The following is a 171,249-nucleotide window of genomic DNA, read 5'->3' as shown; positions in this document are numbered from 1 at the left end:
GTCACCGTGGTCGACATGCGCGCCCGGCTCGGCCTGCCCAAGCCCGAGGACGGCAAGGTGCCGATGGCGGTCGGTGTTGACCTGCGCGGTGAATCCTATGGCCTCCTGATCGACCAGATCGGCGAGGTGCTGCGCCTTGCCGAGGACGGCAAGGAAGAGAACCCCGTCAACCTCGACCCCCGCATGGCCAAGCTCGCCGGCGGCGTTCACCGCCTCGACGGCCAGCTCATGGTCGTCCTCGACGTCGATCGCGTGCTCGAATTGAAGACCGAAGTGCAGATGGCCGCGTGAGCCAACGAAACATCGAAGCCGGAGAACCAAAATGAAGACCTGTTTGGTGGTCGATGATTCCAGCGTCGTGCGCAAGATCGCACGCCGGATCCTGGAAGGCCTGGAATTCCAAGTCACCGAGGCCGAGGACGGCTCCAAGGCGCTGGAAATCTGCCAGCGCGGCTTGCCCGATGCCGTGCTGCTCGACTGGAATATGCCGGTGATGGACGGCTTCGAGTTCATGGGCCACATGCGCCGCCTGCCCGGCGGGGACCAGCCGAAAGTGGTGTTCTGCACCACCGAGAACAACGTGGCTCATATCGCTCAAGCGCTCAGCGGCGGCGCTAACGAGTACATCATGAAGCCATTCGACAAAGACATCATCGCCGACAAGTTCGCTGAAGTCGGTTTGCTCCCGGTCGGACAAGCCATGGCCTGAGTGTGTCTGGCCGAAATGCTTTGGCCAGAGTGTTCCCAGTACAGCTTCGAAGAGGCTACCCGTGACCCCGACCGAGTACGAGTATCTGCGTAAATTCCTGAAGGACAGTTCAGGGCTCGACCTGTCTGCAGACAAGCAATATCTGATCGAAAGCCGGCTGTTGCCGCTGGCCCGCAAGGCGGGGCTTTCCGGCATCCCCGAGCTCGTGCAGAAGCTTCAGGGCGGCTCGCGCGAGCTGATCACCAACGTGGTCGAAGCCATGACCACCAACGAGACCTTCTTCTTCCGCGACAAGGTCCCGTTCGATCATTTCCGCGACCACATCATGCCTGAGGTCATCAAGGCGCGCGCCGGCCGCCGCAGCGTCCGCATCTGGTGCGCCGCCGGCTCGACCGGGCAGGAGCCCTATTCGCTGGCGATGTGCCTGAAGGAGATGGGCGCGGCCCTCACCGGCTGGCGCATCGAGATCATTGCGACCGACCTGTCGCAGGAGGTGCTCGAGAAAGCCAAGGCCGGTATCTACAGCCAGTTCGAGGTGCAGCGCGGACTGCCGATCCAGATGCTGATGAAATATTTCAAGCAGACCGGCGAGACCTGGCAGATCAATCCCGAATTGCGGGCGATGATCCAGCATCGGCAGCTCAACCTGCTGCACGATTTCGCCCAGCTCGGCACATTCGACGTCATCTTCTGCCGCAACGTGCTGATCTATTTCGACCAGGATACCAAGATCAACATCTTCAACCGCCTCGCGCGCCAGATCGAGCCCGACGGCTTCCTGGTGCTGGGTGCCGCCGAAACCGTGGTCGGGCTGACCGATACATTCAGGCCAATTCCGGAGCGTCGCGGCCTCTACAAGCCGAACGATCCGCGCGCAGCCGCGGCCAAGCCGGCCGTCGCCGGAGCTGTTCCGCCACGCATGGCGGTGATGGCAGGACGATAGGCATGGCCGAGGATGGCAAGGGCGCGGAGCGCGTCACGTTCAGTCGCGGCTATGATGTCTGCATCATGGCGATCGACGGCACGTGGCGCCGCGACTGCAAGCTCAACGCGATCTCCGACACCGACGCCATCCTCACGGTGGAAGGCTCGATCCAGGGGCTGAACCTGAAGGAGTTCTTCCTGCTGCTGTCGTCCACGGGCCTTGCCTACCGCCGCTGCGAGCTGGTGCGCGTCAACGGCGCCGAGATGGACATCCAGTTCCTGCGCGGCAAGAACCGGAAGAAGCGCGGCGCCGCCGGTGGCCGCGACGAGGCGGCGTGACCGGCGCGCGGTAGCACCCGCGCTTTCCGCCACGTTGCTTTATATTTGCTGAAACATCCGAATGAATTTGCCGCAGCGGTTTTACGTCGCCTAAGCGCGAACCGTGTATCCATTGGTGGTCTCAATCTCAGGATACGGCAATGCCCAGAAGTTCCCTCTCCCCCATCCCGTCAAACCTGCCCGACGTCGCCGAGCGGCGTGCGCTTCAGCTTCTGGTGATCGACGACGACGCCACGCAGCGCAGCCTGATCACGGTCGCCGCCAAGCAGGCCGGCCACGAGGTCACCGTGGCGCCGTCGGTGGCGGAAGCGATCGAAAAGCTCCGCGCCGCGCGCTTCGACTGCGTGACGCTCGATCTGGTGCTGGAGGATGGCGACGGCATCGACGTGCTGCGCGAGATGGCGGAGGCGAAATTCGCCGGTGCCGTGATCGTCATCAGCGGCATGGACGGCAAGCGCCGCAGCGCCGCCCGCAGCTTCGCCCGCTCGGTCGGGATCGGGCTCCAGAGCCTGCCGAAGCCGCTTGATCTGGCGGCCCTGCGCATCAGCCTCGCCAACCTCGGCAAGACCGCGATGGGACTGCCGGCGATCCACACCTGGGGCGGCGTCGCCACCGATGCGATCGTGGAACGGCACCGCACCTGAGGCGCGGAGCTGCCATGCGACCGGATGCGGCAGCCGCCGCGCCGATCGCGGTCGTCTATGCCGGGTTGCCAGATTCCGACAGCTGCTGCAGGGCGTGGCCGAGCTCCGCCCGGCAGGCGTTGAGGGCGGCGCTCGCCGTGGCATAACGGGGCGTGACGTCGTCGAGCACGAAAATCTCGGTGGAACCCGCAATCGCACTATCGTCTTGCGGCTCCATATCGTCCGCAGTCATCGCCGCGTCGATCAAACGCATACTGATGTCGATCCGCGCGATCAGAGAGCGAAGTTCGGCTGCGATCAACTGACGGCTGTCGGCGTCAGCCATTGCGGCGAGCGGGGGTGTGCCGGCGTAATTTAGCATGGATATTCTCCGTCCCCCGCAATAAGGCACCTCGCCGCTACTTGTGCGTTAAGTCCATGTCCCGTACAAATACGGGTGGGCCGAATCCGCGCCGAACGCCATAACGGTTGGCGCGGACGCGAGTCCGTAATGCCAACTGGATGTGGCACATGGCCGAGCAAACCTCTCGTGGTGAAATCTTCGTGGTCGACGACGACCCTGCCGTTCGCGACACCTTGTCGATGGTGTTGAAGGCGGCGGGCTATGAAGTGATCTGTTTTGCGGACGGCGCAGCGCTGCTGTCCGTCGCGCGAAGCCGCACACCTGCTGCGGTCCTGCTCGACGTGCACATTCCCGGAAAGTCGGGCCTCGACATTCTGAAGGAACTGCATGGCGAGGACTATCCGGCGCCGATCTTCATGATCTCCGGGCAGGGCGACATCGCGATGGCGGTAGGCGCCATCAAGAGCGGCGCACTCGACTTCATCGAGAAGCCGTTCCGCGGTAGCGAGATCGTCGGCCGGCTCGACGAGGCGATCGGCGCTTATGCACGCAGGCAGTCGGAGAACGCCTCGCCGAAATTCGGCTCGCTCCATTTCCCCGGACGCGAGCCGTTGACGCGGCGTGAGCGCGAGGTGCTCGAGCAGTTCGCCGCCGGTGCGTCCAACAAGGAAGCCGGCCGCACCCTCGGCATCAGCCCGCGCACCATCGAGGACCACCGCGCCAACATCATGAAGAAGCTCGGCGCGCGCAATGCCGCCGACCTGATCCGGATCGTGATGACCGCGGCCCAGCGCGCGTCGTAAGCGGCGGGCTCTTCTCTCGTGCCCCGGACGCAGCGCATCACGCAGTGGTGCGCTGCAGAGCCGGGGCCCATCATTGCTTCCAGCTAGACGTTGGTTCCCGACTCTGCACAGCAGCGTTGCACGCTGCAGTGCGTCCGGGACACGAGATTGCGAGCCTCGCCCGTTTCAGGCGTTCAGCGCCTTGCGGATGATCCGCGCCAGATCCGACTTGCGATAGGGCTTTGCGAGCAGCAGAACGCCCGAATCCAGCCGGCCGTGGTGAATGATCGCATTCTCGGTATAGCCTGACGTGTAGACCACCCTGAGATCGGGGCGCGTCTTCATCAGCTCGTCGGCGAGCTGCCGTCCGTTCATCTTGCCGGGCATGATGACGTCGGTGAACAGCAGGTCGAACGGCTTTCCGGCGGCGACGATCGCAAGCGCTTCGGCAGCGTTCGCGGCCTGCAAGGTGACGTAGCCGAGCGAATACAGCTGCGCCAGCACGTAGTCGCGCACCAGACGGTCGTCCTCGACCACCAGGATCGTCTCGTGCCCGCCCTCGATCGTCGCGGGAGTCACGCCCTCGCTGACCGCCGTCGCGGTCTTGCCGGGCGGCAGGTACATCTTGATCGTGGTGCCGTGGCCTTCCTCGCTGTAGATCTTGATGTGTCCGCTGGACTGCTTGATGAAGCCGTAGACCATGGAGAGCCCGAGGCCGGTGCCCTTGCCCGGTCCCTTCGAGGTGAAGAAGGGATCGAACACCCTCGCCAGCATGCCCGCCGGAATGCCGGTGCCGGTGTCGCTTACGGCGATCAGGACGTAGTGGCCGGGCCGGACATCGTTGACACTGGCATAGACCTCGTCGAGATAGGCGGCGCCCGTCTCCACGATCAGCTTGCCGCCGCCGGGCATGGCATCGCGGGCATTGAGCGCGAGGTTGAGGATCGCCGTGGTGAGCTGGTTGGGATCGACCACCGCAACGCAGCTCTCGTCCTCGAACACCGATTCGATCTGGATCTGCTCGCCGAGCGTCGGCCGCAACAGCTTTGCTGTGTCGACGATCAGCGAGTTGATGTCGACCTCGCGCGGCTGGAGCGGTTGCTTGCGGGCAAACGCGAGCAGGTGCTGGGTCAGCTCGGCGCCGCGCCCGGCGGCCTCGTCGATCATCTTGGTGATCGCCGCAAGCTCCGGCTCCTTGGCGACCGCGTCGGCCAGGATCTCGATCGTTCCCGTGATGACGGTGAGGATGTTGTTGAAATCGTGCGCCACGCCGCCGGTGAGCTGGCCGACCGCTTCCATCTTCTCGGCGTGGCGGATGCGCTCCTCGGACGCGATCTTCTCGGTGAGGTCGCGGTAGAACACGTTGAACAGAATGCCCTCGCGGCGTCGCAGCGCCGTGACGCTCAACTCGGCCTTGAAGTCCTTGCCGTCGCGGCGACAGCACATGAGTTCGCGGCGCCGGTTGAGCGTCTGGCCGTCCGGGGAATCGAGGAACCGTGAGAGACCTGCCTTGACCCTCTCGCGCTCAACCGGGGCAACGATGAGGTCGACCGCGTTCTTGCCCAGCGCTTCGTCGCGCCGCCAGCCGAACAGCTCTTCGGCCCGCGAGCTCCAGTTCAGGATGGTGCTGCGATCGTCGGTCTGGACGAAGGCATCGAGCGCAGTCTCGACGATGTTGCGCGCGAGCAGCTCGCTCTCGCGCAAGGATTCCTCCGCGAGCCTCGCCTCGGTCATGTCGCGCCCGACGAAGAAGAAGCGCTTGGCCTGATCGGACCAGTTGCCGAGCCAGGACAGCCAGACCTCGCGCCCGCTCTTGTGGAAGCAGCGGGTATCGGCGAGTTTCGGGTGTCCGCCGCGCCGGAGCGCGCGCATTTCCTCGCGGGATTGATCGAGATGGGCGGGATGGATGAAATCGACGCCGCTGCGGCCGATCATCTCGTTGGGGGTGTAGCCGAGAACGGGCTCGCAGCTTGGGCTGACCTGCGCGATATGACCCCGTGAATCCATGATCATGATCAGATCCTGCGAGGTGTCAAAGATCTGCCGCCGCTCTTCGAGCTGCTGCTGCAGCACCCGTTCGGTCCGTCGCGCCTCGGTGAGGCTGCGGGCCGACCCGGAGGCACCGATGACCTCACCCGAGGGCCCCCTGATCGGGGAGAGGCTGAGGGAGATCTCGACTGCCGTGCCGTCCTTGTGCATGCGCACCGTCTCGAAGCGTTCGATCGGCTCGCCCCGGGCAATTCGCCCCAAAATGTCCCTGCCCTGCTCGCGGCGGTCGGGTGGGACAATGATCGCGGTGGATTTCCCGATCGCCTCATTCGCCGAATAGCCATAGAGGCGCTCGGCGGCGGGATTCCAGCCCGTGATGATGGCATCGAGCGATTGCATCACGATCGCGTCGTCGGAAGATTCGACGGCGGCGCTGAACAAGTGCTCACGCGCCGCATGATGGCTTCGTGCGGCCTCGGTGCGGCGGTGCTCCTCGACCTCGCGTTCGAGAGCGGCTGTTTTCGCCCGCGTCTCTTCGACCATCTGGGCAAAAGCCCGCGCCAGCACGCCCGTCTCGCCGCTTGCATCGACGGGAATGTCTGCTCGCCGTCCGCTGCCGATGGCCTCCACGGCCGCGGTCAGGCGCCCGATCGGGCGAGTCAGGGAGCGTGCCAGCAGCACGGCGAGCGAAGCCGCGGCGAGGACGGCAAGCACGCCGACCAGCAAGGAAGTTTTTTGAATGGCCGCCGGCACGCGGCCGAAGACGGGCGGGGGAATGGTCACGATGATTGCGACCCATTCCTTGCCCGCAAGCAGCGCCGGCGCGAGTGCCGCGCCGCTCGGCCGGCCCGCCCCGTCGGTCGTGAGCTGCGTGGATACGTCCGGGGTGCCGGCCAGAGCCGAGAAAAACGGAAAATCCTGGCGCCAGTCAGCTGGGTGGCCGCGCAATGAGCCGAATTCTCGCGCCCGATCGGGATGAACGAGATAGTCGCCGCGCGAATTCACGACGTAGATCTCTCCTCCCGAGCTCGTCGTCGAGCGAACGCGGTCGAGTGCCGGACGCATGTCGATATTGGCGATGATGATGCCGAACGGTTTGCCGTCCGGCGTGAACAGCGGTGTCGCGACCCGCAGAGTCGGAATGTGCGCGGCCGTGGTGCCCCCCTGGCGGGTCGCAAGATCGATGGGCGACACATAAATCTCGCCCGGCGCCAGGCGCATCGTTTCCTGAAAGTAGGGGCGTTCGCTCTTGCTCTCCAGTTCGCTGTCGGGGACGATCCGCGTTGCTCCATTCGGGCCGGAGCGATCGACGCGGACCAGCTCGCGCTGGTCGTCATCAAGACCGATGATTCGAAACTGCCCGTAGCTGGGCTTGGCCTCGATCTCGGCCGCGAGCCGCGCTGCGATGCGCTCGCGCCAGGTCTGCTCCGAAACGCCGTCAGATGCGTCAGTGCCTCCGCCGAGGTGAGCGCGGATCAGGCCGTTGATCGCCGCGGCGGAACGATAGCCGCTCAGATCGCCGCGAACTCCGGCAACGTAGGATTCAAGATTGGTCGCCAGCAGGCGCGACTGGGCTTCGACCCGCTCCAGGACCCGCGGAATGACGGCCTGCGTGATGTTGCGATAGCCCAGCCAACCGACTGCGGTCACGGTAATGGCCACCAGCAGGATCATCGCGATGGCCAGCCGCGTCGCGAGTGTCATGTCGGCCTTCGCGCCGCGTCGAGAATGGTCCCGTATGTCTTGCTACGGCGCAACATGCATGGCTCCGTCATCGGCTGCCGGAGCCGGCATCGGGCTGCGGCGCCGACGATGATTGCGCCGATTTCAGGCAGCCGTCGACTGCGGCGAGCAGCGCGTCGGCCCGGAACGGCTTCTGAAGGCTCGCCACCGCGCCGAGCTTGGTCGCCATCTTCAGGAAATCCGGCTCCGCATAGGCGTCCGGCGTGATCGAGCGGCCGGAAATGACGATGATCGGAATCGCCGGCTGTTGCGCCCGGATGTGGCGCATCGTCTCCAGCCCGTCCATGCCGGGCATGAAGATGTCGAGAAACAGCAGGTCGAATTGGCTGGCCTCGAACAGCGCCAGTCCCTTGCGGCCATCGCCGGCGACGGTGACGTGATGACCGGCCCGTTCCAGAAGCAACCGGATCGTGATCTGCACGGCCGGGTCGTCATCCACGATCAGGATGTTGGCCACGTGAAAAACCTCCGGGTCGGATGGGACGTTCCAGCGACCCAAATCAAAGCATCAAATGCGAAATTGTTGCGCGGATTCCATCCAGCCTGCAAGCACTTCGCGGGCGATGCGATGGTTGCTCGCCACAGGCGAACTTCGCTGCGCTTCATATGCACGTTTACGTGCACATATCTGTACGGCGACCGGGTGCCGGATGTCTAGTCGGTGAGGTATTCCGGGTGGTGGCTGCGGATCTTGTCGAGCTCGCTGAGCGTGCCCGACAGATGCTTGCGCAGATGCTGTTGCGCGGCATCGGCATCTGCCGCCTCGATCGCGCGCGTGATCAGCCTATGGTGGCGCACGATGTTCTGGGCCTTGCCGGGTGAGGGCAGATGCAACCGGCGCAGCCGGTCGATATGTCCGCTGCGGCTGCGTACCAGCGCCCACAGATCCTGCTTGCCGGCGGCGGTGTAGAGCTGAGCGTGGAAGTCGTTGTCGGCGGCCATGAAGGCCTCGAACTCGCCGGCTTTCGCAAACTGTTGCTGAAGCGTGATCGCGTGGTCGAGGCGGATGATCAGGGCTGCGTCATGCTGTTCCGCGAGCAGCCGCACGATCTCCAGCTCCAGCGCCTGGCGCAGGAAATGCGCCTGCTGGGCGCGGCCGATGTCGATCCGGCTGACCACGGTCGCGTGCTGCGGAAAGACGTCGACCAGCCCCTCTTCCTCGAGCCGCATCAGGGCATCACGCACCGGGGTCGAGCTGACGCCGAACTGGCCGGCAAGCTCGGCGCGCGACAGCGGCGCGCCCGGCGGCAATTCCAGGGCGATGATTGCATTGCGCAGCCGCTCGAACACCTGAGGTGCGGCCTGTCGGGCGCGATCGAGCCTGGTGGCGGGTCGTGCCGCGGAGTGGGCTGCTTCCATGTCGGGTCCCGCTTGCCTTTGATGTACTAATATATTAGTGCATCAGTAGGGTCAACGCAGCTCGACGCTTACCCGGAGGAAACACACAACAATGATCAAGCATCTTCGTAGCAGGCTCGTGGCTGCTGCCCTGTTCGCCGCAACCGCGCTCTCGGCGTCCACGGCGCAGGCCCAGCAAAAATCCGAGATCTCGCTGTCGCGCCAGCCCGGCATTTTCTACATGCCGAGCCACATCATGGAAAAGCAGAAGCTGATCGAGAAGCATGCGGCCGCTCTCGGGCTTGCAGGCGTCACCACCAAATGGGTCACCTTCTCCGGCGGCGGCGCGCAGACCGATGCGCTGCTCGCCGGCGGCGTCGACATCCTCAACACCGGCACCGGCAATCTTCTCCTGCTGTGGGACCGCACCCGCGGTGGCGTGAAGGGCATCGTCGCGACCTCGGCCCAGCCGATGACGCTGATCAGCCGCGACGCCAACATCAAGTCGATCAAGGATTTCGGCCCGAACGACAAGATCGCCGTGCCGACCGTGAAAGTTTCCACGCAGGCGATCGTGCTCCAGATCGCGGCCGCCGAGGCCTTCGGCGCAGACCAATGGGCGAAGCTGGACACCAACACCGTGCAGCTTGGTCATCCCGACGCCTATGCGGCGCTGTCCAATTCCAAGCACGAGGTGCACACCCATTTCTCGATCCCGCCCTACACGTTCCTGGAGCTGAAGAACGTGCCGGGTGCGCATGTCGTGTTGAGTTCACCTGAGGTGATGGGCGGCCCGCTGAGCCAGGCGCAGTTCTTCACCACGACCAAATTCGCCGACGCCAATCTAAGGATCATCCAGGCGGTGCGCGACGCGACCAAGGAAGCGCAGGATTTGATCCGCAGCGACACCAGGCAGGCGGTCGAGATCTACAAGGAGATCACCGGCGACAAGACCTCGGTGGAAGAGCTGCTCGATCTGCTGAAAGAGCCCGGCATGATGGAATGGAATCTCGAGCCGCAGGGCACGATGAAGTTCGCCGCGCATCTGTTCAAGACCGGCACGCTGAAAAACCAGCCCAAGGCCTGGACGGATTATTATCTCCCCGTCGCGCACGATCTGAAAGGCAACTGATGGCGCTGCTCGACGTCAGCGGCGTGACGCTGCGCTACAAGACCTCCAGCGCCGTCGTCACTGCCACCGAACGGGTCTCCTTCACCGTCGACAGGTCCGACCGCTTCGTGCTGCTCGGACCGTCCGGTTGCGGAAAGTCGACCCTGCTCAAGGCCGTCGGCGGCTATATGAGCCCGAGCGAAGGCCGCATGAGCATCAACGATCGCGAGATCCGCGGCCCCGGCGCCGACCGCATGATGATCTTCCAGGAGTTCGATCAGTTGCTGCCCTGGAAGAGCGTGCTCGCCAACGTGATGTTTCCGCTGCTGACCGCGCGAAAACTGTCACGCAAGGACGCCGAGGCCCGCGCACGGTCCTACATCGAGAAGGTCGGCCTCACCCGCGTGGTCGATGCCTATCCGCACACGCTCTCCGGCGGCATGAAGCAGCGCGTCGCGATCGCGCGCGGCATGGCGATGGAGCCGGATATTCTGCTGATGGACGAGCCGTTCGCGGCGCTCGACGCGCTGACGCGGCGAACCTGCCAGGACGAGCTGCTCCAGCTCTGGAACGAGACCAAATTCACCGTGCTGTTCGTGACCCATTCGATCGCGGAGGCGATCCGCATCGGCAATCGCATCCTGCTGCTGTCGCCGCATCCCGGCCGGGTCAAGGCCGAGGTGGTCGATGTCGACAAGGTCTCGAACGAAGACGGCAGCGCCGGCCGGCTGGAGAAGGAGATCCACGATCTCCTGTTCGCCGGCGAAGCCACGTCGCATTAGGGGTGCCTCCGATGGGCGAAGCGAGAATATTGCTGCGTGACGCGCCGGTTGCAGCCAACGGTGGCGCAGCCGAGGTTGAGCGCAAGCTGAGCGTGCCTGAGCTGTTGTGGAACGACGGTTTTGTCCGCAAGACGGTCATCATCCTGTTTCTGGCGGCGGTCTGGGAGGCCTATGGCGTCGCCCTCGACAATCCCCTGCTGTTTCCGACGCTGCACGACACCATCGCCACGCTGTGGGACCGCGTCAAGGACGGCACCATCCCGCTGCGCGCCTGGGCCTCGCTGAAGGTGCTGTTCATGGGCTATTCGGCCGGCATCGTGCTCGCCGCCATCTTCACCGTGCTGGCGATCTCGACCCGCATCGGCACCGATTTCCTGGAGACTGTTACAGCGATGTTCAATCCGCTGCCGGCGATCGCGCTGCTGCCGCTGGCGCTGATCTGGTTCGGCCTCGGCAATGGCAGCCTTGTTTTCGTGCTGATCCATTCGGTGCTGTGGCCGGTCGCGCTCAACACCCATTCCGGCTTCAAGAGCGTGTCCAACACGCTGCGCATGGTCGGCCGCAATTACGGCCTGCGCGGACTGCTCTATGTGGCGAAAATCCTGATCCCCGCGGCCTTCGGCTCGATCCTCACCGGCCTCAAGATCGGCTGGGCGTTTGCATGGCGCACCCTGATCGCGGCCGAGCTGGTGTTCGGCGTCTCCTCGGGGCAGGGCGGGCTCGGCTGGTTTATCTTCGAGAACCGTAACCTGCTCGACATACCTGCGGTCTTCGCGGGCCTCTTGACGGTGATTATCATCGGGCTTTTTGTCGAGAACCTGATTTTCCGCGCCATCGAGCGGAATACGGTCCAGAAATGGGGCACCCAATCATGACCAAGAAGAAAACACCCGACCAGCTCCGCAGCGCGCGCTGGTTCGCGCCCGACGATCTCCGCTCGTTCGGCCACCGCTCCCGCACCATGCAGATGGGCTACGCCCCCGAGGAATGGAAGGACCGCCCGATCATCGCGATCCTCAACACCTGGTCGGACGCCCAGCCCTGCCACATGCACTTCAAGTCGCGCGTCGACGACGTCAAGCGCGGCATCCTGATGGCCGGCGGCCTGCCGCTGGAGCTGCCGGCGCTGTCACTGTCGGAATCACTGTTGAAGCCGACCACCATGCTCTACCGCAATCTGCTGGCGATGGACGCCGAAGAGCTGCTGCGCAGCCATCCCGTCGATGGCGTGGTGCTGATGGGCGGCTGCGACAAGACCACGCCGGCGCTGCTGCTCGGCGCGACCTCGATGAACATCCCGGCGATTTATCTGCCGGCAGGTCCGATGCTGCGCGGCAACTGGAAGGGCAAGACGCTCGGCTCCGGCTCCGACGGCTGGAAATACTGGGACGAACGGCGCGCCGGAAAAATCTCCGAGAAGGACTGGCTCGACATCGAAGCCGGCATCGCCCGCAGCTACGGCACCTGCATGACCATGGGCACCGCCTCGACCATGACCGCGATCGCCGAAGCGATCGGCATGACGCTGCCGGGCGCTTCCTCGATTCCGGCGGCGGATGCCAACCACATCCGCATGGCCTCCGAATGTGGCCGCCGCATCGTCGAGATGGTGTGGGAGGATTTGACGCCGAAGGCGATCCAGACCCGCAAGGCGTTCGAGAACGCAATTGCGGTTGCGATGGCGATGGGCTGCTCGACCAATGCCATCATCCATCTGATCGCGCAGGCCCGCCGCGCCGGCCAGGATATCGGCCTCGACGATTTCGAGATCGCGAGCCGCAAGGTGCCCGTCATCGCCAACGTCCGGCCAAGCGGCGATGCCTATCTGATGGAAGACTTCTTCTATGCTGGTGGCCTGCCGGCGCTGATGGGCGAGATCAAGCAACATCTGCATCTCGACTGCGTTACGGTCACCGGCAAGACTGTCGGCGAGAACATCGAGGGTGCCGAAGTCCACAACGCCGACGTGATCCGCTCGGTCGACAATCCCATCTACAAGGAGGGTGCGCTCGCCGTGCTCAAGGGCAATCTCGCGCCCGATGGCTGCGTCATAAAACCTTCCGCCTGCGCGCCGCGCTTCCTCAAGCACACCGGACCGGCGCTGGTGTTCGACGATTATCCGTCGATGAAGAAGGCGGTCGACGATCCCAATCTCGACGTTACCGAAGATCACATCCTGATCCTGCGCAATGCGGGGCCGCAGGGCGGGCCGGGCATGCCGGAATGGGGCATGCTGCCGATCCCGACAAAACTCGTGAAGCAGGGCGTGCGCGACATGGTGCGCATCTCGGATGCGCGCATGAGCGGTACCAGCTACGGCGCCTGCATCCTGCACGTCTCGCCGGAGTCCTATATCGGCGGCCCGCTGGCGCTGGTGCAGAATGGCGATCGCATCACCCTCGACGTCGCCGCGCGCACCATCAATCTCGATGTGAGCGAAGCCGAGCTCGCCAAGCGCCGCGCCGCCTGGAAGGCGCCCGAGCGCCGCTTCGAGCGCGGCTATGGCTGGATGTTCACAAAACACATCAAGCAGGCCAATGACGGCTGCGACTTCGACTTCCTCGAGACCGATTTCGGCGCGCCGATCGGCGAGCCGTCGATCTACTAGCCTCACCGTCGTTCCGGGGCGCGAAGCGAACCCGGAACCTCGAGATTCTCAGGGGCGCAATTGCGCACCATGATTCACTCGCTGACGCGAGCGCCCCGGAATGACGACAAGAGAGAGAACACGATGACCAAACTTTCCGAAGCCACCCGCACCAAGCTCAAATCCGTCTCCACCGCCACGGTCGCCACCGCTTTGTTCAAGCGCGGCCTGCGCATCCAGATGATCCAGGACGTGCACCCGCTTGGCGCCGACCAGCCGACAATGGTCGGCGAAGCCTTCACGCTGCGCTACATGCCGGCGCGCGAGGACCTCAACACCATCGACGTGTTCAAGGACCGCTCTCACCCGCAGCGCAAGGCGGTCGAGGATTGCCCGCCAGGTGCCGTGCTGGTGATGGACAGCCGCAAGGACGCGCGCGCGGCCTCGGCCGGCGCGATCCTGGTGACGCGGTTGATGAAGCGCGGCGTCGCCGGGGTCGTCACCGACGGCGGCTTTCGCGACTCAGCCGAGATCGCCAGGCTCGGCATTCCCGCCTACCATCACCGCCCCTCGGCGCCGACCAACCTCACGCTGCACCATGCGATCGAGATCAATGTGCCGATCGGCTGTGGTGACGCGCCGGTGTTTCCCGGTGACGTCATCCTCGGCGATGCCGACGGCGTCATCGTCATCCCCGCGCATCTCGCCGACGAGATCGCCAACGAAACTTTCGAGATGACGGCGTTCGAAGACTTCGTCACCGAAGAGGTCGGCAAGGGCCGCGGCATCTTCGGCCTCTACCCGGCAACAGACCCGCAGACGCTCACTGATTTTGCGGACTGGCGGAAGAAGAACGGGCGGTGATTGATCCCAGGATCGCGCCAAACTCTCTACTGTCGTCCCGGACAAGCGAAGCGCAGATCCGGGACCCATAACCAAAGGGAGTAGTTTGGCGAAGGTTTGTAGTTAGGAAACTGACGTTGGTACTGCTGCCTGTGTTTCTTCGATAGATCACGCGGTATGGGTCCCCGCCTTCGCGGGGACGACGAGCTGAGTGTGTGGCTGCGCGGGAGCCTTACACCCCGGCCTCCGTCATCCCCGTCGCCCACAGCGCGAACGCATAGACGATCGCGACTTCATCCAGCCGGTCGAAGCGTCCCGAGGCGCCGCCGTGGCCGGCGCCCATGTTGGTGCGCAAGAGCACCGGGCCGCCGCCGCTCATGGTGGCGCGCAGGCGCGCGATCCATTTGGCGGGCTCCCAGTAAGTGACCCGGGGATCAGTCAATCCGCCCATCGCGAGGATGGCCGGATACTGCTTTGCCGCGACATTGTCGTAGGGCGAGTAGGACAGGATGGTGCGAAAATCCTTCTCGCTCTCGATCGGGTTGCCCCATTCCGGCCATTCCGGCGGCGTCAGCGGCAGCGTGTCGTCGAGCATGGTGTTGAGCACGTCGACGAACGGCACTTCGGCGACGATGCCGGCGAACAATTCGCCGGCGCGGTTGGCGACCGCGCCCATCAGCATGCCACCGGCCGAGCCGCCATGGCCGACGATGCGTTTTGCGCTGGTGTATTTTGCTGCGATCAGCGCGCGGGCACTGGCGGCGAAATCGTCGAACGAATTCGTCTTCTTCTCGCGCTTGCCGTCGAGATACCAGCCCCAGCCCTTGTCGGCGCCGCCGCGGATATGGGCGATGGCGTAGACAAAACCGCGGTCGACCAGCGACAGCCGGTTGGCGCTGAACGAGGCCGGCATCGCCATGCCGTAGGAGCCGTAGCCGTAGAGCAGCAGCGGCGCCGTGCCGTCGAGCTTGAGGCCGCGGCGATACAGGATCGACACCGGCACCTCGGCGCCGTCATGCGCCTTCGCCATGATGCGCGTGGTGACGTAGTCGGCGGCGTCGTGGCCAGAGGGGATCTCCTGGCGCTTGCGCAGGGTTCGTGTCCGCTTGACCATGTCGTAATCATAGACTTCCGACGGCGTCGTCATCGACGAATAGGCGAAGCGCAGATTCGTCGTCTCGAATTCGTAGGAGCCCATCGTGTCGAGCGAGTAGGCGGCCTCGTCGAACGCGATGGCGTGCTCGTCCTTGGTCGTGAGGTCGCGGATCACGATCGACGGCAGCGCATTGGCGCGCTCCAGCCGGACCAGATGGCCGGCATAGAGATCGAGGTCGATGATGTAGATGCCGGGGCGATACGGGATCAGATCGCGCCAGTTCTTGCGCTCGGGCGAGCTGAGTGGTGCGGTGACGATCTTGAAGTCGATGGCGTCGTCGGCATTGGTGAGGATGAACAGTTCATCGCCGCGATCGGCCAGCGAATATTGTACGCCCTCCTCGCGCGCCGCGACCAGCCGCGGCGGCGCCTCGGGGTTGGCGAGATCGATCAGCCGTTGCTCGGAGGTCTCGTGGTCGCCGCCGGCGATCACGCAGAAGCGTCCGCTGGTGCTCTCGTGCAGATGGGTGAACCAGCCGGAATCCTGCTCCTCATAGACGAGCGTGTCGTCGGCCTGTCTGGTGCCGAGCTTGTGCCGCCACACCTGCATCGGCCGGTGATTGTCGTCGAGCTTCACATAGAAGAAGGATTTTGCGTCCGCGCTCCAGACAACGCCGCCGTCGGTCTCCTCGACGAGATCGTCAAGATCCTTTCCCGTGGCCCAGTCGCGCACGCGGATGGAAAAATATTCAGAGCCCTTGGTATCCGCGCTCCAGGCTTGCAGCTTGTGGTCGTTCGAGTGCCGGCTGCCGCCGAACTTGAAATATTTGTGGTTCTTTGCGAGCTCGTCGCCGTCGAGCACGATATGGCCCTCGCCGCCATCGCGCGGCATGCGGCCGAACAGCTCGTGCTGCCCGCCCTCGCGAAACCTGCGGAAATAGGCGAACGGCCCGTCCGGCGACGGCACGCTGGAATCGTCCTCCTTGATCCGCCCGCGCATCTCGCGCACCAGCGTTTTCTGGAGCGACGAAGTGTGGCCAAGCAGGCTCTCGGTGTAGACGTTCTCTTCGTCCAGGTATTTGCGGATATCTGGGTCGAGAACTTTGGGCTCGCGCAGCACCTCCTGCCATTTCTCGTCCTTCAGCCAGGCATAGTCGTCGGTCACGGTGATGCCGTGATGCGTAAAGGAATGCGGCCGGCGCGGAGCGACGGGGGGCTGGGCGGGGGTGTTCGTCTTGGTCACTCGGTCCTCGTTCAATGCGCAGGCGTTTCTTCGCCTCTCCCCGCTTGCGGGGAGAGGCCGGATTGCATCGAAGATGCAATCCGGGTGAGGGGGATTCTCCGCGGGTCCAACTGTCACCGTCCCTGCGGAGACTCCCCCTCACCCCAACCCTCTCCCCGCAAGCGGGGAGAGGGGGAGATGCACCACCTTATATCGTCCCGATTCCGCCAATTGCCAGCATGACTGCGCCAAGTCGCCGGGTTGTTGATCGCCCCCTTGTATGCTTTAGGCTCCATATCCCGCCGTCGGTCCAGCCTGATGCTGTTCAATTCCTACCCGTTCATCCTGCTGTTCCTGCCGGCCGTGCTGGCCGGATACTTCTGGCTCGGGCGGCGCAGCAATCTGGCCCCCGTGATCTGGCTGGCGCTGGCCTCGCTCGCCTTCTACGCCATCGGCAACTGGCAGTTCCTGGGCCTGCTGCTGCTCTCGATCGCCTTCAACTATGGCGTCGGCCATCTTCTCATCGTGGCGAAGCTTGGCCCGTCCCAACGCAAGGCTGCACTTGCCGTCGGCGTCGCCGGCGATCTCCTCGTGCTCGGCATCTTCAAATATGCCGGCTTTGCCGCCGACAATCTCAATGCGCTTCTCGGCACGCATGTCGCGGTCCACATCCTGCTGCCGGTCGGCATCTCCTTCTACACCTTCACCCAGATCGCGTTCCTGGTCGATGCCTGGCGCGGCCAGGTCGCAGCCTACGCGCTGCCGCACTACGCGCTGTTCGTGACTTATTTTCCGCATCTGATCGCGGGCCCGATCCTTCACCACAAGGACATGATCCCGCAATTCGAGCGGGAGGAGTCGAAGCACCCGCATGCGCATCTGATCCTGTGCGGTATCATCATCTTCGCCATCGGCCTGTTCAAGAAAACCTGCCTTGCCGACGGCATCCAGCCACTGGTCGCATTGGCCTTCGACGCGCGCGCGCCGAGCTTCGACCAGGCCTGGCTCGGCGCGCTCGCCTACACGTTCCAGCTCTATTTCGACTTCTCCGGCTATTCGGACATGGCGATCGGGATATCGCTGATGTTCGGCATCTTCCTGCCCGTGAATTTCAACTCGCCCTACAAGGCCACCAGCATCGTCGAGTTCTGGCGCCGCTGGCACATGACGCTGTCGCAATTCCTGCGCGACTATCTCTACATCCCGCTCGGGGGCAATCGCCGCGGCCGCGTGCTGCGCTACGTCAATCTGATGATCACGATGCTGCTCGGCGGGCTCTGGCACGGCGCGGCCTGGACTTTTGTTGTTTGGGGCGCGCTGCACGGCGTCTATCTCTGCATCAATCATGCCTTCAACGCGCTGGTGCCGACCATTCCGGCGTTGCTCGCGCGTCCTGTCCGTATCCTCGGGGCCGTGCTGACCTTCCTCGCCGTGGTCGTGGCCTGGGTGTTCTTCCGTGCCGAGCGGGTCGATTGGGCCTTGCTGATCGTCCGCGCCATGGCGGATCCAGCGACCATCGTCTTCGGCCGCGAGGAGATCGCGGCGCTGGTGCAGGTCACCGTCTATGCCGCGCTGGTGTGGCTCGCGCCGAACACGCAGGTGATCATGGGCTACGATCATGCCAATCGCAGGGTCGGCGAGAGCCTGAAGGCGGGGCACATGCGGCCGCTGTTCCTCTATGGCGCATCGCTGGTGCTCGCATTCGGCTTTCTGGGCGTCCAGAGCCACAGTGAATTCATCTATTTCCGGTTCTGATGCGGGGATCGTTCACCAGCGTGAGGCGTCTGCTGCTCGCAAGCATCGTGTGCGTGCTGGGTGCGGCGGCGCTTACCTTCGTCGTCGATCCCCTGCAACTGTTTCGGCCCTCGCACCTCGCCTTCTATTCCGACGACACGCGGGTGCAGAATGCCGGGCTGGTCCGCAGCCAGTCGTTCGACACGGCCTTCATGGGTACCTCGCTGGCGATTCATTTCCGCCAGAGCGACATCGACCGCGTGCTCGGTGTTCACTCGCTGAAGCTCGCCATGACCGGCTCCAATTCACGCCAGCAGGGCTTTGTGCTGGAGCATGCGATCGACCGAGGCGCCAGGAGTGTGATCTGGGCGATGGACGATTTCAGCTTCGTCGATGCGGCCGGGATCGAGACCGATCCCTTTCTGTCGGTCGATCTCTATCGCGGGACGGCAAAAGGAATCGCGAGCTATCTGTTCAGCGCGACGATGGCGAAGGAATCCCTGTTCGCATTGCTGCGGTCCGTTCCGCCGCTACAGCATCCGCTGACGCGAGCGGCGCCCTATCTCCCCGTCAAGTTCGCGCTGGCAGATGTCGACGACATCTACGCGCTGCCGCGGGATTTCGATGTCGCGCGCACCTACAATGCGCAGCGGACGCTTGCCGCCTTCGCCTATATCACCGATCCCGTTCGCAGCCGCTTCCTCGGCGAAGGCTATGGCTACGACGTCATGGTCAGGCATTTCGAGCGCGATGTCGTCGGCCTGATCACGCGCCATCCGGACGTGACCTTCGACATCTACTTTCCGCCCTATTCGATCCTGCAATTCGTCGCGATGCGCGATGCTTCACCCGGCACGCTGAAGATCATCACCGACCTCACGGCGCGTGTCGCCGAGCGCCTGACGCAGCTTTCCAATGTGCGCTTGTACGATTTCCGAGGGATCAAGGCGGTGACGCATGACCTCAGCAACTACAGCGACGTCATCCACCATTCGCCGGCGGTGGATGCGATGGTGCTGAAGTGGCTGGCGAGCGGAGAGTATCGGGTCGATCCGAAGACGCCGCTCGTGCCGCTGGATCAACTGAAAGCTCAGGTCGAGGCGTTCCGTGTCGAGCACTGATCTTACCCTCTCCCCCTGTGGGAGAGGGTGGCTCGCCGCGTAGCGGCGAGACGGGTGAGGGGTTCTCTCCGCGAGTTCAACTCGCGCTTGAGTCCGCGGAAACAACCCCTCATCCGGCGCTTCGCGCCACCTTCTCCCACAAGGGGAGAAGGAAGAAAGCCGCGCCTTACGCCGCCACCTCTTCACCGAGATACGACACCGCCGCCTCGAGCCCGCCCTTGCCGTGCGGGATCTTCAGCGCGTTCAGCGCGATCTCGACCACCCCCAGCGTGCCGAGCAGCATCGGTGCATTGACATGGCCCATATGGGCGATGCGGAAGGCTTGTCCGGAGAGGTCGCCGATCCCGGTGCCGAGCACGACGCCGCACTTCTCCTTGCAATAGCGTTGCAGCACTGCGGGATCATGGCCGTTGCTCATGGTCACCGTGGTCACGGTGTTGGAGCGCTCGCTGGCTTCCGCAATGTTGAAGCCGAGCACCTGGCCTTCCGACCATGCACCGACCGCACGCCGTGCGGCCTCTCCAAGCAGGCTGTGGCGGCGGAAGGCGTTTTCGAGTCCTTCCTCGTGCAGCATGTCGATCGCCTTGCGCAGCGCGAACAACAGGTGCACCGGCGCGGTGCCGGCATATTTGCGATAATTCTCGGTGCCCTCGCGCTCGCTCCAGCTCCAATAGGGCGTGCTCAAATTGGCCTTCTTCTGCGCTTCGAGCGCGCGCGCATTCGCCGCGACGAAGCCGAGGCCGGGCGGCGTCATCAGACCCTTCTGCGAGCCGGACATCGCGACGTCGACGCCCCATTTGTCCATCTCGAACGGCATGCAGCCGAGCGAGGCCACGGTGTCGACCATGTACAGCGCGGGATGGCCGCTCGCCTTGATCGCCTTGCCGATCGCCTCGATGTCGTTCTGCACGCCTGAGGCCGTATCGACCTGGACGACGACGACGGCCTTGATCTTGTGCTCCTTGTCGCGGCGCAGGCGCTCCTCGACCTCGCTCGGCCGCACCGCGCGGCGCCAGTCGCCCTTGAGCACCTCGACCTCGGCGCCCATCAGGGCGGCGGCGTTGCCCCAGCCGATCGCGAAGCGACCGCTCTCCAGCACCAGCATCTTGTCGCCGCGCGACAAAACGTTGCTCAAAGCGGCTTCCCAGGCGCCATGACCGTTGGCGATATAGATGTAGGACTTGCCCTTGGTCGCGAACAGCTTGGAGATGTCTGCGAGCAGGGTATCAGTCAGCTCGTGCATCTCCTTGGAGTAGATGTCGATCGCCGGACGATGCATCGCCCGCAGCACCTCGTCAGGCATCGTGGTGGGCCCGGGGATGGCCAGAAATTCCCGGCCCGCGCGAACGGTCATTGCTCTTGGTCCTTGTTGCTTGAGAACAGGATGGTGGGTCGCTGAGTCCTGCTTTTACGCGGCGCTGGGAGCCAAGAAAAGCGCCTAAAACGCAGGCCAGACGGCCTCTAACGCTTTGTCTCCCGACAACCGGCCGCTTCGGCCTCTTCTACCGAGCAGAACCAGCGGGTGCCCTTGCTGATCCGCATCTTGATCTGGGTGTACCAGCGGCTGGTCGGCTGGTGATAGATGCACTCGCCGGCGCTGTTGACATTGCCCTTGATGGTGCAGTCCGGCGAGGGCGCGACGGGCCCCGAGGCGGAGGCGAGCAGCACCGAATGGGCACCCTCCGGCGGCTTGGTGGCGCCCAATATCGTCGTCTTCTTGTTGCGCACGCGCCAGTCCCAGGGCGCGATGAAGGCGCCCTGCCACATGCCGGCCTTGGCTTCGCGCGCGGCGGCTTCGTCGGGTTCGTAATCTTTGGAGACGCGGGTGTAGGCCAGCGCCCAGCCGCTCCGCACCAGCCATTTCTGGATGTCCTCGCCGCCGACCTCGCAGCGCGCCACGGTGCGGCCGCGCCGGTCGATCGCGCGGGTATGGCACACCCAGTTCTTGCCCTCGGTATATTTGGCGAGCTCGTCGCGCGCGGCGATGCCGCAGGTCCAGCGCTCGCTCTTGGTGTTGAGGCAGAGCTGGTCGGACGACGGCGCGTCGATGCCGCCGAGCCGGATCCGCGTGGTGCCGATCACGACGGAATCGCCGTCGCGCACCTTTGCCGTGCCGGTGATGTCGGCGGCCTCAGCCAGCGACGGCAGGGTGAGCAAAGACAGCAAAATCAGGAATTTTCGCAACATGCCGATCCGCGTGTTCAGGACAATCTCGATAAGCCGCGCAATTGTGGTCGGCTTTTGTCCGCCCGGCCAGCTTATGCCTAACGGACAGGCTTTCAACTTCCCGTCATTGGCGATGGCTTCTCCGCTCTCGTGTCCCGGACGCGGTGCGGCGCCTGCTGCGCAGAGCCGGGACCCACAACATCGCGGGCGAGCTTTTGGCGACATGGGCCCCGGCTCAGCAGCGCACCGCTGAAGGAGCGCTGCGCTGCGTCCGGCGCACGAGACCACCTACCCCCGGCCCTGCATCGCCCGCTTGGCCACCGCCAGGCCCATCAGCACAAACGCCGACGTCACCTCGGGCCCGCCCACCAGAATCCGCGTCGGTGTCTTCATCTTGTTCCATTCATAGGCGCGAAACGGGCCGCGGCGGCCGCCTTCGCCGAGGCTGGCGACGATGACATTCAGCGCCGGGGCGAAGGCGCGCGGGTCGGCGCCAAGATGGCCGAGTGCGATCAGCGCCAGTGCGGCGTCGAACACGTTCATCTCGGCCGCCATCAGCTCGCCCTTGACGTAGGAGAGCACGCGGTGGCGGATGAAATCGAAATCGCCATTGGGATCGATCGCGGCCTGCGCCGCCAGCGGCAGCGCCAGGAAGGCCGCATAGCAGCGGCCGAAATAGGCGCTGTAGAGCTCGGGCAGATAGTAGATGTGCGAGCGCGGATTGGCGAAGGCGCCACTCGCCGCCAGGCGCTTCTGGAAGCCGATGATGCGATGGACGGTCGCCAGCCGCGCCGGTGTTTCCAGAATCTTCCAGCGCGCGAGGTTGCGAAAGCTGACCTCGAGAATGTCGAGATTGAGCGTCGGATCGAGATCGTTGCCGTAGGGACGCTCGCCCCTCAGATTATCGATCCAGGTCGCAACCCCGCCCTCATAGTCGATATTGTCGTTGAGCGGCACGGTGACGCGCGGTTCGTTGACGCCCGCCTGCACCTGATAGCTCGCGTAGAAATCCAGCAGCGGCTGATCGATGATCGGATCGGTGCAGCCGGCCTGCGTCGCCGCCGAGATCGAACAGGCGGTGGTGTCGCAATCCGGCACATAGATGCCGAAGCCGAGATCCTGCTTGATCTGCGCGAAGAAGCGGGAAAAGCGCGGATGCGGCGCCGGCGCCAGTGCGGTGATGACGTTGAAGCGCGCGCCGTCCAGGCCCTCGACCTCCTCGCGGCTGATGTTGACGCAGAAATCGACCATGTCGGCGACCGCGCGCTCCGCTGCAATCTTGTCGGCGGGCGAAGCAAGCCCGGTCTCGGCATAGCTCAGCAGCGCCTCGATGAAGAACGCATCGTAATAGGCCGAGCGGTGGCGGATCTGCACCGGCTCCCACATCGGCTCGGCGATGCCGGTCCAGGGCGGATTGACCACGGCGCGTGCCGGCGAACGCGCGATGAAGACGCGGGCGAGGTTGAACAGCAGCGAGGAGTTCTTGTAGCCGCGGGCATTCAGCCCGGTGAGCGCCATGATCAGCTCGCGGCCGCGGACGTCAGGATCGCCGATCAGATTGAACGCGGCGTAGGTCGGCAGAAAGCCGTTCTTGCGGTAGGAGCCGAGCAGGTGCTGCGCGCAGTCGCGGATCACGCCGTCGATCTGCGATTGCTGTGGCATGGCGCCGGTGAATATGGCCGGCGGCGGCTTCGGATGGTCGAGCGCGATGCTGTCGACGAGATCGGCGACGGGCTGGCCGACCGCGGCCCAGTCAGGCTCGGCCTCGTCGCGCGCGCGCGCCAGCGCCTCGCGCAGCCGGGTCAGTTTCCCGTCGTCGCGCAGCTCGGGCAGGCCGGCGCGCCGGAGCAGTATCCGCAGTGCGGGATTGCCGAGGGCGGTCTTGTAGAATTTGGCCAGATGCGGATCGCCGCCGGCCGTCCCCGACAATACGGGATCGCAGACCTCATAAAGCGAGGGGCCGTCCTTGCGCGCCGTCAGCGCCCGGCAGGCAGCGCCGGCAAAATAATGAAAGCTCATGAAATACCTGGTCGCGGGGCCTTGGTCGGGGGCCGGCCGGCACGCTCCCAGCTGCGCACCACCCCCGCAAGTCTTTGAAAAAGCTACCCGGATTCGCAGGAAATACAAATGTGATAGCGGTCACAGAAAAAGCCGGCACGGAGGCTGCATGATCAAGCCCCGGAAGGCTACGGGGGTATAAAAAATGCATGCATCAAGTTCGGAGAATTAACTAATATATTCAGCTGCTTAGCTCAAATTTAGGGCAATCTATTGCCGGGAAGGCGATATCCGGTTAAGGGTTTGTTTGGTGCGGCGCCGCAAATTGCGCGCAGTTCGGGGGCACATCCCCGGCCAATCCCTCAAACCTGAAGACGCTATCGCGCTACTCAAACTGTGTGCGCGCGCTTGGCTGGTCTTTGGCACTGACAGGAATGAAGCGAGATGAATGTAACGCAGCTCGACATTTCCCGACGCACGATCGCGGTGGCCGCAGCCCTCATCGGCACGGTCTCGCTCGTGATCGGTGCCCATGCTGCCCTCAACATGCGCGCGCTCGATGCCGCCAAGGCTGTTACGACCGACCAGGTCACCGGCTCGATCGGCCAGACCTCGCGCCTCGCCCTCGTCATCGGCAATGGACATTACCCCGACGCCAGCGCGCCGCTGACGCAGTCGATCAACGACGCCCGCGCGCTGTCCTCGACCCTGCGCAAGAGCGGCTTTGACGTCGACATGGTGGAAGACGCGACCAGGGACGACATGGTCCGCGCCGTCAACCGCCTGAAGTCGCGGATCAAGCGCGACACCGTCGTCATGCTGTTCTTCGGCGGCTTCGGCGTGCAGGCCGGCCGCGAGAGCTACATGCTGCCGGTCGATGCCGCGATCTGGAAGGAAAACGACGTCCGCCGCCAGGGCGTCTCCATCGAGGGCGTGCTCAACATGATGAAGGAGCAGGGCGCCAAGGCCAAGCTCGTCGTCGTCGATGCGTCCCGTCGTAACCCCTACGAGCGCCGCTTCCGCTCCTACAGCCACGGCCTCGCGCCGATCAGCGCGCCGGACAATGCGCTGATCCTCTCCTCGGCCTCGCCCGGCAAGGTCGTCGACGACGGCAAGGGCGAGCACAGCGTGCTGGTCAGCGAGCTCATCGGCAACATCAATGCGCAGGGCAGCGCCGAAAGCGTCTTCAACAAGACCCGCGTCGCCATCTCCCGCGCCTCCGAAGGCGACCAGGTCCCGACCGTGTCGTCGTCGCTGCTCGAGGACGTGAATTTCGATCAGGCCGGCGGTTAGGTTTCCCTAATTCGGCAAGTCTCGTGCCCCGGACGCGGCGCATCATGCAATGATGCGACGCTGAGCCGGGGCCCATTTTTTTCGTCATGCTGAGTGGCATTGTGGGTCCCGGCTCTGCGCAGCAGCGTTGCACGCTGCAGCGCGTCCGGGACAAGAGACCTACTTCGCCGCTTCCGCAGCCATCACCGGTCGCACCGGATCGCCTTCACGCAACAGCGCGCCGGCGCGGGCGACGACGACGTCGCCTTCGTTGAGGCCGTCGCGGACCTCGATATTGCCGCCCGACATCAATCCGATCTCGACACGCTTGGTCTCGACGCGGTTGCGGCGGATCACCTGCACCACGGTGCCGGCGGATGAATATTGCACCGAGGTCAGGGGCACCGCGACGTTGCAGCTCTGGCCGGTCTTGATCAGCGCGCGCCCGCTCGCGTTCAGCAGCAGCCGCTTCTGCGAGGAGATGCCGATATAGACCAAGCCCTGCTGGATGTTCGGCTCCACGGTCGGCCCGATGCGGCGGACCTTGCCGTCGATGTCGCCGGCGCCGGCGATGCGCACGGTCGTCGGCTGGCTGACCGCGAGCTTCCTCACGTCGCTGGTCGCCACCAGGGCCACGAGATCATATTCGCTGCGCGCCACGATCGTGAACAGCGCCTCGCCCTTGGCCGAGGCGAGGTTGCCGATCTGCGCGGTCGAGGTGGCGATCACGCCCGCCACGGGCGCCGTCACCTGAAGCGTGCCGCCTTCGGGCAGCGCGAGCCGCGCCAGCACCTGGCCGGCCGTGGTGGTCTCGCCGGCTTCCGCCAGCACCTCGGTGACCTTCAGGCCCGGACGCTCGGGCCGCACCGAGGTCTCCTCGCGCGCGATGATGCTGCCGGTGGCCTCGACGATGTCGGAGAAGCAGGATTTTGCGACTTTCAGCACCGTGACCGCCGGTCCCTTGGGCGCGTCGTCTTCGGCGGCGTACGCGAGTGGAGCGGACAGCAGCAGCAGTCCGGTCAGCGCAACAAGCTTTTGGGAAAGGGAACGCGCGGGCAATGGACGCATCGGTCATTCCGGTTGGGGCCTTGACGGCCTCATCGATAGCAGAAGCGCTTGCTGCGGGCCATGGTCCGGCCGGATGAGAATGACGCAGCAGCGCGGGCGGCGCGATGCTGCCCGTTGAATTAGTCGCTGCAAAGACGAAGAGGTTCGCCGCTCTCACCTTCCCCCTCCAGGAGAGGTAAAGAAGCGAGCCCTCACGGCAGGTTCAAGAACTCCACCCAGTTCGGCTTCTTGCCGGTGGGGTAGGATTTCAGCTTGGCGAGCGCGCCGCTGCTCGGGTCGATCCCGTAGACCGTCATGCCGTCGGAGAGCTCGCCGACCGCGGCGAGGTAGCGTCCGGAGGGGTCGATGTTGAAGCCGCGCGGCTGCTTCTCGGTCGGCACGCTGCCGATCGTGGTCAGCTTGCCGCTATCGGCGTCGACCTTGTACGCGGTGAGCGTGTTGGTGGTGCGCTCGGAGGCGTAGAGGAAGCGGCCGTCCGGAGTGATGTGGATGTCAGCGGCCCAAGGCTTTCCGTTGAAACCTTCGGGCAGTGCGGTGGTGCGCTGGATCTCGGTCCATGCGCCGCTCTTGGCTTCATAGCCGAACGCCGCGACATCGCCGTTCAGCTCGTGGATCAGATAGACGAACCTGCCATTGGGGTGGAACACGAAGTGCCGCGGCCCGGATTTCTCCGGCACCTTGGTCGCCGGCGGGTCGCTCGGCGTCAGCGTGCCGGAAGCGGCATCGAACGCAAAGCTCAGCACCTGGTCGGAGCCGAGATTGGTCGCGAACACGAAGCGATTGTCGGGTGAGGGCAGGAAGGCGTGGGCGTTCAGCCCGGTCGGAATCACCTGCTTCGGCTCGGCGACGACGCCGCTGGCTTGAAGCGGATTCAGTGCGACCTTGTTGCCGCCATAGGAAGCGCTGAACAGCACCTTGCCGCCGCGATCGGTTGCGATGTTCGCCATGCTGTCGGCGAGCGGCCCGTTGCCGATGGGACTGAGCTGGCCTGTCTTGGGGTCGATCGCAAAGCTCACCGCCAGGAACGGCTGCGAGCGAACACCGGCAATCAGGACGCGGTGGTCGGGCGTGATCGCGAGTGGTGTCGAGGAACCCGGCTTTTCGACACCGGTGAAGGCGGCCGTCTGCACCGGCGTCATCTCGCCGCTCTCGGCCAGCTTGAACACGCTGATGTCGTTGCTGTCGGCGTTGCCGACATAGGCGAAGATCTCGGCCATGCCGGCGCGGACTCCCGAAATGAGGGTGAGAAAGGCGAGGGTGGTGGCGATTGCAGCGCGTGGCGCGATGCGGCTGGTCGGTCTCATGGGCTCCTCCTTGGGCCGTGCGGTATTGTTATTTTGTCGCAGAGGATAGCGGCAGGCGCGTCACCGCACCAAATTCCAATTGAGATCGATCGATGCTGAAATCGTATCGGTAGCAAAGCGTTTCGAGCGAAGTGGATGCCCGGTTCGCGTCAACACGAATCTACCGCACCGCGGCCGTCAGGTCGCGGGAGGGCAGATGCAGGCCGGCCGGCCGTTCCGGCGGCCCGAGCACGGTCCAAACGGCGACGGCGAGCAGCGCCGAGGTCAGGATGGTCCAGGCGACTAACCGTTTCCGCATCAGGCCAAATCCGTCCGTCAATTGAATGCGCCGGGGCGCGACAACGATCGTGCACTGCAACCGGCGGCGATCCTATGAAGTCGTTCACAGCTGAAGGCCGGCGGGGCCTGGGACGTCGTGGCAAAGCGCCACAGCGGTTAAACCGATCGCAAGGTCTCGCTGACAAACTTGATTAGCGTTGCGCTTCGCCTGCTCAAGCCGCAGGCCCCGGCCAGAAGATCACTCGGGAACGGCAAGCCTTCTCCCGCCGTTACCCCCGGTCTCGCGGGCGGAGGACACCGAAACGGAGGCTGGCACGTGTTTTGGATTTGTTGGAACACCGCTTGGTCGCTGATCATCAGCGGCATCATGTTCACCACCATCGTCACGCATCCCGACGCCGAGTTCGCCGAGATCCGGGCGGCGAGGCAGGCGAAATGAGCGTTCCCGTCGCCTGAGATCTCCGTAGTTCAACTGATCCTGGCTCGCCCGCCGCGGGCCGGGACGCATGTGGTGAACCAAATCTTAGGGGCGGACCGGTATATTTCTGCATCTTTTCCCGCAGGATCCGGCGCTCTCATGGCATTGTTCGGCAATCCCTCCATTCGCTCCGTTCTCGGCGCCATTATCGGCGTGCTTGGCCTGTTCCTGGTCGGGCAGCTGGCGACGGGTCTCTTCGGGGCCATTGAGCGCAACGGCGCCGCGCAAAAGGTCGATCGCTTCGCCAGCACCGACCAGCAGCTGTTTGCGACCCTGCTCGGCTTCCGGCTCGAACGCGGCACCTTCCTGTCGGCGCTGGTCGCGGACGCGCCGGCCAATGCCAATGCCGACAATCGCATCGCCACCAACCGGCAGTTGTCCGAGGCCGCCTACAAGAGCGTGCTCGAGCGCCTCGATGGCGTGTCCGATTCTCGCCTGGCCGGCGCCCTCGGCAAGCTCGTCGCGATCCATGACGCGCTCGTGCCGCTGCGACCCAAGGCGGAAACCGCCATCCACCAGGCCAAGGCGGAGCGCGATGCGAAGGTCGGCGACGAGTTCCGCAAAGCCGCGCAGGACTATCTCGATGCCATTCTGGCGCTGACGTTCGAGCTCGAGAACGCGCTCAAGCTCACCGATCCCGTGGTCGATCATCTGCTCGGCGTCAAACAGTCGGCCTGGGCCGCACGTAATTTCGGTGGCCTCGTCGCCATCCGCCTCGAAGCCGCGGCCGCGAGCGGCAAGCCCTGGAGCACCGCCGACATGGTCGGCGCCGCCGAGGATACCGGCCGCGCCTGGCAGGCCTGGAGCCAGGTGCTGGATATCGGTGGCCGTGCCGACGCCCCGGCGAGCCTCGTCGACGTGATCGCCCGCTCGAAGCAGGGCGAGGCCGCCGCCATGACCGAGCGCCAGCAGGGCTTCATCAAGGCGCTGAGCAGCAACCAGACCATCGACATCAAGATCGAGGATCTGTCGAAGCTCAACACCGCCATTCTCGGCTACAGCGTCGAGGCCGGCCAGGTCGCGCTTGCCGAAATGGTCGCCCGCGCCGGGCAGCAGATGATTTCGGCGAAATGGAGCCTGGCGCTCAATGGCGGCATGATGCTGGTCGCGCTCGCCATCACATTGTTCGGCTTCATCCTGGTGAATCGCCGCGTCAGCGCACCGATCCGCAAGCTGACGCAGGCGATGCGCTCCCTCGCCGAGCGAGACTATGCGATCGAGCTCGCCGGAATCGAGCGCGGCGACGAGATCGGCGAAATGTCGCGCGCGGTGTCCGTGTTCAGGGAGAACATGATCACCGGTGATCGCCTCGCCGAGGAGAAGGCTGCGGAGCAGGGCCGGAAAGAGCGGCGCCAGCTCGCTGTCGAGCGGCTGATCGAGCAGTTCGAGAAGACCGTCACGGAATCGCTGCACACGCTGGCCTCGGCCTCGGGCGAGCTGAACGCGACCGCGCAGTCGATGTCGTCGACCGCCGAGCAGGGCTCTTCCAAGGCGGCCTCGGTCGCAAGCCTCTCGGGCGACGCCTCCTCCAATGTGCAGACGGTTGCCGCCGCCACGGAAGAGCTCTCGGCCTCGATCACCGAAATCAGCCGCCAGGTCGCTGAATCCTCCAGCATTGCCGGCGCCGCCTCGGCCGAAGCCGATCGCACCAATGCCGAGGTGCAGGCGCTGGCCGATGCCGCGCAGCGCATCGGCGACGTCGTCGCGCTGATCACCGGCATTGCCGAGCAGACCAATCTGCTCGCGCTCAACGCCACCATCGAGGCGGCGCGCGCCGGCGAGGCCGGTCGCGGCTTCGCGGTGGTCGCATCCGAGGTGAAGAACCTGGCCACGCAGACCGCGAAGGCGACCGAGGAGATCACCGGCCAGGTCGCCGCGATCCAGGGCGCGACCCAGTCGTCGGTGACCGCGATCCAGTCGATCGGCACCACCATCCAGCGCGTCAACGAGATCGCGGCCGCGATCGCCGCGGCCGTCGAGCAGCAGGGCGCCGCGACACGCGAGATCGCACGCAACGTGCAGCAGGCCTCGCAAGGCACCAACGAGGTCTCGCGGCACATCTCCGGCGTCTCGCAAGCGGCCGGGCAGACCGGTGCTGCCGCCGGCGAGGTGCTGGATTCAGCCAAGATGCTGGCGCGGCTGTCGGACGATCTCAAGCGCGACGTCGACCGCTTCGTCGGCGACCTCCGGGCGGCGTAAGGCAATCGCCGGATCCGTGGGCCGGTCAAAGCGGCCGCCGTAGCTCGAAGAGCGAAGGCGGAAGCGTGCCCACCATGTCTAGATGGTGGGCACGGCGCGCGAAGGGCGCGCCTTTGCCGACTCTATGACTGCGCTCCGCTCTCGTGCCCCGGACGCTGCGCAGCACGAAGTGATGCGCTGCAGAGCCGGGGCCCATGCCGAGGTATCCTGGGTCCCGGTTCAGCAGCGCATCGTTGCACGCTGCGCTGCGCCCGGGACACGAGAGCCCAGCCGATCACTGCATGATCGCCGCCGCGATCTTCTCCGCCGACATCAGCACCGGAAAATTGGTGTTGGCGCATGGCACCACCGGGAAGATCGAGGCGTCGACGACGCGCAGGCCCTGGATGCCCTTGACCCGGCCCTGGTTGTCCACCACCGCCATCGGATCGCTGGCCAAGCCCATGCGGCATGAGCAGGAGGCGTGCCATACGCCGATGGTCGCCTTGCGCACGAAGGCTTCCAGCGCCTCGTCGTCGTTCATCACCTGGTCGAAGGTGAAACCTTCGACGACGAAATTGTCGATCATGTAGTGGCGCAGCGCTGCCGGTCCGTCCATCATCGCCGCGGCGATCTTGGTCAGAATCCTGTTCTTGGTGTTGACCACGCCGATCTTGCGGACCTTGTCGGTATAGGCGGCCGGGAACGGCTTGTCCGTCACCGCCTTGACCACGTCGCTCATCTGCACCGCCGCCATCTTGCGGAAGCCGCTCATCAGGCGATCGAGATCGCGCCGGTCGGACAGCAGATTGAACTCGACGATCGGCTCGGCCGCGGGATCGCGCGAGGCGAGCTTGACCTGTCCGGTCTCGGAATAGGTCTTGTTGACGAAGGTCAGCAGCGAGCCGATCTGCTCGCCGACCGCATGCCAGGCCGACTTGCTGAGCAGCACGACGAACATGTCGCCCTTCGGCACGCCCGCGAGGCCCGACGAATAGCGCAGGCCCAGCTGCATGTGGCGCCTGGTGTGCTCGTTCATGCGCGCACCGCGGCGGACAAAGGACGACAGCGAGATCGAGGGATGATCCATCAGGCGCTGGCCGACGCCCGGCAGCCCCATCAGCACGGGAATGCCCAAGTCCTTGAGGTGACCGACCGGGCCGATGCCGGCGCGCAAGAGATGCGCCGGCGAATGGATGGCGCCGCTGGAGAGAATGATCTCGCGTCCGCGGAATTCCTGCTCCCGGCCATCGACAACAGCCTTCACGCCGACGCATTGCGTGCCTTCGAACAGCAGCTCTCGCACTTGCGTGTTGGTGGAGATCGTCAGATTGGCGCGCTGGCGCGTGTCGCGATCAAGATAGCCCATCGCGGCCGAGACGCGCTGCTCTGATTGATTGGAGTGCGTCACCGGGAAATAGCCGTCGACGAATTCGCCGTTCTGGTCCGCCACGAAGGGATGGCCGGCCTGCTGGAAGGCCTCGGCGAAGGCCTGCGAATGCCGCGTCCAGTGCTCCCGCGGAATCCGGCGAACCGGAATCCGGCCGTCCTTGCCGTGATACGGGCCGTCGAAATCGAGGTCGCGCTCGACCTTCTTGAAAAACGGCAGCACGTCGTTCCAGGTCCAGCCCTCGGCGCCGCGCGCGTCCCATTCGTCGTAGTCGGTCGGTGCGCCGCGGTTGGCCATCTGGCCGTTGATCGACGAGCCGCCGCCCAGCACGCGCGCCTGCTCGTATTTGCGCAAAGGAGGCCGCGCTTCGTTCGGATTGTTGTGGCTGACGACCTGCGTCGTGACCTTCAATTCCGTCCAGTGAAAACGCGGATCGAAATAGGCCGTGCCCGGATAGCTGTCCCTGATTTCGGCGGGCTCGTTGCCCGGTGGTGTGTCCTGTCCGGCTTCGCAGAGCAGGACTTTGTTGGCGCTCCTGGCGGAGAGCCGGTGGGCCAGCACGGACCCCGCCGAGCCGCCGCCCACGATAATGGTGTCGTACACGATTGGCGTTTCCTCTTGTTCTTGTCGCAAGAGGGTAGCGTGGTTTTATCGTGAGGTCACGTCGAAGCCCGGACATCGCCTCGTGGCAACATCCGGGCTGGTTGCTGTTACCGTCAGGCCGGCTTTGTCGTCGCCGCCGCGATCTGCGTCGCGAAGTCGCGGTAGGAATGCAGCGGACGTCCCAGGATTCTGGTCAGACGCGCGACGTCACCGTTCCCGGGGATCATGCCGTCGCTGACAAAGCGCTCGGCCATCAGGCGCATCTCGTAGGCCATCCATTTCGGCATGAAAGTCGCCAGATTCTGCTCGAAGCCGCTGGGATCATCGCCGCCATAGGCGACCGGGCGGCCCAGCACATCCGACCAGATCGCGGCCACATCAGGACCGGTCAGTGCGTCGGGGCCGACCAGATTGATGGTTTCGCTCGGCAGCTTGCCAGGCGTCTGATCGCGGCGGATCAACTCGATCGCTGCGACCTCGCCGATGTCGCGGGCATCGACCATGGCGAGACCCTTAGCTCCGATCGGCATCGGGTAGACGCCGTGGTTGACGATGACGTCCTTGATCGTGCGATCATTGTCGATGAAGTAGGACGGACGCAGGATCGTGGCGCCAAAGCCCATCTGCTCGAGCATCCGCTCGGCGCCGAACTTCACCGCGAAGTGCGGCACGTTGACGAAGCGATCGGCGTGGATCACCGAGAGATAGACGACCCGATCGACGCCGGTCTCGCGCGCAATGTTCAGCGTGATCAGCGCCTGGGTGAATTCGTCGCCCGTCACTGCATTGAGCAGGAACAGCGTCTTGATGCCGCTGAATGCCGCGCGCAGCGAGCCGATGTCGAGCAGATCGCCTTTCACGACCGTCACGCCGGCGGGGAATTCAGCCTTGGCGGGATCGCGGGACAGCACGCGCACATCGGCGCCGCGCTTGACGAGTTGCTGGACGACGTGGCGGCCGACACGGCCGGTGGCGCCGGTTACGAGGATAGTCATGGGGGTCACTCCTGTTGAGGTCTAAGGACACCCCCGCAAATTAGCGATCCACATGCGGTCCAATAGACGTTATATTTAGACGCATCGTCTCACAGGTGGAACAGATGGACCTGCTTGCCCTCGCTGACTTCAACCTGGTCGCCAGGCACGGCGGGTTTGGCCGGGCCGCCCGCGCCACCGGCCGCCCGAAAGCCACGTTGTCCCGCCGGGTCTCGGAGCTGGAGGGCAGCCTCGATCTGCGTCTGTTCGAGCGCGGGTCACGCGCCCTGAAGCTCACCGAGGAAGGGCGCGCGCTCTACGAGCGGACGGGGAGGTTACTCGCCGAGCTCGACGAGACCGCAGCCGCAATCGCCTCCGGCGGCGACAGGCCGCGCGGCAGGCTGCGGATCAGCGCGCCGCTGCTGTTCTCGCAGACCGCGATGGGGAAACTGGCCGCCATATTCGCGCTCAGACATCCGGAGGTCCGGCTCGAGGTCACGACCGACGATCGCGCCGTCGACATGATCGAGGAGGGCTATGACCTGGTGATCCGCGTCAATCCGGATCCGGACGAAAGTCTGGTTGGGCGAATCTTTCTGCGCGATCGGCTGGTGGTCGTGGCGAGCCCCGGCCTGCGTCGTCCGACGGACGATCGCGCCGTACCGGTCGTGGTGCGCGGAGAGAGCGACCTCACTCCCAGTTGGGACATGATGGCGCCAGGCGGAAGCTCAACGATCCCAGTTGATCCCGTGCTCCGCCTGTCGTCGCTCATGATGGTTCGCGATGCGGTCCGCGCGGGCGTGGGCGCCGCGCGGCTTCCTGTGTCGCTTGTGAGTTACGACCTGGCGGCCGGCAAGCTCGTGCACTGGGGTGATGTCGATGGACCCGAGATCACGCTCTGGGCGCTCTATCCATCACGCCGATTGCTGAGCGCGCGCGTCTCCGCGTTCCTCGACTGCCTCAAGGAAGCGTTTCCGTCCGGCGCGCCCGAGGAACTCGCAGCCTTCCTCGACTGAGCGGAAGAGGATCGTTTGCGCCGGCGGCCGCTGGTGTGCCGGCAGACCGCTTATTGCAGCACTTTCGGCATCACGACGACGACGTCGACCTGCCGGTTCAACACCTGCGATGCGACCGCGGCGATGTAAGGCGAGTAGCTGTCCTCGATATCGGACGCGGCCTCCTCGTTCCTGGCGAAGGCGTAGAGCATCGTGCCCTCGACATTGTCGAAGCGGAGGCCCGCGAAGATCCGATCGAACGTCTCGGCGCCAACGATGCCCGCCATGAGGGCCTGGATCGCCTGGTCCTGGATGAGTGTGAGCTTCATCATGCCGATGGAGATATGGAATATCTCCCCGGATGCAAGATCCGCAGGAACGATGTCGGCTTGCTTCCGCTGCTCGGCCTGATTCTCTGCCCGGTCTTGCCGGTGCTTCAGCTCGCCGGCCTGGAGAGCTGCGGCAGGGCCGGCTTGCGCTCGGGAAGCTTCTTCTTCGGGGGCGCCGGCAGCAACCCTTCCCTGATCGCCTGCTTGCGCGCGAGCTTGCGGGCGCGGCGAATCGCCTCGGACTTTTCGCGCGTCTTTTTCTCGGAAGGCTTCTCGTAGGAGCGGCGCTGCTTCATTTCGCGAAACACGCCTTCGCGCTGCATCTTCTTCTTCAGGACACGAAGCGCCTGGTCGACATTGTTGTCACGGACAAGTACCTGCAATTGGAACTCCTCGTCGGGCTGCGAAAGGCGACAGCCCTGCACGCAGCCTATTGCGCAGGAGCTTCATTGCGATCGTGAGGATGACAGTGACGGCGATCTTCCGCGCCGGCCTCGAACACGCGGGCTGCTTGGCGCCGCGATACAGTTCAGGGGCGACGTGAACACTCCCGGGACGCCGTGTCAATCGATAAGGCTTCCGCGCGCGTCAATTCGCCGTCTGGAGCCGGATCCGGGCCGGCATCGGCGGCTGTGCGGGGCGTGGCTATGCGCTAAGCCGCCGCCGCCTGCGCCGACAACAACTGCTTCAGCTTCGCGGCCGGCACGGCCGGGCTGAACAGCCAGCCCTGCATCTGGCTGCATCCGAGCTGCCGCAACACGTCGCGCTGCGCCTCGGTCTCGACACCCTCCGCCGTCGTCGCCATGTGGCGGGCGGCGGCCATGTGCACCACGGCCTGCACGATCGGCGAGGAATCTTCGGACTGGCCGATGTCGCTGATGAAGCTGCGGTCGATCTTGATCTTGTCGAAGGGGAAGCGGTGCAGATAGCTCAGCGACGAATAGCCGGTGCCGAAATCGTCGAGCGCGATGCGCACGCCGAGTTCGCGCAGCTGCTGCAGGATCGTCAGCGCCTCCTCGTCGTCGCGGATCAGGACGGTCTCGGTGACCTCGAGCTCGAGCCGTCCGGGCGCGAGGCCCGACTCGGCGAGCGCAGCGGCAACCTTCAGCGCCAGCGACCTCGAGCGGAACTGCACCGGCGAGACGTTGACCGCAATGTGGATATTACCCGGCCAGCTGGCGGCCTCGGTGCAGGCTTGCCTCAGCACCCATTCGCCGATCTCGCCGATCAGGCCCGTCTCCTCCGCGACCGGGATGAAGTCGGCGGGCGAGATCATGCCGCGTTCCGGATGGCGCCAGCGCAGCAGCGCTTCGCAGCCGGTGACGACATTGGCCGTGAGGTCGACCAGCGGCTGGTAGTGCACCTCGAACTCGCCGCGCGCGAGCGCCTGCCGCAAATCGAGCTCGAGCTGGCGGCGCAGCCTGGCCTTGGCGTCGTATTCGGGCACGAAGATGCGGAAAGTGCCGCGGCCTTGCGATTTCGCCGCATACATTGCGAGATCGGCGCGCTTGAGCAGGTCGTCGAGATTGTCGCCGTGGTCGGGCGCGATCGCGATGCCGATGCTGGCATCGGTCTGGATTTCCTGGCCCTTGCAGTTCACCGGCCTGCGCAGCGCGTTGAGGATCGTTTCCGCCAGCGCCGCCAGCTCGGCCTGGTCGCAGGTCGCGGCCTTGATGATGGCGAATTCGTCGCCGCCAAGCCGCGCGACGAGGTCGTTGCCGCTGACGCAGGCGCGCAGGCGGCTTGCGACCTGGCGCAGCAATTCGTCGCCGACCTCGTGGCCGAGCGAGTCGTTGACGCCCTTGAATTCGTCGACGTCGATATAGAGGATCGCGAACGGCTTGCCCTGGGCCAGCTCGGCAACGCGGCGCTCCAGATGGCCGCGCATCAGCACGCGGTTGGGCAGGTCAGTCAGCGCGTCGTAATGCGCCATATGCGCGATGCGCTCGTCGGCACGGATGCGCTCGGTGACGTCGTCATGGGTGGCGAGCCAGCCGCCGGCGGCGCCGGGCTGGTTCTTGATCTCGATCAGGCGGCCGTCGGCGGTCTCGACGATCGCGCTGTGCGTCTGGTCGACACTGGCCAGAATGCCGTCGCAATAGGCATCGACGTCGCCTTCGAACGAGCCCGTGTCATGGCGGTGCTGGATGACGTCGCGGAAATAGGCGCCGGGTTTCACCAATTCGGTCGACAGTCCATACATCTCGATGTAGCGCCGGTTGCAGACGATCAGCCGCTCGTCCTGGTCGAACATGAGCAGGCCCTGCGTCATCGTGTTCATCGCGGTGTCGAGCCGCTGCTTCTCCACCGAGAGCCTGTGCATCACCTGGCGGAAGATCAGGAACAGCGTCAGCACCAGCAGGCCGATCGAGAGAACGGCGACGGTGACGAAGAATTTCGTCTGCGTGCGCCAGGTGGCGAGCGTTGCGTCCAGCGACTTGGTCGCGACCACGACCAGCGGCTCGCCGGTCAGCAGGCGCGAGGCGACGATGCGGTCGGTGCCGTCGATCGGGCTTACGAGCTTCGTCGTGACGAAGGTGCGCTCGAACACCGCCCTCTGCTCCGCGGTGCCCTCGCGAAAATTCTGCCCGATCATGGCGTCGACATGCGGGATGCGTGCGAGCAGCTGGCCGTTCTGGTGGTGCATCGCGATCGAGGAATCCTCGCCGAGCCCCGTCGAGGCGAAGAAGGATTCGATCTGCTCCGGTGCGATCGCACGCGAGACCATGCCGAGGAACTCGCCGTGCGGTCCGGAGACGCGCCGCGCGAATACGATCGCGGGTCCGGTGCCGAACCGGCCGGGAACGACCTCGATCTCTTCCTGCGCGATCGGATCGTTCTTGAGCCGGTTGAAATAGTGGCGGTCGGCGACCGAGATGTCGGCGACGGGCCAGCGCCGCGACGAGTTGATCAGAATGCCATTGGCGTCGAACACATTGGCGCCGGCGACGTCGGACCAGCCGCTGGCCTTTGCGCGCAGCATGTCGTGCATGGCGCGCGTGCTCATCTGGCTGCGGAACAGCTCGGCTGACTCGATGCCATGGCTCTCGAGCTCCGCGATGACGCTCTTCTGGAACACCGCGAAATCCGCGAACTCGCGGTCGTAATGCCGGGTGAGGAGCCGCACTGCGCTCTCAAGGCTGTCGCGGCCGCTCTCGATCGCGTTCTGCCTGAAACGGTCGACGGTGAGCGCGGTGCCGATGGCGGTTGCCGCCATCAGCACGAAGCCGCCGACGATCAGCCATGTCAGCGGTGCCCCGCGCCAACGGCGGAGCAGCGCGCGTAATCGCGCGGTCCATCGGATCGATGCGCCCATCCAGCCCTCCCGTGGGATGCAAGATGCAGCAAAACCGACAAGGGCCCGTTACCAGCGAGGGTTAGGAAAGTATGAATTGGAGCGGAATCAGGCGGTTGGTTCTCCAGCGCCAGCGCTCACCGCCTGATCTCCCAGTTCAGCGCTTCCGCATTGCCCTTGGCGAACATCGCCGGCACGTCGAACTTGCCGGTCTTGAGGTCATAACGACATTTCCAGTCCGCCAATCCCTTCACGGCGACGTTCTTCGGATGCTTGTCCATCTCGCCCGACAGCGAGATCAGGAGGTAGCGGTTGTTGGGCCAGTCGACGCCGAGCCAGCGATAGGCATCTTCGGTGCCCTTCATCAGATTGGCCGAGATGTGGTAGTCGAGCTTCATCCTCTTCGTGTCCGGCCGGCTGTGGAAATAGTCCCAGGCGAGATCGCTGAGCGATGTCTTCGTCGCATTCACGAAGGCGCCGTTCTCGACATGGTAGAGGAACAGGTCCTGCTCGCCTGAGCCGGTCTTCTGCATCCGCACCAGCCATTGCGAGTCGCTGGTGAAGCGGAAGCCGGCGCCATAGCCCTGCTCGGGCTTCAGCTCCGTCATCTGGTCGCCGCGCCGCGCCCAGACCTGCCATTTGACGTCGAAATCCCCGCTGTCCTTCATGTACTGCTCGAGCCTGGTGGCGCCGTCGGGCGAGGTGAAGGCGAGGTCGGCATTGTCGGTGAGGACGAACCCCGGCGGCGGGCCGGAGCCGGCGAGTGCGGGGGAGGCGGCGAGCGTCAAGGCGAGCGCCAGCCATCGGGCTGGACGGACAAAAGCGGTCACGGGAAAAATCCTCAAAAAATAGGCCGCGATGCGGCTTCGATCATTTGACGCCGAGGGGGCCGCGCCGGTTCATCCGCGGCAGCGCAGGGGGCGATCATCCGATCGGCCGTCTTGCTGCCGTAGCCAAATCGGCGCAGGCTGCCGCCATCGGTTGATTTGCGACTTAGGGTCCGTTTCTGATGATGACCGCATCCAAGGCCTTCATTGCGTTCTGTCTGCTCGCGGTGGTCGGCACCGTGCTGGTGATCGGCCCCACCGAGCTGCGCCGCCTGCTGCCCGGCGGGACCGGCACCGAGATTGCAGTTGCGGCCAAGCCCGAGCCCAAGCCCGAGGCTAAGGCTGAGCCCAAGGCTGAAGCCAAAACTGAGACGAAATCCGAACAACCGAAGCTCGCCGCAGCGCAACCTGCGCCATCCCCGGCACCTGTCACCCAGCCGAAGCCGGCTAGTCCATTGGCCGAGACGCAGAAGCAGGTCACGGCCGCGCTCGCTGATCTCGCGCCGGTCAAGCCGCCGGTGGCTGCGACCGATCCCGGTCCGAAGTTCGACGTCGCCCGCATCGACGATCATGGCGAGGCGGCAGTGATCGCGGGCCAGGCCGCGCCGGGCGCGAAGGTCGAGCTGCTGCGCGACGGCAAGCCGCTGGACACGGTGGTGGCTGATGCGTCGGGCCAGTTCGTCATGACGCCGCCAAAACTTCCCGCCGGCAGCTACGAGCTGACGCTGCGCGCCAAGGCGCCTGACGGCACGGTTGTGCAGTCCAGCCGCACCATGCCGGTGACGATCGCGGAGGCGGCGCCGCCACCCGCGCGTGTCGCCGCGCCCGCCGCGAAGCCCGACGACAAGTCGGATGTCGTGGCATCCCTGCCAGCGCCGCGTCTGGCCTCGGCGCCTGACAGGTCCGCGACCCGGCCCAGATTGATGGGAACACCAAAGCCAAGGGCCATGGCGAGAGTACCTGCCGCGTCTGCAGCCACGACGGTCGCATCGGCTTCGCCGGCAGAAATCCTCACCGGTACGCCGGCGGAGGCGGGCGGCAGCCGGGTGATCGCCCGCGGCGACAGTCTGTGGGCGCTCAGCCGGCTCGCCTATGGCGACGGCGCCCGCTACGCCGTGATCCTCAACGCCAACCGCGAGAAGATCCACAACCCGAACCTGATCTATCCCGGCCAGACCTTTGTGCTGCCGCAGAAGACGGAGTGAGCGCGGCGCACGGCCGAGGCCTCCCGGATAGAAAGAAGAACGCGGCGAGAAGATCGCTTGTGGTCCATCCTTCGAGGCGCCCGCCTGCGGCGGCCCTCAGGATGAGGTCGCGTTTTGCGGCGAGATCTCAGACCCCTCATGGTGAGGAGCCCGCCAATGCGGGCGTCTCGAACCATGCAGGCCAAGCTCCCGCGACGCTTTGACCCCCGCATCCCCGGAACCTTTGTTCCCCTCATGCGTCATCCCGATGCGACGCGTTGCGCGCTTGGCGCTGGAGGAGGGCCAAGGTGGAGAGGTCAGCGATCATGTCGGGATCACGGATCGGCATCGCGCTCGCCGGCGCCACCCTCGTGATTGCAGCAGTGTTGCTGCCTGACAAGGCCGAGGCCCAGTTCGGGATTCGCGGCGGACCGCTCGGCGTCGCGCGGTTCGCCGTTGGCCACGTGATCGGCCTGTCGCGCCTGCGCCATGCCCGCATGGCGGTGCGGGGCGGGCGATACCGTTCCGCCGCGTTGCGGTCGCAGGATCCCCGCGGTACCGAGCGCGATCAACTATCCAATCCCATGATCCTGCGCGCCGCGCTCACCGCACAAGCGGCGCTGTCGGGCTGGCGCGGCGGCCGCCGTCCGCAGGGCTGGTGGCGCCACCCTGACGGCAGCTATGGCTGGGCCGGCCCAGTGTTCTGGCCGTTCGCCCATGACGATCTCACCAATGCAATCATCCTCGGCGATACGACCGCCATCTCGCTCTATGGCTATGGCGACATCTACGCCGCGATCTTCGCGCCCTATGCCGCCAGTGAGTTCGCCGCCTACACCGCGCCGCAGGGCAGGCGCGCGCGCAAAATCCCGTCCGCGCAAGACATCTGCGATGTCAGCGATCCCGCCGGCTTCCCCGCGGATCGCATCGCCGTCGCCGTGCAGCCGAATGAGTTGCAGCGCACCGCACTCGACGAGCTCAGCGCCGCCTGGAACGCGGCCCGCGACAGCATTCGCGCGGCCTGCCCGTCAAACGTCCCTGCGACTGCAGCGGAGCGCCTCGGCCTGATGCGCACGCGCATCGAAGCCATGATCAAGGCTACGGACGCGCTCGCGCCACCGCTGGCGAAATTCGAAGGTCTCCTCGACGAGGATCAGAAGACGAAACTCGACGCGCTCGCGAGGGACCGTCGCGCCGCGCTTGCAGCCGGCCAGCACAAGGATGCGCGGGCATCAAGCGGCTGCGATCCGAACAGCGATCCGCGCTATGACGTTCAGCTGCAGCGCCAGTACGAACAGCTCGTGCAGCAGCAATGGCCCGCCAATGACATCGCGTCCACTCTCAAGCTCGACGACACCGCCCGCGCCCGGCTCGATGTGCTCCAGGACACCGCACTGCGCACGATGGAGACGCTGAGCGCCTGCCCGACCAAGCCCGCCGCGACACCGCAGGCCCGCCTCACGGACGTGAAGACGCGGCTGGAGACGATGCTGCAAGCCGTCAGAAGCGTCGGCGATGCGGTCGACGATTTCGAAGCTGACTTAAGCGACGAGCAGAAGGCGGGCTTCGAGGCGATCGGGCCGAAGCGCGGGGCGTGAGCGGTAGAGAGTGACCGGAAAGCGCGTTCACGCGCTCTCCGGCCGGATTGAGCCTCTAGCTGAAGAAATGTCCGCCCGAAGCCAGCGAATAGGCTTGCCATTGATGATCGAGCACGACCGTTTCGTGGCTGCCATTGCTCTGGCTGATGTCGATCACGAGGTCATTGAAGCCGCCGCGATGGGCGGTGACGTCGGCGGAATCCTTGACGAGATCGACCAGCGCCGCCATCGACTTCACCACCGTGCCGGAGCCGGCGCCTTCGCCGGTGTCGAGCACGGTCGCGGGATGCGCGCCGGATGAAGCGAAGGTGCCGGCGTCGTAGTCGTAGAACACCAGCGCGTCGCCCTTGCCAAAATTGAGGTCGAACACCGTATCGGTGGCGTGCTGGCCCGCGGCCTGATCGGTGCCGTTGAAGCGGAACTGATCCGCGCCGGCGCCGGCATAGAGCAGGTCGTTGCCGCCGCCGCCATTGAGCACGTCGGAGTGCTGGCCGCCGATCAGGATGTCGTTGCCGCCCTTGCCGTCGAGGAAGCTGCCGACGGAGCTGAACAGTTTCGCAATCAGAAGATTGTTGCCGTCGGTGTCGTCGACCAGATTGTCGGCGACGGCGGTGATCTTGGTGCCGCCTTGGCCGTCGGAAGAAAGCTGGAAGTTCAATCCCGAGGCATAGGCATGCGAGTCGAGCTGCAGCGTGATCGTGCCGGACTTGCCGCCGGTGATGGTGAGGACGTTGTCGGCCGACAGCGACACCTGCGTCGCCTTGCCGATGCCGGCGAGGTCGATGGTGTCGCCGACGCCAAAACCTTCGATGGTGTTGTCGAGATGGCCGTGGTCCAGCGCCGCCTTGTCGATCTTGAGCGTCTGCGCGCCGTCCTCGAAGGTGATCGCGCCGGTGCCGGCCGCATCCAGCGCCGCGAGCTCCAGCGTGCCGGCATGCAGCGACGTGCCGCCGCCATAGCTGTTGCTCTGGTTGAGTATCGTGGTGCCGGTGCCGGCCTGGTCGAACGAGCCGCTGCCGGAGATCGTCGCGCTGAACGTGAAGACGTCGGAATGGGTGGACGCGAAGATGCCGTTGTCCGTGATGGCGCCCGTCAGCGAGCCGCCGTCGGCGATCGCGAGCCTTGCGCCGGAATCGATGGTGATGCCTGAGGCGAAGCCTTCGGCGTCGGTGACGCTCCAATTGCCGCCCTTGACGTCGAGCACCTCGAAATTCACCGCATGGGCCAGCGTGCCGGAGCCGTTGCCGAGCAGGTTGAACGTGTCGGTGCCGTCGCCGCCGTCGATCGTGCTTGTGAAGGTCGAGCCGGTGTAGTCGTTCACAATGTCGTTGCCGCCTCCGAGGGCGACGCTGCCCTCGATCGTGCCGTGGTTGGTGATGGTGTCCGCGAAGGTATCGGTGATGGAGATGGCCTCGCCATTGCCGCCGTGGATGAGGCCCCAATTCTCGATCGTCGTGGGCGCCCAGCCATTGCCCCCATTGCTGCCGTTGCTGCCATTGGGCCCGCCGGTGCCGTCGCTGTCGTTGACGGTGATCGCGCGCTCGAAGCTGGTGATCACGCCGCCGGTCTCGTTGATGATCGTGCCGCCGCCGATGGTGATGGCTTCCTGAAGGTCGATCGTGCCGTCGGCCTCGACGACATGCACGCCGGTGGCCCGGATGGTGCCGAAATTGTCGAGCGTCAAAAGACCGTCCACGTCGATGCCGTCGCCGTCCACGGCGACGCCGGCGAGATAGCCGCCGGTGCCGGTGATGGTGCCGTGATTGGTCACTGACGTCATCGACAGGCTGGGCGTGTCCAGGTTGATGCCGCTGCCGAGGTCCCCGGTGATCGTGCCGTCATTGTTGACGGTGACGGGTGCGTCGCCGGTGATGCCGTGACGTGTGCCCTCGATGGTGCCGTCCTTGTGGTTGTTGACGACGCCCCCGCCATTGCCCTGGAAGTCGACGCCGTCATTGGTGTCGCCGCCCGAATTGCCGCCGAACACCTTGCCGTAATTGTCGATCACCATGTTGACGCCGCCGCGGATCGCATCGGCATCGGCCGCCTGGATCAGGCCGGTCGCCTGGTTGGTGAGGTGGATGCTGCCGCTGGTCGAGACCAGATCGGTGAAATCGATCGCCTGGCCGTTGCTCGCGCCCGATCCCGTCGACTGGATGGTGCCGGCATTGTCGACCGTGACGGAGTATGTGGCTGATGGGGTCAATGTCGAGGCCGTGATGCGCACCGCATCGCCCTGCGACTGGATCGTGCCGTGCTGCTCGTTGTCCAGCGTGAACGAGGTGATGTTCGAAAGGTTCGACGTGTTCAGATTGATCGCGCGGCTGGCCGAGGCGGTCGCGTCGATCAGCCCGTCATTGTCGATGGTGATGATGCCGGCGCCGGGGCGGATCGCATCATTGCCGGAGGCGCCGATCACGGCGCCGGTGTGGTTGGTGATGTTGATCACCTCGGTTGCCGAGACGATCGCGGCGAAGTCGAGCGCCTGGCCGCTCGAACCCGCGACGATGTTGCCGCTCGAATCCACCGTGCCGGAGACGATGGTGCCGGAATTGTCCACCGTGATCGTGCCGGTGGAGAGTGCGGTGTTGATGCGAAACGCGTCGTCGCCGGTGATCAGCTTGGCGCCGGCCTCGTTGGTGAAGGTGAAATTGCCTGATGTGAACGAGCCCTTGGTGTCGATCCCGCGCGTCGTCGCCGAGATCGTGCCGGCATTGTCGATCACCACGGTCTGGCCGGCCGAGCCGCCGGTCCAGGTGATGTCGGTGGTGTCGGAGAGCGTGCCGCCGGTCTCGATGATTCCGGTATCGGTGCCGCTGACGGTCTTCGCGGACGTGACGGTGGAACCGCTTGCCACGGTGAAAGAAGCCATGATCCCCTCCCTGAGGTATCCCAAAAATGCGAGGCCGGCAGGCGGCGCCAAGAATGTTCGTGGGACGAGAGCGGTATCGGGAGGAGATGACGATGGGATGACGCGCTGTGGATCGCGTCCGGTGATCGCGGTTCGGACGGAGTCTCGGCTGTGCTACCCGCACGCCCAGTCGAACTTCATATCCTTGAAGTCGAGCTGCGCATTGCCGCCGCCGAAATTGTAGCCACCAAGATATTCCTCGAACTCGATGTAGAACGGGCTCATCTCCGGCACCGCCTGGCACGGCCGCATGGTGCCGCCGAGATGGTTGTGCGCGTGGTGCTTGCCCCAATCATGCAGGCGGAAATTGTCGCGGCTCGGCACGCCGCCGACATAATAGTAGTAAGGCTGGTAGCCGGTCGGCGCGTTGCGCCTGGTGTGCTCGTCCTGCGGACCCCTGCCGGCATTGGGATCATCAGCGCGCGGCGTTAGCGAGATCGCGCGGGTCTCGGTGAGATCGGCGCGCGGCGGGGTGGCAAACATCTTCTTCGCGTAAGGCGCGGCGGCCTCGAAGAAGGCATTGGCGCCGCCAACGTCGAGCCAGCGCGGCCGGTCGGCCGTCGCGAGCGGAAGCGGCGCGGGTGGCGTCGCGAACGCGCCCTCGTATTCGCTCCTGGTCAGCAGCAACGCGGCATATTCATAGTCGAGAATGTCGGTCATGCGCGACAGGCGAGGATGCGCGGGCCGCGCCGCCACGGCCTCGCGGATTTCAGGGTCGTCAGGCGCGCCGCCGTCATTGTGATCGGGCGCCGTGGCGAAGAACGACACCGCGACGATGTCTTCGCCATGCACGCGATAATCCTCCGGCAGCTTCAGCGTAAAACCATGCATCAACGGAAAGCCGGTGACGGGATCGAGCGGCCATTGCTCGCTGCTGATGCCCGGCGGCAGCCCATAGACCCAGCCCTGGTCACGCGCGCGATCGGCGGGCCGGTCCAGCATCTGCAAATCATACGCACGCGAAGGCAAGGCAAGCGCCACGATCGTCTCCCATCCGAAAACAAGCCTCGTCGTTGAGGCGATGGTTAGTCGCGGGGAGGAGGGATGTGGTTCGTGGCAGGTGTGGGGGAATTGCACGTGGGAATTGCCTGACGCCGTCCCGTCAAGCAGCCGCCCATCCCTCCGAAAGCGCTTCGGCCTGCTCGAGTACCGTTTGGGTTGCTTTCTCCTGAAGGTCCGGCGGATAGCCGTATTTGCGAAGGATCCGCTTCACCAGCACGCGGAGTTGCGCGCGGACATTGTCGCGCACGGTCCAGTCGATCGTGACGTTCGCGCGAACTGTGGCGACGAGTTCGCGCGCGATGGTACGAAGTGCGTCGTCCCCCAATACCTTCACTGCGCTGTCGTTGGTTTCGAGGGCATCATAGAAAGCGACCTCGTCGTCGGTCAATCCCAGGTTCTCTCCCCGCTGCGCGGCCTGACGCATGTCCTTGGCGAGCTGGATGAGCTCTTCAATCACCTTTGCTGTCTCGATCGCGCGATTCTGGTAGCGGCGGAGGGCTTGCTCCAGCATCTCGGAAAATGCGCGCGCCTGCACGACGTTGCGGCGAGAGCGAATTTTGATCTCGCCCTTCAGCAGCTTCTGCAGCAACTCGACCGCCAGATTCCGCTGCGGCATGCCGCGAACCTCGGCCAGGAATTCGTCGGACAGGATCGATATGTCCGGCTTCTTCAGCCCGGCCGCGGCGAAGATATCGACCACCTCGTCCGAAACCATCGCCTTGGAGATGATCTGCCGGATGGCGTGGTCGAGGTCTTCACTGCTCTTGCGTTCGCCCGGCTCGTTCTTGGCGAGCACGGCCCTCACTGCCTGGAAGAAACCGACATCGTCGCGGATGCGCAACGCCTCCGCGTGCGGCACCGCCAGGGCAAACGATTGCGACAGCTCGCTGACCGCCTGCATCAGCCGGCTCTTGCCATCCTCCTGCGCGAGGATATGTTCCTGCGCCGCTGGCAACAGCGTCACCCTCTGCGCGGCGCTGCCGGTCAGCCAATGCGACCAATTGAAGCTGTGGAAAAGGCCGCGGCAGACCTCGTATTTCTCCAGCATCACGGCGACCGCTTCTGCCTGATCCAGCGCGGTCCGTCCCGTGCCGCCGGCTTCGGTGTAGGTCACCAGCGCCCGCCGCAATTCGTCGGCAAGGCCGAGATAGTCGACCACAAGCCCGCCGGGCTTATCCCTAAACACCCGGTTGACCCGTGCGATCGCCTGCATCAGCCCGTGGCCGCGCATCGGCTTGTCGACATACATGGTCGAAAGGCTCGGCGCGTCGAAGCCGGTCAGCCACATGTCGCGGACGATCACGATCTTGAAGGGGTCCTTGGAATCGCGGAATCGCTCCGCCATGTCCTCACGCCGTGCCTTGCTGCGAATGTGCGGCTGCCATTCCAGCGGGTCGGACGCCGAACCCGTCATGATGATCTTGAGCGCTCCCTTGTCGTCATCCTCGCCGTGCCAGTCCGGCCGCAGCTTGACGATCTCCTCATAAAGCGCGACGGCAATACGCCGGCTCATCACCACCACCATCGCCTTGCCGTCCATGGCGGTGAGGCGGGTTTCGAAATGCTCGACAAGGTCGCGTGCGACGAGCGCTATCCTGCCTTCCGAGCCGACAACCGCTTCGAGCTGTGCCCATTTGCTCTTGAGCTTTTCCTTGCGGTCGACCTCTTCGCCTTCGGTCGCTTCCTCGAACTCGGGGTCGATGTTCGGTCGCTCGGAGGCCTTCAGCTCCAGCTTGGCCAGCCGGCTTTCGTAATAGATGGGCACCGTGGCGCCGTCGATCACCGCGCGCTGGATATCGTAGACGCTGATGTAATCGCCGAACACGGCGCGCGTATTGGCGTCTGTCTGTTCGATCGGCGTCCCGGTGAAGCCGATAAACGACGCGCGCGGCAGTGCGTCGCGCATGTGGCGCGCAAAACCGTCGATGAAATCATACTGGCTGCGATGCGCTTCGTCGGCAATCACCACGATGTTGCGCCGCTCCGACAGGATGGGATGGCGGTCGCCGCGCTCCTCCGGAAAGAATTTCTGGATCGTTGTGAACACCACGCCGCCGCTGGCGACCGACAGCTTGGCGCGCAAATCGGCGCGATCGGCCGCCTGCACCGGCGGCTGCCGCAGCAGGTCCCGGCAGCGCGCGAAGGTCCCGAACAGCTGGTCGTCGAGGTCGTTGCGGTCGGTCAGCACCACGATGGTGGGATTTTCCATCTCGGGCGCCAGGATCACCCGGCCGGCATAGAACGCCATGGTCAGGCTCTTGCCGGAGCCCTGCGTGTGCCAGACCACGCCGACGCGATGGTCGCCGTCCTCGCCGCCGGCCATCGGCCCGGCATCGTAGCGGCCGGTCTCTTCGGCTTCGGTAAAGCCCTGCGACTTGTGCCAGCTCTCCGCGGGGATCGCCGCCCGCAGCGTCTCCTCCAGCGCCACGTTGACGGCGTGGAACTGGTGATAACCGGCCATCTTCTTGACCAGCTTGCCGCCGTCGAGCGCCTCGAACACGACGAAGTAGCGGATCAGGTCGAGAAAGCGCCGCTGCTCGAACACGCCTTCCAGCACCACCTGCAACTCGGCGAGCTTCACCGCTTCGTCGCGTCCGGTGATGGTGCGCCACGGCTTGAACCACTCGCGCCCCGCGCCGAGCGAGCCGATCCGCGCCTGCGGGCCGTCGGACGCGACCAGCGTCACGTTGGTCGAAAACAGTCCCGGTATCTGCGCCTGATAGGTCTGGAGCTGGCGGAACGCCGCCCAGACGTCGGCGCCCTCGTCGGCGGCGTTCTTCAATTCGATCACAGCCAGCGGCAGGCCGTTGACGAAGAGCACGATGTCGGGCCGGCGGAGGTGCTGCCCTTCCACCACCGCGAACTGATTCACCGCGAGCCAGTCGTTCTGCGCGGGATCGTCGAAATCGATCAGGCGGGCTTGCGCGCCGCCGATCGAGCCGTCCTTGCGACGAAATTCGACCGTGATGCCGTCGACCAGCATCCGATGGATCGCGCGGTTGCGCTCGATCAGCGACGGCGCATCGAGCCGCATCAGCTTGCGGTGCGCATCCTCGAGCGCTTCGGGCGGAAGGTCGGGATTGAGCCGGACCAGCGCCGCCCGTAGCCGCGTCTCCAAAACTACATCGCGATAGCCGGAATCGCTGCGCTCCGCGGCGGGTTCACCGGCGGCGATGTCCGGGCCGTGCATCACCCCATATCCGAGCCGCGCCAGCCACTCGAGCGCGGCCTCCTCGACGACGGATTCGGTGAAGGTTCTCATGTCTCCGGCTCGCGCTTGGTCAGTCGCCTCGCCTCGGCTTCGAACCTGGCCAGATCCGCGTCGGCCTCCTGATCGGCCTCGATCGCCTCGGTGGCGCGTCGCCGGGCCTCGAAGGCGTCGAACCGCGAATGGGCGATCCCTTCCATCTGCTCGTGTGACATCCGGCCCTTGCCCTTTAGCACCTCGCGTTCGTTGAAGACGAGGAAGCGGTCGGTCTGCGCGATCCAGTCGGCCATCCGGGTTTCCTGCCTGCGCGAGGCGCGGTCCTCGGCGAAGTCGAGGAACATGGTGGTCAGACGGTTGAGCTGCTCGATCTCGCCGGCGTCGAGATAGTTCTTCGACACGGTGACGTCGGCCTTGCGGACGCGATCGCCGGCCCATGTCGTCAGCGCCATGTTGGGCTTGGCGGGATCGGCGCGCGCGACGATCAGCTCGGCGGCGGTGCGGCCGGTAACGGCAAACACCAGCTTGTTCTGGATCGTGGCGAAGAACGCCTTGGCGGTCTCGGCGGTGCCGTCATAGTCGACGCTCGAGGCTTTGAAGAGGTCGCGGACCTTCTGGTAGAACCGCTTCTCCGAGGCGCGGATGTCGCGGATGCGCCGCAGCAGTTCGTCGAAATAGTCGAGCCCGCCCGGCTCTTTCAGCCGGGCATCGTCGAGCACGAAACCTTTGGTCAGGAACTCCCGCAGCACCGTGGTCGCCCAGCGGCGGAACTGGCTGCCCCGCGGGCTGCGGACCCGGTAGCCGACGGCCAGGATGGCGTCGAGATGGTAGTGCGCGGTCAGATAGGCTTTGCCGTCGGCGGCAGTTATCAAGGATTCCTTGACAACTGAATCCCTCAGCAATTCGCCGTCTTCGAAGATATTCTTCAGATGCAGGCTGACGTTCTGCTTGGTGGTGTCGAACAGCCCGGCGATCTCGGCCTGTGTCAGCCAGACCGTGCCGTCCACCACCCGCAGCCGAATCGTGTCGCGCCCGTCCTCGGTGCGGTAGAGGATCAACTCGCCGCGGGACGGGACGTCGCTCATGCAACGGCCTCGACGATTTTCTCGGCGGCCTTTACACGCAGCTCGCCGGAGATGAGCTTTGGAAGGAGGGTGTCGCGGAGGGTGGTCAAAGTGAGTGATGAGCGCGCGTTATTGATGATCTTCTCATAGAGCGGTCGAACCAAATCGTCGAACTTTTGCATGAGGTCAGGCGGAGGTGCGACTACGGGAATAGGCCGAAAATTCGCCTTGCTTATTTCGAGGAACGTTGAGCCATTTGCTCGGCCCACAATCTTCTCGTGAGCTGAGCTCGCCCATAGGAGAAGAAATATGTTGGAGACGCCGGGCTTTGGCGTCATCGCGATAAACCCCTGATTTATCGCGACTGGCACTTCGGCGATGGCCAAGTACCCAATTGGGGCACGTGACGACAAGAGGACAGTTCCGACGGGCAACAGTCCGGAACCAATTTGGGCAAGTCCAGCATCCGTAATGCGTCTCTCTGTTGCGAGCAGCACAGGAACGCTCAGCGAGGAAAGGTCCTTAGGGGTTGCCCAGAAGTGCCGACCGCCATTCCAGTAGCTGGGTTCAGCTGTGGCAGGAGTGCTGCCACCCGCTATGTCGGCGAGGTCCGCAATAGCCTTGACCTTCCAAGCGGCAGGAATTTCTCCCAGCTCGGATTTGTCGAAAGAGTCGGGAAAGCGTGGCCCAATTCGTTTCAATACGTCGGACCGGCGTCCGTCGGCGTTTGCACTCACTGGGTCAAAATCGACAAACCATGACTTGAACAGCGTCCGCGCTATCGCTTCTAGCGTCTCGTTTGTTCGCCGGTTTAGCTCGATCTTTTCGTCGAGTGCACCAAGGATATTGGCGATGGCGCACTGTTCATCCGGCCGAGGGATTCGAATAGAAATCGGATAGATATAATTTCGATTGAGAGAAGCTTGAGCGCTTCCCGAATCGAATCGGCGAAGGTTCAACTGACGTAGAAAGTAGTATGCAAAGCGCGGATCGTTACCCAAGAAATCGGTAACGTACAGCACGGTGTTGTGCGGCCAATAGTCGGTCTTGCAATAAGAAACGACTCCCATCGAGCCGACTCCACTTCGTCCGATCACAACACCGGGACCCTTAGCCCTCGCCACGTTGTGAAAGCCATTTCGACCTGCTGAACCCATAACAGGTATATTGCCTGAACGTCGATCCGCTTCAGGAAGGTCGTGACCCCGTTGCAGCCGCACGAATTCGCCTAACGTAGTCTGCTGCCAGGCGATATTAGCCATACCCGAGCTCCCTCAGGTGGGCGGCGATCTCGGTATCCAGCTTTTTGGCTTCCTTCTGCTGCTCCCGTAACGTAGCCGCCAGCCGCGTCATCTTCTCCTCAAACAGCTCATCGTCCTCCTCAGCCGCTGCTGCACCAACGTAGCGTCCCGGCGTGAGCACGTGGCCGTGCTTGCGGATGTCGTCCAGCGTCGCCGCCTTACAGAAGCCGGGCACGTCGGCGTAGGGGCGACCCTCGTGGTCGCCCTTGTTGGTCGCGGTGCCGGCGGCGGGGGCAGGCACGAGGCCTGCCCCTATGGCATGCGAAAGATTTGGCCCTGCAACGGGGTCGCCGCGCCACGCATGGTAGGCGCCGGCGATCTTCGCGATGTCAGCGTCGGTCAACTCGCGATGTACGCGATCGGTCAGCGTCCCCATCTTCCGCGCGTCGATGAACAGCGTCTCGCCACGGCGATCGCGGAAGCGGCCGTTCTTCTTGTGGCGCGCGAGGAACCACAGGCAGACGGGAATCTGGGTCGAATAGAAGAGCTGCCCCGGCAGCGCCACCATGCAGTCGACCAGATCGGCCTCGACGATCGCCTTGCGGATATCGCCTTCGCCCGACGTGTTGGACGACATCGAGCCGTTGGCGAGCACGAACCCGGCGAGCCCGGTCGGGCTGAGATGATGGATGAAGTGCTGCACCCAGGCGAAGTTGGCATTGCCTGCGGGCGGCGTGCCGTAGGTCCAGCGCTTGTCGTCCTTCAGGAGATCGCCGCGCCAGTCGGAATCGTTGAACGGTGGATTGGCCAGCACATAGTCCGCCTTGAGGTCGGGATGGCGGTCGGTGTGGAAGGTGTCGCCATGGCCGATCTGGGCGTCGATGCCGCGGATCGCGAGGTTCATCTTGGCGAGCCGCCACGTCGTGTAGTTCGACTCCTGGCCATAAATTGAAATGTCGCCGAGCTTGCCGGCGTGGGCCTCGATGAATTTTTCGCTCTGCACGAACATGCCGCCGGAGCCGCAGCAGGGGTCGTAGACGCGGCCCTTGTAGGGCGCCAGCATCTCGACCAGCACGCGGACGACGTGCGATGGCGTGTAGAACTGGCCGCCGCTCTTGCCTTCCGCGCTCGCGAAGCGGGAGAGGAAATATTCGTAGACGCGGCCGAGCGTGTCCTTGGAGCGGTCGGCGGGCGCGCCGAGCGCGATGTCGCTGACCAGATTGATGATCTGGCCGAGCCGCTGCTTGTCCAGCCCTGGCCGGGCAAAGTCCTTCGGCAGTACGCCCTTGAGCGAGGTGTTGTCCCGCTCGATCGCGGTCATGGCATCGTCGACGAGCTGGCCGATGGTCGGCTGCGGCGCCATCGATTTGAGATAGCTCCAGCGCGCTTCCGGCGGCACCCAGAAGATATTCTGGGCGCGATACTCGTCGGGATCCTCGGGATCTGCACCTTGGGCGCGCTGCGCATCGAGTTCCCCGTGCTTGGCCTCGAAGGCGTCAGAGATGTATTTGAGGAAGATCAGCCCGAGCACGACATGCTTGTACTCGGCCGCATCCATATTGTTGCGCAGCGCGTCCGCTGCCGCCCACAGCTTCGCCTCGAAGGCGCCGCTGCCATTCGCTTCAGCATTGCGATCGACTTTCGTCCCTCGGCTCTTCCCCGGACCCCGTGCCATCTCTTCCAGTCTTTTCCTGTCAAACGTGCGCCCAGTATTACGACACGGGCAAACGCTTGCGCATTAGCTTTTTTGCTTGGATCACAACAGGATAGCAATCCGGCGGGTTGGCTGCCCCGCCGGCACGATAGACCATCATGTGATGAGTTCGGCGCAATCGCCCGATGATGCCATTCTGCCAGTGTTTTGCCCGACGTGTCAAAGTACCGTGCTATTCCCGCAAGTCATTGATTCCACAGCCTTCGTCTACTGTGCATGGGGTTGTTTTCGCATTTTAGTTTGCGGTTACCCCCGCCGCCTTGCCGCCGACGCATCCACCACGTTCTCGACGTCCTCGCGCAACGACAAGATCTCCATCGCCAGCACGGGGTGATTGAAGCCCTTGAGCTGGAGATCGTCGAGTGCGCGCGCCTCCACCCAGGGCTCGACGATGCCGTAGACGCGGCGGCTGACCACGATCTGGTTGGCCTTGGCTTCGCCGCAGAGGCGGGAGGCGAGGTTGGTGACGCTGCCGATCGCGGCATATTCCAGCCGCTGCTCGAAGCCGACCTGGCCGAGGGTGGCATAGCCGAGCGCGATGCCGATGCCGAACCCCAGGCTATGCCCGCGGTTGCGCCAGCGCTCGGTCAGCGGGCCGATCGTGTCGCGCATCTCCATCGCCATCTTCACCGCGCGCCTGGTGTGGTCCTCGAACTGGATCGGCGCGTTGAACAGGATCATCACGCCGTCGCCGGCATATTTGTCGAGCGTGCCTTCGTATTTGAAGATCAGCGTGCCGAGCGCGGCGTGGTACTCGCGCAGCACGTTCATCGCCTCTTCCGGTTCGGTCGCCTCGGTGAACGCCGTGAAGCCGCGCAGGTCGCAGAACACCACGGTCACTTCGCGGCGCTGGCTTGTGAGCAGCCCCTCGGGGCTGTCGGAGGAGGCGATCAACTGCGCCACCTGCGGCGCGAGGAATCGCTCGAGCTTGCGGATGCGTTCGATCTCGCCGAGCTGGGTCTCGACACGCTGCTCCAGCGACTTGTTCCAGTCCTTGAGCTGCTCGGTCTGCTCGCGCAGCTTGTCAGCCTGGGCGCGAACGGTCTCGTTCGCCGCCTCCAGCTCGCGGCCCTTGTGGTCGACCTCCGTGAACAGCCGCGCATTGCGCATCGCGAGCACGGCCTGGTTGGCGAAGGTGCGCATCAATCCGGTGATGCTGCCGGCGAACTCGCCGCCGGCGTGGCGCAGCACCACCAGCGCGCCGAGCGTGCCCTGCTGATCGATCAGCGGCACCACCAGCACCGAGTGGAAGCCGGCATTGATCGCGACGTCCCGCAGCGGCTGCTCGGCCGCATGGTCGAGATCGGCAATCGCGATCGGCTCGCCGCTGTCGGCGGCATTGCTCAGGATGTTGTCGCCCTGGTCGATCGTGACATGCGCGCCCTCGGCCGATTTGTCGATGCCTTCAGCCTCGACCAGGTTGAAGCGGCGCGCCTTTGCATCGAAACCGTAGATCAGCACCGCGTCGGCATGGGTGATCTCGATCGCGCGTGCCGCGATGGTCGGCAGCACGGCGTTGAGATCGAGCGAGGAGGCAACCGCGCGGCCGACCTCCTCCAGCACCTTGAGCTCGTTGATCGACTGCGCGAGATCGCGGGTGCGCGCCTCGACCTTGGTCTCCAGGTCCGAATAGGTTTCCTGGATCTGGCCGGCCATGCGGTTGAACTGGCCGGCGAGGTCTTCCAGCTCGTCGGAGGTGTGCACGTCGATGCGGTGGCTGAAATCGCCTTCGCCGAGCTTGTACGCGCCGTCGCGCAGCGCCGTGATCGGAATGATCATGCGGCGCGCGAGCAGCGTGCCGGCGAGGATCGCAACCATCAGGCCCATGCCGATCAAGAGCGCGATGCGCACCAGCTGGTCGCGGATCGGTGTCAGGGCCTGCGTGGTCGGCTGCTCGAACAGTACGCTCCAGCCGAGTTTCGGCACGGTGCTCGCGGCCGATAGCACCGCATGGCCGTTGACGTCGGTGCCTGACGTGTCGGGCGCGCCGCCGGGCGCGATTGCGGCCGCCACTTGCGGCAGCTTCGACAAATCCTGGCCGACATCGGGGCCCCTCGACGACGTCGCCAGCACGCGGCCGCGCGGGTCGACCACATAGGCGAAGGCCACCTTGCCGACCTGGGCGTCGGACAGGAAGTCGGAGAGGAAGCTGAGATCGAGCTCGGCGACCGTGACGCCTGCGTTGAAGCCGGAATGCGCCACCGAGATCGACATCATCGGCGTCCGGTCGACGAACCAGGCCGGCGCATAGCTGACGCCGCGAACGACGGTGTCGGTGAAGCGCATGTCGCGGGAGAGGTCGGCATTGCTGCCGGTCGTGGTCGACTGGCGCGAGACGCGCAGCACTTCGCGGCCATCGCCGTTGAGCTGGAACAGCTGGTTGACGACCGAGACCTGATGCAGCAGCTGGGCGTAGTCGGCGCGGCGCTTCTCGAGCGTGTCCTGGCTCGCCCGCGTCACCCAGCTGATCTGGCGCTCGAGCTCGGAGATCGACTGTTCCATCCGCCGCGCGGCGGCCTGCGCCTTGTCCTCGAGGCCGTCGGTCAGCGATGTCTTGGTGGCGCGGTAGGAGATCCAGGTCTCCATCGCGCCGTTGACGGCGAGCACGAACACGACGAGGCCGACGAGGGAGACGACATATTTGGCGAACAGGCCCTCGCGCAGAAACCGTGTCTTGTCGTTAGCTCCCGCCATTCCGATCCTCTCGCGCCGCCATCGACGCCGGCGCTACGGGCCGTACGGGCCCAGCCCCTTCTACCATAATTTGGGTCGCACGACCGCTGGTCCGGGCGGCGTGGTTACCCGACGCGGATGTCGGTTTGGGCCGGATGGGTGGCCGAATTGTCGCAGTCTCATCCGTTCGGATGAAGCGGGGTGAGGCAGAGCCGGGTAAGGGATTGGCGTGGAGTCCAGAGCGTTGGTCCGCCCATCATCGATTGAAGAGCTGCCGCAGCACGTCGTTCATCGGCTGGCTGTCCTGCTGCGCCGCCGGCGGGTTATTCTGGGCCGGAGGCTCAGGAGAGGCCTGCGGAGCGGGTGTGGCCGACATTGCCGGCAGGCTGCGGCTCCGGCCGGTGCCGGTCGCGGTGCCCGTGCCTGTTGCCGCGCCACTGGAAAGCCCCTGCTGGATCAGATTGCCGATCGCCTCGCCCAGCGGGCCGCCAAGCAGATTGTTCTGCCCCGGCTGCTGGGTTTGCGGATTGGGCGTGCCAGCGGCGTTGCCGCCAGTCGGCGCGGTGGTGCCGCCAAGTCCAAGATTACCGAGGCTCCCCAAAATATTGCCGAGCCCGGCGCCGTCGGGGCCGAACAGGCCCTTGCCCATCTCGCGCAGCTTGGCATAGGCGGCGTCGGGATTGTCGAGCATGCCGGCCATGTCGGGGTAGATCCGCGGCTGCGACCAGCTGCCCGTGATCATCACGGGAATGCCGAAGCCGACCGGCTCGGAGGTGCGGCCCTGGCCTTCGGTCGTCATCACCAGCTTCGGCTCGACGCGAAAGCCCATCATCTTGGTGTCGAGCGCGATCGTGCCGGCGCCCGTCACGCGCACAAGCGGCCCGATCAGATTGAGATCGGTGGTCACGGCCTGGCCCTTGTCGATGCGGAAGGACGCAGAGAGCTGCGACAAATCCGTGCTCTGCTCCTGGCTGTTGTTTTGGCTGTCCTGCCAGCCGGACAGCGTGCCCGATGTCAGCGAGCGGATCATCTGCGCGACGTTGATGCCGCGGATGGCGCCGTCCTGGAAGTTGACGAAGGCGGTGCCCTGCATGTTCGCCATCAGCGCGCGCTGGCTGGTGCCGGCGCTGCGCAGCGCCAGCTTGGCCTGCAGCTTGCCGTCGATCCGGTCGAATTCGGCAAGACCCTGCAGCAGCGGCAGCGCGCGCACGCCGACGAGGTCGGAATGCATGGCAAAGCTCGGCGCGCCCGTGGTCGCATCCAGGATCACCTCGCCCGAGACCTGCCCGCCATAGGCGCCGAGATTGGCAGTGCCGGCCTTCAGCACGCCGCCGGCGAGCTTTGCATCGAGCGCGAGCGGCGCCAGTCGTGCATCACCGATCACGGCCTCGTTCGCGGAGATCCTGATTTGCGCATCGACATAATTGAGCCCGGACACGTCGATCGGCGCATTGCTCCAGGGCTGTCCCGACGTGCCTTGCGGCGATTTAGCCAGGGAGATCGCGAGCCGCTGGAAGTCGAGATCGACCTTGACCAGCGGCTTGCTCGCGATGTCCACCGAAGCCCAGCCGTTGAACGCGCCGTCGCCGAGCGTGCCGTTCACGCCGTTGATCATCACGAGATCGCCGTTGAGCCGCATCTCGGCGTGACCTGCGAGCTGGGACTTCAGCACGTCGGGCATGTCGATGGCGAAATCCACCGGGATCGTCGGCCGGTCGATCGGCGGCGCCGGCGTCGTCGCCTTGATGTCGAACTTGGTCGGGTGCTCGCCGACGCGTGCGGTGCCGGTGATGTTGACCTTGCGGTCGCGGCCGACGATTGCGTCGGCGTTGATGGCGCTGATGCGGCCCTCGGTGCGATCGCGCAGGCGCACGAAGGCGACCTCGCCGTCGGTGATCTTGACGCGGTCGATGGTCGCGCCATTGGCGTCGAGCGCGAGCGGCTTCGACGAGGCGCCGGCATTCGGCAGGCGCTCACGCAGCAGCGGCTGGTAGAGCACGGGATGGGTGACGATGAGCTCGCTGATCCTCGGGCTGCCCGACCACACGCTGGAGAGCGACATGTCGGCCTGCACGCTGTCGACCGTGAGGCGCGTGATGCCGCTGCGGTCCTTGGGGTCGGCAAGCGTGAGATCGTTCAGGGTGACGTTCAGCGTCGGCCACAGGCTGATCTTCGTGGTGCCGTCGATCGACAGGCGATAGCCGGTCGCGCTCTCGACGCGCGAGGCAATCGTCGCGGTCAGGAAGCCCGATGGGATCCCGACCACGAGAAGAAGCGCGATCACGATAATGACAGCGGCGACCGCGGCGCCGGCGAATTTCACTGCTCTCATGTCGACTTTCCAACGACGGACGAACGGCGCCGAACCCGGCCGCTCACCCGCTTGTTGTGCGTGAGTTTATCCCGGGACGGCAAGCCGCTCCAGCCGGTCAAAAATAGTCGGAGGGTGCTGTAAAGTTATGTGACTTATGGCACACTTCTCCGGCGCGGTTTTGCGCGATTGTGATGTTGATGGTTCCAAACGATTTGCCGCCGAAATTGACAAGAAAGTTCACAAGGAAGTTGAAATGAGCAAGCAGGCCGAATTTGCGGTCATCCTCAAGATGAACCCGATGTTCGCCGATCTCGGCGGGGACGAGCTCCAGCGGCTGTCCAATCTCTGCCACACCCAGCATCTGGGCAATGGCGAGGTGCTGTTCCAGAAGGGCGATGCCGGGGACGCGCTGTTTGGCGTGCGCCGCGGCCAGGTCCGCATCGAGACCGGCGCCTCCGACGGCAGCCGGCTGACGCTGAATTTCATGGGCCCGGGTGACCTGTTCGGCGAGGTCGCGGTGCTGGACGGCCAGAACCGTACCGCGGACGCGACGGCAGGCGAAGTCAGCGAATTGTTCGTGCTGCGGCGCGAAGATTTTCTCGCCTTCCTCGAGCGCGAGCCGAAAGTCGCGATCAAGATCATCGCGCTGCTGTGCCAGCGCATCCGCTGGCAGAGCGAACGCATGGAAGAGTCCATGCTGCAACCGCTGCCGGTTCGCCTGGCGCGGCGGCTCTGCGCGCTCGCCGCCGATTTCGGCTCCGAGGTGCATATCTCGCAGGAGCAGCTCGGCGTCTTCGTCGGCGCCGCCCGCGAGAGCGTCAACCGACAGCTTCAGGCCTGGCGCAAGGAGGCGATCCTGGATCTCCAGCGCGGCCGCATTCTGCTGCGGAACATGACCAAGCTGACTGCGATCGCGCGGAACGAGTAAGGGTACAGCGAGGCCCCTTCTCGCACGTCGCGCAAAGGCAGAAGCTATTGCGCTCAGCGTGGCACCAACGGGTGACGAAAGTCGTCCGTTGCGCCCCGCTCCCTACTCCGCCGCCGGGTGCACGATGCTCTTTGGCGCTGGCACGGCCTCCGCCGGCGCCGCTCCGTGATGACCATCCGCCTCCGCATCCTCGCTGTGCACGATCAGCCGCTTGCCGAAGCGCCAGATCAGGGCGCCGAGATCGTCCATCACCATGAACATCGCGGGCACGAACACCAGCGACAGGATGGTCGAGAAGATCAGGCCGCCGATCACCGCGAGCGCCATCGGTGAGCGGAACTCGCCGCCGGCGCCGACCGCGAGCGCGCTCGGCATCATGCCGGCGGCCATCGCGATCGTGGTCATCACGATCGGACGGGCGCGCTTCATGCCGGCGTCGATCATGGCCTCGTCGCGCGGTTTGCCGGCGTGAATGGACTCGATCGCGAATTCCACCAGCATGATCGCGTTCTTGGTGACGATGCCCATCAGCATCAGGATGCCGATCCACACCGGCGTGGTGAGCTGCTTGCCGGTGATGAGCAGGGCCGCGATGGCGCCGCCGATCGAGAGCGGCAGCGAGAACAGGATGGTGATTGGCTGGAGGAACGTGCCGAACAGTAGCACCAGCACCGCGTAGACCATCATCAGGCCGGCGGTGATCGCGGTGGCGAAGCCGTCGGACAGCTCGTTCAGGCTTTCGGCGTCGCCGGACGGAGAGACCTTCACGCCCTTCGGCAGGCTCTTCATCACCGGCAGGTCGTTGATCTTCTTGGTGGCATCGCCGAGCGCCGCGGAGCCGACGAGGTCGGCGGCAACGGTGGCCTGCCGGTCCCGGTCGTAGCGGTTGATGCTGGTCGGACCCTGGTCGAGCTTGACGTCGGCAATGACCGAGAGTGGCACGCCGCCCTTCTCGCCGTGCTCGCCGAGCGGCACGCGCAGCTGCTCGAGCGTCTTCAGATTGCCGCGCGCGGCATCCTCGAGCTGCACGCGGACCGGCACCAGGCGGTCGCCGACGTCGAACTTGGCGAGCGCCGGCCCGACGTCGCCGATGGTGGCGACGCGGATGGTCTGCGACAGGCTCTCGGTCGAGACACCGAGGCGCGCGGCGAGATCGGCGCGCGGTTCGACACGCAACTCGGGCCGCTCCAGCGTCGTCTCAGAGATCACGTTGGAGATGGTCGGAATCCGCTTCATCTGCGTCGCAAGCTCGCTGGCGACGTTGTTGACGATGTTGGCATCGACGCCGGTCACCACCAGCGAGATGGCGCGCAGGCCGTTCTCGTCGAGGAACCAGAAGCGGATGTCGGGAATGTTCTCCAGCTCCTGGCTAATCGAGAATTCGAGCTCGCGCTGGGTGATGTCGCGATTGCCCTTGGGGGTGTAATTGATGATCAAGGCGGCGCGCCGGACTTCCTGGGTGCCGGGTGGTACGCGCCCTCCGTCGACGAAGATGCTCTTCACCTCGGACCGCTTGCGCAGCCGCGCGACGATGTCCTCGGTGACCTTCTCGGTGTAGGCGAGCTGCGTGCCGGGCGGCAGCTCGAGCGCAAGCAGCGAACGCGCGCTGTCCTGTGCCGGCAGGAAGCCCTGCGGCAGCAGCGTGATGCTCCAGATCGAGGCGGCGAAGATGCCGAAGCCGACCAGCACCGTGATGAAATAGTGTTTCACCGACCAGGCCACGATCCGGTGATAGGCTCGCAGCACGCGGCCGGGCGGCGGCTCCGCGTGATTGCCATGTTTGAGGAAATAGGCGGCCAGCACCGGCGTGACGAAGCGCGCCGCGAGCAGCGAGAAGAACACCTGCACCGAGACGGTGATGCCGAATTGCTTGAAGAACTGTCCGGCGATGCCCGACATGAAGCTCGCGGGCGCGAAGATCGCGATGATCGTGAGCGAGATCGCGATCACGGCGAGGCCGATCTCGTCGGCGGCTTCGAGTGCGGCACGATAGGGCGATTTGCCCATGTTCATGTGCCGGACGATGTTCTCGATCTCGACGATGGCGTCGTCGACCAGAATACCTGTCGACAGCGTAATGGCGAGGAAACTGACGAGATTGAGCGAGAAGCCGAGCAAGTCCATCGCCCAGAACGCCGGGAAGATCGACAGCGGCAGCGAGATCGCGGCGATGATGGTGGCGCGCAGGTCGCGCAGGAACAACAGCACGATGACGACGGCGAGGATGGCGCCTTCGAACAGGGTCGAGATCGCCGCTTCGTAATTGCCGTTGGTGTATTCGACCGAGGTGTCGATCAGCTTGAGGTCGACGTCGGGATAGGCGGCCTTGAGCGCGTCGATGCGTTTCTGCACGGCCTCGGCGACCTTCACGTCGCTGGCGCCCTTGGAGCGCTTGATGCCGAGCGCGACGACGGGCTCGCCGTTGAAGCGGGCGAAGGTGCGGCGGTCGGCGATGGTGTCGGTGACGGTGCCGAGATCATCCAGCCGCACCTCGCCGCCGCCGAACAACGGGACCATGGTGCCGGCGAGATCGCTGAGCGTCTTGGCGCCGGCCAGCGTGCGGATCGCCTGGTCGTTCTTGCCGATTTCGGCGCGGCCACCGGCGACGTCGACATTGGTGCCGCGCAGGCTCTGGCTGACATTGACGGCGGTGAGCCCCATCGCCTGCAGGCGGTCGGGATCGAGCGAGACGAGAATCTCGCGCTCGACACCGCCGATGCGCTCGACCTGGGCGACGCCGCGTACGCCCTGCAGCGCGCGCTTGACCACGTCGTCGACGAAATAGGAGAGCTGCTCCGGCGTCTTGCCGGGCGAGATCGCAGCATAAGTGACGATCGGCAGGCCGATCACGTCGACACGCTGGATCAGCGGCTCGGTGACGTTCTGCGGCAGGTTCGAGCGTACGCGCGTCACTGCGTCCTTGACGTCGTTGAGCGCGCGGTCGGTGTTGGTCTCCAGCGCGAACTGGATGGTGGTGAGCGACAGGCCGTCGGTGATCTGCGAGGTGATGTGGCGCACGCCCTCGACACCGGAGACGGCGTCTTCGATGGTCTTGGTGACCTGGGATTCAAGCTCGGTGGGCGCTGCGCCGAACTGCGATACCGCGACCGAGATCACGGGAATGTCCGCCGAGGGCAGCCGCGTCACCGCGAGCTTGACGAAGGAGGTCCAGCCAAGGACCAGGAGGATGATCGAAAAGACGACCGACGGCAGCGGATGACGAATCGACCATGCCGAAATATTGAGAGCCATCAGCGTACCCGCGTGCGATCGAGTTCATCGGCGAACATGGTCTTGATCTGGTCGCCGTCATGCAGCGAAGAGCCGGCGTCGGCCACGACGATTTCGCCGACGTCGAGGCCTTCCAGGATTTCCGTCGCGGAGTCGGACGACAGTCCGACCCGCACCTTCCGTGTCTCGACAATGTTGCCTTTGACGACCTGCACGGTGAGATGGTCGATCGCGGTCTTGGGAACCGCGACGCCGCAGCTTCGCTTGGCGTCGATGGATGCGCGGGCGAACACGCCGACCTTGAGCGAGGGATTGTTGGTGACGCTGATGCGGACGCGGCCGAGCTGCGTGGCGCGGTCGATTTCGGGCGCGACCAGCCGGACCCGTCCGATCAGATCGGGCGCATCGTCGCGGCTGATGCGCACGGTCGCGCCGGCGCTGAGCTTGGGCATGTGCACGGCCGGGACTTGCGCGTCGAGCTCGATCTCGTTGTTGACGGCGATGCGAAACATCGGGCCGGCCTGCGGCGAGGCGGGTGCGCCGACGATGGTGCGGACTTCGGTGACGAGGCCTGGCGCCGGCGCCTTCAGCGAGACCGGGCCTTGCGGGCCGGGGCGCTGCGGCTGGCCGGGAATCTGCGGCGGCGCGGTCAGGCGCGCCAGTTCCTGATTGTCGGTGACCATGGTGCCTTCGGTGACGAAGAGGTCGGTGACCTTGGATCCCTCCTGGTCGGCGACAACCACGGCCTCGCGGCGCGGAACGAAGAAGCCGGTCACACGGACGAGGTCGGAGAAGCAGGCATTGGTCGACTTCGTCACGATGACGAGCGCCTCGCCGGGCGTTTCCTTCGCCTCGGGTCGATGCCGATGCTCGAACAGATAATAGCCGATACCGAGGGCCACGATGAAGATCACGGTTGCGGCCGGCTTGAGATATTCGGAGAGGTTCATCGCCGGATCATCCTGGCCTGGCTCACGGCCGTCCGTACGAGGCCCGCTGAGAGCATTTCCCTGAAACAAAGCGGCGTCCCGCAAGGCTGCGGGACGCGCTTTGAAAGCATCACTTTACACCACATCACAATGGGGCACTTCAAAGGATTGCGTCGTGCTTACTTTGATGCGGTGGTCTTGTTTTCCATGTTGACGACCTGCACGCGGCGATTGACCTCGGCCATCGGCTGGCTCGGGTCCTTCAGCTTGCTCTTGCCGTAGCCGACGGTGACGAGATCGGTCGCGGTGATGCTGTACTTCTCGACGAGGTAGCGCTTGATCGAATCCGCACGGCGCTCCGAGAGGTCCTGATTGTAGCCTTCGCCGCCGGCGGCGTCGGTGTGGCCGGCCACCACGAAGGTCGAGCCCTTCAGGTCGGGGCTGGTCAACGCGCGGCCAAGCGCCTGCACTGATGGCATCGACTTGGCGCTGATGTTGGCGGAGTTGTAGTCGAAGGTGATTTCGAGATCGATGTTCGGCTTGTCCTTGGCGACTGACGCGATTTCCTCGCGCTCGGTCGACGACAGCGAACGCGTCGAACGGCCGCGCACGGACTGGATCAGCTTGGTCTCAGCGGCACTTGGCGCGGGATCGGCCTGCGGGGCGATCGACAGGCCGCGGGTCAGCGGCTTCTTCGGCGGCGGCGCCAGCGCGCGGACGATCTCGTCCTCGGTGACGTTCTTGCTGTTGCCGTCATCGCCGGCGAACGCGGCCGAGGTCGGCAGCGACAATGCGGCGCCGATGGTGATGATGGACAGGATTGCGGTAAGTCCTTTTGCAGCCAGTCTCATTGCCAGTCCCTCCTGCGCAGCCAGCTCGCGCGGTTCCAAAATTCCTGCAATAGGCCCCCCGGGAAAGGCCGCCTGCGGCATCCGTCCATTAGTCTTTCCGGGGCCGCCGAGGGTTCGAGGCGTCTGTTGCCTCAACTCAAAAAAATACTAGCGTACTCCGTAGCTTGCGAATTCCTGAACGATGTTCGGGTCCATCGCCTTGGCATTGGCAATGTCCAGCGCCCCTTCCTGGGCCGAGCCGTTGCGCTGCTTGGCGATTCCTCGCCCAAAGAGCGAGGAAGTCAGGCGCGGGTTGATCCGCAGGGCCGCGTCAAAATCGGCGATGGCGTTCTTCACCGCGCCCGACTTCAGGTTGACGAGCCCCCGGCTGTCCAGCGCATCGACGAAGTTCGGCCGCAGCCGCAGCGCTTCGTTGCAATCCTTCAGCGCGCCCTGGAGGTCACCGACCACGGTGCGGGTCCAGCAGCGGTTGTTCAGCGCCTCGACGTCCTTCGAATTGATCCGGAGCGTGTCGTCGAAATCCTTGATGGCGAGGCTGTAGGCGCCCTTGCTGGCATAGACCTGGCCGCGCCGGTACAGCGCGTTCACGTCGTCAGGATTGGCCGCGATCTTGGCCGTCAGGCCCTTGATGGTGGGGTCTTCCGCCAGCACGGCCGCGCTCGGTCCGCTATCCGCGTTGGGCGGGGGAAGAACAGGAGCGGGAAGAACAGGAGCGGGATCGGCCGGTCTCACCGGCGGTGGCGCCGGGGGCAGGGCGGCCTCGACCTGCGGCTTCGGCGCCGGGACCGGTGCGGGTGGAGGGGCGGGAGCCGCAACCGTATCAGCCGGCTTCGGCGCTGGCGGCGGCGCGGGTGGTGCCGGCGGCGGGTTGTTTGCGACCACCGGCGGCGCGGGAGGCGGTGCTGTCGTGGCCGCCGGGCGCGATCCGGCTGCTCCCGGAATGAACGAGAAATCCTCGGCCAATGAAGAGGATATCCACGGCACCTGCTCGCCGCGCGAGGCGCGGGTGACGCCCATCTTGGTGCGGTTCAGCGTTTCCTCGGCCATCAGGTCGGGGACGCGGATCTCCTTCAGCAGCTCCTGGACGAACAGGCTGTGCTCGCCGCCGACATCCGAGACCACCGAGGCCAGCGCCGCCGAATACATCACCAGGGTGCCGTTCGGCGCGATGACCGGGGTCAGGCCGGCCGAGAAGCTGCGGAACCGGCGCTCGAACGGGTTTCGTCTGGAGGCGTCGATCAGCGCGATCTTGACGCCGGCGCCGCGGGTATTGAGCTCGCCGAGCACGGTTTCGAGGCTGACACCGTCGCGGCGCACGTCGGATTCGGTCCAGATCTGCGCATCGACCGGCAGCATGTAGCTCTGGCGCGCCGACTGGATGCCGAACCCGCTGAAGAACACCAGTGCCACCGAGCCCGGCTTGATCTTGCCGTAGAGCTTGTCGAAGGCGCGGCGCATGCCGTCGCCGGTCAGGTTCTCGCCGATCTCGACGGAAAAGCCGTCGCGCTTGAGCTCGTCGGCGACGTCGCGCGCGTCGTTGAGCGGTTCCTTCAGCGGGCTGTCGGCATCAGGATATTTGGCGTTGCCGATGACCAACGCATAGCGGTCGCCGGCCGCAAGCGACGGCGCGGTCGGGACGAGCGAAACGAGCAAGGGAAGAAGGAAAAGGAAGCGAATTTTCATAATCAGCGCGGTCCAGCCAAAAAGGCGCCGTTACCAGCTTGCGCCGCGGCGACCTTAACTTACGCAATGTGCATTATCAAACCGGGGAGAGGGGGCGTCAACCGCTTGGAGATTCGGCGTTATCGCGACGATTGACCGCAACGCGTAGGCGTGCGGCGAGGGGAATAAACGGGCCGTCATGGTTGGGCTCGACACGATCTGGTTGGGCATTGCAGCAGCCATGTTAGGGCAGTCATGGCGACTAAAATGTGATTGGTCTCACATTGGAGCGCGTCTCCACCCTCGCGCGCGGCGTTTGACCTTTTGGGCGGACAATGGCTTGGTGCGCGCGATCGTCTTCGAAGGTCCAATCAGAAAAGCAAGATCATGGGAAACGCCTACGAAATCTACGCCCTGCGCTATGCGACGATGTCGCCGCGCACCCCCCACATGAACTTCCTGGCGCCGGATCCGCATGACAGTGCGGCGCAGGACCTCGACTACTTCGTTTGGCTGATCCGCGGCGGCGGCCGCGACATCCTGGTCGATACCGGCTTCAATGCCGAGGAGGCGAGCGCGCGGGCGCGCAAGCTGACGCTCAATCCGGTCGATGCGCTGGAGCGTTTTGGTGTCGCGGCATCGAGTGTTCGTGACATCATCGTGACGCATCTGCATTACGATCACGCCGGCAATCTCGACCGCTTCCCGAACGCGCGCTTCCATCTCCAGGAGCGCGAGATGGCCTACGCGACCGGCCGCTGCATGTGTAACGGCTTATTGCGACATCCGTTCTCGGTCGAGCACGTCACCCAGATGGTGCGCCATGTCTATGGCGAGCGCGTCAATTTCTATTCCGGTGACGGCGAAATCGCGCCCGGCGTGACCGTGCACCGGGTCGGTGGTCATTCCGACGGCTTGCAGGTGGTCAAGGTCGAGACCGCGCGCGGGCCGGTGGTGCTGGCGTCCGACGCCGCGCATTATTACGCCAATCTCCAGCGCAAGAGCCCGTTCCCGATCGTCTACAATGTCGGTGACATGGCGGTCGGCTGGGAGACGATCGAGCGCCTTGTTGGCCATCCCGACCGGTTCATTCCCGGCCATGACCCGATCGTGACGGAAATCTATCCGCGCGCCAGCGACAAGGTCGATGCCTGGGCACTGCACCTGCCGCCGTCGCGATCGTTCGCGAAATGACGGAGTAGAGAATTCCGGTGGCACTCTGTCCCCGTCACCCCCGCGCAATGGCGAAGCCATTGTCGCTGGAGGTGGCCGCTCCTTCAGCGGCCCTCGAAGGCGACGGCCCGGTTGGCCGCTGCGACGGAGGCTGAGAGGACCTCATCTTCGCCATGCTCCCGAGTGTAGCGAGAAAGGCATATCGTCGGAAGCCCGGGTCCGGCCAAAAGCTCTGGTGGCGTTGACGTCTCGGCCTTCATCATATCGGATGATTTGATGGGCGAGGTGAAGCGAACATCGTTGGTTGACCTGATCGCGGGCGTGGCGGGCTTTGGGCTTGGCGCGGCTGTCCTTGGATACGGGGCCCTGTTGATCGGGATCTCTTTTCTTAGTCACATCCCTGGGGGTATTCACAGTGACTGGGCGGTTGTCGTCCTCGTCGGAACGCTGCTGTGCCTCGTTTTGGGGGGAGTGGTAGGAGGCAGAGCAGCTGTGCGACTCGCCAGGTCGTGGCAGGATCGGGCTATGTAGAGCCATACTTCTCGTCCGGGTTGGCTCAACAGGCGGCATCGCTCACGCGCAAGAGAGATATACGTCGTGCACGTTGGTCCAATGCCTTCCGAGCGCGGTTGGACTGTCTCCAAATCCGTAGAGCGCAGGATTTTTCAGAACCGCGCTGATCATCGCTTGTGGCTGCTCCGGTGTCATCTGCACTTGAAGCAATATGTCATCGTCCCGGATTTGTCGCGGGCGAGCGCTGCCGCATTCCATTGATCCAGCAACCTGACCCGCAATGCTCCGATAGGTCACGTGGCTTCCGTTCATCACCCGAAAGCTGACATCCTCGCTCGCTTGCAGGCGGCCTAATACGCCTGCTTGGCGTCGGCCTCTGCGCTGGTCTGGATCAGGTCGAGACTCTCTTCGATCTTGCCGAGCAGGGCCGACAATTGCTTGCGCTCCTGCGCGGAGAGGCAACCAAGAATCTCGTCTTCCCGTCGCAACAGCTGCGGGAACAGCTCCTCGTAAAGCGCGCGGCCCTTCTTTGTCAGTTGCAGGCGGAATTCGCGGCGGTCGGCTTCGTTCTCGACGCGCTCGATCAGACCGTCATGCATCAGCGTCGTCACCGCGCGGCTGATGGTCGATTTGTGCGTGCGGGTGCATTGTGAGATGTACTGCGCGCTACAGGCGTCGCTGCGGAAGCCGAGCGTCGCGATCACGCGCCAGGCTGGAATATCTAGGCCGTGACGCTGCTGATATTCGACCGCGAGCGCGGAACTCACCTCCGCCGCGAGCCGGTTGAGACGGAACGGCACGAATTTGAACAGATCGAGCCGCGCCTTCGGCCGTGGCGACGCCTCGTCCATCTCTTGTCTCTTCAGCGCCGCATCGCTGGATGTTCTCGCCAAGGCCTCGCGCTCCGAATTCCAGTTGACGGCCGGCCGGCTCCGGTCCAAAATAGTTGCACGTGAGACTATCTAGCAGATCAGTCCTCTCCTGACCAGAGCCGAGGTTAGCGCATGGCGCAGGCCAAATCCCAGTTCGGCTATCGCCGCCACCCCGACCAGGATCGCCCCAGGGACGGCACGGCCGAGCATCCGGTCGTGGTTGTCGGCGCGGGCCCGGTCGGACTGTCTTTGGCGATCGACCTCGCTCAGCGCGGTCAGTGCGTCGTTCTCCTCGATGATGCCGACCGCATTGGCGAGGGCTCGCGCGCGATCTGCTTCTCGAAGCGCTCGCTGGAATATTGGGACCGGCTCGGCGTCGGCGACCGCATGGTCGAGAAGGGCGTGGTGTGGAGCGTCGGCCGCATTTTTCACGGCGAGTCCCAGCTCTATCAGTTCAACCTGCTGCCCGAAGATGGTCACAAGCGGCCGGCCTTCATCAACCTCCAGCAATATTACGCCGAGGCCTATCTGGTCGATCGCATCAGCGATCTGCCCGGAATCGATTTGCGTTGGCGCAACAAGGTGACGGCGCTGGAGAGCCGCAACGATTCCGTCGCACTGACGATCGAAACTCCGGAGGGCAATTATCGCCTGCACGCGCAATACGTCGTCGCTTGCGACGGCGCGCGCTCCTCGCTGCGGCAGATGGTCGGCGCCGACTTTGCCGGCCAGGTGTTCGAGGATCAGTTCCTGATCGCCGACGTCAAGATGACCGCGGAATTTCCGACCGAGCGCTGGTTCTGGTTCGATCCGCCGTTCCATGCCGGGCGCTCGGCGCTGCTGCACAGGCAACCCGACGACGTCTGGCGCATCGATCTCCAGCTCAATCGTTACGCCGACCCCGTCGTCGAGAAGAAGCCGGAAAACGTGCGGCCGCGGATCGCGCGCATGCTCGGCCACGACAAGTTCGAGTTCGAGTGGATCTCGCTCTACAAATTCCAGTGCCGGCGGATGGACCGCTTTATTCATGGCCGGGTGATCTTTGCGGGCGATTCCGCGCATCAGGTCTCGCCCTTCGGTGCGCGGGGAGCGAACTCGGGACTCGAAGACGCCGAAAATCTCTCGTGGAAGCTCGATCGCGTGTTGCGCGGCGCATCGCCCGCGAGCCTGCTGGAGAGTTACCACGTCGAGCGCAGCGGGGCTGCCGACGAGAACATCCGCGAATCCACCCGCTCAACCGATTTCATGGCGCCGAGCTCGCATCAGGAAGCGCGGCTGCGCAAGGCGGTGCTGTCGCTGGCCAAGGAGACCGAGTTCGGCAAGCGCATGGTCAATGGCGGCCGGCTGTCGGTGCCGTGCAGCTATGACACGCCGTTGTCTTCGCCTGATGCCGATGCGTGGGACGCCGGCCCGCGGCCCGGCTGTTCCATGCTCGATGCGCCAATCGCTGGCGAGAATGTCTACTTGACGGACGCATTCCGAAAAGACGGAACGGGCTTCACCCTGCTGTCGTTCAACAATGGCGCGGCGATCGAGACGCCCGATGGCGTCAAGGATATCCGTATCGGCGGTGGATTGGCGGATCCGTCGGGCCTCGTCGCCAAGCGCTATGATGCCGAGCCGGGCACGGCCTATCTGCTCAGGCCTGATGGCTATGTCGCGGCGCGCTTCCGCCATCCGACGCGCGAGGCAATTGCAGCGGCGCTGTCGCGCGCCGCTGGCGTGAACTGAGGTTTCGCATGCCGCTGTCCACCAGCTCCAACTTCGCACGACCCGACGATGCCTTTCGCGCCATCGTCGAAGCGCATCGCGGTCTTACCGACGAGCAGAGCGCCGACTTCGATGCGGCGCTTGTGCTGATCCTCGCCAACCATATCGGCGACATCGACGTGTTGCGCGAGGCGATCGGGCTCGCCAAGCGGCGCATGATCGAAGGCCAGCAGCAACAACAGCAACAACAATAACCCAAGACTCAAGGATGAATTGATGGCGAAGAACTTCGCATCCACCGGCGATCTCTCCGAGAAGACGATCACCTTCTCCGAGATCGGCACCGATCTCTACGCCTTCACCGCCGAGGGCGATCCGAACACCGCGATCATCGTCGGTGACGACGGCTGCCTCGTGTTCGACGCGCAATCGACGCCTGCAATGGCCAACAAGGTGATTGAGCGCGTCCGCACTGTCACCGACAAACCGATAAAATATGTCGTGCTGTCGCATTATCACGCCGTCCGCGTACTCGGCGCCTCCGCCTACAAGGCGCAGGGCATCGTCGCCTCGCAGGAGACGTATCGTCTGATCGAGGAGCGCGGCCAGCAGGATTGGGATTCCGAGTACGGCCGCTTTCCGCGCCTGTTTCAGGATGCGCAAAGCATTCCCGGTTTGACCTGGCCGACACTGACCTTCGAAGGCGAGATGTCGATCTATCTGGGAAAACGCGAGGTGCGCCTGATGCAGCTTGGCGCCGGCCACACCTCCGGCGACATCGTCGCCTGGGTGCCGGATGCGGAGGTGATGTTCTCCGGCGACCTCATCGAATATCACTCGGCCTGCTATTGCGGCGATGCGCATTTGCGCGAATGGCCGCTGACGCTGAACGAGATCCGCAACTTCAATCCCAAGGCGATCGCGCCGGGCCGCGGCGATGCTCTCAAGGGCACAGCCACCGTGCGCGAGGCCATCGCAATGACCCGTGACTTCGTCACCTCGCTCTATGGCGCCGCCGAAATCTCGGTCGCCAAGGGCCGCACGCTGAAGGAATCGATGGCGGCGACCCGCGAGGTCATGGATCCCAAGTTTTCGAGCTTCGCCATCTACGAGCACTGCCTGCCGTTCAACGTGTCGCGCGCCTATGACGAAGCGTCGGGGATCGACGACCCCGTGATCTGGACCGACAAGCGCGACCAGGAAATGTGGGCGAACTTGCAAGGAGGAGGATAATCATGAACATCAATACCTCACCCGATCAGATCATCCGCAGTTCGGCACAGGTCACGCCGGGCTACATGTCCGGCTTCGGCAACAGTTTTGAGACCGAGGCGCTGCCGGGCGCGCTGCCGATCGGGCGCAACTCACCGCAGCGCTGCGCCTACGGCCTCTATGCCGAGCAGCTCTCGGGCTCGCCCTTCACGGCGCCGCGCGGCACCAATGAGCGCTCCTGGCTTTATCGCATCCGACCCTCGGTGAAGCACTCCGGACGTTTCGAAAAGGCGGACGGTGGGCTGTGGCGCTCGGCGCCTTGCCATGAATACGATCTTCCGATCGCGCAGCTGCGCTGGGACCCCGCGCCGATCCCGAAGGAGGACACGACCTTCCTCCAGGGCGTGCAGACCATGACGACGGCCGGTGACGTCAACACGCAGGCCGGCATGGCCGCGCATGTCTACCTCATCACCAAGTCGATGGTGGATCAGCATTTCTACAATGCTGATGGCGAGCTGATGTTCGTGCTCCAGCACGGCAATCTGCGGCTCGTCACCGAGTTCGGCCGGATCGATGCCGAGCCCGGCGAGATCGTGGTGATCCCGCGCGGCGTCAAATTCCGCGTCGAGATTCCGAATGGCCCGGCGCGCGGCTATCTCTGCGAAAACTATGGCGGTGCCTTCACGCTGCCGGAGCGCGGGCCGATCGGTGCCAATTGTCTCGCCAATGCGCGCGACTTCCTCACCCCCGTCGCGCATTACGAGGACAAGGACACGCCGACCGAACTCTACGTGAAATGGGGCGGCGCGCTGTTCAAGACGACCTTGCCGCATTCACCGATCGACGTGGTCGCCTGGCACGGCAATTACGCGCCCTACAAATACGATCTGCGTACCTTCTCTCCGGTCGGCGCGATCGGATTCGATCATCCCGATCCCTCGATCTTCACGGTGCTCACCTCACCGTCGGAGACGGCGGGCACCGCGAATATCGATTTCGTCATCTTCCCCGAGCGCTGGATGGTGGCCGACAACACTTTCCGCCCGCCCTGGTACCACATGAACATCATGAGCGAGTTCATGGGCCTGATCTATGGCGTCTACGATGCCAAGCCGCAGGGCTTTGTCCCCGGCGGCGTCAGCTTGCATAACTGCATGCTGCCGCACGGCCCCGATCGCGACGCCTTCGAGCACGCCAGCAATGGCGAGCTGAAGCCGGTGAAGCTGACCGGCACCATGGCCTTCATGTTCGAGACCCGCTATGCGCAGCGCGTCACCGCGCATGCCGCGAAGTCGTCGACGCTGCAGGACGATTATGCGGATTGCTGGAAGGGCCTGGAGAAGCGGTTCGATCCGAACCGGCCGTAGCTTTCTTCCCCCCTCCCCTTGTGGGAGAGGGTGGCTCGCCGCATAGCGGCGAGACGGGTGAGGGGTCTCTCTCCACGAGTGACATATCTCATTCGCGCGTGCGGTTAGATACCCCTCATCCGGCGCTTCGCGCCACCTTCTCCCACAAGGGGAGAAGGAAAAAGGACCGAGCCAAAAGTGACAATCCACCCCAACGATCCCAGCCTCCGCTCCTTCATCGACGTCGATCCCGCCTCCGACTTCCCGATCCAGAACCTGCCCTATGGCGTGTTCTCGACAGCGGCCAATCCGACGCCACGGGTTGGCGTTGCGATCGGCAACTACGTGCTCGATCTCTGGGAGCTCGAGCAGGATTCCCGCCTCGATGTCGGTCCGCTCGGCGTGTTCTCCGGGGCCTCGCTCAATCCGTTCATGGCGCTGGGGCCAAAGCTGTGGGCGCAGACGCGGGCGCGGATCAGCGAGCTGCTGCGTGCCGATCGCCCCGAGCTGCGCGACAATGAAGAGCTGCGCCAGCAGGCGCTGGTGCCGATGCGCGACGCCAAACTGCATCTGCCGTTCGCCGTCTCCGGCTATACCGATTTCTATTCCTCGAAGGAGCACGCCACCAATGTCGGCGTGATGTTCCGCGGCAAGGACAACGCGCTGCAGCCGAACTGGCTGCATATGCCGATCGCCTATAACGGTCGTGCGTCCACCGTCGTGGTGTCAGGCACCAGGCTGAAGCGGCCGCGCGGGCAGCTCAAGCCGCCGAATGTCGAGGTGCCGAGCTTCGGGCCCTGCAAGCGGCTCGATTTCGAGCTGGAGATGGGTGTCGTGGTCGGCCAGCCGTCGCCTATGGGTGGCATGCTGAGCGAGCAACAGGCCGAGGAGATGATCTTCGGCTTCGTGCTGCTCAACGACTGGAGCGCGCGAGACATCCAGCAATGGGAATATGTGCCGCTGGGGCCGTTCCTGGCAAAAGCGTTTGCAACCTCGATCAGCCCGTGGGTGGTGACGCGCGAGGCGCTGGAGCCATTCCGCCTGAAGGGGCCGGAGCAGGTACCGGTGACGCTCGATTATCTCAAGCAGGCCAAGCCGCAGAACTATGATGTCGAACTCGATGTGTCCTTGCGCGCCGCCGGCGCCAATGCGCCCGCCGGCATCAGCCGCACCAATTTCAAGTACATGTATTGGTCGTCGGTGCAGCAGCTGATGCACCACGCCTCCAGCGGCTGTGCGATGAATGTCGGCGATCTCCTGGGGTCCGGCACCATCTCCGGCCCGGAGAAGAACCAGCGCGGCAGCCTCTTGGAGATCAGCTGGAACGGCACCGAGCCGGTGGAATTGCCCGGTGGTGCCAAGCGTACGTTCCTGGAAGATGGCGACAGCCTCGTCATGCGCGGCTGGTGCCAGGGAAATGGTTATCGCGTCGGCTTCGGTGAGGTCGAGGGGACGATTCTGGCGGCGGAGTAGGCCTCGCTGCTGCCACGACCTCCGTCATTGCGAGCGCAGCGAAGCAATCCAGAATCTTTCCGCTGAGGGATCTCTGGATTGCTTCGTCGCATCAGCGCAAAATTGCTGCGCAATTTTGTCGCGAGCTCCTCGCAATGACGTGGAGAGAGATCACCGTTTCTCCGGCGGCACATCCCGCACCCGCGCGCAATGCGCCGCGACATCCTCCACGCTGTACTTCAGATGCACCCGCTTGTCCGACGGCACCTGTTTCACGGCGCACACGCCCGACCGCCATTCCTGCGTCGGCCTGATCGGGCGCGGCGCAAAGCCGCCGCCGCAGTTCGGGCAGACGTTGGAGAGCTTTGTCTCCACGCAATCCGCACAGAACGTGCATTCATAGGAGCAGATCCGCGCGTCCGTCGCACCAGGCGGCAGGTCGCGGTCGCAATATTCGCAGTTCGGTCGGAGCTGGAGGGCCATGATGGAATCTCCGCAGATTGACTCGGATCATCGCAGACGGCGCGCGAAGCGCGAATGCCGTAGTTCCCTCGATTTCAGCCAGCCTTCAGCTCCCTCAGCGGCAACCGCGTGCTCTCCTTCAGCCGGTCCAGCACGATCGAGGAGCGGACATGCGCCACGCTCTGGTGCGGCATCAGAACGTCGTTGACGAGGTTGGACAGCCCCTTGAGGTCGCGCAGCACCGCCTTCAGCACATAGTCGGCATCGCCCGTCAGCGAATAAGCCTCCTGGATTTCGTCGATGCGGTTGACCAGTGTGCGGAAGCGTTTTGAATTGTCCGGCGAATGGGTCGCGAGCCCCACCTGGATGAAGGCGATCACGCCGAAGCCGAGCGCCTCGCTGGAGAGGTCGGCGTGATAGCCCGATATCACCTTCTCCTGCTCCAGCCGCATCCGTCGCCGCGAGCATTGCGAGGCCGACAGCCCTGCGAGTTCGGCCAGCTCCTGGTTGGTGAGACGGCCGTCGTCCTGGAGCGCGCCGAGGATCTTGAGGTCGAAGGCGTCCACCGGAATCATGCGTCATTTATCCATTTCATGCACAGATCGTGCATATGATAGCCAAAACGCGTCTCATTTGCACGCTCATTGCATGCGCCGTGAAGGATAGTTCATGGCAGCAGCAATTGGAGAGCACCATGGGTCCGTTTCCGCACGATGCACCGCCGGCCACCATCACCACCGACAATCCGATGGGCACCGACGGGTTCGAGTTCGTTGAATACGCGCATCCCAATCCGGAAGAGCTGCATGCTTTATTCAAGCTGATGGGCTATGCGCCGGTCGCGCGGCATAAAACCAAGACAATCACTGTCTATCGCCAGGGCGACATCAACTATCTCGTCAACGAGGAGCCCGGCACCCACGGTACCGACTTCGTCGCCGCGCATGGCCCCTGCGCGCCGTCGATGGCGTTTCGCGTGGTCGATGCGAAGGTGGCGTATGACCGCGCGATTTCGCTCGGCGCGGAGCCGGCGGACGTGTCATCCGCACAGAAGACGCTCGACGTGCCTGCGATCAAGGGCATCGGCGGCAGCCTGCTCTATTTCGTCGATCGCTACGGCGCCAAGGGCTCGGCCTATGATGCCGAGTTCGAGTGGCTGGGCGCTCGCGATCCCAAGCCGGTCGGTGCCGGACTGTTCTATCTCGACCATCTCACCCACAACGTCCACCGCGGCCGCATGGATGTCTGGACCGGCTTCTACCAAAAGCTCTTCAACTTCCGCCAGATCCGCTTTTTCGACATCGAGGGCCGCGCCTCCGGCCTGTTCTCGCGCGCGTTGACGAGCCCCGACGCCAAGATCCGGATTCCGATCAACGAGGACGCCGGCGATTCCGGGCAGATCGAGGAATATCTCAATATCTATCGCGGTGAAGGCATCCAGCACATCGCCTGCGGCTGCCGCGAGATCCACGGCACGATCGAAGGCCTGCGCGAGGCGGGCCTGCCTTTCATGCCGTCACCGCCCGACACCTATTTCGAGAAGATCGATGCGCGGCTGCCGAAGCACGGCGAGGACGTCGCACGTCTTCAGAAGAACGGCATCCTGATCGACGGCGAGGGCGTGGTCGACGGTGGCCAGACCAAGGTGCTCTTGCAGATCTTCTCGGCCAACGCGATCGGCCCGATCTTCTTCGAGTTCATCCAGCGCAAGGGTGACGACGGCTTTGGCGAAGGCAATTTCAAGGCCTTGTTCGAGTCGATCGAGGAGGATCAGATCCGGCGCGGGGTGTTGAAGGTGGAGGATGCGGCGTAAGCCGTTAGTCGTGCTGCCGTTTCTATCGTGATCGTGGAGAGATGGTGGGCACGGCGCTTTGCGCCTTTGTCCACCCTACGCGATCTTCGCCGGGGGCCCGGCCTATCTCTTCCACGCAGCCATCACCGCGCCGATCTCCGCGCCTTCCGGCTCGCGCACCGCCGACGGTGTGCGCGAAAACCTTGGCGCCGGCGCGGGCTGTTTTACGCCATGACGCTCGACAAAGACGTTGCGTGCGACCATGTGGGGATGCGCGGTCGCTTCCGACATGGTCAGCACCGGCGCAAAGCAGATGTCGGTGCCTTCCATGGTCTTGCACCAGTCCTCGCGCGTCTTGCTCTTGAACACGGCCTTCAGCTTTTCCTTCAGCGCCGGCCAGGCCTTGGGGTTCATCTGCGCGTCGAAATCGGCGTCGGTGAGGTCCGCATGCTGGCGCAGCAGCGCGTAAAACTGCGGCTCGATCGAGCCGATTGAAATGAAGTGCCCGCAGGCACATTCGTAGACGCCGTAGAAATGCGCGCCGCCGTCGAGGAAATTCTGGTTGCGGCCTTCGGTCCAGCGGCCGAGCGTGGTCATGTCGAAGAAGAACGACATCAGCGATGCTGCGCCGTCGCACATCGCGGCGTCGACCACCTGGCCCTTGCCGGACCTCGAGGCTTCCAGCAGCGCCGCGAGCACGCCGACGACGAGATAGAGCGCTCCGCCGCCAAAATCGCCAACCAGGTTGAGCGGCGGCACCGGCGCTTCCTTCGTGCCGATCGCGGCGAGCGCGCCGGTGATGGAGATGTAGTTGATGTCGTGGCCGGCGGCGTTGGCGAGCGGGCCTTCCTGGCCCCAGCCGGTCATGCGGCCGTAGACGAGCTTTGGATTGCGTGCGAGCACGATTTCGGGGCCGAGCCCGAGCCGTTCCATCACGCCGGGACGAAAACCTTCGACCAGGGCATCGGCGCTCGCCAGCAGGTCGAGCACCTCTGCGATCGCCGCCTTGTCCTTGAGGTCGAGCTCGATCACCTTGCGGCCGCGTCCCGCCACCGACTTCATGCTCTTCTTCGCGCCGATCCGGTCGAGCGTGACGACGTCGGCGCCCATGTCGGCCAGCATCATGCAGGCGAATGGGCCGGGTCCGATGCCGGCGAATTCAACGATGCGGAAGCCGGAAAGGGGACCGGAGGTGCGGACGGAAGAGCTTTGGGCTGGTTTATCGAGCACGTTGTTGTTTCCTCGAGTCGCGGGCGGATTGCCGGTGCGGCAATCGTTCCAGGACATTCCTCTCTGGGACGAGTTAATTGGCTGATTAACTTTTCCTGCCTTCACGCCAGCGAGGCAAGCGCTTTTCCTGCATGGGCGCATAATAAAAACGGCGCGCATTGCTGCGCGCCGCGGAAGATTTGTGTTGAGTCGCTAAGGTGCGATGCGTCAGCCCGCAGCAGCCACCGCGCGTTGCGCCATTACCTTGATCAGATTCGCGCGGTACTCCGCCGTGCCGTGGATATCAGCCAGCAGATTGCTCGCCGAAATGCTGACGCCGTCGATCGCTGCCGGCGACCAGTTCGCCTTCAGCGCGGCTTCGATCGCGCCCACCCGCATCACGCCGCTCTGCGATGCCCCGGTCGCGGCCACCCGAACCTCGCCGGACTTCGTCTGTGCGACGAACACGGCAGTCAGTGCGAAGCGCGACGCCGGATGCCGCATTTTCTCGTAGCCCGCTTTCGCCGGAACCGGAAACGACACGGCGGTGATGATCTCGCCGTCTTCGAGCGCCGTCGTGAACAGGCCCTGGAAGAAGTCTTCGGCGGAGAGCGACCGCTTGTTGGTCTTCACGGTGGCGCCGAGCGCGAGCAGTGCAGCGGGATAGTCCGCGGCCGGATCGTTGTTGGCGATCGAGCCGCCGATCGTGCCGCGATAACGCACGGCAGGATCGCCGAGCACCGAGGTGAGATAGGCGATCGCGGGAATCGCCTTCTTCACATCGGCATTCTGCAGGATGTCGAAATAGGTCGTGCCGGCCTTGATGGTCAGCACGTCGCCCGACAGTTCGACGCCCTGCAGCTCCTTGATCTTGCCGAGGTCGATCACGTCGGAGGGACTAGCCAGGCGTTGCTTCATGACCGGCAGCAGCGTCTGGCCGCCGGCGAGGAACTTTGCTTCGCTGCTCTTGGCGAACAGGCTTGCCGCTTCGTCGACCGAGGCGGCGCGATGATAAATGGTCTGGTACATCTTCGTTCCTCCCTTAATCCGCGTGGATCGTGCGCCACACCCGATCGGGGGTTGCGGGCATTTCCAGATTGTTCTTGCCGATCGCATCCGCGATCGCGTTGATCACGGCCGCGGAGGCGCCGATCGCGCCGGCCTCACCGCAACCCTTGATGCCCAAGGGATTGCCCGGGCATAGCGTCGTGGTGTGGGAGAGGTTGAACGAGGGCACGTCATCGGCACGCGGCATGGCGTAGTCCATGAACGAGGCTGTGACCGGCTGGCCGTTGGCATCGTAGATCGCGTGCTCGAGCAGCGCCTGGCCGATGCCTTGCACGAGGCCGCCATGGACCTGTCCCTCGACGATCATCGGGTTGATCAGCCGGCCGAAATCGTCGGCTGCGACGAAGTTGACGAAGGAGGTCTTGCCGGTGCCGGAATCGACCTCGAGCTCGCAGATATAGGTGCCGGCCGGGAAGGTGAAGTTGGTCGGGTCGTAGAAGGCGCTTTCCTTCAGGCCCGGCTCCATCCCGTCAGGCAGATTGTGTGCGGTGTAGGCCGCGAGCGCGACCATTGGGAAGGCAATCGCCTTGTCGGTACCGGCGACCTTGAACTCGCCGTTTTCGATGACGATGTCGCCCTCGGAAGCTTCCAGTGCATGCGCTGCGATCTTCTTGGCCTTGGACTCCATCTTCTCCATCGCCTTCAGGATCGCGGTGAGACCGACGGCCGCCGAGCGCGAGCCGTAGGTGCCCATGCCGAACTGCACCTTGTCGGTGTCGCCATGGACGATCGAGACCTGGCTGATCGGAACGCCCAGGCGTTCCGCGACGAGCTGGCAGAAGGTGGTCTCGTGACCCTGACCGTGGCTGTGAGAGCCCGTGAGGATCTCGATGGTGCCGACCGGATTGACGCGCACTTCGGCCGATTCCCAAAGACCGACACCGGCACCCAGGCTACCGACCGCTTTCGACGGTGCGATGCCGCAGGCCTCGATGTAGCAGGACACGCCGATGCCGCGCAGCTTGCCATCGGCTTTCGCCTTGGCCTTGCGGGCCGCAAAGCCGGCATAGTCGATCGCCTTCATCGCCGCGTCGAGCGAGGCATTAAAGTCGCCGGTGTCATAGGCCATGATCACAGGCGTCTGATGCGGGAACGTGGTGATGAAGTTGGTCCGGCGCAGTGCCGCCGGATCCACCTTGAGCTGCCGTGCGGCCGTCTCCATCAGGCGTTCGATCAGATAGCTCGCCTCGGGGCGGCCGGCGCCGCGATAGGCGTCGACCGGCGTGGTGTTGGTGTAGACCCCGATCACCTCGGCATGGATCGCCGGGATGTTGTACTGGCCCGACAGCAGCGTTGCGTACAGATAGGTCGGCACCGACGACGAGAACAGCGACATGTAGGCGCCGAAATTGGCGTAGGTCTTCACCTTCAACCCGGTGATCTTGTTGTTGGCGTCGAATGCCATCTCGGCATGGGTGACATGGTCGCGGCCATGCGCGTCGGTGAGGAAGGCCTCGGTGCGGTCGCCGGTCCATTTCACGGGACGGCCGACCTTCTTCGAGGCCCAGAGCGCCACCATCTCTTCCGGATAGATGAAGATCTTGGAGCCGAAACCGCCGCCGACGTCGGGAGCGATCACACGCAGCTTGTGCTCGGGGGCGATGTTGTAGAACGCGGACAGAACGAGGCGGGCGACGTGCGGGTTCTGCGAGGTCGTATATAAAGTGAAGTGCTCTTCCGCCGCGTCGTAGTCCGCGATCGCCGCGCGCGGCTCCATCGCGTTCGGGGCGAGGCGGTTGTTGGTGACGTCGAGCTTGACGACATTGGCGGCCTTGGCGAAGGCGGCATCCGTCGCGCCCTCGTCGCCGATCACCCAGTCATAGACCTGGTTGCCGGGCGCTTCGGGATGAAGCTGCGGCGCGCCTGATTTGATCGCGGCGTGGACGTCGGCGACCGCGGGCAGCTCCTCATAATCCACGACAACAGCTTCCGCCGCATCGCGGGCGAGATTCTTGCTGTCGGCGATCACGACCGCGACGGCTTGGCCGACGAAGCGCACCGTCTCCGGCGCCATTGCCGGCCATGCGCCCATCTTCATCGGGCTGCCGTCCTTTGAGGTAATGGCCCAGCCGCAGATCAAATTGCCGACCTTGTCGTCGACGATCTGCTGTCCCGTGAGCACCGCGACCACGCCCGGCATTTTCAGCGCTGCGGAGGAATCGATCCCCTTCACCTTGGCGTGCGCGTGCGGGCTTCTGACGAAATGGGCATGGGTCATGCCCAGCAATTTGATGTCGTCGACGTAGCGGCCCTTGCCGGTAATGAAACGCTTGTCTTCCTTGCGCACGACGCGCGCGCCAATGCCCTCAACACCCATGACTGGTCCTCCCGACCGGAATTGTTTTGACTGCGCTTTCCCTCGAAAGCAGCAGCGGTGGTTGTTCTTTCGAGGCGCGCGCTTTACTCGGCCGCCTGCGAGACCTTCATGCGTCCGGCTGCATCCAGCACGGCTTTGACGATGTTGTGGTAGCCGGTGCAGCGGCAGATGTTGCCTTCGAGCTCGTGGCGGACGGTGGTCTCGTCGAGCTCGCCACCATGGCGATGCACGATGTCGATCGCCGACATGATCATGCCCGGCGTGCAATAACCGCACTGCAGGCCGTGATTGTCGCGGAAGGCGGCCTGCATCGGATGCAGCTCGTCGCCCTTGGCGATGCCTTCGATGGTGGTGACATTGGCGCCGTCGGCCTGGCCCGCCAGCATGGTGCAGGATTTGATCGCCTTGCCGTCCATGTGCACGACGCAGGCGCCGCACTGGCTGGTGTCGCAGCCGACATGGGTTCCGGTGAGGTTGAGGTGATCGCGCAGGAGATGGACCAGCAGCGTGCGGTCCTCGACGTCGACAGCAACGGCCTTGCCGTTCACTGTCAGTTTGACTGTAGACACGGTGAAGTCCTCCCGGGATTGATTTTGATTGTTTCTAATTAGAGACCGCGGCCCCCGGGCTTGGCAACTAGGATTTTGGTCGCCTCGGACCGATCCGGTCGGCCTTTAGCCGATAAAGCCGGAAATTGCACGGGCAAGCCGAATTTACCGCCCCTTATTGATTCTGCCCTAGTTTTGCGCATCCGGGTCTGGAGGCGGGGCGCCTGCGGACTACGGCCGAATGGAATAAATGGGGGTTGGGAATGTCCGGGCGTCTCGCGTCGCCGTCTAAGCGCACCATATTTCCGACCCTCAGGTTCCGCGCCAAGATCATCCTGGGCTTCGCCGCAGTGCTGGTGATCTCCGCCGGCAGCATGGCCTTCTCCTATTTCGGCTTCGAGCGGGTGTCGTCAGGGGTCGGATCCTACCGCAACAGCGTTTCGGAGGCCGACCTCGCCCGCAACATCGACCGCGAGCTGCTCGCCTACCGTTCGGCCGTGAAATATTTCGTCGTCACCGGCAAGGAAGACGACGCCAAGGCGGCGCTGGACACTGAGGCCAGCCTGAAGAACGCCATCGACCAGGCCGTCAAGAGCGCCAAGAAGCCGGCGCGGCAGGAGAGCCTGGGCAAGCTCGCCAAGGAATTCTCCAACTTCTCCGCGACCTTCGCCAAGGTGCTCCAGGCCAAGCGCGACAGCGCGCTGCTGGTGCAGAACCAGCTCACGCGTAACGCCAACCTCCTGAAATACAAGCTCGACGACATCGGCAACAACGCCTCCGATTCCGAGGCGCAGGCGATCGAGTTCGGCACCAAGCAGGTCAACGCCCAGTTCCAGACCGCAAGCTCTGCTGCGACCAATTTCGTGCTGACGTCCGACCAGGCGATCGCCACCAGCGCGCTGGCGCGGCTGAAATTCGTCGAGAACTCGCTCGGCGCGGTCTATTCCATGGACGACAAGATCATCGCCGGCCTGAAGGACGCCAAGGGCCTGCTCACGGCCTATCGCGAATCGCTGGAAAAGCTGATCGCCAACGCCAAGATGGTGGATGAGCTCGTCACCGAGATGAGCGGCTCGGCCGGCGCGATCCTGCAAGGTGCCACCGCGATGAAGGCGGACCTCGTTGCCGAACAGCAGCGGTTGGATTCTGAATCGGAAGCGACCATCGGAAAGACCGAGCAATTGGTGCTGATGCTGGCCGTTGGCGGCACGCTTCTCGGCGCGATCCTCGCCTTCCTGCTCGGCACCGGCATCTCGCGTCCGATGATCGCGATGTGCAAGGCGATGCGCGAGCTTGCGTCGGGCAATTTCGACGTCGTGCTGCCAGGGCTCGGCCGCAAGGACGAGATCGGCGAGATGGCCGGCGCGGTCGAGGAATTCAAGGTTCAGGCCGTCGCCAAGGCCGAGCGCGATGCCGCCGCCAGCGAAGCCCAGAACAAGGAACTTGCCACCGCCCGCCGCTCCGAGCTGATCCGTTTCGCCGACGATTTCGAGAGCGCCGTCGGCGCCATCGTGTCGAATGTTTCGGCATCCGCCGTGCAGCTCGAATCGTCCGCGTCCACGCTGACCCGCACCGCCGAGATCACGCAGACGCTGTCGAGCCAGGTCGCCGGAGTGTCCGAGCAGGCCTCCAGCAACATGCAATCGGTCGCGACCGCGACCGAAGAGCTCTCGGCCTCGGTCGAGGAGATCGGTCGTCAGGTCCGCGACTCCAGCCGCATTGCGGAAGCTGCCGTGGTGCAGGCCAAGCAGACCGACGGCCGTATCGGCAAGCTCTCGCATGCCGCCCAGCAGATCGGCGAAGTGGTGAAACTGATCACCGCGATCGCCGAGCAGACCAATTTGCTGGCGCTGAACGCCACCATCGAGGCGGCGCGCGCGGGTGAAGCCGGCCGCGGCTTTGCGGTGGTCGCGAGCGAAGTGAAGTCGCTGGCGAGCCAGACCGCGAAGGCCACGGACGAGATCTCCTCGCACATCACGGGCATGCAGGGTGCCACGGCCGAATCGGTCGCGGCGATCAAGGAGATCGGTGCGACCATCGGCCAGATCTCGTCGATCTCGACGTCGATCGCCAGCGCGGTGGAACAGCAGGGTGCCGCCACCCAGGAGATCGCCCGCAGCGTTCAGAACGTTGCCCAGGGCACCCAGACCGCTGCCACCGACATCGGCCAGGTCAACCGTGGCGCTGCCGAAACCGGCTCTGCGTCGGAAGAGGTCCTGAACTCGGCCAAGACGCTCTCCAGCGAAAGCACCCGTCTCCGCGCCGAGCTCGACCGCTTCATGGCGAATATCCGGGCGGCGTAAGGCTCAAGGCCACGGACCGGCGTCGGCACTCAATTTGTAAGGGCGCGCGAAAGCGCGCCTTAACGATCCCCGCGTCACCTAACCGCAAGTTGCGACGCCACAAATTTACCGTGGCTTATCCTTTGCCAACTACCGTGCGTACGAGTCGGGGAGCGGGCTGCTTCCGGACTGCGCCTGGTTTTCCGCGAATGGAATGGGGTGGGGAATGCCCGTCAAGTCGAAGCCGAACACATCAAAGGTGCTCACCTTGCGTTTTCGTGCAAAAATCATCCTCGGTTTCATGGCGGTGCTGGCCATCCTCGCCGTCAGCATGGCTTTCGCTTATTTCGGCTTCGAGCGGATCCAGGCCGCCGTGGCCTTCTACCGCTCCAGCGTCGCCGAGGCGGACCTCGCGCGCACCGTCGATCGCGATCTGATCGCCTACCAGGGCCTGACGCGGGCCTATACGCTGACCGGCGCGGCGGATGACGAGACCGCGGCCAAGGCGGCCGAAGAGAATCTGAAGGGCGCCATCGCCAGGTCGTCGGCGGCCACGACCGGCGCCGCGCGCCGCGAGCAGATCGGCAAGCTCGAGGCTGAGTTCCAGCGCTTCACCAAGGTGTTCAGCGAGATCATCACCCTGACGCGCGAGAACAACAAGATCGCTGCCGACGAGCTCAATAGCGTCGGCAACAAGATCCGCTTCAAGTTCGACGATCTGGCCGACACCGCGGCACTGGCGGGTCTGAATTCGGTCCAGACCACGGCCAAGGACATCACCTCGCAATATCTTGCGGTCTCCACCTCGGTCAGCGCCTTCGTCGCCAAGCCGGAGCCGAAAACCGCCGACGGCGTGATCGCCCGCATCAAGTTCCTGGAGACCCTGCTGGTCTCGATCTATGCCAACGACCAGAAGATCACCGACCGCGTCACCGAGATCGGCAATCTGCTGAAGCAGTACCGGACGTCATTCTCCAAGCTGACCGAGAATGTGAAGGTCATCGTCAAGTCGAACGGCGAGATGACCAAGACGGCCGCGTCCATTCTCAAGCTTTCGAGCGAGCTGCGCTCGGACCTGACCGCCGATCAGCAACGCATCGAGGCCAGCGCCAATGCCACCATTGGTGAAACAGAGCGGCTGATGCTGATGATGGCGCTGGGCGGCCTTGCCGTCGGCGCTGCGCTCGCCCTGATGCTCGGCAACGGCATCTCGCGTCCGATGATCGCGATGTGCAAGGCGATGCGCGAGCTTGCCTCGGGCAATTTCGACGTCGTGTTGCCGGGCCTTGGCCGCAAGGACGAGATCGGCGAGATGGCCGGCGCGGTGGAGGAATTCAAGGTTCAGGCCGTCGCCAAGGCCGAGCGCGATGCCGCCGCCAGCGAAGCCCAGAACCGGGAGCAGGCCGCAAGCCGTCGCTCCGAGCTGATCCGCTTTGCCGATGATTTCGAGAGCGCGGTCGGCGCCATCGTGTCGAATGTCTCGGCTTCCGCCGTACAGCTCGAATCGGCGGCGTCCACGCTGACGCGCACCGCCGAGACCACGCAGAGCCTGTCGAGCCAGGTCGCCGGCGTCTCCGAGCAGGCCTCCAGCAATATGCAGTCGGTCGCAACCGCGACGGAAGAGCTCTCGGCTTCGGTCGAGGAGATCGGTCGCCAGGTCCGCGATTCCAGCCGCATCGCCGAAGCTGCCGTGGTGCAGGCCAGGGAGACCGACGGCCGTATTGGAAAACTCTCGCATGCCGCCCAGCAGATCGGCGAGGTCGTCAAGCTGATCACCGCGATCGCCGAGCAGACCAATTTGCTGGCGCTCAACGCCACCATCGAGGCGGCGCGTGCCGGTGAAGCCGGCCGCGGCTTTGCGGTGGTCGCCAGCGAAGTGAAGTCGCTGGCGAGCCAGACCGCGAAGGCCACCGACGAGATTTCCTCGCACATCACGGGCATGCAGGGTGCCACGGCCGAGTCCGTCGCCGCGATCAAGGAGATCGGTGCCACCATCGGCCAGATCTCGTCGATCTCGACCTCGATCGCCAGCGCCGTCGAGCAGCAGGGTGCCGCCACGCAGGAAATCGCACGCAGCGTCCAGACCGTTGCCCAGGGCACCCAGACCGCCGCGACCGACATCGGCCAGGTCAATCGCGGCGCCGCCGAGACCGGCTCTGCGTCGGAAGAGGTGTTGAATTCGGCCAAGACGCTGTCGTCCGAAAGCACCCGTCTCCGCGCCGAGCTCGACCGCTTCATGGGGAACATCCGCGCGGCGTAAGTTCGCTGGGCCTGAAGCCGTCGCCATAGCTTCACACGCCGCTGTCATCCCGGACAAGCGCGCGCTTAGGCGCGCGCTGCTTTGCGTGAATGTGTCGTCTTTCTGACATGAGCCATGCGTCAACTCGTTGCGGCTCCATCGGAAACCGACCGCCTCAAGGGCCGTTCCTGTGGGAACCTGCCCTTGCCGCAGACGTTGTCGCAGGTGGCAGGCGGAATGCCGCACCCCCATGATCGGAACGCCCCCGTCCACATCAGGTGAACCGGGGCCGCTTTAACAACGCGATGGAATTGCAGCAGAGCTCAGCGCTGAACTATGGACCTGCGATCCAGGCAGCGGTTGCGGACGCCCGCATCGTCGAGACCAGCATCCCCTCGCGTCTCGACGCGCTGCCGTGGAGCGGCTTCCACACGCGCGTCGTGCTGGCGCTCGGCATCACCTGGATCCTCGACGGACTCGAGGTGACGCTGGCCGGTGCGCTCTCGGGCGCGCTGAAGCAGAGCCCAACGCTGCATTTCTCCAACCTCGATCTCGGCGTCGCCAATTCCGCCTATCTTGCCGGTGCGGTGCTGGGCGCGCTCGGCTTCGGCTGGTTGACCGATCGTATCGGTCGGAAAAAACTGTTCTTCATCACGCTGGCGCTCTATCTCACGGCCACGGCGGCGACCGCCTTGTCGTGGAATGTCGCGAGTTATGCGCTGTTTCGTTTTCTTACCGGCGCCGGCATCGGCGGCGAATACACCGCGATCAATTCGACCATTCAGGAGCTGGTGCCGGCGCGCTATCGCGGCTGGACCGATCTCGTCATCAACGGCAGCTTCTGGATCGGCGCGGCCATGGGCGCGGTTGCGGCGATCGTGCTGCTCGATCCCAACGTGATCGACCCAGATTTCGGCTGGCGCCTCGCTTACCTCATCGGCGCGACCATCGGCCTCGTCGTGCTGTTGATGCGGATGTGGATTCCCGAAAGTCCGCGCTGGCTCATGATCCACGGCCGGCCGGACCAGGCCCATGCGATCGTCGGCGAGATCGAGCGCTCGGTGCTCGGACACGACCAGGATGCGACTGACGGCCGCTTCACCAGGATCCGCATCAAGCTGCGCGATCACACCCCGATCAGGGAGGTCGCGCAGACGCTGTTCGTCACTTATCGCCAGCGCGCCATGGTTGGCCTCGTGCTGATGGTCGCGCAGGCGTTCTTCTACAACGCCATCTTCTTCACCTTCGCGCTGGTGCTGACCGATTTCTACGGTATCAGTGCCGATCATGTCGGCTGGTACTTGCTGCCGTTCGCGGCCGGCAACTTCCTCGGCCCGCTGCTGCTAGGTCGTCTGTTCGATACGCTCGGCCGCCGCGTCATGATCATGTTCACCTACGGCGTCTCCGGCCTGCTGCTGGCGCTTTCAGGCTATCTGTTCTCGATCGGCGCGCTCAGCGCGCAAGGACAGACCATCGCCTGGATGGTGATCTTCTTCTTCGCGTCGCCCGCCGCGAGCGCGGCCTATCTCACCGTCAGCGAGACGTTTCCTTTGGAAGTTAGGGCGCTGGCGATTGCAGTGTTCTATGCGGTCGGCACCGGCATCGGCGGCGTGATCGGGCCCGCGTTGTTCGGCGCACTGATCGACACGGGTTCACGCACCAGCGTGTTCGCCGGCTATCTGCTGGGGGCATTCCTGATGATCGTGGCCGCGATCGTGGCGTGGCGCTATGCCTTTGCCGCGGAACGAAAATCGCTCGAACAAATCGCGCGGCCACTCGCCTTTATGGAGTAAGCTCATGAAATCTGAACTGGCGGAAATGCCGATGGTCGACGAACGAGCCGGCCGCGACGACTATGAGAAACCGGACGCAGTCCCGGTGCCGCATGCGCTCGTGCCGCATCTGAACGAGACCGCGATTCTGCTCGACATCGATGGCACGTTGCTCGACCTGATGCCGACACCGCGCGAGGTGTGGGTGCCGCCGGGCCTGTCGGAGACGCTCACCCGACTGACGGAGCGCACATCCGGCGCGCTGGCGATGGTCAGCGGACGTTCGCTCAATGATATCGACCTGATCTTTGCGCCTGAGGTGTTTCGCGCGGTCGCCGGTCACGGCGCTGAGATGCGCCTGTCGGTCGGCAACGAAGCCGACGACGTCCACGCGCCGCCGATGGACAAGGAGCTGAAACGGCGCCTGGCTGCGATTGCAAAGCTCTCGCCCGGCATTCTGCTTGAGGACAAGGGCTATTCGCTGGCGCTGCATTATCGCCTCGCGCCGCATGCGGAGAAAGCAATCTACGAGGCCGTTTCGTTGATCCGCGCCGATCTGCCCAGCGCGCCGATCGAGATCTTGCCCGGCAAGTTCGTCTGCGAGATCAAGCATTCCGGTTTCACCAAGGCGACCGGCGTACGTGAACTGATGAAGCATGAACCATTCAAGGGACGCCGTCCGATCTTCATCGGTGATGACGTCACCGATGAAACCGTGTTCGCGATCATGCCCGACATGAACGGGCTTTCTTTCTCGGTCGGCCGCCGCGCGATCGGCGTCGACGGCCACTTCGATGCGCCGGGCGATGTGCGCGCGTTCCTTGCGCGACTGCTTGACGACACAAGGTTGGAATAAGGCATCGACACGTCAGAGCCACATTATGGCTCGCTTGGTTCCGTCGCGCTTATTCTTCATGTCGCGCATTCGGGCCCCGAAAGTCGCCTTTGTTGAACGATATCGTCGGGTTCCCTCGAAGGAAACTGGTTCCAACGCGCGCGCCCGATTTTGGTTTCAATCCGAAGAAATGATGACAGGAACCATATTGATGAACATCAGTTAAACAGGGTGGAATGAACAGGAGGGGACGACCTGTGAACTTAGTCGTCGTTTCAAATCGAGTTGCGCGCGGCAAACCCAACGAGCCCATGACGGGCGGCTTGGCTGCGGCATTGCTTCCCGTCGTCGAGCATTCAGGGGCCATCTGGGTGGGGTCCTCCGGCCGCGTACGCGACGGACATCAGAAGGAGCCGTTCGCCGAGATCGAAGCGCTGGGCTCGGGCGCGATCGCGACGCTGGATCTGCCGGCAGCGCATTACGGCGGCTATTACGAAGGTTTTGCCAATTCCGCGCTGTGGCCGGCGCTGCATTCGCGCAGCGACCTGATCCGCGTCTCGCGTGACGATTATGTCAGCTATCGCGAGGTCAACGCCTTCATGGCGCGGGCCCTGATGCGCTTTCGTAAGCCGCAGACCGCATTCTGGGTGCAGGATTATCATTTTCTCGCCCTCGGCGCGGAGCTGCGCGATCTCGGCGTCGATGATCCGATCGGCTTCTTCCTGCATACGCCGTGGCCGGTGTCCGCGGTGATGCAGGGCGTGCCCAATCATCGCGAGCTGATCACGGCGATGCTGGCTTATGATCTGCTTGGTTTCCAGACCGACGAGGATTGCCAGAATTTTCTTGGCTATGCCGGCGGCGAGCTCGGTCTCACCATCGAGGATGGGGTCGTCAGCTCGCAGCATGGCCGCACCCGCTGTGAAGTCTTCCCGATCGGCATCGATGCGGAGAAGTTTGCCGCATACGCCGCGAAATCGGTTTCGCATCCGGACGTGTCGCGGCTGCGCCGCAGCCTCAACGGCGAGCGGCTTGCGATCGGTGTCGACCGGCTCGACTATTCCAAGGGCCTCGTCAACCGCATCAGCGCGTTCGACCGACTCTGGACCGAGCATCCGCAATTCTTGCGCAGCATTTCCCTGCTTCAGATCGCCAATCCATCGCGCGGCGCGATCGAAGCCTATGGCAATCTCCAGAACGAGGTCGCGCGCCTCGTCACCGACGTCAACGGCCGTCATGGCGAGGTCGACTGGACCCCGATCCGCTATCTCAATAAAGGCTTCAGCCAGGCCGTGCTCGCGGGGCTCTATCGCACCGCGCAGGTCGGCGTGGTGACGCCGCTGCATGACGGCATGAACCTCGTCGCCAAGGAATATGTCGCCGCGCAAAATCCGGCCGATCCCGGCGTGCTGGTGCTGTCGAAATTCGCCGGTGCCGCCAACGAGCTTGATACAGCGCTGCTGGTCAATCCGCACGACATCGACGGCATGACGCGCGCGATCGCGGTTGCGGCCGCAATGCCGCTGACCGAGCGCAAGATGCGCTGGGACGCGATGATGAAGAAGCTGCGCGGCCACACCATTCAGCAATGGTCCGCCGATTTCGTCGCTGAGCTCGAAAAGTGCCGCGTCGAGAAGGCCGCGGTCGCCCCGCTCGCAGCGCAGCCGCCGCAGGCATTGCGCTGGCTGAAGTCGGCGATCTCAGGGGTGAGGTTGATTTAGGTTTTGGCGTCATGGCCGGGACAAGCCCCGGCATGACAGACTACTGAGGCGCGACCTGCGCCCTCAATAGCAATACGACACGCCGTCCAGGATTGCGCATTGCCGCTTGTTCGGCGCGTTGGGATCATCCATCGGCACCATGCCCTTGCCCTGGCCGACGAACACGCCGGGGCCGACATGTACCGAGCTCTTGTTGCCGATGATCACGCTCTGATGCGGCGTCGAGCTCGAGCGCGTTCCGTCCGGCCAAAGGATGGCATCGCCCGACAATATTCCCCGCCGCCCGTCATCGCAGCTCACGTCAACCCCTTGCCGGGTGCAGACCTGGGCCAGAGCCGGCACGGTGAAGGCGGAGCCAAGGGCCGAAATCAGGCCGAGTGCAGCGATAGTCTTGCGGATCGTCATGGCGTCCCCGGTCGTGTTGGGCGGTCTCGAGTGAATCGTCGCGCCAAACCCGCCATGGGTTCAGCCGGCAGCTGGTTCCGAAGCGACCACCAGCGCCAAATATTCTCTTTGAAATACAATATCTTACGGAAAATTCACCCGATTCTCCCGCGATCCCTTGCAAAATCATCGGCGCCCCTTCAAGAGAAGGCGCTCCGGAGAGATGGCCGAGTGGCTTAAGGCGCACGCTTGGAAAGCGTGTGTGCGGGAAACCGTACCGTGGGTTCGAATCCCACTCTCTCCGCCATTTGCCAGCGGTTCTACGCAATGGCGCGATATCCTTGCGAGGGCTGCCGATGATTGGAGCAGACCTGCGACAGGGGTCGAAGATGGCATCCACCGCGCGAACAAGTGCAGTCCCAAGCTGCTCGTCGACCTGCCTCTTTCCCGGGCGATTCCGCGGTGGTCAACCTGCTTTGGAGAGCTCGTTTTCGATTTCGCGGCGACGTGCGCTCCAAAAACTGGGCAGCTGCGAACAGCCGGTCGTAACCGTTGTTTACAATGTACCATCCTTCGGATGCAGCGCGGAGTACTTCACTCGGCGGCCTTGATGATCAGCTCGGCGACCTCCTTCGGGAAGGACAGCATCGCGACGTGGCTCGACGGCACTTCGATCGCCGTTGCCTTGGCCGCCTTCACCTGGTCCCTTTCCATTTGCGGCGGAATGATCGCATCCTTCGCCGCAACGACCATGAAGGTCGGCTTCTCGCGCCACGCGGCCTGGCTCATCTGAGCGGTAAGGGTCCTGACGTGGAACGGCCCCTGCGTTGCCGCTACGATTGCCTGCTCTTTGGGCGAAAGGTCGGCAGCGAAATATTTCTTGATGCCCTCGTCGCTGATCGTAAGGAAGCCGTCGGGGTCCTTGACGAACGTCTTCAGGCTTTCCGGATCTGGATATTTCGAAGCGGCGCTATGCACCGACTCGCCTTTGTCCGGTGCGTAAGCCGCGACATAGACGAGCGATTTGACCTTTTCGTCGTTTCCCGCTTCGGTGATCACGGCGCCAGCCCATGAATGGCCGACGAGGACGACAGGACCTTCGGCATTCCGGATCGCCCGTTTGGTGGCGGCGACGTCGTTGTCCAGCGAGTCGAGCGGGTTCTGAACTGCAACGACCTTGAGGCCGGCCTTTTCGAGATACGGGATGACTTTCTCCCAGGACGATCCGTCGGCAAACGCTCCGTGGACAAGGATTGCGGTCTTGGCCTTCAGAGGGGCGGCCGAGGCTGGCAGGCCGATCGCGGCCATCGCGGTCAGGATGACGCTCAAGCCAATAATGCCCTGGTACGATTTCATCGCTACTTTCTTTCGTCTGGTGATGATGTTGGTGGTGTTGCCCGGTGATCGTCTAACGCGCGGCCCGGGCTATCCGCGGAGCCGCCCTATCTCGCCTTCAGAGTGTCGATCAGGACCTTGGCGGCAGGACCGGACGAGGCAGGGTTCTGGCCCGTGATCAGGAGGCCGTCCTTGACGGTGTAGACACCCCAGTTCTTGACCTTGGAATAGGTCGCGCCGAGGCCGAGGAGATCGTCCTCGACAAGAAACGGCACGACCTTGGTCAAGCCGACGTCAGCTTCCTCGCCGTTTGTGAATCCAGTCACGTTCTTGCCATCGACCAGCGGCTTGCCGGCAGGTGTCTTGACGTGCCGCAGCACGCCGGGTGCGTGGCAGACCAGAGCCACAGGCTTGCCGGCGGCGAGAAAGGCCTCGATAAGCTTGATCGAATTCAAATCTTCCGCCAGATCCCACATCGGGCCGTGGCCACCGGGATAGAAGACCGTGTCATAATCCTCTTGCTTCACGCTATCGAGGCGCACCGTCTTGTCCAGCTGGCCCTCGGCATCGGCATCCTTCTCAAAGCGACGGGTGATGTCGGTCTGGAAATTCGGATCCTGGCTCTTGGGGTCGAGCGGCGGCCGGCCTCCCTTGGGCGACGCCAGCGTGATCTGGGCCTGCGCGTCTTTGAAGACGTAGTAGGGCGCAGCCAGTTCCTCCAACCAGAAACCGGTCTTTCGGCCAGTGTCGCCGAGCTGCTCATGAGACGTCAGAACCATCAGGACTTTCATGGCGGGCTCCTTTGCTTTGACAGTTGTGGCCGCGAGCGCCAGCGTTTAGAGACGATAGTCCATTGTCGGTTCAACGCGTGGTTAAACGAGGTGAATCCTATCTGCGCACCGCAGAGCCGCGGCTGGCGAGCTCTGACCTCAAGCGCGTCGCAAGTCATCTGCTCCTGGCCGGATAGGTGGTTGGCACCGATGTGGCATGACGAGACTGCGCCCAACAATGAACGACCGGTATGGTTCGATGCCGAATGAACTCGTATTCTCCTTTGGTCCATTTCGTCTCTATCCGAAACGCCAAAGGTTGCTGCTCGGCAATCAGCCCGTCAAACTCGGCGGCCGATCTTTTGAACTCCTGCATCTATTGGTGCAGCGTAACGGCGAATTGGTGCGAAAGGACGAGCTGATCGCAGCCGCATGGCCCGACGTTTACGTGCATCACAGCAATTTGAAAGTTAACATGAGTAGTCTGCGCCGCTCCCTCGGCGACGTGCAGACCGCTCCGATCTATATCGCGACGATCGCCGGTTACGGCTACCGATTCGTGGCTCCGGTCCGAACCGCCATTTCCGAGCTCGCTGATCAGGGTGTTCCTGAGAGATCGCAGGATGTCTCCGGTCTCCCTGCGCAGCGCGACATTGTTGGACGCGAAGCTGACATCGCGAACGTGTTGGCCGATCTTCGCGACAAGAACCACGTGACATTGGTCGGTGCCGGCGGAATCGGCAAGACGACTATCGCCATAGCTGTCGCTCGCGCCCTTGAACGGCAATACCCGGACGGCGTCTGCTTTATCGATTTATCGATTATTGACGACCCGTCCTTGGTTCCCGTTGCGCTCGCGGCCGCACTGGGGCTCCGCGGCAATCCGGGAGATACCCTCGGCGCCATTCTCGATTATGTTCGGCAGCGTCGGATGCTGGTCATTCTGGACAATTGCGAGCACGTACTCCCAGCGGCCACGATCTTTGCCCGCGGGCTTGCCTCTGACAGCGGTACTTCGAAGCTACTCGCGACCAGTCGCGAACCGCTTGAGACTGCGGCCGAGCACGTCGTTTGGATAGATCCACTCGCATGTCCAAACGTCGTCGATGCGGTGACGGCTGAGCAGGCCTTGCGTTTTCCTGCTGTCGAACTATTCGTCCGCCGAGCATCGGAGTGGATCGGGTACGAGCTTGTCGATTCAGATTGCGCGGCAGTCGTCCAAATATGCCGTGCACTCGACGGTCTTCCTCTCGCGATCGAGCTGGTGGCAGCCAAGATGGAGCACTATGCTCCGCACGAATTGCTTGCCATGCTGGATGAACACGTGGGTTTTCAAAACCCTCACTCAGGCGGCGCAACCCCTCGCCACGAAACGCTACTGGCAACGATCGACTGGAGCTTCAAGCTTCTATCCCCAAACGAGGCAATGGTCTTTCGACTGACGTCGGTTTTCGCCGACGCGTTCGAACTGGACGATATCGGGTCCGTTGCAGAGGTCGCCGGATTGAAGCCGGTCCACGTCGCTGCTGGCCTGGGCGGCCTGGTCACCAAATCGCTTGTTACGGCACAAGCGAGCGGAGCGGGACTCAGTTATAGGCTCCTCGACAGCACGCGGCGTTATGCGGCAGCGCGGCGACAGGAGAGTTCGATCGACGTACCGGCTCTTCACGGTCATGCCCGCCGGATCCTGACCTTGCTCAAGAGATCTGAGGACGAGTGCGAATGGCGTGAGGCTCACGACTGGTTGAGCCTGTACCGCGGGCGCCTCGCCGATTTGCGAGCTGCTTTGTCGTGGGCGTTCGGCCATGGAAACGAGAAGGGACTTGGCATCGAACTCACGGCGGCTGCAATCCCCCTCTGGTCGGAGATGTCCTTGCTGTCGGAGTCGCAGCAATGGGTGGCTCTCGCTCTCGACGTAGCCGACACGGTCCCGTGCGACGATCTTTTGAAGGCGAAGTTGTCCTGTTCCCGGGCGTGGGGCCTGTTTTACGCGCGCAAACTTCGGAATGAGAACGAAGAGGCCTGGCTCGCGGCCATTTCATATGCACTGTCCGCGAACAGCCCCGATTATCAAATGCGCGCCCTGTTGGGACTGTCCTACTACTTGATGCAGATCGGACAGATGGACAAGGCCATCGAGCGTCTCGAAGAACTTCGCGCGCTGCGGCAAATTCACCAGGATTGGTCGGGAACCCCCGATGCCGATCGCGCTTTGGCCTGGGCAAAGGCGCATGCGGGAGACTTGACCGGGAGTTGGGACGTCCTCTCGAGACAGGCCAAGATCTACAGTCAACCCGACAAGCGAACCCGCATGGCGGAACTCGATGTCGATCGCTTCATTTCGACACGCTTCTACCTGCCAATGGTCGCCTGGCTGAACGGCCGCGTGGATTACGCCGCAAGTGCTGCCCACGAGGCTGTCGTCGCGTCCACAAACGCAAGCCACCTGGTCTCGCAAGCCAACGCGCTCGGGTTGGGCGCGCTCCCGGTCTCGTTCTATAATGGCGACCTCGATGCGCTCGAGAACTACACCGAACAGTTGCAATCCATCTTGAGGCGCGAACACATCGCGCGCTGGGTTCCCGTTCAAAGATTCTTCGCGGCGGTCGTCCGAGACTTGAACGGCAATCGGGATGCCGTTCTCGATATGCGCGATGCCGTCACCGAATTGATGGAATGCCGTTACTTGATGCGCATCGGCATGTATCTCGCGCATCTCGCTGACGTGCTTTCCCGGCAGGGAAGGATCTCTGAAGCTCAAGAGACAATCACCATGGCGCTCAGACATCAGGAGCAGCAGCGGGAGCGATGGTGCCGACCGGAAGTACAGCGGATCCAAGCCTTGCTCCTGCTTCGATCTGGCCAGTATTCTGATGCTAAACGCTCGCTAGGGATTGCTCGAGAGGAAGCACGCAGGATGAACTCAGTCTCGTTCGAACTGCGTATCGTCAACGATCTGGCGTCTCTTTATACAGACTCGGGCCGCAACAAAGAGGCGGCACGACTGCTGCGACCGGTCCTCGATCGGTTCACCGAAGGCTCCTCGACGAGAGATTTGAGAACAACGTTGCAGCTGCTGCGCCGTACAGATGGAATCATGACATAGCGACCTTTTGGGATGCCGTCGGGCGGTTGTCTTTACCGTTGCGGTCTTCCTTGCCTTTACAAAGAATGCTTGTTGTTCTCACAGCCACATAGCAGCGGCCACGATTGATGCCTCCGCCGGGGCTGGACGACGCGGTGCGATACGAACGAACGTCGACCGGGCGTGCCCGGCCTTGCCGATCAGAGAAATTACCACTTTTTACCAAGCTAGCGATGGGACGTGTTGTACGAAGCAACCGGTGCATCGGATATTCTTGCCGATAGCTTCAACGACTGGCGGATTTCGGAGCCACGCCAAATGACATCGCATGTCAAGATTGTCGCGATACTCACAGCTCGGCTGCAGAAGCGGGACGAACTATGGTCGCTCCTGAACGGAATGGCCCCTCAATGCAGGGCCGAGCCTGGTAATGTTCGATGGGATGTTTGGCAGGACCAATCTCAAAAAGACCGATTTGTGATTGATGAACTCTACGTCGATAACGCTGCAGTTGCCGCACACCGGGCAACGCCTCACTATCAGGCTTATCTTGTCCGGATTCCAGTCCTTGCCGACCGCATCGCCGTGATCTGCGACCCATTGGAAGTTGGAAACGTTGTTCTTTAAATTCCGAAGCCGCTTTCCGGCTGTGCGCAAACGCCGTATTCGCGGCGGCTGCGCCTGCCCAAGTTTGTCACCGGCTCCGCTGTACGTTCAGTGCATGCTCCTGTGGTCCTCGCGCCTCTCGTTGAACGAGAACCGCGCAAGGCAAAAGCACGATTTCCCTTGGAGGCGGCAGCAGCGTCGTCCAGCGTGCAAATCGGTGAGGCTCATACGCGATGCGCCATCATCGCGTCAGGTGGCGAGTCGCCCTCTCGACGCCTTGCGAATAATGCTTTCCGCACACGCGATAAGCATCGTCCCTGCCGTGAAGTGGAAGCAATTGTAGATAGCCGCTGCGCTGCATGGGGCAGGGTTCTGATCAGTTCGTTGATTTAATCCTCGGCTACGCTGTCGCAATTCTTGCTGATGCGCGCGTTGAAGCGGCGTCAACCATGCGTTCTTGATATCGGAACGAGACAACCCGCCTTTGGTGCGCTGTCAAATCGCGCAATGCCTGACCAGTGCACAAACATTGATCAAGCAAAGCAAATTAGTGCTGCTTGCTAACGAAATATACCTCCGATTATGCTGCGTCGCAGCGATGTCTTTCTTCGCGATGTCAAGTATGACGACGGAGGCGCGATAATGCGTTCTGCCCTCAAGGTGCTCTCGTGGTGCGGCGTAATGGCCGGCCTCATTGCTGGAGGGCTACTCGCCCCCGCGCCGTCGGCCCGAGCAGCCGGCGTCCTGAAGGTGGCGATGACCGCGGGCGATTTGCCGGTCACGACAGGCAATCCAGACCAAGGTTTTGAAGGCTTTCGATTCGTCGGCTGGAATCTGTACGACGCCTTGATCAACTGGGATTTGTCCAGGAGCGACAGGGCGTCGGACATCAAGCCTGGCCTCGCGACCGAGTGGCATATCGATCCGGCCAACCACAAGCGCTGGATCTTCACCCTGCGACAGGGCGTGAAATGGCATGATGGTTGCGACTTCACCGCCGACGACGTCGTCTGGAATTTCCAGCGCATCAGCGACCAAAAGGCGCCGCAGTTCTTTACACAGCAATTTGCCTTGTCGCGCGCCTATCTGACCAATTTCGAGAGCATCGAGAAGATCGACGACCACAGCGTCGCGATCACGACGAAATTCGTCGAATCGCTGTTTCCCTACGACATGTCCTATGTGCTGATGATCAGCCGCTGCCGGGCGGAGGCGCTGCACTACGACTGGACCGCCTACGCCAGTCAGCCCTCCGGCACGGGCCCGTACCGCTTCGCCGGCATGACCGCGCATGAACGCATGGAGATGGTGCCGAACAACGAGTATTGGGACAAGGCGCGCGTGCCGAAGCAGGACCGCCTGGTGCTGCTGCCGATGCCGGAGGCCGCGACCCGCACCGCGGCGCTGCTCTCCGAGCAGGTGAATTTCATCGAGGCGCCTGCGCCGGATGCGATCCCGGTGCTGAAGCGCGCGTCGAAGCAGATCGTCTCCAACGCCTATCCCCACAACTGGCCGTACATTCTGAACTTCACGCGCGGTCCCTTCACGGACCTTCGGGTGCGCCAGGCCGCGAATTACGCCATCAATCGCGACGACGTGGTGGATCTCGTCGGCGGCATGGCGACGCCGCAATATGCCGAGGTGCCGCCGATCCTGCCTTATTACGGGAACCCGGTGATCTACAAGTTCGACAAGGCCAAGGCGCGTGCGCTCTTGAAGGAGGCCAATTGCCTGCCCTGCAAGGTGACGCTGGCGATCTCGACCTCCGGCTCCGGCCAGATGCAGTCGCTGCCGATGAACGAACTGGTCAAGCAGCAATTGGAAGATGCCGGGTTCGAGGTCACGCTCAATGTGATGGACTGGAACGCGCTGCTGGACGTCAGTCGCTCCGGCGTTCCGAAATACCCGAACATCGACGGCATGAACGCTTCGCGCGGCCTGCTCGATCCCGTGAGCGCCATCATCAAGCCGGTCGCCACGGCCTACTGGTCGCCGGCCGGCAGCAATTGGGGCCATTTCGGCACGCCGGAAGCCGATGCGCTGGTCAAGCAGATCTTCGAGGAATTCGAGCCCGAGAAGCGGCTGGCACTGTTGACCCGCCTGCATGAATACGAATCCGAACAAGCGCTGATGATCTTCGTCGTGCACGACCTCAATCCGCGCGCGCTGTCGCCGAAAGTGCATGGCTTCGTGCAGGCGCAGAACTGGTTCCAGGACCTGACGCCGATCACGGTCGATCCGTAAAGTCGAGGAGCGGGAATGCTCGGCTACGTCATCCGCCGTATCCTGTTCGCGATCCCGATTGCGCTCGGCGTCAGCGTCGTCTGCTTTTCCCTGGTCTATCTGGCGCCGGGCGATCCCCTGCAAACGGTGTTGCCGCCGGACGCCACCGCCGAGACGATTGCGATCGTCAAACACGCCTACGGCTTCGACCGGCCAGTCCCGGTGCAATACGCGATCTGGCTTTGGCACGTTCTGCATGGTGACTTCGGCCGCTCGATCGCCAGTCAGCGCGCGGTCACGCTGGAGGTGTTCGGCGCGCTCGGCAACACGGCGATGCTGGCGCTGTTCGCCGCGCCGCTCTCGTTCATCTTGGGCTATGGCATGGGCGCGCTGGCCGGCTGCTTCCCCGGGCGGGCCACAGATCGCATCGTGACAGGCGCGGCGGTGATCGGCGTCAGCCTGCCGAACTACTGGCTGGGATTGGTGCTGGTCATCATCTTCGCGGTCGAATTCATGGTGCTGCCCGCAAGCGGAATGGGGCAGTCCGGCTCGGCTGCCTTCACGCTATGGCACTGGAGCGACGCGAAATTCCTGGTGCTGCCGGTGACCACGCTGGCGATGATCCCGATTGGCATCATCGCACGCACGACGCGCGCGGCCGTGGCGGAGGTCCGCAGTCAGGATTTCGTCACGACGCTGCGCGCCATGGGGCTGGGCGAGGGCGCGGTGATCCGGCATGTGCTCAAGAACGCCTCGCCACAGGTGCTGGCGGTGATGGGGCTGCAGTTCGGCTATCTGATGGGAGGCTCCATTCTGGTGGAGACGGTGTTCACCTGGCCCGGCAGCGGCTTCCTGCTGTTCAAGGCGATCATCAACCGCGACATCCCCGTGCTGCAGGGCACTATCCTCGCGCTCTCGCTGATCTTCGTCGCCACGAATTTGATTGTGGACCTGTTGCAAGCGGTGCTGGACCCGAGGATCCGCCGAGCATGAATGAGAGAGCGGTGGTGGCGCCGGGCGCGATCCCGGCGGATTCGGAGATCGCGGATTCTGAAGTCGATTCGGCGCCCGCGATCCGGGTGCGCGGCTATTGGCAGTCGGTGCTGCGCCGTCTGCGCTACGACTGGATGACGATCGCCTTCGGACTGGTGGTGCTGGCGATCGTGATCGTGGCGATCGCGGCTCCGCTGATCGCGCCGTTCGATCCGTACCAGCAGAGTATCGTCGGCCGTCTCAAGCCGTTCGGCTGGCGTGGCCATCCCTGGGGCACCGACGAGTTGGGCCGCGACATGATGAGCCGGCTGATCTATGGCGGCCGTATCTCGCTGGTGATGGGCCTGGCGCCGGTTTTGATCGCAACATTGGTCGGCGGCATGCTGGGCGTGATCGGCGGCTTCGCCGGGCGCGTCGCCAATACCGCCATCATGCGCACCATGGACGTGTTCTACGCCTTTCCGTCCATCCTGCTGGCGGTCGCGATCTCCGGCGCGATGGGTGGCGGCATGATCAACGGCATTATCTCCTTGAGCCTGGTGTTCACGCCCGCGATGTGCCGCGTCGCGGAGACGGCGACGGCGCAGGTGAAGAACCTGGACTACATCGAGGCCGCCCGCGCCAGCGGTGCCAGCACGCTCACGATCATCCGCCACCACGTGCTGGGCAATGTGCTGGGACCCGTGTTCATCTATGCCTCCAGCCTCGTCAGCGTCAGCATCCTGCTCGCTTCGGGCCTGTCGTTCCTGGGCCTGGGGGTACAGCCGCCCGAGCCGGACTGGGGCCTGATGCTCTCGACCTTGCGCCAGTCGCTCTACGTCGACCCGCTGGGCTGCGCGCTGCCGGGCATCGCGATCTTCATCACATCGATCAGCTTCAATCTCGTCAGCGACGGCGTGCGCGGCGCGATGGATGTGCGCGGATGAGCGTCGCCGTCGAGATGCAACCCTATGTGGATCCGCGCGACCGCGGCGGTGCCGCGCAGCCGATGCTGATCGCGCGCGATCTGCAGCGCCATTTCTGGGTGAAGGGTGCCGGCAAGGGCGCCGTGGTGCGCGCCGTGGACGGCGTCTCGTTCACGCTGTTCAAGGGTGAAACCCTTGGCGTGGTCGGCGAGTCCGGTTGCGGCAAGTCGACATTGGCGCGGCTCTTGCTGCATCTGGTGGTGCCGGACTCCGGCGAACTGGTGTTCGACGGCGACGCCGTGGGCGTACGCGGCGGCGTCAACGTGGCTGACCTGCGCCGTCAGGTGCAGATGGTGTTCCAGGACAGCTACTCCTCGCTCAACCCGCGCATGCCGGTGCAGGATTCCATCGCCTTCGGCCCGATGGTGAACGGCCGTACCAAGACGGAGGCGAGCCGGATCGCACACGATATCCTGATCAAGGTGGGTCTGCGGCCGGATCTGTTCGGCCCGCGCTACCCGCACGAGCTGTCCGGCGGCCAGAAGCAGCGTGTCAACATCGCCCGCGCGCTCGCGGTCGGCCCGCGCATGGTGATCCTCGACGAAGCCGTCTCCGCGCTGGACAAGTCGGTCGAGGCCCAGGTGCTCAATTTGCTGCGACAGCTCAAGCGCACCTTGAACCTCACCTATCTGTTCATCAGCCACGACCTCAACGTGGTGCGCTATATCAGCGACCGCGTGCTGGTGATGTATCTGGGACAGGTGGTTGAGCTTGGCCCCGCGGCCGAGGTATTTGCCCGAGCGCGCCATCCTTACACAAGGGCACTGCTGGGGTCTCGCCTATCGATGGACGCCGGACGGCGGATCGAGGCGCCGCCTCTGGTGGGCGACCCGCCGAGTCCGATCGACCCGCCCTCGGGCTGCCGTTTCCGCACCCGATGCCCGCATGCGGAGTCCGTGTGCGAAGCGCGGATGCCGACGCTGGGACACTGGGAGGATCGCTCCTCCCATGTCGCGGCGTGTCATATGACGACGCCAGATTCCGGTCACAGCCTGGCGGGGTCCGCCTGATGGACGGCCATATCGAGGCGCCCGCGCCGCTGCTGGACGTGCGCGATCTGACCGTGAAGTTCGTGAGCCGCGAGGCGACGGTGACCGCCGTCAACGGAGCCACGTTCAGCCTGCGCGCAGGCGAAGTGCTGTGCCTTTTGGGCGAGTCCGGCTCGGGCAAATCCGTCACGCTGCGCGCACTAATGCGGCTATTGCCGAAGCAATCGCAGGTGGCCGGTCGGGTTGAGCTCGGCGGACAGGATGTTCTTGCGTTGCAGGGGAAGGCGTTACGGGCCTTTCGCGGCGGCGAGGTCGCGATGGTGTTCCAGGAGCCGATGACCGCGCTGGACCCGGTCTACACCATCGGCCAGCACCTGGTGGAGATGATCCGTCGGCACAAGGGCGGCACCAAGGCCGAGGCCCGCGCCCGCGCGCTCGAGCTGCTGGAGCTGGTCAAGATCCCATCCGCCGCGCGCCGGCTCGATGCCTATCCACATGAGTTGTCGGGAGGGCTGCGGCAGCGCGCGATGATCGCGATCGCGCTGTCCTGCGGGCCGCGGCTCTTGCTGGCAGACGAGCCGACCACGGCGCTGGACGCAACCGTGCAGATTCAGGTGCTGATCCTGCTGCGCCGCCTGCAGCAGGAATTGGGGATGGGCACCATCTTCGTCACCCACGATCTGGGTGTGGCGGCGGAGATCGCGGATCGCGTGGCGGTGATGTATGCCGGGCGGGTGATCGAGGAGGGGCCGGTCGCGGACGTCCTGCGCGCGCCGGCGCATCCGTACACCGCGGGTCTGTTGGCCTCCACCGTGCACGACCAGGCGCCGGACCAGGATATCGCCGCGATCCCGGGGAGCCCGCCTGATTTGCGGCGGCTGCCGGGTGGTTGCAGCTTCGCGCCGCGCTGCGGTCTCGCCACCGACGCATGCCGCCAGGCCTTCCCCGACCCGGTCTACCCGGCGCCGGGCCGGATGGCTCGCTGCCTGCGCGTCGCGGACGGTTGCCAGGTCTGCTGAGAGAGCCCGCATGAAAGATGACAGTCGATGAGTGAGAAGACGAAGTTCGTGAACGACATGGTCGCCTCGATCGCGACCTGGCATGGCGTGCAGCCGCCGAACGAGGTGGCCCTGCGGATGCTCGGCGATCTGGAGAAGCTGATCCGCGACTTCGAGGCGCTGCGCGGCACCATGCGCTTCGAGGATGAGCCCGCGAGCTTCGAGGCGGCGCTGGTTGAAGCGGCATCGATCGGGGTGAGCGCATGATGGCGGCAAGGCTTGATGTTGCCGACCTGTCGCTGGTCGAGGCAGCGGATGCTGTGCGCAAGGGCGAGGTGAGTGCGGTATCGCTGCTGGAGGCGTGCCTCGCCAATCTCGACGCCCATGAGGAGGCGGTCAACGCCACGATCTGGGTGGACAAAGAGGCTGCATTTACGGCTGCCCGTGCCGCCGATGCCAAACGCGCCGCGGGCGGACCGCTCGGGCCGTTGCACGGGCTGCCGCTGGCGCACAAGGACATGTACTATCAGGCCGGCCGTCTCTCCAGTTGCGGCTCGGCCATTCGCCGCGATTTCGTGCCGGACTACAGCGCAACTGTGATCGAGCGGCTCAGCGCTGCGGGCGCTTATGCGTTCGCTGGCCTCAACATGGCGGAGTTCGCGCAGAACGGAACCGGCCACAACCGTCACCATGGCGACTGTCACAATCCCTGGAACCTGTCCTACGTCACCGGCGGCTCCTCCAGCGGATCGGGCGCGGCAGTCGCGGCCCGCTTCACCTTTGCCGCACTGGGCTCCGACACCGGCGGCTCGATCCGTCTTCCCGCTGCGGCCAATGGCGTCAGTGGCATCAAGCCGACGCAGACCCGCGTCAGCCGCTACGGCGTGATGCCCTTGTCGTTCTCGGCCGACAATGTCGGCCCGCTCACCCGCACCGCGCGCGATTGCGCCCGGATCATGAGCGTCATCGCCGGGCACGATCCGCTCGACCCGACCAGCGCCGAGATGCCGGTGCCTGATTACGAGGCGGGGCTGACCGGCGACCTTCGCGGTATCCGCATCGGCATGCCCTCGACCTACTTCTTCGACGAGGTGGACGCGCCGGTGCGGGCAGCGATTGAGGCTGCAGCTTCCGTGCTGGCCGGCCGCGGCGCAACGATCGTGCCTCTGACATTGCCGCTGATGGATGCGGTCGCGACCTATGCTGCAGTGGTGTCGCGCGTCGAGGGCGCCACCATCCACGCCGAGTCGATGCGCCAACGGCCGCAGGATTTCGCCACCCATATCAATGCGCGGATGTTTCCGGGCTATGCGATCCCCGCCACCTATTACGTCGAGGCCCTGAGCCGGCGCGGCCCGATCCTGAAGGCGTTCGCCAAGGAGGTATTCAGCCAGGTCGATCTCCTGGTCACGCCCACCATCCGCACCTGCCTGCCGACACTTGCGGCCACCGATATCGACAACGGTCCGCCGGGAACGGAGCAGGTGGCGCTCGGCATCTCCACCAACACGAGGCCGTTCAACTATCTCGGCCTGCCGTCGATGAGCATTCCCTGCGGCTTCGACCCGAGCGGCCTGCCGATCGGGCTGCAGATCAGCGGGCGTCCGTTCGCGGAAGCCGCGGTGCTGCGGGCGGCCGACGCCTATCAACGCGACACCGACTGGCATGCGCGCCGGCCGGCGATCGCAGCAGTCTGAGCAATCAAACGCGACAACAACAAGAACGACAAGAAGGATGATTCATCATGCCGGAAATGCCCGACGAGGCCGCGCTTGCCCTTGAATTCGAAGTTCTCGCCAAACGCGCTGGCCTTGCCATTCCCGAGGACCGCAAAGCTGCGCTGTTCGCGGGCTTCAAGGATCTGCGCCGCATGCTCGCCACGATGCGCCAGCCGCGCACCGCAGCAGACGAGCCTGCCGGCACATTCTCGATCCAGAGCGTGACGCGGGGGCTTTGATCATGAGCGATACGAAATTGTTCGAGCTCAGCATCGCCGAGGCCGGCCGCAAGCTGCGCGACGGATCGATCACCTCGACGGCGCTCACCGAGGACGCGCTGTCGCGCATTGCCGCAATCGATCCCGCGCTCGACAGCTTCATCACCGTGACCGCCGATCGCGCCCGCGCCGATGCTGTGGCCGCAGATGCCGCCTTCGCCAAAGGGATCGACAACGGGCCGATGCAGGGCGTGCCTTACGCGCTGAAAGACATCTACGACACCGCCGGTATCCGCTCGACCTGCCATTCCAAGCTGCGGCTGGATCATGTGCCGGCCGCCGATTCCGTGGTCGAGAGCAAGTTCAAGGCGCAAGGCGCGGTGCTGCTCGGCAAACTTGCCACCCACGAATTCGCGCTCGGCGGTCCGAGCTTTGATCTGCCGTTTCCGCCGGCGCGCAATCCCTGGAATCGTGAACACATTCCGGGTGGCTCGTCCTCCGGCTCGGGGGCTGCGGTTGCCGCCGGGCTGGTGCGCATGGCGATGGGTTCTGACACCGGCGGCTCGATCCGTGGACCGGCGGCCTATTGCGGCACGGTCGGGTTGAAGCCGACCTACGGCCTGGTCTCCCGACGCGGCGTGTTTCCGCTCTCGACCACGCTCGACCATTGCGGTCCGTTGTCGTGGACGGTCGAGGACAGCGCGATCGCGCTGCAGACTATCGCCGGTTATGACGCGCTCGATCCGGCCAGCGTCGATATTCCCATACCGAACTATCTGGTTGGGCTCGATCGGGGCGTGGACGGGCTGCGGATTGGCCTGCCCAGGCATTTCTTCGCCAAGACAGAGGACGTGTCGGCCGAGGTGGTTGCGGCGATCGACCGCGCCGCGGAGCGGCTTGCGAAGCTCGGTGCCGTGGTCGAGGAGATCACGCTGCCGGACTACGACCTGTTCAATGCCTGCGGCCGTATCATCATGTACACCGAGGCGTTCGCCATTCATGAGCAGGACTTCCAGAGGCGGCCGCTCGATTTCGGTCGGCTGACCTATTTGCGGATGACGCTCGGCGCTTTCGTCACCGGGGCCGATATCCAGCAGGCGATGCGGTTGCGCCGCGAGCTATCGCGCGCGGTCAATCTGCAGCTCAAGACCTATGACGCGCTGATTACGGCCAGCGCCCTGATACCGGCGCCGGCCTTCGCCGATCTCGATTCGAACAGCCCGCCCATTTGGCCGATCCAGACCATGCCGTTCAACGTCACCGGCAACCCGGCCATGTCAATTCCGACCGGCTTCTCGGCGTCGGGCCTGCCGCTGTCGATGCAGATCGTCGGACGTGCCTTCGATGAAAGCACGGTGCTTCGCATCGGCGCCGCCTTCGAATCCGCAACGGGGCTGAGCGCCCGGCGCCCGGCGCTCGCGCAAGGCTACTCTCCGCCATCAGCCTGATTTCACAAGCCGCCACGTCCCATCCCCCGCTCGCTTCAGCGCGGGGTCGCTCACCCGCACGTTCTCGGCCAGAAAGTCGATGAACGCGCGCACACGGGCGGGCAGGGGCGCGGTATGGCCGACATAGACGGCGTGGATGTCTTCGCGGTCGCCGGGATTGTAGCTTTGCAGCACCGGCACAAGACGGCCGGCTTCGATGTCGGGGCCGATGTGGAAGAGGGCAAGGCGGGCAAGGCCGACGCCGCCGAGCGCGAGGCGGCGGGCGGCTTCGCCGTCGCTGGCGCGGGCCGCCGGTGGCGGCACGGCTTCCTCGGTGCGGTCGCCGCGCTTGAAGGGCCAGCCGCGGATTGAGCGCGGAAAGGTCCAGCCGATGCCGCGGTGCTCGGCGAGATCCGCTGGAATTTTTGGAGCGCCGAAGCGCGCCAGATAATTCGGCGCGCCGACCACGACCATGCGGCTGGTGCCGAGCTTTCGCGCGACGAGGCGTGAGGCGCGCAAGGGGCCGACGCGGATGGCGACGTCGGCGCGCTCCTGCATCAGGTCAATCAGCGTGTCGGTCAAGACGAGATCGAGCGTGACGTCGGGATGCTGCTCGAGGAAGCGCGGGATCAGCGGCATCAGATGCAACATGCCGAAAGGGATGTTGCTGTTCACCGCCAGGCGGCCGCGCGGCGCGGCTCCCGAGGCGGCCTCGCGCTCGGCCTCCTCCATCTCGGCGAGGATGCGCACGGCGCGCTGATAGAAGGCCTGGCCTTCCTCCGTCAGCGTCAGCTTGCGCGTGGTGCGGTTGATCAGCCGCGAGCCGAGCCGGGCCTCCAGCCGCGAGATCAGCTTGCTGACGCCCGACGGGGTCAGGCGCAGTTTTCGCGCCGCCTGGGTGAATCCGCCCAAGTCGACGACGCGGACGAAGACCTCCATCTCGGCGGAGCGATTGGTGTCGAAACGGGCCATGTTGAATTCACGTCACAAATGATTGGATTGCGGACATCCTAATGCTTTTGCTGCGGCGCAGCTATCTGCGTGTTTCGTTCCCCGCATTGGAGCCACGCATGCCTCCCGCCGTCCTCGCGCTCACCGCAGGTGCCTTCGGCATCGGCACCACCGAATTCATCATCATGGGCCTGTTGTTGCAGGTCGCCGCCGACATGCATGTCTCCGTGCCGGTCGCGGGTCTGCTCATCTCCGGCTATGCGCTCGGCGTGTTCGTTGGTGCTCCCGTACTGACGCTGGCCACGCGGCGGATGCCACGCAAAACGGTGCTGCTGGCGCTGATGGCGATCTTCACGTTCGGCAACGCCGCCTGCGCGCTGGCGCCGAACTATGAATTGCTGATGGCGGCGCGGGTGCTGACCTCGCTCGCCCACGGCACGTTCTTCGGCGTGGGCTCGGTGGTGGCCACCAGCCTCGTCGCCGAGGACAAGCGGGCCTCCGCGATATCCACCATGTTCATCGGCCTGACGGTCGCGACGCTGCTCGGGGTGCCATTCGGCGCCTGGTTCGGCCTGATGCTCGGCTGGCGCGCCGCATTCTGGGCGGTGACTGTGATCGGCGTGATCGCCTTCGCCGTGGTGGCCGCGTTCGTGCCCGGCCATGTCGGCAACGGCGACAAGCCGATCTCGCTCGCGGAGGAGGTCGCGGTGCTCGGCCGTCCGCAAGTGCTGCTCGGCCTTGCCATGACCGTGTTCGGCTTTGCCGGCCTGTTCGTCGTCTTCACCTATATCCAGCCGATCCTGACGCGCTTCACGGGCTTTTCGGAAGAAGCGGTCTCGCCGATCCTGCTGGTGTTCGGCGCCGGCCTCGCGATCGGCAATGTCGCCGGCGGCAAGCTCGCCGATCGCGGCCTCGCGCGCGCCCTGATCGGCACGCTTGCCGCGCTTGCCATCGTGCTGCTTGGCCTTGCCGCGGTGCTGTCGGTCAAGATCCTGTCCGTCGCTCTGATCCTGCTGCTCGGCATCGCCGCCTTCGCGACCGTCGCGCCGCTCCAGCTCCGGGTGCTGGAGGCCGCCGGCTCCAGCGGCCGCACGCTTGCCTCGAGCCTCAACATCGCCGCGTTCAACCTTGGCAACGCGCTGGGCGCATGGGCTGGCGGCGGCACCATCGATCGCGGGCTCGACCTCTCCGCGCTGCCGCTGGTCGCGGCCGGGATCACCGCGATCGGCCTCGTGCTGGCACTATGGAGCCTCCGGCTCGACCGCACGACGGCCGCCGTCGCAGCGTGCCCGGCGGAATAGGAGACCGATCATGGACTACCGCAATCTCGGCGCATCCGGTCTCAAGGTCCCCGTCCTCAGCTTCGGCACCGGCACCTTCGGCGGCCAGGGCCCGCTGTTCTCGGCCTGGGGCCGCAGCGGCACGGAGGAGGCACGCAGGCTGATCGACATCTGCCTCGATGCCGGCGTCAATCTGTTCGACAGCGCCGATGTCTATTCCAACGGCGCCTCCGAAGAAATTCTCGGCGCCGCGATCAAGGGCCGCCGCGACAAGGTGCTGATCTCGACCAAGATGAGCTTGCCGATGGGCGACGGCCCGCTCGATGCCGGCTCGTCGCGGCATCGTTTGCTTGCTTCGGTCGAAGCGGCGCTGCGTCGGCTCGGCACCGACTACATCGACCTGCTTCAGCTCCACGCCTTTGATGCGTTCACGCCGATCGAGGAGGTGCTGTCGACCCTCGACACGCTCGTGCGTGCCGGCAAACTGCGCTATGTCGGCGTCTCCAATTTCGCCGGGTGGCAGCTGATGAAATCGCTCGCCATCGCGGACCGCCACGGCTGGCCGCGTTATGTCGCGCACCAGGTGTATTATTCGCTGCTCGGCCGCGACTATGAGTGGGAGTTGATGCCGCTCGCGCACGACCAGGGTGTCGGTGCGCTGGTCTGGAGCCCGCTCGGCTGGGGCCGGCTGACCGGAAAGATCCGGCGGGGTCAGCCGTTGCCTCGGGAGAGCCGCCTGCATGCCACCGCGCAGTTCGGCCCGCCCGTGGACGATGCGCGCCTCTACGCCGTCGTTGATGTGCTGGACGCGATTGCCGCGGAGACCGGCCGCACCGTGCCGCAGGTCGCGATCGCCTGGCTGCTGGCGCGCCCCACCGTCTCCTCCGTGATCATCGGTGCCCGTGACGAGGCGCAGCTGCGCGACAATCTCGGCGCGGTCGGCTGGTCGCTGAGCCCGGATCAGATCGGGCGTCTCGACGCGGCGAGCGCTGTGATGCCGCCCTATCCCTACTACCCCTATCGCATCCAGGACGGCTTTTCGCGGCTCAATCCGCCGCTGGTGTGACGGATCGCTAGTAGAAGGCGGCGATCGCCGCGCCTATCCCTTGCGGAAGGTTGGGCTCGCTCTTCAGCGTATCGATGAAGACGGGGTCGCCCGCCACCGTGAGACCATCCAGCTTGATCGGATGCAGCGGCTCGGCGGCCGCTGCAACTGCCGCCAGATCGGGACCGGTTCGGACGCCGTTATACTCCAGCCGCGGGCGCAGTTGGACATTGTTGCCGAACTGCTCGTCGAGCGCGAGACGCCATCCGGTTCGCGACACCGCTCCCCGGGCGATCGCATCGCTCATGGCGAGGCTGTGCGGTTGCAGCGTGCCGAGATTGCCGAGCGCGGCGCGCAAGCGGCTCGTCGCCTCCGCCAGCGTGACCGTCTCGATCCCCGGATCCTGGTCGGGCGAGGTGAAGTCGATCACCCGTGCGCTGCTGCCGACCTTGAGCGCCTCGCCGTTTCCGCCCGCCTTTTGCATGATCGTCTTTGTTCCGTAGCGCGGTCGTCCGCCAATGGTCACCAGAACGATGTCCTGCTCGCGCGACTTGATCAGATGGCTGTAGGGATCGCCGGTGACGCCCTTCACGACGAGGAGATCGGCGAACTTGCCCTTGGCGATCGTTCCCAGCTTCGCATCCCACTTCAGGATCGCGGCTGGATTGCGCGTCGTCATCGCGACGATGTCGTAATCGCTGAAGCCGAGATTGAAATGCGCCGACACGACTTTCGCCGCCTTAAGCTCACCCAGCAAATTCTTGCTGCCTGACGGTGACCAGTCCGAGCCCAGCGCGATGGTGAGGCCTGCGGCGCGCGCAGCGGCGACGTCGGTCGTCTTTCCATAGAGCAGCAGATTGCTCAACGGCGACCAGACGACCTTGGCATGATTTTCGGCCATCGTTCCGAAGTCGGTCGCGTCGAGCGCGGTGCAATGAATGCCGGCCAACGACGGCTCGATCGCCCAATCTCCCTCAGAGTTACGCAATGCGAGGAAATGACTATGCGCCTTGGCATCGATCCCTTCGCTCAAATGCAGCAGGAAGCACGACGACGATTTCAGCTCCTTGTCGAATTTTGTCCAGTCCTCGGCATCGATATCGGGAATCTTTGAGTGCGCCCGCGGCAGATCTGGCGGGCTCCCGATCTCGGCGGCGCGCAACGCGCCCTTGTAATATTTGTGGATCGTGCCGCTCCAGTTCGAGAGCGTGATCCCCTGACTCGTCGTGGTGCCCGCGACCATGCACTTGGCCTCGACATAGCGAACCAGGGCCGGCAGCAGCGAACCGTCATCGGCCAGCGCGATCGCGCTCATCGGGCCGGTCACGGACGTCTTGTAGGATTTGGCGTTCTGCCACTGGTCGCGGTTGCCAAAATGCTGCGGCACGCGCCAGAGCGGCAGGATGTTGTAGCTGAGGTGATTGTGCAGCTCGATCAGGCCGGGATAGATGCTGCCGCCGGTTGCGATCGGAGCCACGGCCTCGAAGCCCGCCGGGGCCGGCTGCCCCTTGGGCACGATCGCGGCGATGCTGTTATTCTCGATGAAGAGCGTTCCGCTCTTGATGACGTCGCCTTCGGCGGCCATCGTCACGATCCGCCCGGTCAGGGCCCATCGCTTCGGGCTTGCGGCCGGGCTCATGGAATCACTCCATCGGGAATGGTGATCGTGATGGTGCGCCGCTTGGTGGCCGCGTCAGCGCCCTGGCGCACGGCCCATGCTGTATCTCCGCGCATCCAGGCCGGCAGGCCCGCCGGAAGATCCCTGGCGATGATGTCGAACAGCTCGGTCGGTTTGAAGGCATCGCCGTACGGCACGAGCGTCGTTGGCACGTCGGGATGCTTGATCTCAGGTGCAAGCGCCGCGAGCGCGGCGTTCCACTTGGTCAGCATGATCTTGGTGTTCGCGGCTCGCGTCGCGCTGTCGTGCGCGGAGCTTTCCGGCCAGGTCGGGTGCGTGATGTGCTGATAGGCGAGGGTCTTGTAGGCCGCGCCGTCGGCGGTCTTCAACCAGGCCTTCCAGGCCTCGTCGGCGAGACTGCCCAAGGAAACAACGGCCTCGATATTGCCGGGGCCGAGCACGGCCTTGAGCCATTTGTTCCTGTAATCGACGATGCCGGGCTCGTTCTTGTGCTTGGAGCCGCCACTCTGGCCGTAGACGCTGTACAGGAAGGTGTTCACCATCACGTAGCTCTGCGTGATGCCGAGCTTGGCGAGGAAACCTTGCGTCCGGCGGCCCGCGGTGCCGACCAGGATCCGGCGCACGATCGTCTCGTGCTGGGCGGGATCCTGACCGACGACGAGCACGCGCGCCGTTCCATCGAGCCGGCCGCGATGAAAGATCGGCCCCCATTCAATGCGAAAATCGTGAGGATCGTAGGCTTCAGTGCCCGGATAGCTGGCGCACAGGTCGCGGAAGGGTTGTTCGCCGTACCCGGCGTCGAATTCTGTGAGCATGGAAAATGCTCCAATCTGCCGATGTCAAAATAGCAGCGTTTAAAAACCTGATCGCGATGACGCAATCTAGGCGGTGGTTCATTTCACTATTCAACCAGTATATGGGTCAAGAGAACGGCGCCAAAGGTTCACCCGCCTCTCTCGCCTCAAGCCGTGGCAGAGCGTCGCGGCGGCGCGCCATGCAGAAACACACCTGTACACGCTCGCGTGACCTTCATAACCTCTGCGACGCAATTTTTTGGAGATGCGACGTGGCGAAGAAGACGGCGAGCAAGAAGAAAAGTGTTTCAAGGAAGGGTGCGAAGACCTCGAGCAAGGCGAGCACCGCCCGCAAGGGCGCCGTTGCGAAGACCGCGAAGAAGACAGCCAAGAAGCCGGTCAAGACATCAGTCAAGACATCCGCGCCGCGCCGTCCGAAGGGGCCTGCCTGGCAGTGGTCGGCGGTCGAGACCGCCGCTGCGATTCGATCCGGCGCGATCTCCGCCGTTGAGACCGTCGAAGCGCATCTCGAACGGATGCGCGCCGTCAATCCGAATCTGAACGCGGTCGTCGTCGATCTCAGCGAGGAAGCGCTGAAGGCTGCACATGCGGCCGACAAGCAGCGCGCCAAGGGCGGCGCGCTCGGCCTGCTGCACGGCGTGCCCATCACCATCAAGGAGAACGTCGACTACGAGGGCCGGCCGAATTTCAACGGTGTGCCCGCCAACAAGGATTATATCGCGCCGTCGGATGCGCCCGTCGTCCGCAACCTGAAGAAGGCCGGCGCCATCGTCATCGGTCTCACCAACACGCCGGAATTCTCCTTCCGCGGCTTCACCGACAATCCCCTGCACGGGCTGACGCTCAATCCCTGGGATCCCAACATCACCTGCGGCGGCTCCTCCGGCGGCGCGGGTTCGGCGGTTGCCGCCGGCATCGGCACCATCGCCCATGGCAACGACATCGGCGGCTCGCTGCGCTGGCCGGCGCATTGCAATGGCGTCGCCACCATCAAGCCGACGCAGGGCCGCATTCCCGCCTTCAACGGAAGCGCAACGGCGGAGCGGCCGATGCTGGCGCATCTGATGTCGGCGCAGGGGCCGCTCGCCCGCCACGTCGCCGACGTTCGTCTTGCGCTGGAGGTGATGAGCCAGCGCGATCCGCGTGATCCCTGGTGGGTGCCGGCGCCGCTGGCCGGCGAGAGGCCGAAGGGACCGATCAAGGTCGCGCTGGCCAGGATCCCGGAGGATATGGACGTCGATCCGCACGTCGCGGCGGCGCTGCGCCAGGCCGCCGATCACCTCGAGCGTTCCGGCTATCGCGTCAGCGAGGTCGAGGTGCCCGACATCAACGGCGTCTGGCAGACCTGGTGCGACATCATCACCAACGAGACCATGGTGATGCAGGAGGCCGCGATGCTGAAGGTCACGTCCGAGGACTTCCACAAGGCCTGGGGCGGCATGAAGACCAAGGCCAATGTGCTCGATCTCAAGGCCTGGATGCAGGCGACCGCCGCGCGCAATGGCCACATCCGCGCCTGGCAATTGTTCTTCGAGGATTATCCGGTGGTGCTGGCGCCGACGACGGTGAAGCCGACGCCGGGGCCGCGCGAGGACACCGTCAGCGCCGAGCGTGTGAAGGAGATCTTCTGGGGCGAGATCCGCTTCATCTCCGCGATCAACGTGCTGGGCCTGCCCGGCGCGGTGGTGCCGGTGGCCTTGCATGATGGCAAGCCGATCGGCGTGCAGCTCATCGCCGGGCGCTATCGTGAGGATCTCGCGCTTGATGCCGCAGCGGCGATCGAGAAGCGCGCCGGCGTGCTCACCCATCGCCTCTGGGAGACGATGGCCTGAACCCGTGCTCGGAGGCTTCGCGCTTCGGGCGCGGAGCCCTCGGCCAGGTCGGTCAGTTCGTCAGATGCGAGGCGGCGATCGCCTTCTGGAACAGCGCGTTCAGCGCGTCGGTGATGCTCGAGTCGCTCGAGACCTCGTAATAATAGCCCGACGTCGCGCAGGATTGCATTTTGGTCGCGATCGAGCTGCGCCATGGCGAAATATAGGTGTTGTACCAGCTGTTGTTGGTGATCGCGAGATAGGTGGTGTAGAGCACCGCGATCTTGACGCCGCGCGCCTTGATGGTGTCGCAGATCGTCGTCGTCAGCGGCTCCTGGCACCGCCCCGACGAGGAGATCACGGTCTGGCTGCAGTTCGAAGGATAATAATAGTCGGCGACGCCGTCCGAGACGAAGAACAGCCATTTCTGCGGCGAGGACGAGGAGCCGTCGCCGGGCGTTGGAATCGTACTGTTCATCGACGACAGGGTGCCGTCGAAATCCGTGCACATGTCGTTGTTGTAATTGGTGTAGGGGATCGTCATCAGGTCGACGCCGGCGACCGCCGTCTTGACCGAGGACAGGCTCGAGGAGAGCGATGAGATCGTGGACAGGCCGATCGAGGCGCAGTCGCTGCCCATGGTGTAGACCGCCATCCGGTACTGGTTGCTGACGAGCTGGCTCGCAGTCGCCGTGTCCGTCAGTGACTGCGTCGCATCACGCACGAGGTCGATCCGCATCTTGATCCCGAGCTTCTTGGCGATCGAGTAATAGCTCGACGTCTGGAGCGTCTTCTTCGAGCTCGACGTGTAGGTGTCGTGGCAGGCGAAGGCGCAACTGTCGGATGTCGCATTCTGGAGCGCGGTCATGTCGGCGGTCGTCGCGCCAAGTCCCTGCGACGGCGAGTTGTCCAGCAGCACGTAGAAATCGATGTAGGCCGGCAGCGAGGCCGCGGCAGCCGAGCTGGCCGAGACTTCCATGGTCTTGTAGCCGAGGATTCCCATGAAATAGGTCGTGACGACCGACGTCGCGGTTCCCGTGGCGGTGCGGGTGGTGACGCTGTCGGTCACGTTGATGGTCACCGAACTCGTGCTCAGGCCGAGTGCGGATATCTGGCCGGCGAAAGTGTTGAGCGCGTCGCTCTGCGCGACCGACGCGCTCTTGGTGATTTCGCTCTTGGCGGTAGCGACCAGCACGGCAGTGTCGAGCGCAGCCGCCACTTTCGCTCTCGCCCGCGCGGCAAGGGAGTAATCGACCGCGGCGCCGACAAAGGACAGCAGCGGCACCAGCGCGAGTGCAAAAATGATGGCGATGTTGCCATTCCGGTCGGAGGCAAAACGCGAGAGCAGGCGATGAGCATTCCCGGTGGCAAAGGTCAAGCGAACGCATCCCTCAACAAAACAATGCGCGGACGCTAGCACCGCGAAACTTACGCAAGGGTTGACCGCGATGTGAACACGCGTGTCCGTAATGTTGCGGGGAATGTCTGCGAACTCGCGAAAAAGCCCGAGAAGAATAGGCGATTTCATATGCAGCGTTCGGCGCGCTTCCGTAGTATTGCAGGGATGTCGCTCGACTCCTTCAGAGAGACGCCCTCAACATGCACGGATGCCGCGCCGTGCATGCGTGCGTCAACTTGCAGTACGAAAGAACGATGCGTCGGACGATCACTCGATCATGCCGTATCATTCTCGACGAGGCGTCGTTCTTCGAGAGGATGCGTTTCGTCTTGGGGCCGAAGCAGGTCGTACGGACGTCGGCAAAGCATGGCCATCCAGTGAGAGCGGACTTCGGGTCGTCCAGGAGAGTAGGGTTGTTGCGGCAATGACGGTGCACCCTTTCCCCTTGCGGGAGAGGGCGGCTCGCCACGCAGCGGCGAGACGTGTGAGGGGTCTCTATCCGCGGATGACCCTCTCGAATTGAGTTTGCGGAGCGATACCCCTCATCCGGCGCTTCGCGCCACCTTCTCCCGCAAGGGGGGGGAAGATCAGGCGCCGAACCTGCCCGCGCAGCGCGCTAGCCACATCAATTCATTAATCAAATTTGACTCGCATTTTAGCCAATTCACCAACAACCGTTAGGGTTACTTCATCGATGTCTAGACGAATTATTGCCCGCTTTACCACCCGCCTCTAACACGAGGGCAGCGGACAACGCACATGCCTCATACAGGCCAATAAGTGCGGCCCGCTCCACGCGGAGGTGGCACGATGCGCAACGAGACGATCGCTATTCACGCCGGCTACGAACCCGAAGCCACCACGCACGCGGTTGCCGTGCCGATCTACCAGACCGCGGCCTATGCTTTCGACAGCGCCGATCATGGTGCGGCACTCTTCAATCTCGAGGCCGAAGGCTATCGTTACAGCCGCATCGCCAATCCGACCAGTGCGGTGCTGGAGAAGCGTATCGCCGAGCTTGAAGGCGGCGTCGGCGCGCTCGCGGTTGCGACCGGTCAGGCTGCGCTGCATTTCGCCTTCGTCAACGTCGCCGATCACGGCGGCAACATCGTCTCCGTGCCGCAGCTTTACGGCACCACGCACACACTGCTGTCACACATCCTGCCGCGTCAGGGCATCACCGGCCGCTTCGCCGAGAGCGACAAGCCCGAGGCGATCGAAAAACTGATCGACGAGAGCACCCGCGCCGTGTTCGCCGAGACCATCGGCAATCCCGCCGGCAATGTCTGCGATATCGAGGCACTCGCGAAAATCGCGCACAAGCATGGCGTGCCGCTGATCGTCGACAACACGGTCGCGACCCCGATCCTGCTCAAGCCGTTCGACTACGGCGCCGACATCGCCGTGCACTCGCTGACCAAATTCCTTGGCGGCCACGGCACCACGCTCGGCGGCGCCATCGTCGATTCCGGAAATTTTCCGTGGGCCAAGCACGCCGACCGTTTCCCGGCTTACAACAAGCCGGACGCCTCCTATCACGGCCTCGTCTATGCCGAGCGCTTCGGCAAGACGGCCTATATCGAGCGCGCGCGCAGCGTCTACCAGCGCACCATGGGTTCGGTGCTGTCGCCTTTCAACGCCTTCCTGCTGCTCCAGGGCATCGAGACCGTGGCGCTGCGCATGGAGCGCCACTGCGAGAACGCCCGCAAGGTCGCCGAATTCCTGCGTAACGATCCGCGCGTCGCCTGGGTGAACTACACGGGCTTCCCCGATAGTTCCTATTATCCGCTGGTCCAAAAATATCTCGACGGCAACGCCTCCTCGCTGTTCACCTTCGGCATCAAGGGTGGCATGGAAGCCGGCAAGAGCTTCTATGACGCGCTGAAGCTGATCACGCGCCTCGTCAATATCGGCGATGCCAAGTCGCTGGCCTGCCATCCGGCTTCGACCACGCACCGCCAGATGTCGGCGGAGCAGCAGCGCGCCGCTGGCGTGCTGCCGGAGACGATCCGCCTCTCGATCGGCATCGAGCATTCCGCTGATATCATCGAGGATATCGACCAGGCGCTGGAGAAGGCCTGCCCGGCGTCACGCCTCCAGGCCGCGGAGTAGGCGGCGGCATCGATGACGATCTTGATCGACAGGGATCAAGGCATATCGAGCCCGGCGCTGGTGCCGGCCGAGGGCGATCTGGCGCGCGATCATGCCGGCGCCGATCTGACCATCGGGCTGATCAACAACATGCCGGATACGGCGCTGAAGGCGACCGAGCGGCAGTTCATGAAGCTGCTCCAGGCCGCAGCTGGCCCGCGTCGCATCCGTTTCCACTGCTTCTCGCTGCCTTCGGTGAAGCGCTCACCCGAAGCGAAATGGCACGTCGAGAGCGAATATTCCGATCTCGCAGATCTCAAGCGCCAGAAGTTCGACGGGCTGATCGTGACCGGCGCCGAGCCGGTGGCGCCCGAGCTCGACCAGGAGCCGTATTGGCGCGACCTCACCGAGCTGATCGACTGGGCCAGGACCAGCACGCGCTCGACGATCTGGTCGTGCCTCGCCGCGCATGCCGCAGTGCTGCATCTCGACGGCATCGAGCGGCGGCGGTTGCCGGCCAAATGCCACGGCATTTTCGATTGCGAAGCCGTGACGAACGATTCCCTGACGCAGGCTGCGCCTGCGCCGCTCAAGGTTTCGCATTCGCGCCTGAACGAGATCGTCGAGAGCGACCTCGTGCAGGCCGGTTATCAGGTCCTGACGCGCTCGGCCCTGGCCGGCGTCGACGTCTTCGTCCGCCAATATGCCAGCCGGTTCGTGTTTTTCCAGGGCCACCCGGAATATGACGCGTTGTCGCTTCAGCGCGAATATCTGCGCGACATCGGCCGCTACCTCGCGCGCGAGCGCGAGGTTTATCCGCACCTGCCCGTGAGTTATTTTGACGCAGCGACGGAGGAGAAACTGGCGCGCTTCGAGAAGCGGGCGAGGCATCAATGCCATCCGGCGCTCAGCAACGAGCTGCCTGCCCTGAATTTGCGCGCCGATATCGCTGCCGGCAGCGCGGCGGCGGCGCTATTCGGCAACTGGCTGCAATTTCTTGGTGCGGAAGCCGATGCGTCGGCCCTCGCGCGCTAACCCAAGGGTGTTGGTTCCGCGTTAGGATTACCCAAGCGTTAAGCTTGCCTCAACCGGTGCGCGAATGTTTCACTAGAGAGATACAGAATCACGGGAAATGCGGTCGTGTGGTCGGCACTCCAGGGACGCGTGAGCAATCGGCTGGCCCGGCATTTCCGCGCTGCGCCGCATCGCTTGCCTGCGCATGCGCCGATGGTCAGTTTCACCTTCGACGATGCTCCCGATAGCGCCGCCAGCGAGGGCGCTTCGCTGCTCGAAGCACATGGCGGCCGCGGCACATACTACATCGCCGGCAGCCTGATCGGCCGGCCGTCGGATCACTGGCACGGCCTGTCGAGCGACGCGATCGTGCGGCTGCATCGCGCCGGTCACGAAATCGCCTGCCACACCTTCTCGCACCAGAGCTCAGTCAATTTCGACGAGGCCGCCATGGCCCGCGAGATCGAACGGAACCGCAGCCATATTCGCAGCCTCGATTCCTCGATCGCGCTGGAGAATTTTGCCTATCCCTACGGGATCGCCTCGTTCTGGCGTAAGCCGCAGCTCACAAAAGCCTTCCGCTCGGCGCGCGGCATCCTTCCCGGCGTCAACAGCGACGTCATCGACCTCCAGTTCCTGCGCGCCTCGCCCCTGGTCAATTACGAGATCGATTCGGCAGGCGTCGATCGCTATTTCGATGAAGCGGTCGCGAGCGGCGGATGGCTGATCTTCTACAGCCATGACGTCGTCGATGCGCCGAGTCCCTATGGCTGCACGCCGCATTTGATGCGCCACGCACTGGAGGCGGCCGGAAGGCGCAACATGCCGATCGTGACGGTCGCGGAAGCGTTGCGGCGGATCGGGGCGTAGCTTTCTTACCTCGCCCCGCTTGCGGGGAGAGGTCGGATCGCGTCGCTAGATGCGATCCGGGTGAGGGGGTACAGGCCCGTCGGCAATCTCATGTGTGGAGAGAGGCCCTTCACCCCGACCCTCTCAGCGCGAGCGAAGCTCGTCGCGACGCCGTAAGAACGGGGAGAGGGGGAACAGGCAGCCCAAACGGTCTTGCCACGCCCGCGCCAGCATGCGACTGGCCTTGTGACGAATCCTACGGTCTCCGACACGCCCATGAACGCTCCTTCCACCGCCCCGCTGCCCGCGCCGGCCAACGGCCGCGATGCGCTGTCGGTGCTGCATTCGGTGTTCGGCCTGCCGGGTTTCCGCGGCGCGCAGGGCGAGATCATCCGGCACGTCACCGAAGGCGGCAATTGCCTCGTGCTGATGCCGACCGGCGGCGGCAAGTCAATGTGCTATCAGCTCCCGTCATTGCTCCGCGAGGGCTGCGGCATCGTGGTCTCGCCTTTGATCGCGCTGATGCGCGACCAGGTCGCCGGACTGCTCGAAGCCGGGGTCAATGCCGCAGCGCTGAACTCGTCGCTGACGCTGCAGGAGGCCTCCGACATCGAGCGGCGCCTGATCGCGGGCGATCTCGACCTGCTCTATGTCGCGCCGGAACGCTTGGTCACGCCGCGCTGCCTGTCGATGCTGGCGCAGGCCAAGGTGGCGCTGTTCGCGATCGACGAGGCGCATTGCGTCTCGCAATGGGGCCATGATTTCCGGCCCGAATATGTCGGCCTCTCCATCATCGCCGAGCGGTTCCCCGACGTGCCGCGCATCGCGCTGACCGCGACCGCCGACGAGCTGACGCGCAAGGAGATCGTCGAGCGGTTGAAGCTTGATGGCTCACCGCAATTCGTCTCAAGCTTCGACCGCCCCAACATCCGCTACGAGATCGTCGACAAGCGCAATGCGGTCTCGCAGCTGAAGGAGTTCATCCGGGAGCGCCATGCGGGCGATGCCGGTGTGGTCTATTGCCTGTCGCGCAACCGGGTCGAGGAGGTCGCCGCCGCGCTCGACGATGCCGGCATTGCCGCGCTGCCTTATCACGCCGGCCTCGACAGCAGTGTGCGCTCACGCAACCAGGATCGCTTCCTCAACGAGGACGGCATCGTCATCGTGGCGACCATCGCCTTTGGCATGGGCATCGACAAGCCCGATGTGCGCTTCGTCGCCCATCTCGATCTGCCCAAGAGCATCGAGGCCTACTACCAGGAGACGGGGCGCGCCGGCCGCGACGGCAAGCCGTCGGCGGCCTGGATGGCCTATGGGCTCTCCGACATCGTGCAGCAGCGCCGCATGATCGACGAGTCCAGCGGCTCCGAAGATTTCAAGCGTGTGTCGATTCGCAAGCTTGATGCGCTGGTGGGCCTCGCCGAGACCGCGCAATGCCGGCGAAAGCGGCTGCTGGCTTATTTCGGCGAGACGGTGGGCTCGGAGAATTGCGGTAATTGCGACAACTGCCTGACGCCACCCAAGATGCGCGACGGCAAGGTGCTGGCGCAAAAACTCCTGTCCTGCGCCTATCGGACCGGTCAACGTTTCGGCGCGATGCACCTGATCGATGTGCTGATCGGGCGCCTGACCGAGAAGGTGACGCAGTTCGGCCACGACAAGCTGTCGGTGTTCGGCATCGGGCGCGAGCTTAACGAGAAGCAGTGGCGCACCGTGCTGCGGCAGCTGGTGGCGATGGGCCATTTGCAGAGCGACAGCGAGGCTTATGGCGCGCTGAAGCTGACGGAGACCGCGCGCGGTGTGCTGCGCGGCGAGACCGAGGTGTGGCTGCGCGAGGAGGCGCCCGGCACCCGCATCCGGTCCAGCCGGGCAAAATCCCGCCGCGGTGATCTCGCGCCGGCCGCAAACGCGCCGCAGGGCGATATCGATCCCGAGTTGCGCGCGCGGCTGCGCTCCTGGCGCTCGGACATCGCGCGCGAACGTGGCGTGCCGGCCTATGTGGTGCTGCACGATGCCACCATCGACGGCATCGTGCGGGCCTGGCCGACCACGCTGGACGAGCTCCGCAACGTGCCCGGGATCGGCGACAAGAAGCTCGAGCATTATGGGGACGAACTGCTGCAGATCGTCAGGACGCGATAAGCGTCCGGGCCGTAGCCCGGATCGAGCGCAGCGCAATCCGGGGCAGTCTTTCCGTATGATGCGAGTCCCGGATTACGATGCGCGCCATCCGGCCTACAAATCTCACCCGTTCCGGAATGCGTAGCCGTAGCCGTTCAGCGCGGGCGCGCCGCCGAGGTGGGCGTAGAGGACCTTCGCGCCCTTCTCGAAATAGCCCTTCTGCGTGAGGTCGATCAGGCCCTGCATCGACTTGCCCTCGTAGACCGGGTCGGTGATCATGGCTTCGAGACGGGCGGTGAGGCGGATCGCTTCCTTGGTCTCTTCCGACGGCACGCCGTAGGCGGGATAGGCGTAGTCCTCGATCAGCACGACGTCGTCTGCAACGATGTCCTTGCCGAGCTCGACGAGCTTGGCCGTGTTCTGGGCGATCGAGAGCACCTGTGCCTTGGTCTGCGCCGGGGTGAACGACCCGTCGATGCCGATCACCTTGCGTGCGCGGCCGTCGGCGGCGAAGCCGACCAGCATGCCGGCATGGGTGGAACCGGTGACGGTGCAGACCACGATGTAGTCGAACTTGAAGCCGAGCTCGGCTTCCTGCTTGCGCACTTCCTCGGCGAAGCCGACATAGCCGAGGCCGCCAAACTTGTGCACGGAGGCGCCGGCCGGAATCGCGTAAGGCTTGCCGCCTGCCGCCTTCACTTCCTCGATCGCCTGCTCCCAGCTCTTGCGGATGCCGATGTCGAAGCCGTCGTCGACCAGGCGCACGTCGGCGCCCATGATGCGCGAGAGCATGATGTTGCCGACGCGGTCATAGACGGCGTCCTCGTGCGGCACCCAGGCTTCCTGCACCAGGCGGCACTTCATGCCGATCTTGGCGGCGACGGCGGCGATCATGCGGGTGTGGTTGGACTGCACGCCGCCGATCGACACCAGCGTGTCGGCGTTGGAGGCGATCGCGTCCGGGATGATGTATTCGAGCTTGCGCAGCTTGTTGCCGCCATAGGCGAGGCCGGAATTGCAGTCTTCGCGCTTGGCATAGATCTCGACATTGCCGCCGAGATGCTTCGACAGCCGCTCCAGCTTCTCGATGGGCGTCGGGCCGAAGGTCAGCGGATAGCGCGCGAATTTTTCCAGCATGGTCAGGTCATCCCGATTGGCGTTGATCTGGCCGCAGCGACTAGCATACCTGAGAAGGAATGTGCTCTCGAATGCTGCGCCCATATTGCGCGTTATCTTGCGGCTATCGTCGATTTAGCTAATATTTCTTTCAGAAATAAATCCAATAACGGAAGCTTCTTCCATGTCCTCTCGATTGGATCGCGTCGACCTCAAGATATTGAGATTGCTGCAAAATAACGGCCGGCTCAGCAATGCCGAGCTGGCCGAAACCGTAGCTCTCAGCCCCGCCACCTGCCATCGCCGCACCCAGCGCCTGTTCGAGGACGGCTTCATCGCCACCGTTCGCGCCATGATCGCCCCGAAGAAGGTGGCGAAGGGCACGCTGGTGATGGTCGGCGTCGTGCTGGACCGCTCGACGCCGGAGAGCTTCGCGATCTTCGAACAGGCGATCGCACAACTGAAATTCGTGCTCGACTGCCACCTCGTCGCCGGTGACTTCGACTATTTCCTGAAAATCCGCGTCGGCGACATGGAGGATTTCAACCGCATCCATGGCGAGCAGCTCATCGCGCTGCCCGGCGTGCGCCAGACGCGGACCTTCTTCGTGATGAAGGAGGTCGTCGACAACGCGCCACTGGAGTTTTGAGCGAGGCAGTGCTGCACCCTCAATGACGCAGCATTAGGTAGCCGTGAGCGCGGACGCTTTAACAATTCGCGACTTTGAGGCCAACCGACGGCTGCCGACGCTGAATGATCCAGTGGCAATGAAAGCTGCATTGGAGACTGGTAGCAGCTCATTTGCCGAAGATAATAAGACGGATGGAATCTTGGCCCCTTGCTAGGAGCGTACTGGAGATGAAGCGACTCGCTCTCTCGGGCACCAGACGGAAAGCGAGTCTCCACACTCGCTAGCCCCAAAGTAAAGACCCGCCCTGTGAGAGGCGGGCCTTAGACTTTGAGGACAGCTATCAGCCTACAGCCACGCGTCGCTCCGCGACCGACTCCAGCGCTTCTTTCACTGCATCCGGGCGATGAGAGATTACTGTCAGAAGAACACGAGCTGCGCCATCCGGATAACGCCTTCCGTGCTCCCATTGCCGAAGCGTACCCAAACTGAAGCCAAATTTGAGGGCAAACTCCGGCTGACTCATTCCTAGCCCTTCCCGCAATTGCTTTACGTCGATGTTGTCGGGAATTTGGTATCGGGTCACCCGCGCTTGCGCGGGTGCCCCTTTGGCATAGGAAATCGCTTCGCGCAGCCCCGCGACGATCTTATGCCTTTTTGCCATGTGCCTCTCCTATGTGCAGTCGCAACTCTCTACGCTAAGTCCCCCCGCTGTTGTCGAATGACTAGCGCCCAGCGTTCACTGTGGTGGGCAACGAGTTCATCGACTAAGCCTTTGATTTCGTCCTTCCAGTCGAAATCCAGCGGCATACGCTCGCCCTTTTTATAGAGAGCGAGCATGTACAAAGGCATGTTCAAGTCGCGAAAGAAGTAGACCACCTTCGCGCTTGTGCCCGGTCGTTTCTTGACCGGCCATAGTTGAACGCGGACTCCACCAGTTCCTGGCAGCACGTCCCCGCCTTCCGGATGAAGTGCGAGAAAGGTTTTCAGCCTCTCGTGCTCTTCCGGTTCAAAGTACTGATCTGCATCCCTCGTATAGTTCTGCATCTCAGCAATGGTGATCGGATAGATTCCGGCCCCCAGCATGCGCAAATCTCCTATCCATTCCTTAGACCGCCTTCGGACCCCTTTGCGCGCCGGTTCTTTTTGCCGGTGTTGTGAATCTTCTAGACCGAATCATCGGGGTGTGTCAATGACACACTGTTGGTGAGGAGGGGCCCTGAGAACAGGAAGGCGCCAACATCAGAAACTGATGCGAAAGGCACCACAAATGGCGATCCAAATTAAATGGTTTAAGTGTGGGAAAGACGGCCACTATTGTGACTTGAAGAACCTCGACCTCTCAACGGTCAAAGAGTCTGGCGTCTATGTAATTTGGCATGAAGGAGATCCGTCGCGGGTGGTCCGAATCGGCCAAGGCGACGTCGCAGCGAGGCTTTCGCAGCATCGCAACGACTCGGCCATCTTGGCCTATGCCAAGAAGGGAACTCTGCGAGTCACATGGGCAGCGGTGTCATCGGCTCAACGGGATGGCGTTGAGCGGCATCTTGCAAATCAGTGGCCCCCACTAGTCGGAGATGCGTTCCCGGACGTAGCACCGATTGCGGTGAACTCTCCGTTTGCAGCGTAACCGCATCCATCCCGCCTAGGATGGCTTCCAAGGTCTCGCGAAGCTTCATGTACTGATACCAAGCCCACGGGGGTTCCTCCCCCGTGGCGAGCTTTGACACGGCCCAATCTCGCATCCGTTCTAGTTCCGACTTGGTCATTTCCTGAATCTGCTCGGTGATTGGTTAACAAGCCCCTTCCTCGAGAGATGTTCCGTCGGTAGGTGACCTGCTGAGTTTGACGCCTAATGACGCAATGAAGCATCAAGAGCCCGCTCCGTGACGACCTGCTCCAGCCCGGCATCCTCCGGCCGCATCGCGATCACAGCGATCAGCCCGAGGCCGACGCCGATCATCACATAGAAGATCGGCGCGAGCGGAGAGCCGGTGAGCGCGATCAGCCAGGTCACGAAGAACTGGGCAAAGCCGCCGAACACCAGCACCGCGACATTGTTGACGATCGCGAGCGCGGTCGAGCGGACGCGGATCGGGAACAGCTCGACCAGCGTGGTGCAGTAGACGCCGAGGAAGAAGGCGCTGAAGAAGCCGATAACGACCTGGGCGACCAGGAGCTTTGCGATCGACGGCTCCGAGATCACCCAGGCATAGAGCGGATAGAGCGAGACAAAATAGCCGATGAGGGAGACCAGCAGCAGCGGCCTGCGCGGATAGCGGTCGGAGATGGCGCCGGCAATGGGCACCACGATCACCATCACGATTGCCGCGATCATCTGCACCAGGAAGCTCTGCATCAGCGGCAGCTTCAGCACCTCCTTGGCGTAGGTCACGGTGTAGCCGAAGGTGACGTAGAACGACACGGCGCTCGCCACCACCATGCCCATGCCGATCAGGAAATTGCGGCCGGGATTCTTCAGCGCGGCGATGAAATTGTCCTTGTGCACCGTTGCCATGCTGCGCCGGGAGGCTTCGGGCTCGATGACGCTGGCGCGCATGTAAAGCAGGATCGGAACGATCACGAGGCCGACGAAGAAGGGAATGCGCCAGGCGCCGGCGGCAAGCTGCTCCTGCGTGAAGGTCAGCGTCAGGGCGGCGCCCAGCACGGCGCCGAGCACGTTGGCCATGAGCTGGCCGGCGATCTGCCACGAGCCATAGAAGCCGGTGCGGCCGGGGGGTGCGGCTTCGATCAGATAGGCGGTCGAGGTGCCGAACTCGCCGCCGACCGAAAAGCCTTGCAACAGCCGCGCCAGCAGCACGATCAGCGGCGCCACGATGCCGGCCGTGGCATAGGTCGGCGTCAACGCCAACAGCGCGACCGACAGCGCCATGATGCCCATGCCGAGCGTCATCGCCGCCTTCCGCCCCTTGCGATCGCCGAAATAGCCGAGCACGAGGCCACCAATCGGCCGCATGAAGAAGCCGGTGCCGAACAGCGCGGTGGTCAGCAGCAGCGCGTTGATCTCACTGCCCGGAACTTTCGGGTCGACCGGAAAGAACAGGTTCTTGATGACCGGTGTCATCAGCGCGAACACCGTGAAATCGTACCACTCCAGCGCATTGCCGGCGATCGCGGCCGCGATGGCCTTCCTGTTCGTCTGCATCTCTCGCTTGCCTGTCCGGTTCGGCCTATTCGGCGGGTTGATGGGGGGTGTCGGCATCCTGCCATTCGTCGCCGGCGAGTTCCGGCGTGGCGAAGGCCTTGAGGTTGGCGAAGTGGATCTCGCGATCCTCGACGAAGAGGCGGCGGACGATGCCGCGCGCGAGCCGGTCGGCGCCCTCGCTGATCGCGGGGATGTCGCCGGAGAGTTTTCCGTGGCTCAGCGTCGCCGGATAGTTGAAGCAATGCAGCCGCGCCAGCATCGGGCAGGCGCCGGGCTCTTTCTCCAGGAACTGGAAGCTGTCGCCGAGGTCTGGCGAGTTCTCCAGCTCGGCATTGTCCATGCCGTCAGGTGTCGGGAAGCGGTCGCGCCAGAACCGGATATGCGGCGCGAACGCGGCAAGCTCGTCGCGCAATGCGAGGTCGACCTTGAAGCCGGTGCCGAAGATGATGAAATCGGTCGCGTAGCGGCCCTTCGGCGTCGTCACCATGAGATGATCTCCCGTGACGACGAGATCATCGATCGGGCTTGCGAGATGGAAATGCGCCTGCGGATAGGCGGAGACGCGCAGCACGCTTTGCCGCGGCGGCGGCGTCTGCGCCTTCAGCGTGTGATCGAGGAAGCGCCATTTCCAATCGTCAGTGAGCCCGGCAAAGCCGTGCACGACGCCCTGGCTGCCGATGCCGGTGAATTTGTTGACGCGCGGGATGTCCGCGCGCCGAATGAACAGGTCGAGGCGCACGGCGCCCGCCTCCAGCGCCATCGCCGCGTTGTCCATCGCCGATGCGCCGGCGCCGACGACGGCGACGCGCTTGCCGCGGAGCTTTTCGAAGTCGATAGAGGCGGCGGAATGCGCCCAGAAGCGGCGGTCGATGCCGTCGGCGAGCGGCGGCACGTAAGCGCCGCCGAGGCCGTCGCGCCCCGTCGCCAGCACGACATGCCGGGCGAGAATTCGTCGCGACGTGCCGCCCTCGCTGACATCGAGCGCGAACAATTCGTCGGGACGAGCCTGGATTCGCTCAACCGAGACCCCGTTGCGGACCGGCAGGCCCAGCACCTTGCGGTACCAGATCAGGTAGTCCATCCACATTGTGCGCGGCGCGCGGTCGAGCGCCTGCCAGGCTTCCTTGCCATACTGCGCCTCGTAGAAGGCGCGGAAGGTCAGTGCCGGCATACCCATCGCGGGTCCGGTCAATTCCTTGGGCGAGCGCAGCGTCCGCATCCGGGCGAACGTGGCCCAGGGGCCTTCCTCGCCCGCGCGCGCCCGATCGAGCACGAGCTGGTTGTCGACGCCGAGACGCCTGAGCATGGCGGAGGCGACGAGGCCGGCCATGCCGGCGCCGACGATGACGACGTCGATGACCGCCTCGCCATCGACGATGCGGCGCGGCACCCATGACTTGGCTGGCAGTTCGAGCCAGGTCAGATCCTGCTTCAGGCGCGCTTCGAGTGCCGCGAGGCCCGCCGCGTCAGGGGTCATCGTCGTCATAAGCGAGCTTTCTCGAATTCACTGGTTTCGTCGCTGGCCTCGGCCAGCGCGGCGGCGCCGCTATGCAGCCTTGCACCGGGCATCAGCGCGACCGCGGCGCGCAGTGCGCCGTTGAGCGCGGCAACCGTCGGCGTCAGTTCGCGCCCGGTCGGCGCAATCGCGGCGAACAGGAAGGGAATGGACACGTCCAGCGGCCGCGTGATGACGCCCTCCACCGGCAGGCTGGAGGTCAGCACCGGCTCGACCACGGCGATGCCGAGCGACTGCTTGGCCATGGCGATCGCCGTCAGCGACGCGTTGGTGTCGATGACCTCAGCGGGCACGACACCTTCACGCTCCAGCGCTTCCTCCACACGGCGGCGAAGCCGGTAGGGGTTGGCCATCGTCAGCAGCCGGACGCCAACGAGATCCTTCAGGCGAATGACCTTCTTCTTGGCCAGCGGATGATCCATCGCGAGGCAGGCGACGCACGGCACCTCGCAGACCCATTGTACGTCGAGCCCGGGATGCTGGATCGGCAGGCTCGCAAGGCCGAAATCGACCGACTGCGACAGCACCGATTGCACGACATTCTCGGCCGCGAGCGCCTGCACATGGACCTGGCTTGGCAGCAGTTCGCGTTCGAGCGCTGCAAGCGCGGCCGGAACGAAGCCGGCCGCCAGCGCCGGGATCGCCGCCAGGCTGAGCACCGGAAGCGCGCCCGCGCCGATCGCGTTGGCGCGCTGGCGGATGTGCTTCAAGCCCATCAGCAGCCGCTCGACCTCGGCGTGAAACAGCACGCCCTTTGGCGTCGGGCTGATGCGCGGACCATTCCGGGTGAACAGGAGATAGCCGACGTCGGTCTCGAGATCCTGGATCTGACGTGTCACGACCGGCTGCGAACGGCCGAGCAGCCGCGCCGCGCCGGTGATGCTTCCGGCCGACATCACAGCGGCGAAGGCCTCGAGAAGGCGGATATCGATAACGTCCTGGTTCATGGCCACGTCGCCTGCATTATGTGGATATAGAATGAACAATATTTCTTGATGTGCAAGAAGTATTATGAGAGCATCAGGTCATGCCGATGGACCCAACCCCCTTTCGCCACCACGATCCGGCCGGGCCAACCTACCGACGCGGCTGGGTCGACGAGGCCGTGGCCGCGATCGAGGCCGACCAGTGCCGCACCGCCGACACGCACCTGATCCGGCTGATCGTGCCTGCGCTATCAGGCATCGACATCTATCTGAAGGATGAATCCACGCATCCGACCGGAAGCCTGAAACATCGGCTGGCGCGCTCGCTGTTCCTCTACGCGCTCTGCAACGGGCACATCCGCGAAGGCACGCCCGTCGTCGAGGCCTCGTCGGGATCGACCGCGGTGTCGGAAGCCTATTTCGCGCAGATGATCGGCGTGCCCTTCTACGCCGTGATGCCGCGCACGACGTCGGCGGAGAAGATCGCCGCGATCGCGCATTACGGCGGCAACTGCCATCTGATCGATGACGGCCGCACGCTGTATGCGGAGGCTGCCGCGCTAGCCGCCCGGCTGAACGGCCATTACATGGACCAGTTCACCTTCGCCGAGCGCGCCACCGACTGGCGCGGCAACAACAACATCGCCGAATCGATCTTCACGCAATTGAAGGGCGAGCCGCGCCCGCTGCCGGACTGGATCGTGATGGGCGCGGGCACCGGCGGCACCTCGGCGACCATCGGGCGCTATCTGCGCTATCGCCAATATCCGACGCGGCTGTGCGTTGCCGATGTCGAGCATTCCGCCTTCTTCGACTGCTTCCGCTCGCAGGACCGCTCCCATGTTTGCGAGCGGCCCTCGCTGATCGAAGGCGTCGGCCGTCCCCGCTGCGAACCATCCTTCGTGCCTGGTGTCGTCGACCGCATGATGAAGATCCCGGATGTCGCAACGATTGCGGCGATGAACGTGCTGTCGCGCCGGCTGCGCCGGTCGGTGGGCGGCTCGACCGGCACCAACTTCCTGGCGTTGTGCCGCATCGCCTCGGAGATGCGTAGCGCCGGTCAAACCGGATCGCTGGTCACGTTGATCTGCGATTCCGGCGAGCGCTACCGGCAGACCTATTATGACCCCGCATGGTTGACAGCCCGGGGCCTCGATCCGGCGCCGTGCGAGGCTGCCTTGTCGTCGTTCCTGGATACGGCGCAGCCGCTGGCGCTCGCCGTCGAGGACGTTGTCAATCCACAGAGCCTGCGGAGTATTGCTTGACCACGCTGATCGAAACCATTGCCGGCGTGCCCGCGGCGTCGCAGCTCGGCCAGGCTCTGAACGCCCGCGCCGAGATCTTGCGCCTCAGCGAAGCCGCCCATGACGCGGTGCTGCTGCCGCGTGAGCCCGGCGGCCTGAGCCACGGCCTGCGGGCGTCGCTCGCGGCGCGGATGTGCCGACATCTCGGCGACGAGGCGCTGACCGCGCATTACGAATCCTATCTGGCGCATGCGACCGATCTCGACCTGGCCGCGCTCGCCCGGCCCGGCGGCGTGTGCGGCGATTCCGTGCACGACGCCATGGCCCGCCACGCCGACCTGCTGACGCTGTCGCCGCGCGAGGCGACAAGACAGGACATCGCGGCGCTGAAGGTGGCCGGTGTCAGCGAGGCCGATATCGTGCGCCTGTCCGAGCTCGCCGCTTTCGTGAACTACCAGCTGCGGGTCGTGGCCGGCCTCAAGCTGCTGAAAGAGGTCCAGGCCAGATGAGCGAAATCGTCCACAGCTTCACGGCCACGATCCCGACCTGGTCACCCTATGTCACGCCGGTCGAGCTCGCCTCGGCGACATCAGAGCAGCTTGCGGCGATGAAGGTCACGCCCTCCAACAAGGGCGTGTCGCCCTACGTGCTGACATTGGCGCACGACCCGGAATCGCTTAGCGTGCGCTCGCCGCTGTTCAACCTCATCATGTATGGCAAGGACGGCCTGTCCCCGGCCGAGCGCGAGCTCGGCGCGCTGAGTGCCTCGGTCGTCAACCGCTGCATCTATTGCGCCGCCGTGCACGCCTCACGCTTCATCAATTACTCCGGGCGCACCGACGTGGTCGAGGAGATCTTTGCCGACGAGCGCGAAGCCACGCTGGAGGCGCGTCAGCAGGCCCTGTTCAATTTCGCTACAAAACTCTCGACAACTCCGATCGAAGCGAGCGTAGACGAGGCGCGCGCACTTGGCGAGGCCGGGCTGAGCGAGATCGAACAGCTCGACCTGGTGCTGTCGGCCGCGATCTTCGGCTGGGCCAACCGGCTGATGCATACGCTGGGCGAGCCGCTGGCACGCCCGGAGGCACCGTAGCCGACGCCGTCGGGCGGTCACCCGCCCCGGACCGGATGTCACGGCAACTTCACTTGCCTTGCGCGCGGACGCGCGCGAGCCTTGCATCTTCTCAACGAGGAGATTTCGCCGTGCGCCTCCCCATTCTCGATCCGAAAGATCTGACCGACGAACAGAAGCCGCTCTATGACGACATGCGAGCCGGCATCAAGGATCATTTCAAGGGCTTCGTGAACATGCGCGACGACGGCGCGCTGCTCGGGCCCTGGAATCCCTGGATCCGCGAGCCGCGCTTCGGCAAGCCGGTGTGGGAGCTGGTCAAGGCGATCGCGTCGAACCCGCTGCTGCCGGCGCCGGTGCGCGAGGTCGCGATCCTCGTCACCGGCTCGCATTTCCGCTCCGGCTACGAGCTCTATGCCCATGTGCTGGTGGCCGAGCAGCGCGGCCTGTCCGACGAGAAGCTCGCCACCATCGTCGCCGGACAGCGGCCGGTGGATCTCACCAAGCAGGAGGCGGTCGCCTATGACGTCGCATCGGCACTGGTGAGCGGCGGCGTGCTGCCGGAGTTGACCTATCGGGCGGCGGTCAAGGAATTCGGCGAGCACGGCGCGGCCGAGCTGTCCTATCTCGTCGGCGTCTATTGCATGGTTTCGGTCACGCTCAACACGTTCGACGTGCCGGTGCCGGAGTAGACGCTGCTCGGACGATCACTCCGCCGCCTTGCTTGCAGGCGGCGGGGGCACCCAGGCGATGCAGCGATTGCGGCCTTCGGCCTTGGCTTGGTAGAGCACCTGATCGGCCGCGCCCATCAGTGCGTCGATGCCGGACATGCTGACGGTGGCCTCCGCAATGCCGATGCTCACGGTGAGACCGAACTGAATCTTGTCGGCAGAGACCTGTGTACTCATCACGCGCTTGCGGATGCGCTCGGCGACTATCCTTGCCCGGGACAGGCTGGTCTCGGGCAGCAGAACGGCGAATTCCTCACCGCCAAGGCGGCCGACGATGTCCGACTTGCGCTTGCCATCGAGGCAGGCGGCCGCAACGGCCTTGATCGCGGCGTCGCCCACCGCATGGCCGTAGCGATCGTTGACCGACTTGAAGTGGTCGATGTCGAGCATCAGCACCGAGACGGAGCGGTAGTAGCGCTGAAAGCGGCTCCATTCCGCATCGAGGTTGTTGAGGAAGTGGCGGCGGTTGTAGAGGCCGGTGAGTGGATCGGTGGTGGCGAGCGTCTCCAGCATCGCGGCCTTTTGCGTCAGATCGGTGATGTCGACATAGGTCAGCATGCGGCCGCCATTCGACATCGTGGTGCAATGCGCCCTGATGCGCCTTCCGTCCGGCGTCTGCAGGTCGCGCACGTGATCCCCGGCCTTGACCTCGGCGACGCGCTTGGCGGGAAATTTCGTCAATTCGTTCGTCGGGAGATTGGGCGCGCTCGCGCGCTGCGCCCGGCTCACCAGCGATGCATAGGTCGGGTGTTCATCCGCTTCCTGCTCGCTCACCTCCCAGAACCGTCGCATCCGCCGGTTCATGAAGCTCGCGTTGAGATCGCGGTCCAGCAGCAGCACGCCGTCCTCGACATTCTCGAGCGCGTCGCGCAGCAATTTCAGCTCGTCGGAGTAGCGCACGATATCGGTGACGGGTGTATAGGTCAGCATCCGCCCGCCGTCAGGCAGCGGCGTGCATTGCATGCGCACGACATCGCCGCCGGAGCGGCGCAGGTCGCGCGGCGAGGCGTCACCCGCCTGCACGTGGCGCACGCGCTCGGCCACATAGGCCTCCAGGTCGGCCGGAGGAATTTCGTAGGCCAGAGTGTCGCGGCCGTGGTGCATCAGCGTCGCGAAAGACGGATTGCTGTTGGCGACTTCATCAGGCAACAGCCACATCCGCCGAAACGCACGGTTGATCAACTGCGCGCGGAGATTTGCATCCAGCAGCACGATGCCGAGCGGGACGAAATCGAGTGCCGCGCGAAGCGCGAGCATCTGTCCGCGCATCAGCGAGTCGGCCCGTCGTCCCTGCTCGTTCTCAGCTTTGGGACCGATATGATCTTCCGCTTCGAGCGCGACTCCGACCTGACGGTCCGACCGCCACAGCACCCGGCAGGAGATGATCTCCTGGCTTGCGAGCCTGAGCTGGAACCGTTCGGGCACGCCGAGGCTGCTCTGCATCTCCAGCGTCGCACCATCCTCGGACATCCGGCGCACGACGCAATCGATGGTCGATTGACCGAAGTTGAAGATGATCTTGCCGGCCAGGAACGTTCGTTCCGATACCAAGCGGGGCATTTCCGACCTCCCAGGCGAATCCGGCCCAGTTTGTCGCAGGCTTCTTGCCGAGAGGTAACGCGGTGAGCGATCTTGCGAGAGGGATAACAATTGGTGCATCGGTCGGACGTCGCACACGCCGGCGCTGAAAAGCGAAAAGCCCTTCATCATCAACGACGGGCGGCTGCGGCTGTTGCGTTGGCATCGGTAAAGGGCGGAGCCGCGCTTTACGGAAAATCCACCATGGCCGCGATCAGTTGCGCACGGCGTAGAGCGGCGTGCGCAGTGTCACCTGGTAGGACGGTTTTGGCATCCACGCGATCTGCGCGGTGATGCCGAACAGGCGGTTGTCGTTGTCGTCCATGCGGTCGAGGTCGAGGCGCAGGATCGGCTGGGTGAAGGACTCCGCCAGCGTCCGGCCTGCGATCTGCGCACCGCCGAACGACTGCATGCCGAGCCGCCCGGTGAATTTCCAGTTGCTCGGCCATTGGTAGTAGCCGCCGGCATAGAGGATCGTGTTCGGCCGGATGCTGGCAAGCTGGCTCGCGATGTCGGTGTAAGTGTATTGCACGCCGGCGAGCCAGCCGCGCGTCTCGTCCTCGTCGAGCGCGTAGTCGAATTCCAGGATGTTGTTGAGCGAATTCGTCATGCCCGGCTCGTTCGGCACCGACTGCGTCAGGGTCGTTTGCAGCGTGATCGTCGGAATCCTCCCGCCGTTCTGCTGATGGAGGTCGGCCTGCACGCCGATGTTCCAGCTCGTGATGTCGAACGCCGACCAGCCGCCGCCGATATCCGTCGTCGAGCCCGAAACGCCGCCATAGAGCGAGACGCGGTCGCTGACGTCGACGGTCAGCGGCAGGTCGACGGCGATGGATTTCGCCGCCGGCAAGCCACCCGGCAGCGTCGTGCCGCGTCGGGTCGCCAGGGCTTCGAACGCGGCTGACAGCGAGGTGTTGCCGAAGCCGAGCCCCAGCGTGCCCGCGGGAATCGTCGCATAGGTCGTGCGCAGATCGAGATAGATGTTGGGGACATCAGGTTTTGCCGGTACGTCTTCCGCCTCGTCAGCGGCAAAGGCAGCGCCTGCCGACAACGTCAGATAAAACAGCCCCATCGCAGCAGCACGCAAAGCCTGAAGACGCGATGGACATTGATGGGACACGTGACAATCCGACGCGTGGCGATTTGATGGCGGAACCGTTGTTAGATGGAACGTGATCACGCGCGTGGTCAAGCGCTATCCCCAGCGATGGACGGCGCGGATGTGTGCGGATACGCTGCCGTGATCGCACTGACACACTCGCCGGCCAGAGTGCAGGCCGGACAATGGAAGGACGACAGCCATGAACACGTCACGCCGCATCCTGCTCACGGGTCTGGCAGGCCTCGCTGTCGCTCCGACCACCGTGGCCGCCGCCGTACCGTCGGCCGAACCCGGCGACGTGACGGTCGCCGAAGAGCGCTTCGCGCGCACGATTGCGGCCGCGCATGCGCCCGACGTCACTTGCGTGCGGCAGGCCGAACGCTATGCGGATGCGCATTGGCCGGAATATGTCGTGGCGGCGCGTGCGGTGATCGGCGCGCGCGCGTGATTGGCGCTTTTATGCCTCAACCGCCCGCCGCACCTGTTCGCCGATCTGTGACAGCACGAGCTGCGCCTGCGGCAGGATCGCGCCCATGGCGTGGAAGTTGTGAACCATGCCGTCATGGCAGACGTGCTCGACGGCGACGCCCGCGGTGAGCAGCTTGCGTGCATAGGCATTGCCCTCGTCCCGCATCGGGTCGAATTCGGCGGTGTGGATGATCGCGGTGGGCAGGCCCGCAAGGCGCGTCGCGCGCAGCGGCGAGATGCGGGGATCGGCGGCGTCGATGCCGTCGGGCAGATAGTCGGCAAGATCGGCTTCGATCGTGACGCGGTCGATCAGATGACCTTCGGCGAAGGCTTCGCGCGAGGGCGAGGTCTCCTCGAAATCCAGCACCGGACAGATCAGGCATTGCGCGACGATGGAGAGGCCGGCGCTCTGCATTGCTTCCTGGCATACGATCGCAGCCAATGTGGCGCCGGCGGAGTCGCCGCCGACCACCAGACGTTCAGCATCGATGCCGAGGGAGGGCGCTTCGCGCGCCACCCATTCGGTCGCGGCGATCGCATCATCCACGGCGGCAGGGAATTTATGTTCCGGCGCGAGGCGGTAGTCGACCGAGACAAGGCGGCAGCCGGTGGCATGCGCAAGCGCCGCGGCGATGCGGTCGTGTGTCACGACGCTGCCGGCAACGAGGCCACCGCCGTGAAAGAACACGAAGCCCGGCGTGCGCTCGCCGGCAGACGCGGGCGAATAGAGGCGATAGGGAAGCTCTCCGTCGGGGCCGGGAAGCACGCCGTCGGTCGCGGTCATATCAGGCGCCTCGGTGCGTGCGAATTGCATCAGCTTCGCCAGTGATTGTCGCCGTGCCTCCACGCTCGGCCGGCTCCGCGCCTGGGGCGCAGCAGCAGCCATCATGGTCAACAATCGCTTTGCGAGCGGATCGAGCGGCATGGACCTTTCCTTATCCCACCGGGGGAGGGTAACTCACCACGTCCCCGCAGGGAATCATTTAGAAATTGCGCCCAATAGTCGTGGCATATTGCGGCATCACGCCAAGGGGAGGCCGGTCATGGCCGAGATCAGGAAGCCCATCGAATATTCGCCGAGCTGGACCTTCTTCGAGGGCAAATGGCACGACGGCAATGTGCCGATCATGGGGCCGCGCACGCATGCAGCCTGGCTCGGATCGGTCGTGTTCGACGGCGCGCGCGCGTTCGAGGGCGTCGCGCCCGATCTCGACCGTCACGTCGCCCGTGCCAATCAATCCGCGGTCAATTTTGGTCTGAAGCCGGTGGTCGATGCCGGCACCTGGCTCACGCTTGCAACCGACGGCATCGCGCGCTTCGCGGCGAATGCCGAACTCTATATCCGTCCAATGTACTGGGCGCAGAATGGCGCGGGCGGCGGCGTGCTGTTCGACCCCGAGACTACCAATTGGTGCCTGTGTATCTACGAGGCGCCGATGCCGAAGCCCGTCGGCAACGCCATCACGCTGTCACCATTCCGCAGGCCCACGGCCGAATGCGCGCCGGTCGAGGCCAAGGCTGCCTGCCTCTATCCCAACAATTCACGCGCGCTGGCCGAAGCGGCTTCACGCGGCTTCCAGAACGCGCTGATGCTCGACATGCTCGGCAATGTCGCGGAGTTCGGCAATTCCAACGTGTTCATGGCCAGGGACGGCGTGGTGTTCACGCCGGTGCCGAACGGCACCTTCCTCAACGGCATCACGCGTCAGCGTGTCATCAACCTGCTCCGCGCCGATGGCGTCACCGTGGTCGAGAAGACGTTGCGCTATGCCGACTTCCTCGCCGCCGACGAGATCTTTTCAACCGGCAACTTCGCCAAGGTCGCGCCGGTGATTCGTATCGACGAGCGCGAGCTGAAGCCGGGCCCGCTCTACACCAAAGCGCGAAAACTCTATTGGGACTTTGCGCATGCAGTGAAGCTGGCGGCGTAGGCGCTACAGATTCCATCATTGCGAGCGCCGCGAAGCAATCCAGGCTGCCTCTGCGGAGGGATTCTGGATTGTTTCGGGGCTCGCAATGACGACGATGAGGCCGTCGGGCAAAGTCGCGGAGGGCGGGCGCTGATGTGGACGAGTGGCTCGAGCCCTACTCGTCCTTCTTCGACATCCGCTCGAGGCGCTCCTGCATGTCCTTCATCTGCTGGCGCAGGTCGTCGATGTTGCTGTCCTTTGCCGGCTCGGCGCTCGCATCGGGCTCCGGCGCAGCCGCCGGGCGGGCCGCGCCAGGGGCAAACGGCTTGAACATCGAGAAGGTCTGCTGGAACAGCTCCATGTTGCGGCGGACCTGCTCTTCCAGCGGGGCAAACGGAGTTCCGGAGAGCGAGCTGGCGATCTGCTTGCGGAACTTCTCCTGTTCCTGGGTCAGCGACGCGATGGCTTGCTCGAGATATTTCGGCACCACCATCTGCATGCTGTCGCCGTAGAAGCGGATCAGCTGGCGCAGGAAAGTGGTCGGGAGCAGGTTCTGTCCGGCCTTGTTCTCCTGCTCGAAGATGATCTGGGCGAGCACCGAGCGGGTGATGTCGTCACCGGTCTTGGCGTCGTAGACCAGGAAATCTTCGCCGTCCTTGACCATGGCGGCGAGGTCTTCCAGCGTCACGTAAGTGCTCGTTCCGGTGTTATAGAGCCGGCGGTTCGCGTATTTCTTGATCGTGGTGGGTTGGTCTGATTTCGCCATGGGCTCTCACTTGCAAACGCTGAGAACGGGAACCCGGCGGGCTATGCCGCAGGGCGGGAAGAGTACGCAACGCAACAAAATAAGCATTTTCAACGGGCTCACGCTACCGTTTTGTGCGCCACGGTTAATTGCACAGCAAAAACGTGCTTGCGAAATCGCCAAGAACGCTATTTTGAATGCGCTGCGGTATGGATTTGGCCACCCGCCGATTGACATGCCGCAACGACGTTAACAGGATGCCGTCCGAGACTGGCGAGCCGTTTCCCCAGCCCCGCCTGCCCCCATTCAACCTCAGGAGATGCCCATGTCAGACGATGTCGTCATCGTCAGCGCCGCCCGCACCCCGGTCGGAAGCTTCAACGGAGCCTTCGCGACCCTTCCCGCCCACGATCTCGGCGCGATCGCCATCAAGGCCGCGCTGGAGCGTGGTGGTATCGAGCCCGGTCGGGTCTCCGAAGTCATCATGGGCCAGATCCTGACCGCCGCTCAGGGCCAGAACCCGGCCCGTCAGGCCTCGATCGCCGCCGGCATTCCGGTGGAGAGCCCGGCCTGGGGCGTCAACCAGCTTTGCGGCTCGGGCCTGCGCACGGTCGCGCTCGGCTACCAGGCGCTGCTCAACGGTGATTCCGAGATCGTGGTCGCCGGTGGCCAGGAATCCATGAGCATGGCTCCGCACGCCCAGTACCTGCGCGGCGGCGTCAAGATGGGCGCGGTCGAGTTCATCGACACCATGATCAAGGACGGTCTGTGGGATGCCTTCAACGGCTATCACATGGGTAACACCGCCGAGAACGTCGCGCGGCAGTGGCAGATCACCCGCGCCCAGCAGGACGAATTCGCGGTCGCCTCGCAGCAGAAGGCCGAGGCCGCGCAGAAGGCCGGCAAGTTCAGTGACGAGATCGTCCCCGTCACTATCAAGACCCGCAAGGGCGACATCGTCGTCAGCGCCGACGAATATCCGCGCCATGGCGCAACGCTCGAGGCGATGACGAAGCTGAAGCCTGCTTTCGAAAAGGAAGGCACTGTCACCGCCGGTTCGGCCTCGGGCATCAATGACGGCGCCGCCGCCGTGGTGCTGATGACCGCCAAGCAGGCCGCCAAGGAAGGCAAGAAGCCGCTCGCGCGCATCGTGTCCTGGGCGCAGGCCGGCGTCGATCCGAAGATCATGGGCTCGGGCCCGATCCCGGCCTCGCGCGCCGCGCTGAAGAAGGCCGGCTGGAACGTCGGCGATCTCGACCTGATCGAGGCCAACGAGGCCTTCGCGGCGCAGGCCTGCGCCGTCAACAAGGACCTCGGCTGGGACACCTCGAAGGTCAACGTCAATGGCGGCGCGATCGCGATCGGCCATCCCGTCGGCGCCTCCGGCGCCCGCGTGCTGGTGACGCTGCTGCACGAGATGCAGAAGCGCGACTCGAAGAAAGGCCTTGCCACGCTGTGCATCGGCGGCGGCATGGGCATCGCGATGTGTCTCGCGCGTGACTGAGGATAGCTGACACGCAGCTTACGTGTCGCGCGTGCGCTGCACACGTCGGTGAGTGCGTTGCACGCGACTAAAAAGGCGGCGGTTGCAAATCAAATATTCTTCGCAATCGCGCACGCCTCGACTAAATACAAACGCCCGGCTCAACGCCGGGCGTTTTGTTCTTGATGTCCGTCAAACCAACCGCATAATCCAGCACTAAAAACGATCACTCAGAAACGTCCGAAGAGTCCAAGGGAAGGAAGTTTGACATGGCACGAGTCGCACTGGTCACGGGTGGTACGCGGGGCATTGGTGCTGCGATCAGCAAAGCGCTGAAGGCGGCGGGCTACAAGGTTGCGGCGAGCTATGCCGGCAATGACGCTGCGGCGGAGAAGTTCAAGGCCGAGACCGGCATCGCCGTCTACAAATGGGACGTCAGCAATTTCGACGCTTGCACCGAGGGCGTGAAGAAGGTCGAGGCCGAGGTCGGCCCGGTCGATGTGCTCGTCAACAATGCCGGCATCACCAAGGACGGCGCCTTCCACAAGATGAGCCTTGAGCAATGGAGCGCCGTGATCGGCACCAATCTCGGCTCGCTGTTCAACATGTCGCGCCAGGTCATCGAAGGCATGCGCGGACGCAAGTTCGGCCGCATCATCAACATCTCCTCGATCAACGGACAGAAGGGCCAGTTCGGCCAGGTGAACTATTCCGCGGCCAAGGCCGGCGAGATCGGCTTCACCAAGGCCTTGGCGCTGGAGAACGCCAAGGCCGGCATCACCGTGAACGCGATCTGCCCGGGCTATATCAACACCGAGATGGTGCAGGCGGTGCCGAAGGACGTGCTGGAGAAGGCTATTCTGCCGCTGATCCCGATCGGCCGTCTCGGCGAGCCCGAGGAGATTGCGCGCGCGGTCGTGTTCCTCGCCGCCGACGAGGCCGGCGCCATCACCGGCTCGACGCTGACCGTCAACGGCGGCCAGTACATGGTGTGATGCACGGGCATCACGTTCGCTCGTAAAGCCAACGTCTCGTCATGCCGGGCTTGTCCCGGGCATCCACAGCCTTACAACAGCCGTCGCCGCGGAACACCGTGGATGGCTGGGACAAGCCCGGCCATGATGAGAGTAGTGGCCAATGACTCCCCGCACCGCGACGCTGATCGGATTGACCGCGATCCTGATGTGGTCGCTGCTGTCAGTGATGACGGTGGCGACCGGAAGGATCCCGGCGTTCCAGCTCGCCGCGATGACTTTTGCGATCGGCGGTCTCGTCGGCCTCCTCACCTGGATCGGCCGCGGCGAGGCGGCCAAAAGCCTGCGCCAGCCGCTGGTCGTCTGGGCCGTCGGTGTCGGCGGACTGTTCGGTTATCACGCGCTGTATTTTCTGGCGCTGCGCTTCGCGCCGCCGGCTGAGGCCGGCTTGCTCAATTATCTCTGGCCGCTCCTGATCGTGCTGTTCTCGTCCTTCCTGCCGGGCGAACGGCTTGCCGTGCACCACATCATCGGCGCCGTGCTCGGCCTCGTCGGCACCGTGCTGCTGTTCGCCGGCAATACTTCCGGCTTCGCACCTGGAGCGGTGCCGGGATTGATCGCGGCCTTCATCGCCGCCTTCGTCTGGGCCACCTATTCGGTGCTGTCGCGCCGCTTGAAGGCGGTACCGACCGATGCGGTCGCCGGCTTCTGCCTTGCCACATCAGTGCTCGCCGCATTGATGCATGGCGTGCTGGAGGCCACCGTGTGGCCGGAGACCACGCTGCAATGGCTCTCCGTCATCGCGCTCGGCATTGGGCCCGTCGGGGCCGCCTTCTACGCCTGGGACATCGGCATGAAGCGCGGCGATATCCGCGTGCTTGGCGCCGCCTCCTACGCGACGCCGCTGCTCTCGACCGGCTTCCTCATCGCCGCCGGCTTTGCCAAGGCCAGCGCCAACATCGCCATCGCCGCGGTTCTGATCGCCGGCGGCGGCCTGATCGCGGCGAAGGATATGGTGTTGCGGAAGCGATGACTGTTGCCCTACGGCTCCCAGCCCTTCGGCGCGAGCTCGAACTTCGCGAACTCGAATGCGGGTGCCACGGTGCAGCCGACCAGTGTCCATTCACCTGATGTCTCGGCCATCTGCCAGGCATCGGCCGGAACGATCGCCTGCGGTCGCTCGCCGCTCATGAGGTCGGTGCCAAGGCGCACCTCGTGCTGTGAGCAGCCCTCGTGCGCGATACGCAGCGTCAGCGGGCTGCCGGCATAATAGTGCCAGATCTCGACCGCGTCGATGCGATGCCAGTGCGAGCGCTCGCCGCGGGCAAGCAGGAAATAGATCAGCGTCGAGCGCGAACGGCCATTGGCGTCCGTGATCTGGTCGCGAAACGTCTCGCGGTAATGCCCGCCTTCGGGATGCGGTCGGAGTTCAAGGCGCGCGATGATCTCGGCTGCGGTCGGCATCGATCCCCGTCAGGACTTGGTCTTCAGGATTTGTTTTTGCGCTCGCGCAATTCGCCGAACACCGCGGCGGCATCCGCACCCTTCATGTGTAACCTGGCTGCGACCGAGGGTTCATCGGCCCGCAGGAACACGTTTGCTCGCTTCTCATCACCAAGCAGTGAGGGAATGGTCGGCTTGTTCTCGGCCCGCAGCTTCGCAACCTCCGCCGCCCTCGCCTGGAGCGCCGCGTTGTCGGGATCGACGGTAAGCGCGAATTTGACGTTGGACGCCGTGTATTCGTGGCCGCAATAGAGCTTGAAGTCGTCGGGCAGGGCCCGCAGCTTCAACAGCGAATCCCACATCATCGGGTAGGTGCCTTCGAACACGCGCCCGCAGCCGATCGAAAACAGCGTGTCGGCGGCAAACACCGTTTTCTCATTGTCGAACACGTAGGAGATGTGGTCCAGCGTGTGGCCGGGCGTCTCCACGATTCGCGCCAGCAGATTGCCGATTCTGACCACGTCGGCATTGGCGACGCGCAGGTCGACGTCTGCAATCCTGGTTGTCTTGTCATGCGGCGCGACGACGCGGCAATTGTATTTCTGTTTGAGTTCGGCGACCCCGCCGACATGATCGCCGTGATGATGGGTGATCAGGACGTCGGTGAGCTGCCAACCCTCGCGCTCCAGCGCCTTCAGGATCGGGCCGGCCTCCGGCGCGTCGATCGACGCCGTCGCCTTGGTTTCCACATCGTGGATCAGGTAACCGAAATTGTCGTTTAAACAGTTGAAAGTACGAATTTCGGCGGCCATGACATCTCCATCGCGCTCAGCCCCGTCAGACAAATATGGCGTTAACGTTGCGCAGGCAATGCAATATTCAGCGCGCAGCCGCCGCCTTGTGCATGTTACATTGCCGTCATGACCATCGACGTCGTCGACCTCCGCGAGTTCTATTCCCGACGCCTTGGGATCGTGGCGCGGCAAATGATCAATCGCGGCATCAGGGAGCGCTGGCCGGGCGCCCAGGGGCAGCGCGTGCTCGGCATCGGCTATCCCACGCCCTATCTCGGTCTGTTCCGCGAGGACGCCGAGCGCTGCATCGCCTTCATGCCGGCGGCCCAGGGCGTTCTGAAATGGCCGACGGGACGGCCGGCGCTGGCCTCGCTGGTGGATGAATTCTCGCTGCCGTTGCCCGATGCCGCGGTGGACCGCATCCTGCTGGTCCACGCGCTGGAGATGTCGGACGATCCGGCTGCGCTGCTGCGCGAGGTGTGGCGCGTGCTCTCGCCGTCCGGCCGCGTCATCGCGGTGATCCCGAATCGCCGCGGCGTGTGGACCCGCACCGACAGCACGCCGTTCGGTCACGGCCGGCCCTATTCGCGTTCGCAGATCACCGATCTGTTGCGCCAGACCTGGTTCACACCGACCGCCTGGGGTGAGGCGCTGTTCATGCCGCCCTATGCCGGCGGCTGGGTGCTGAAATCGGCGCAGATGTGGGAGCGTGCCGGTGCGGCATTGTCACTGCCCTTTGCCGGCGTGCACATTGTGGAAGCCACCAAGCAGGTCTATCGCGCGATCCCCGCCAAGCGGGAGCGGGCGCGGCTGATTCCCTCGCTGGCGAAGCCCGTGCTGGTGCCGTCCTCGACGACGGTGACGCGCCGCTGAAAGCAAATCGTCCCGGCGAGGCCGGGACGATTGCAGTTCATAAAATCGGAAGAAGCCTACTCGCCGGGCGCGACTTCGTCGCTGGACGCGGCCGGAGCGGCTTCGCGCTCGGGGCGCGGGCCATGCGGCCGGCGCCGTCGGCGTGGAAAGCGCTCGCCGCCGCCACTGCCGCCCTCGAAGCCAGCCTGGCCGCCATTTGCGCCCGCATTCACCTGCGGCTGCGGGCCGGTGATGAAGGAGGGCAGGCGATCGACGCTGGCGGCGTCGGCGATGACGGGCTGCGGCTGGTTCGGCGGTTGTGGCTGCGGCTGATATTGCGGTTGCGGACGATGGTCGCGCTCGCGGTGCTCGCGCGGCTGCTGGTTGTCGCGCTGATATGGCGGCTGGTTGTCGCGCTGCTGATGGTCACGCTGCTGGTGATGTTCGCGCTGGCCATCGCGCATGTAAGGCTGCTGCTGCTGCGGTGGCTGCGGCACGAAGCCCGGCTCCTGGCCGAAGTTGGAGAAATTCTCGCCGTCGTCTTCGCTGTCGTCGCCGCTGTTGTTGCTGATCGACTCGTCGCCGCGCGGCTGCTGGTTCTGGCGGAACTGTTCCTGCGCCGCCGCGATCAGGCGGAAATAATGCTCGGCGTGCTGGTAGTAGTTTTCGGCTGCAACAGGGTCGCCGGAGGAGCGCGCGTCGCGCGCAAGCTGGAGATACTTTTCAGCGATGTGCGAGGCGGTGCCGCGAATCTTGATGTCGGGTCCGTTGGACTCGTAGACCCGGGTCATCGGGTTCTGGCCGCGCCGGTTATTGTTGTTGTTGTTATTATTGTTGTTGTTGCGGTTGCGCATCCGCTGCTTGTTCTGACCGTTTCTCATGTCCTGCCTTTAATTCCAGCCCTAAAGGTTGCACGCATTACTGATTGCTAGGAGTGACCTGGTGACAGCGGTTCACATCTCTCGCGCATACCGCGCGCGAGAAGCGGCTTGAACCCCGCCAATGTTCGTCGACCGTCGCGTTCAACAAAGACGCGTTCCCCACCCGCCAGCACTCATTGCCAGCGAACCCATTCATTTTGCCTGCCAAAACAAGCCCTGGTTTCTTGCGTTAGTCTTCGCGCGCAATATCAGGCTTTCGTTCACTTTGCGGTCGGAAAGCAGCGCAGCTCAATGGGCCATCGCGCTTAACAGGACCTGCGGCTTGGAACCTAAAATCAGTGAAGCTCTCGCTTGAGAGCCCGGCTTTCGCCCGTAGGTCTACGGGGCCGACACCGATGTGTTAGGCGGAAGGTAGTCGTTCCCAGGGGATATTCCAAGAGCTTTTTACAAGCCAATCCGGCTTTTATGGGGTCATTTTTCGGGCCGAAACGGCCCGTGGGATGCCTGCCAAATCGGTCTTGGGCGGCCTGTCCACGACCAACGTCGCCGCGGTCATCAGGGTTTCAATATTTCGGGCCTGGCCCTGCCCGGCTTCGACGATGAGCGCGCCGCCGGGCGCGAGCCGTTCGGCCGCCTGCGGGATCAGGGCGCGGTAGGCGTCATATCCGTCATTGCCGCCGTCGAGCGCCAGATGCGGATCGTGCTCGCGCACCTCGGTGCTCAATTTCGGAATCTCGGCGGAGGGAATATAGGGCGGGTTCGACACGATGAGATCGAACGGGCCCGAAAGCGCTGCCAGATAGGAGCAGGCGACGAAGGCGGAGCGATGACCAAGGCCGAGAGTCGCGGCATTGCCCCTCGCTGTGCCGAGCGCGGAGAGGCTGAGATCGGTGCCGACACCGAAGGCGTCCGGAATGTCGTGCAGCAGCGCGAGCAGGATCGCGCCCGATCCGGTGCCGATATCGGCGATGCGCAATGGCTGCGATGTTTTCCGTTCGCGAAGAAGTTCGAGCGCAAGCTCAACCACCGTCTCGGTGTCGGGGCGCGGGACCAGGGTTGCTTCCGAAAGACGAAACGGCAGGCCCCAGAATTCGCGCGTGCCGAGAATGCGCGCCACCGGCTCTCCCGCGATCCGGCGCTCGGCATATTGAGCGAGCTGCAGCGCCTCGGCTTCCGTGAGGGGCCGGGCGGCTTGCGCGATCAGGCCGGTGAGATCGAGGCCGAGAACTGCCCCGATCAGAATGCGGGCGTCGAGCTCGGCTTCGTCGAGCTGCGCCGATCGCAGCTGCGCCGCCAGCGCGCGCCGTGCGCTCTCGATCGATTGTCCGGTGAAGGGATCGTTCACGCGGCGCGTCACGCCGCCGCGCCTTGCGCGGCGAGCTGTGCGGCCTGGTGCTCGGTGGTCAGCGCGTCGATCAATTCGCCGAGCGCTTCGCCCGCGATCACCTGCGGCAGCTTGTAGAGGGTCAGATTGATGCGGTGGTCGGTGACGCGCCCTTGCGGAAAATTATAGGTGCGGATGCGCTCGGAGCGGTCGCCGGAGCCGACCTTCTCCTTGCGCTCGGCCGAGCGCGCCGCGTCGACGCGCTGTTGCTCGGCGTCGTAGATGCGCGAGCGCAGGATGTTCATGGCGGAGGCGCGATTCTTGTGCTGCGAACGACTGTCCTGCATCATCACTACGATGCCGGTCGGGATGTGGGTGATGCGGATCGCCGATTCCGTCTTGTTGACGTGCTGGCCGCCGGCGCCTTGCGCGCGCATGGTCTCGATGCGCAGATCGTCGTTCTTGATGTCGACGTCGACGTCCTCGACCTCGGGCAGCACCGCGACGGTCGCGGCGGAGGTGTGGATACGCCCCTGCGTTTCGGTGTCGGGCACGCGCTGCACGCGGTGCACGCCGGATTCGAATTTCAGTTTCGAGAACGCGCCGCGGCCCTGCACCTCCGCGATGATTTCCTTGTAGCCGCCGACGGTGCCTTCGCTCGCCGAGATCACCTCGACCTTCCAGCCCTGCAAGGCAGCGAAACGCTCGTACATCCGGAACAGGTCGCCGGCGAACAGCGAGGCCTCGTCGCCGCCGGTGCCGGCGCGGATTTCCAGCACCACGTTGCGGTCGTCCATGGCGTCCTTGGGCAGCAGTGCGACGCGAATCTTCTGGACGAGTTCTTCGATCTTTGGCGTCAGCTCGTCGCGCTCGGCTTCCGCCATGCTGCGCATCTCGGCGTCCGTGGTGGCATCGGCGATCAGGGCCTCGGTGTCGGCGAGCTCCTTCACCGCCGACCGATATGTCTTGATTGCGTCGATCAAGGGGGCGAGCTCGGCGAGCTCGCGCGTGATCTGCACGTAGCGCTCGGAGGCGAGCTGTCGCAGCGATTCGGCCTCGAGCGAGGCGTGATGCGCGAGCAGGACGTCCAGTTTGGCTTCGGGGAGTGACGACATCGGGTAGGTCTCAAATGGCGGAAAGAGGCGAGGCGGCGGAACGCGGGCGACAGGCCCGCTACAAGGCCAAGCCTTCGGCCTCGGCAAATTCCGTCAGCTTCTGCCGGATCGAGACGCTGCCGGCGGGCGCATCCAGCAACGGGCCGAGCATCGCCTCGGCCTTCCTGGCGTCGAGATCGATCACCATCGCCTTGACCGGGCCGAGCGCGGTGGCCGAAAGCGACAGCGAGCGATAGCCCATCGCGATCAGCGCCAGCGCGCCGATCGGCTTGGAGGCCATCTCGCCGCAGAGCGAGAGCGACTTCTGCGCCGCATGGGATTTGCGGGCGATGTCGCGCAGCGCGCGCAGGATCGGCGCCGACATGGTGTCGAAGCGCTCGGAGACCTTTGCGTTGCCGCGGTCGACCGCGAACAGGAACTGGAACAGATCGTTGGATCCGACCGAGATGAAATCGACTTTCTTCAAGAGCTCGTCGAGCTGATAGAGCAGGGCGGGCACTTCGACCATGGTGCCGATGTCGATGCGCTCCGGCAGCGTGTGGCCGTGCTGGCGCAGATAAGTGAGCTCGCGCTCGACCAGCGCCTTCGCCGAATCGAATTCGGCGACCTCGGAAATCATCGGGAACATGATGCGCAGTGCACGGCCGCCGCCGGCGCGCAGCAGCGCGCGGATCTGGCCGCGCAGCAGGCCGGGACGGTCGAGCCCGAGCCGGATCGCGCGCCAGCCGAGTGCGGGATTTTCCTCGATCACCGCTTCCATATAGGGCAGCGCCTTGTCGCCGCCGATGTCGAGGGTGCGGAAGGTCACGGGCTTGGTGCCGGCGGCATCCAGCACGGTGCGATAGAGCGCGAGCTGGTCGCTGGTGCGCGGCAGGCTCTGTCCCACCATGAATTGCAGCTCGGTGCGGAACAGGCCGATGCCGGCGCTGCCGGTGTCCTCGATATGCGGCAGGTCGATGGCCAGACCTGCGTTGATCATCAGCTCGACCTTCTGGCCGTCCTTGGTGACGCAGGGCCGGTCGCGCAGCGCCAGATACTGCGCCTGGCGGCGGGCGCGGAAGCGCACGCGCTCGGCGAAGGCCGCTTCGATCTCCTGCGACGGGCGGACATAGATCGAACCCGACGTGCCGTCGACGATGATGGCGTCGCCGGGATCGGCGATGCCGGGCGCGTTCGGTACCTCGCCAACGGCGGGAATTCCGAGCGCGCGCGCCACGATCGAGACGTGCGAGTTGGCAGTGCCTTCCTCCAGCACGATGCCGCGCAGGCGCTTGCGGTCATAGTCGAGCAGTGCCGCCGGGCCCATCGCGCGGGCGATGACAATGGCATTGTCGGGCAATTGTTCACGGGACGGCGCATGATCCTGGCCAACCAGCTGCCGCATCAGGCGGTAGCCAAGATCTTCCAGATCATGCAGCCGGTCGCGCAAATAGGGATCGGTAGAGCGCAGCATCCGCGCACGGGTGTCGGACTGCACGCGCTCGACGGCGGCTTCCGCGGTGAGGCCGGTGGCGACCGCCTCGTGCAGCTTGTGCGACCAGCCCTGGTCGTTGGCGAACATGCGGTAGGCTTCCAGCACCTCGCGATGCTCGCCGCCCTCGGCGACGTCGCCGCGCTCCAGCATGCGGTCGAGATCGGCGCGCAGCTTGGCAAGCGCTGTGTCGAGCCGCTTGATTTCCTTCGGCAGGTCCTCGGCGATGTAGTCCTTGATGACGACGCGCGGCTCGTGCAGCACGACATGGCCGAGCGCGATGCCTTCCGACAGGATCGCGCCGACCTTCTGCATCGAGTGGCGCGCGGCCGGCTCCAGGCCGGGCTGGGCCAGTGCCGACAGTTCGCCGGAGGCGATCAGCTCGGCCAGCACCATGGCGGTGGTCTGCAGTGCCTCGAGCTCCTCCTCGACATAGGTGCGCTTGGCCCGGTTCTGCACCACCAGCACGCCGAGCGTGTTGCCGGCGCGAAGGACCGGCACGCCGAGGAAGGAGTGATAGATCTCTTCGCCGGTCTCGGGGCGGAACGAGAAGGCCGGATGGCTCTGCGCGTCGTTCAGATTGAGCGGGGTCGCCTCGCTGGCGACGAGGCCGACCAGGCCCTCATGGGCGGTCAGCACGGTATGGTGCACCGCCTCGCGGTTGAGGCCTTCGGTGGCATAGAGCTCGAGCGTGTTGTCGACGCGCAGCACATAGACCGAGCACACCTCGGCCACCATGTTGGCGGCGATCAGCACCACGATCTTGTCCAGCCGCTCCTGGGCCGAGACCTGCTCCGCCATGGTTTCGCGGAGCCGTCTCAACAAGACGCGGGGACCTCCCGACGCGCTCCGCATGTCCCCTCAATCTCCTCCGTCTGCCCGGCCCGGCGGTATCGGCCGGCGGCTGGCCTAAAATTCCAGAAAAACAACCAATTTGTTTGTCCGGCGCAGGCACAAACTCTCGCTTGCACCGAATCAGCGGCCTGAACTGGGACACAGTCTGCGGCAGCCCACCCTCTTCGCCGTATAGCGAACTGGGGCTTGTTTTGCCAAGCAAAACGCCTGCCAAACGCGAAGGTGTGTACACCTTCGCATTTGCTGCGACCGCTAAGAGAAAATTAGTCTAAGCCTGATCGAGGCCGTAGAGCGTGTGCAGCGTGCGAACTGCAAGCTCGGTATAGGCAGTGTCGATCAGAACCGAGAATTTGATCTCGGAGGTTGTAATGGCCCGGATGTTGATATTCCGTCCGGCGAGGGCCGAGAACGCCTGGGCGGCGACGCCGGCGTGGCTGCGCATGCCGCTGCCGATCACCGAGATTTTCGCGACGTCGGTGGCGGTATCGAGCCGCGCATAGCCGATCGTGGCCTTGGCGGCGGTGATCGTGTCCTTAGCGCGGGTGTAGTCAGCGGCCGGCACCGTGAAGGTGAGGTCGGTGGTCTTGCCGTCCTCGGAGACGCCCTGCACGATCATGTCGACGTTGATATTGGCATCCGCCAGCGGGCCGAAGATCGACGCCGCGACGCCGGGCTTGTCCTCGATCTGGCGCACCGAGATCTGGGCCTCGTCCTTCGAAAAGGCGATGCCGGTGACGACGTGGTTTTCCATGATCTCCTCCTCGCCGCAGATCAGCGTGCCGGGCGGCTGGTTGGCATGCGGGTCGATATCCTCGGGCTTGTCGAAGCTCGAGCGGACGAAGATCGGCATGTTGTGGACCATGCCGAGTTCCACCGAACGGACTTGGAGCACTTTCGCGCCCTGGGAAGCCAGTTCCAGCATGTCCTCGAACGCGATCTTGTCGAGCCTCTTGGCCTTGGGCACGATTCGCGGGTCGGTGGTGTAGACGCCATCGACGTCGGTGTAGATGTCGCAGCGATCCGCCTTGACGGCGGCGGCGATCGCCACGGCCGAGGTGTCGGAGCCGCCGCGGCCGAGCGTGGTGATGCGGCCCGTCTCGGGATTGATGCCCTGGAAGCCGGCGATGACCGCGACCTCCTTGCGATCCTGGAAACGCTTGATGATCTCGCTGCCGTCGATGTCCTCGATCCGGGCCGAGGCATGGGCGTCGCTGGTCTTGATCGGGATCTGCCAGCCCTGCCAGGAGCGGGCCTGGATGCCCATGCTCTGGAGCACGATGGCCAGCAGGCCCGACGTCACCTGCTCGCCGGAGGCGACGACGGCATCGTATTCGCGCGCGTCGTGCATCGGCGAGGCTTCGGTGCACCAGGCCACCAGCTCGTTGGTCTTTCCGGACATCGCCGAGACGACCACGGCCACTTCATGGCCGGCGTCGACCTCACGCTTCACATGGCGTGCGACGTTGCGGATACGTTCGATGTTGGCGACGGATGTGCCGCCGAATTTCATCACGAGGCGGCTCATGACGACGCGTGCATTCCCTCATAAGGATCAGTATGGTGGCCCGCGTGGTGCCGCGGATTCCGACCGCGCGTATACAGAGCGGCGGGGCCGGGGGCAAGCGCGTTCCTGCGGGCCCCCGGACGCGCGGCGTGGGTAATGGGTTAAGCGAGACTATGGCGCGTTATATCGACGAGATCCTGCAGCCCGGCGAGAAGGTGCTGTATTCGACCAATGCGCACTGGATCTTCTATTTTCCGGCCATCCTGGCCTGGATTGTGGCCCTGGTGCTGTTCGTCTTGTCCCGCCAAACCATTGTCGAAGGGCTCGTGCTGCTGTGCCTCGTCGGGGTCGGCCTGGTGGCTCTGGCAGCGCTCTATTGGACCTTAAAAGGCTGGTTCCATCGCTTCACCACCGAGACCGACGTCACCAACCTCAGGGTTGTGCACAAGACCGGGTTCATCAAGCGCCGTACCTTCGAGATGGCGCTGGACAAGGTCGAGAGCGTCGATGTCAATCAGACGATTCTTGGGCGAATTCTCAACTACGGCGACGTGACCATCAACGGCGTCGGCGAAGGTCGCGAAACCATCCGGACCATCGCCTCGCCACTGGCCTTCCGTAGTTCGATCACCACGCGGTAGGACCGCGCGTAACCATGAGCATGCAGCAAAATACTTCCCTCTCCGCCACCGCCCAGCCGGGCTCGACCGTTGACGCCGCCGAGATCGCGAAATTCTCAAAACTCTCGGCCGAGTGGTGGGACCCCAAGGGCAAGATGGCCCCGCTGCACCGGATCAACCCGCTGCGGCTCGGCTACATCCGCGACGCCGCCTGCCGCAAGTTCGAGCGCAACGTACGCAGCCTCAACTGCCTCGGCGGCCTGCGCGTGCTCGACATCGGCTGCGGCGCCGGCCTGCTCTGCGAGCCGCTGTCGCGGCTCGGCGCGCAGGTCATCGGCGTCGATCCGTCGGTCAGCAACATCGCCGCGGCAAAGCTGCATGCCGACAAGAGCCACCTTGCGATCGACTATCGCTGCACGACCGTGGAGGAGATCGATCCGCGCGAGCGGTTCGACATCGTGCTGGCGATGGAGGTGGTCGAGCACGTCGTCGATGTCGGCGTTTTCCTGAAGCGCTGCGCGGCAATGCTGAAGCCGAACGGCCTGATGGTGGTCTCGACGCTGAACCGGAACTGGAAGAGCTTTGCGCTCGCCATCGTCGGCGCCGAATACGTCCTGCGCTGGCTGCCGCGCGGCACCCATGAATGGAACAAGTTCGTCACCCCCGACGAGTTGACGAAATACCTGCTCGACAACCGCCTGGTCATCACCGAGCAGACCGGCGTCGTCTACAGCCCCTTCGCCGACAAATGGACACTCTCGTCGGACATGGACGTGAACTACATGGTCGTGGCGGAAGGGATGGTGTGAGGGGGTGAGCGAGGCGCGAGCATCGCTCCTATGACTTGGGCGTGATTGACCTGCTCCGCGGCTAGCGGCAGGTTGGCCCCAATCTTCAGCCCCAGCCTCCCACCCATGTTCACCATCACCAGCCTCTGGATTCCCTTCACCGTCGTCGCCGCGCTAGGCCAGGTCGCGCGCAATGCGATGCAGCGGTCGCTGACGAAGCCGCTGGGGACCTGGGGCGCGACCAATATCCGCTTCCTGTTCGGCTTCCCGTTCTCGCTGCTGTTTCTGGCCGTGGTGCTGGTCGCGACCGGCGACCATCTCGGCATGCCGCCATCAGTGTTCTGGCCGTGGCTGCTGCTCGGCGCACTCAGCCAGATCGTCGCGACCGGCCTGATGCTGCTCGCCATGAACGACCGCTCCTTCGTGGTGACGACGGCGTATCTGAAGACCGAAGCGATCCAGACCGCGATCTTCGGCTTCGTCTTCCTCGGCGATCACCTGACCTGGCTGAAGGTGCTGGCAATCGTGGTCGCGACAATCGGCGTCGTCGTCACCGCGCTGCGGCCCGGCGGCGAGAAGAGCTTTGCCGAGCTGAAGCCGACCATCACCGGCCTCGTCGCCGCTGCGGCCTTCGCGCTGTCGGCGGTCGGCTTTCGCGGTGCCATCATCAACGTCCCGGGCGTATCCTTCGTGACGGCGGCGTCGTTCACGCTGGTGCTCGGCCTGTTCGTGCAGACGTTGATCCTGACGATCTATCTGCTCTGGCGGGCGCCAAAAGTGCTTCAGTCGATCCTGGGACTATGGAAGCCGTCACTGCTGGCAGGCTTCACGGGCGCCTTCGCCTCGCAATTCTGGTTCCTGGCCTTCGCACTGACGGCCGCCGCCAATGTCCGCACGCTCGCCTTGATCGAGGTGCTGTTCGCGCAAGCCGTGGCGTATTACTCGTTCAAGCAGCTGATCGCGCCGCGCGAGATCTTTGGCATCGCGCTGATCGTGATCGGCGTGGCGGTGCTGGTGGGGGCTTAGTTCCGGTCTTCCGGCAGCGTCGGCAGCGGCGACACCTCGATGCCTTCGTCGATCAGCGACTTCGCCTCGTCGGGCGAGGCCTCGCCATAGATCGGACGGTGCTCCTTGTCGCCGTAATGCATCGCGCGGGCTTCGTTGGCGAAGCGCTCGCCGACATTGTCGGCGTTCTTGACGATGTGATCGCGCAGCTCCTTCAGCTTGGTGCGGAGCTCGCGCTCCTGCGCCATCAGGAGTGAGGTCGGTCCGGACGGCGCAGCCTCGGGCGCAGGCATAGCGACGGGCTCGGGCGGCGGCGTTGCTGGTCCGCGCCCCTTCTTGCCGACGATGCGTGGTGCCATGATCGCCTTGTCGACCTTGGCCGAGCCGCAGATCGGGCAGGTCACCAGCCTGCGCTTCACCTGCGAATCATAAGCGGATGAGCTCTGGAACCAGCTTTCGAATTCGTGGCTCCGGTCGCAATGCAGTGCGTAGCGGATCATGCCGATCCCCGCACGAGGTGCAGATGGTCCGGCCCCGCCTTGGGGTCGGCGACGCCGAAGCGGCGGCCGTGCTGGAGCGAGGGGATCGCGCGGCGAGCGGTCTCGACCTTGGCCGGGTCGATCCTGGCCATGATGATGCCGGGCTCGACATCACCCTCGGCGAGGATCTCGCCCCAGGGATCGATGATCAGCGAATGACCGAATGTTTCGCGCTTGTTCTCATGGGTGCCTGCCTGCGCTGCGGCGAAGATGAAGCAACCGGTCTCGATTGCGCGTGAACGCAGCAGGATATGCCAATGCGCCTCGCCGGTCTTGCGGGTGAAGGCCGAGGGCACGGTGATGAAATACGCACCGCTTTCAGCCAGCGCGCGGTAGAGCGCGGGGAAGCGCACGTCATAGCAGATCGTCAGCCCGACCCGGCCCCAGGGCAGGTCGGAGATCACGGCGGTCTCGCCCGGCTGGTAGTTCGCGGACTCGCGATAGCTCTCGCCGTCCGGCAGCTCGATGTCGAACATGTGGATCTTGTCGTAGCTCGCGAGCACATTGCCCTCGGGCCCGATCAGGAAGGACCGGTTCACCGCCTTCTCGTCCGAGAAGCGCAGCGCCAGCGAGCCGACATGGATGTGAATCTTCAATTCCGCCGCGAGCGCGCGGTAGGCCTTCAGCGAGGCGTCGTCGTCTTCGCTCTGGAGATGCTCGAACAGCGCCTTGCGGTTCAGCTGCATCATGTTGCTGACTTCGGGCGTCTGGACGTAGTCGGCGCCATTGGCTGCCGCCTGCCGGATCAGCTTGGTGGCCTGCGCGAGGCTCGGCTCGGGCAGCAGGCCCGTGCGCATCTGGATCATGGCCGCGGTGAAAGTCCTGACCTCGCTCATGATACCGCCTTCACACTTTCGAGCATGCCGTCGAGCTTGCCCTCGCGGTCGAGCGCATAGAGGTCATCGCAGCCGCCGATATGAGTGCCGCCGATCCAGATCTGCGGGAAGGTCGAGCCCTCGCCGGCGCGGTCGTACATCTCGTCGCGCCAGGACGGGTTCTGGGCCACGTCGAATTCCGTGAAGGTGACCTTCTTGCGGGTCAGCAGCGATTTGGCGGCGGAACAATAGCCGCAACCCGGCCTGGTGTAGATCTCGACAGCAGCGGTCATGTTGTCTGGCGCTCTCGTGTCATGAATTCATTGAATTATATGGGACTTCACCTGATCTCCACAACCCGGGCGAAGACCAGCACGTCGACCTGGGCTGCCTTGGCACGGAGCAGGGCCCGCGCGCAGGCGTCCAGCGTCGCACCCGAGGTCAGCACGTCATCGACAAGAACGATGCGGCGGCCCTGGACCTCGGCCTGACGGTCGGCGGATACCTGGAATGCGCCCTGCACATTGGTGGCGCGCTGGGCCCGGGACAGGCCGATCTGCTGCTCGGTGGCGCGCACCCTCCGCAGCACCTCGCCCCGCACCTTCACCCCGGACTGCCGCTCGATGATGCGCGCCAGCGCCCCGGATTGGTTGTAGCGGCGGCGCCAGGCCCGGCGCCAATGCAGGGGCACCGGCACCAGCATGTCGGCCCCGGCGAGCAGCTCGCCACCCGCGCGCGCCATCCAGCGGCCCATGGCCGGCGCCAGATCGGTACGGTCCTGGTATTTCAGCGCATGCACCAGCGTGCGTGCGACGTCGTCATAGCGCACCGCCGCGCGCGCCCTCTGGTAGGCCGGCGGGCTCGCGATCGCCTCCATCGAGAGCATGTCGGGGCCGGGGTCGTAGACGAAGGGAATGCCGAGCCGCGGGCAATAGGGCCGTTCAATGAACGACAGCCGCGCCCAGCACGCCGCGCAAACGCCCTCGCCATCGACCGGCTCGCGGCAGGACACGCACAAGGTCGGCAGCGCAATGTCGAGCGCGAGCCGTGCCGCGCGCGCCAGCACGCGGTGGCCAGCGGTCCATGCGGCACGCAGCGGTGCGGCGATGGAGCGGGAAGGGGCGGCGTCGGCTTCCATGGGGGAAGGCTAGCGCTGCACGCACCGGATTGCCAGAACCGCCGCGATCGGCGTAACCAGCGGAATGGCCCAGAACCTGCAAATCCCGCCCGCCCTGTTCGATCGCGCCCTGCTGCACGCGCGGCAGCAGCGCGCGCAAGCGCAGGGCGGGGTGACGTTCCTGCTCGACCGTGTTGCCGAGGACATGTCCGATCGGCTGGCCGCGGTGATGCGGGAGTTTCATGCACCGGCCGATCTCTGGACGCCCGGAGAGGGGCTTACGGCGCTGCGCGCACGGCTGCCGTCACTTCAGCGGATTGCGCTTGGCGAAACAGGCGAAGAGAAGCTGCCCTTCGCACCGGAAAGCCTCGATCTCGTCGTCTCTGCGCTGGCGCTGCAATTCGTCAATGACCTGCCCGGTGTGCTCGCCCAGGTCCGTCGGGCGCTGAAGCCGGACGGCTTGCTGCTGGCGGCGATGATCGGCGGCGACAGCCTGACCGAGCTGCGGCAGGCCTTTGCCGCGGCCGAAGCCGAATGCGAGGGCGGCGTGTCGCCGCGCGTGGCGCCGTTCGCCGATCTGCGCGATATCGGTGCGCTGTTGCAACGGGCTGGCTTTGCGTTGCCGGTCACCGACGTCGACCGCGTCGTGGTGCGCTACGGCAATGCGTTCGCGCTGATGCAGGATATCAGGCGCATGGGTGCGGCCAACGTGCTGATCGAACGGCGCCGCACGCCGAGCCGGCGCGCGACGCTGCTGCGCATGGCCGAAATCTATGCCGAACGCTTCGCCGATGCCGACGGCCGCATCCGCGCGACATTCGATATCATCTGGCTCTCCGGCTGGGCCCCGCATGCCAGCCAGCAGCAGCCGCTCAAGCCCGGGTCGGCGAAGGCGAGCCTGGCGGAAGCGGTGAAGAAGGCGGGGAAGGAGTGACGCGTGTCCCGGACACGCTGCAGCGTGAAACGCTGCTGCGCAGAGCCGGGGCACAGCGCGGCCTCACATCAGCAGGTCAATCAGATGCGGGATCAGCGGAATATCCGCCGGCGGCATCGGGTAGTCGCGCAGCTTGTTGGCGCGGACCCAGGCGAGATTCTGGCCCTCGCGCGGTGCCACCTGACCCTCCCAGCGCCGGCAGATATAGAGCGGCATCAGCAGGTGGAAGGTCTCGTAGCCGTAGCTCGCAAACGTCAGCGGGGCCAGGCACGGCTCGGCGACGGTGATGCCGAGCTCTTCGTTGAGCTCGCGGATCAGGCTCTGTTCCGGCCGCTCGCCGGGTTCACACTTGCCGCCCGGAAATTCCCAGAGGCCGGCCAGCGTCTTGCCCTCGGGGCGCTGCGCGATCAGGACGCGCTTGTCGGCGTCCACAAGCGCGCAGGCCACCACCAGTGTCAGTTTGAGATCGGCCATGCGTGACGTCGCTCGCTGAAGATGATCCGCAACGGTTTGTTAACCCCGTTACGGCCCGCGTTTCTACGATTTCCATAAGTCATATTTAATCGACGGTTCCTAGAGTGGAAACGCTTGAACCTTCGGGAGCCGACCCATGCGCGCTGCGTTTCGCACCATCATGCGCCGATTTGTCGGCGACCGACGCGGCAATATCGCGATGATCTTTGCATTCTCCTGCGTCCCGCTGATCACGGTGGTCGGCTGCGCGGTCGATTACGCTCGGGCGACGCAGATCCGGTCCAAGCTCCAGGCTGCGGCCGATGCGGCCAGCGTCGGCTCGGTCGCCAAGGCTTCGCCGGCGTTTGCCGCCGCGGGCGCGATGACCTCGGACGGTACGATTTCGGTCGGCGTCACCGATGCAACGAACATCTTCAATGCGAACGTCGCCAATCTGACGGGCTACACGCTCAACAGCGTCACGCCGACCGTGGTCAAGAGCGGTTCGACGGTGACCTCGACGGTCGCGTTCAGCGGTACGATCAAGACCATGTTCCTCGGCGTGATCGGCAAGACTGCGCTGTCCATGAGCGGGACGTCGACTTCGACGGCCAGCATGCCGCTCTATGTCGACTTCTACCTGCTGCTGGACAATTCGCCGTCGATGGGCGTGGCGGCAACGCCGGCGGACGTGACCACGATGGTCAACAACACGCCGGACAAATGCGCCTTCGCCTGCCACGACTACAACGACGCGAACAATTACTACAACCTCGCCAAGACGCTCGGCGTGACCACGCGAATCGACGTGCTGCGCAGCGCGACCCAGTCGTTGATGGACACCGCCGGCGCCACCGAGACCTATTCGAACCAGTTCCGCATGGCGATCTACGATTTCGGTGCCTCGTCGCAGACCATCGGCCTGCGCGCGCTGTTCTCACTGTCGGCGAGCCTGTCGAGCGCCAAGACGGCGGCAGGCTCCATCGACCTGATGGGCGTCTACGGCAACAACGACGCCTACACCGCCGACAAGGACACGCAGTTCAGCACGGTCTTCCCCGCGATCAACAATACGATCAGTGCGCCGGGAGCCGGCACGTCAGCGGCGCCGATGAAATATCTGTTCTTCGTCTCCGACGGCGTCGCCGACGAGTACAACACCGCCTGCTCGAAGCCGACAGTCAGTGGCGGACGCTGCCAATCGCCGATCGACGTCTCGCTCTGCGCCACCATCAAGAACCGTGGCATCAAGATCGCGGTGCTCTACACCACTTACCTGCAACTTCCGACCAATTCCTGGTACATGAGCTACATCGACCCCTTCAACAAGGGGCCGTTCGGGCCGTCGCCGAACAGCGAGATCGCCCAGAACATGCAGAGCTGCGCTTCGCCGGGGCTGTATTTCGAGGTGAGTCCGACGCAAGGCATCTCGGACGCCATGAACGCGCTGTTCAAGAAGGCGGTTGCCGACGCTCGGATCTCGGGGTGAGGTAATTCACCTCTCCCCGCTTGCGGGGAGAGGTCGGATCGCGCTTGCGATCCGGGTGAGGGGGTACAGGTCCCTCGATGATCTCATGTGTGGAGAGAGGCCCCTCACCCCAACCCTCTCCCCGTAAGAACGGGGAGAGGGAGAAGACTCAAGACCTGTAATCCCCGTTGATCGCCACATATTCCTTCGTCAGATCGCAGGTCAGCACGCGGTCGCGGCCCTTGCCGAGGCCAAGCGAGACCTTGATCGCGATCTCCGGCGCCTTCATCGCTTCCGACACCTGGGTCTCGTCGTAGGACGGATCGCGCGCGCCGCTCTTGGCGACGCGGATGCCGTTGAACGAGATCGAGAGCTTGTCGCGATCGGCCGGCTCGCCGGCCTTGCCGACCGCCATCACCACGCGGCCCCAATTGGCGTCTTCGCCGGCAATCGCCGTCTTCACCAGCGGCGAATTGGCAATCGACATTGCGATCTTGCGTGCCGAGGTCTTGGTCTTGGCGCCTTCGACGGTGATCTCGACCAGCTTGCGCGCGCCTTCGCCGTCGCGGGCAACCTGCTCGGAGAGATTGGCGAGCACCTGGTTGAACGCCTTGACGAAGGCCTTCAGCCTGGGATCGCTGGCGCGGCTGATCTTCGGCGCACCGTGCTCGGCGGCTGCGCCGGTCGCGAACGCCAGCAGCGTGTCCGAGGTCGAGGTATCGCCGTCGATCGTCACCGCATTGAACGTGTCCTCGACGCCGGCCTTGAGCAGCGCTTGCAGCGCGGCGGGCGCGATCGGCGCATCGGTGAAAATGAAGGACAGCATCGTCGCCATGTCGGGGGCGATCATGCCGGCGCCCTTGGCCATGCCGTTGATGGTGACCTTGGCCTTGCCGAGCTTGACAGTTGCGGTCGCGACCTTCGGGAAGGTGTCGGTGGTCATGATCGCCTTGGCCGCGGCGAGGTAGTCGCCGGGCTCGGCAGATTCAGCCAGACGGCCCAGCACGCCGTCGAACTTGGTCGCGTCCAGCGGCTCGCCGATCACGCCGGTCGAGGCCAGGAAGATTTCGCTCTCGCTGCATCCGACCGCCTTGGCTGCGATCTTGGCGGTCAGCGCGGTTGAGCCGCGGCCGGTCTTGCCGGTGAAGGCGTTGGCATTGCCGGAATTGACGACCAGCGCGCGGGCCTTGCCGCCCTTCAGCTTGGCGCGGCACCATTCGACCGGCGCGGACGGGCATTTCGACTTGGTGAAGACCCCGGCGACCGCGGTGCCCTTGTCCATCACCGCCAGCAGCACGTCGGTGCGGTTCTTGTAGCGGATGCCGGCCTCGGCGGTCGCGAGACGGATGCCCGCGATCACGGGCATGTCAGGGACGTTTTTCGGGGCGAGGGGAGAGACGGAGGAGGACATCGCGGAGCGCCTTGGTAGGATCTGGATATGCAGATGCCCGGCGCGGGGGCCGGGCATCACGAAGGCTTAGATACTCTTCACGTCACCGAAGTGACAGCGAATTCTTACTTCTTCGCCGGGGGCGCCATCTTGCTGTCGGAGGGCTTCGCCGCATCGGCCGGCTTTGCATCCGGCTTGGCGTCCGCCGCCGGCTGGTCCAGCCGCTCGACCTTGGCTTCCGCGCGCAGCTTGGCGACGTAGTCGGACTGGGCCTTGCGGGTGACGTACTGCTCGATCTGGGCCTTGACCTGCTCGAAATCAGGCGCCTTGCGGCTGCGCTTTTCCTCGACCTTGATGATGTGCCAGCCGAACTGCGACTTGACGGGGTCGGAGATCTTGCCCGGCTCCAGCGCGAACGCCACGGCCGAGAATTCCGGCACCATCTGCTCCTTGGTGAAGAAGCCGAGGTCGCCGCCGTCGGCGGAGCCCGGATCCTTGGACTTCTTCTTGGCGAGCTCGGCGAAATCGGCGCCCTTGTCGAGCTCGGCCTTCACCGCCTTGGCCTCGTCCTCGGTCTCGACCAGGATGTGGCGGGCGCGCACCTCCTGCTCGCCGGTGATCTGCTTGGAGGCCTCCTCATAGACCTTCTTCATGGCGTCGGGGGTGGTGGCGGCCTTGCCTTCCTGGGCCAGCAAATTGTCCATCAGCAGGCGGTTGCGGGCGAAGGCCAGGCGCTTCTTGAACTCCTCGCTGTCGGCGACCTTCTTGTCCTCGGCGGCCTTGCCGACGATCTTCATGTCGATCAGGAACGACAGGACGTTCTCGTCCTTGGTCGCCGGGTCCATCTGGGCGAGGCTCGGTCCGAGTTCCTCTTCGGCCATGGCGACGTCGCTCTTCTTGATTTCAGCCCCATTGACCTTTGCCAGGACCGGATCGTCGGCAGCCCGGCCGGGACCCGCGATCAGCGCCAGCGCAAGGCAGCCCACGAGGGCGGTGGCGAGGCCGAAGCGCAGGCCGGTTTTGGTTACCGGGAACGAGGTGGTCATGGAAAATCCTTTTGTTGAAGCAGGGGGCTGCTCGAGCGGGGCGGACACTCGCCCAATTCAGGGGGGCTTGGCAACGCGAAAAGTCTGTCAAAATGATGAATTAGCCGCAATGCGCCCGCCGTTGACAAGGCCCTGACCGGGCCATATCTCTGCCCGGTCGCGACCATGGCGATGGCGTTTATTTTGCTGCGTTTTTGGCCGTTGAACCCAGACTGGCTCAATTCCCACCCATATGGCGGATGACCCCCCGCAGTCCGGGCTCTGGCGCCATCAGGCGTCACGGTGAGTTGATAGGCAGGCGGGTGACAACTTCTTGGCTGCAACGCGGTTGAATCGCGAACACAGGAACTAGGCATGATCGGCGCGCTCGCCCGCAAGTTTTTCGGCTCCGCCAACGACCGGCGGGTAAAGGGATATCAGTCCCGCGTCAACGCGATCAACGCGCTGGAGCCTGAAGTCTCGAAACTCTCCGACGAGGCGCTCAAGGCCCGCACCGACGAGTTCAAGAAGCAGCTTGCCGAGGGCAAGACGCTCGACGACCTGCTGGTCCCCGCCTTCGCCACCGTGCGCGAGGCCGCCAAGCGCACGCTCGGCCAGCGCCATTTCGACGTCCAGCTGATCGGCGGCATGGTGCTGCACGAGGGCGACATCGCCGAGATGAAGACCGGCGAAGGCAAGACGCTGGTCGCAACGCTCGCGGTCTACCTCAACGCGCTCGCCGGCAAGGGCATCCACGTCGTCACCGTCAACGACTATCTCGCCCGCCGCGACTCCGGCTGGATGGGGCAGATCTACGGCTTCCTCGGCCTGACCACCGGCGTGATCGTCCATGGTCTGGACGATGCCGAGCGCAAGGCGGCCTATGCCTGCGACATCACCTACGGCACCAACAACGAATACGGCTTCGACTATCTGCGCGACAACATGAAGTACCGGCTCGAGGACATGGTCCAGCGGCCGCACTTCTACGCCATCGTCGACGAAGTCGACTCGATCCTGATCGACGAAGCGCGCACGCCGCTGATCATCTCCGGCCCGCTCGACGACCGCTCCGACTTCTACAACACCATCGATTCGTTCCTGCCCAAGCTCGACAAGACCGACTACGACGTCGACGAGAAGCAGCGCACGGTGACGCTCACCGAAGGCGGCATGGAGAAGATCGAGGGGCTGCTGCGCGATGCCGGCCAGCTCAAGGGCGAGTCGCTCTACGACGTCGAGAACGTCTCCGTCGTGCACCACATCAACCAGGCCCTGCGTGCCCACACCCTGTTCACCCGCGACAAGGACTACATCGTCCGCGACGACGAGGTCGTGATCATCGACGAATTCACCGGCCGCATGATGGCCGGCCGGCGCTATTCCGAAGGCCTGCATCAGGCGCTGGAGGCCAAGGAGCACGTCCAGGTCCAGCCGGAAAACCAGACGCTGGCCTCGATCACCTTCCAGAACTACTTCCGCATGTACGAAAAGCTCGCTGGCATGACCGGCACGGCGCTGACCGAAGCCGACGAGCTCTTTGACATCTACAAGCTCGAAGTCGTGGAAATCCCGACCAACGTGCCGGTGGGCCGCCTGGACGAGGACGACGAAGTCTATCGCACCCAGAACGAGAAATACGCCGCGATCCTGGCCGAGATCGAGCGCGCCAATGCGCGGCTGCAGCCGGTGCTGGTCGGCACCGCCTCGATCGAGAAGTCGGAAGTGATCGCCGAATACCTCAAGAAGCACGGCTACCGGCAGATCGATTTCGGCAACGAGAATTCGATGCAGAAGCTGTACGCCGCGGCCCGTGCCGGCAAGCCGGCAAAACTGTTCGCGGTTCTGAACGCGCGCTTCCACGAGCAGGAAGCCTACATCGTTGCGGAGGCCGGCGTGCCCGGCGCGATCACGATCGCGACCAACATGGCGGGCCGCGGCACCGACATCAAGCTCGGCGGCTCGCTCGAGATGCGCATCCAGCAGGAGGCTGCCGGCATCGAGGACGAGGCCGAGAAGGCCAGGAAGATCGAGCAGATCAAGGCCGACATCGAGCACTTCCGCGAGATCGTGCTGAAGGCCGAGGAAGAGGTCGAGATCGAGCCGGCGAAGGGTAGCAAGCCCGCCAAGACCGTGAAGAAGCCTGGCGGCCTCTACATCATGGGCTCCGAGCGCCACGAATCCCGCCGTATCGACAACCAGCTGCGCGGCCGTTCCGGCCGTCAGGGCGACCCCGGCCGCTCAAAATTCTTCCTGTCGCTGGAAGACGATCTGATGCGCATCTTCGGCTCGGATCGCCTCGACAGCATGCTTCAGCGTCTTGGCCTGCAAGAGGGCGAGGCCATCATCCATCCCTGGATCAACAAGGCGCTGGAGAAGGCGCAGCAGAAGGTCGAGGCCCGCAACTTCGACATCCGCAAGAACCTGCTCAAGTTCGACAACGTCCAGAACGACCAGCGCAAGGTGATCTTCGACCAGCGCGTCGACCTGATGAAGGACGACAGCGTCGCCGAGACCGTCGCCGACATGCGCCACGCCTTCATCGACGACCTCGTCGCCAAGCACGTGCCCGAGCATGCTTATGCCGAGCAGTGGGATGTCGCCGGCCTGAAGGAAGAGCTGAAGCGCGTGCTCGATCTCGACCTGCCGGTCCATGACTGGGCCAAGGAAGAGGGTATCGCCGACGAGGAGCTGCTCAACCGCATCGAGACCAAAGCCGACGAGCACATGGCGGCCAAGGTCGGGCAGTGGGGGCCCGACGTGATGCGTTACGTCGAGAAGACCATCCTGCTGCAGACGCTCGACCATCTCTGGCGCGAGCATCTGATCATGCTCGACCATCTGCGCCAGGTCATCGGCCTGCGCGGTTACGGCCAGCGCGATCCGCTCCAGGAGTACAAGACCGAGGCCTTCAATCTCTTCCAGGAGATGAGCGCGCACTTACGCGAGGCCGTCACGGCGCAGCTGATGCGGGTCGAGATCGTCCCGCCGGAGCAGGAAGCCCCGGCGCTGCCGCCGATGGAAGCGCACAAGTTCGACCCGAACACCGGTGAGGACGAAATGGCCATCGCCAGCGTCTCGCTCGGAGCGCAGGCCACCGACGCAGCGCTACGCGATCCGAAGAACCCGGCCAGCTGGGGCAAGATCGGCCGCAACGAGGATTGCCCGTGCGGCTCAGGCAAGAAGTACAAGCACTGCCACGGGCGGTACGGCTAACGTCTGGCTCGCGGACGAGACGCAACGTCAGCGCCTCATTCTCCGCTGTCGTCGCCCGGTTTAACCGGGCGACCCAGTACGCAGCGGCCTCTCGATTCAATCACATCCGTCTCTGGAATACTGGATCGCCCGATTAAATCGGGCGATGACAGTTATGCGCGTGGTGAAAGCGAAGGCTCACTCGAGCGTCAATTCGAACTATCGATCAAGCTCTCCAGCAGCCGCTTCAGCTCGCTCGTCGACTTGTCGCCGTAGCTCTCCAGGATGTGCTCCTCCTGGTCGACCGCGAGCGAGTTGAGCTTCTTGCACAGCACCTTGCCGCGGTCGGAGATGAACATCAAAACCTTGCGGCGGTCGTTCGGGTCCTGCACGCGATAGACCAGCGTGTCCGAGACCATGCGATCGATCATCTTGGTCAGCGTCGGATGGTTGAGCAGCACGGCGTCCGCGAGCTCGCCCATCGAATGGCCGTTGCCATCGGACAGAACTTTCAGGATGCGCCACTGTTCGACGGGCACGCCTTCCTTGCTCAGGCGCAGTTCCAGCTGCCGGTTGATCTCCCGGTTGGCTTGCGCGAGCAAATAAGCGAGGTGTTCGGTGATTGGAGCGTTCGGTTTTGCCACGGCTAAGACTTCGTCTTGACCCAAATGAGTGAATGTCTTGCAATCAATGCTGCATCTATATGCACTTCAATTCTTGAATATTCAATATTTTCAAAATAGGATCATTGCCCAACAAAAGGGCGGAAGCCGCGGCCGCCTGCTCAATGTGCTTTCAGGTCTGGTGCCAGACAGGAGTTGGCGTGCGCGCGACGTTGAACTTCCCGGCTCACGGCGGTCCGGCGTTGCCGCCGTCCTTGCTGTTCAGGAATCTGTCGTCGGCGGCGGCTGACTTCGACCTGTCTCCGGTTGACGCGGATTTCATGAAGCGCCGCGGCGCGCGCAACAAGCTGCGCATCGGCAATTTCCTCACCTTCACCGGCTCGCCCGGGATCTGGGGCCCGACCTCCACCAACAGCGCGATGCTGGCGGTCGCCGAGATCAACAAGCGCGGCGGCATTCTGGGCCGCGAGCTCGAGCTCTCGATCTACGATTCCGGCGGCCCGATCGACGACGTCGTGCGCCGCGCCGAGCAGGCGATCGCCTTCGACGAGGTCGACCTCATCATGGGCTCGCATATCAGCGCCGTCCGCGTCGCGCTGCGCAAGGTCACGGGGAATCGCATCCCCTACATCTACACGCCGGTCTATGAGGGCGGCGAGCGTACCCCGGGCGTGATGGCGATCGGCGAAACGCCGCGCGGGTCGAGCCGGCCGGCGATCCACTGGCTGGCCGACGTCAAGAAGGCGGCGCGCTGGTATCTGATCGGCAGCGATTACGTCTGGCCCTGGCAGTCGCATCGGTCGGTGAAGCGCTACATCAGGGAAGCCGGCGGCCAGGTGGTCGGCGAGGAGTTCGTCCCGGTCGGCGAGGACAATCACGAGGCGCATCTGGCGCGCATTCGCGCCGCCAAGCCGGACGTGGTGCTGATCTCGCTGATCGGCACCGACAGCATCACCTTCAATCGCGCCTTCGCGGAAGCGGGCCTTAGCCCCTCGACACTGCGGCTCGCGGGCGCGATGGACGAGACCGTGCTGCTCGGCATCGGCGCCGACAACACCGAGAATTTGTTCTGCGCCTCCGGCTATTTCAACTGCATGGTTTCGCGGGCCAATGACGAGTTCCTCGGCGGCTATCAGGCGATGTTCGGCCCGCACGCGCCGCCCGTCGGTTCCGTCGGCCAGTCGAACTATGAGGGGCTCCGCTTCCTGGAGTCCGTGGCCAACCGGGCCGGCTCGCTGGCCTTTCGTCCGCTGCTCAAGGCGGCGCGCAACACGGTCTATTCGGCGGGCCGCGGTCCTGTGACGCTTCGCGATGGCCGCGCCGAGATGCCGATGTATCTCGCTGAAGCCGACGGTCTCGACTTCAAGATCATCAAGACGCTCTGAGCGTCATCTGCTGATGCGTCGAGGCAGATTTGCGAAATAATACTTGAAAAGGAAAATATTTCCGTCTGTAATATCACCGCGAAGCCGGTTGGCCCGCGCCGTGCAGGCGCGAACCACGCGGCTTTCGTCCAATGCCAGGGATCAACCAAGCATCAAGAAGCCTTTGAGGAGAGCGCCGTGACAGTTGTCCTTCCCACGCCAGCCCAACTTCGCAGTGTCGCCGAGCAGTGCGGCCTCGCGCTGACCGATGACGATGTCGCCTCGTTCCGCGGCCTGATGCAGGGCTCGATCGAAGCCTACAATCTGGTCGGCGCCATGCCGGACGAGGTGCCGGAGGTGAAATATCCGCGCACGCCGGGCTATCGGCCGTCGCCGGAAGAGAATCCGCGCAACGCCTGGTATCGCAAGTCGACGGTGAAGGGCGCGGCCAGCGGCAAGCTCAAGGGCAAGACCGTCGCGCTGAAGGACAACATCATGCTCGCCGGCGTGCCCATGATGAACGGCTCGGCGACGCTGGAAGGCTACGTGCCTGACTTTGACGCCACCATCGTCACGCGCATGCTCGATGCCGGCGCCGACATCATGGGCAAGGTGCATTGCGAATCCTTCTGCATGTCCGGCGGTAGCCACACCGGCGCGGTCGGTGCCGTGCACAATCCGCACAAGATGGGCTATTCGGCCGGTGGCTCGTCGTCGGGCTCGGGCGTCGTGGTCGCGCTCGGCGAGGTCGACATGGCCATCGGCGGCGACCAGGGCGGCTCGATCCGCATGCCGTCCTCGTTCTGCGGTACCTATGGCATGAAGCCGACCTGGGGCCTCGTGCCCTACACTGGCATCATGCCGATCGAGATTTTCGTCGATCACACCGGCCCGATGACGGCGACGGTCGCCGACAACGCCCTGCTGCTCGAAGTGCTCGCCGGCGACGACGGTTACGATCCGCGCATCAAGGCCCCCAAGGTCGAGGAGTACACCAGGGCGCTCGGCCAGGGCGTCAAGGGCATGAGGATCGGCATCCTCAAGGAAGGTTTTGAGCAGGCGAACGCGGAGGCCGCCGTGAACGAAAGCGTTCGCGAGGCGGCCAAGCGTTTCAAGGATCTCGGCGCCACCGTCGAGACCGTCTCGATCCCGATGCATCTCATGGGCCCCGCGATCTGGACCCCGATCGGCACCGAGGGCATGACCCAGACCATGATGTATGGCGACGGCTACGGTCTGTCCCGCTCCGATCTCTACTCGACCACGCTGATGGATTTCCACCGCGGCTGGCGCCGGCAGGCCGATTCGCTGTCCGAGACCACAAAGCTGTTCCTGCTGCTCGGCACCTACATCAACAACAATTTCGGCCCGCGCTATTACGGCAAGGCGCTGAACATCTCGCGTCGTCTCACCGCAGCCTATGACAAGGCCTTTGGGGATTACGATCTGCTGCTGCTGCCGACCACGCCGATGAAGGCGACCAAGCTGCCGGAGCCGACCGCCAGCCGCGAGGACTACGTCGCCCGCGCACTGGAGATGATCTCCAACACCGCGCCGTTCGACATCACCCATCATCCCGCGATGTCGCTGCCCTGCGGCATGGTCGACGGCTTGCCGGTCGGCCTGATGCTGGTCGGCCGCATGTTCGAGGAATCCACCATTTACCGCGCCGCACATGCCTTCGAGCAGATTGGCGACTGGAAGAAGATGTGAGCGAGGAACTCATGCAGACGGACGGAACACCACCGCATGGCTAACGCGTTCGTCGCGGCGTTCGAGATCCTGAGCTTCGGCGCGATCATCGTCCTGATCGTGCTGGGGCTCGGGATCATCGCCAGCATGATGGGCATCTTCAACTTCGCGCAGGGCGAGTTCGTCCTGCTCGGGGCCTACATCACCTATCTCGCCTATGCCAAGGGCATGCCGATCTGGGCCGGCATGGTCGCGGCGCCCTTCGTGGTCGGTGCGCTCGGCTTCGTGCTGGAGGCGCTGATCATCCGGCGGTTCTACGCGGCGCCGATCGTGGCCATGCTCGGCACCTATGCGCTCGGCCTGACCATCCGCGAATCCGTGCGCGGGCTGATCGGCGGCTTCTATCTCACCGTGCCGGAGCCGATCGGCGGCTCGATCGATATCGGCGCCATGCACATCTCGGCCTGGCGTTTCACCATCATCGTCATCACGCTGCTGGTGATGGCGGGCTGCTATCTCCTGCTGTCGCGCACGAGTTTTGGCTTGCGCGTGCGCGCCACGCTGGAGAACCCGGCGCTGGCGCGCGCCTCCGGCATCTCAACGCCGCTGATCTACGGCGCCACCTTCGCGTTCGGCGCCGCGCTTGCCGGCCTTGCCGGCGCGCTGATCGTGCCGGTGTTCAGCCTGTTCGCCGATCTCGGCCTGCGCTTCCTGATCCAGGGCTTTGTCGCAGTCATGGTCGGCGGTGTCGGCTCCTTCATCGGGCCGGTCGCGGGCGCCGGCGTCATCGGCACGCTCAGCGCCGCACTGCCGTGGGTGATGGCGCCCGTCGTCGCCGACGTCCTCGTCTTCGTCCTCGCCATTGTCTTCATCAAATTCCGCCCGCAGGGCCTCATCGCTGGAAAAGGGGTTTAGCCACATGTTCGATCGTACGCAGCTCTCACGCCGCCGCTTTCTTTCCAACTTCGCCTTTGCGTCCGGCGCGGTCGCAACCGGCGTCGGCAGCTGGGTGATCCCGGCGCCCTGGGCCAATGCTGCCGAAGCTCCGATCAAGGTCGGCATTGCCACCGACCTCACAGGCCCGATCGCGTACGCCGGCAATGCCGACGCCAATGTCGCAAAAATGGTGATCAAGGAGATCAACGCCGCCGGCGGCCTGCTCGGCCGTCCGCTCGAGCTCTACATCGAGGACACCGCGTCGAACGAATCCGTCGCCGTCGGCAACGTACGAAAACTCATTCAGCGCGACAAGGTCGACATGGTTCTGGGCGGCATCACCTCCTCGATGCGCAACGCGATCAAGGACCCGATCGTGGCGCGCGGCAAGACGCTCTACATCTATCCACAGCTCTACGAAGGCAAGGAGTGCACGCCCTATCTGTTCTGCACCGGGCCGACGCCTGCGCAGCAATGCGACGAGTTCATCCCCTGGCTGATCAAGAACGGCGGCAAGAAGTTCGCGCTGCCGAGCGCCAACTATGTCTGGCCGCATACGCTCAACGTCTATGCCCGCAAGGTGATCGAGTCGAACGGCGGCGAGGTCGTGTTCGAGGAATACTATCCGCTCGACCAGGTCGACTTCTCCTCGACCGTCAACCGCATCATCTCCAACAAGGTCGACGTCGTCTTCAACACCGTCATTCCGCCCGGCGTTGGCCCCTTCTTCAAGCAGCTCTATGAAGCCGGCTTCCTCAAGAACGGCGGGCGTCTGGCCTGCGTCTACTACGACGAGAACACGCTCAACATCAATCAGGCGAGCGAGATCGAGGGACTCGCGAGCTGCCTCGATTACTTCAAGGTGCTGACCAAGGAGAACCCGTTCGACGCAAAGATCCAGGCGGCCTACGAGAAGGATTTTCCGGGCAACTTCCTGTTCGCCGCCGGCAGTGCCGCCACCGGCACCTATCGCGGCCTCAAGCTGTGGGAAGCCGCCGTCAAGGAAGCCGGCAAGATCGACCGCGAGTCGGTCGCCGCCACGCTCGATCATGCCAAGATTGCCGAAGGTCCCGGGGGACCTGCCGAGATGGTGCCGGGCAAGCGGCACTGCAAGATGAAGATGTACACGGCAGTCGCCAAAGGCGGGAACTACGAGATCGTCGGACGCAGCGACGGGCTCGTCGATCCCAAGGAATGCTAGCCTTTCCTCACCTCTCCCGTAGGGAGAGGTCGGATCGCATCGCAAGATGCGATCCGGGTGAGGGGTTTAGGTTTCACCGAACGCTGCGGCCCCTCACCCGGATTGCCCTGGACGATCCTTCGCATCGCCAGGCGCAATCCGACCTCTCCCCGCTAGGGAGAGGTGCAGAGACCGCGGCAAGGTGCTTTAATTCGGAATGCTGAAATCCATGGGTGCAGCTAAACAGGCCGTCCACGCCGGCGTCGGGGGTGAGACAGACGTTTCCGTCGCCGAAAGCGCACCGGCCGAGCGATCGTCGGGACGAAAAGTCCTGCCGATCGTGGAGGGCGTGGTGCTCGTCGCCGCGTTGCTCGCGCCGCTGGTGCTCCAGGACTATCTCACGGTGTTCGCGACACGCGTGATCATCCTCGCGCTGTTCGCGCTGTCGTTCGATCTGGTCTGGGGCTATGCCGGCATCATGAGCTTCGGCCAGGCCCTGTTTTTCGGCTCGGCCGGCTACGGCGTGGCGCTGCTCGCGCGCGACCTTGATATCACCAACATCTTTCTGGTGCTGCCCGCGGGCACGCTGATCGGCCTCACCTTCGCTCTGCTGCTCGGCGGCTTCCTGCTGCTGGGACGGCATCCCTCCAGCGTCATCTTCGTGTCGCTCGGCACGCTCACCGGCTCCTACGCTGCCGACCGCCTCGCGCGCGGCTGGTATTATCTCGGCGGTCAGAACGGCATTCCCTCGATCGCGCCAATGACGGTGGGCAGTTACGAGTTCTCGGAAGGACCGCCCTTCTATTATCTCGTGCTCGGCATCCTCGTCGTCGTCTACCTGCTCTGCCGCTTCCTGGTCCGCTCGCAGTTTGGGCTGGCGCTCGCGGGTCTGCGCGAGAACGAGCAGCGCATCGCTTTCTTCGGCTACAAGGCGCAGCATCTCAAGGCGATCATCTTCGCGATCGGCGGCGCTGTCGCAGGTCTTGCCGGCAGCCTCTATGCCTTCCACGAAGGGTTCGTCTGGCCCAACATGGTTGGTGTCGTGGTCTCGACGCAAGTGGTGCTCTACGTGCTGTTCGGCGGCTCCGGCACGCTGATCGGCGCCGTCATCGGCGCCATCATCGTCGAAGGCGTCAGCTTCTGGCTCTCGGACAATTATCGCGACATCTGGCCGATCATTCTGGGCGTGCTGCTGCTGCTCGTGATCCTGTTCCGCCCGCTCGGCCTCATCAGCTTCGTGCTCGGCGAGCGTGAGCGGGTTGGGAGTTTTGGTGCCAAAGCGAAGGAGAAGCGCAATGCCGCTCCTTGAAGCCACCGGCGTCAAGAAAATCTTCGGCAAGCTTACCGCGCTGGATGGCGCCGCGCTCGCCGTCGGCGAGAACGAGTTTCACGGCCTGATCGGTCCGAACGGCTCCGGCAAGAGCACGCTGATGAAGTGCATCGCCGGCGCCGAAGTGCCGACGCAGGGCAAGGTGAGCTTCATCAACACCGACATCACCGCGTTTACGCCGACCGAGCGCGCCCGCGCCGGCATGAGCCTGAAGTTCCAGATCACCAGCGTGCTGCCGACGCTGACGCTCTACGACAACATCCTGCTCGCGCTGCAGGCGCAGTCCTCGCTGCTCGACCTCGTGTTCTCGCGGACCCGCGGCGTGTTGCATGACCAGGTCATGACCATGCTGACGCAGTTTCGCTTGGCGGATCGCGCCTTCGATGCCGCTGCGGCGCTGTCGCATGGCCAGCAGCAATGGCTGGAGATCGCGATGGCGCTCGCCGGCAAGCCAAAGCTGTTGCTGCTGGACGAGCCGACCGGCGGCATGAGCCTGGAGGAGCGCCGCGTCACCGGCGAGCTGCTCCAGCCGATCAAGCAGCACTGCTCGCTCGTCATCGTCGAGCACGATCTCGATTTCATCCGCGACATCTGCGATCGCCTCACCGTGCTCGATCAGGGCAAGGTGCTGGCCTCAGGCACGGTGTCGGAGATCCAGGCCAACAAGGCCGTCCAGGAGATTTATCTGCGCCGTGCCTGAATTTTTGGACATCAAGCATCTCGACGCCGGCTATGGCCGCAGCCAGGTCCTGTTCGACGTCAACCTCGGCATCCCCTGGCGTGGCGGCGTCGCCGTGCTCGGCCGCAACGGCGCCGGCAAGACCACGCTGATGAAGACCATCGTCGGCGAGTTGCCGGCGTGGAAGGGCGAGGTCGCCTTCGACGGCCGCGACATCAGCCGCCGCGCCACCCAGGAGCGCGTCCGCGCCGGCATCGGCTACGTGCCGCAGGAGCATTCGGTGTTCGCGCGCCTGTCGGTGCGCGACAACCTCGCGGTCGGCTCGCTCGCGAGCCGGAAGGCCGACGCCGTCGACCACGTGCTGACCATCTTCCCCAAGCTCGGCCAGCGCCTCGACCAGCCCGCCGGCACGCTCTCCGGCGGCGAGCGCAAGATGCTCGCGATCGGCCGCGCCATGCTGGGCGATCCAAAACTGCTGCTGCTGGACGAGCCGACCGAAGGCGTCTGGATCGGTGTCATCGAGGAGATCACCGAGCGCTTGATCGAGCTCGCGAAAAACATCGCCGTCATCATCGTCGAGCAGCATCTCGACTTGGCTTTGCGGGTTGCCGACTACGCCTATGTGCTAGATCGCGGCAGGGTCGCACTGCAAGGCGAGGCGGGCGAGGTGAGGGGCAATCCGGAGCTGATGCGCTATCTGGCGCCGTAGATATTATCTCGCTGCGGTTTCAAGTGGTCTCTCGCAGCACACGCTCTGCCAGCCCCGTCATCCCCGCGCAATGGCGAAGCCATTGTCGCTGGAGGTGCGAGCGGCGCGATGCGTAGCATCGCAAAGCGAGCCTCGAAGGATGAACGGCCGAGCTAGCAGTCGGGCCGTCGCCCTTCGAGGGCCGCTGAAGAAGCGGCCACCTCAGAGGGTGTGAATTTTTTCGGCGCAGACCGTAGCCGTTGCTGTCCTGGTGTGATTCCCTGCAAGG

At 64.3% G+C, this 171,249-nt stretch carries 142 protein-coding genes and 1 tRNA gene; 75 read left to right on the top strand and 68 right to left on the bottom strand.

All coding sequences use genetic code 11. From position 1 onward, the window contains the following. The 5 genes from AC1RR3_RS33670 to AC1RR3_RS33650 all read left to right on the top strand — a co-directional run. On the top strand, positions 1 to 291 hold a 291-nt coding region (locus AC1RR3_RS33670), incomplete at its 5' end, for a chemotaxis protein CheW (protein ID WP_492828790.1). A gap of 31 nt (positions 292 to 322) precedes the next feature. Beyond that, positions 323 to 709, top strand: coding sequence for a response regulator (locus AC1RR3_RS33665; protein WP_492828788.1), 387 nt, complete (start codon positions 323 to 325; stop codon positions 707 to 709). A gap of 61 nt (positions 710 to 770) precedes the next feature. Further along, the gene (locus AC1RR3_RS33660; protein WP_492828786.1) at positions 771 to 1,652 is read left to right on the top strand and encodes a CheR family methyltransferase; all 882 of its coding nucleotides are present in this window, start codon (positions 771 to 773) and stop codon (positions 1,650 to 1,652) included. Positions 1,653 to 1,654: 2 nt separating this feature from the next. Beyond that, on the top strand, positions 1,655 to 1,972 hold the full coding sequence (locus AC1RR3_RS33655) for a hypothetical protein (protein ID WP_008565131.1): 318 nt from the start codon (positions 1,655 to 1,657) through the stop codon (positions 1,970 to 1,972). A 140-nt stretch (positions 1,973 to 2,112) separates the two neighbouring features. Next, positions 2,113 to 2,616, top strand: coding sequence for a response regulator (locus AC1RR3_RS33650; RefSeq protein ID WP_492828784.1), 504 nt, complete (start codon positions 2,113 to 2,115; stop codon positions 2,614 to 2,616). Positions 2,617 to 2,671: 55 nt separating this feature from the next. Here the strand turns inward: AC1RR3_RS33650 and AC1RR3_RS33645 are convergent, their stop codons facing one another. Beyond that, on the bottom strand, positions 2,672 to 2,977 hold the full coding sequence (locus AC1RR3_RS33645; protein WP_492828782.1) for a hypothetical protein: 306 nt from the start codon (positions 2,975 to 2,977) through the stop codon (positions 2,672 to 2,674). Positions 2,978 to 3,126: 149 nt separating this feature from the next. Between AC1RR3_RS33645 and AC1RR3_RS33640 the strand changes: the two genes are divergently transcribed. Beyond that, a complete protein-coding gene (locus tag AC1RR3_RS33640; RefSeq protein ID WP_492828781.1) occupies positions 3,127 to 3,762 on the top strand; it encodes a response regulator transcription factor in 636 nt (211 codons plus the stop codon). Between the two features lie 165 nt (positions 3,763 to 3,927). Here AC1RR3_RS33640 and AC1RR3_RS33635 read toward each other — a convergent pair whose 3' ends face one another. The 3 genes from AC1RR3_RS33635 to AC1RR3_RS33625 form a co-directional block, all read right to left on the bottom strand. Next, positions 3,928 to 7,470, bottom strand: a complete 3,543-nt coding sequence (locus tag AC1RR3_RS33635; protein WP_492828795.1) for a PAS domain S-box protein — start codon at positions 7,468 to 7,470, stop codon at positions 3,928 to 3,930. A 31-nt stretch (positions 7,471 to 7,501) separates the two neighbouring features. Further along, positions 7,502 to 7,930: a response regulator gene (locus AC1RR3_RS33630; protein WP_492828779.1), complete on the bottom strand. Its 429-nt coding sequence runs from the start codon at positions 7,928 to 7,930 to the stop codon at positions 7,502 to 7,504. 197 nt (positions 7,931 to 8,127) lie between these two features. Beyond that, positions 8,128 to 8,832, bottom strand: coding sequence for a GntR family transcriptional regulator (locus tag AC1RR3_RS33625; RefSeq protein ID WP_492828777.1), 705 nt, complete (start codon positions 8,830 to 8,832; stop codon positions 8,128 to 8,130). A gap of 91 nt (positions 8,833 to 8,923) precedes the next feature. Here AC1RR3_RS33625 and AC1RR3_RS33620 point away from each other — a divergent pair, with 91 nt between their 5' ends. The 5 genes from AC1RR3_RS33620 to AC1RR3_RS33600 all read left to right on the top strand — a co-directional run bounded on the left by AC1RR3_RS33620 (position 8,924) and on the right by AC1RR3_RS33600 (position 14,155). Beyond that, entirely contained in the window at positions 8,924 to 9,943 is a 1,020-nt protein-coding gene (locus AC1RR3_RS33620) for an ABC transporter substrate-binding protein (protein WP_492828775.1), read from the top strand. Beyond that, positions 9,943 to 10,704 carry an ABC transporter ATP-binding protein gene (locus AC1RR3_RS33615; protein WP_492828773.1) on the top strand — a complete coding sequence of 254 codons (762 nt, stop codon included), beginning with the start codon at positions 9,943 to 9,945 and terminating at the stop codon, positions 10,702 to 10,704. The genes AC1RR3_RS33620 and AC1RR3_RS33615 overlap by 1 nt, the downstream gene beginning before the upstream one ends. A gap of 11 nt (positions 10,705 to 10,715) precedes the next feature. Next, positions 10,716 to 11,579: an ABC transporter permease gene (locus AC1RR3_RS33610; protein WP_492828771.1), complete on the top strand. Its 864-nt coding sequence runs from the start codon at positions 10,716 to 10,718 to the stop codon at positions 11,577 to 11,579. Beyond that, positions 11,576 to 13,312, top strand: a complete 1,737-nt coding sequence (gene araD, locus AC1RR3_RS33605) for an L-arabinonate dehydratase (RefSeq protein WP_492828769.1) — start codon at positions 11,576 to 11,578, stop codon at positions 13,310 to 13,312. The genes AC1RR3_RS33610 and araD overlap by 4 nt, the downstream gene beginning before the upstream one ends. A gap of 123 nt (positions 13,313 to 13,435) precedes the next feature. Next, complete coding sequence (locus tag AC1RR3_RS33600) at positions 13,436 to 14,155, top strand: ribonuclease activity regulator RraA (RefSeq protein WP_492828767.1); 720 nt, start codon at positions 13,436 to 13,438, stop codon at positions 14,153 to 14,155. Positions 14,156 to 14,366: 211 nt separating this feature from the next. On the opposite strand, the gene AC1RR3_RS33595 is transcribed toward AC1RR3_RS33600, so the two are convergent. Next, positions 14,367 to 16,472: a S9 family peptidase gene (locus AC1RR3_RS33595; protein ID WP_492828766.1), complete on the bottom strand. Its 2,106-nt coding sequence runs from the start codon at positions 16,470 to 16,472 to the stop codon at positions 14,367 to 14,369. Between the two features lie 297 nt (positions 16,473 to 16,769). Between AC1RR3_RS33595 and AC1RR3_RS33590 the strand changes: the two genes are divergently transcribed. Both AC1RR3_RS33590 and AC1RR3_RS33585 read left to right on the top strand, forming a co-directional pair. After that, entirely contained in the window at positions 16,770 to 18,206 is a 1,437-nt protein-coding gene (locus AC1RR3_RS33590; protein WP_492828765.1) for an MBOAT family O-acyltransferase, read from the top strand. After that, the gene (locus AC1RR3_RS33585) at positions 18,206 to 19,306 is read left to right on the top strand and encodes a hypothetical protein (protein ID WP_492828764.1); all 1,101 of its coding nucleotides are present in this window, start codon (positions 18,206 to 18,208) and stop codon (positions 19,304 to 19,306) included. The genes AC1RR3_RS33590 and AC1RR3_RS33585 overlap by 1 nt, the downstream gene beginning before the upstream one ends. A gap of 166 nt (positions 19,307 to 19,472) precedes the next feature. Here AC1RR3_RS33585 and AC1RR3_RS33580 read toward each other — a convergent pair whose 3' ends face one another. The 3 genes from AC1RR3_RS33580 to AC1RR3_RS33570 form a co-directional block, all read right to left on the bottom strand. Then, positions 19,473 to 20,660: a pyridoxal-phosphate-dependent aminotransferase family protein gene (locus tag AC1RR3_RS33580; RefSeq protein WP_492828762.1), complete on the bottom strand. Its 1,188-nt coding sequence runs from the start codon at positions 20,658 to 20,660 to the stop codon at positions 19,473 to 19,475. A gap of 107 nt (positions 20,661 to 20,767) precedes the next feature. Beyond that, complete coding sequence (locus AC1RR3_RS33575; protein ID WP_492828760.1) at positions 20,768 to 21,493, bottom strand: thermonuclease family protein; 726 nt, start codon at positions 21,491 to 21,493, stop codon at positions 20,768 to 20,770. 267 nt (positions 21,494 to 21,760) lie between these two features. After that, positions 21,761 to 23,491, bottom strand: coding sequence for a hypothetical protein (locus tag AC1RR3_RS33570; RefSeq protein WP_492828758.1), 1,731 nt, complete (start codon positions 23,489 to 23,491; stop codon positions 21,761 to 21,763). Between the two features lie 423 nt (positions 23,492 to 23,914). Here AC1RR3_RS33570 and AC1RR3_RS33565 point away from each other — a divergent pair, with 423 nt between their 5' ends. Then, positions 23,915 to 24,763 carry a caspase family protein gene (locus tag AC1RR3_RS33565; protein WP_492828757.1) on the top strand — a complete coding sequence of 283 codons (849 nt, stop codon included), beginning with the start codon at positions 23,915 to 23,917 and terminating at the stop codon, positions 24,761 to 24,763. Positions 24,764 to 24,922: 159 nt separating this feature from the next. On the opposite strand, the gene AC1RR3_RS33560 is transcribed toward AC1RR3_RS33565, so the two are convergent. The 3 genes from AC1RR3_RS33560 to AC1RR3_RS33550 form a co-directional block, all read right to left on the bottom strand. Continuing rightward, positions 24,923 to 25,810: an efflux RND transporter periplasmic adaptor subunit gene (locus AC1RR3_RS33560; RefSeq protein ID WP_492828755.1), complete on the bottom strand. Its 888-nt coding sequence runs from the start codon at positions 25,808 to 25,810 to the stop codon at positions 24,923 to 24,925. A 191-nt stretch (positions 25,811 to 26,001) separates the two neighbouring features. Continuing rightward, positions 26,002 to 27,114, bottom strand: coding sequence for a lactonase family protein (locus tag AC1RR3_RS33555; RefSeq protein WP_492828753.1), 1,113 nt, complete (start codon positions 27,112 to 27,114; stop codon positions 26,002 to 26,004). Positions 27,115 to 27,274: 160 nt separating this feature from the next. Then, entirely contained in the window at positions 27,275 to 27,412 is a 138-nt protein-coding gene (locus AC1RR3_RS33550) for a hypothetical protein (protein ID WP_492828751.1), read from the bottom strand. 297 nt (positions 27,413 to 27,709) lie between these two features. Between AC1RR3_RS33550 and AC1RR3_RS33545 the strand changes: the two genes are divergently transcribed. Beyond that, complete coding sequence (locus AC1RR3_RS33545) at positions 27,710 to 27,832, top strand: hypothetical protein (RefSeq protein WP_492828750.1); 123 nt, start codon at positions 27,710 to 27,712, stop codon at positions 27,830 to 27,832. 138 nt (positions 27,833 to 27,970) lie between these two features. Further along, the gene (locus AC1RR3_RS33540) at positions 27,971 to 30,070 is read left to right on the top strand and encodes a methyl-accepting chemotaxis protein (RefSeq protein WP_492828749.1); all 2,100 of its coding nucleotides are present in this window, start codon (positions 27,971 to 27,973) and stop codon (positions 30,068 to 30,070) included. Positions 30,071 to 30,344: 274 nt separating this feature from the next. Here AC1RR3_RS33540 and AC1RR3_RS33535 read toward each other — a convergent pair whose 3' ends face one another. Together AC1RR3_RS33535 and AC1RR3_RS33530 are read right to left on the bottom strand one after the other, a co-directional pair. Further along, a complete protein-coding gene (locus tag AC1RR3_RS33535; protein ID WP_492828747.1) occupies positions 30,345 to 32,042 on the bottom strand; it encodes a GMC family oxidoreductase in 1,698 nt (565 codons plus the stop codon). Positions 32,043 to 32,155: 113 nt separating this feature from the next. Beyond that, positions 32,156 to 33,037: an SDR family oxidoreductase gene (locus tag AC1RR3_RS33530; RefSeq protein WP_492828745.1), complete on the bottom strand. Its 882-nt coding sequence runs from the start codon at positions 33,035 to 33,037 to the stop codon at positions 32,156 to 32,158. Between the two features lie 104 nt (positions 33,038 to 33,141). Here AC1RR3_RS33530 and AC1RR3_RS33525 point away from each other — a divergent pair, with 104 nt between their 5' ends. Then, entirely contained in the window at positions 33,142 to 34,032 is an 891-nt protein-coding gene (locus AC1RR3_RS33525) for a LysR family transcriptional regulator (RefSeq protein WP_492828743.1), read from the top strand. Positions 34,033 to 34,082: 50 nt separating this feature from the next. Here AC1RR3_RS33525 and AC1RR3_RS33520 read toward each other — a convergent pair whose 3' ends face one another. From AC1RR3_RS33520 to AC1RR3_RS33505, 4 genes are all read right to left on the bottom strand, one after another. Then, positions 34,083 to 34,340 (bottom strand): hypothetical protein, encoded by a 258-nt coding sequence (locus tag AC1RR3_RS33520; protein ID WP_492828741.1) that lies wholly within the window; start codon positions 34,338 to 34,340, stop codon positions 34,083 to 34,085. A 107-nt stretch (positions 34,341 to 34,447) separates the two neighbouring features. Then, positions 34,448 to 34,723 (bottom strand): 30S ribosomal protein S21, encoded by a 276-nt coding sequence (gene rpsU, locus AC1RR3_RS33515; RefSeq protein ID WP_492828740.1) that lies wholly within the window; start codon positions 34,721 to 34,723, stop codon positions 34,448 to 34,450. A 269-nt stretch (positions 34,724 to 34,992) separates the two neighbouring features. Continuing rightward, entirely contained in the window at positions 34,993 to 37,656 is a 2,664-nt protein-coding gene (locus tag AC1RR3_RS33510) for a bifunctional diguanylate cyclase/phosphodiesterase (protein ID WP_492828739.1), read from the bottom strand. Positions 37,657 to 37,772: 116 nt separating this feature from the next. After that, complete coding sequence (locus tag AC1RR3_RS33505) at positions 37,773 to 38,465, bottom strand: hypothetical protein (RefSeq protein ID WP_492828737.1); 693 nt, start codon at positions 38,463 to 38,465, stop codon at positions 37,773 to 37,775. A gap of 179 nt (positions 38,466 to 38,644) precedes the next feature. Here AC1RR3_RS33505 and AC1RR3_RS33500 point away from each other — a divergent pair, with 179 nt between their 5' ends. Beyond that, complete coding sequence (locus tag AC1RR3_RS33500; RefSeq protein ID WP_492828735.1) at positions 38,645 to 39,667, top strand: LysM peptidoglycan-binding domain-containing protein; 1,023 nt, start codon at positions 38,645 to 38,647, stop codon at positions 39,665 to 39,667. Between the two features lie 305 nt (positions 39,668 to 39,972). Then, positions 39,973 to 41,244, top strand: a complete 1,272-nt coding sequence (locus tag AC1RR3_RS33495; protein ID WP_492828734.1) for a Spy/CpxP family protein refolding chaperone — start codon at positions 39,973 to 39,975, stop codon at positions 41,242 to 41,244. A 55-nt stretch (positions 41,245 to 41,299) separates the two neighbouring features. Here the strand turns inward: AC1RR3_RS33495 and AC1RR3_RS33490 are convergent, their stop codons facing one another. The 8 genes from AC1RR3_RS33490 to AC1RR3_RS33455 form a co-directional block, all read right to left on the bottom strand. Further along, a complete protein-coding gene (locus AC1RR3_RS33490; protein WP_492828732.1) occupies positions 41,300 to 44,116 on the bottom strand; it encodes a beta strand repeat-containing protein in 2,817 nt (938 codons plus the stop codon). A gap of 153 nt (positions 44,117 to 44,269) precedes the next feature. After that, the gene (locus tag AC1RR3_RS33485; protein ID WP_492828730.1) at positions 44,270 to 45,136 is read right to left on the bottom strand and encodes a hypothetical protein; all 867 of its coding nucleotides are present in this window, start codon (positions 45,134 to 45,136) and stop codon (positions 44,270 to 44,272) included. Positions 45,137 to 45,257: 121 nt separating this feature from the next. Then, on the bottom strand, positions 45,258 to 48,419 hold the full coding sequence (locus tag AC1RR3_RS33480) for a type I restriction endonuclease subunit R (protein ID WP_492828729.1): 3,162 nt from the start codon (positions 48,417 to 48,419) through the stop codon (positions 45,258 to 45,260). Next, on the bottom strand, positions 48,416 to 49,447 hold the full coding sequence (locus AC1RR3_RS33475) for a virulence RhuM family protein (RefSeq protein ID WP_492828727.1): 1,032 nt from the start codon (positions 49,445 to 49,447) through the stop codon (positions 48,416 to 48,418). The genes AC1RR3_RS33480 and AC1RR3_RS33475 overlap by 4 nt, the downstream gene beginning before the upstream one ends. Next, positions 49,444 to 50,688, bottom strand: coding sequence for a restriction endonuclease subunit S (locus tag AC1RR3_RS33470; protein ID WP_492828725.1), 1,245 nt, complete (start codon positions 50,686 to 50,688; stop codon positions 49,444 to 49,446). The genes AC1RR3_RS33475 and AC1RR3_RS33470 overlap by 4 nt, the downstream gene beginning before the upstream one ends. Further along, a complete protein-coding gene (locus AC1RR3_RS33465; RefSeq protein WP_492828723.1) occupies positions 50,681 to 52,342 on the bottom strand; it encodes a class I SAM-dependent DNA methyltransferase in 1,662 nt (553 codons plus the stop codon). Before AC1RR3_RS33465 ends, AC1RR3_RS33470 begins: the two co-directional genes overlap by 8 nt. Positions 52,343 to 52,627: 285 nt before the next feature. Beyond that, a complete protein-coding gene (locus AC1RR3_RS33460; RefSeq protein WP_492828721.1) occupies positions 52,628 to 55,075 on the bottom strand; it encodes an adenylate/guanylate cyclase domain-containing protein in 2,448 nt (815 codons plus the stop codon). 235 nt (positions 55,076 to 55,310) lie between these two features. Beyond that, a complete protein-coding gene (locus tag AC1RR3_RS33455; RefSeq protein WP_492828719.1) occupies positions 55,311 to 57,386 on the bottom strand; it encodes an AsmA family protein in 2,076 nt (691 codons plus the stop codon). 235 nt (positions 57,387 to 57,621) lie between these two features. Here AC1RR3_RS33455 and AC1RR3_RS33450 point away from each other — a divergent pair, with 235 nt between their 5' ends. Next, positions 57,622 to 58,296 carry a Crp/Fnr family transcriptional regulator gene (locus AC1RR3_RS33450; protein ID WP_492828717.1) on the top strand — a complete coding sequence of 225 codons (675 nt, stop codon included), beginning with the start codon at positions 57,622 to 57,624 and terminating at the stop codon, positions 58,294 to 58,296. Positions 58,297 to 58,398: 102 nt separating this feature from the next. On the opposite strand, the gene AC1RR3_RS33445 is transcribed toward AC1RR3_RS33450, so the two are convergent. The 4 genes from AC1RR3_RS33445 to AC1RR3_RS33430 all read right to left on the bottom strand — a co-directional run bounded on the left by AC1RR3_RS33445 (position 58,399) and on the right by AC1RR3_RS33430 (position 64,990). Next, positions 58,399 to 61,548 (bottom strand): efflux RND transporter permease subunit, encoded by a 3,150-nt coding sequence (locus tag AC1RR3_RS33445; RefSeq protein ID WP_492828715.1) that lies wholly within the window; start codon positions 61,546 to 61,548, stop codon positions 58,399 to 58,401. After that, a complete protein-coding gene (locus AC1RR3_RS33440; protein WP_492828713.1) occupies positions 61,548 to 62,477 on the bottom strand; it encodes an efflux RND transporter periplasmic adaptor subunit in 930 nt (309 codons plus the stop codon). The genes AC1RR3_RS33445 and AC1RR3_RS33440 overlap by 1 nt, the downstream gene beginning before the upstream one ends. A gap of 158 nt (positions 62,478 to 62,635) precedes the next feature. Further along, positions 62,636 to 63,307, bottom strand: a complete 672-nt coding sequence (locus tag AC1RR3_RS33435; protein WP_492828711.1) for an OmpA family protein — start codon at positions 63,305 to 63,307, stop codon at positions 62,636 to 62,638. A gap of 147 nt (positions 63,308 to 63,454) precedes the next feature. Continuing rightward, positions 63,455 to 64,990, bottom strand: a complete 1,536-nt coding sequence (locus tag AC1RR3_RS33430; RefSeq protein ID WP_492828709.1) for a caspase family protein — start codon at positions 64,988 to 64,990, stop codon at positions 63,455 to 63,457. Between the two features lie 366 nt (positions 64,991 to 65,356). Between AC1RR3_RS33430 and AC1RR3_RS33425 the strand changes: the two genes are divergently transcribed. Beyond that, positions 65,357 to 66,163, top strand: a complete 807-nt coding sequence (locus AC1RR3_RS33425; protein WP_492828707.1) for an N-acyl homoserine lactonase family protein — start codon at positions 65,357 to 65,359, stop codon at positions 66,161 to 66,163. Between the two features lie 842 nt (positions 66,164 to 67,005). Here the strand turns inward: AC1RR3_RS33425 and AC1RR3_RS33420 are convergent. Further along, entirely contained in the window at positions 67,006 to 67,548 is a 543-nt protein-coding gene (locus AC1RR3_RS33420; RefSeq protein WP_492828705.1) for a MarR family winged helix-turn-helix transcriptional regulator, read from the bottom strand. Between the two features lie 111 nt (positions 67,549 to 67,659). Here AC1RR3_RS33420 and AC1RR3_RS33415 point away from each other — a divergent pair, with 111 nt between their 5' ends. From AC1RR3_RS33415 to fahA, 5 genes are all read left to right on the top strand, one after another. After that, the gene (locus AC1RR3_RS33415; RefSeq protein ID WP_492828703.1) at positions 67,660 to 69,258 is read left to right on the top strand and encodes an FAD-dependent oxidoreductase; all 1,599 of its coding nucleotides are present in this window, start codon (positions 67,660 to 67,662) and stop codon (positions 69,256 to 69,258) included. An 8-nt stretch (positions 69,259 to 69,266) separates the two neighbouring features. Further along, the gene (locus tag AC1RR3_RS33410) at positions 69,267 to 69,491 is read left to right on the top strand and encodes a DUF2783 domain-containing protein (RefSeq protein WP_492828701.1); all 225 of its coding nucleotides are present in this window, start codon (positions 69,267 to 69,269) and stop codon (positions 69,489 to 69,491) included. Positions 69,492 to 69,513: 22 nt separating this feature from the next. Continuing rightward, positions 69,514 to 70,470, top strand: coding sequence for an MBL fold metallo-hydrolase (locus tag AC1RR3_RS33405; protein ID WP_492828700.1), 957 nt, complete (start codon positions 69,514 to 69,516; stop codon positions 70,468 to 70,470). A 2-nt stretch (positions 70,471 to 70,472) separates the two neighbouring features. Continuing rightward, positions 70,473 to 71,819, top strand: coding sequence for a homogentisate 1,2-dioxygenase (hmgA, locus tag AC1RR3_RS33400; RefSeq protein ID WP_492828698.1), 1,347 nt, complete (start codon positions 70,473 to 70,475; stop codon positions 71,817 to 71,819). Between the two features lie 177 nt (positions 71,820 to 71,996). Next, positions 71,997 to 73,271, top strand: coding sequence for a fumarylacetoacetase (fahA, locus tag AC1RR3_RS33395; RefSeq protein ID WP_492828696.1), 1,275 nt, complete (start codon positions 71,997 to 71,999; stop codon positions 73,269 to 73,271). A gap of 150 nt (positions 73,272 to 73,421) precedes the next feature. Here fahA and AC1RR3_RS33390 read toward each other — a convergent pair whose 3' ends face one another. Then, positions 73,422 to 73,733, bottom strand: a complete 312-nt coding sequence (locus AC1RR3_RS33390; protein WP_492828694.1) for a DUF1272 domain-containing protein — start codon at positions 73,731 to 73,733, stop codon at positions 73,422 to 73,424. A 74-nt stretch (positions 73,734 to 73,807) separates the two neighbouring features. Beyond that, entirely contained in the window at positions 73,808 to 74,287 is a 480-nt protein-coding gene (locus AC1RR3_RS33385; RefSeq protein ID WP_492828692.1) for an Lrp/AsnC family transcriptional regulator, read from the bottom strand. A gap of 119 nt (positions 74,288 to 74,406) precedes the next feature. On the opposite strand from AC1RR3_RS33385, the gene hppD reads away from it, so the two are divergent. Beyond that, a complete protein-coding gene (gene hppD / locus AC1RR3_RS33380; protein WP_492828690.1) occupies positions 74,407 to 75,525 on the top strand; it encodes a 4-hydroxyphenylpyruvate dioxygenase in 1,119 nt (372 codons plus the stop codon). A 102-nt stretch (positions 75,526 to 75,627) separates the two neighbouring features. On the opposite strand, the gene AC1RR3_RS33375 is transcribed toward hppD, so the two are convergent. The 4 genes from AC1RR3_RS33375 to AC1RR3_RS33360 all read right to left on the bottom strand — a co-directional run bounded on the left by AC1RR3_RS33375 (position 75,628) and on the right by AC1RR3_RS33360 (position 80,667). Next, positions 75,628 to 76,734: a CaiB/BaiF CoA transferase family protein gene (locus tag AC1RR3_RS33375; RefSeq protein WP_492828688.1), complete on the bottom strand. Its 1,107-nt coding sequence runs from the start codon at positions 76,732 to 76,734 to the stop codon at positions 75,628 to 75,630. Positions 76,735 to 76,941: 207 nt separating this feature from the next. Beyond that, entirely contained in the window at positions 76,942 to 77,742 is an 801-nt protein-coding gene (locus AC1RR3_RS33370; protein WP_492828686.1) for an FAD binding domain-containing protein, read from the bottom strand. A 13-nt stretch (positions 77,743 to 77,755) separates the two neighbouring features. Then, positions 77,756 to 80,098 carry a xanthine dehydrogenase family protein molybdopterin-binding subunit gene (locus AC1RR3_RS33365; protein ID WP_492828684.1) on the bottom strand — a complete coding sequence of 781 codons (2,343 nt, stop codon included), beginning with the start codon at positions 80,096 to 80,098 and terminating at the stop codon, positions 77,756 to 77,758. Between the two features lie 83 nt (positions 80,099 to 80,181). Further along, on the bottom strand, positions 80,182 to 80,667 hold the full coding sequence (locus tag AC1RR3_RS33360; RefSeq protein ID WP_492828682.1) for a (2Fe-2S)-binding protein: 486 nt from the start codon (positions 80,665 to 80,667) through the stop codon (positions 80,182 to 80,184). Positions 80,668 to 80,909: 242 nt separating this feature from the next. Here AC1RR3_RS33360 and AC1RR3_RS33355 point away from each other — a divergent pair, with 242 nt between their 5' ends. The 5 genes from AC1RR3_RS33355 (at position 80,910) to AC1RR3_RS33335 (ending at position 89,495) form a co-directional block, all read left to right on the top strand. Beyond that, on the top strand, positions 80,910 to 82,949 hold the full coding sequence (locus AC1RR3_RS33355) for a methyl-accepting chemotaxis protein (RefSeq protein ID WP_492828681.1): 2,040 nt from the start codon (positions 80,910 to 80,912) through the stop codon (positions 82,947 to 82,949). A 205-nt stretch (positions 82,950 to 83,154) separates the two neighbouring features. Next, positions 83,155 to 85,188: a methyl-accepting chemotaxis protein gene (locus tag AC1RR3_RS33350; RefSeq protein ID WP_492828679.1), complete on the top strand. Its 2,034-nt coding sequence runs from the start codon at positions 83,155 to 83,157 to the stop codon at positions 85,186 to 85,188. A gap of 284 nt (positions 85,189 to 85,472) precedes the next feature. Then, on the top strand, positions 85,473 to 86,960 hold the full coding sequence (locus tag AC1RR3_RS33345) for an MFS transporter (RefSeq protein WP_492828677.1): 1,488 nt from the start codon (positions 85,473 to 85,475) through the stop codon (positions 86,958 to 86,960). Between the two features lie 4 nt (positions 86,961 to 86,964). Next, complete coding sequence (gene otsB / locus AC1RR3_RS33340) at positions 86,965 to 87,795, top strand: trehalose-phosphatase (RefSeq protein ID WP_492828675.1); 831 nt, start codon at positions 86,965 to 86,967, stop codon at positions 87,793 to 87,795. Positions 87,796 to 88,031: 236 nt separating this feature from the next. After that, positions 88,032 to 89,495 (top strand): trehalose-6-phosphate synthase, encoded by a 1,464-nt coding sequence (locus AC1RR3_RS33335; RefSeq protein ID WP_492828673.1) that lies wholly within the window; start codon positions 88,032 to 88,034, stop codon positions 89,493 to 89,495. 63 nt (positions 89,496 to 89,558) lie between these two features. On the opposite strand, the gene AC1RR3_RS33330 is transcribed toward AC1RR3_RS33335, so the two are convergent. After that, positions 89,559 to 89,900 (bottom strand): hypothetical protein, encoded by a 342-nt coding sequence (locus tag AC1RR3_RS33330; protein WP_492828671.1) that lies wholly within the window; start codon positions 89,898 to 89,900, stop codon positions 89,559 to 89,561. Between the two features lie 196 nt (positions 89,901 to 90,096). On the opposite strand from AC1RR3_RS33330, the gene AC1RR3_RS33325 reads away from it, so the two are divergent. After that, positions 90,097 to 90,186: transfer RNA gene (locus AC1RR3_RS33325), tRNA-Ser, on the top strand. Positions 90,187 to 90,473: 287 nt separating this feature from the next. Here the strand turns inward: AC1RR3_RS33325 and AC1RR3_RS33320 are convergent. After that, on the bottom strand, positions 90,474 to 91,235 hold the full coding sequence (locus tag AC1RR3_RS33320) for an alpha/beta fold hydrolase (RefSeq protein ID WP_492828669.1): 762 nt from the start codon (positions 91,233 to 91,235) through the stop codon (positions 90,474 to 90,476). Positions 91,236 to 91,321: 86 nt separating this feature from the next. Next, the gene (locus AC1RR3_RS33315) at positions 91,322 to 92,005 is read right to left on the bottom strand and encodes a type 1 glutamine amidotransferase domain-containing protein (RefSeq protein WP_492828667.1); all 684 of its coding nucleotides are present in this window, start codon (positions 92,003 to 92,005) and stop codon (positions 91,322 to 91,324) included. A 217-nt stretch (positions 92,006 to 92,222) separates the two neighbouring features. Between AC1RR3_RS33315 and AC1RR3_RS33310 the strand changes: the two genes are divergently transcribed. The 11 genes from AC1RR3_RS33310 (at position 92,223) to AC1RR3_RS33260 (ending at position 105,227) form a co-directional block, all read left to right on the top strand. Beyond that, positions 92,223 to 95,090: an ATP-binding protein gene (locus AC1RR3_RS33310; protein WP_492828665.1), complete on the top strand. Its 2,868-nt coding sequence runs from the start codon at positions 92,223 to 92,225 to the stop codon at positions 95,088 to 95,090. A 222-nt stretch (positions 95,091 to 95,312) separates the two neighbouring features. Then, positions 95,313 to 95,696 (top strand): putative quinol monooxygenase, encoded by a 384-nt coding sequence (locus AC1RR3_RS33305; RefSeq protein ID WP_492828663.1) that lies wholly within the window; start codon positions 95,313 to 95,315, stop codon positions 95,694 to 95,696. 621 nt (positions 95,697 to 96,317) lie between these two features. Then, positions 96,318 to 97,919 (top strand): ABC transporter substrate-binding protein, encoded by a 1,602-nt coding sequence (locus tag AC1RR3_RS33300; RefSeq protein ID WP_492828661.1) that lies wholly within the window; start codon positions 96,318 to 96,320, stop codon positions 97,917 to 97,919. 15 nt (positions 97,920 to 97,934) lie between these two features. After that, complete coding sequence (locus AC1RR3_RS33295) at positions 97,935 to 98,891, top strand: ABC transporter permease (protein WP_492828659.1); 957 nt, start codon at positions 97,935 to 97,937, stop codon at positions 98,889 to 98,891. After that, complete coding sequence (locus AC1RR3_RS33290) at positions 98,888 to 99,817, top strand: ABC transporter permease (protein WP_492828657.1); 930 nt, start codon at positions 98,888 to 98,890, stop codon at positions 99,815 to 99,817. The genes AC1RR3_RS33295 and AC1RR3_RS33290 overlap by 4 nt, the downstream gene beginning before the upstream one ends. Next, positions 99,814 to 100,866, top strand: coding sequence for an ABC transporter ATP-binding protein (locus AC1RR3_RS33285; RefSeq protein ID WP_492828655.1), 1,053 nt, complete (start codon positions 99,814 to 99,816; stop codon positions 100,864 to 100,866). Before AC1RR3_RS33290 ends, AC1RR3_RS33285 begins: the two co-directional genes overlap by 4 nt. Next, positions 100,866 to 101,864, top strand: a complete 999-nt coding sequence (locus tag AC1RR3_RS33280; RefSeq protein ID WP_492828653.1) for an ABC transporter ATP-binding protein — start codon at positions 100,866 to 100,868, stop codon at positions 101,862 to 101,864. The genes AC1RR3_RS33285 and AC1RR3_RS33280 overlap by 1 nt, the downstream gene beginning before the upstream one ends. 27 nt (positions 101,865 to 101,891) lie before the next feature. After that, the gene (locus tag AC1RR3_RS33275; protein WP_492828652.1) at positions 101,892 to 102,110 is read left to right on the top strand and encodes a hypothetical protein; all 219 of its coding nucleotides are present in this window, start codon (positions 101,892 to 101,894) and stop codon (positions 102,108 to 102,110) included. After that, a complete protein-coding gene (locus AC1RR3_RS33270; RefSeq protein ID WP_492828650.1) occupies positions 102,107 to 103,540 on the top strand; it encodes an amidase in 1,434 nt (477 codons plus the stop codon). The genes AC1RR3_RS33275 and AC1RR3_RS33270 overlap by 4 nt, the downstream gene beginning before the upstream one ends. A 47-nt stretch (positions 103,541 to 103,587) precedes the next feature. Beyond that, positions 103,588 to 103,800, top strand: coding sequence for a hypothetical protein (locus AC1RR3_RS33265; RefSeq protein WP_492828648.1), 213 nt, complete (start codon positions 103,588 to 103,590; stop codon positions 103,798 to 103,800). A 2-nt stretch (positions 103,801 to 103,802) separates the two neighbouring features. Beyond that, positions 103,803 to 105,227 carry an amidase gene (locus AC1RR3_RS33260; RefSeq protein ID WP_492828646.1) on the top strand — a complete coding sequence of 475 codons (1,425 nt, stop codon included), beginning with the start codon at positions 103,803 to 103,805 and terminating at the stop codon, positions 105,225 to 105,227. Here the strand turns inward: AC1RR3_RS33260 and AC1RR3_RS33255 are convergent. Continuing rightward, positions 105,219 to 106,178, bottom strand: coding sequence for a LysR family transcriptional regulator (locus AC1RR3_RS33255; RefSeq protein WP_492828644.1), 960 nt, complete (start codon positions 106,176 to 106,178; stop codon positions 105,219 to 105,221). The genes AC1RR3_RS33260 and AC1RR3_RS33255 overlap by 9 nt on opposite strands. Positions 106,179 to 106,276: 98 nt before the next feature. Here AC1RR3_RS33255 and AC1RR3_RS33250 point away from each other — a divergent pair, with 98 nt between their 5' ends. After that, complete coding sequence (locus AC1RR3_RS33250) at positions 106,277 to 107,458, top strand: MFS transporter (RefSeq protein ID WP_492828642.1); 1,182 nt, start codon at positions 106,277 to 106,279, stop codon at positions 107,456 to 107,458. 10 nt (positions 107,459 to 107,468) lie between these two features. Next, positions 107,469 to 108,503 (top strand): aldo/keto reductase, encoded by a 1,035-nt coding sequence (locus tag AC1RR3_RS33245; RefSeq protein WP_492828641.1) that lies wholly within the window; start codon positions 107,469 to 107,471, stop codon positions 108,501 to 108,503. A gap of 7 nt (positions 108,504 to 108,510) precedes the next feature. On the opposite strand, the gene AC1RR3_RS33240 is transcribed toward AC1RR3_RS33245, so the two are convergent. Beyond that, positions 108,511 to 110,121, bottom strand: coding sequence for an amidohydrolase family protein (locus tag AC1RR3_RS33240; protein ID WP_492828639.1), 1,611 nt, complete (start codon positions 110,119 to 110,121; stop codon positions 108,511 to 108,513). Then, complete coding sequence (locus AC1RR3_RS33235) at positions 110,118 to 110,936, bottom strand: uracil-DNA glycosylase family protein (protein ID WP_492828637.1); 819 nt, start codon at positions 110,934 to 110,936, stop codon at positions 110,118 to 110,120. The genes AC1RR3_RS33240 and AC1RR3_RS33235 overlap by 4 nt, the downstream gene beginning before the upstream one ends. Before the next feature lie 251 nt (positions 110,937 to 111,187). On the opposite strand from AC1RR3_RS33235, the gene AC1RR3_RS33230 reads away from it, so the two are divergent. Beyond that, positions 111,188 to 112,768, top strand: a complete 1,581-nt coding sequence (locus AC1RR3_RS33230; protein ID WP_492828636.1) for an amidase family protein — start codon at positions 111,188 to 111,190, stop codon at positions 112,766 to 112,768. 52 nt (positions 112,769 to 112,820) lie between these two features. On the opposite strand, the gene AC1RR3_RS33225 is transcribed toward AC1RR3_RS33230, so the two are convergent. Beyond that, positions 112,821 to 114,125 (bottom strand): TadE/TadG family type IV pilus assembly protein, encoded by a 1,305-nt coding sequence (locus AC1RR3_RS33225; RefSeq protein WP_492828635.1) that lies wholly within the window; start codon positions 114,123 to 114,125, stop codon positions 112,821 to 112,823. Positions 114,126 to 114,956: 831 nt separating this feature from the next. Here AC1RR3_RS33225 and AC1RR3_RS33220 point away from each other — a divergent pair. From AC1RR3_RS33220 to recQ, 4 genes are all read left to right on the top strand, one after another. Next, on the top strand, positions 114,957 to 116,258 hold the full coding sequence (locus AC1RR3_RS33220) for an O-acetylhomoserine aminocarboxypropyltransferase/cysteine synthase family protein (protein WP_492828634.1): 1,302 nt from the start codon (positions 114,957 to 114,959) through the stop codon (positions 116,256 to 116,258). A gap of 12 nt (positions 116,259 to 116,270) precedes the next feature. Further along, positions 116,271 to 117,272 (top strand): homoserine O-succinyltransferase MetA, encoded by a 1,002-nt coding sequence (metA, locus tag AC1RR3_RS33215; protein ID WP_492828632.1) that lies wholly within the window; start codon positions 116,271 to 116,273, stop codon positions 117,270 to 117,272. A gap of 105 nt (positions 117,273 to 117,377) precedes the next feature. Further along, complete coding sequence (locus tag AC1RR3_RS33210; protein ID WP_492828630.1) at positions 117,378 to 118,121, top strand: polysaccharide deacetylase family protein; 744 nt, start codon at positions 117,378 to 117,380, stop codon at positions 118,119 to 118,121. A 255-nt stretch (positions 118,122 to 118,376) separates the two neighbouring features. Further along, the gene (gene recQ / locus AC1RR3_RS33205; protein ID WP_492828628.1) at positions 118,377 to 120,242 is read left to right on the top strand and encodes a DNA helicase RecQ; all 1,866 of its coding nucleotides are present in this window, start codon (positions 118,377 to 118,379) and stop codon (positions 120,240 to 120,242) included. A gap of 102 nt (positions 120,243 to 120,344) precedes the next feature. Here recQ and AC1RR3_RS33200 read toward each other — a convergent pair whose 3' ends face one another. After that, positions 120,345 to 121,358 carry a 1-aminocyclopropane-1-carboxylate deaminase gene (locus tag AC1RR3_RS33200; RefSeq protein WP_027545292.1) on the bottom strand — a complete coding sequence of 338 codons (1,014 nt, stop codon included), beginning with the start codon at positions 121,356 to 121,358 and terminating at the stop codon, positions 120,345 to 120,347. Positions 121,359 to 121,521: 163 nt separating this feature from the next. On the opposite strand from AC1RR3_RS33200, the gene AC1RR3_RS33195 reads away from it, so the two are divergent. After that, entirely contained in the window at positions 121,522 to 121,986 is a 465-nt protein-coding gene (locus tag AC1RR3_RS33195; protein WP_492828626.1) for an Lrp/AsnC family transcriptional regulator, read from the top strand. A 322-nt stretch (positions 121,987 to 122,308) separates the two neighbouring features. Here AC1RR3_RS33195 and AC1RR3_RS33190 read toward each other — a convergent pair whose 3' ends face one another. The 5 genes from AC1RR3_RS33190 to AC1RR3_RS33170 all read right to left on the bottom strand — a co-directional run bounded on the left by AC1RR3_RS33190 (position 122,309) and on the right by AC1RR3_RS33170 (position 127,594). Beyond that, positions 122,309 to 122,629, bottom strand: coding sequence for a helix-turn-helix domain-containing protein (locus AC1RR3_RS33190; protein ID WP_492828624.1), 321 nt, complete (start codon positions 122,627 to 122,629; stop codon positions 122,309 to 122,311). A 29-nt stretch (positions 122,630 to 122,658) separates the two neighbouring features. Then, on the bottom strand, positions 122,659 to 123,051 hold the full coding sequence (locus tag AC1RR3_RS33185) for an addiction module toxin RelE (protein ID WP_492828622.1): 393 nt from the start codon (positions 123,049 to 123,051) through the stop codon (positions 122,659 to 122,661). A 766-nt stretch (positions 123,052 to 123,817) separates the two neighbouring features. Continuing rightward, positions 123,818 to 125,131 carry a citrate-proton symporter gene (locus AC1RR3_RS33180; RefSeq protein WP_492828620.1) on the bottom strand — a complete coding sequence of 438 codons (1,314 nt, stop codon included), beginning with the start codon at positions 125,129 to 125,131 and terminating at the stop codon, positions 123,818 to 123,820. Positions 125,132 to 125,156: 25 nt separating this feature from the next. Next, entirely contained in the window at positions 125,157 to 126,617 is a 1,461-nt protein-coding gene (locus tag AC1RR3_RS33175) for an NAD(P)-binding domain-containing protein (RefSeq protein ID WP_492828618.1), read from the bottom strand. Next, positions 126,614 to 127,594: a LysR family transcriptional regulator gene (locus AC1RR3_RS33170; RefSeq protein WP_492828616.1), complete on the bottom strand. Its 981-nt coding sequence runs from the start codon at positions 127,592 to 127,594 to the stop codon at positions 126,614 to 126,616. Before AC1RR3_RS33170 ends, AC1RR3_RS33175 begins: the two co-directional genes overlap by 4 nt. An 86-nt stretch (positions 127,595 to 127,680) precedes the next feature. Here AC1RR3_RS33170 and AC1RR3_RS33165 point away from each other — a divergent pair, with 86 nt between their 5' ends. The 4 genes from AC1RR3_RS33165 to AC1RR3_RS33150 all read left to right on the top strand — a co-directional run bounded on the left by AC1RR3_RS33165 (position 127,681) and on the right by AC1RR3_RS33150 (position 130,581). Further along, complete coding sequence (locus tag AC1RR3_RS33165; RefSeq protein WP_492828614.1) at positions 127,681 to 128,838, top strand: PLP-dependent cysteine synthase family protein; 1,158 nt, start codon at positions 127,681 to 127,683, stop codon at positions 128,836 to 128,838. Further along, positions 128,835 to 129,326: a CMD domain-containing protein gene (locus AC1RR3_RS33160; RefSeq protein WP_492828612.1), complete on the top strand. Its 492-nt coding sequence runs from the start codon at positions 128,835 to 128,837 to the stop codon at positions 129,324 to 129,326. The genes AC1RR3_RS33165 and AC1RR3_RS33160 overlap by 4 nt, the downstream gene beginning before the upstream one ends. Then, a complete protein-coding gene (locus AC1RR3_RS33155) occupies positions 129,323 to 129,910 on the top strand; it encodes a peroxidase-related enzyme (RefSeq protein WP_492828610.1) in 588 nt (195 codons plus the stop codon). The genes AC1RR3_RS33160 and AC1RR3_RS33155 overlap by 4 nt, the downstream gene beginning before the upstream one ends. 110 nt (positions 129,911 to 130,020) lie before the next feature. Then, positions 130,021 to 130,581: a carboxymuconolactone decarboxylase family protein gene (locus AC1RR3_RS33150; RefSeq protein ID WP_492828608.1), complete on the top strand. Its 561-nt coding sequence runs from the start codon at positions 130,021 to 130,023 to the stop codon at positions 130,579 to 130,581. 15 nt (positions 130,582 to 130,596) lie between these two features. Here the strand turns inward: AC1RR3_RS33150 and AC1RR3_RS33145 are convergent, their stop codons facing one another. Both AC1RR3_RS33145 and AC1RR3_RS33140 read right to left on the bottom strand, forming a co-directional pair. Beyond that, the gene (locus AC1RR3_RS33145; RefSeq protein WP_492828606.1) at positions 130,597 to 132,180 is read right to left on the bottom strand and encodes a sensor domain-containing diguanylate cyclase; all 1,584 of its coding nucleotides are present in this window, start codon (positions 132,178 to 132,180) and stop codon (positions 130,597 to 130,599) included. A 232-nt stretch (positions 132,181 to 132,412) separates the two neighbouring features. Further along, on the bottom strand, positions 132,413 to 133,285 hold the full coding sequence (locus tag AC1RR3_RS33140; protein WP_492828793.1) for a hypothetical protein: 873 nt from the start codon (positions 133,283 to 133,285) through the stop codon (positions 132,413 to 132,415). A 214-nt stretch (positions 133,286 to 133,499) separates the two neighbouring features. Here AC1RR3_RS33140 and AC1RR3_RS33135 point away from each other — a divergent pair, with 214 nt between their 5' ends. Further along, positions 133,500 to 133,748: a hypothetical protein gene (locus AC1RR3_RS33135; protein WP_492828604.1), complete on the top strand. Its 249-nt coding sequence runs from the start codon at positions 133,500 to 133,502 to the stop codon at positions 133,746 to 133,748. 9 nt (positions 133,749 to 133,757) lie between these two features. Here the strand turns inward: AC1RR3_RS33135 and AC1RR3_RS33130 are convergent, their stop codons facing one another. After that, positions 133,758 to 134,693, bottom strand: coding sequence for an alpha/beta hydrolase (locus tag AC1RR3_RS33130; RefSeq protein ID WP_492828602.1), 936 nt, complete (start codon positions 134,691 to 134,693; stop codon positions 133,758 to 133,760). Between the two features lie 118 nt (positions 134,694 to 134,811). Here AC1RR3_RS33130 and AC1RR3_RS33125 point away from each other — a divergent pair, with 118 nt between their 5' ends. Further along, complete coding sequence (locus AC1RR3_RS33125; RefSeq protein WP_492828600.1) at positions 134,812 to 135,699, top strand: branched-chain amino acid aminotransferase; 888 nt, start codon at positions 134,812 to 134,814, stop codon at positions 135,697 to 135,699. A gap of 154 nt (positions 135,700 to 135,853) precedes the next feature. On the opposite strand, the gene phaR is transcribed toward AC1RR3_RS33125, so the two are convergent. Then, the gene (phaR, locus tag AC1RR3_RS33120; protein WP_492828598.1) at positions 135,854 to 136,444 is read right to left on the bottom strand and encodes a polyhydroxyalkanoate synthesis repressor PhaR; all 591 of its coding nucleotides are present in this window, start codon (positions 136,442 to 136,444) and stop codon (positions 135,854 to 135,856) included. Positions 136,445 to 136,748: 304 nt separating this feature from the next. On the opposite strand from phaR, the gene AC1RR3_RS33115 reads away from it, so the two are divergent. From AC1RR3_RS33115 to yddG, 3 genes are all read left to right on the top strand, one after another. After that, positions 136,749 to 137,927: an acetyl-CoA C-acetyltransferase gene (locus AC1RR3_RS33115; RefSeq protein WP_492828597.1), complete on the top strand. Its 1,179-nt coding sequence runs from the start codon at positions 136,749 to 136,751 to the stop codon at positions 137,925 to 137,927. A 248-nt stretch (positions 137,928 to 138,175) separates the two neighbouring features. Further along, positions 138,176 to 138,901: an acetoacetyl-CoA reductase gene (phbB, locus tag AC1RR3_RS33110; RefSeq protein ID WP_492828595.1), complete on the top strand. Its 726-nt coding sequence runs from the start codon at positions 138,176 to 138,178 to the stop codon at positions 138,899 to 138,901. A gap of 142 nt (positions 138,902 to 139,043) precedes the next feature. Continuing rightward, the gene (gene yddG / locus AC1RR3_RS33105) at positions 139,044 to 139,913 is read left to right on the top strand and encodes an aromatic amino acid exporter YddG (protein ID WP_492828593.1); all 870 of its coding nucleotides are present in this window, start codon (positions 139,044 to 139,046) and stop codon (positions 139,911 to 139,913) included. A gap of 8 nt (positions 139,914 to 139,921) precedes the next feature. On the opposite strand, the gene AC1RR3_RS33100 is transcribed toward yddG, so the two are convergent. Next, positions 139,922 to 140,344: a cupin domain-containing protein gene (locus AC1RR3_RS33100; protein WP_492828592.1), complete on the bottom strand. Its 423-nt coding sequence runs from the start codon at positions 140,342 to 140,344 to the stop codon at positions 139,922 to 139,924. A 23-nt stretch (positions 140,345 to 140,367) separates the two neighbouring features. Beyond that, positions 140,368 to 141,135 (bottom strand): hydroxyacylglutathione hydrolase, encoded by a 768-nt coding sequence (gene gloB, locus AC1RR3_RS33095; protein WP_492828590.1) that lies wholly within the window; start codon positions 141,133 to 141,135, stop codon positions 140,368 to 140,370. A 108-nt stretch (positions 141,136 to 141,243) separates the two neighbouring features. Between gloB and AC1RR3_RS33090 the strand changes: the two genes are divergently transcribed. Next, a complete protein-coding gene (locus AC1RR3_RS33090; RefSeq protein ID WP_492828588.1) occupies positions 141,244 to 141,990 on the top strand; it encodes a methyltransferase domain-containing protein in 747 nt (248 codons plus the stop codon). A gap of 56 nt (positions 141,991 to 142,046) precedes the next feature. Here AC1RR3_RS33090 and AC1RR3_RS33085 read toward each other — a convergent pair whose 3' ends face one another. The 5 genes from AC1RR3_RS33085 to AC1RR3_RS33065 form a co-directional block, all read right to left on the bottom strand. After that, positions 142,047 to 142,850, bottom strand: coding sequence for a DUF4167 domain-containing protein (locus AC1RR3_RS33085; protein ID WP_492828586.1), 804 nt, complete (start codon positions 142,848 to 142,850; stop codon positions 142,047 to 142,049). A gap of 463 nt (positions 142,851 to 143,313) precedes the next feature. Further along, positions 143,314 to 144,207: a peptide chain release factor N(5)-glutamine methyltransferase gene (gene prmC, locus AC1RR3_RS33080; RefSeq protein WP_492828584.1), complete on the bottom strand. Its 894-nt coding sequence runs from the start codon at positions 144,205 to 144,207 to the stop codon at positions 143,314 to 143,316. Next, the gene (prfA, locus tag AC1RR3_RS33075) at positions 144,204 to 145,289 is read right to left on the bottom strand and encodes a peptide chain release factor 1 (RefSeq protein ID WP_492828582.1); all 1,086 of its coding nucleotides are present in this window, start codon (positions 145,287 to 145,289) and stop codon (positions 144,204 to 144,206) included. The genes prmC and prfA overlap by 4 nt, the downstream gene beginning before the upstream one ends. Before the next feature lie 58 nt (positions 145,290 to 145,347). Continuing rightward, on the bottom strand, positions 145,348 to 147,615 hold the full coding sequence (ptsP, locus tag AC1RR3_RS33070; protein WP_492828580.1) for a phosphoenolpyruvate--protein phosphotransferase: 2,268 nt from the start codon (positions 147,613 to 147,615) through the stop codon (positions 145,348 to 145,350). Positions 147,616 to 147,883: 268 nt separating this feature from the next. Continuing rightward, positions 147,884 to 149,140, bottom strand: coding sequence for an aspartate kinase (locus AC1RR3_RS33065; protein ID WP_492828578.1), 1,257 nt, complete (start codon positions 149,138 to 149,140; stop codon positions 147,884 to 147,886). Between the two features lie 152 nt (positions 149,141 to 149,292). On the opposite strand from AC1RR3_RS33065, the gene AC1RR3_RS33060 reads away from it, so the two are divergent. The 3 genes from AC1RR3_RS33060 to AC1RR3_RS33050 all read left to right on the top strand — a co-directional run bounded on the left by AC1RR3_RS33060 (position 149,293) and on the right by AC1RR3_RS33050 (position 151,553). Further along, a complete protein-coding gene (locus AC1RR3_RS33060) occupies positions 149,293 to 149,760 on the top strand; it encodes a PH domain-containing protein (protein ID WP_492828576.1) in 468 nt (155 codons plus the stop codon). 14 nt (positions 149,761 to 149,774) lie between these two features. Further along, positions 149,775 to 150,548 (top strand): bifunctional 2-polyprenyl-6-hydroxyphenol methylase/3-demethylubiquinol 3-O-methyltransferase UbiG, encoded by a 774-nt coding sequence (gene ubiG, locus AC1RR3_RS33055; RefSeq protein ID WP_492828574.1) that lies wholly within the window; start codon positions 149,775 to 149,777, stop codon positions 150,546 to 150,548. Positions 150,549 to 150,653: 105 nt separating this feature from the next. Next, entirely contained in the window at positions 150,654 to 151,553 is a 900-nt protein-coding gene (locus AC1RR3_RS33050; RefSeq protein WP_492828572.1) for an EamA family transporter, read from the top strand. Here the strand turns inward: AC1RR3_RS33050 and AC1RR3_RS33045 are convergent. From AC1RR3_RS33045 to AC1RR3_RS33030, 4 genes are read right to left on the bottom strand one after another with little or no spacing between them, the layout of a single operon-like run. Continuing rightward, entirely contained in the window at positions 151,550 to 152,032 is a 483-nt protein-coding gene (locus AC1RR3_RS33045; protein WP_492828570.1) for a DUF1178 family protein, read from the bottom strand. The genes AC1RR3_RS33050 and AC1RR3_RS33045 overlap by 4 nt on opposite strands. Beyond that, positions 152,029 to 152,907 carry a carbon-nitrogen hydrolase family protein gene (locus tag AC1RR3_RS33040; RefSeq protein WP_492828568.1) on the bottom strand — a complete coding sequence of 293 codons (879 nt, stop codon included), beginning with the start codon at positions 152,905 to 152,907 and terminating at the stop codon, positions 152,029 to 152,031. Before AC1RR3_RS33040 ends, AC1RR3_RS33045 begins: the two co-directional genes overlap by 4 nt. Continuing rightward, positions 152,904 to 153,179 (bottom strand): glutaredoxin 3, encoded by a 276-nt coding sequence (gene grxC / locus AC1RR3_RS33035; protein WP_492828566.1) that lies wholly within the window; start codon positions 153,177 to 153,179, stop codon positions 152,904 to 152,906. Before grxC ends, AC1RR3_RS33040 begins: the two co-directional genes overlap by 4 nt. Positions 153,180 to 153,226: 47 nt before the next feature. Next, positions 153,227 to 154,024 (bottom strand): ComF family protein, encoded by a 798-nt coding sequence (locus AC1RR3_RS33030; protein ID WP_492828564.1) that lies wholly within the window; start codon positions 154,022 to 154,024, stop codon positions 153,227 to 153,229. A 64-nt stretch (positions 154,025 to 154,088) separates the two neighbouring features. Between AC1RR3_RS33030 and AC1RR3_RS33025 the strand changes: the two genes are divergently transcribed. Next, positions 154,089 to 154,937, top strand: a complete 849-nt coding sequence (locus AC1RR3_RS33025; RefSeq protein ID WP_492828562.1) for a methyltransferase domain-containing protein — start codon at positions 154,089 to 154,091, stop codon at positions 154,935 to 154,937. Between the two features lie 63 nt (positions 154,938 to 155,000). On the opposite strand, the gene AC1RR3_RS33020 is transcribed toward AC1RR3_RS33025, so the two are convergent. Beyond that, the gene (locus tag AC1RR3_RS33020) at positions 155,001 to 155,411 is read right to left on the bottom strand and encodes a (deoxy)nucleoside triphosphate pyrophosphohydrolase (protein ID WP_492828560.1); all 411 of its coding nucleotides are present in this window, start codon (positions 155,409 to 155,411) and stop codon (positions 155,001 to 155,003) included. A 136-nt stretch (positions 155,412 to 155,547) separates the two neighbouring features. Between AC1RR3_RS33020 and AC1RR3_RS33015 the strand changes: the two genes are divergently transcribed. Beyond that, entirely contained in the window at positions 155,548 to 156,879 is a 1,332-nt protein-coding gene (locus AC1RR3_RS33015) for a TadE/TadG family type IV pilus assembly protein (protein WP_492828558.1), read from the top strand. A gap of 148 nt (positions 156,880 to 157,027) precedes the next feature. On the opposite strand, the gene argJ is transcribed toward AC1RR3_RS33015, so the two are convergent. Both argJ and AC1RR3_RS33005 read right to left on the bottom strand, forming a co-directional pair. Continuing rightward, positions 157,028 to 158,269: a bifunctional glutamate N-acetyltransferase/amino-acid acetyltransferase ArgJ gene (gene argJ, locus AC1RR3_RS33010; RefSeq protein WP_492828556.1), complete on the bottom strand. Its 1,242-nt coding sequence runs from the start codon at positions 158,267 to 158,269 to the stop codon at positions 157,028 to 157,030. Between the two features lie 104 nt (positions 158,270 to 158,373). Next, positions 158,374 to 159,294, bottom strand: coding sequence for a peptidylprolyl isomerase (locus tag AC1RR3_RS33005; RefSeq protein ID WP_492828554.1), 921 nt, complete (start codon positions 159,292 to 159,294; stop codon positions 158,374 to 158,376). 354 nt (positions 159,295 to 159,648) lie between these two features. Here AC1RR3_RS33005 and secA point away from each other — a divergent pair, with 354 nt between their 5' ends. After that, positions 159,649 to 162,489, top strand: coding sequence for a preprotein translocase subunit SecA (gene secA, locus AC1RR3_RS33000; RefSeq protein WP_492828552.1), 2,841 nt, complete (start codon positions 159,649 to 159,651; stop codon positions 162,487 to 162,489). 188 nt (positions 162,490 to 162,677) lie between these two features. On the opposite strand, the gene AC1RR3_RS32995 is transcribed toward secA, so the two are convergent. Beyond that, positions 162,678 to 163,112 carry a MarR family winged helix-turn-helix transcriptional regulator gene (locus AC1RR3_RS32995; protein WP_492828550.1) on the bottom strand — a complete coding sequence of 145 codons (435 nt, stop codon included), beginning with the start codon at positions 163,110 to 163,112 and terminating at the stop codon, positions 162,678 to 162,680. Between the two features lie 143 nt (positions 163,113 to 163,255). On the opposite strand from AC1RR3_RS32995, the gene AC1RR3_RS32990 reads away from it, so the two are divergent. From AC1RR3_RS32990 to AC1RR3_RS32960, 7 genes are all read left to right on the top strand, one after another. Further along, positions 163,256 to 164,476 (top strand): substrate-binding domain-containing protein, encoded by a 1,221-nt coding sequence (locus AC1RR3_RS32990; protein WP_492828791.1) that lies wholly within the window; start codon positions 163,256 to 163,258, stop codon positions 164,474 to 164,476. A gap of 177 nt (positions 164,477 to 164,653) precedes the next feature. Next, entirely contained in the window at positions 164,654 to 166,168 is a 1,515-nt protein-coding gene (locus AC1RR3_RS32985) for an amidase (protein ID WP_492828548.1), read from the top strand. Positions 166,169 to 166,204: 36 nt separating this feature from the next. Next, the gene (locus AC1RR3_RS32980) at positions 166,205 to 167,062 is read left to right on the top strand and encodes a branched-chain amino acid ABC transporter permease (protein WP_492828546.1); all 858 of its coding nucleotides are present in this window, start codon (positions 166,205 to 166,207) and stop codon (positions 167,060 to 167,062) included. Between the two features lie 4 nt (positions 167,063 to 167,066). Next, positions 167,067 to 168,284 carry a substrate-binding protein gene (locus AC1RR3_RS32975; protein ID WP_492828544.1) on the top strand — a complete coding sequence of 406 codons (1,218 nt, stop codon included), beginning with the start codon at positions 167,067 to 167,069 and terminating at the stop codon, positions 168,282 to 168,284. 196 nt (positions 168,285 to 168,480) lie between these two features. Beyond that, positions 168,481 to 169,572, top strand: coding sequence for a branched-chain amino acid ABC transporter permease (locus AC1RR3_RS32970; RefSeq protein WP_492828542.1), 1,092 nt, complete (start codon positions 168,481 to 168,483; stop codon positions 169,570 to 169,572). Continuing rightward, positions 169,559 to 170,293 carry an ABC transporter ATP-binding protein gene (locus AC1RR3_RS32965; protein ID WP_492828540.1) on the top strand — a complete coding sequence of 245 codons (735 nt, stop codon included), beginning with the start codon at positions 169,559 to 169,561 and terminating at the stop codon, positions 170,291 to 170,293. Before AC1RR3_RS32970 ends, AC1RR3_RS32965 begins: the two co-directional genes overlap by 14 nt. Beyond that, positions 170,286 to 170,981 (top strand): branched-chain amino acid ABC transporter ATP-binding protein, encoded by a 696-nt coding sequence (locus tag AC1RR3_RS32960; RefSeq protein WP_492828539.1) that lies wholly within the window; start codon positions 170,286 to 170,288, stop codon positions 170,979 to 170,981. The genes AC1RR3_RS32965 and AC1RR3_RS32960 overlap by 8 nt, the downstream gene beginning before the upstream one ends. Positions 170,982 to 171,249 lie beyond the last annotated feature (268 nt).

The organism is Bradyrhizobium sp. GW821-FHT13H05 (assembly GCF_058804065.1).
The sequence above is the reverse complement of the archived record's forward strand: the minus strand, read 5'-3'. Positions and strand labels throughout refer to the sequence as shown.

Coding starts and splice junctions, on each gene's coding strand:
- AC1RR3_RS33085 (WP_492828586.1), bottom strand. CDS start 142,850: ATGAGAAACGGTCAGAACAAGCAGCGGATGCGCAACCGCAACAACAAC.
- AC1RR3_RS33560 (WP_492828755.1), bottom strand. CDS start 25,810: ATGCGTCCATTGCCCGCGCGTTCCCTTTCCCAAAAGCTTGTTGCGCTG.
- AC1RR3_RS33665 (WP_492828788.1), top strand. CDS start 323: ATGAAGACCTGTTTGGTGGTCGATGATTCCAGCGTCGTGCGCAAGATC.
- AC1RR3_RS33240 (WP_492828639.1), bottom strand. CDS start 110,121: ATGAGCCCGGCCGCAAGCCCGAAGCGATGGGCCCTGACCGGGCGGATC.
- AC1RR3_RS33440 (WP_492828713.1), bottom strand. CDS start 62,477: ATGAACCTCTCCGAATATCTCAAGCCGGCCGCAACCGTGATCTTCATC.
- AC1RR3_RS33565 (WP_492828757.1), top strand. CDS start 23,915: ATGAATGTAACGCAGCTCGACATTTCCCGACGCACGATCGCGGTGGCC.
- AC1RR3_RS33455 (WP_492828719.1), bottom strand. CDS start 57,386: ATGAGAGCAGTGAAATTCGCCGGCGCCGCGGTCGCCGCTGTCATTATC.
- AC1RR3_RS33460 (WP_492828721.1), bottom strand. CDS start 55,075: ATGGCGGGAGCTAACGACAAGACACGGTTTCTGCGCGAGGGCCTGTTC.
- AC1RR3_RS33615 (WP_492828773.1), top strand. CDS start 9,943: ATGGCGCTGCTCGACGTCAGCGGCGTGACGCTGCGCTACAAGACCTCC.
- AC1RR3_RS33600 (WP_492828767.1), top strand. CDS start 13,436: ATGACCAAACTTTCCGAAGCCACCCGCACCAAGCTCAAATCCGTCTCC.
- ubiG (WP_492828574.1), top strand. CDS start 149,775: ATGAGCATGCAGCAAAATACTTCCCTCTCCGCCACCGCCCAGCCGGGC.
- AC1RR3_RS33490 (WP_492828732.1), bottom strand. CDS start 44,116: ATGGCTTCTTTCACCGTGGCAAGCGGTTCCACCGTCACGTCCGCGAAG.
- AC1RR3_RS33115 (WP_492828597.1), top strand. CDS start 136,749: ATGTCAGACGATGTCGTCATCGTCAGCGCCGCCCGCACCCCGGTCGGA.
- AC1RR3_RS33265 (WP_492828648.1), top strand. CDS start 103,588: ATGCCGGAAATGCCCGACGAGGCCGCGCTTGCCCTTGAATTCGAAGTT.
- AC1RR3_RS33570 (WP_492828758.1), bottom strand. CDS start 23,491: ATGAGCTTTCATTATTTTGCCGGCGCTGCCTGCCGGGCGCTGACGGCG.
- AC1RR3_RS33645 (WP_492828782.1), bottom strand. CDS start 2,977: ATGCTAAATTACGCCGGCACACCCCCGCTCGCCGCAATGGCTGACGCC.
- hmgA (WP_492828698.1), top strand. CDS start 70,473: ATGAACATCAATACCTCACCCGATCAGATCATCCGCAGTTCGGCACAG.
- AC1RR3_RS33045 (WP_492828570.1), bottom strand. CDS start 152,032: ATGATCCGCTACGCACTGCATTGCGACCGGAGCCACGAATTCGAAAGC.
- phbB (WP_492828595.1), top strand. CDS start 138,176: ATGGCACGAGTCGCACTGGTCACGGGTGGTACGCGGGGCATTGGTGCT.
- AC1RR3_RS33390 (WP_492828694.1), bottom strand. CDS start 73,733: ATGGCCCTCCAGCTCCGACCGAACTGCGAATATTGCGACCGCGACCTG.
- AC1RR3_RS33450 (WP_492828717.1), top strand. CDS start 57,622: ATGAGCAAGCAGGCCGAATTTGCGGTCATCCTCAAGATGAACCCGATG.
- AC1RR3_RS33655 (WP_008565131.1), top strand. CDS start 1,655: ATGGCCGAGGATGGCAAGGGCGCGGAGCGCGTCACGTTCAGTCGCGGC.
- AC1RR3_RS32980 (WP_492828546.1), top strand. CDS start 166,205: ATGGCTAACGCGTTCGTCGCGGCGTTCGAGATCCTGAGCTTCGGCGCG.
- AC1RR3_RS33550 (WP_492828751.1), bottom strand. CDS start 27,412: ATGCGGAAACGGTTAGTCGCCTGGACCATCCTGACCTCGGCGCTGCTC.
- AC1RR3_RS33065 (WP_492828578.1), bottom strand. CDS start 149,140: ATGAGCCGCCTCGTGATGAAATTCGGCGGCACATCCGTCGCCAACATC.
- AC1RR3_RS33280 (WP_492828653.1), top strand. CDS start 100,866: ATGGACGGCCATATCGAGGCGCCCGCGCCGCTGCTGGACGTGCGCGAT.
- AC1RR3_RS33250 (WP_492828642.1), top strand. CDS start 106,277: ATGCCTCCCGCCGTCCTCGCGCTCACCGCAGGTGCCTTCGGCATCGGC.
- AC1RR3_RS33025 (WP_492828562.1), top strand. CDS start 154,089: ATGGCCCAGAACCTGCAAATCCCGCCCGCCCTGTTCGATCGCGCCCTG.
- phaR (WP_492828598.1), bottom strand. CDS start 136,444: ATGGCGAAATCAGACCAACCCACCACGATCAAGAAATACGCGAACCGC.
- AC1RR3_RS33585 (WP_492828764.1), top strand. CDS start 18,206: ATGCGGGGATCGTTCACCAGCGTGAGGCGTCTGCTGCTCGCAAGCATC.
- AC1RR3_RS33300 (WP_492828661.1), top strand. CDS start 96,318: ATGCGTTCTGCCCTCAAGGTGCTCTCGTGGTGCGGCGTAATGGCCGGC.
- yddG (WP_492828593.1), top strand. CDS start 139,044: ATGACTCCCCGCACCGCGACGCTGATCGGATTGACCGCGATCCTGATG.
- AC1RR3_RS33165 (WP_492828614.1), top strand. CDS start 127,681: ATGGACCCAACCCCCTTTCGCCACCACGATCCGGCCGGGCCAACCTAC.
- AC1RR3_RS33415 (WP_492828703.1), top strand. CDS start 67,660: ATGGCGCAGGCCAAATCCCAGTTCGGCTATCGCCGCCACCCCGACCAG.
- secA (WP_492828552.1), top strand. CDS start 159,649: ATGATCGGCGCGCTCGCCCGCAAGTTTTTCGGCTCCGCCAACGACCGG.
- AC1RR3_RS33555 (WP_492828753.1), bottom strand. CDS start 27,114: ATGAGACCGACCAGCCGCATCGCGCCACGCGCTGCAATCGCCACCACC.
- AC1RR3_RS33410 (WP_492828701.1), top strand. CDS start 69,267: ATGCCGCTGTCCACCAGCTCCAACTTCGCACGACCCGACGATGCCTTT.
- AC1RR3_RS33445 (WP_492828715.1), bottom strand. CDS start 61,548: ATGGCTCTCAATATTTCGGCATGGTCGATTCGTCATCCGCTGCCGTCG.
- AC1RR3_RS33190 (WP_492828624.1), bottom strand. CDS start 122,629: ATGGCAAAAAGGCATAAGATCGTCGCGGGGCTGCGCGAAGCGATTTCC.
- AC1RR3_RS33625 (WP_492828777.1), bottom strand. CDS start 8,832: ATGGAAGCAGCCCACTCCGCGGCACGACCCGCCACCAGGCTCGATCGC.
- AC1RR3_RS33370 (WP_492828686.1), bottom strand. CDS start 77,742: ATGTACCAGACCATTTATCATCGCGCCGCCTCGGTCGACGAAGCGGCA.
- AC1RR3_RS33620 (WP_492828775.1), top strand. CDS start 8,924: ATGATCAAGCATCTTCGTAGCAGGCTCGTGGCTGCTGCCCTGTTCGCC.
- AC1RR3_RS33330 (WP_492828671.1), bottom strand. CDS start 89,900: ATGACGATCCGCAAGACTATCGCTGCACTCGGCCTGATTTCGGCCCTT.
- AC1RR3_RS33245 (WP_492828641.1), top strand. CDS start 107,469: ATGGACTACCGCAATCTCGGCGCATCCGGTCTCAAGGTCCCCGTCCTC.
- AC1RR3_RS33385 (WP_492828692.1), bottom strand. CDS start 74,287: ATGATTCCGGTGGACGCCTTCGACCTCAAGATCCTCGGCGCGCTCCAG.
- AC1RR3_RS33480 (WP_492828729.1), bottom strand. CDS start 48,419: ATGAGAACCTTCACCGAATCCGTCGTCGAGGAGGCCGCGCTCGAGTGG.
- AC1RR3_RS33425 (WP_492828707.1), top strand. CDS start 65,357: ATGGGAAACGCCTACGAAATCTACGCCCTGCGCTATGCGACGATGTCG.
- AC1RR3_RS33435 (WP_492828711.1), bottom strand. CDS start 63,307: ATGAGACTGGCTGCAAAAGGACTTACCGCAATCCTGTCCATCATCACC.
- AC1RR3_RS33365 (WP_492828684.1), bottom strand. CDS start 80,098: ATGGGTGTTGAGGGCATTGGCGCGCGCGTCGTGCGCAAGGAAGACAAG.
- AC1RR3_RS33315 (WP_492828667.1), bottom strand. CDS start 92,005: ATGAAAGTCCTGATGGTTCTGACGTCTCATGAGCAGCTCGGCGACACT.
- AC1RR3_RS33260 (WP_492828646.1), top strand. CDS start 103,803: ATGAGCGATACGAAATTGTTCGAGCTCAGCATCGCCGAGGCCGGCCGC.
- AC1RR3_RS33195 (WP_492828626.1), top strand. CDS start 121,522: ATGTCCTCTCGATTGGATCGCGTCGACCTCAAGATATTGAGATTGCTG.
- AC1RR3_RS33235 (WP_492828637.1), bottom strand. CDS start 110,936: ATGCTCACAGAATTCGACGCCGGGTACGGCGAACAACCCTTCCGCGAC.
- AC1RR3_RS32965 (WP_492828540.1), top strand. CDS start 169,559: ATGCCGCTCCTTGAAGCCACCGGCGTCAAGAAAATCTTCGGCAAGCTT.
- grxC (WP_492828566.1), bottom strand. CDS start 153,179: ATGACCGCTGCTGTCGAGATCTACACCAGGCCGGGTTGCGGCTATTGT.
- AC1RR3_RS33155 (WP_492828610.1), top strand. CDS start 129,323: ATGAGCGAAATCGTCCACAGCTTCACGGCCACGATCCCGACCTGGTCA.
- AC1RR3_RS33495 (WP_492828734.1), top strand. CDS start 39,973: ATGTCGGGATCACGGATCGGCATCGCGCTCGCCGGCGCCACCCTCGTG.
- ptsP (WP_492828580.1), bottom strand. CDS start 147,615: ATGCGGAGCGCGTCGGGAGGTCCCCGCGTCTTGTTGAGACGGCTCCGC.
- AC1RR3_RS33255 (WP_492828644.1), bottom strand. CDS start 106,178: ATGGCCCGTTTCGACACCAATCGCTCCGCCGAGATGGAGGTCTTCGTC.
- AC1RR3_RS33640 (WP_492828781.1), top strand. CDS start 3,127: ATGGCCGAGCAAACCTCTCGTGGTGAAATCTTCGTGGTCGACGACGAC.
- AC1RR3_RS32970 (WP_492828542.1), top strand. CDS start 168,481: ATGCTGAAATCCATGGGTGCAGCTAAACAGGCCGTCCACGCCGGCGTC.
- AC1RR3_RS33020 (WP_492828560.1), bottom strand. CDS start 155,411: ATGGCCGATCTCAAACTGACACTGGTGGTGGCCTGCGCGCTTGTGGAC.
- araD (WP_492828769.1), top strand. CDS start 11,576: ATGACCAAGAAGAAAACACCCGACCAGCTCCGCAGCGCGCGCTGGTTC.
- AC1RR3_RS33135 (WP_492828604.1), top strand. CDS start 133,500: ATGAACACGTCACGCCGCATCCTGCTCACGGGTCTGGCAGGCCTCGCT.
- metA (WP_492828632.1), top strand. CDS start 116,271: ATGACGATCTTGATCGACAGGGATCAAGGCATATCGAGCCCGGCGCTG.
- AC1RR3_RS33200 (WP_027545292.1), bottom strand. CDS start 121,358: ATGCTGGAAAAATTCGCGCGCTATCCGCTGACCTTCGGCCCGACGCCC.
- AC1RR3_RS33180 (WP_492828620.1), bottom strand. CDS start 125,131: ATGCAGACGAACAGGAAGGCCATCGCGGCCGCGATCGCCGGCAATGCG.
- AC1RR3_RS33610 (WP_492828771.1), top strand. CDS start 10,716: ATGGGCGAAGCGAGAATATTGCTGCGTGACGCGCCGGTTGCAGCCAAC.
- AC1RR3_RS33530 (WP_492828745.1), bottom strand. CDS start 33,037: ATGACTATCCTCGTAACCGGCGCCACCGGCCGTGTCGGCCGCCACGTC.
- AC1RR3_RS33125 (WP_492828600.1), top strand. CDS start 134,812: ATGGCCGAGATCAGGAAGCCCATCGAATATTCGCCGAGCTGGACCTTC.
- AC1RR3_RS33270 (WP_492828650.1), top strand. CDS start 102,107: ATGATGGCGGCAAGGCTTGATGTTGCCGACCTGTCGCTGGTCGAGGCA.
- AC1RR3_RS33520 (WP_492828741.1), bottom strand. CDS start 34,340: ATGAAGCTCACACTCATCCAGGACCAGGCGATCCAGGCCCTCATGGCG.
- otsB (WP_492828675.1), top strand. CDS start 86,965: ATGAAATCTGAACTGGCGGAAATGCCGATGGTCGACGAACGAGCCGGC.
- hppD (WP_492828690.1), top strand. CDS start 74,407: ATGGGTCCGTTTCCGCACGATGCACCGCCGGCCACCATCACCACCGAC.
- AC1RR3_RS33170 (WP_492828616.1), bottom strand. CDS start 127,594: ATGAACCAGGACGTTATCGATATCCGCCTTCTCGAGGCCTTCGCCGCT.
- AC1RR3_RS33525 (WP_492828743.1), top strand. CDS start 33,142: ATGGACCTGCTTGCCCTCGCTGACTTCAACCTGGTCGCCAGGCACGGC.
- recQ (WP_492828628.1), top strand. CDS start 118,377: ATGAACGCTCCTTCCACCGCCCCGCTGCCCGCGCCGGCCAACGGCCGC.
- AC1RR3_RS33030 (WP_492828564.1), bottom strand. CDS start 154,024: ATGGAAGCCGACGCCGCCCCTTCCCGCTCCATCGCCGCACCGCTGCGT.
- AC1RR3_RS33465 (WP_492828723.1), bottom strand. CDS start 52,342: ATGGCACGGGGTCCGGGGAAGAGCCGAGGGACGAAAGTCGATCGCAAT.
- AC1RR3_RS33005 (WP_492828554.1), bottom strand. CDS start 159,294: ATGACCACCTCGTTCCCGGTAACCAAAACCGGCCTGCGCTTCGGCCTC.
- AC1RR3_RS33470 (WP_492828725.1), bottom strand. CDS start 50,688: ATGGCTAATATCGCCTGGCAGCAGACTACGTTAGGCGAATTCGTGCGG.
- AC1RR3_RS33405 (WP_492828700.1), top strand. CDS start 69,514: ATGGCGAAGAACTTCGCATCCACCGGCGATCTCTCCGAGAAGACGATC.
- AC1RR3_RS33475 (WP_492828727.1), bottom strand. CDS start 49,447: ATGAGCGACGTCCCGTCCCGCGGCGAGTTGATCCTCTACCGCACCGAG.
- AC1RR3_RS33540 (WP_492828749.1), top strand. CDS start 27,971: ATGGCATTGTTCGGCAATCCCTCCATTCGCTCCGTTCTCGGCGCCATT.
- AC1RR3_RS33320 (WP_492828669.1), bottom strand. CDS start 91,235: ATGAAATCGTACCAGGGCATTATTGGCTTGAGCGTCATCCTGACCGCG.
- AC1RR3_RS33590 (WP_492828765.1), top strand. CDS start 16,770: ATGCTGTTCAATTCCTACCCGTTCATCCTGCTGTTCCTGCCGGCCGTG.
- AC1RR3_RS33185 (WP_492828622.1), bottom strand. CDS start 123,051: ATGCTGGGGGCCGGAATCTATCCGATCACCATTGCTGAGATGCAGAAC.
- AC1RR3_RS33145 (WP_492828606.1), bottom strand. CDS start 132,180: ATGCCCCGCTTGGTATCGGAACGAACGTTCCTGGCCGGCAAGATCATC.
- AC1RR3_RS33100 (WP_492828592.1), bottom strand. CDS start 140,344: ATGCCGACCGCAGCCGAGATCATCGCGCGCCTTGAACTCCGACCGCAT.
- AC1RR3_RS33310 (WP_492828665.1), top strand. CDS start 92,223: ATGAACGACCGGTATGGTTCGATGCCGAATGAACTCGTATTCTCCTTT.
- AC1RR3_RS33345 (WP_492828677.1), top strand. CDS start 85,473: ATGGAATTGCAGCAGAGCTCAGCGCTGAACTATGGACCTGCGATCCAG.
- AC1RR3_RS33650 (WP_492828784.1), top strand. CDS start 2,113: ATGCCCAGAAGTTCCCTCTCCCCCATCCCGTCAAACCTGCCCGACGTC.
- AC1RR3_RS33175 (WP_492828618.1), bottom strand. CDS start 126,617: ATGACGACGATGACCCCTGACGCGGCGGGCCTCGCGGCACTCGAAGCG.
- AC1RR3_RS33090 (WP_492828588.1), top strand. CDS start 141,244: ATGACCATCGACGTCGTCGACCTCCGCGAGTTCTATTCCCGACGCCTT.
- AC1RR3_RS33050 (WP_492828572.1), top strand. CDS start 150,654: ATGTTCACCATCACCAGCCTCTGGATTCCCTTCACCGTCGTCGCCGCG.
- AC1RR3_RS33295 (WP_492828659.1), top strand. CDS start 97,935: ATGCTCGGCTACGTCATCCGCCGTATCCTGTTCGCGATCCCGATTGCG.
- AC1RR3_RS33060 (WP_492828576.1), top strand. CDS start 149,293: ATGGCGCGTTATATCGACGAGATCCTGCAGCCCGGCGAGAAGGTGCTG.
- gloB (WP_492828590.1), bottom strand. CDS start 141,135: ATGGCCGCCGAAATTCGTACTTTCAACTGTTTAAACGACAATTTCGGT.
- AC1RR3_RS32990 (WP_492828791.1), top strand. CDS start 163,256: ATGTGCTTTCAGGTCTGGTGCCAGACAGGAGTTGGCGTGCGCGCGACG.
- AC1RR3_RS33580 (WP_492828762.1), bottom strand. CDS start 20,660: ATGACCGTTCGCGCGGGCCGGGAATTTCTGGCCATCCCCGGGCCCACC.
- AC1RR3_RS33350 (WP_492828679.1), top strand. CDS start 83,155: ATGCCCGTCAAGTCGAAGCCGAACACATCAAAGGTGCTCACCTTGCGT.
- AC1RR3_RS32975 (WP_492828544.1), top strand. CDS start 167,067: ATGTTCGATCGTACGCAGCTCTCACGCCGCCGCTTTCTTTCCAACTTC.
- AC1RR3_RS33575 (WP_492828760.1), bottom strand. CDS start 21,493: ATGTTGCGAAAATTCCTGATTTTGCTGTCTTTGCTCACCCTGCCGTCG.
- AC1RR3_RS33430 (WP_492828709.1), bottom strand. CDS start 64,990: ATGAAAATTCGCTTCCTTTTCCTTCTTCCCTTGCTCGTTTCGCTCGTC.
- AC1RR3_RS33275 (WP_492828652.1), top strand. CDS start 101,892: ATGAGTGAGAAGACGAAGTTCGTGAACGACATGGTCGCCTCGATCGCG.
- AC1RR3_RS33355 (WP_492828681.1), top strand. CDS start 80,910: ATGTCCGGGCGTCTCGCGTCGCCGTCTAAGCGCACCATATTTCCGACC.
- argJ (WP_492828556.1), bottom strand. CDS start 158,269: ATGTCCTCCTCCGTCTCTCCCCTCGCCCCGAAAAACGTCCCTGACATG.
- AC1RR3_RS33290 (WP_492828657.1), top strand. CDS start 98,888: ATGAATGAGAGAGCGGTGGTGGCGCCGGGCGCGATCCCGGCGGATTCG.
- prfA (WP_492828582.1), bottom strand. CDS start 145,289: ATGTCGTCACTCCCCGAAGCCAAACTGGACGTCCTGCTCGCGCATCAC.
- AC1RR3_RS33500 (WP_492828735.1), top strand. CDS start 38,645: ATGATGACCGCATCCAAGGCCTTCATTGCGTTCTGTCTGCTCGCGGTG.
- AC1RR3_RS33040 (WP_492828568.1), bottom strand. CDS start 152,907: ATGAGCGAGGTCAGGACTTTCACCGCGGCCATGATCCAGATGCGCACG.
- AC1RR3_RS33015 (WP_492828558.1), top strand. CDS start 155,548: ATGCGCGCTGCGTTTCGCACCATCATGCGCCGATTTGTCGGCGACCGA.
- AC1RR3_RS33285 (WP_492828655.1), top strand. CDS start 99,814: ATGAGCGTCGCCGTCGAGATGCAACCCTATGTGGATCCGCGCGACCGC.
- AC1RR3_RS33510 (WP_492828739.1), bottom strand. CDS start 37,656: ATGGGCGCATCGATCCGATGGACCGCGCGATTACGCGCGCTGCTCCGC.
- AC1RR3_RS33220 (WP_492828634.1), top strand. CDS start 114,957: ATGCGCAACGAGACGATCGCTATTCACGCCGGCTACGAACCCGAAGCC.
- AC1RR3_RS33130 (WP_492828602.1), bottom strand. CDS start 134,693: ATGCCGCTCGATCCGCTCGCAAAGCGATTGTTGACCATGATGGCTGCT.